The sequence below is a fragment of the Pseudomonas vanderleydeniana genome, from assembly GCF_014268755.2.
Classification (GTDB): Bacteria; Pseudomonadota; Gammaproteobacteria; order Pseudomonadales; family Pseudomonadaceae; genus Aquipseudomonas; species Aquipseudomonas vanderleydeniana.
The window spans coordinates 6,668,530-6,893,832 of sequence record NZ_CP077093.1 but is presented as its reverse complement, the minus strand read 5'-3'; the positions used below and the strand labels follow the sequence as shown (position 1 = coordinate 6,893,832).

The window sequence follows — 225,303 nt, the reverse complement described above, 5'->3', positions numbered from 1 at the left end:
TTGAAACGAATGACGCCGTCGTCTTCAGGGTTTTCTTGCATGATCAGCCGCTACCTTCCTTGGTGAGTCAGCGGCTTATCGGCGCTTTCTCATGGGCTTTGAGTGGGATTGCAGATTAAATTTGCTGGATGGCCTTTTGCCTCTAGTGACTGGTCCACAAAAGCAAAATTTTCTACAGGAACATTAGACGTTTCAGACAAAAAGTCGGTATGTTCCGCTGCAAATTTTCCGGGGGCCATTCGGCGCCCGCGTCTTGAGCTTAAAGGGAGTTGAGTATGCATTTGCTTCGCATGGCCTCGGTGTTTTCGTTGTGTGCCGCGGCCTGGTCGGTTCAGGCCGAGTCTCTGCCGGTCGAAGTGCTGAGCGCCGTGGTCAAGGACCAGAAGATCGCCGATGCCGACGTACTGCTGCAGCGCAACGGTGAGCAGAACGTGGTCGGCAAGACCAACGCCCAGGGCCAGGTCACCCTTCAGAGCAGTTTTCCCGACGATGCCGGCAGCCTGCTGATCATCAAGAAGAGTGGCTACTCCAATCTGGTGGTGAAATGCCCGTGCAAGGACATGACCTACGCCATCAGCCCGGTGATGCAGAACCTCGACGGCCTGCGCGTGGTACTGACCTGGGGCAAGACTCCGGCGGACCTCGACTCGCACATGATCTTCCCGGGCAACAACATCTACTTCGAACAGAAGCAGGGCGCCGACGCCAACCTGGACGTGGATGATGTCGATGGCTATGGCCCGGAAACCATCACCCTGCAGAAGAAGCACTACGGCGAGAGCTATGTCTATGCCGTGCACGACTTCACCAACAGCGAAAACCCGGGCTCGCGCCAGTTGTCCAACAGCCAGGCCAAGGTGTTCGTCTACATGGGCCAGTCGCTGGTGCGTACCTACTACGTGCCGACCAACCGCAGCGGCAACCTGTGGACCGTGTTCCGCATGACCGGCAACGGCGACTTCCAGGACATCAACACCTTCAGCGGTGTGAACGTGCACCCGGCGAACGTGCTGAACGAAGTCTCGCCGCTGCTCGACGACAAGGTGGCGATCGCCGAAGTGGCCGTCAGCTCTACTGCGCAGGCCGATGCGCGCGCGCTGAACGTCAAGGGTGAGGCGGCCTACAAGGCTGGCGATCTGGAGCAGTCGATCGCCCTGTTCCGTCAGGCCATCGACCTGAACAACAGCTTCGGCCAGGCCTACAGCAACCTCGGCCTGGCGTATCAGAAGGCCGGCAACACCGCCGAGGCCATCTGGGCCAACCGCAAGGCCGTCGCCCTGGCGTCCGGCAACTCGGCCAATACCGTGCGGGCCAGCTCCTACTACAACATTGCCCGGATCTATGAGAATGCGGGGCAGTTCTCCGACGCCCTGCGCCATTACGAGTTGGCGAAGGAGCAGAAGGCCAACCCGGTGTACGACACGGCGATCGAGCGGGTGAAAAATCGCTGAGTCATCAGCCGATCCAGCCTCTGCAACGCGCCCCCTGTGGCGCGTTGTTCGTTTCTCGCTGCTGAATGCGGCTGGTAGGCGTCGAATGTGTCTCACGCGGGTGTCGCGAAGTATCAATGTGCGGTGTCACTGAGTACCGCATACTCCTCACCCTCCAGCGTGAAGCTGGCGACTTCGTGCATGCCCAGGCGTGCATGGGCGCGCAGGGAGGCTGTGTTGTCCCGGCGAATGAAGAGAATCGCCTCGCGGCCTTGCTGGTAACGCTGAAGTTGCGTGTAGAGCTGCGCCAGCAGGCCCTGGCCTCGTTCCGTGGCGGCAACACAGGCCGGACCGTAGACGTAGGCATCGGGGCTGCCGGGCCAGGCTGCCAGCATGGCCTTGATCGAGGGTGGCGCCGGTTGAGCGTCTTTCGCTGCGCTGAACAGCACGCCAACGACCGTGTCGTCGCGCAAGGCAATCACTACCGGGGAGCTGCCGAGGGCCATCTGCCGGACTTTTTCGAGCGGAAACTCTCCGGTCAATGAGCCGCCCCGTGACGGCGCGTTGGCCTGGAGCAGTTGGGCGATGCCTTCGATATCGGCGGCGGTGGCGAGGTTGATGCTGTACATGAGTAGTCTCCTGGAGAAAGGCGAACCTACTGCATGGATGGCGCCAGGGCTTGCATGTTACGCCTGGTGGTCAATTTTCGTACAGGACACCAGGGCAATGCAGCCCGTTACTTTCAGTTCCCGGGTTGTGCCGGCGCCAGGTTCTGCCCGACCGCGAGACTGGCGCGAATCGCCGACAGGGCCGCCTGGTAGTAGGTCCGGCCTTCGGGGGATTCGGCAAAGTTCGAGAACTCTTCCAGCTCCGGGTCGGACAGGTCGCGATAGACGTAGAGCAGGGTGTTCTCCAGGTCGTTGCCGATCTGCTGCATCAGCCGTTCGCGCTGCCCATTGAGCAGACCTTGGGCGGTACCGGCGCCGAGCAGACCGGGGATCATCGAGCTGAGGCTGTCGGCGGCGACGCCGGCGATCGCCAGGCTGACTTCGGCACCGGCTTCGCGGGCCGGCAGGGCGTTGGCCAGGTGGTTGATCAGCAGGCGGCGGGTTGCACTGGCCTCGATGTGCGGCAGGCCCTGGGCATTCTTGGCCAATTGGTCGCGGCGGGTGGCGAGCAGTTCGGCGGCGACGATCTTGCGGCCCAGTGGCGACTGGAAGAATTTCAGTGCCGGGGTCGGGTTGGCCAGGTTCTGGCGCAGTTGGGCCTCGGCCCGCTGGTCCATGGCCTGGGGCGCAAAGCGCTGGTTGCTGTTGTTGACCAGGGCCTGGTAGACCGCCGGTGGCAGGCTGTTGCGGTATTTCTGCTGGGCGGCGACCAGGGCATCGCTGAAATGCGCGCGCTGTTCTGGCCAACCGGCGACCTTGTACAACTGGTCGTGGCTGTCTGCCCAGGCGGGCAAGGTGCAGAACATCAATAGCGAAAAAAGCAAACGGCGCATTAGGGACTCCTGTCTACAGCCGACTATTCTCCCGGCGAGCGCCGGACTTGTCGAGAATTCGTATCGTCATGTCGGGCGGCTCTGTCGGATTCCATGGCGGATGGATACTATGCGCGCCATGCAAATACCTTCTGATCATCCGTTGCTGTTATCCATCGTCGACGATCTGGCCGAGCGCGGCTGGTCGCAACAGGACCTTTTCCTGCCCGCTGCCCTGACCCGGGAGCTGGCGGCCGAATGTCGCAAGCGTGCGGCAGACGGCGAGCTGGCGCCCGCAGGCGTCGGGCGGGGCACGGCCCAGCAGGTACGCGAGGGTATCCGTGGCGACCACATCCAGTGGCTCGAGCCTGGCCAGGCCGAGCCGTGCGACCAGTACCTGGCGCTGATGGACAGCTTGCGCGAGGCGCTGAATCGCAGCCTGTACCTCGGGCTCGAGGATTTCGAGTGCCATTTCGCGCTGTACCCGGCTGGGGCCTTCTACCGCAAGCACCTGGATCGTTTCCGTGACGATGACCGGCGCTCGGTCTCGGCAGTGCTCTATCTCAACGACGAGTGGCAGCCGCAAGAGGGGGGCCAGTTGCGCATGTACCTGGCCGATGAGGTGGAGCGTGACGTGCTGCCGACCGGCGGTTGCCTGGTCGTGTTCCTCTCCGGCGATGTGCCGCACGAAGTCCTGCCGGCGACCCGCGAGCGCCTGTCGCTGACGGGCTGGTTCCGCCGGCGTGGCGACGAGCCGTTCTGATGGCACACAAGATCCTGGTCAGCCGATGCCTGCTGGGGCATCGGGTGCGTTACGACGGTGGTGCCAGCGGCCCCCATGGTCAGCTGGCGGCCTGGCAGGACGAAGGCCGGGTGGTGGCGTTGTGTCCGGAAGTCGCCGGTGGCCTGCCGACTCCGCGGGCTGCGGCGGAGATTCCCGGTGGCCAGGGTGGGCAGGTGCTGGAGGGGATTGTCCGGGTCATGACCCACGACGGTGAGGATGTCAGCCAGGCGTTCATCGATGGCGCCCGGCAGGCACTCGAACTGGTGCGGCGCCATGCCATACGGGTCGCCGTGCTCAAGGCCAACAGCCCGTCGTGCGGCAACCTGCAGACCTACGATGGCACTTTCACTGGCGTGAAGGTCTCCGGCGAGGGCGTGACCACGGCCTTGCTCAGGCAGGCCGGCGTCCAGGTCTTCAGCGAGCTGGAACTGCCCGAAGCCGCCGCCGCCCTGGCGCGGCTGGACGCTTCCTGAGTCTCGCCGCTCACGGCTTGGGCGGCTCGCTCGCATCCAGGCCGAACCACTTTTCCGACAACGCCATCAGTCGCCCATCGGCCTTGATCCGCTGCAGGGCCATGTTCAGGCTCGCCTGGAACGCCGGGTTGCCCTTCTGGAACGGGATGGCCAGGGTCACGGTCGGCCCCACGGGCGCGCCTTCCTTGACCGGCAGGTGGCTGTCGCGGATGGCGAAGGGAATCAGCAGTCGATCGCTGATGGCCGCGTCGATCTGCTTGTCGGCCACGTCCTTGAGTGGCTGCTGGGCATTCGGATAACTGCGCAGGTCGACGCCCTCGACGGTGCGGGCCTGGTCGACGAACTGGCTGCCTTGAGCTACACCCAAAGCTCCGCCCCGGAGCGCTTCCAGCGTGCCGAGCGGTCGTTGCTCTTCCTTGCGCACGATCAGTTGGGCGCTGGTGTAGCTGTAAGGTTCGCTGAAGTCGAAACGTTCCTTGAGTTCCGGGGTCAGTGCTATGTGGTTGATGGCGATGTCGTACTTGCCGCTTTCCACGCCCTGCAGGAGATCGCCGGAATCGGTGGTGATGAAGGATGGATTCACCTCGAGTTCCCGGGCCAGCAGCTCGCCCAGTTCGACTTCGAAGCCGGTCAGGTGTTCGCCGTCCTTGAAGCCGAAGGGGCGCATGTCCCCCTCCAGGGCGATGCGCAGTTCGCCCCGGTCATTGACGTCGTCGATCAGTTCGGCCTGCGCGAAGGGGCTTGCAAGGGGCAGTAACAGCAACAGGCCAGGCAGGAAACGCATGGTCACTCCTAAGATGAAATCTGGCGGGTGATGCGCAATCGCCACCCGCTTTGCTTTATGTTTGTGGGCCAGTTTGGACAACGATTTGTCGTGAAGTTGTCATCAACCGCCAAATTTTGTGGAAAAACGGAGAAGTTAATGAAAACCTTAGTGTCTCGTGTAGCTTTAGCCACCGCCTTGCTGGGTTCCAGCTTCCTTGCCGTCGCGGCGGATGGCATTCCGCGCACGCCAGCGCCCAAGGGCGCCGAGGTCGAGATCGTTTCGCCGAAGGATGGTGCCACGGTAGACAAGACGTTCACCGTCAAGTTTGGCATGAAGGGCATGGAGCTCAAGCCGGCTGGTGATGCCACCCCGAACTCCGGCCACCATCACCTGCTGGTCGACCAGAAGGCGCTGCCTGACCAGAGCCTGCCGATTCCGGCGACCGAACAGGTCATCCACTACGGCAAGGCCCAGACCGAAACCCAGCTGACCCTGGCGCCGGGCAAGCACACCCTGCAACTGGTAGCCGGCGACAAGATCCACATGCAGTTCGAGCCGACGGTGGCCTCGAAGGTCATCACCGTCAACGTGAAGTAAGCGGTTGCGCAAATGAAAAAGGGAGGCCTGTGAGGGCCTCCCTTTTTGTTCAGCGACGGGCGCTTAGAACAGTACGCGGGAACGGATGGTGCCGTTGACGTGCTGCAGCTTCTCTTGCGCCAGGTCCGAGTACTCGGCGTCGACGTCGATCACCACGTAGCCGACCTTCTCGTTGGTCTGCAGGAACTGGCCGGAGATGTTGATGCCGTTTTCGGCGAAGACCTTGTTGATCTCGCTCATCACGCCCGGGATGTTCTCGTGGATGTGCAGCAGGCGGTGCTTGCCCGGGTGAGCCGGCAGGGCCACTTCCGGGAAGTTGACCGACGATACCGAAGTACCGTTGTCGCTGTACTTGACCAGCTTCTCCGCGACTTCCAGGCCGATGTTGGCCTGGGCTTCGGCAGTGGAGCCACCGATGTGCGGGGTCAGGATCACGTTGTCCAGGCCACGCAGCGGGCTTTCGAAGATGTCGTCGTTGGAGCGTGGCTCCACCGGGAACACGTCGATGGCGGCGCCGATCAGGTGCTGGTCCTTGATCGCGTCCGCCAGGGCGTCCAGTTCGACCACGGTGCCGCGGGCGGCGTTGATCAGGATGCCGCCTTTTTTGATGGCGCGGATTTCCTTCTCGCCGATCATCCACTGGGTTTCGGCGGTTTCCGGGACGTGCAGGGTGACGATGTCGGACATGCCCAGCAGTTCATGCAGGCTGGCGACCTGGGTCGCGTTGCCCAGTGGCAGCTTGGTCAGGGTGTCGTAGAAGAACACCTGCATGCCCAGGCCTTCGGCCAGGACCGACAGCTGGGTGCCGATCGAGCCGTAGCCGATGATCCCCAGTTTCTTGCCGCGGATCTCAAAGGAGTTGGCCGCGCTCTTGATCCAGCCACCGCGGTGGCAGGAAGCGTTCTTCTCGGGAATGCCGCGCAGCAGCAGGATCGCTTCGGCCAGCACCAGCTCGGCAACGGAGCGGGTGTTGGAGTACGGCGCGTTGAACACGGCGATACCGCGCTCGCGAGCCGCGTCGAGGTCGACCTGGTTGGTGCCGATGCAGAAGCAGCCCACGGCGACGAGTTTCTTCGCGTGATCGAAGATTTCCTCGGTCAGTTGGGTGCGGGAGCGGATGCCGATGAAGTGGGCATCAGCGATCTTTTCCTTCAGCTCGGCGTCCGGCAGGGATTTGGTGTGGTACTCGATGTTGACGTACCCGGCGGCCTTGAGGACGTCGACTGCGGATTGGTGGACGCCTTCGAGAAGAAGGAACTTGATCTTGCTCTTATCGAGAGAAGTCTTGCTCATCTGCGTAAACCTGTGTCCCGGAGAAAAATGGCAGAAAATGGGCAGCTTGAGCTGGCCTCACGGCGTGATCGCCGGTCCCGCAGGTCGGCCTCGTAGCACGCTTCTGCGGGGGGCGTATGCTAGCATATGCGACACGCAAACACTCATTTTGCGACGTGAGTCGTTCTCAGGGTGACCATGAATTGTTCGAGAGTTCTGTCGATGACCAATGCTGTTTTGATTGATGAACTGAAGACCCTGGTTGAACCTGGCAAGGTACTGACCGACGCCGACTCCCTGAATGCCTACGGCAAGGACTGGACCAAGCATTTCACCCCCGCGCCCGCGGCTGTCGTGTTTCCCAAGACCATCGAGCAGGTCCAGGCCATCGTGCGCTGGGCCAACCGCCACCGTGTCGCCCTGGTGCCGTCAGGGGGACGTACCGGCCTGTCCGCCGCGGCCGTGGCGGCCAACGGCGAGGTCGTGGTGTCGTTCGACTACATGAACCGGATTCTCGACATCAACCTGACCGACCGCACCGCCGTGTGCCAGCCGGGGGTGGTCACCGAGCAGTTGCAGAATCACGCCGAGGAACATGGCCTGTACTACCCGGTGGACTTCGCGTCGGCAGGTTCGAGCCAGATCGGCGGCAATATCGGCACCAATGCCGGCGGGATCAAGGTGATTCGCTACGGCATGACCCGCAACTGGGTCGCGGGCCTGAAGGTGGTCACCGGCAAGGGCGACGTGCTGGAACTGAACAAGGACCTGATCAAGAACGCCACCGGCTACGACCTGCGCCAACTGTTCATCGGCGCCGAGGGCACCCTGGGCTTCGTGGTCGAGGCCACCATGCGCCTGGACCGGGCGCCGAAGAACCTGACCTGCATGGTGCTCGGCACTCCGGACTTCGACTCGATCATGCCGGTGTTGCACGCGTTCCAGGGCAAGCTGGACCTGACCGCGTTCGAGTTCTTCTCCGACAAGGCGCTGGCCAAGATCCTCGGGCGTGGCGACGTGCCAGCGCCGTTCGAAACCGAGTGTCCGTTCTACGCGTTGCTGGAGTTCGAGGCGACCACCGAAGAGGTGGCCAGCCAGGCCATGGCGACCTTCGAGCATTGCGTCGAGCAGGGCTGGGTGCTCGATGGGGTGATGAGCCAGAGCCAAGCCCAGTTGCAGAACCTCTGGAAGCTGCGCGAGTACATCTCCGAAACCATCTCCCACTGGACGCCGTACAAGAACGACATCTCGGTCACCGTGTCGAAGGTCCCGGCCTTTCTCCAGGAAATCGATACGATCGTCCGCGAATACTATCCGGACTTCGAAGTCGTCTGGTACGGCCATATCGGTGACGGCAACCTGCACCTGAACATCCTCAAGCCGGACAACCTGAGCAAGGACGAGTTCTTCGCCAAGTGCGCCACGGTCAACAAGTGGGTATTCGAGATCGTCGAGAAGTACAACGGCTCGATTTCCGCCGAGCACGGGGTGGGCATGACCAAGCGGGACTACCTGGGCTACAGTCGCTCCGCGGCCGAAATCGAATACATGAAGGCGATCAAGGCGGTGTTCGACCCGAACGGGATCATGAATCCGGGTAAGATCTTCGCGGTTTGAACCCCGCGTCACGATAACGAGACCGATCAGGAGTCGCTCAATGAGCTATCAACACCAGTATGTCGACGGCACCCCCATCCACTTCCCGCTGGGCAAGGTGGTCTGCATCGGCCGCAACTACGCCGAACATGCCAAGGAGCTGGACAACCCGGTACCTACCGAGCCACTGCTGTTCATCAAGCCGGGCAGTTGCGTGGTGCCGATCAAGGGCGGTTTCAAGATTCCGGTCGACCGGGGCTCGGTGCATTACGAGGCGGAAATCGCCGTGCTGATCGGCAAGCCACTGTCGACCAACCCAAGCCGGGAAGAGGTGCTCGACGCCATTTCCGGTTTCGCCCCGGCATTGGACCTGACCCTGCGCGACAAGCAGGCTGAGCTCAAGGCCAAGGGCCTGCCCTGGGAAATCGCCAAGTCGTTCGATGGCGCGGCGGTGATCGCCCCGTTCGTGGTCGGCAGCACCTTCCCTGACCTGACCGCCATCGGCATCCGCCTGACCATCAACGGCCAGGTCCGCCAGGACGGGATCAGCAGCGACATGCTCAACCCCATCGTGCCGATGATCCAGCACATGGCCGCGTGCTTCTCGCTGCAGGCCGGCGATGTGATCCTGACCGGTACGCCGGTTGGCGTCGGCCCGTTGAATGTCGGTGACGAACTGGTGCTCGAATTGCCGGGCGTCAGTCGTTTCGAGAGCAGCGTTCGCTGAGGTTCGACCCTCACCCTCTTCGCGCAGCCGCCGCGAGGAGGGCTCCCGTCTTTGCCTTTATCTGTGTGGCTTCCCGGCTTTTGCCGTTTTTTTCACATTCGGTCTGGATAATTTTTCGATTGGGCGCTGGGCCTTGCCTACAGTGTTCTATCCGAATGTCATAAAGATCAGGGAAGTGCCTCTGCATGAGCAGTCAAACCTTTTCCTCTCCGTCTCCCGCTGGTCGATCCCGTTTCGCCCGGCGCTGGTACTACTGGCTGCTGCTGGCCATCGTGGTGATCGGGGTCGGGCTGTCCATGGCGATGCACTGGGACGACCGTGGCCTGCTGTGGTTGAAGGAGCGTTTCGAAACCCCTGCCGAGCGCCAGCAGAGCATCTGGCTACCGGGTTATCGAGCGGTGATCGATGCCAAGCCGCTGGTGGGGATGGAGAAGGACGAGGCCTCCGACGTCAGCTACAACCCGCGGACCCGAACCCTGTTCTCGGTGATGGGCAAGAACCCGTTCCTGTCCGAGCTGACCCTGCAGGGTGATGTGCTGCGCAAGATTCCCCTGGTCGGCTGGAACAACCCCGAGGCCGTGACGGTGCTGGAAGGCGACAAGCTAGCTATCGTCGATGAGCGCATGCACATCCTGTCCATCGTCACGGTGGATGCGAGTACCCGGGAGCTGAATATCAAGGACTTCCCGCAATACGACCTCGGGCCTTCGAAAGACCAGAACAAGGCCTTCGAGGCGGTCGTCTGGGATGCGCGCAATCAACGGATCCTGCTGGGTGAGGAGCGCCCGCCGGCGTTGTTCAGCCTGAAAAGTGATGGCACCCGTTTCATGGGCGAGAAGCAGAAGCTGGCAAGCGACCAGCTGGATGTGCGCAATCTTTCTGCGCTGGCGATCGATCCGCGGACCCAGCATCTGCTGGTGCTGTCGGCGGAGTCGCATCTGTTGCTGGAGCTGGATGAGAAGGGCAATCAGGTCAGCTTCATGACCCTGCTGGGTGGCTTCAATGGCTTGAAACACACCATTCCGCGCGCCGAAGGCGTGACCATGGACGAGGAGGGGACTGTGTACGTGGTCAGCGAGCCGAATCTGTTCTACGTCTTCAAGCGCACCGAGCAATGACAGTCGCGCGCGGCCCCGGGCCGCGCGCCAGTCGCACACTCAGACCTTGAGGGTCTTCACGCCTTCGCTGGTGCCGAGCAGCAGCAGGTCTGCCGGACGCGCCGCGAACAGGCCGTTGGTGACCACGCCGACGATCGCATTGATCCGGGTTTCCAGCTCCACCGGGTTGGTGATCTGCAGGTTGTGCACATCGAGGATGATGTTGCCGTTATCGGTCACCACGCCTTCGCGGTACACCGGGTCGCCGCCGAGCTTCACCAGTTGGCGAGCCACGTGGCTGCGGGCCATCGGGATCACTTCCACTGGCAGCGGGAATGCGCCGAGTACCGGTACCAGCTTGCTGCCGTCGGCGATGCAGATGAAGGTCTTGGCCACGGCCGCGACGATCTTCTCGCGGGTCAGGGCTGCGCCACCGCCCTTGATCAGGTTCAGGTGGGCGTCGCTTTCGTCGGCGCCATCGATGTAGAACTCCAGCTCGCTGACGGTATTGAGTTCGTAGACGGGGATGCCGTGGCCCTTGAGCCGCGCGGCGGTGGCTTCGGAGCTGGCGACCGCGCCGTCGAAGGCGCCCTTGTGCTTGGCCAGGGCGTCGATGAAGCAGTTGGCGGTGGAGCCGGTGCCCACGCCGACGATGCTCTTGTCATCGAGCTTGGGAAGGATGAAGTCGACAGCGGCCTGGGCCACCGCCTGTTTGAGTTGATCCTGGGTCATGCGGGCTCCGGAAGCGGGCAAGGAGTGAGCGAAAGGCCGGCATTATAAGCGTCGGACCGGCAAAAGGGGCGATCAAAACCTCAGTATCCCTGTGGTCGTTGCCGCAAGCGCTGGGTTAGACTCCTCGGTCCCTGCCCAACCCGCCAGTGATGCTTTCCGATGCTCGAACAGTACGTCAAGAAGATCCTCACCTCGCGCGTTTACGACGTTGCCGTGGAAACCCCGTTGCAGAGCGCCCGCCAGCTTTCCGAGCGGCTGGGCAACCAGGTCCTGCTCAAGCGCGAGGACCTGCAGCCGGTGTTTTCCTTCAAGATTCGCGGCGCCTACAACAAGCTGACCCAGCTCAGCGACGCCGAGCGCGCCCGTGGCGTGGTCACCGCCTCGGCGGGCAACCATGCCCAGGGCCTGGCCCTGGCGGCCAAGGTGCTGGGGGTCAAGGCGACGATCGTGATGCCCAAGACCACCCCGGAAATCAAGGTCGAGGGCGTGCGCTCCCGTGGCGGCAAGGTGGTGCTGCATGGAGATACCTTCCCGGAAGCGCTGGCCTATTCGCTGAAGCTGGTCGAGGAAAAGGGCTACGTTTACATTCACCCCTATGACGATCCGCACACCATTGCCGGGCAGGGCACCGTGGCGATGGAGATCCTGCGCCAGCATCCGGCGCCACTGGACGCGATTTTCGTACCGGTCGGCGGCGGCGGGCTGATCGCCGGGATCGCGGCCTATGTGAAGTACCTGCGTCCCGAGATCAAGGTGATCGGCGTCGAGCCGGACGACTCCAACTGCCTGCAGCAGGCCATGGCCGCCGGTGAGCGGGTGGTGCTGCCGTCGGTGGGCATCTTCGCCGACGGCGTCGCGGTGGCCCAGATCGGCCAGCACACCTTCGATATCTGCAAGGACCATGTCGACGAGGTGATCACCGTCAGCACCGACGAGATCTGTGCGGCGATCAAGGACATCTACGACGATACCCGCTCGATCACCGAGCCGGCCGGGGCGCTGGGCGCCGCCGGGATCAAGAAGTACGTCGAGCAGCGCAAGATCAGTGGGCAGACCCTGGTGGCCATCGACTCCGGTGCCAACGTCAACTTCGATCGCCTGCGCCATGTCGCCGAGCGTGCCGAGCTGGGCGAAGGCCGCGAGGCGATCATCGCCGTGACCATTCCCGAGCAGCCGGGCAGCTTCAAGGCGTTCTGCGAGGCGATCGGCAAGCGCCAGATCACCGAGTTCAACTATCGCTACCACACCGGCAGCGAAGCGCACATTTTCGTTGGCGTGCAGACCCATCCCGACAACGATCCGCGCAGCGTGCTGATCGAGAGCCTGACCAGCCAGGGTTTCCCGGTGCTGGACATGACCGACAACGAGCTGGCCAAGCTGCACCTGCGCCATATGGTCGGGGGCCATGCGGCCCGGGTCAGCGACGAAATGGTGTTGCGCTTCGAGTTCCCGGAACGTCCGGGGGCACTGTTCAACTTCCTCAACAAGCTCGGTGGGCGCTGGAACATCTCGATGTTCCACTACCGCAACCACGGTGCGGCCGACGGACGCGTGGTCGCCGGCCTGCAGGTGCCGAGCGAGGAGCGCCACCTGGTTCCCGCAGCTCTTGCGGAAATCGGCTATCCCTACTGGGATGAAAGCGACAACCCGGCCTATCGCCTGTTCCTGGGCTGAAACGACACGGATGACTGCTACGCTGATGGGCAACGACTAAGGAAAAAACGGCCAGATGGAAACCTTCACTGCCCTGAAAGTGCTTCACAGTACGGTTACGGTGCTGCTCCTGGGCAGCATCCTGGCTGTCGCCATCGCATTCTGGCGTGGGCGCCGGGCCGGTGACCTGGCGATCCCCGGGCGGATCCTGAAGATGCCCTGGGTGCTGGCCTGGTGGCTGATGGCCCTGTGTCTGCTGGTCCAGCCGGTCAGTGGCTGGTGGCTGGTGCACCTGGGTGGATTCCCGCTGGGCCAGACCTGGCTGCTCGGTTCCAGCGTGCTCTACACTTTCGGTTGCCTGGCCTGGGCCTGGCTCGTGGTGCGGCTCAATCGCCTGCGCCGGGGCGAGGCGGGCGGCAGTTGGAAATTCACGCTGACGTTGGCGATCTTCAGTACGCTGTGTTTCGTCGGGATTGCTGCCCTGATGGGCGCCAAACCGGTTTAGTCCGCCAAGGATCGTCATGAAAGTTCTCCTGGTGGGGGCCACGGGCTTCGTCGGCCGCCACTTGCTTGCCGCATTGGTCGCCAATGGCCATGAGGTGATCGCCACCAGCCGGCGTCATCATTCCCGCGAACTGTCCGAAGTCGAATGGCAGGTGCTCGACCTCGATCGGCTGGCCGACGATCCCAAGCATTTCGTCATACCCCAGGGTATCGATCTGCTGATCAATGCCGCCGGCCTGCTGAGCGTCGACCGCCAGGCGCTGCAGCGCACCCAGGATCGTGGCACGCGGGCGCTGTTCGACCTGGCGGCGGAACGGGGGTTGCGGGTCCTGCATATCTCCGCGCTGGGGGCTGGCGAGCAGCCGGACGTACCGTTCCTCGCCAGCAAGGCGGCGGCCGATGCCTACCTGATGGAGCTGGGTGTGTCGGCGGTGGTGTTGCGCCCTTCGCTGTTGGTGGGGGCGGGCGGGACCAGCAGTGGCTGGTTGACGCGCCTGTCGCCCTGGCCGCTGATTCCCCTGCTCGATCTCGACGCGCGCCTGCAACCTCTGCATGTCGACGACCTGTCCGGGGCGGTGCTGGCGTTGCTGCGGCATTGGCCGATGGGGTCGCGGGTGGTGCCGTTGGTCGGGCCGCAGGCGCTGACCCTGGCCCAGTTGCTCGACCATCTGCGTGCCGCCCAGGGCTGGGCGCCGGCGCGATACCTGAAGACTCCGCAATGGCTCGCGGCAGCGGGGGCCTGGTGCGGCGAGCGCCTGGGCTGGCAGGGCCTGAACCGCCAGTGCCTGAGCATGGCGCGACGCGACAATGTTGCCGACCCGGAACTGTTGGCGATGCTCTGTGGCTATCGGGCAGCGCCGCTGGCAACTCACCTGGTTGACTGGCCGAACGCCGCGCAAAGCGTCCAGGCGGCCCTGCGGCCGCTGATGCTGGCGGTCATGCTGCTGATCTGGTTCGGCACGGCGGCCGTCTGCCTGGGGCCGGGGTATGACTGGGGGCTGCGGATCATGGCCGATGCCGGTGTGACGGGCGAGGCCGCCCGTTTCGCCGTGGTGCTCGGTTCGCTGTGCGATGCCCTGCTCGGGCTGGGCATGCTGCTACGGCGCTGGCGCCGCCGCGCGTTCCAGGCCCAGTTGCTGCTGATGGCCAGCTACACGCTAATCATTACCCTGGTGCTGCCGCACTACTGGTTTGACCCCTACGCCGCTGTCGCCAAAAACCTGGTGCTGATGGTGGCGACTCTCTGGCTTCTATGGACTGAACCGCGTCGATGAGCGCTTACCTGATACTCAAGACTCTGCATATCCTGTCTTCCACCATTCTCTTCGGCCTGGGGGCCGGCTCCGCCTATTACGCGCTGCGCGCCTGGCGCACCGGCAAGGTCGAGGTGATCGCGGTGACGTTCCGCCACCTGGTTTTCGCCGACTGGGCCTTCACCACGACCACGGCGGTGTTCCAGCCGCTGAGCGGGCTCGGGCTGGTGCACCTGGCGGGTTGGCCGCTGACTCAGGGTTGGCTGCTGTGGAGCATGGGCCTGTTCGTGCTGGCGGGTATCTGCTGGCTGCCGGTGGTCTGGCTGCAGATCCGCGTGCACCGGATGGCGGACCAGGCGCTGCGCGAGGGAACGCCGATGCCGATCAGGGCGCAGACGTACATGCGCTGGTGGTTTGCGCTGGGGTGGCCGGCCTTCCTGGCGTTCATGGCGATCTTCTACCTGATGGTCGCCAAGCCCGCTTGATTGCCTTGTGGTGATCTTGCGGGCCCATTCGCGGATGAATCCGGCTCCCACAAAAGTGGTGTCGGACGCACCTGTCGCGTCCACCGCACTACTTGTGGGAGCCGGATTGATCCGCGAAGAGGCCCGCAAGTCTAGCCTGAGGGCCTCAGCCGCGCAGGCTGATCACCGGCCAGCCGCGGCGCTCGGCCTCGGCCTGCAGGTTCGGGTCCGGGTCCACCGCCACCGGGTTGCTCACCTGCTCCAGCAGCGGCAGGTCGTTCATCGAGTCGCTGTAGAAGTAGCTGTCATGCAGGCCGTGTCCGGTTTCTTCCAGCCAGCGGTTCAGGCGCGTCACCTTGCCTTCGCGGAAGCACGGCACGTCGGTGCTGCGCCCGGTGTAGCGGCCGTCGACCATTTCACACTCGGTGGCGATCAGGGTCTCGACGCCCAGGCGTGCGGCAATCGGCCCGGTCACGAAACGGTTGGTTGCGGTGATGATGACCAGCTTGTCGCCGGCGTCGCGGTGCCGGGCCAGCAGTTCCAGGGCCTTGGGCAGGACGATCGGCTCGATGCAGTCGCGCATGTAGTCGCGGTGCCACTCGTCCAGCTGGGCCATCTCGGTACGGCCGAGGATCTCCAGGCAGAAATTCAGGTATTGGGCATTGTCCAGCTTGCCGGCCAGGTAGTCCTGGTAGAACTCGTCGTTGCGGGTTTTATAGGCCACCGGGTCGAGAATGCCCCGCTCGCACAGGTAATCGCCCCAGGCGTGGTCGCTGTCGCCGCCCAAAAGTGTGTTGTCCAAGTCGAATAAAGCCAGACGCATTGCAGTTACTCGCTGAAAAGCCTGTAGAAAGGCGATCAGAATACGGTCTTTTCACAAGAGTGCACATAAGGTAGGGCGGTGCGTTGCTGCTTTCACAACCTTTGTGGAACAATGCGATGACATGCGTTTACGAGGTGGTTGCCGTGATCGACCCCGATGGTTTCCGTCCTAATGTCGGGATAATTCTGACGAATGATGCTGGTCAGGTCTTATGGGCCCGACGCATCAATCAAGATGCATGGCAGTTTCCGCAAGGTGGGATCAATCCTGACGAGACGCCTGAAGACGCCTTGTACCGCGAATTGAACGAAGAAGTCGGCCTGGAACGAGAAGATGTGCAAATTCTGGCCTGTACCCGGGGCTGGTTGCGCTATCGTTTGCCGCAACGCCTGGTGCGTACGCACAGCCAACCGCTGTGCATCGGCCAGAAACAGAAATGGTTTCTCCTGCGCCTGCTGTCCAACGAACAGCGGGTGCGGATGGATTTGACCGGTAAACCGGAGTTCGATGGCTGGCGCTGGGTCAGCTATTGGTACCCGTTGGGCCAGGTGGTGACATTCAAGCGCGAGGTTTATCGTCGCGCGCTCAAAGAGCTTGCCCCGCGCCTTTTAGCGCGCGACTGACACGGAGTTCGACCCCGAGCCATGCTCAATACGCTGCGCAAGATCGTCCAGGAAGTTAACTCCGCCAAGGATCTCAAGACGGCGTTGGGGATTATTGTCTTGCGCGTCAAAGAGGCCATGGGCAGCCAGGTCTGCTCGGTCTACTTGCTCGACCCCGAGACCAATCGCTTCGTGCTGATGGCGACCGAGGGCCTGAACAAGCGCTCGATCGGCAAGGTCAGCATGGCGCCGAACGAGGGCCTGGTCGGCCTGGTCGGCACGCGCGAGGAGCCGCTGAACCTCGAAAACGCCGCCGACCACCCGCGCTACCGCTACTTCGCCGAAACGGGCGAGGAGCGTTATGCCTCCTTCCTCGGTGCGCCGATCATTCACCACCGCCGCGTCGTCGGCGTACTGGTCATCCAGCAGAAGGAGCGTCGCCAGTTCGACGAGGGCGAGGAAGCCTTCCTGGTGACCATGAGCGCACAGCTCGCCGGGGTTATCGCCCATGCCGAGGCCACCGGCTCCATCCGGGGCCTGGGTCGTGAAGGCAAGGGTATCCAGGAAACCAAGTTCGTCGGTGTGCCGGGCTCGCCGGGAGCGGCGGTCGGTACCGCGGTGGTCATGCTGCCGCCAGCGGACCTGGACGTGGTGCCGGACAAGGCCATCACCGATATCGACGCCGAACTGGCGCTGTTCAAGACCGCCATCGAAGGCGTGCGCAACGACATGCGTACCCTGTCGGCGAAGCTGGCGACCCAGTTGCGCCCGGAAGAGCGGGCATTGTTCGACGTCTACCTGATGATGCTCGACGATGCCTCCCTGGGCAGCGAGGTCAACAACGTCATCAAGACCGGCCAATGGGCCCAGGGCGCCCTGCGCCAGGTGGTCGGCGACCACGTCAACCGCTTCGAACTGATGGATGACGACTACCTGCGCGAGCGCGCCTCGGATGTCAGGGACCTGGGCCGGCGCCTGCTGGCCTACCTGCAGTCCGAACGCCAGCAGAACATGGTCTATCCGAAGAACACCATCCTGGTCAGCGAGGAACTGACCGCGACCATGCTGGGCGAGGTGCCGGAAGGCAACCTGGTCGGCCTGGTCTCGGTACTCGGTTCGGGCAACTCCCACGTCGCGATCCTGGCCCGGGCCATGGGTATCCCGACGGTCATGGGCCTGGTCGACCTGCCGTACTCCAAGGTCGACGGCATCGAGATGATCGTCGACGGCGCCCGTGGCGAGGTTTTCACCAACCCTGGCGAGCTGCTGCGCAAGCAGTACGTCAGCGTGGTCGAGGAGGAGCGCCAGCTGTCCCAGGGCCTCGACGCCCTGCGCGAGCTGCCGTGCGTGACCACCGATGGCCACCGCATGCCGCTGTGGGTCAACACCGGCCTGCTCGCCGACGTCGCCCGTGCGCAGCAGCGTGGCGCGGAAGGCGTGGGCCTGTACCGCACCGAAGTGCCGTTCATGATCAACCAGCGCTTCCCGAGCGAGAAGGAACAGCTGGCGATCTATCGCGAGCAGCTCTCGGCATTCCATCCGCAGCCGGTGACCATGCGTAGCCTGGACGTCGGTGGTGACAAGTCGCTGTCGTACTTCCCGATCGTCGAGGACAACCCGTTCCTCGGCTGGCGCGGTATCCGCGTGACCCTCGACCATCCGGAAATCTTCCTGGTGCAGACCCGGGCCATGCTCAAGGCCAGCGAGGGCCTGAACAACCTGCGCATCCTGTTGCCGATGATCTCCGGGACCCATGAAGTGGAAGAGGCGCTGCATCTTATCCACAGGGCCTGGGGCGAAGTCCGCGACGAGGGCACCGACGTGCCGATGCCGCCGGTGGGCGTGATGGTCGAGATTCCGGCCGCGGTCTACCAGACCCGTGAGCTGGCTCGCCAGGTGGACTTCCTTTCGGTCGGTTCCAACGACCTGACCCAGTACCTGCTGGCCGTCGACCGCAACAACCCGCGGGTTGCCGACCTGTATGACTACCTGCACCCGGCGGTGCTGCAGGCTTTGCAGAACGTGGTGCGCGATGCCCATGCCGAAGGCAAGCCGGTGAGCATCTGTGGGGAGATGGCCGGTGATCCGGCGGCGGCGGTGCTGTTGATGGCGATGGGCTTCGACAGTCTGTCGATGAACGCCACCAACTTGCCGAAAGTGAAGTGGATGCTGCGTCAGATCAGCCTGAGCAAGTCGCAGGAGTTGCTCGCCCAGGTGATGACCATCGACAACCCGCAAGTTATCCACAGTACCCTGCAATTGGCGCTTAAGAACCTGGGATTGGGCCGGATGGCCAATCCGGTGGTCAAGCACTGATCAGTGGCGGGTGTGACACTCACCGGCGGCATTCCCACGCATAGCGTCACTCGTGTCCGGTAAACACCAAAAGGGGCGCACCGCAGCCTTTGTGGCGAGCGGGCTTGCCCGCGCTCGGCTGCACAGCAGCCGTAAAACTGCGCACGAAGTATCGCGGTAACCGGTTTCAGGAGCGCTCCGCGCTCCAGCGCGGGCAAGCCCGCTCGCCACAAGTACCGATCGTTCCCACGCTCTGCGTGGGAATGCATCCCTGGACGCTCCGCGTCACACTCAGAGCGTCAACTCCACTTCGCCCAGGTGCCCGCCATGGGGGCCGAAGCTGCGCTCGACCAGTCGCCGCGTACCGTCGGCATTGACGATCAGCGCCGTGCTCGCCCGTGTCCCGTAGCTGGGGCTGGCGATGAAGATGCTGGACAGCAGGCTCTCGGTCGCCAGCCCCACGCCCGTGTCCGGCAGCTCTGCAAATGGCGCGGTGCTCGGGTCGCCCAGCAGGGCCAGCAGGTTCTCCGGTGCAGGTCGGTCCAGGGTCTGTGCCAATGCCGCCCTGGCCTTGAGCAGCTTCGGCCAGGGGGTGTCGAGCCCGGCATTGGACAGCCCGTAGACGCCCTCCGGCAGTCGGCGCGGCTGGCCCTCATGAGAGTTGAAGTGCCACAGCTCTTCGCCATCACCGAGCAGCAGGTTGAATCCGGCGTACTCCGGTGATCGTGCGACGATGTCCTGGAGATAGTCGGCGATAGTGTTGTGACCGCCCAGAAAGCGCGCGACCAACTCGCCCCTCGACCGGCGTGCCGGCGGCTGGTGCGGGTTGCGGATGTTGGTCAGGGCGGCAAAGCGCCGCTGGGCGCCAACGCCCAGCCAGGTGCCACCGGCTTCCAGGTCACGCCCGGCGTAGACGTGCGGGTTTTCCGGCCATTGCCCCAGCGGCAGGCTCGGGCGGGCGTAGAACTCGTCACGGTTGGCCGCGACGATCAGCGGCTGGGCATGGCCCGGGCGCCAGGCGAAGACAATCAGGCACATCAGGTGGTCCCTCTGTGTTTTCGCTCACTTTACGCAGGGTGCCCGTCGTCATCCAGTAGAGACGAGCGGCATGCATCCGTTACCATGCCGGTCTTGTTTCGGGGGATGCATGGAATTTCTGATCTATCTGCTGCTGGGCGCCTGTGCTGGCGTGCTGGCCGGGCTGTTCGGCGTCGGTGGCGGGATCATCATCGTCCCGGTGCTGGTGTTCAGCTTCACCCTGCAGGGTTTCGACAGCTCGATCCTGACGCACCTGGCGGTCGGTACTTCCCTGGCGACGATCATTTTCACCTCGATCAACACCATTCGCGGCCATCATCGCCGGGGCGCGGTGCGCTGGCCGATCTTCGCCTGGATGGCCGTGGGCATCCTGCTCGGCTCCGGCCTCGGTGCGCTGACGGCCAAGGCGATTGCCGGGCCGAACCTGCAGAAAATCATTGGTGTGTTCGCGGTGATCGTCTCCGTGCAGATGGCGCTGGACCTCAAGCCCAAAGGTCGTCGGGAAATTCCCGGCAGGCTCGGCTTGGGCCTGGCCGGTGGAGTGATCGGCTGGGCCTCGGCGATCTTCGGCATCGGTGGCGGTTCGCTGACCGTGCCGTTCCTGACCTGGCGCAGCCTGCCGATGCAGCAGGCGGTGGCGACCTCGTCCGCTTGTGGCCTGCCGATCGCCGTCGCCAGCACCCTCAGTTTCATCCTGCTGGGTTGGCATGATCCGTTGCTGCCCGAGCACAGCCTGGGCTTCATCTACCTGCCGGCCTTGCTCGGCATCGCCTTGACCAGTATGTTTTTCGCCCGTTTCGGTGTGCAACTGGCGCACAAGCTGTCGCCGTTGCTGCTCAAGCGGCTGTTTGCCGCGCTATTGTTCTGTGTCGGGATGAAGTTCCTGATCTGAACCTGGGCTCTGTCTGAGAAATCTTGATACTCGGTGATGCTGCGTTGAAAACCGCCGGACCTTCGTCTCAAGACTTTTCAGACAAAGCCTAAGGCCTGGTTCAGCGAACCGGGCGCAATATTGACTTAATCGCAGGTCTTCATCATGACCCGCTGGCCCGCTTGCCGCCTGGGTGAACGGGCCCCGAATTTTCTACTCTACCAAGGAGTCGCAATGCTGCCTTACCCGCAGATCGACCCGGTGGCCGTCGCCATCGGCCCGCTGAAAATCCACTGGTACGGCCTGATGTACCTGGTCGGCATTGGTGGTGCGTGGCTGCTGGCCTCCCGGCGCCTGAACCGTTTCGACCCGACCTGGACCAAGGAGAAACTCTCCGACATGGTGTTCTGGTTGGCCATGGGGGTGATCGTCGGTGGGCGCCTGGGTTATGTGTTGTTCTACGATTTGCCAGCGTATGTCGCCAATCCGACGCTGATCTTCGAGGTCTGGAAGGGTGGCATGGCCTTCCATGGCGGCTTCATCGGGGTGATGCTGGCGGCCTGGTGGTTCGGCCGGCGTAACGGCAAGTCGTTCTTCGAACTGATGGACTTCGTGGCACCCATGGTCCCGATTGGCCTGGGTGCCGGGCGGATCGGCAACTTCATCAACGCCGAGTTGTGGGGCAAGCCGAGCGACGTGCCGTGGGCGATGGTCTTCCCGCCGTTCAGCGACCCGGCGCAATTGCCGCGCCACCCGTCGCAGCTTTACCAGTTCGCGCTGGAGGGCGTGGCGCTGTTCGTCATCCTCTGGCTGTTCTCGCGCAAGCCGCGGCCGACCATGGCGGTGTCCGGCATGTTCGCGTTGTTCTACGGGATCTTCCGTTTTATCGTCGAGTTCGTCCGGGTGCCGGATGCGCAACTTGGCTACCTGGCGTTCGGCTGGGTGACCATGGGGCAGATTCTCAGCCTGCCGATGATCATCGCCGGCCTGGCATTGCTGTGGTTCGCCTATCACCGCAACCCGACCACTCCGGCAACGAAAGACGCCGCGCTTTAAATTCGAATCGGGGCCTGCGGGCCCCGTATTCAAGGATGCAGGTAACTCATGAAGCAATATCTCGATCTGGTCGCCCATGTCATCAAGAACGGCACCAAGCAAGCCAACCGCACCGGTGTGAACACCATCAGCTTTCCCGGCGCGATGCTGCGTTATGACCTCAAGGAAGGTTTCCCGGCGATCACCACCCGCAAGCTGGCCTTCAAGTCCGCCATCGGCGAGATGTGCGGTTTTCTCCGTGGGGTGAACAACGCCGCCGAGTTCCGCGCGCTGGGTTGCAAGGTCTGGGACCAGAACGCCAACGAGAACGCCCAGTGGCTGGCCAACCCGTTCCGCCAGGGCGATGACGACCTCGGTGAAATCTACGGCGTGCAGTGGCGCAAGTGGCCGGCCTACAAGCAGATCCCGGCGAGCAATGCGGCGGCGATCGAGCAGACCCTGGCCCAGGGCTACCGGCAGATCGCCCAGGGCGAGGAAGACGGCCAGGCCTACGTGGTGCTGTACAAGGCGATCGACCAGGTTCGCCAGTGCGTCGACACCATCATCAAGGACCCGGGCAGCCGGCGCATCCTGTTCCACGGCTGGAACTGCGCGCAGCTGGACGAAATGGCCCTGCCACCTTGCCACCTGCTGTACCAGTTCCACCCGAATGTCGAGACGAAGGAAATCTCCCTGACCCTCTACATCCGCTCGAATGACCTGGGCCTCGGGACGCCGTTCAACCTGACCGAAGGCGCGGCGCTGCTGAGCCTGATCGGGCGCCTGACCGGCTACACGCCGCGCTGGTTCACCTACTTCATCGGCGATGCCCATGTGTATGAAAATCACCTGGACATGCTCAACGAGCAGCTCGCCCGCGAGCCGTACCCGATGCCGAAACTGGTGATTTCCGAGCGCGTGCCTGAGTTTGCCAAGACGGGCGTGTACCAGCCGGAGTGGCTGGAGCGGTTGGAGCCGGGCGACTTCTCGCTGGAAGGCTACCAGCACCATGCGCCGCTGACGGCGCCGATGGCGGTCTGAGTCGTCAGGTGAAGAGGCATCGTGGCGAGCGGGCTTGCCCGCGCTGGGGCGCGAAGCGGCCCTAAAACCGGCGACCACGTCCTGCCTGATACCCTGATGTTGCTGATTTCAGGGGTGCTGCGCACCCCAGCGCGGCGGTGCGGTGTCCCGACAAGCCCGCTCGCCACAGGGGGACTCAATGCCCATGACTTCTCGCGACATGTGAATGCTCTTCAACCGGCAGCACGCTGCCACTGACCTCCAGCCGCTGCAGGATCGCACAGTGATCCGCATCGGGCCCGCCGCCACAGCGCTGGCGCAGGTCCAGCAACTGTTCCTGCAACGCCATGAGCCCATCGATCCGTGCCTTGACGTGGTGGATGTGCTCGTCGATCAGCGCGTTCACGCTTTCGCACTGGTCCTGCGGGCTGTCGCGCAGGTCCAGCAGGCTGCGGATCTCCTCCAGGGTCATGTCCAGGCTGCGGCAGTTGCGGATGAAGGTCAGGCGCTCCACATGGGCCTGGGTGTACAGGCGGTAGTTGCCCTCGCTGCGTGCCGGTTCCGGCAGCAGGTTTTCCTTCTCGTAATAACGGATGGTTTCCACCTGGCAGTCGGTGAGTTTTGCCAGTTCGCCAATCTTCATCGCCCGATCTCCCGAAATGGGTGCTTGACCCTATAGTGGCTACAGGGTGTTCACTTGGCAACAGGCACTTTTCAGGGACCTCTCCCATGAGCGACTCCATTCACACTCCACGCAAGTCCGATAGCGGCCATTCGCACGCCGAGCACAAGCATGAGCACGGCGCTGGCTGCTGCTCGGGCCCCGTTGAGCCGGCATCCCACGCCAACCACCAGCATGCTGATCACGATCACGATCACGATCACGATCACGATCACGATCACGATCACGATCACGATCACGGCCATGCCGGCAAGTCGGGCCATGGTTGCTGCGAGCCTGCGCAGCCGGTGGCTAGCGCCCCTGCCGGCCATTCGCACGGCAGCTGCTGCTCCGGCGTAGAGGCTCCGGCGCTGGTCAAGCTGGGCAATGCTTCCAGCGCCGATGGTCGCTTGAGCCGCTTCCGTATCGAAGCCATGGATTGTCCCACCGAACAGACGCTGATCCAGAACAAACTGGGCAAGCTGGCGGGCATCCAGCAATTGGAATTCAACCTGATCAACCGGATCCTCGGGGTGACCCACGACCTGCCGTCGAACGCGCCGATCATCGAGGCGATCAAGTCGCTGGGCATGCAGGCCGAGCCGCTGGAAGACGGTGCGGATGAGCAGGCCGCCAGCCAACCGCCGGCGAAGAAGACCTGGTGGCCTTTGGTGGTTTCCGGGTTGGGTGCCCTGGCTGCCGAGGTCATTCACTTCACCGATGCCGCACCGACCTGGGTGGTAGCCATCGTCGCGCTGGTCTCGATCCTCAGCGGCGGCCTGGGCACGTACAAGAAGGGCTGGATCGCGCTGAAGAACCGCAACCTGAACATCAACGCGCTGATGAGCATTGCCGTGACCGGTGCCGTGCTGATCGGCCAGTGGCCGGAAGCGGCGATGGTGATGTTCCTCTTTACCGTCGCCGAACTGATCGAGGCGCGCTCGCTGGATCGCGCGCGCAATGCGATCGGCGGCCTGATGCAGATGGCCCCGGAGACGGCCACGGTACAGCAGGAGGATGGCAGTTGGGTCGAGAACGAGGTCAAGCGCGTCGAGCTCGGAACCCTGGTACGGGTCCGGCCCGGCGAGCGCATTGGCCTGGACGGCGAGGTGGTCTACGGTAGTTCCAGCGTCGATCAGGCACCGATCACCGGCGAAAGCCTGCCAGTCGAGAAGGTACCCGGCGACAAGGTATTCGCTGGCACCATCAACCAGGCCGGCTCGCTGGATTACCGGGTGACTGCGGTGGCGGGCAACTCGACCCTGGCGCGGATCATTCACGCGGTGGAGCAGGCCCAGGGTGCACGGGCGCCGACCCAGCGTTTCGTCGACAGTTTCTCGAAGGTCTACACCCCGGCGGTATTCGCCCTGGCGCTGGCCGTGGCGGTGATTCCACCGCTGTTCATGGGCGGGGCGTGGTTCGACTGGATCTACCGGGCACTGGTCCTGCTGGTGGTCGCCTGCCCCTGTGCGCTGGTGATTTCCACCCCGGTGAGTATCGTCAGCGGCCTGGCTGCAGCGGCGCGCAAGGGCATCCTGGTCAAGGGCGGGGTCTATCTGGAGAGTGGTCACCAGCTCGACTACCTGGCCCTGGACAAGACCGGCACCCTCACCCACGGCAAGCCGGTGCTGACCGACTTCCTGCCACTCGACGCACTGCACCGCGAGACGGCACCGGCGATCGCTGCCAGCCTGGCGGCACGTTCCGATCACCCGGTGTCCCTGGCGATTGCCCGTGATGCACGGGACAAGCAGGTCGAACTGCGTGAGGTCGAAGCCTTCGAAGCCCTGGCCGGGCGCGGCGTGCGTGGCGACATCGGCGGCCAGCGCTATCACTTGGGCAATCACCGGCTGGTAGAGGAGCTGGGCCTGTGTTCGCCGGCGTTGGAAGAGAAACTCTTCGCCCTGGAAGAGCAGGGCAAGACGGTCGTGCTGCTGCTCGACAGCTCCGGCCCGCTGGCGCTGTTCGCCGTCGCCGATACGGTCAAGGACAGCAGTCGCGAAGCTATCCGCCAGTTGCACGAGCTGGGCATCAAGACCCTGATGCTCACCGGTGACAACCCGCACACCGCCAAGGCGATCGCCGCCCAGGTGGGGATCGACGAGGCCCGTGGCGACCTGCTGCCGACCGACAAGCTGCAGGCCGTCGAGGCGCTCTACGCCAAGGGACATCGGGTCGGCATGGTGGGCGACGGCATCAACGATGCACCGGCCCTGGCCCGTGCCGAGATCGGCTTCGCCATGGCGGCAGCCGGTACCGACACAGCCATCGAAACCGCCGATGTCGCCCTGATGGACGATGATCTGCGCAAGATCCCGGCGTTCATTCGCCTGTCGCGCGAAACGGCGAGTATCCTCAAGCAGAACATCGCCCTGGCCCTGGTCATCAAGGCGATCTTTCTTGCGGTAACCTTCTTCGGGATGGCGACCATGTGGATGGCGGTGTTCGCCGACATGGGCGTCAGCCTGCTGGTGGTGTTCAATGGCTTGCGCCTGTTGCGCAAATAGACGATGAGAGGGCGGTGTGCCGAGTGCCGAATTGAAGAGTGCCGAGCTGAAGGCGTTTTACATGGTCGCCCGCCTGGGGAGCATCACCGAGGCGGCGAAGAAGCTTGGCCTCAGCCAGCCCACGGTCACCACCCAGATCCGTCACCTGGAAAGCCAGTATTCGGTCGAGCTGTTCTATCGCGGTGGCCGCCGGCTGAGCGTCAGCGAGGAGGGCGCGCGGCTGCTGCCGATGGTCAAGGCGCTGCTGCAGCAGGAGGCCGATATCGAGTTCTTCCTGCGTAACAGCGGCCAGGTGCAGGGCGCCTTGCGCATCGCAGCGACCGCGCCGTACTACATCCTCGACCTGGTGAAGGCGTTTCGCGAGCGTTTGCCCCAGGTCGAGGTGTCGGTGGAGATCGGCAACTCGCAGCAGGTGCTGGAGGCCCTGGAGGACTACCGGGTCGATGTCGCCGCTTCGTCGCAGTTGCTCGACGACCCGCGGCTGATCCGCCGGGTGCTGGGCAGTGATCCGCTGGTGCTGGCGGTGCATCGCAATCACCCCCTGGCGATTCATGACCATGTGCCGCTGAGCGCGCTGGCCGGGCACTGCCTGCTGATGCGCGAGGCGGGCTCGACCACCCGGCAACTGACCGAGGAGCTGTTGCGCGACGCGCGCGTCAGCCATGGACCGCTGTTGGAAATCGGTAGCCGCGAGTCGATCCGCGAGGCGGTGTTGCGCAACATCGGCATCAGCATCATCGCTCGCCAGGAAGTGCCGCATGATCCGCAGTTGCGGGTGCTGAGCATCGAGAATGCGCCGCAGATCCCGGAGTACCTGTATTGCCTCAAGGAGCGCAAGTCGGCGCGCCTGCCGGCGGCGTTCTTGGGGTTGGCGCAGGAGATGGCGCCGGTCTGATGTAATGGCTTCTCCAGTCTTGGGCGCGCGGTGCGCGCCAGTGCGGGCAAGTCCGCTCGCCACATAAACAGAAACCGATCGTTCCCACGGCCCCCGTGGGAATGCCTCTGAGGACGCTCGGCGTCCGCTCTTGTGACGCGGAGCATCACGGGCTGCATTCCCTCGCGGAGCGTGGGAACGATCAATCAATGTAGGGAATTTCCTACCCAAATCCACCAATACCACTATCGGCAGCTTTTGCCTTATTGCCACATGGCGTACGCATTGCCTCCCTAGCATGACCCTCATTCGCTTGATGAGGTCTGCCCATGAACAACCCGATCACCCACACCCTGGCCAACCCTGGCGCCGCACTCAAGGTCCGTGGCGTGCAGAAGCGTTTCGGCGCCTTCACCGCGCTGGAGAACGTCTCCCTCGACGTCGCTGCCGGCGAGCTGGTGTGCCTGCTGGGGCCGTCGGGGTGCGGCAAGACCACCCTGCTGCGTTGCATCGCCGGTCTCGAACGCCAGGATGATGGCGAACTGTTCCTCGGTGAGCGCAATGTGTCCGTACTGTCGCCGCAGGCTCGCGACTACGGCATCCTGTTCCAGTCCTATGCGCTGTTCCCCAACCTGACGGTGGAGGCCAACATCGCCTATGGCCTGAACGGCAGCGGCCGTGACGAAGTGCGCAGGCGTGTCGTGCAGATGCTCGAACTGGTCGGCCTGGCCGGCAGCGAGAAGAAGTATCCCGGCCAGCTTTCCGGCGGCCAGCAGCAGCGCGTGGCCCTGGCCCGTGCCCTGGCGCCGGCGCCGTCGCTGTTGTTGCTCGACGAGCCGATGTCGGCCCTCGATGCGCGGGTCCGCGAGCATCTGTGCAGCGAATTGCGCCAACTGCAACGCAGCCTCGGCGTGACCACGCTGATGGTCACCCACAACCAGGACGAGGCCATGCTGATGGCCGACCGCATCGCCGTGATGAACAACGGCAAGGTCGAGCAGTACGCCACGCCCCAGGACATCTACGACAAGCCGGCCACGCCCTTCGTCGCCGAGTTCGTCGGCCAGGGCAACTGGCTGCCGTTCCAGCAGCGCAGTGCCCAACATGCCCAGGTCGGCAACGTGCAACTGCGCCTGGCTGACAGCGCTCCGCGTACCGGTCCCGGTCGCCTGTTCTGCCGGCCCGAGTCGATCAGCGTCAACCCGCCGGTGCATGAGGAAAACCTGTTTGCCGCACGGGTGCGGGAAATCACCTTTCTCGGCAATCGCTGCCGCATGAGCTTCGAACTCAACGAACTGCCGGGCCATCCTCTGCTGGCTGAAGTCGGCCCGCAGGACCTGTCGCGCCTGGGCTCCCCGGATATCTGGGTGGCGCTGCCGCCGAGCAGCCTGCAGGTGTTTGCCTGAGATGGCCGCGCAAATCAGCCTGGCGCTGCCGCGCAAATCGACCTCGGCAGCCCTGCGTGGGGACCTGGGGGACCGGGTGTTCGTGGTCGGCGGCAAACTGCTCTGGCTCGGTCTGCTGGGTGTCGCGGTACTGCTGCCACTACTGGCGATCTTCTGGCGCGGTTTCAGCAGCGAAGCCGGGCAGGGCGGTGGCTGGCTCGCCGCACGGGAATTGTTGGGCAGTGACAACTTCCACTGGTTGCTGGGCAATAGTCTCAAGGTTTCCTTCAGCGTCGCGGCGATTGTCGTACCGCTGGCCTATCTCTTCGCCTACGCCCTGCAACGTACGCTGATTCCCGGCAAGATGTTCTGGCGTGGCCTGTCGCTGCTGCCGCTGATGGCGCCCTCGATGTTGCCGGGGATTGCGCTGGTCTACCTCTTCGGCAACCAGGGCCTGCTACGCGGCCTGCTGGCGGACAACATCTATGGTTTCTGGGGCATCGTCCTCGGTGAGGTCATCTACACCTTCCCGCATGCGCTGATGATCTTGCTGTCGGCCCTGTCCCTGGCCGATGCGCGACTGTTCGATGCCGCCTCGAGCATGGGCGCGAGCCCGTGGAGGGCCTACCGCAGCATTACCTGGCCGGCGACCCGGCAGGCGGTGTTCGCCGCGCTGTGCCTGGTGTTCACCCTGACCATCACCGACTTCGGCGTGCCGGTGGTGGTGGGCGGCGACTACCAGGTGCTGGCGCTGGAAGCCTACAAGGCGGTGGTCGGCCAGCAGCAGTTCGGCCGTGGTGCCCTGATCGGCATGATCCTGCTGCTGCCGGCGCTGCTGAGCTTTGCTGTCGATGCCTGGCTGCGTCGGCGCCAGGGCGATTCGATGAGCGGCCGGGCCCAGGTGTTCCAGCCGGCGCGCTGCCCGACGCGTGATGCCTGCTACCTGGCGATCGTGCTGCTGATCTGCGCCGCATTGCTGCTGGTGTTCGGCATGGCCGTGTATTCCTCGCTGGTGAAGTTCTGGCCGTACAACCTGTCGTTGTCCCTGAGCCACTACCGCTTCGACGAGACCGCAGGTGGCGGCTGGCTGGCCTACCGCAACAGCCTGACCATGGCCCTGTGCACTGCCCTGATCGGCAGCGCGCTGATCTTCACCGGCGCCTACCTGATGGAAAAGACCCGTGGCCAGCGTGGCCTGAACCTGGCCCTGCGCCTGCTCAGCTTCGTGCCGATGGCGGTGCCGGGCCTGGTCCTGGGGTTGGGCTACGTGTTCTTCTTCAACCTTGTCGGCAACCCGCTGCATGTGTTCTACGGGACCATGACCCTGCTGGTGGTGTGCACCATCGCCCACTACCTGACCACCGCGCAGATGACCGCGACCACCGCCCTGCGCCAGCTCGACGGCGAGTTCGAGGCCGCCGCGCTGTCGCTCAAGACCCCGCTGTACCGGCACTACCTGCGGGTCACGGTGCCGATCTGCCTGCCGGCGCTGCTCGACATCATCCGCTACCTGTTCGTCTCGGCGATGACCACGGTCTCGGCGGCGATCTTCCTCTACAGCCCCGACACCATCCTCGCGGCGGTGGCGGTGCTGAACATGGACGACGCCGGCAACGTCGGCGGTGCCGCGGCCATGTCGACCCTGATCCTGTTCACCTCGGCGGGCGTGTCCCTGCTGCTGGCCTGGGCCTCGCGCGGCTTGCTGCGCCGCACCCAGGCCTGGCGGCGGAGCGTGCCCGGCCATTGATTCGCCCACCAGAACTGCCACCCACCCAATGCCACACCACCCAAGGAACTGCATCATGTTCAAGCCGTTGACTCTTGCCGCTGCCGTCCTCTCGCTGTTCAGCCTGAACGCCTTCGCGGCGAAGACCGAACTGACCGTCTACACCGCGCTCGAAGCCGAGCAGCTCAAGAGCTACAAGGACGCGTTCGAGAAAGCCAACCCGGACATCGGCATCAAGTGGGTTCGCGACTCCACCGGCATCATCACCGCCAAGCTGCTGGCCGAGAAAGCCCGGCCACAGGCCGATGCGGTATGGGGCCTGGCCGCTTCGAGCCTGGCGATCCTCGACCAGCAGGGCATGCTGCAGAACTACGCACCGAAGGATCTGGGCAAGATCGGCGGCAACTATCGCGATCCGGCCAACCCGCCCGCCTGGGTCGGCATGGATGTCTGGGCCGCGACCATCTGCTTCAACACCGTCGAGGCCGAGAAGCACCACCTGAGCAAGCCGGTGAGCTGGCAGGACCTGACCAAGCCCGAGTACAAGGGCAAGATCGTCATGCCCAACCCGGCTTCGTCCGGCACCGGTTTCCTCGATGTCAGCGCCTGGTTGCAGACCTTTGGCGAGAAGCAGGGCTGGCAGTACATGGATGATCTGCACCAGAACATCGGCCAGTACGTCCACTCCGGTTCCAAGCCGTGCAAGCTGGCGGCGGCCGGCGAATTCCCGATCGGTATCTCCTTCGAGTATCCGGCCGTGCAGCTCAAGCGCCAGGGCGCGCCGCTGGACATCGTGCTGCCGAAGGAAGGTCTGGGCTGGGAGATCGAGGCGACTGCGGTGATCAAGGGGACCCCGCATGAAGAAGCCGCGAAGAAGCTGGCCGACTTTTCCGCCAGCCCGGCGGCAATGGAGCTGTACAAGGAAAACTTCGCCGTGCTGGCCCAGCCGGGGATCGCCAAGCCGCAGACCGAACTGCCGGCCGACTACGAACAGCGCCTGATCAGGAACGACTTCGCCTGGGCCTCGAAGAACCGCGACGAGATCCTGGCCGAATGGCGCAAGCGCTATGACGGCAAGTCGGAGAAGGTTGCCCAGTAATTCCCTGGCCGAGCCCGAACCTTCGATCGTTTCGGTCGTTCCCACGCTCTGCGTGGGAATGCCTCTCTGGACGCTCGGCGTCCGCTCTTGTGACGTACAGCGTCACGGGCTGCATTCCCACGCGGAGCGTGGGAACGATCAACCTGGCCATTCCTTCAGGACCCTTCATGACTCATCACAGTGACATCCTCATCGTCGGCGCCGGCATTCTCGGCCTGTCCCACGCCTACGCCGCCGCCCGCCGGGGCCTCAAGGTCCGGGTCTTCGAGCGCAGCGCCACGCCCCTGGGCGCCTCGATCCGCAACTTCGGCCAGGCCCTGGTCACCGGCCAGCCGCCGGGCGTCATGCTCGACCTGGCGCGCGCCAGCCGGGAAATCTGGGGCCACTGGTCGCAGCAGGCCGGTTTCGAACTCAAGCGCAACGGCAGCTACCTGTTCGCTCGCAGCGAAGCCGAGGAACACCTGCTGGAAACCTTCTGCGCCGGCCGGGCCCGCGAGCACGGCTACCGGGTGAGACTGTTGCAGGGCCGAGCCCTGGCCGACCTGCACGGCGGCCAGTTCAGCCATCATCGCGCCGCCCTGCATGGGCTGGATGACCAGCAGTTGTATTCCCGCGAGGCGATCCCGACGCTGATCGACTACCTGCGTCGCGAACTGGGCGTCGAATTCCACTTCTCGACTCTGGTCCATGAGGTCGAGCCCGGCCAGTTGCGCAGCACGGCCGGAACCTTCCGGGGCGAACGGATCGTGGTCTGTTCAGGCCATGACTACCAGACCTTGCTGGCCGAATCGCTGGCGACCCTGCAGCCGAGCATCTGCCGTCTGCAGATGCTTCGTGCCCGTCCGCTATTGTCCGGGCTGGACCTGCAGCACGCCGTACTGACCGGTCTCAGTTGCGTGCACTACGGTGCCTTCGCCGACCTGCCGGAAGCGGCGGCGATCCGGACGCAGATCGAACGTGAAAGCCCGTACCTGCAGGAACATGGCATCCACCTGCTGATCAGCCCGACGCCGCATGGCGAGCTGATCATCGGTGATTCCCATCATTACGGCAGCGATCCTTCGCCATTCAACGCCGAACAGGTGGACAACTGGATGCTGGAACTGGCCGAGCACACCCTCGGTTGCAAGGTCCAGGTGCTCGAACGTTGGCAAGGCGTCTACGGCGCCCGCGGGCCGGGGCCGTTCTCATTCCTGCAGGCCGCACCGGGCGTGCATGCCGCGCTGATGCACACCGGGGTTGGCATGAGCGTCGGCCCGGCCATGGCCGAGGCCAACATCGCCACCTTGCTGGGGGAAAGCCGGTGAGCCGGGTCGAACAGGTGCTGGACGAAGTCTTCGGTCTCTACCAGCAGTTCGGCGATGCCGACTACATCGGCGAGCCGGTGTCGCAGCTGGAGCACATGTCCCAGGCCGCGCAACTGGCGATGGCCGAGGGGTGCGACGACGAGGTGGTGCTGGCGGCGTTCTTCCACGACATCGGGCATATCTGCCCAGGGCCGGCGCAGGCGCAGCAGAGCATGGGGGGCTATGGCCTCGTCAGCCACGAACGGCTGGGTGCCGACTATCTACGCCGCGCCGGGTTCAGCGAGCGGCTGGCACGGCTGGTGGAATATCACGTGCAGGCCAAGCGTTACCTGACACGAGTCGAGCCGGGGTACTACGAGCGCCTGAGCGAAGCGAGCCGGCGGACGCTGGAGTACCAGGGCGGGGTGATGACGGCCAGGGAGGCGGCGGACTTCGCTCGAGACCCGCTGTGCGAGCTGAGCCTGCGCTTGCGTCGTTGGGATGAGCAGGCAAAGGAGAGCGATGTGCCAGTGCTTGCCTTGCAGACCCTGCGGGACAAGGCGTATCGGCTGTTGCGGGGCTGACGCCGACGGTCAGAGTGTTTCGAGCTTCTCCAGCAGCTTTTCCAGCTGTTCCTGGCGTTCGGCCTGGTTCAGCTTCGGTTGCGGGTTCAACGATGACCATTGCGGGTGGGCCCGAGCCTTGCCCAGTGCTTCCGGCAACTTGCCTTCGCGCCACGACTTGTCCGCGGGAGTATCGATCCTGATGCTGTTCATCGCCGCATGCCCACGGGCTTCCAGTGCCAGCAACAGCTGGCGCTGGCGCAGCGCGAGCAGGCGCAGCACGCTGTCATCGAGCGTCAGCTCGCGTTTGCCCTTGAGCTTGCCCAGCAGACGGCTGCCGTAGCCGCGGGCGGTCTGCAAGGCACCGCCGGCGATGGCGCCGGCCAGGGCGGCGGCACCGAGTGTCAGGCCGCCGACCAGCAGGTCGACCCCGGCCCCCGCGGCAGCCCCGGCGGCAATCCCTCCGCCGACCTTCACGCCCAACTGCCTGAGGGTTTCCGGGTTGAACAGGTCATCGCCCCAGCGCCCGTCGAGCAACGGCAGGTCGCTGGCGGCGGCATCGTCACGACGAAACGCATGGAGCTTGAGCAGGGCCTCGACGCAGCGTTGCTCGCGTTGGCGCACAGCCTGGCGCAATTCGGCGATGGCCTCGCTTTCGGCCGTGGCGTCGCCGGCCACCTGGCGTCGGCAGGCGGCGCAGTCGATCAGCAGCTCGGCGATCAGTCGTTGGGCACTCTGCCGCCGTGCCTGGCGCTGTGCTTGCAGGTCGCGTACAAGGCGCTCCAGTTGTGCCCGGGAGCCTTCCAGCAACAGCGCCAGGCTTTCATAAAGACGACGCTCACCGTCTTCCGGCGGCGCAACACTGTCGAAGCGCACCAGCGCGTGCAGCCCCAGGCGGGCCAGGGCCTGGCGCCAGTCGTCCTCGCGCTGGGCGGCGCTGCTGACGAAGTTGAGTACCGGCAGCAGCGGCTTGCCGCAACTGGCCAGCACCGACAGCTCGTCGCGATACTTGGCCAGCACCGGCTCGCGGGCGTCGATCACATACAGACCGGCGTCCGAGGCCAGCAACTGGCGCAGCACCTTGGCTTCCTGTTCGAAACGCTGGCGCGCTTCGCTGCCGTCGAGAAAGCGCTGCACGCGGGCCGGGCCATCGAGGCGTTCGCCGGGGCGGTCGAGGCGTTCGAGGTAGTCGAGCAGGGCGATGGCATCTTCCAGGCCCGGGGTGTCGTACAGCTCCAGCAGCGGTTGGCCCTCCACCGACAGCCTTGCGCCTTCGACATGGCGAGTGGTGCTGGGGCGGTGGGAGACTTCGCCGAAACCGACGTCCCGGGTCAGGGTCCGCAGCAACGAGGTCTTGCCGACATTGGTGTGGCCGACCACGGCCAGCGTCAACGGCTTAGTCATGGCCGCTCTCCAGCCAGGTGAACGGAGCGCTGTCGGCGAACGGCAGCTTGAGTTGTTGCAGGGCGTGGTGCCAGTCGCCAAGGCGGTCGGCGTCGAGGGCCTGGCCGGGCGGCGCCTGCAGCAGCCAGATGCGGGTGGCGGCGGCGCTGCGGGCCAGTTCGGCGATCAGCGCAAGGCTGCCGCGATCCGGCGAGCGCCGTGGGTCGCAGGCGATCGCCAGGCGCGCCGGCGGGAAGCGGGTCAGTTGTTCCAGCAGTTTCTGCCGCGACTCGCGACTGTCGAGCACTCCCGCATCCCGCACGCCCTTGGGCAAGGCGGGCGGCCAGGGGCGCTGGTCGTCCAGCTCGATGGCGACCAGCAACGCGCCGTCGCTGTCCTGGCCAGTCACCCCGGCTTCGGCATTGTGCAACTGCGCAGGGGCGGCGTCGCTGATGCCCAGGCGTTCGCTGCTGGGCATCAGGCGTTCGCGCAGGTGAGCGTAGCCAGGCAGGTTCAGGTCCAGCGCCAGGGTACGAACGCCGTTCTTCCAGCGCCACAGGCACAGCAGCGCCAGCAGCAGGCGCGGTAGCAGGCCGTAGACCAGCAGCACCCCGACCAGCCAGCCGGCCCAGGCCTGGCGGGCATTCTCCAGGTTGACGGCGGCGTTGCCGCTGGCGCGGATCATGCTCTCGTCGGGCACGCTGAAGCCCAGCAGTGCGGGTAGGGCGCCGAGTCCCTGGGTCAGGCCGACGAAGGTGTCACCACCGAGAATGGTGGTTTCCCAGACGAAGCCGTAGCGCCGGGTGGCGAGCAGTGCCAGCAGCACCACCAGCGCACAGCCCAGTGCCAGCAGCCACAGGCCGTGGACGACGACGCCGATGGCCCAGCGGTTCAGGCGCTGGCGTTGCAGCAGGAGCACCAGCGCCGGCACCAGTTGCACGGCCTGGGCATCACGGGCGAACTTTTCACTGAGCCACAGCCAGAGCCGGCCCAGACTGGCGCCGTGACCACCGGCGAAGAACAGGCCCAGGGCCCAGCTCGCCAACAGCAGCAGGTTGAGCCCGAGCAGGCTGCCCAGGGCCCAGAAGACATTGACCGGTAGTTGGCCGTTGCCCAGGGCGGCAAGGGCCAGTCCGGCGCCGCTGAGGATGACCAGCACGGCAAGCAGCAACAGGGCCAGGCGTGCCCCTTGCAGCCAGTGCTGCAGGGCGGCGAGTTGGCCGTCGCGCTCGGCCAGCCAGAGCGCGCGGTGCTGGATGCGGCTCGCCAGGTCGCCGCCGGCCGCACGGGCGCGGCGGTTGGCTTCGAGGTCTTCCAGGGGGCCGGCCTGCTCTTCGCGCAGGCGCACGGTCTCGGTCAGCCAGAGGCGTTGCAGGGGAGTCGGTTCAGTCACGCGCCATCCTGTTGGAGGGAAGTGCCAGAAGCATAACCGCTGCGGCTAGTGCCTGCACCCGCCTGTCGGGTATGCTCGCCGGCATGACAACCAAACTCCCCCTCAGCCTGATCGCGGCCCTCGCGGAAAACCGCGTGATCGGCGTAGACAACAGCATGCCCTGGCATTTGCCGGCGGATTTCAAGTACTTCAAGGCCACCACGCTGGGCAAGCCGATCATCATGGGGCGCAAGACCTGGGATTCTCTTGGTCGGCCATTGCCGGGGCGGCTGAACCTGGTGGTGAGCCGCCAGGCCGGGCTGCAACTGGAAGGTGCCGAGGTGTTCCCGTCGCTGGAGGCCGCGCTGGTGCGGGCCGAGGCCTGGGCGCTGGAGCAGGGCGTCAGTGAGCTGATGCTGATCGGCGGGGCGCAGCTGTATGCCCAGGGGCTGGCGCAGGCCGATCGCCTGTACCTGACCCGGGTCGGCCTGAGTCCGCAGGGTGATGCCTGGTTCCCCGAGTTCGACCTGAACCTGTGGCAGCGCGTTTCCGACGAGCCGCACCCGGCAGAGGGCGACAAGCCGGCGTTCAGCTTCGAGGTGTGGGAGCGGGTCTGAGGTATTGTGCCGGGTGGTGACGCCGAGCGTCACCGGCGGCGTTCCCACGCGGAGCGTGGGAACGATCATTCGGTTGCCGAAAGGCTCAGGCCTGCGCCAGTTCCGTCTGCTCATCCGCATCCAGCAGGCGCTTGTCGGTCTGCTTCATCAGCTGGCTGGTGAGGGTCCCGGCGGTCATCGAACCGCTTACATTCAGCGCGGTCCGGCCCATGTCGATCAGCGGTTCCACCGAAATCAGCAGCGCCACCAGTGACACCGGCAGGTCCATCGCCGGCAGCACGATCAGCGCGGCGAAGGTCGCGCCGCCACCGACCCCGGCCACACCGGCCGAACTCAGGGTGACGATGGCCAGCAAGGTCGCGATCCACAGCGGGTCCAGCGGGTTGATGCCAACGGTCGGCGCCACCATCACCGCCAGCATCGCCGGGTACAGGCCGGCACAGCCGTTCTGGCCGATCGTCGCGCCGAACGAGGCGGCGAAGCTGGCGATCGATTGTGGAATCCCCAGGCGACGGGTCTGCGCCTCGATGCTCAGCGGGATGCTCGCGGCACTGGAGCGGCTGGTGAAGGCAAAGGTCAGCACTGGCCAGACCTTGCGGAAGAAGCGCAGTGGGTTGACCCCGGCCAGCGACAGCAGCAGGCCGTGGACCACGAACATCAGCCCCAGGCCGATGTAGGACACCACCACGAAACTGCCGAGCTTGATGATGTCCTGCAGGTTGGAACCGGCCACCACCTTGGTCATCAGCGCCAGCACGCCATAGGGGGTGAGTTTCATCACCACGCGCACCAGGCGCATCACCCAGGCCTGCAGGGTATCGATGGCGTTGATCACCTTCTGGCCTTTTTCCGCATCATCCTTGAGCAGTTGCAGGGCGGCCACGCCGAGGAAGGCGGCGAAGATCACCACGCTGATGATCGAGGTCGGCTTGGCCCGGGCCAGATCGGCAAAGGGGTTCTGCGGAATGAACGACAGCAGCAGTTGCGGCACGTTGAGGTCGGCGACCTTGCCGGCGTAGTCGTTCTGGATCGTCTGCAGGCGGGCCATTTCCTGGGTGCCGGCGACCAGGCCTTCGGCGGTCAGGCCGAACAGGTTGGTCAGGCCGATGCCGATCAGCGCGGCGATGGCCGTGGTGAACAGCAGCGTGCCGATGGTCAGGAAACTGATCCTGCCCAGGGACGAGGCATTGTGCAGACGCGCCACGGCGCTGAGGATCGAGGCGAACACCAGCGGGATCACGATCATCTGCAGCAGCTGCACATAGCCGTTGCCCACCAGGTCGAACCAGGCGATGGAGGCCTTGAGCACCGGGTTGCCGTCACCGTAGACGGTATGCAGGCCGATGCCGAACACCACGCCCAGCGCCAGGGCGAACAACACCTTCCTGGCCAGGCTCCAGGTGGTATGGCGGGTTTGCGCCAGGCCCAGCAACAGGGCGAGGAACACCAGCAGATTGAGAATCAGCGGCAGGTTCATGAAAACTCCGGAAAACGATGGGTGCCAATCACTCTCGTCGGTGATTGTGAACCGTTCAGCCTAACAGCTTGATATATATAGATTTAATATCTAAATGGAATGGTGACTGTCGTTTTTGGAATAAGCTGGTGGCGCTGGGGCGTATGCCGGTGACGGGATCAGGATGCAGGCGGTCGTCCTCGGGTGAGAACTGTCACATGGATTTGTTAGCGTCGATGCCTTTCAGCCAGGAAGATATCGCCCATGAAATTCGTCCCGAAACTCCTCGCCGCCGCACTCTGCCTGGGCCTTGCCGGCCAGGCCTTCGCCACCGAGCTCAAGCACTGGCCAGAGGCCCAGGCCAAGCAACTGGAGGCGATGATCGCCGCCAACGCCAACAAGGGTAACTTCGCGGTGTTCGACATGGACAACACCAGTTACCGCTATGACCTGGAGGAGTCGTTGCTGCCGTACCTGGAGAACAAGGGGCTGATCACCCGCGATACCCTGGACCCGTCGCTGAAGCTGATCCCGTTCAAGGACACCGCCGACCACAAGGAAAGCCTGTTCAGCTACTACTACCGCCTCTGCGAAGTCGACGACATGGTCTGCTACCCCTGGGTGGCCCAGGTGTTTTCCGGCTTTACCCTCAAGGAGCTCAAGGGCTACGTCGACGAGATGATGGCGTCCGGCAAGCCGGTGCCGAGCACCTACTACGATGGCGACGTGGTGAAGAACATCGAAGTGCAGCCGCCGAAGGTCTTCGCCGGCCAGGTCGAGCTGTACAACAAGCTGATGGAGAACGGCATCGAGGTCTATGTGATGACCGCCGCTTCCGAAGAGCTGGTGCGCATGGTCGCGGCCGATCCCAAGTATGGCTACAACGTCAAGCCACAGAACGTGATCGGCGTGACGACCCTGCTCAAGGACCGCAAGACCGGCGAGCTGACCACCGCACGCAAGCAGATCAGCGCCGGCAAGTATGACGAGAAGGCCAACCTCGGCCTGGAGCTGACCCCGTACCTGTGGACCCCGGCGACCTGGATGGCCGGCAAGCAGGCGGCCATCCTCACCTACATCGACCAGTGGAAAAAACCGGTCCTGGTTGGTGGCGACACGCCTTCGAGCGATGGCTACATGCTGTTCCACAGCGTCGACGTGGCCAAGGGTGGTGTCCACCTGTGGGTCAACCGCAAGGACAAGTACATGACCCAGCTCAATGGCATGATCAAGAGCAACGCCGAGGCCCAGGCCAAGGAAGGTCTGACGGTGACCGCGGACAAGAACTGGGTGATCGTCAAGCCGGAAGAGATCCAGTAGGCCCCGGCTGTTACTTCTGATCTGATCGCTTCCACGCTGGAGCGTGGCAGCGATCAGCCAGAGGTTGAGCGTTGGTACTTACGGCCCACCAGCTTCTGATCGTTCCCACGCTCCGCGTGGGAACGCAGCTTGTGTCGCTCTGCGGCACAAGAGCGGACGCGGAGCGCTCAGTCAGAGGTAGGGCGTTGGCGCTTACGGCACCAGCTTGTCCAGCAACGCCTTGTCACGCACCGCACCCTTGTCGGCACTGGTGGCGAGCAGGGCGTAGGCTTTCAGTGCACTGGTGACCTTGCGTGGACGCTGCTCGGCCGGTTTCCAGCCTTTCTTGTCCTGCTCGGCACGGCGGGCCGCCAATTCCTCGTCGCTGACCAACAGGTTGATCGAGCGGTTCGGGATGTCGATCAGTACCTTGTCGCCGTCCTGTACCAGGCCGATCGCACCACCGGCAGCGGCTTCCGGAGAAGCGTGACCGATGGACAGCCCCGAAGTCCCGCCGGAGAAGCGACCGTCGGTCAGCAGGGCACAGGCCTTGCCCAGGCCCTTGGACTTCAGGTAGGAGGTCGGGTAGAGCATTTCCTGCATGCCCGGGCCGCCTTTCGGGCCTTCGTAGCGGATGATCACGATGTCGCCGGCCTTCACTTCGTCGGCGAGGATGCCGCGTACCGCGCTGTCCTGGCTTTCGAAGATCTTCGCGTTGCCTTCGAACACCAGGATCGACTCGTCGACACCCGCGGTCTTCACCACGCAGCCGTCCAGCGCGATATTGCCGTACAGCACGGCCAGGCCGCCCTCTTGCGAGTAGGCGTGCTCGACGCTGCGGATGCAGCCGTTCTCGCGGTCGTCATCCAGGGTTTCCCAACGGGTCGACTGGCTGAATGCGGTCTGGGTCGGGATGCCGGCCGGACCGGCCTTGAAGAAGGTGTGCACCGCTTCATCGTCGGTCTGGGTGATGTCCCAGTGGGCGATGGCTTCGGCCAGGCTCTTGCTGTGCACGGTCGGCAGGTCGGTGTGCAGCAGGCCGCCACGGGCCAGTTCGCCGAGGATGCTGATGATCCCGCCGGCGCGGTGCACGTCTTCCATGTGGTACTTCTGGATGTTCGGCGCGACCTTGCACAGTTGCGGAACCTTGCGCGACAGGCGGTCGATGTCGCGCAGATCGAAGGCGACTTCGGCTTCCTGGGCGGCGGCCAGCAGGTGCAGGATGGTGTTGGTGGAACCGCCCATGGCGATGTCCAGGGTCATGGCGTTCTCGAACGCCTTGAAGTTGGCGATGCTGCGCGGCAGTACCGAGTCGTCGTTTTCGCCGTAGTAGCGCTGGCACAGCGCGACGATGTCGCGACCGGCGCGCAGGAACAGTTGCTCGCGGTCGGCGTGGGTCGCCAGGGTCGAACCGTTGCCCGGCAGGGCCAGGCCCAGGGCTTCGGTCAGGCAGTTCATCGAGTTGGCGGTGAACATGCCGGAGCACGAACCGCAGGTCGGGCAGGCGCTGCGCTCGTACTCGGCAACCTTCTCGTCAGAAGCGTTGGAGTCGGCGGCGATGACCATCGCGTCCACCAGGTCCAGGCCATGGGAGGCCAGTTTGGTCTTGCCGGCTTCCATCGGGCCGCCGGACACGAAGATCACCGGGATATTCAGGCGCAGGGCGGCCATCAGCATGCCGGGGGTGATCTTGTCGCAGTTGGAGATGCAGACGATGGCGTCGGCGCAGTGGGCGTTGACCATGTACTCGACGGAGTCGGCGATGATCTCGCGGCTCGGCAGCGAGTAGAGCATGCCGTCGTGGCCCATGGCGATGCCGTCATCCACGGCGATGGTGTTGAATTCCTTGGCCACGCCACCGGCGCGTTCGATTTCGCGAGCGACCAGCTGGCCCATGTCCTTGAGGTGGACGTGGCCGGGTACGAACTGGGTGAAGGAGTTGGCGACGGCGATGATCGGTTTCTTGAAGTCGGCGTCTTTCATCCCCGTGGCGCGCCAAAGGGCGCGAGCACCGGCCATGTTGCGGCCGTGGGTGGATGTTTTCGAGCGGTAATCAGGCATGGAGCACTCCGGGCGGCTAATCAGGTAACAAGTGGGGAGTGAGCTTCTATTGACCCTCGGGAACACCTGGAAAATGGCCGTGTGTCCGAAAGCTGCCGATAACGACACGGGATCGCCGTGCGTTTCAGCCTGAGCTCATAAACCCGCCGGGGGATGACTGGCGATGAATAGAGCGATTCTACACCGCTGGCGCCGGGAAGGAATGGGGGCGCACGCGACGTCCGCGCTCAACGCCCGAGCCTGGCGCTGTTCAGCAAGCCAAGCAGACTGCAGAGTACGAAGGCCAGGCCGACGGCCGGTATTAGCAGGGCCCCACTTTTGGCCAGCAGCGCGCTGCTGCTGGCCGCCGCGAGGAACATGATGGTGTTGCCCGCCGACGCTGCGGTGCCGGCGTTCGCCGGGAACAGCAGCATCGCTGCGGAGATGGCGGCAGGGCGGGTAATACTGACCGCAGCGGCACTCAGGCACATCGGCAGCAGCAGGCTGGCGGTGGAGACTTGCTTCAGTTGCAGGGTCAACAGCAGTGCCAGGCCGGCAGTGCCCAGCAGGAGCAGGCCGATGTCGATCTGCGCGCGGACTGTCAGGCGTTTCTGCAGCCAGGCGGCCAGTACGCCACCGAGCAGATAGGCCATGCCATAGATCAACAGGACGATGGCGTATTGGTATTCAGAGAGCCGCAGGCCGTCCATGAAGATCAACGGGGAAACGCTGGTCAGGGCGAAGTAGGTACAGAACACCAGGGCTGCGATCTGCCAGTAACGGCGGAAGTCACGATGGCCGAGAATCTGCAGCAGCGATTGGCCCGCCGCCTGACTCTGCGAGGCCTCTGTCCCTGGAGATGAGGCCAGTATCCATCGTGCCAGCAGTGCGATGCCCATGGCGACCAGGGCAAAGGCGAGGAAGCTGCTCTTCCAGCCAAAACTGTCCAGCAGCCAGGAGCCCAGCAGGGGCGACAGGGCGACGAACAGGCCGCTGAAACTCATGTAGAAGATGCGCACGGGGGCGCGCTCCTGAGGTTCGAACAGGTCTTCGACCAGGGCCAGGCCGAGGACGAAGAAACCACAACCCAGCGCCTGGACGCCGCGAAAGAACAGAAACACGGTGAAGTCTGTCGACAGGGTGCAGCCGATGGCGCCGATACTGGAGAGGGCAAGGCAGGCCAGCAGCACTTTCTTGCGCCCGAAGCGGTCGGAGAGCGGGCCGGTCACCAGTTGCGAAAACGCGAAGACCAAGGTGAACAGGCTGACAGTCAAGGCGATATCGGCGGTCGATGTTGCGAACTGCTCTGCCAGGGTGGGAAACGCCGGCAACAGGACATTGAGCGGAAAGAAGCTGATCAGCGAGATGCCGGTCACCAGCAGCAGTCGCGAGCGGCCCGATTGTCGGGTGGTCTCGTGCGAGGGCATCAATGGTTTTCCGAGGGCGTCTTGAGCAGTTCCCGAAGTTCGTCGCAGATCGTCTCGCCATGGCTGTAACCGGCACCGACGAACAACAGTGGCTGTTCGCTCAGGCCCTCCAGGTGCAGCGCCTGTTCGATCTTCTGCTCGGTCAAGGCTGCGGTCACCCAGGTGCCCAGGCCCAGGGCGGTGGCGGCGAGCTGAAAGGTCTGTGAAACATGCCCGGCTTCCAGCAAGGCGACGCGATAGCCCTGGGAGTGTGGATACTTCCACCACATCTTGTCGAAGCGGCAAGTAATGAAGACACCGAACGGCAAGTTTTCGATGAAGTGCTGGCCTTGGACCAGCGTCGCCAGCGATATGCCGGGGCCTCTTGTCAGTGTCAGTGCATGTTTGTCCGGGTGATAATAGTAGAAGCCCGGTCCGATACCGTCGACGTTGCGAATATAGACATAACCTTCGCTGCAGTTCAGGCCACCACCTGATGGACTACTGCGACGGCTGCGAAATGCTTGTGGTATGCACGGATCAATATCCAGTTCGCGCTCTCTCAGGTAACCCAGGGAAAGATAGAGAATAGTACTGAGTTGTTCCAGGGAGACATGCCAGTTCAGGAACTTTCGGCACGTCTTGCGGTGCAGAAGTACAGTGGTGAACTCGTTGTTATTGGCTTCGCAATGTTCCGGCAAGGGCGTCGGCAGCTGGATCAGGTCCTGGTGCAGGGCGGTGGCATGGCGGTGGGGCGGCGGTTGCGGGTGGCGCATGACTTCCCGGCAGTGGGCGAGGTAGTTTCGTGCCCACTCCGTGCAACTGGCCGGGCTGTTTGCCATCGGCAGGTCGCGGGTACCCATGTGGAAAATTCTCGACAGGTCGTCCCAGCCCCAGTGGTCGCGGGTGAAGGGATTTTCACTGAGGATTCCGGTGGTCACGAAGGTCGAGTCGACAGGGTGAGTCGGGTCGAAACGGGAGGGTTTTTCGACCAGCTCAATTAGCCGATCAGCATGATATCTATCCACCGAATACTGTTCATGGGACTTGTAATTCCAGATGACAAGTGCCGGTGGCTTTATCAGGATGAACAGATCGGGATTTATATGCATGAGCCTTTTCCCGTTGTTGGTTTTTCAGGCTGGATCGATGATGGGGAGAATCGATCCAGCCTGTCTCGGGTTTATTTCGAAGTTCCGAGTAACGCGTGATGGCCAGCGGATACTGCCTGCTCAAGTTTTATCTTTTCCATTTCTCTGTCTCCTTTTTGTTTATGTCGCCTCAATAGTGTGGCGATATTTCAGATAATAGGCTTGTGCGAGAAGTTGGCAATAAGAAGCTATGTAGGTTATGTCCGAGTTATATGTCGGTCATATCCAGTTATTGGTCTCGAACGAGTATCGGTAGCGCTATGGGGCAAGCGCCGGGGGGAGTTGGATCCTGGGGGGCGCCACCCGCCTCGGGAACGGGGCGGGTGGCCGGTCACTCAGCTGTTGGGCAGCAGGCGGCAGGTGATGCTCTTGATGTAGCGGGTTTCCGGGATCGCCGGGTGTACCGGGTGATCCGGGCCCTGGCCGCCGCGCTCGAGCAGCTGGATGTTGCGGTCCAGGTGGCGGGCGCTGGTCAGCAGGATGTTCTGCAGGTCGTCTTCCGGCAGGTGCATCGAGCAGGAGGCGCTGACCAGGATGCCGTCCTTGCTCAGCAGGCGCATGGCCTGTTCGTTCAGGCGGCGGTAGGCGCCTTCGCCGTTCTTCAGGTCCTTCTTGCGCTTGATGAACGCCGGCGGGTCGGCGACGATCACGTCGAAGCGCTCCTCGGCGGATTTCAGTTCCTTCAGGGCTTCGAACACGTCGCCTTCGACGCAGGTCAGTTTCTCGGGGAAACCGTTCAGCGCAGCGTTGCGCTCGACGCCGTCGAGGGCGAAGCCCGAGGCGTCGACACAGAACACTTCGCTGGCGCCGAAGGCCGCTGCCTGCACGCCCCAGCCGCCGATGTAGCTGAACAGGTCGAGTACCCGCTTGCCCTTGACGTACGGCGCCAGGCGCGCACGGTTCATGCGGTGATCGTAGAACCAGCCGGTCTTCTGGCCTTCCATCACCGGCGCCTCGAACTTCACGCCGTTCTCTTCCAGTGCGACCCACTCCGGTACCAGGCCGAACACGGTCTCGACATACCGCTCAAGGCCTTCGGCATCGCGCGCCGCCGAGTCGTTCTTGAACAGGATGCCGGTGGGCTTGAGCACCTGGACCAGTGCCGCAATCACGTCGGCCTTGTGCTGTTCCATGGTCGCCGAGGCGAGCTGGACCACCAGGATGTCGCCGAAGCGGTCGACCACCAGGCCTGGCAGCAGGTCGGAATCGCCGTACACCAGGCGATAGAAAGGCTTGTCGAACAGCCGCTCACGCAGCGACAGGGCGACGTTGAGGCGGTGCACCAGCAGCGACTTGTCCAGCGGCAGGCGGGCGTCGCGCGACAGCAGGCGGGCGCAGATCAGGTTGTTCGGGCTCATGGCGACAATGCCCAGGGCCTTGCCGCCAGCGGCTTCGAGGATGGCCTGGTCACCGGCCTTGAAGCCGTGCAGTGGGGTTGCGGCCACGTCGATTTCGTTGCTGTAGACCCACAGGTGGCCGGCGCGCAGGCGGCGGTCGGCATTGGCTTTGAGGCGCAGGCTGGGCAGGGACATGACGTCGCTCCGGGAAAAAAGAGCGGAATTATAGCGGGAGTCGTCGCCTGGCGTGTCGTCAGTTTTCATGTGATTGAGTTCACAGATTGCCCATTCGGATCCACTTTTCCGCTAGAATCGACGACTCGCCCGGAGTGTGTACTAATGTCCCAAGAACTTTCATCCGAACAGATCCAGCAGGCCTTGCAGGGTATCAGTGTTCCGCCTCAGCCGCAGATCATGGTGGATCTGCAGATGGAGCAGTACATGCCCGATCCGGACCTGGATGTGATCGCCCGGCTGATCAGTCAGGACCCAGGGCTCTCCGGCGCACTGCTCAAGATCGTCAACTCGCCCTACTACGGCCTGACCAACAAGATCGCCTCGATCCAGCGGGCAGTGACCCTGCTGGGCAGCCGTTCGATCATCAACCTGATCAACGCGCAATCGATCAAGGGCGAGATGGCCGATGAAACCATCGTGACCCTCAACCGTTTCTGGGATACCGCCCAGGACGTGGCGATGACCAGCCTGACACTGGCCAAGCGTACCGGCTCCCAGGCCATCGACGAGGCCTATGCCCTGGGGCTGTTCCACGATTGCGGGATCCCGCTGATGCTCAAGCGTTTCCCCGACTACATGACGGTGCTGGAGCAGGCCTACGCCAATGCCGGTCCCGACAAGCGGGTGGTGGATACCGAGAACGATGCGTTCAATACCAACCACGCGGTGGTCGGCTACTACACGGCCAAGTCCTGGCGCCTGCCGGAGCATGTGACCAACGCGATCGCCAACCACCACAACGCGTTGGCGATCTTCAGCGATGAGTCGACCCGCAACAGCCAGTTGAAGAACCTGCTGGCGATCCTGAAAATGGCCGAGCACATCTGCGAGTCCCACCGGGTCCTGGGCAACCAGACCGAGGACCGCGAGTGGAATGCCATTGGCCACCTGGTGCTCGACTATGTCGGTCTGTCCGACTACGACTTCGAGACACTCAGGGAAAACATCCGCGAGCTGGGCGCGAACTGATCGGGCGCCGGCCACTGCCTGAGCTGGAATCCCCATGCCTGAACTACCCGAAGTCGAAACCACCCGGCGCGGCATCGCGCCTCACCTGGAAGGGCAGCGGGTCAGTCGCGTGATCGTCCGCGACCGGCGCCTGCGCTGGCCGATTCCGGAGGATCTCGATGTGCGCCTGTCCGGGCAGCGAATCGTCCAGGTCGACCGGCGGGCCAAGTACCTGTTGATCAATGCCGAGGTCGGGACGCTGATCAGCCACCTCGGCATGTCAGGCAATCTGCGCTTGGTCGAAGTCGGTATGCCGGCAGCCCGGCATGAACATGTGGATATCGAGCTGGAGTCGGGCCTGGCCTTGCGCTATACCGACCCGCGTCGTTTCGGGGCGATGCTCTGGAGCCTCGACCCGCTCCAGCACGAATTGTTGGCGCGACTGGGACCGGAGCCGCTGACCGACCTGTTCGACGGCGAGCGCCTGTTCCAGCTGTCCCGTGGGCGTTCGATGGCGGTCAAGCCGTTCATCATGGACAACGCGGTGGTGGTCGGCGTGGGCAATATCTACGCGACCGAGGCGCTGTTCGCCGCCGGGATCGACCCGCGGCGCGAGGCGGGCGGGATTTCCCGGGCGCGCTACCTGAAGCTGGCGATCGAGATCAAGCGGGTCCTGGCCCACGCCATCGAGCGTGGCGGCACCACCTTGCGCGATTTCATCGGCGGTGACGGCCAGCCTGGCTACTTCCAGCAGGAGCTGTTCGTCTATGGTCGTGGTGGCGAGCACTGCAAGGTCTGCGGCAGCATCCTGCGCGAGATTCGCCTGGGACAGCGCGCCAGCGTGTATTGCCCGCGTTGTCAGAGCTGACCTGAGTGGTCGGCAGGCGCTATAGTGAGTTTTTGCCCCTGTTGCCTAGTCGAAGGATGGTGCCATGAACCCGTTTCGTACCCTGGCCTTGTTGCTGGCCCTGACCTTTGGCCTGCAGGCACTGCCGGCCCTGGCCGATGACGGGACCAGTGGCGACCCGACCTACCAGATCCAGAACCCGCCGGCCTACGCGATGATCGGCGACCTGTTGGTCGCGCGACCATTGCTGGTGGGGGCGACTCTGGTTGGCACGGCGGCTTTCGTGGTGTCGCTGCCGTTCACCGTGTTCGGTGGTGTCAAGGGCGTGGGCAAGGCCGGCAAGGCGCTGGTGATCGACCCCGGCAAGGCGGCGTTCGCCCGGTGCCTGGGCTGTACGGCGGAAGGGTTCGACGGCGATCAGTGATCTGCCGGTGGGCTTTCGCGGCGACCTGTTCGCGGATAAACCGGTCCGGCGTCCCGGTTTATCCGCGAAGGGGCCGGCAAGCCTTGCTCATGACCACCGGGGTTCCCATGACAGCAGCGTTACGGGGATATCAGGCCTTGCCGGTAATCTTGCGATACTTGGCCATCAACTCTTCCTCGGTTTCCGGATGAGCTTCGTCCAGCGGGATGCAGTCCACCGGGCAGACCTGTTGGCACTGGGGTTCGTCGTAGTGGCCGACGCACTGGGTGCACAGGTTCGGGTCGATCACATAGATCTCTTCGCCCTGGGAAATGGCGGCGTTCGGGCACTCGGGTTCGCAGACGTCGCAGTTGATGCAATCGTCGGTAATGATCAGGGACATGGGTACTCCGGCCAGGGCAGCAGGCCCGGGCAACGTGAAAACTTGATGTGCCAATTGTGCCGCATTGACGCGCGTAGTGCACGCGGGTGCGACGATGCAGGCTTCAGGTCAGCCGTGAGTGGCAGCTCCTGGAGGCTGCCACCCCGGGTTACTTCTTGAAGCGCTGGGTCAGGGCGTCGGCCACCGCCGGGTGGACGAACTTGCTGATATCTCCGCCCAATGCGGCAATTTCACGAACCAATGTCGAGGAAATGAACGAATAGCGTTCCGACGGGGTGAGAAACAGGCTCTCCACTTCCGGCGCCAGCTGGCGGTTCATGTTCGCCAGCTGGAATTCATACTCGAAATCCGACACGGCACGCAGCCCGCGCAGGAACACATTGGCGTTCTGCTCCTTGGCGAACTGCGCCAGCAGGGTCGAAAAGCCCACCACTTCGACGTTGGGCAGATGTTTTGTGACCTCGCGGGCCAGCTCCACACGCTGTTCCAGCGGGAAAAGCGGGTTTTTCTTCGGGCTGGCGGCCACGGCAATGATCACGTGGTCGAACAGGCGCGCGGCGCGTTCGACCAGATCGCCATGGCCCTTGGTAATCGGGTCGAAGGTACCTGGGTACAACACTCGGTTCATCGCGTCGTCCTGGCGGGAGTCCGTTGGGGAATCGGATGGTATCGCAGCCTTTCCTGTCGGCCAAGTCAGGACGTACGGAAGAAAGCCCTATAGACGTCGTGAATACTCCACTTCTAGGCGCTTTTCAGGCGTTCGGCCAAGGCCGTCGCCAACTGGGCGGTGAGCCCGTAGACCGACAGCTGCGGGTTGGCACCGATGCTGGTGGGGAACAGCGAGCCGTCGTGGATCGACAGGTTGCGCAGCTGGTGATGGCGGCCGAGGCTGTCGGCGACGGCGGTTTTCGGGTCTTCGCCCATGGCGCAACCGCCCATCACGTGGGCGCTGCCCAGGCGGGTACGGTAGGTTTCCAGGCGCAGGTCGTCGATCAGCGTCTTGGCCTGGGCCAGCGAGTTCACATAGTCGGCATCGGCATGCAGCGGCAGCACCGACTTGGCACCCGCGGCGAACTGGATCTCGGCCATGCTGTGGAACGCCCGGCGCAGACCGTCCCAGGCGTAGGCCGATACCTGGTAGTCGAGCACCGGCGTACCGTCGCCGCGCAGTTCCACCTCGCCGCCCGGGCTGTCCGGGTGGAAGCCGTCGCGCATCAGGGCCAGCATCACGTGGGTGTGCGGCAGCTGTTCCATGCGCAGGGCGCTCTGCGGGCCGAAGCCGCCGAGCAGGGTGCTGGCGAGTGCCGGTTGCAGCGGTGGCACTTCCAGTTTGTAGGACATGTGCCCGGTGGTGCCGTCCAGCCACTGGAAATGGTCGGAGTAGATCGACTGTGGGGCGCCGTAGTAGGGGTTGATCACCTCGGAAAACTGTCCGGCGGAGAAATTCACCAGGTGCAGGAAGGTGCGTTTGCCCACTCGGTCATTCGGGTCCGGTGCCTTGGAGCGCAGTAAAAGCCCCGGGCTGTTGATGCCGCCACCGGCCAGCACGTAGTGGCGGGCCTTGACGGTGATCTGGCGACCGGTCGGCGCCACGCAGCGGGCATCCATGCCCAGGCACAGCAGGCCGCTGACCTTGTCGCCGTCGATCAGCAGCCGTTCGGCGCGTGCCAGGTAGAGCAGTTCGCCGCCTTTGTCCAGGGTGGCGGGGATGGTGGTGACCATCATCGATTGCTTGGCGTTGGTCGGGCAACCCATGCCGCAGTAGCCGAGGTTCCAGCAGCCGCGCACGTTGCGCGGGATGACTTTCCAGCTGTAGTTGAGTTTTTCGCAGCCGCTGCGCAGCACGTCGTTGTTGGCGTTGGGCGGCATCACCCAGGGCGCGACGCCGAGGCGCTGCTCCATTTTCTCGAACCACGGCGCCATCTCGGCGGCGCTGTGGCCCTTGACGTTGTGCTCTTTCGCCCAGTGCTCGAGGGTCGGTTCGGGTGTGCGGAAGCTTGAGGTCCAGTTGATCAGCGTGGTGCCGCCGACGGCCCGGCCCTGGAGAATGGTGATGGCGCCATCCTTGCTCATGCGACCGATACCTTCCTGATAGAGGCTGGTGTAGGCCTCATCCTCGAGCATCTTGAAGTCGTCACTGGTCTTCAGCGGCCCTTCCTCGATCAGCAGGACCTTGTAGCCGGCGGCACTGAGGATTTCGGCGGTGGTTCCGCCGCCGGCGCCACTGCCGATGATCGCGACATCGGCCTCCAGGGTCAGGTCCTGCTGGAGTTGCGAGCCGTTGTGGGTTTTCCAGCCGCGGGCCAGGCCTTCTCGGAACAGATCGGGTACGGGCATGTGACGCCTCTTTTATTGTTGTTTTGACAGGTGTGCCGGATCGGGCGGGGCGGGCCTAGACCTTGGGCGGCCCCGGGTAGCCACAATGGGCCCAGGCCTCGGCGCGGTTGTACCAGGCCATCATCACCAGTTGCAGCAGCGAGGCGTGGCCCATGCGCAGCAGGCTCAGCAGGCTGTTTTCCCAGCGTTTGAGAAAGGCCTGGATCTGCTCGGTACTGGCATTTTCCCAGCTGCCCCAGATGCCCGTCAGGGGGCCGCGGGTAATGCCCATGCCGAGTACGTCGAACAGCTGGCGGGTCAACTTGAGCATTTCCGGCGAGAGGTGGGCCAGGCTCTTGTCGAGACTGGCCAGGGTCTGGTCGACGGCGGCGGGCATCTTCTCGGGGCTGACGGCGCCCTGGAGCATCACCGGAATCAGCGCCCGCAGGAACGGCAGGTCAGCCGTCTGCAGCACCACGAAGCCGTTGGCTGGTCCGGCGGCCGAGCAGCCGGTCAGGCTGGCGGCCAGTCCGGCGGTGGTGAGAAAAGCGCTGGCGCACAGACCGATTTTCAGCAGGCCGCGCCGGGACAGCGCAGGGGATTCGGACAGGCTTGAAGTCATTATTGTTATTCACCTGGGCAAGGATGGAGGTCAGCGAACGAACAGCTTCTGGATCAGCTTCTGGATCGATTTTCCGTAGGGTGGGTAGATCAGCCGGGCGGCGTTGAAGCGCTGCTTGGTCAGTACGCCCTTGGCCTTGCTGAAGGTCAGGAAGCCTTCATGGCCGTGGTAGTGGCCCATGCCCGAAGGGCCGATGCCGCCGAACGGCAGGTCTTCCTGGGGGACGTGCAGCAGCGTGTCGTTGAGGCAGACGCCGCCGGAATGGGTTTCGTGGAGGACTCGCTGCTGTTCGCGCTTGTTGTAGCCGAAGTAATAGAGCGCGAGAGGGCGAGGTCGCTGATTGATGTAGGTGAAAGCTTCATCGAGGCTCTTGTACGGAACGATCGGCAACAGCGGGCCGAAGATCTCGTCCTGCATCAGGGTCATGTCGTCGCTGACGTTCAGCAACAGGCTGTGGCTCATGCGACGCTGCTGGCCCTGGTCGAACAGCGGGATCAGCAATGCCCCCTTGCTGGTGGCATCACTGATGTAGCCGTTGAGTCGGTTCAACTGACGCTCGTTGATGATGCTGGTGTAGTCCGGGTTGTCCGCCAGGGTCGGATAAAAGCCGCGGACCGCCTGGCGATAGGCCTCGACGAAGGCGCCGACGCGTTCTTCCGGCACCAGCACGTAGTCCGGGGCCACGCAGGTCTGGCCGGCGTTGAGGGTCTTACCGAAGGCGATGCGTTCGGCGGCGTCCTTGAGCGGTACGTCGCTGGAGACGATCGCCGGAGACTTGCCGCCCAACTCCAGGGTCACCGGTGTCAGGTGTTCGGCGGCGGCGCGCATCACGTGCTTGCCGATGCTGGTGGCGCCGGTGAACAGCAGGTGGTCGAACGGCAGTTTGGAGAAGGCCATGCCGATGTCCACGTCTCCGAGCACCACGCACACCAAGTCTTCCGGGAATACCCGGCCGAGCAGTTCCTTGAGCAGCAGTCCGGTGGCCGGGGTCGATTCGCTGAGCTTGAGCATCACCCGGTTACCCGCCGCCAGGGCGCCGACCAGCGGGCCGATGGCGAGAAACAGCGGGTAGTTCCACGGCACGATCACACCCACCACGCCCAGCGGCTGGTAGACCACCTTGGCCGAGGCCGGCTGGAAGGCCAGGCCGACCTTGCGCCGTGCCGGTTTCATCCAGCCCTTGAGGTGCTTGCGGGCGTAGTGGATGCCGTGGAGGCTGGGCATCAGCTCGCCGAGCAGGGTCTCGTCGGCGCTGCGGTTGCCGAAATCGGCGCTGATGGCTTCGATGATTGCCTGCCGTTCGTCGCTGAGCAGCTGGCGCAAGCTTTCCAGCCACTGTCGGCGTTGCTCGGCCGGTGGCATCGGATGCGCGGCGTAGGCCTGGCGCTGGGCCTGGAACAGATGCTGGAGCTGGCTCTGTTGCTGCTGTGATTCCTGCAGGTAGGCGATTTCGGCAGACATGGCGCACTCCAGAAAGTGTGTTTTTATTTTTAAACAAATGTTTAGAGCTAAAGCTCAAAAATGTCAACAGTCGCGTGCGCCACGGATCGTTTATCCGTCGCGTGATAGGCCGTAAGATGCCGGGTAACGCACTCTTGAAGTAAAGCTGAGTCATGGCCCCACGAATAAAAACCAGCGAGCGGATCGTCCAGAACAGTCTCGACCTGTTCAACCAGCAGGGTGAGCGCAGCGTCAGCACCAACCATATCGCGGCGCACATGGAGATTTCGCCGGGCAACCTCTACTACCACTTCCCCAACAAGCAGGCGATCATCGCCGTGCTGTTCGCCGAGTACGAGGCGCTGGTGGACAGTTTCCTGCGCCCGCCGCAGGGCCGTGCCGCGACCATCGAGGACAAGCGCTTCTACCTGAAGGCGTTGCTGGCGGCGATGTGGCGCTATCGTTTCCTGCACCGGGACCTCGAACACCTGCTGGAAAGCGATGCCGAACTGGCCGGGCGTTATCGGCGCTTTTCCCAGCGTTGCCTGATCCAGGGGCAGTCGATCTACAAGGGCTTCGTCGATGCCGGGATCCTGGCGATGGACGCGGTGCAGATCGAATCGCTGACCCTCAATGCCTGGATCGTCCTGACCTCCTGGGTGCGCTTTCTCAGCACGACCCGGGAAAGCGCCAATCATTTGAGCGAAGAATCGATCAAGCGCGGGGTCTACCAGGTACTGGTACTTGAGTCGGGCTTCGTCACGCCTGAGGCTCGCGAGGCGGTCGACAGGCTGCTGAATGAATTCTACGTTCCCCTGGCCAAGGCGCTTGAGGAGGTCTAGGGGGCGACCGGTTGTTGTTCATCCATCTACGAGGAATGAGTCATGCCGCTTGCGCAACTGATCAGCCCGCAGCAACTGGCCGAGCGCCAGGTCCGGCCCGGGCTGGTAATCCTGGATTGCCGCTTTGCCCTGGAGGATCCCGACTACGGCCAGCGCAGCTATGCCGAAGGGCATATCGAGGGCGCGCACTTCGCCGATCTGGAGCGTGATCTCAGTGGCCCGGTGACCAGGGGTGTGACCGGTCGTCACCCGTTGCCCGCGCCGACGGCGCTGGTGGAGCGCCTGCAGGCCTGGGGCATCAGCGCCGACAGCGAGATCGTGCTGTATGACGATGGCCCCGGCATGTACGCGGCCCGGGCCTGGTGGCTGCTGGCGTGGCTGGGCAAGCGCGACGGCGTGTTCCTGCTCGATGGCGGGCTCAAGGCCTGGCATGCGGCGGGGCTGCCATTGAGCCTGAATCCGCCGCCGAGCGTCCGTGGCAACTTCAGCGGCAGTGCCGACCCGTCGTTGCTGATCAGTGCCGAACAGTTGCAGCAGCGCCTTGGTCAACCATCCATGACCTTGCTCGATGCCCGCGCGTTGCCGCGTTTTCGCGGCGAGGTCGAACCGATCGATCCGGTTGCCGGGCACATCCCGGGCGCACAATGTGCGGCTTTCAACGAAAACCTCGGTGCCGACGGACGGTTCCTGCCGGCCGATCAGCTCAAGCAGCGCTTTGCCACGCAGTTGGGCGAGCGTCCCGTGCAGGAACTGGTGGCCTATTGCGGTTCCGGGGTGACGGCGTGCCACAACCTGTTTGCACTGAGCCTGGCCGGTTATCCGCTGGCGACCTTGTATCCGGGCTCGTGGAGTGAATGGATCACCGACCCGCAGCGGGCGATCGCTACCGGCGACTGACCGTCAGCGGCCGGCCAGCCACTGCGGGATCCGTCGCTCCAGGTAGTAGCCTGGCTTGCCCAGGCTGCCGTCGACGAAGCCGACGTGGCCGCCCTTGTCCTGCAGTTCGAACTCGGTATCCGTCGCCAGCTCGGCGGGTTCCGGCAGGCTGTGGCGGAACACGAAGGGATCGTCAGCCGCCTGGATGATCAGCGTCGGCGTGCGGATCGCCCCGAGAAAGTAGCGGCTCGAAGCCCGGCGGTAATAGTCCTCGGCGTCCTGGTAGCCATGCAGCGGTGCGGTCACCCGACCGTCGAAATCCCAGAAGGTACGCATGCCCGTCAACGGGCCGAGACGGCTGAGAGTCGCCAGCCCGTCGGTCCGGCCGTCATGCTGGAACTGGCGCTGCTTGTCCTTGAGGTAGGCGAGCATCTCGCGCATGAAATGCGCCTGGTAGACCCTGGAAAAACCCTGGCCGATGCGGTCTGCGCATTGATCCAGGCGAAAGGGGACCGAGACCGCTACGCCGGCCTGCAAGCCGCTGTCGCCGGCACTTTCGCCCAGGTGCTTGAGCAGCACGTTGCCACCCAGCGAATAGCCCACGGCGTGGAGCGCTGCCAGGGGGCGTTTGCGCCTGAGGTGGGCGATGGCGGCGGCCAGGTCTTCGCTGGCGCCGGAGTGATAGCTGCGGGGCAACAGGTTCGGCTCGCCGGAGCAGCCGCGCCAGTTCAGTGCGACGCTGGCCCAGCCGCGTTCGGCCAGGGCCTGCTGCATGCCGATGATGTAGGGGGAGTTCGAGGAACCGGTCAGCCCGTGCAGGAGCAGCACCAGCGGTGTCGCGGCTTCGTGCGGCCCGAACCAGTCGAGGTCGAGGAAGTCGCCGTCATCCAGCCAGAGCCGCTCGCGTTGGCGCTCGAGTACGGTCTTCCTGCGCCAGAGCGGGCCCCAGAGCGTTTGCAGGTGAGGGTTGCCCAGGCCGGGGGCCGGGCGGAAGCGGTTGGACATGGGCGTTCGGTCTGCCTCGGTCGTGGGTGCGCCAGGCGGCGCACCCGGTCGATCGATCAGCCGGCGGCCGGTGCGCTGCGTTGCCATAGCGCATAGTACACCTGACCGGACTTCTGCTCGCGGTGCAGGCGCCAGTTGCCTGGCAGGCCGAGGGTCGAGGGTGCGGTTTCGCTTTCGGTGTAGACCCAGGCGTCGTCGGCCAGCCACTGGCGTTCTTCCAGCAGGACGCAGACGCCCGGCAGCAGGTTCTGGTTGAACGGCGGGTCGAGGAACACCAGGTCGAACGCGCTGGCCGGCTGGGTTTCCAGGTAGCGCAGGGCGTCGGCGGTCTGCACCTGGCCGACGGTGCAGCGCAGGGTGCCCAGGTGCTCGCGCAGGCTGGACACGGCGACATGGCTGGCGTCCAGCGCCTGGCCCATGGCGGCGCCACGGGACAGCGCCTCGAGGAACAGCGCGCCGCTGCCGGCGAACGGGTCGAGCACCTTCGCTCCGGCGACGTAGGGCGCCAACCAGTTGAACAGGGTTTCACGCACGCGATCGGGTGTCGGGCGCAGCCCCTGGACATCCGGGAAGCTCAGGCGGCGGCTGCGCCATTCGCCGCCGATGATGCGCAGTTTGTTCACGCCGTTGTGCGACGGTGCGGGTTTCTTGCTGTGACGCGATGGGCTGGCCATTAATGCTCCGGAACCCCGAGCGGCTGCTCGGCGGGTTTGTCTGTCGGCGGCGGCAACGGCTTTTGCGGGACCGTCGGGCCGGCGGTGACGACGATCATCTTGTCGACACTCAGGTGTTTGTCCATGGCGGCCTTGACCTGTTCGACGGTCAGCGCCTGGGTCTGCTGCATGAAATCCTCCAGGTAGTTCAGCGGCAGGTTGTAGAAACCCATGGCGCCCAGCTGGCCGACGATATCGCTGTTGCTGGCGGTGGACAGCGGGAAGCTGCCGGCCATCTCGCGCTTGGCGTCGTCGAGCTCCTTCTGGGTCGGGCCGGACTTGAGGTACTCGGCCAGCACGTCCTCGACCAGCTTCTGCGTGCCTTCGCTCATTTCGGCGCGGGTCTGCAGGTTGATCATGAACGGGCCACGGGCCTGCATCGGGCTGAAGCCGGAGTAGATGCCATAGGTCAGGCCGCGTTTTTCCCGCACCTCGCTCATCAGCCGGGTGCCGAAGCCACCACCGCCGAGGATCTGGTTGCCCAGGGAGAGTGCGGCATAGTCGGGATCGGCGCGGTCGATGCCCATCTGCGCCAGCAGGATGGTGGTCTGCTTGGATGGGAACTCGATGTGCCCGCTGCTCGGCTGCGGGTCCTTGGCCAGGGCGATCTTCGGCAGCGCCGGGCCTTTCGGCAGGGACGCCGAGACCTGTGCGGTCAGGGCTTCGGCCTCGCTGCGCGAGAGGTCGCCGACCAGTGTGATCACCACGTTGCCGGCGGCGTAGGCCTTGGCGTGGAACGCACGCAACTGGGCGACGGTGATCGGCGGGATGCTCTTGGCGGTGCCTTCGCTCGGGTGGCCATACGGATGGTCGCCGTAAAGGCGCTGGGACAGGTCCAGGCTCGCCAGCTTGCCGGGGTTCTGTTTCTGGAACTCGAAACCGGCCAGCAGCTGGTTCTTGATCCGCGCCAGGGAGTCGCTCGGGAAGGTCGGCTTGCCGACCACCTGGGCAAACAGTTTCAACGCCGGTTCGCGTTTGTCGGTAGCGCTGAGGCTGCGCAGCGAGGCGATCGCCATGTCCTTGTAGGAACCGTTGCCGAAGTCCGCGCCAAGGCCTTCGAAGCCGCGGGCGATGGCGCCGACATCCTTGCCGGCCACGCCCTCGTTGAGCATGGCGTTGGTCAGCGTGGCCAGGCCCGGGGTGTTGCCGTCCTGGCTGCTGCCGGCGGCGAAGGTCAGGCGCAGGTCGAACATCGGCAGCTCATGGGCTTCGACGAACAGCACCCGGGCGCCTTCGGCGGTGTTCCAGGTCTGCACGTCGAGGCTGCGCCGGGCCGGTGCCTTGTCGTTCAGTTCGGCCAGCGATTGCAGCTTGTGGCTCGACTTGGCCTCTTCCAGGGCCTGGCCGGCCTGGGCATTGGACAGGCCCAGCAGGGGCAGGCCGAAGCTGCCGACAGCGACGACCAGGGCCAGGCCGGGCAGGGTGAAGCGCGAACCCTTGCTCATGGGCGGGTCTCCTCGGGCAGTACGTGGGCGACGCTGAGACGTTCGCGGGTGAAGTAGGTGCGGGCGGCCTTCTGGATGTCTTCCGGCGTCACGCTCTGCAGGTCGGCCAGTTCACTGTCCATCAGCTTCCAGGACAGGCCGACGGTTTCCAGCTGGCCGATGGCGGTGGCTTGGCTGGTGATCGAGTCACGCTCGTAGACCAGCCCGGCGATGACCTGCGCGCGCACGCGCTCGAGCTCCTCGGCGGTCGGCGGCTTGCTCTTGAGCTGGTCCAGCAGGCGCCAGAGACCGGCCTCGGCGTTGGCCAGGGTCTTTTTCTTCTGCACGTTCGGCATCGCCGACAGGGTGAACAGGCTGTCGCCGCGGGTGTAGGCGTTGTAGCTGGCCGAGCCGCCGGAAATCAGCTCCTCGCCACGTTCCAGCTGGGTGGCGAGGCGGGCGCTGTAGCCGCCGTCGAGCAGCGCGGCGATCAGGCGCAGGGCGTTGACCGAGCGCGGGTCCTGGGCGGTAGCGATGCTCGGCACGTTGAACCCCAGCATCAGGCTCGGCAGTTGGGTCTTCACGTGCAGGGTGATCAGCCGCTCGCCGGGCTCGTCCAGCTCGCGCGGGATCTTCGCCGGTGGCGTGTCGCGCCGTGCGATCGAACCGAAGTAGCGCTGGGCGAGGTTTTTCACCTCGTCCGGGGTGACATCACCGACCACCACCAGGGTCGCGTTGTTCGGTACGTACCAGGACTGGTACCAGTGGCGCAGCTCCTCGACCTTCATGCGGTCCAGGTCGGCCATCCAGCCGATGGTCGGCGTGTGGTAGCCGCTGGCCGGGTAGGCCATCGCCTTGAAACGCTCGAAGGCCTTGCCCATCGGCTTGTCGTCGGTGCGCAGGCGACGTTCTTCCTTGATCACCTCGATCTCGCGGCTGAACTCGTCGGCCGGCAGGCGCAGGCTGGCCATGCGATCGGCTTCCAGTTCGAAGGCCACGCCCAGGCGGTCGCGAGCCAGGACCTGGTAGTAGGCGGTGTAGTCGTCGCTGGTGAAGGCGTTTTCCTCGGCGCCCAGGTCGCGCAGGATCAGCGAGGCCTCGCCGGGGCCGACCTTTTCGCTGCCCTTGAACATCATGTGCTCCAGGGCATGGGAAAGGCCGGTCTGGCCCGGGGTCTCATAGCTCGAACCGACCTTGTACCAGACCTGCGACACCACCACGGGGGCGCGATGGTCTTCACGGACCACGACCTTCAGGCCGTTGTCGAGGGTGAATTCGTGGGTCGGTTGCGGATCGGCGGCGAGGACCGCGAGTGGCAGACAAAGCGTGCCGAGCAGCAGGCCGGCGGTGCGGCGGGCTAGAGCATTCATTCGTTCTTTAACCTGTAGGACTGCCCGCTTGGTTTAGCGTCGGCGGGCGAGGAGGTGCTAGGATACTGATCCGTTTTACTGGCGGCCACGTCTATCCGGTTCCTGTGCTGCGTGCCTGGTCCGGAAAGGCTGTATGGGTCAACGGTCGAAAGCTGCGCTCTGCCAATGCAGATCGAGGTGTTTTCGCCGATTTTGCCGTTCCAGATCTTCGTTTGGCGTCTGACTTCAGAGAAGTTTGATCTTCTCGACAAAATGTTGCGCGTGAACAAGCGGGTTAAATCGCAGTCTGTTCTGCATGAATATTATTTGCCGGCGTGCCCATGGCGCGTCGCTACCTTGAGATAGCCGTCCTCCATGTTTGGTTCCAACGACGACAAGAAGACTCCAGCTGCGGCTGGCGAGAAAAAAGGCCTGTTCGGATGGCTGCGCAAAAAGTCGCAGGAAACCGTCGTCGAACAGCCACCCGTTCAGCCTGAAGCGGCACCGGCTCCGGTAGTCGAGACTGCCCCTGTTGCTGTCGAGCCGCCAGCGGTGGTCGAGCCTGCGCGTGAACCCCAGCCTGCCGCGGCTGCCGTGGCGCCTGCACCATGGCCGGAACTGCCGGTGGCTGAAGAGCCGGTTGCGCTGGTCGAGGATGTTCAGGCCGAGCATGTCGTTCCGCCGATTCCTCCAGCGCCTGTCGTCGAGCCTGTCGCGCCGGCGCCGCAGTTCGTCGAGCCTGCACCTGCACCTGCACCTGCACCGGTCGTGGTCGAGGCACCTGCGCCGGTTGCGCCAGCCGTGCCCGAGCCCGTTCCGGCAGTGGCTGTCGAGCCCGTAGTGGCCGAGCCGGTTGTCGCCGAGCCTGCCAAAGCCGCTGCTCCAGAGGCCAAGACCGGCTTCTTCGCCCGTCTCAAGCAGGGTTTGTCCAAGACCAGCGCGAGCATCGGCGAGGGCATGGCCAGCCTGTTTCTCGGCAAGAAGGCGATCGATGACGACCTGCTTGAAGAGCTGGAAACCCGCCTGCTGACCGCCGACGTCGGCGTCGAGGCCACCGGCGTGATCATCCGCAGCCTGACCCAGAAGGTCGCGCGCAAGCAGTTGACCGACAGTGACGCACTGTACAAGTCCCTGCAGGAAGAGCTGGCGGCGATGCTCAAGCCGGTCGAGCAGCCACTGCAGATCGACTCGCAGCACAAGCCTTACGTCATCCTCGTGGTCGGCGTGAACGGTGCCGGCAAAACCACCACCATCGGCAAACTGGCCAAGAAGCTGCAGCTCGAAGGCAAGAAGGTCATGCTGGCCGCCGGCGACACCTTCCGTGCGGCGGCGGTGGAGCAATTGCAGGTCTGGGGCGAGCGCAACCAGATTCCGGTGATCGCCCAGCACACCGGCGCCGACTCCGCCTCGGTGATCTTCGATGCGGTACAGGCGGCCAAGGCCCGCGGCATCGACGTGCTGATCGCCGATACCGCCGGTCGCCTGCACACCAAGGACAACCTGATGGAAGAGCTGAAGAAGGTCCGTCGGGTGATCGGCAAGCTCGATGAGCAGGCGCCGCACGAGGTGTTGCTGGTGCTCGACGCCGGTACCGGACAGAACGCGATCAACCAGGCCAAGCAGTTCAACCAGACGGTCCAGCTGACCGGCCTGGCCCTGACCAAGCTCGATGGTACCGCCAAGGGCGGGGTGATCTTCGCCCTGGCCAAGCAGTTCGGCGTGCCGATCCGCTACATCGGGGTCGGCGAAGGCATCGACGACCTGCGGACCTTCGAGGCCGAACCCTTTGTCCAGGCACTTTTCGCCGAGCGGGAGCGTTCATGATTCGTTTCGAACAGGTCGGTAAGCGCTATCCGAACGGTCATGTCGGCTTGCATGAGCTGAGCTTTCGGGTCCGCCGCGGCGAATTCCTGTTTGTCACCGGCCACTCCGGTGCCGGCAAGAGCACCCTGTTGCGCCTGCTGTTGGCGATGGAGCGGCCGACTTCCGGCAAGCTGCTGCTGGCCGGCCAGGACCTGGGCCAGATCAGCAACGCGCAGATTCCGTTCCTGCGCCGGCAGATCGGCGTAGTGTTCCAGAACCACCAGTTGCTGTTCGATCGCACGGTGTTCAACAACGTGGCGCTGCCCCTGCAGATTCTCGGCCTGTCCAAGGCCGAAGTCGCCAAGCGGGTCGACTCCGCGCTGGAGCGCGTGGCCCTGTCGGACAAGGCCGAGCTCTATCCTGGCGACCTGTCCACCGGCCAGCAACAGCGCGTCGGTATCGCCCGGGCGATCGTCCACCGTCCGGCACTGCTGCTGGCGGACGAGCCGACCGGTAACCTCGACCCGCGCCTGGCGGCGGAGATCATGGGCGTGTTCGAGGACATCAACCGTCTGGGCACCAGCGTACTGATCGCCAGTCACGACCTGGCCCTGATCGCTCGCATGCGCCATCGCATGCTGACCTTGCAACGCGGCCGATTGATCGGCGATGGGGAGGCTGGCGTATGAGTGCGACCCGTAGCCCGAAAGTGGCCGAGCGCGTGGCGCCGAAAGCCTCCGACGCGCCACCACCGAAGAAGAAACGCGACGACGACGACGGTCCCGACTTCGGCACCCTGCTGCGCGCCTGGATCGAAAGCCACCGCGCCAGCCTGGCGGACAGCCTGCGCCGGCTGGGCAAGCACCCGATCGGCAGCTTCTTCACCTGCATGGTGATGGCTGTCGCGTTGAGCCTGCCGATGGGCCTGTCGCTGCTGCTGAACAACATCGAGCGCCTGGGCGGCTCCTGGCAGCGGGCGGCGCAGATTTCGCTGTACCTGCAGCTGGACGCCAGTCCGAGCGAGGGTGAGAGCCTGAGCGCGCAGGTCAAGGCCATGCCGGGCGTGGCCGATGCCGAATTCATCAGCAAGGAAAAGGCCCTGGACGAGTTCCAGCAGCAGTCCGGGCTGGGCGAGGCGCTCAAGGAGCTGCCGCAGAACCCGTTGCCGGGCGTGGTGCTGGTGACGCCGGAGGAAGTCGACAAGCCAACCCTGGAGGCCTTGCGTCAGCGCCTGGCCGAGTTGCCCAAGGTGCAGCAGGCGCAACTGGACCTGGTCTGGGTCGAGCGCCTGGCGGCGATTCTCAAGCTGGGCGACAAGTTTGTCTTCGGCCTGACGGTGCTGCTGGTTTCCGCATTACTTTTGGTGATAGGCAATACCATTCGTCTTCATATTGAAAACCGCCGCACCGAGATAGAAGTGATTAAACTGGTGGGCGGCACCGATAGCTACGTGCGTAGGCCGTTTCTGTACATGGGCGCGCTTTATGGCTTTGGCGCCGGGATTCTGTCCTGGGGCGTCCTGGCTTTCGGCCTGAACTGGCTGAACGAGGCGGTGGTCGGGCTCGCGGGGCTCTACGGCAGTGATTTCTCCCTGGCGGGCGTGCCGGCTGCCGATGGTCTGTCGCTCTTGCTTGGCGCCGTGCTGTTGGGGTATATCGGTGCGTGGATTGCGGTCGCGCGGCACCTGCGGGAGCTGGCACCGAAGTAATTAATGTCAAATTAATGTGTTTTTGTTGGTATTGACCGTAGTGGCTGTAAAAGGAACTTGTTCAGGGGTTCCCGGTCAATGTTCGCAGTGCTTCACTGCACGAGTCTGTGAGTCGGAGGTTTTTTCGTATGACCACTTCTTTGCAACCTGCCTATGCGCTGGTCCCGGGTGCGAACCTGGAGGCCTACGTCAACACGGTGAACAGCATTCCGCTGTTGTCGCCGGAGCAGGAGCGTGAACTGGCCGAGAGTCTCTACTATCAGCAGGATCTTGAGGCCGCTCGGCAAATGGTGCTGGCCCACCTGCGTTTTGTCGTCCATATCGCCCGTAGCTATTCCGGCTATGGCCTGGCCCAGGCTGACCTGATCCAGGAAGGCAACGTCGGCCTGATGAAGGCCGTGAAGCGCTTCAACCCGGAAATGGGTGTGCGCCTGGTGTCGTTCGCCGTGCACTGGATCAAGGCGGAAATCCACGAGTTCATCCTGCGTAACTGGCGGATCGTCAAGGTGGCGACCACCAAGGCCCAGCGCAAGCTGTTCTTCAACCTGCGCAGCCAGAAGAAGCGCCTGGCGTGGCTGAACAACGAGGAAGTCCACCGTGTGGCGGAAAGCCTCGGCGTGGAGCCGCGTGAAGTGCGCGAGATGGAAAGCCGGCTGACCGGCCAGGACATGGCGTTCGATCCGGCGGCGGAAGCCGACGACGACAGCGCGTTCCAGTCACCGGCCAACTACCTGGAAGACCATCGCTACGACCCGGCGCGCCAGCTGGAGGATGCCGACTGGAGCGAAAACTCCAACAGCAACCTGCACGAGGCCCTGGAGGTCCTGGACGAGCGCAGCCGTGACATCCTCTACCAGCGCTGGCTGGCGGAAGAGAAGGCCACGCTGCACGACCTGGCGCAGAAGTACAACGTTTCGGCCGAGCGTATTCGCCAGCTGGAAAAGAGTGCGATGAACAAACTGAAACTGTCGATTGCGGCCTAGGCCTTCACGGCAATGAAAAACGCCCCGACTGGTTCGGGGCGTTTTCGTTTTTTGGGGGCTGGTTGTTCAGGGTGTAGCCGGTTGTTCAGGGGCTAATTGGCTGTCCGGGGCTATCTGATTGCTCAGTCAGGGCCCAGCTGGTTGCTCGGGGCCTATCTGGTTGTTCAGGGGTTAACTGGTTGCTCAGGCCTATCTGGTTGTTCAGGGGTTAAATGGTTGTTCAAGCCCCAACTGGTTGTTCAGGATCCACATGTGGCGAGCGGGCTTGCCCGCGCTCGGCTGCAAGGCAGCCGCAAAACCAGGCTACTCGATTTATCTGATGCACCGAGTAGCCTGATTTCAGGGCCGCTCCGCGCCCCAGCGCGGGCAAGCCCGCTCGCCACACAGTGTGCACTCCCCCCAGTGGGGACATTCGCGGACATGCTCCATAACAGCCAACTGCCACATTCTGGTTGTTTCAGAGCGCCAGGGTACCCGGCGTTCACCGGTTAACCGGTTGTTCAGGCCTATCTGGTTGTTCAGGGGCTAATGGTTGTGCAGGCCCCAACTGGTTGTTCAGGATCCACATGTGGCGAGCGGGCTTGCCCGCGCTCGGCTGCAAGGCAGCCGCAAAACCAGGCTACCCGATTTATCTGATACACCGAGTAGCCTGATTTCAGGGCCGCTCCGCGCCCCAGCGCGGGCAAGCCCGCTCGCCACACAGTGTGCACTCCCCCCCCCCCCAGTGGGGACATTCGCGGACATGCTCCATAACAGCCAACTGCCACATTCTGGTTGTTTCAGAGCGCCCAGGGTACCCGGCGCGAATCATTCAATCCCGCCAGGTACCCGGTACCGCCCAACTGGCTCATCTGTTGGCGAATCCATCCTGCCCGCCGTGCCACATAGGTGCTCGGGTGGCTGGCGCTCCACTCCCGCGGGTTGGGCAGTACCGCGGCCAGCAGGCTGGCCTGCTGGCGCGACAGGGCGGCCGCGCTCACCCCGAAGTGATGCCGCGCTGCCGCCTCCGCGCCGAACACCCCGTCGTCCCACTCGACGCTGTTGAGGTACACCTCGAGAATCCGCTGCTTGGGCCACAGCGTCTCGATCAGCACGGTGAACCAGGCCTCCAGGCCCTTGCGCAGGTAGCTGCGGCCGGACCAGAGGAACAGGTTCTTCGACACCTGCTGGCTGAGGGTGCTGGCGCCACGGATCGAGCCGCCGCGCTCGTTGTGCAGGAACGCCGCCTGGATCGCATCGAAGTCGAATCCCCAGTGTTCGGGAAACTTCTGGTCCTCGCCGGCCATGACCGCGACCTTGAGTTCGTCGCTGATCTGGTCCCACGGCTTCCAGGTCCGTTGCAGGTCGATCGGCTCGCCCTCGGTCCACGACTCGATCTTGCGCTCGACCATCAGCGCGGTGCCCGGCGGCGGCACCCAGCGAAACAGCAGCACCAGCAGCACGCTGGCGATGGCGAACCATTTCAGGGCGACGAGCAGGCGGCGGAAAAGGAATTGCAGCATAGAGATGGCTTGGCCGGGGCGTAGGAGCGGGCCATTATACAGACCCTGTGTCCCCTGAATGGAGTTCGTCATGCTGCGTGTTTTCCTGCTGCTCGCCGCGATTTTCGGTTTCACCGGTGTCGGCCTGGGCGCCTTCGCCGCCCATGGCCTGAAAAACCGCCTGAGCGCCGACTACCTGGCGATCTTCCATACCGGTGTCACCTACCAGCTGGTGCATGCCCTGGCCCTGTTCGGTGTGGCGTTGCTGGCCGCCCATGTCCCCGGGCGCCTGGTGACCTGGGCCGGTTCGGCGTTCACCATCGGTATCCTGCTGTTCTCCGGCAGCCTGTACCTGCTGACCCTCAGCGGTGTGAGCAAGCTGGGCATCATCACCCCGTTCGGCGGCCTGGCCTTTCTTGTCGGCTGGTTCTGCCTGGGCCTTGCCGCCTGGCGCCTGAGCTGACCGCATGGTCCGCTTCAAGACGAATGGCTTGGGTCGCCCGGACTGATCGGGCTAGAATATTGGCCCCTAAAAAATGATGGCAGCCCGGCGCATGCGCATTCAATTGAACGGCGAATCCTATGAACTGCCCGACGGCGAAACCGTCGCGGCGTTGCTGGCCCGGCTCGACATGGTCGGGCGGCGGGTGGCGGTTGAACTGAACCTGGATATCGTCCCGCGCAGTCAGCACGCCGAAACCGCCCTGCGTGAAGGTGATCAGGTCGAAGTGGTACACGCCATCGGCGGTGGCTAGTCCCGCCAGCGGTCCCGCGCCCTGATCCACCCCTGCAAGCCCTGAACCTTTCAAGAGGATGTGTGCATGAGCACTGTTCGCAGCGACAAGCCTTTCGTGCTGGCCGGCCGTACCTACCAATCCCGCCTGCTGGTCGGTACCGGCAAGTACCGTGACATGGAAGAAACCCGCCTGGCCATCGAGGCCTCGGGTGCCGAGATCGTCACCGTCGCGGTGCGCCGCACCAACCTGGGCCAGAACCCGGGCGAGCCGAACCTGCTGGACGTGCTGCCGCCGGATCGCTACACCATCCTGCCGAACACCGCCGGTTGCTACGACGCGATCGAGGCCGTGCGCACCTGCCGCCTGGCCCGTGAGCTGCTGGACGGACACAACCTGGTGAAGCTGGAAGTGCTGGCCGACCAGAAGACCCTGTTCCCCAACGTGATCGAGACCCTCAAGGCCGCCGAAGTGCTGGTCAAGGAAGGTTTCGACGTGATGGTCTACACCAGTGATGATCCGATCATCGCCCGCCAGTTGGCGGAAATCGGCTGTATCGCGGTGATGCCGCTGGCCGGCCTGATCGGTACCGGTCTCGGCATCTGCAACCCATACAACCTGCAGATCATCCTTGAGGAAGCGAAGATCCCGGTGCTGGTCGATGCCGGCGTGGGCACCGCTTCCGACGCCACCATCGCCATGGAACTGGGCTGCGAGGCCGTGCTGATGAACTCGGCCATTGCCCATGCCCAGCAGCCGATCCTGATGGCCGAGGCGATGAAGCACGCCATCGTCGCCGGGCGCCTGGCCTATCTCGCCGGGCGCATGCCGAAAAAACTCTATGCCAGCGCATCCTCGCCGCTGGATGGTCTGATCAAGTAAGAGCCTTTGATGACTGAATCGAACGAAACGCCTCTCCACACGGAAGAAGGCGAAGAGCGCCAACACCGCCGCATCAAGAGTTTCGTGATGCGCGCCGGGCGCATGACCGAAGGCCAGCAGAAAGGCCTGGAGCAGGGTGGGCCGCTGTTCATCCTGCCTTTGGCTGATGCACCCGTGGATTACGACCAGGTGTTCGGTCGTTCCGCGCCGCGTTCGCTGGAAATCGGTTTCGGCATGGGCCACTCCCTGCTGGAAATGGCTGCTGCGGCACCGGAGCAGGACTTCATCGGTGTCGAAGTGCACCGTCCGGGTGTCGGTGCGCTGCTCAATGGCGTGCTGACCCAGGGCCTGAAGAACCTCCGCGTCTATGACTGCGATGCGATCGAAGTGCTGAACCGCTGCGTGGCGGACAACAGCCTGGACCGGCTGATGCTGTTCTTCCCCGATCCGTGGCACAAGAGCCGGCATCACAAGCGCCGTATCGTCCAGGCGTCCTTCGCCGAGCTGGTGCGCAGCAAGCTGAAGGTCGGCGGCGTCCTGCACATGGCTACCGACTGGGAACCGTATGCCGAGTACATGCTGGAAGTGATGAATGTCGCGCCGGGTTATCGCAACCTGGCTGAAGACGGCAAATGCGTGCCACGCCCGGCCGAGCGGCCGATCACCAAGTTCGAGCGCCGTGGTGAACGCCTTGGGCATGGCGTGTGGGACCTGAAGTTCGAGAAGCTGGCGTAACGCAACGCCTACAGAGACTGATCGTTCCTACGCTCCGCGTGGGAACGCCTCTCTGGACGCTCGGCGTCCGTTCTTGTGACGCGCAGCGTCACGGGTTGCATTCCCACGCGGAGCGTGGGAACGATCAAGTCGTACTTGGTCAGCGCCGATCCGCTACCACCCCGATCAGGATCAACACCACCAGCAGCACGGGCGCCAGGCTGTAGTTGTTGAACTGGCTCAACCCCCGCACCACCCAGGGCGTGGCGTAGATCAATGCCAGGCCGCTGCCGATCATGCACAGCAGAGCCATCAGCGGCACGCGCAGGGCGCCGGCGATGCTGCCCAGGCGCTGGTCGACCCAGGCCTTGAGATCCGCACCGAACAACACCAGCAGGCATCCCACCAGCGCCAGGGAAATTTCCGAGAGGTTGCTGCGACTCCAGCGCGATACCGTGGCAAGCAGGCCGAGTATCAGGTCCATGGGGGTTCCTTAGGTCAAAAAGTGTTGCAGCAGGTCATTGAGAAACAGCTGTCCGCGCGCGGTCGCCACCAGGCGTGTCGGTTCGACCTGCAACAGGCCACTTTGTTCTGCGGCGGCCCGTCCTTCGTTCAAACTGTCGAGACCCAGCCCGGTGCGTTGCGCGAACAAGACCGCGTCGACGCCCTCGGTCAGTCGCAGGGCGTTCATCAGGAACTCGAATGGCAGTTCGTCGTTTTCCAGTGCCTTTTCCCCGGCCTGGAACTGCTTGGCCGGGTTCAGGTAGTCCTTGGGCAGGCGGGTTTTCCAGGTGCGCACGATGCGCCCGTCCGGGTGGCTGAGCTTGCCGTGGGCACCGGCACCGATACCGATGAAATCGCCGAAGCTCCAGTAGTTCAGGTTGTGCCGCGCCGTCCGCCCGGGTTGGGCATAGGCCGATACTTCGTATTGGGCGTAGCCGTGCTCGGCCAGCAGCGCCTGGCCGGCCTCCTGGATGTCCCACAGGGTGTCGTCTTCCGGCAGCGTCGGTGGCTGGTTCCAGAACACCGTGTTCGGTTCCAGGGTCAGCTGATACCAGGACAGGTGCGTCGGTTTCAACGCGATGGCCTGGCGCAGGTCGTCGAGGGCGTCCTCCAGGGACTGGTCGGGCAGGCCGTGCATCAGGTCCAGGTTGAAGTTGTCGAAGCCGGCCTGGCGCGCCATGTCTGCCGCCCGCACGGCTTCACCGCCGGTGTGGATGCGACCGAGGGCCTTGAGCTTGTCTTCCTGGAAGCTCTGGATACCGATCGACAGGCGATTGATGCCCAACTGCCGGTAGGCGGTGAACTTCTCCTGTTCGAAGGTCCCGGGGTTGGCCTCCAGGGTGATCTCGATGTCGTCGGCGAACGGAATGCGTGCCTCGACGCCCTTGAGCAGTCGCCCCAGTGCCTGGGGGCTGAACAGGCTGGGCGTGCCACCACCGAAGAAAATCGAGCTCAGTTGGCGGCCGTAGGCGGCCGGCAGGTCCTGCTCGAGGTCGGCCAGCAACGCGTCGACATACTCTTCCTCCGGCAGCACGGGGCTGGCGGCATGGGAGTTGAAGTCGCAATAAGGGCACTTGCGCACGCACCAGGGGATATGGATGTACAGCGCCAGGGGCGGCAACTGCGGCAGGGCCGCCCGAGGAGGTTGCGCGCCACCGTGGATCAGCGGCAGCGCAGGGGAGGTCCGGGTCATTTCAGGCCCAGGCGTTGTCGCAGCAGGACCATGGCGCGGGCGCGATGGCTGAGCTGGTTCTTTTCCACGGGGCTCAGTTCGGCACTGGAACAGTCGCGCTCCGGTACCCAGAACAGCGGGTCGTAGCCGAAGCCGTGCTCGCCGCTGGCAGCGGTGAGGATACGGCCATGCCAGAGGCCTTCGCAGAGGATCGGCAGCGGGTCGTCGGCGTGGCGGACCAGGGCCAGCACGCAGACGAACTGCGCGCCGCGCTCGGCCTCGGGCACGTCCCTGAGGGCTTCGAGCAGCTTGGCGTTGTTCGCCGCGTCGCCCTTGCCGTCGGCGTAGCGGGCCGAGTAGATACCCGGTGCGCCGCCGAGGAAGTCCACCGCCAGGCCAGAGTCGTCGGCCAGCGCCGGCAGGCCGGAGAGGCGGGCGGCGTTGCGGGCCTTGAGGATGGCGTTCTCGACGAACGACAGGCCGGTTTCCTCCGGCTCGACGCTGCTGAATTCGCCGATCGAGCGCAATTGCACCGACTCGCCGAGCATCGCCTGCAGTTCCTTGAGTTTGCCAGCGTTATGGCTGGCCAGTACCAACTGGGTGAAATTCATCATTCGCCTGGAAAAAGCTCTTGGTTGAAGCTGAAGGTATTGGTTTGCCCGCCGCTGGTGACCGCGATCTCGAAGGTCCGGTTCTCCTGCTGGGGCACCGGGAACTGGGCGATGTAGTACACCGCGCCCTGCTCGGTGATCTGTTTGAAGGCCAGTGGCAGGCTCTTGTTGGTCAGGTCCTTGACGGCGCCGCTGACCTGGGCCACCACCGGTTTGCCGGCCTTGAGCACCGCGACGTTGATCACGCCCTGGTTCTTGCTGCGCACCAGCTCGTTCGCCTTGGCGATGTCCGGTTGCAGGTAGGTGGAATTGAACGTGTTGTAGTGCACGGTGATATCACCGAACACTTCCTGGCGCTCGCCCTTGATGGCGTCGGCGGCCATCGCCGACATTCCCAGGCAGGCACTCAACAGGAAAACCGCCAGACGTCCCATGATCATCCTCCTTTAGCTCAGGTGATTCATACCGCGATCTTGTGATCCTGCAGGCCGGGGCTGCTGACGCGGTAGATGCCGATCTCTCCCAACAGATTAGGCCATAGCTTACTGGCCCACCCGTGGCGGTGCTGTTGATCCACGGCAAGCCGATCGATGACCTTGGCCTGGCGTTCGCGGCACAGTTCCTCGAAGTCCTCGAAGGTGCAGAAGTGGATGTTCGGCGTGTTGTACCAGGTGTACGGCAGGAACTCCGAGACCGGCATGCGACCCTTGCTCGCCAGGTACCAGCGGCAGCGCCAGTGACCGAAGTTGGGGAAGGTGATGATGCACTGGCGGCCGACCCGGAGCATTTCGTCGAGGATCTTGTCCGGGTAGTGCACGGCCTGCAGGGCCTGGGTCATGACCACGATATCGAAGCTGTTGCTGGCGAAGTTGCCCAGGCCCTTGTCCAGGTCCTGCTCGATGACGTTGATGCCCTTGGCCACGCAGGCGGCGATGTTGTCGGCGTCGTTTTCCAGGCCGTAGCCGGTGACCTGCTTGTTGTCGCGCAGCCAGCTCAGCAGTTCGCCATCACCGCAGCCGAGGTCGAGCACGCGGCTGCCGGCGGGGATCCAGTCTTGGATGATTTCCAGGTCGGCTCTCATGGCGTCCTCACAGGGTAATCCGGTTCATGTAGTTGCCGAACGCCTGCAGGTAACGCGGGATCGGGATCAGGAAGGCATCGTGGCCCTGTGGTGCGTCGATTTCCAGGTAGCAGACGTCCTTGCGCGCAGCCATCAGCGCATCGACCACTTCCCGCGAGCGGGCTGGCGAGAAGCGCCAGTCGGTGGTGAAGGACATCACGCAGAAACTGGCCTTGGCGCCGGCGAAGGTCTTGGCCAGGTCGTTGTCGTAGTGCGCCGCCGGGTCGAAGTAGTCCAGCGCCTTGGTCATCACCAGGTAGGTGTTGGCATCGAAGCGCCCGGAGAACTCCTCGCCCTGGTAGCGCAGGTAGCTTTCGACCTGGAACTCGACGCTGTGGAAGTCGTAGTTGAGCTTGTCGCTCTTGAGCCCGCGGCCGAATTTCTCACCCATCGAGTCATCGGACAGGTAGGTGATGTGCCCGACCATCCGTGCCAGCATCAGCCCGCGCTTGGGGATCACGCCGTGTTCCTGGAACGAGCCGCCATGGAATTCGGGGTCGGTGAGGATCGCCTGGCGCGCCACTTCGTTGAAGGCGATGTTCTGCGCCGACAGCTTGGGTGCCGAGGCGATCGCCACGCAATGGCGCACGCGGTCCGGGTAGGTGATGGTCCACTGCATGGCCTGCATGCCGCCGAGGCTGCCGCCGACCACCGCCGCCCACTGGCTGATGCCCATGCGATCGGCGAGGCGGGCCTGGCTGTGTACCCAATCCTCGACGGTCAGCACCGGGAAGTCGGCGCCGAAGGGCTTGCCGGTCTCCGGGTTGATGCTGCTCGGGCCGGTGGAGCCGTTGCAGCCGCCGAGGTTGTTCAGGCTGACCACGAAGAACTTGTTGGTGTCGATCGGCTTGCCGGGGCCTATGCAGCTGTCCCACCAGCCGGGCTTGCGGTCGTCGGGGCTGTGGTAGCCCGCCGCGTGGTGGTGGCCGGACAGGGCATGGCAGATCAGCACCGCGTTGCTCGCGGTGGCGTTGAGGCTGCCGTAGGTTTCGTAGATCAGGTCGTAGGCTGGCAGGGAACGACCACAGGCCAAGGCCAGGGGCTCGCTGAAGTGTGCCGTTTGCGGCACGACCAGCCCGACGGAATCGTGGGGAAAGACAGTGGACATCGACCCTGCTCACGCTTGAATGAGGCGTAAGTCTAATGAGCGGGGGGATCAGCGGCAAGCAAAGGCCTGCGTGGCGAGCCCATTTGGGGGGAGCGGTCCTGTGGCGAGCGGGCTTGTCGGGGCGCCGCACCGCCGCGTTCGGCTGCGAAGCAGTCGTAAACCAGTCGTCTCGGTCTGCCTGGTAGAATGAGTTCGCTGATTTTAGGATCGCTTCGCGACCCAGCGCGGCGATGCGGCGCCCCGACAAGCCCGCTCGCCACAATTACCTCATCAGATCAGGCGGAACAGCACTTCAGGCATGCCGCTCATCACCGCCAGCGGCGGGATCACGTAGCTTTGCAGCAGCTGGATCACCAGGAACGCCAGGATTGGCGAGATATCCAGGCCGCCCAGGTTCGGCACGATCTTGCGGAATGGCGCCAGCACCGGCTCGCTGATCTGGTATACCAGCTCGGCCGCCGGGCTGTGGCTACCCGGGGCGACCCAGGAGAGGATCACGCTGATGATCATGGCGAAGAAGAACACCTTGAGGAACAGCGAGGTGACGCCGATGATCGACCAGATCAGCAGGTAGGCGATGTTGCCGGTCACGCCGTAGCTGAGCAGCAGGATCACCGCCATCAACAGCATCTGCACGATGATCGCCAGCACCAGCGAGGACATGTCCAGGCCGAACAGGCTGGGGATCACCCGGCGCATCGGCTTGAGCAGCGGCTGGGTGGCCTTGACGGTGAACTGGCAGAGCGGGTTGTAGAAGTTGGCCCGCACCAGTTGCAGGATGAAGCGCAACAGAACCACCAGCAGATACAGGCTGCCCAGGGTCTGGATGACGAAGATGGCAGCGCTATTGAGTGCAAACATCAAGTATTCCCTCGCGAGTTACTGACCGAGTTGTTCGGCCATTTCGGCCGAACGCTGGGCGGCGGCGCCGAGCGCCTTTTCTACCAGGGCTTCGAAACCACCGGCCTGGAACGTCTTGATTGCCGCTTCCGTGGTGCCGGCCGGGGAGGTGACCCGACGGCGCAGTTCGGCGGCGTCCACGTCGCTGGCGACCGCCATGTGGGCGGCGCCGAGGGCGGTCTGCTGGCTCAGTTGGATGGCGACGTCGCGAGGCAGGCCGAGTTTCTCACCGGCGGCGGTCATCGCTTCGATCAGCAGGAAGAAGTACGCCGGGCCACTGCCGGAAACCGCGGTGACCGCGTCCAGTTGCTGTTCCTCATCCAGCCACAGGGCCGAGCCGACGGCCGACAGCAGGGTCTGGGCCTGCTGGCGCTGTTCGGCGGAGACCTGGCTGGTGGCGTACAGGCCGCTGACGCCCTTGCGCAGCAGCGACGGGGTGTTGGGCATGCAGCGCACCACCGGCTGCTCGCCGAGCCAGTTGTTCAGGCTGGCACAGGTGATGCCGGCGGCGATCGATACCACCAGCTGGTTGGGCTTGAGGCTGGGGCGCAGGGCTTCGCACACGGCCTTCATGGCCTGTGGCTTGACTGCCAGCACCACCACGTCCGCGCCCTGGACGGCCTCGGCGTTATCGGCGAACACTTCGATAGCGTGTTCGGCCGCCACCCGCGCACGGGTCTCGGCGCCCGGGTCGCTGGCGCGAATCAGGGCGGCATCCAGGCCCTCGGCGCGCAGGCCGCCGATCAGGCTGGCGGCCATGTTGCCGGCGCCGATGAAGGTGATTCGGTTCTTGCTCATGACGGGTCCTTAGAATGAGAGTGTGGGGCCCTTTCAGGCCTGGCCGTAGTCGCGGGCGCCAAACAGGGCGGTACCGATCCGCACCCAGGTGGCGCCTTGGGCAATGGCTGACTCGAGGTCGTGGCTCATGCCCATGGAAAGTGTGTCGAGCGGCAGGTCGAGGCTGTCTTGCAGGGTTCGCACGCTGGCGAACGCGGCGTCTTGTGCGGCACGCTCTTCGGTGGGTTCGGGGATTGCCATCAGGCCGCGCAGCACCAGATTCGGCAGCGCGCCGATGGCGGTGGCCAGGGCCGGCAGGTCGGCCGGGGTACAGCCGGACTTGCTGGCCTCGCCGCTGACGTTGACCTGGATGCAGATGTTCAGCGGCGGCAGGCCGGCTGGGCGTTGTTCGGATAGGCGTTGTGCGATTTTCAGGCGATCCACGGAATGCACCCAGTCGAAATGCTCGGCGATGGCTCGAGTCTTGTTCGACTGAATGGGGCCGATGAAGTGCCAACACAAGGGCAGGTCGGTCAATTCGACCTGCTTGCCGAGGGCTTCCTGCAGGTAGTTTTCGCCGAAATCCCTGATGCCGGCGGCATGCGCCTCGCGAATAGCCTCGGCGGGCTTGGTCTTGCTCACGGCGAGCAGGTGGACACTGGCGGCATCGCGGCCAGCGGCCTGGGCGGCGGCGTGGATCCGGGCTGCAACGGAGGCAATGTTGTCTGCTATCGTGGTCATTCAATCTCGCCCGCAGTTCAAAGGTCTGCGGCATTCTACCTGTATTGGGGAGCCTCATGGATATCACCGAGCTGTTGGCCTTCAGCGCCAAGCAGGGCGCTTCGGACTTGCACCTCTCGGCCGGATTGCCGCCGATGATCCGGGTCGATGGCGATGTGCGCCGGATCAACCTGCCGGCGCTGGACCACAAGCAGGTCCATGACCTGATCTACGACATCATGAATGACCGCCAGCGCAAGGATTACGAGGAGTTCCTGGAAACCGACTTCTCCTTCGAGGTGCCGGGAGTGGCGCGCTTCCGGGTCAACGCGTTCAACCAGAATCGCGGTGCGGGCGCGGTGTTCCGGACCATTCCGTCGAAGGTCCTGACCATGGACGAGCTGGGCATGGGCGAGGTGTTCCGCAAGATCACCGAGGTACCCCGTGGCCTGGTGCTGGTGACCGGGCCGACCGGCTCGGGCAAGTCGACCACCCTGGCGGCGATGATCGACCACCTGAACAACAACAAGCACCATCACATCCTCACCATCGAGGACCCGATCGAGTTCGTTCACGAGTCGAAGAAGTGCCTGGTCAACCAGCGCGAGGTGCACCGCGACACCCAGAGCTTCTCCGCCGCCCTGCGTTCGGCCCTGCGCGAGGACCCGGACGTGATCCTGGTGGGCGAGATGCGCGACCTGGAAACCATTCGCCTGGCGTTGACCGCTGCCGAGACCGGGCACCTGGTGTTCGGCACCCTGCACACCACCTCGGCGGCGAAGACCATCGACCGGGTGGTCGACGTGTTCCCGGCGGAAGAAAAATCCATGGTCCGCTCGATGCTCTCCGAGTCGCTGCAGGCGGTGATTTCCCAGAGCCTGCTGAAGAAGGTCGGCGGCGGGCGGGTAGCGGCCCACGAAATCATGCTGGGCACCCCGGCGATCCGCAACCTGATCCGCGAGGACAAGGTCGCGCAGATGTACTCGTCGATCCAGACCGGCGGCTCGCTGGGCATGCAGACGCTGGACATGTGCCTCAAGGACCTGCTGGCCAAGGGACTGATCGCCCGCGACAGCGCCCGTGAGAAGGCGAAGATTCCTGACAACTTCTAGATGACCTACGCTGTCACACAGGTTATGCCTGAGCTGAAGCGGAGAGACTCATGGAGTTCGAGAAGCTGCTGCGCCTGATGGTGGAAAAGGGCGGCTCCGATTTGTTCATCACCCCTGGCCTGCCGCCTTCGTTGAAGGTCAATGGCCAGATCCTGCCGGTGACCCACAATGCGCTGACCCTGGAACAGACCCGGGATGCGGTCTACAGCCTGATGAACGAGCGCCAGCGGCTGGACTTCGGCCATCTGCACGAATGCAACTTCGCCATCCAGCCCAGGGACATCGGCCGCTTCCGGGTCAGTGCCTTCTACCAACGCAACCAGCCGGGCATGGTGCTGCGGCGCATCGAGACGCGCATCCCGCAGTTGGCCGACCTGAAGCTGCCACCGATCATCGAGCAACTGGCGCTGCTCAAGCGTGGGCTGGTGATGTTCGTCGGTGCCACCGGGGCCGGCAAGTCGACCTCCCTGGCGGCGATGATCGGCCATCGCAACCAGCACGGCAGCGGGCACATCGTCACGATCGAGGACCCGATCGAATTCATCCACGAACACCAGGGCTGCATCATCACCCAGCGGGAAGTGGGGATCGACACCGACTCCTATGAAGTGGCGCTGAAAAACACCCTGCGCCAAGCCCCGGACCTGATCGTGATCGGCGAGGTGCGCAGCCGCGAAACCATGGATCATGCCCTGGCTTTCGCCGAAACCGGCCACCTGTGCCTGGCCACCCTGCACGCACCGAATGCCGACCAGGCGTTGGAGCGGATCATCAATTTCTTCCCGGTGGACCGTCATCCGCAGGCCTGGATGGAACTCTCGCTCAACCTGCGCGCGGTGGTCGCCCAGCAACTCATCCCGCTGCAGGACGGCACGGGGCGTCGGCCGGTGGTGGAGGTGTTGCTGAACACGCCACTGATGGCCGATCTGATTCGCAAGGGTGACATCAAGGGGCTCAAGCCGCTGATGAAGCGTTCGACCGAGCAGGGCATGCAGACCCTCGACCAGGGTTTGTATGCGTTGTATAGGGAGGGTGTGATCAGCTATCGCGATGCGCTGGCGCACGCGGATTCGGCCAATGACCTGCGGCTGATGATCAAGCTGGACAAGGGGGCTGGGGGCGAAGCGGCGGACCTGAGCCTGAATCCGCGGTGAGTCGGCAGCGGGCGAAATACCTGTGGCGAGCTGGCTTGTCGGAACGCCGCACCGCCGCGCTGGGGTGCAAGGCACCCCCAAAGCCAGGCAACCCTGATTTGCCAGGTAGGCCGGATCAGCCGGCTTTGCGGCTGCCTTGCTGCCGAGCGCGGGCTAGCCCGCTCGGCACAGCAGGCCGTGCAAGGCGTGTTAGCGCTGGACGACGCGCAGGTGGCCGGTCTGTTCCTTGGCGATCACCCGCTTGGCGACGGCGTAGTGGCTGGCCCAGTAGGGTTTCTTCAGCGTGTCGATGGTCACGGACTTGCCGCGACGTGGCGCATGGATGAAGCGGTCGTTGCCCAGGTAGATGGCGACGTGGTTGACCTTGCGGCTCTTGATGTTGAAGAACAGCAGGTCTCCCGGCTTCAGGTCCTTGCGATCGACCTTCTGGCCGTGGCCGGAAGCCATGGCGTTGGAGGTACGTGGCAGGTCGCTGGCAGCGACACCGCTATAGGCGTACTTGACCAGGCCGCTGCAGTCGAAGCCCTTGCTCGGGCTGCTCCCACCCCAGCGATAGGGCGTCCCCAGCACATTCACCGCACGGCTCAGGGCCGCGCTGCTCTGCTTGCTGTTCGGCGCACCGGCGACGGTGGCAGTGAGTTCAGCGTGTTTCACTTTACCCGGGCTGGTGTGCTTGCCAGGATGTTTGCTGCCTGGAACGCTGATCTCGGAAAGTTTGGCGACGGCTGCAGGTGACTTTGCAGTGTGACCGTCGATGTTGGGAAGACGTTGCTCACGATTGGTGGCGTGGGCGGCCAATGGCATCAAAAGGCAAAGAGTCAGCCATGTCTTGAAAAATGGTCGCATTAGGCAAGGCTCAGGTTGGTTAGCGCGCAACTTTATAACAGCTTTCGGGTCTTTCCGAGTCCGTTTGTCGACTCTATACAGGGGGTAAAAGCGCTCTGGGACGGCGAAAAACGACCCATGGGTCACGCGCAGCTCAGGTACCACAAGGCTTCCAGCGATTTCTGGCAAGACTCTGTTACATGTTTTGAGACAGTAAAAAAGTCACAAAAAATGATGAAAAATTTATCTATCGAGCTCGGAGAGGGCATTCATGAACAGCTATCGGCATGATGGCAGTCCTGCCAATACCCATAACGTCGTCATCGGCTACTTGTTGTGGATTTTCGGTTTCACCGGTTCCCACCGCTTCTATTACGGCAAGCCGGTGACCGGGACGATCTGGTTCTGCACGTTCGGATTGCTGGGTATCGGTTGGCTGATCGACCTGTTCCTGATTCCGGGAATGGATCGCGAAGCCGACCTGCGTTTTACCTACGGGCCACTGGACTACACCTCCGCGTGGCTGCTGCTGACCTTCCTTGGATTCTTCGGCGTGCACCGCATGTACCAGGGCAAGTGGATCACCGGCGTGCTGTATTTGGTGAGCGGCGGGCTGCTGGGGCTGGGGGTGTTGTATGACTTCTGGACGCTGAATGACCAGATTTCGCTGAGGAACAGCGGGCGGGGTTGATGCCGGGCATGGTATCGATTGTGCTGAGTCGGCCCGGTTTGTCGGGCCGGGGCCTGACTGGGTGAGCGGATTGCCGGGTGGTGAGCGGGCTTGTCCGCGCGGGGCTGCATGGCAGCCCCAAAACCCGTCACTGCATTAGATCAGCTACCACGCGGTGCCAGGTTTCGGGGGCGCTGCGCTCCCCAGCGCGGGCAAGCCCGCTCGCCACAGGTTTACGCCTGGTGGGTGATCCGCCCATCCATCAGCGTGTAGCGCACCGTACCCGGCAGCGCATGGCCGATGAACGGACAGTTCTCGCCACGCGACAACCACTGTTCACCGGCCACGGTGGAGGTGCCCGGATCGAACAGCACCAGGTCCGCCGCGCCCCCTACCGCCAGCTTGCCAGCCGGCAGCCGCAGGGCATCGGCGGGGCCAGCGCCCAGGCGAGCGAGCAGGGTCGGCAGGTCGAGCAGACCATCTTCCACCAGGGTCAGCGCCAGGGGCAGCAGCAGCTCGACGCTGCTGATGCCGGGTTCGGTCGCACCGAACGGGGCCAGCTTGGCATCACGCTCGTGTGGTTGGTGGTGGCTGGAGATGGCACTGATCACTCCGGACTTCACCGCTTCGCGCAGGCCATCGCGGTCGGCGCGGGTACGCAGCGGCGGTTGCACGTGGTACAGGCTGGAGAAGTCGATCAGCGCCTCGTCGGTCAGGATCAGCTGGTACAGCGCGACATCGGCGGTAACCCGCAGGCCCTTGGCCTGGGCCTGGGCGATCAGGGCGGCGCCGCGGGCGCTGGTCAGCTGGCTGAAGTGCGCACGTACGCCGGTCTGCTCGACCAGCAGCAGGTCACGGGCCAGGGCCACGGTCTCGGCGGTTTCCGGAATCCCCGGCAAGCCGAGGAAGCTCGCGGTTGCCCCTTCGTGGGCCAGGCCACCTTCGGCCAGGTCGTGGTCCTGGGAGTGGAACACCACCGTCAGGTCGAACGTGGCCGCGTACTCCAGCGCCCGGCACAGGGTGCGGCTGTTGCGGAAGCTGTCCAGGCCGTTGCCGAACGCCACGCAGCCGGCATCGCGCAGGGCCACCAGTTCCGCCAGTTGTTCGCCTTCCAGACCCTTGCTCAGGGCGCCGATCGGGAACACCTTGGTATTGCCGGCCTCACGGGCGCGGTCGAGGATCAGCTCGGCGACTGCCGAGGTATCCAGTACCGGCTTGGTCCGGGGTGGGCAGCACAGGCTGGTGACACCGCCGGCGGCGGCGGCACGGGTTTCGCTGGCGATGCTGCCCTTGCGGCTGTAGCCCGGCTCGCGCAGGGCGACGTTCAGGTCGACCAGCCCTGGGGCGGCGACCAGACCCTTGGCATCGAGGGTTTCGCTCGGCTCGAAACCGGCCGGGGCGGCACCGATGGCGACGATCCGGCCGGCCTCCAGGTGCAGGTCGCTGACCTGGTCCAGGCCGCTGCTCGGGTCGATGACGCGGGCGCCAATAATGCTGAGCTTCACTGGGCGTTCTCCTGCTCGAATTGACGCTGGGCTGTCTGCCCGCTCATGGCCATGGACAATACGGCCATGCGTACGGCAATGCCGTAGGTAACCTGGTTGAGGATGACCGAGCGCGGACCGTCGGCCACCGCCGATTCGATTTCCACGCCGCGGTTGATCGGGCCCGGGTGCATGACGATGGCATCCGGCTTGGCACCGGCCAGGCGTGCGGTAGTCAGGCCGAACAGGCGGTAGAACTCGCCCTCGCTGGGCAGCAGGCCGCCAGTCATGCGTTCACGTTGCAGGCGCAGCATGATCACCACGTCGACATCCTTCAGGCCTTCGGCCATGTCGGTGTAGACCTTCACGCCGTACTGCTCGATACCGATCGGCAGCAGGGTCTTCGGCGCGATCACGCGGATATCCGGGCAGCCCAGGGTCTTGAGCGCCAGCATGTTCGAGCGGGCGACGCGCGAGTGCAGGATGTCGCCGACGATCGCCACCGAGAGGTTTTCGAAACCGCCCTTGTGTCGGCGGATGGTCAGCATGTCGAGCATGCCCTGGGTCGGGTGGGCGTGGCGGCCGTCACCGCCGTTGATGATCGCCACCTGCGGGCAGACGTGTTCGGCGATGAAGTGTGCGGCACCGGAGTCGGAGTGGCGCACCACGAACATGTCGGCGGCCATGGCTTCCAGGTTGCGCAGGGTGTCGAGCAGGGTTTCGCCCTTGCTCGCGGACGAGGTCGACACGTTCAGCGTGATCACGTCGGCCGACAGCCGCTGGGCCGCCAGTTCGAAGGTGGTGCGGGTGCGGGTGGAGTTCTCGAAGAACACGTTGCACACGGTCTTGCCGCGCAGCAACGGGACTTTCTTCACTGCCCGGGCGCCGACTTCGAGGAATGAGTCGGCGGTATCGAGGATTTCCGTCAGCAGCTCGCGGGGCAGACCGTCGAGCGACAGGAAGTGGCGCAGCTGGCCCTGATCATTGAGCTGCAGGGGGCGCTTGGCGTCTGAAGGCGTCATCGCAGAGGACTCTTTTTAAGGTGCTTGAAGGGCCAGATCTTGAAGTTCAAGCTGGAGCGGCGCGGGGCCGGACAATTTTACCCGTTCCGTGGGGGCCAGGGACAGGGTTGCGCCCACCACATTCGGCCGGATCGGCAGCTCGGCGGCCTCCAGGTCCAGCAGGCAGACCAGGGTCACGCTGGCCGGGCGGCCATAGTCGAACAGCTCATTGAGGGCGGCGCGGATGGTCCGGCCGCTCATCAGTACGTCGTCGATCAGTACCAGGTGCTGGCCTTCGATCTCGAAAGGCAGCTCCGAAGGACGCACCTGCGGGTGCAAGCCGTTCTGGCTGAAGTCGTCGCGATAGAAGGACACGTCCAGCGTGCCCAGTGGCGAATCGCTGCCCAGGGCCTTGAGCAGTGCCTGCGCAACCCACACGCCACCGGTGCGGATACCGATGTAGCGCGGGGTGTCGATGGCTCGCTGCTGCAGATGGGCCTTGAGGCGGGCGGCCATCTGGTCGATCAGTTCGGCGGGATTGGGCAGGCTCATGATTGCTCCTTCAAGGGCCCCGCCCGGCAAGCGTGGCGAGGACTGAGACGGTACGACGCGCGGCGCCGTCAGGATTCGGGGGATACGGGGTTTTCTTCGATCCAGCTTTGCAGCAGCAGCTTGGCGGCGATGGCGTCCACCGGATTGTCGCGGTAGCTGCCTTTCTGCCCGCCCTTGGCCATGCGCTCGCCCTTGGCCTCGAAGGTGGTCAGGCGCTCGTCCTGGGTAAAGAACGGCACGTTGTAGCGGCCATTGAGTCGGCGGGCGAACTTCTCCGCGCGGGCGCACATCTCGCTGGGCGTGCCATCCATGTTCAGGGGCAGGCCGACCACCACCGCGTCGGGTTTCCACTCCTTGATCAGCGCTTCGACCTGGTTCCAGTCGGGCACGCCATTCTGTGCCTTGAGGGTGCACAGCTCGCGGGCCTGGCCGGTGACCATCTGGCCGACGGCAACGCCGATCTGCCGGGTGCCGTAGTCGAAACCCAGCAGCAGACGGATGTTGGCCATCAGGCGTGGCCCGCCTGGCTGGTCAGCAGGCTGAGGTTGATGCCCAGGTGCGCGGCGGCGGCGGCCAGGCGGTCGTCGCTGTCGGTGTTGAAGAGGATTTCCGGGGAGAACGGGCAGGTCAGCCAGGCATTGTCGGCCAGCTCGGCCTCCAGTTGCCCGGCTTCCCAGCCCGCGTAGCCGAGGGCAATCAGGCTGCGTTCCGGGCCGACGCCATCGGCGATGGCGAACAGCACGTCCTGGGAGGTCGACAGCGCCAGGCCCTCGAGCTCGACAGTGGCCTGGTAGGTCTTGCCGATCGGGTGCAGGACGAAGCCGCGATCGGTCTGGACCGGGCCTCCCGAGTAGATCGGCACATGCTGGCACAACCCTGGCGGGTCGATATCAGGGCGCAGTTGCTCGAGGATATCGGCCAGGTTCAGCGATTGCGGGCGGTTGATGACCAGTCCCATGGCACCGTTTGCGCTGTGCTCGACGATGTAGGTCACCGTTTGCGCAAAGTTCGGGTCGGCCATATGCGGCATGGCGATCAGGAAGTGATGCTTGAGGTACGTCGGGCTGAGGTTTTTCATGAACCTAGTGTGGCGTTGGGCGGGCGAACTGACAAGCCGGATGGCGCTCAATTACTGGACAGGCGGTCCCCCCGGGCGAAACGCCAGGTGCGGATGATTTCCAGTCGGTCGATGTCCGACAGGTCGCCGGTAAACGGTGCGAACGGCGCCGCCAGCCGGACGATGCGCTGCGCGGCCTGGTCCAGCAGTGGCTGGCCGGACGATTCGAGCACCAGCACCTCGTACAGCGAGCCGTCGCGGTTGATCGACACCATCAGTCGCAGGCTGCCGTAGATCTGCTGGCGACGGGCTTCCTCGGGGTAGTTGAGGTTGCCGATCCGCTCGACCTTCTTGCGCCATTCGTCCTTGTACCAGGCGCCCTTGTCGCGCATGGTCGAGGCCGCGCTCAGGCGGTGGATACGTGGCCTCTTGGCGTACAGCTGGCGTTCCTTGGCCAGTTCCGCTTCCAGGCTGGCGATGTCGCTGGACAACTGTTCGCTGTCGAAACTCGGTGCCTCGGTTGGCGGCGGGGCTTCGGGCTTGGGCTCTTCGTGGCGGGTGACGGTCTTCTTCGGTTTCGGCGCGACGGTGGCGACCGCAGCCTTGGGCGTCGCTTCGGTGACCTGCGGCTTGGCCGGCGGTGGCGTGGCGACCTTGTTCACGGTGTTGTCCTGGAACGGCGCGACTTCGGTGGTGGTCGGGATCGCCTTTTTATCCTGGGTGCCGCTGCCCTGCTGGTTTTCCTGGGCGAGGAAGTCGGCCTTGGCCGGCTTGGTCTCGCTCTTGAAGGTGGCCAGGGTGATTTCCAGGGTTCTGCTGACCTGCTTGGGCTCGACGAAGCTGAACCCGACGCCGAGCAGCAGGGCCAGGTGGATCAGCGCGGCGAGAAACAGGGTAAAGCCGAGCCTGTCGGCCGGGCGCACGCCGGTGCGGTAGAGTTCGGGAGGCAGATCGGCGGGGAGAGTCATGACCAGAAAACCAACATCACGCGTTTCGGAGGCGGTGCATCATAGCGCAATGTTGGTTCCATCTCGGCTGTTCTACATCAACGGCTCTTGAGCTTCTGCTCAATGGCATCCATCAGCAGGCCGCCGATGTGGGTGCCGAAGGCGTTGTCGATCTCGCGGATGCAGGTCGGGCTGGTGACGTTGATTTCCGTCAGGTGCTCGCCGATGACATCCAGACCTACGAACAGCAGGCCCTTTTCACGCAAGGTCGGTCCGACCTGGGCGGCGATCCAGCGGTCGCGCTCGGTCAGTGGTCGGGCTTCGCCGCGCCCGCCGGCGGCCAGGTTGCCGCGGGTTTCGCCGCTGGCCGGAATCCGCGCCAGGCAGTAGGGGACCGGTTCGCCATCGACCATCAGGATGCGCTTGTCGCCGTCCTTGATCGCCGGCAGGTAGGCCTGGGCCATGATCTGCTGGCTGCCCAGGGCGGTCAGGGTCTCGAGGATCACCGACAGGTTCGGGTCGCCGACCCGGTGCCGGAAGATCGAGGTGCCGCCCATGCCGTCCAGCGGCTTGAGGATCACATCGCCGTGCTTGGCGGCGAATTCACGCAGCACGTCGGCGCGGCGGCTGACCACGGTCGGTGGCGTGCACTGCGGGAACTGCGTGGCGAACAGCTTCTCGTTGCAGTCGCGCAGGCTCTGCGGCTTGTTCACCACCAGCACGCCGGCCCGTTCGGCCTGCTCCAACAGGTAGGTGGAGTAGACGAACTCCATGTCGAACGGCGGGTCCTTGCGCATCAGGATCACGTCCAGGTCGCTCAGGGCCGCATCGGTCTCCGCTTCCAGCTCGAACCAGTGCTCGGGGTTGGCGAACACCTTCAGCGGTTTCATCCGCGCCCGGGCCACGCCGGCATCCTGGTAAAGATCCTGCTGCTCCATGTAGAACAGCGTCCAGCCGCGTTCCTGGGCGGCCAGCAGCATGGCCAGCGAGCTGTCCTTCTTGTAGGAAATGCTCGCGATAGGGTCCATGACAATGCCGAGACGAACGCTCATGGGCTATATCCTCTGTAGGCCGTGATGGCCGTAATGACTTGGAAAGTGGCGTCAGAGTGGCGCTGCGGATGTTTGCGGTCAAGGAAAAGGTGGGGTAGGGGCCGTGCATGGATTGCGTGGGGAGACTGTGCTAAAAAGGTTCGCATCCTGTACGAAATCCTTCCACATCAAGGGTTTCGCGCCCGGAAACCGGGCATCCCTGGAAAACGCGTCGCTGTGGCGATGGTAGAGCAGATATGGAACAGCATTCCACAGCCTTGAAAGTCATGGTCATCGATGACTCCAAGACGATTCGTCGTACCGCCGAGACGCTGCTCAAGCATGTCGGCTGCGAGGTCATTACCGCTGTCGACGGCTTCGAAGCCCTGGCCAAGATCGCCGATCATCATCCGGGCATCATCTTCGTCGACATCATGATGCCGCGCCTGGACGGCTACCAGACCTGCGCGCTGATCAAGAACAACAGCGCGTTCAAGTCGACGCCGGTGATCATGCTGTCCTCCAAGGACAGCCTGTTCGACAAGGCCAAGGGGCGCATCGTCGGTTCTGATCAATTCTTGACCAAGCCGTTCAGCCGCGACGAGTTGCTGGACGCGATCAAGGCGCATGTCCCGGGGTTCACGGCAGTAGAACAAGCACTTTGACGGGGGGCCGCCGGGCCGCCTGCTTTATAAGAAATGGGGAGCACCATGGCACGCATCCTGATCGTCGATGATTCGCCGACTGAAATGTACAAACTGACCGGCATGCTGGAAAAGCACGGTCATGAAGTCCTCAAGGCCGAGAACGGCGCCGACGGCGTGGCCCTGGCCCGCCAGGAAAAGCCCGATGCGGTGCTGATGGACATCGTCATGCCCGGCCTCAACGGTTTCCAGGCGACCCGGCAACTGACCAAGGACCCGGAGACCGCGGCGATCCCGGTGATCATCATCACCACCAAGGACCAGGAAACCGACAAGGTCTGGGGCACGCGCCAGGGCGCCCGGGACTACCTGACCAAGCCGGTCGAAGAGGAAACCCTGCTCAAGACCCTGAACAACGTCCTGGCCGGTTGACGACAGGCGCCCATGGCCGAATCGCAGACTGCCTTTGCCCTCCTGCTGGAGATCGACCAGCGCTGTCGGGCGCTGGCGGCGGACCTGCCGTCCCAGGAAACCCGCCAGGACACCTGGAGCGGCATCGGTTTCCGCTTGGGCGAGCAGTGGTACGTGGCGCCCATGGGCGAAGTCGCCGAAGTGCTGCATGAGCCACGCTACACCCTGTTGCCGGGGGTGAAGCCCTGGGTCAAGGGCGTGGCCAACCTGCGTGGCCGGCTGCTGCCGCTCATGGACCTGTGCGGGTTCTTCGGTCATGAGCTGTCGGTCGTGCGCAAGCAGCGCCGGGTGCTGGTGCTGGAATACAAGGACGTGTTCGCCGGCCTGCTGGTGGATGAGGTGGCGGGCATGCAGCACTTTCCCCAGGGCAGCCGGCAGATGCATTCGGTCGAGCGCCCGGAGTTGGTGGTCGCGCCCTTCGTGCAGGGCTGTTTCGAACGTGAGCGCAACTGGTGGGTGTTCAGCCCGTTCAGCCTGGCGCAGGCACCGGGGTTCCTCGATGTTGCAGTCTAATCATGTGTCCGGCTTGCGCGGGGCCCGCTTCCACGGCAGTACAGGCAGGGGCCTGAGATGATCAAAGGCAAGACCGGCAACCCCGAACAGGCTTCGCGCAGTCGTTCGCAGATCATCGTGCTGTTCATCGCGCTGATCGTGTTCATCATGCTGTTGTTCGCCAACTTCGCCTACCTGAACACCCAGGCCACCTACGACAAGCAGTACATCAGCCACGCTGGCGAACTGCGCGTGTTGTCCCAGCGTATCGCCAAGAACGCCACCGAGGCGGCCTCGGGCAAGGCTGCGGCGTTCAAGCTGCTCAGCGATGCACGCAACGATTTCGCCCAGCGCTGGGGCTACCTGAAGAAGGGCGACCCGGCCACCGGCCTGCCCGCCGCGCCGCCGACCGTGCGCACGGAAATGCATGCGGTGCAGCAGGACTGGGAAAGCCTGCTGAAAAACACCGACACGATTCTCGCCAGCGAACAGACGGTACTGTCCCTGCACCAGGTGGCGGCGACCCTGGCCGAAACCGTGCCGCAACTTCAGGTCGAATACGAGAAGGTCGTGGAGATCCTGCTGCAGCGCGGTGCGCCGGCAGCCCAGGTGGTCATGGCCCAGCGCCAGTCGCTGCTCGCCGAACGAATTCTCGGTGCGGTGAATACCGTGCTGGCCGGCGATGAAACCTCGTCCCAGGCTGCCGACGCCTTCGGCCGCGATGCGGCGCGCTTCGGCCAGGTCCTCAACGGCATGCTGCAGGGCAATGCGGCGCTGAAAATCTCCCAGGTCGAGGACAAGGATGCCCGGGCCCGTCTCGGGGAGATCGCCGAACTCTTCGAATTCGTTTCCGGCTCCGTCGATGAAATCCTCGAGACCTCGCCGGAGCTGTTCCAGGTCCGTGAGTCCGCCAGCAGCATCTTCAGCCTGTCGCAAACCCTGCTGGACGAAGCCTCGCACCTGGCCAACGGTTTCGAAAACCTGGCGGGCGGACGCTCCCTGGACACCATCGGCGGTTATGTCCTGGGCTTGCTGGCGCTGGCCTCGATCATCCTGATCGGCCTGGTGATGGTCCGCGAGACCAATCGCCAGCTGCATGAAACCGCGGAAAAGAACGAGCGCAACCAGCACGCGATCATGCGCCTGCTCGATGAGATCGAGGACCTGGCCGACGGTGACCTGACCGTGACCGCCTCGGTGACCGAGGACTTCACCGGGACCATTGCCGACTCGATCAACTATTCGGTAGACCAGTTGCGCGACCTGGTCGCCACCATCAATCTCACGGCCGGCAAGGTTGCCGCTGCCGTACAGGAAACCCAGGCCACCGCGATGCAGTTGGCCGAAGCCTCGGAGCATCAGGCCCAGCAGATCAGCGAGGCCTCCGCGGCGATCAGCGACATGGCGCAGTCCATCGACCAGGTGTCGGCCAACGCCGCCGAGTCCTCGGCGGTGGCGGAGCGTTCGGTGGAAATCGCCAACAAGGGCAACGAGGTGGTGCACAACACCATCCACGGCATGGACAACATTCGCGAGCAGATCCAGGACACCGCCAAGCGGATCAAGCGCCTGGGCGAATCTTCCCAGGAGATCGGCGATATCGTCAGCCTGATCGACGACATTGCCGAGCAGACCAACATCCTGGCACTCAACGCGGCGATCCAGGCCTCCATGGCCGGTGATGCCGGCCGCGGTTTTGCCGTGGTCGCCGACGAGGTCCAGCGCCTGGCGGAGCGTTCGTCCGCCGCAACCCGGCAGATCGAGACCCTGGTGCGGGCGATCCAGACCGACACCAACGAAGCCGTGATTTCCATGGAGCAGACCACCACCGAGGTGGTGCGCGGCGCACGCCTGGCGCAGGATGCCGGGGTGGCGCTGGAAGAGATCGAAGGCGTATCGAAGACCCTCGCCGCGCTGATCCAGAGCATCTTCAACGCGGCCCAGCAGCAGACTTCGTCGGCGGGCCAGATTTCGCTGACCATGAACGTGATCCAGCAGATCACCACCCAGACATCCTCCGGTTCGACCGCGACCGCCGAGAGCATTGGCAACCTGGCGAAGATGGCCAGCCAACTGCGGCGCTCGGTCTCCGGCTTTACCTTGCCCCAGGCGCAAGATGCGCGTGAAACCCGGTAGTGAAGCATGAGCGACCAGCAGCATGACTACGTAGCCCTGGAGTGGGTCAAGGGCGAGATTACCGACACCCTCAGGCAGGCCCGGCAGGCACTGGACGGTTTCGAGGTGCCGGAGCATGCCGAACAGGACATCGCCGAGTGCCTGGCCTGCATCCACCAGGTGCACGGCAGCCTGCAGATGGTCGAATTCTACGGTGCGGCGTTGCTGGCCGAGGAAATGGAACAACTGGTGCTGGCCCTCCAGCAGGGCCGGGTCGGCGCGCCGGGCGAGGCTGTCAGCCTGTTGCACCAGGCGTTCGCCCAATTGCCGTTGTACCTGGACCGGGTGCATGACGCCCGGCGCGACCTGCCGCTGTTGGTGCTGCCGTTGCTCAACGACCTGCGCAGTGCTCGCGGTGAAAGCCTGCTTTCGGAGACCAGCCTGTTCAGTCCGGTGCTGCTGGCGTTGCCAGCACTCGAGGCCGGGGTTCTGGCCCAGCGGGCCCCGTCGGACCTGCCGGGGCTGCTGCGCAAGTGGCGGCAGATGTTGCAGACCGCCCTGGTGGGGTTGCTGCGCGAACAGGACGACGCGACGAACCTGGGCTACATGGCCAAGGTCTTCAACCGCCTGGAAAGCCTGTGCCTGGACGCGCCACTGGCGCCGCTGTGGCAGGTCGGTTCGGCGCTGGTCGAAGGCATGCTCGACGGGGCGATCAGCAACAGCCCGGCGTTGCGCAGCCTGCTCAAGGATGCCGACAGGGAACTCAAGCGCCTGCTGGAGCAGGGGATCGAGGGCATCAACCAGCCGGCACCGGACGAATTGCTCAAGAGCCTGCTGTTCTACATCGCCAAGGCCGAACGCCCCACCCCGCAGATGCGTGTGCTCAAGGAGCGCTATGGCCTGGACGAGGCGTTGCCGAGCAGCAGCGTGGTCGACGAGGAGCGTGCGCGCCTGGCCGGTCCGGACCGTGATGCCATGCGTTCGGTGGTCTCGGCGCTCTGCGAGGAACTGGTGCGGGTCAAGGAGCGGCTGGACCTGTTCGTGCGCAGCGACCGCCAGCACGCCGACGACCTGGGCAGCCTGCTGGCGCCATTGCGGCAGATCGCCGACACCCTGGCGGTGCTCGGCTTCGGCCAGCCGCGCAAGGTGATCATCGATCAGTTGGCGGTGGTCCAGGGCCTGGCCCAGGGTCAGCGCGAGCCCAACGACCCGGTGCTGATGGATGTGGCCGGGGCCTTGCTCTATGTCGAGTCGACGCTGGCCGGGATGATCGGGACGGTCGAACCGCAGGGTCGCGAGGAAAGCCGCCTGCCGACCACCGACCTGACCCTGATCCACCAGATCGTGATCCGCGAGGCCCTGCTCTGCCTGCAGCAGGCCAAGGACCTGATCGTCGACTACATCGATGCCGACTGGGACCGTGAGCGCCTGGCGCCGTTGCCCGAGCTGCTGACCCAGGTACGCGGTGCGCTGTCGATGATTCCGCTGGGCCGGGCGGCGAGCCTGCTGGAAACCTGCAACCGCTACATTCGCGAGCACCTGATCGACGAGCCGAGCCCGCCGTCCTGGCAGCAGCTCGATCGCCTCGCCGATGCCCTGAGCGGCATCGAGTACTACCTTGAGCGCCTGGCCGAAGATCACGAGGCGGCTGGCGAGACGGTGCTCGACAAGGTCGAGCAGAGCCTGGATGCGCTGGGCTGTACGCCGGTGGAACTGGAGGTGCCGGTGCTCGACGAGGTGCTGAGCCCCACCGAGGCGCTGGTGATGCGCGACCTGCAGGAGCTGGATGACCCGCATGTGGTGAAGTCCCTGGCCGATGTACTGGCCCACCCGGTATCGGAACTCAATCCGCCGGCCCGGCAGGTGCCGCACAGCCTGTTGCCGCCGCCGCCGGACGAGGCGCCGGTCGATGACGAGTTGCGCGAAGTCTTCCTCGAGGAAGCCGCGGAAGTCCTCGATGCCCTGCGCGACTACCTGCCGCGCTGGCTTGCCGATCTTGAGAGCAAGTCGGCGCTGGGTGAACTGCGCCGGGCTTTCCATACCCTCAAGGGCAGCGGCCGGATGGTTCGCGCGCTGGTGCTGGCCGAATTGGCCTGGGCCATGGAGAACCTGCTCAATCGGGTGCTCGAACGCAGCCTGGAGCCAGGCCCCGAGGTACCACGGCTGATCGACGAGGTGTTGCAGCTGTTGCCGGGGCTGGTCGACGAGTTCGCCGCCGATGCCCAGCGCCAGCGTGACGATGTCGACCAGTTGGCGGCCCGTGCCCATGCCCTGGCGAGTGCCGGTGGCGCAGGGGATGCCGAGGGCGAGGCCGGCACGGAAGGCCTGGACCGGCAGTTGCTGGAGATTTTCCGCGCGGAAGCCGAGACACACCTCGACAGCCTCAACCATTTTCTCGAACAGGCCGCCGAGCACCTGCCATTGCAGGTCAGCGACGAGTTGCAGCGGGCACTGCACACCCTCAAGGGCAGCGCCTACATGGCCGGGGTCCTGCCGATGGCCGAACTGGCCGCGCCGCTCTACTACCTGGTCCGCGAGTTCAAGGCCCACCTGCTGGCGCTGGACCTGGACGAGGTGGAGCTGCTGTTCGAGGCCGAAGGCCTGTTCCGCCAGGGCCTGCAAAAGCTGAAGGACGATCCGCTGGCCGCCATCGACGGCGCGCCGCAACTGATCCGCCGCGCCGAGGACTTGCTGGCGCAGCGGCTCGAAGCCCTGCTGAGCGTACCCGTCAGCGCCCAGCGCACGCGGCGCGACCCGCAACTGATCAGCAGCTTCCTGGCCCAGGGCATGGACATCCTGCTGGACGCCGAGAGCCTGCTGCAGCGCTGGCAGCAGCACCCTGGTGAACGCCAGGAACTCAACGACCTGCTCGACGAACTGACCACCCTCGGCCAGGGTGCGCACCTCGCCGACCTGGAGCCGGTGGACGAACTGTGCGAAGCACTGCTGGATATCTACGGGGCGGTCGAGGAAAGCAGCCTGGCGGTCAGCGAACGTTTCTTCCACGAGGCGCAGCTGGCCCATGAGGCGCTGATCAACATGCTCGACGAACTGGCCGCCGGCCAGGCGATCAACCCGCAGCCGGCACGCATCCGTGCCTTGCGCGAGCTGCTCGACGAAGCGCTCGATCCCGCAGCTACCGGGCTGATCAGGACCGACGGCGGGCATGCCCTGAGCATCAGCGAACTGGGCGCGGCCACCGCCGAGGCTGCGCAGGTCGAAGCGGGCGTGGACCTGGACGACGAGATCGTGACGATCTTCCTCGAAGAGGCGGCGGACATCCTCGACAGTGCCGGGCAGGCCCTGCAGCGCTGGCTCGACGAGCCTGACAGCGCCGCGTCGCTGCTGTCCCTGCAGCGTGACCTGCATACCCTCAAGGGCGGGGCACGGATGGCCGAGGTCGGCCCGATCGGCGACCTGGCCCACGAGCTGGAGAACCTTTACGAAGGCCTGCTGGATCGGCGTTTCAGCCATTCACCCTCCCTGGCATCGCTGCTGCAGAAGAGCCATGACCAGTTGGCCGTCATGCTGGAGCAACTGCAGGAACAGCAGCCGCTGAGCGATCCGACACCGTTGATCGACAGTCTCCGGGCCTTCCGCCAGCAGGGGGTGGAAGCTGAAGCGCCCGAACCGACCGAGCCGGCGGCTGGCAGCGATCCGGAGTTGCTTGAGGTCTTTCTCGAGGAGGGCTTCGATATCATCGAAAGCTCCGGCGCGGCGTTGCAGCGCTGGCGCGCCGAGCCGTCGAGCCGTCAGGAGGTGGAGAACCTGCTGCGCGACCTGCACACCCTCAAGGGGGGGGCTCGGATGGTCGAGATCGCGCCGATCGGCGACCTGGCCCATGAGCTGGAATTCCTCTACGAAGGCGTCTCGACCATGCTGCTGCAGCCGGGCGAGGCGCTATTCGACCTGTTGCAGAGTGGTCACGACCGCCTGGCGCAGATGCTCGATGCGGTTCGGGCCGAGCAGCCGGTGCCGCCGGCCGACGCGCTGATCGCCGAGATCCAGGCGTTTGGCCGGCAGCCGCCGGTCGAGCCGCCGGTGGTCGCGGAGTTGACGGCGCCACTGATCGCCAAGAGTGAGCCCGAGGCCGAGCGGCCGCCCCAGGACATGGTCAAGGTTTCCGCCGATGTGCTGGAGGACCTGGTGAACCTGGCGGGCGAGACGTCGATCTTCCGCGGGCGCATCGAACAACAGGTGAATGACGCCAAGGTCGCGCTCAACGAGATGGAGACCACCATCGAGCGGATGCGCGACCAGTTGCGTCGGCTCGATACCGAAACCCAGGGGCGGATTCTCAGCCGCCAGCAGGTGGAGGCCGAGCGCCTTGGCTACGAGGAATTCGACCCGCTGGAGATGGATCGTCACTCGCAACTGCAGCAACTGTCCCGGGCCCTGTTCGAGTCGGCATCCGACCTGCTGGATCTCAAGGAGACCCTGGCCGGGCGCAACCAGGACGCTGAGAACCTGCTGTTGCAGCAGGCACGGGTCAACACCGAATTGCAGGAAGGCCTGATGCGCACGCGCATGGTGCCGTTCGAACGCATGGTGCCGCGCCTGAAACGCGTGGTACGGCAGGTGGCGGCGGAGCTGGGCAAGGATGTCGACTTCATCGTCGGCAACGCCGAGGCCGAGGTCGACCGCAATGTTCTCGAGCGCATGGTCGCGCCGCTGGAGCACATGCTGCGCAACGCCGTCGACCATGGCCTGGAAAGCACCGAGGTGCGGCGTGCCGCCGGCAAGCCGGAGCAGGGCCGGATCACCCTCGACCTGTCCCACGAAGGTGGTGACATCGTTTTCGACATCCATGACGACGGCGCCGGGGTCCCGCTCGATGCGGTGCGGCGCAAGGCGATCAAGCGCGGGATGATCGAGGAGGACACGCCGATCAGCGATCGCGAGGTGTTGCAGTTCATCCTCCAGCCGGGCTTCTCCACGGCCGAGCGCATTACCCAGATTTCCGGGCGTGGCGTCGGCATGGACGTGGTCCACGAGGAAGTGCGGCAACTGGGCGGGACCATGACCATCGACTCGATCAAGGGCCAGGGCGTGCACTTCCAGATCCGCCTGCCGTTCAGCGTTTCGGTGAACCGCGCGCTGATGGTGCAGTGCGGCGACGAGCAGTATGCGGTGCCGCTGAACACCGTCGAGGGCCTGGTGCGGGTGCTGCCCAACGAGCTGGAAGGCTATTACCAGTTCAATCCGCCGCGCTACGAGTATGCCGGGCAGACCTATGAGCTGCGTTACCTGGGCGAGCTGCTGAAAACCGTCAACAAGCCCAAGCTGCTCGGCCTGAGCCAGCCGCTGCCGGTGCTGCTGGTGCATTGCAACGAGCAGCGGGTGGCGCTGCAGGTCGACAGCCTGGTCGGTACCCGCGAGATCGTGGTGAAAAGCCTGGGCCCGCAGTTCGCCGCGGTGTCGGGCCTGTCGGGGGCGACGATTCTCGGTGATGGTCGGGTAGTGCTGATTCTCGACCTGCTGGCCCATGTCCGTACGTCCCAGGCCTGGGTACCGGTGCCACGGGCCTTGAGCGACCTGGCGGCGGACTTCACACCCTTGCGACCGCGGCTGGTGATGGTGGTGGACGACTCGGTGACCGTGCGCAAGGTCACCAGCCGTTTGCTGGAGCGCAATGGCATGAACGTGATTACTGCGAAGGATGGCGTCGACGCGATGAGCCTGCTGCAGGAGCACACGCCGGACCTGATGCTGCTCGACATCGAAATGCCGCGCATGGATGGCTTCGAAGTCGCGACCCGGGTGCGCAACGACCCACGCCTGAAGGACCTGCCGATCATCATGATCACCTCCCGTACTGGCCAGAAGCACCGGGACCGGGCCATGGCCATCGGCGTCAACGACTACCTGGGCAAGCCGTACCAGGAGTCGGTGCTGCTGGAGAGCATCGCCCAGTGGAGTCATGCCCATGCATGAGAACCGTGCCAACAGCCTGACCGGCTTGATGCTGCCCCTGGCCGACCGCTACCTGCTGCTGCCGAACGTGGCGGTGGCCGAGCTGATCGACTTCCAGCGCGGCGAGCCGGCCAGCGATGCGCCGCCGTGGTACTTGCGCCAGGTGACCTGGCGCGACCGCCAACTGCCGCTGATCAGCTTCGAAGCCGCCTGTGGTGGTGCGATCAGCGTGGGCGAGAGGGCGCGGATCGTCGTCCTCAACACCCTGGGTGGGCGGCCGGAGCTGCGCTTCATTGCCCTGGTGATCCAGGGGATCCCGCGTTCGTACAAGCTCGACAGCCAGTTGAGCTTCGTCGACGTGCCGCTGTGCGGCCTGGAAAAGGCCGCGGTCCAGGTCGGCGACCTGGTGGCGAAGATCCCGGACCTGCCGGGGCTGGAACGCCTGGTGCTGGCGTCGGGGCTGGCCTGAGTGTTCATCTGGAGCGGTGCTTGCCCAACCGGCTGTTCAACACCAGCCCCGCAGTGCTGAAGCCGATGAAGCTCAATGCCAGTGTCCACTCCAGCTGCCGGGTGAACAGGCTGACCAGCGCACTGATCAACGCTGCCGCGACGAATATCAGGGTGCTGCCCGCCGAGGCGGCGACACCGGCATTGTCCGGGAAGATCTCCATCGCCCGGGTGCTGACTGTGGGGCGGACCAGCGTCGTGCCGGCCGTGCACAGCAGCATCGGCAACAGGATGGTCAGTGCCGAGCGCTCGTATTGATGGGACAGGAGCAGCATCACCGGCGCCGACAGCAGGATCAGCCCCAGGCCGGCGACCACCTGGGTATCGGGGGCGATCCGGCGATTCAGCCAGCCGGCACCGAAACCGCCAGCTATGTAGGCGGCACCATATCCCAGCAGCATCAGCCCATACTGGAACTGCGACAGGCCGAGCTGTTCCATGAACAGGATTGGCGAGACCACGATGAAAGCGAAGTGGCAGGAGAAGGCCAGGGCCGAGAGCAGGTAGTTGCCGACGAAGGCAAAGTTGCCCAGCACCAGGCGGTAGCCTTGCAGCAGGTTCTTGCGTGGGGGCGTGGCGACAGGGCTGCGGTTGTCCAGATTGCGCCAGGCCAGCAGCCATATCAGTAGCGCGAGGGCGCAGTAGACATAGAAGCCACCGCGCCAGCCCCACAACCATTGCAGAAAAGTCCCGGCCAGGGGCGAGAGCGAGATGAGCACGCCGGTAGCCGTGACCTGCAGGATGCGCACCCGGGTGCGTTCCTGTCCCTCGAACAGGTCCTGGATCAGCGCCTGGCACAGTACGAAGCAGCCACAGCCGAGGGCCTGGAGCATGCGGAAGAACATGAAGGGCAGGAAGTCGACGGACACCGCGCAGCCCAGCCCGCCGACCAGCGTGACCGCGATCCCGCCGAGTAGCAGGTACTTGCGGCCGAACACATCCGACAGCGGCCCGATGAACAGTTGCGACAGGGCTATGCCGAGCACGAACAGGCTGACGGACAGGGCGATATCCGTGGACGGGCGCTGGAAATGCTCCGAGAGGGCTGGAAACGAGGGCAGCAGCACGTCGATGGGAAATACGCTGAGCAGGACAATCAGCATGATCAGGGCGATAGCAGTGACTTGCTGCTTTTTTTCCGGCATTTGCTGCATCCGTTGCATGGCGTGAGCGCTGAAGGATTCCAGCTATGGGGCGCTGAAAACAAGCCCTGGCATGTAGGTCATGGACGATATTGATGCAGGCCTTGTCCAGACTGATCATTAACCTGAGCGTAACGATCAGTCGCCGGGCTTGATTGATGCCCTGTCCGATCACTCCTACTGTCTAGCCACGACAGCGAACCCGTGGAGTGAGCATGACAACCCCCAATTCCCCCGACTCGCGCTGGACGCGGCGCCGTGCCGAGAAGCAGCGCCGCCTCGACCAGGTGCGAGCCCTCGCCGATGGCGTGGTGTTGCCGACCGACAGGATCGTCGCCGCCCTGGAAGCCCTGATCATGCCGGGCGACCGGGTGGTGCTGGAGGGCAACAACCAGAAGCAGGCGGATTTCCTCTCGCGCTCCCTGGCCCAGGTCGACCCGAGCCGGCTCCACGATTTGCACATGATCATGCCCAGCGTTGGCCGGGCCGAGCACCTGGACCTGTTCGAGCGCGGCATCGCCCGCAAGCTGGACTTTTCCTTTGCCGGCACCCAGAGCCTGCGCATCAGTCAGTTGCTGGAAGATGGCCTGCTGGAAATCGGCGCGATCCACACCTACATCGAACTCTATGCGCGACTGGTGGTGGACCTGGTGCCCAACGTGGTGCTCAGCGCCGGGTTCATGGCCGACCGTGCCGGCAACATCTACACCGGCGCCAGCACCGAGGACACCCCGGCGCTGATCGAGCCGGCGGCCTTCAGCGACGGCATCGTGATCGTCCAGGTCAACCAGTTGGTCGACGATGTCAGTGACCTGCCGCGGGTGGACATTCCCGCGTCCTGGGTCGATTTCGTGGTGGTGGCCGACCGGCCGTTCTACATCGAACCGCTGTTCACCCGCGATCCTCGGCACATCAAGCCGGTGCACGTGCTGATGGCGATGATGGCGATTCGTGGGATCTACGAGAAACACAACGTGCAGTCGCTCAACCACGGGATCGGCTTCAACACCGCCGCCATCGAGCTGATCCTGCCGACCTACGGCGAGTCGCTGGGCCTGAAGGGCAAGATCTGCCGCAACTGGACGCTCAACCCGCACCCGACGCTGATTCCCGCCATCGAAAGCGGCTGGGTCGAAAGCGTGCACTGCTTCGGTACCGAGCTGGGCATGGAGAACTACATTGCCGCCCGGCCGGATGTGTTCTTCACCGGGCGCGACGGTTCGCTGCGCTCGAACCGGATGGTCTGCCAGCTGGCCGGGCAGTACGCGGTGGACCTGTTCATCGGCGCGACCCTGCAGGTCGACGGCGATGGCCATTCTTCCACGGTGACCCGGGGCCGCCTGGCCGGTTTCGGCGGCGCGCCGAACATGGGCCATGATCCCCGTGGCCGCCGGCATGGCACGCCGGCCTGGCTCGATATGCGCCTGGGCAGCGGCGACGCGCCCGAAGCCTTGCTCGAACGTGGCAAGAAGCTCGTGGTGCAGATGGTCGAGACCTTCCAGGAGGGGGGCAAACCGACCTTCGTCGAAACCCTCGATGCCGTCGAGGTGGCGAGGAAAAGCGGCATGCCACTGGCGCCGATCATGATCTACGGCGATGACGTCACCCACCTGCTGACCGAAGAGGGCATCGCCTACCTGTACAAGGCCCGCTCCCTGGAGGAGCGCCAGGCGATGATCGCCGCGGTGGCCGGCGTCACGGTCATCGGCCTGCGGCACAAGCCGGAGGACACGGCGCGGCTGCGGCGCGAAGGGCTGATCGCCTTGCCCGAGGACCTAGGTATCCGTCGCACCGATGCCAGCCGTGAGCTGCTCGCAGCCAAGAGCGTGGCCGACCTGGTGCAATGGTCGGGCGGCCTCTACAACCCGCCCGCACGCTTCAGGAGCTGGTAAATGCACGCCTTCAATCTGCAGCCGCAACCCCTTTCATTGTCCGAGCGCCTGGCGGACTTCGCGGTGGAAGCACTGATCGACGAGGCCGACCTGTCGCCCAAGCCGGCCCTGGTGGACCGGCGCGGCAGCGGTGCGCACAGCGACCTGCACCTGGGCCTGATGCACGCCTCGGCCCTGTCGCTTTGGCCGATGTTCAAGGAGATGGCCGATGCGGCGATATCCAGCCGAGAGCAAACCTTGTGGCGAGCGGGCTTGCCCGCGTCGGGTTGCGAAGCGACCCTGAAACCTCTGATCACGGAGCGTCAGGTTGATCTGGACGCCAGGGTTTACGACGGCTGCGCCGCCGAACGCGGGCAAGCCCGCTCGCCACATTCAGTTACCGCAATCGACTTGCCGTTGCGCGAAGCCCTTGGTCGTATCGGCCGCGAAGGCGAGCAGGCAATGCTCAAGACCACTGGCGGGGTCAATACCCATCGTGGGGCGATCTGGGCCTTGGGCCTGCTGGTGGCTGCCGCGGCTCTGGAGCCTGCCGCCCATTGCGCCGAGAGCCTGGCACTGCGGGCCGCGCGCCTGGCCTTGCTGGAAGATCGGCATGCGCCGCAGGGAAACAGCCACGGACAACAAGTGGCCCGGCGTTATGGGGCCCGAGGCGCGCGGGAAGAGGCGCAGCTCGGCTTCCCGTCGGTAACCCGGCTCGGCTTGCCCCAACTGCGTCGCAGCCGTCTGGCCGGTCACGGCGAACAAAACGCCCGGTTGGATGCGTTGCTGGCGATCATGACCCAACTGGCTGACACCTGTGTGCTCTATCGCGCCGGCCTGCCGGGCCTGCAGGCAATGCAGCAGGGCGCCCGCGCGGTGCTGGAGGCCGGCGGCAGCGCCAGCCTGGCCGGTCGGCGCTGCCTGCATGAATTGGATCAACAGCTTTTGGCGATGAATGCATCACCAGGTGGCGCGGCGGATCTGCTTGCCGCCTGCCTGCTGATCGATCGTCTCGAACAGGAAGCCTTGTGATGGAAAAACTGTCCTTCGAATTCCCCGCCGGGCAGCCGCCCCGGGGCCGAGCCCTGGTGGGCTGCGTCGGTTCCGGCGACCTGGAAGTGCTGCTCGAGCCCGGTCGTCCCGGTACCCTGTCGATCCAGGTGACGACCTCGGTCAATGGCAGCGCCGCCCGCTGGCAGCACCTGTTCGATCGTCTGTTCGACGGCCAACTGCCGCCGGCGCTGGCCATCGATATCCACGATTTCGGCGCCACGCCCGGCGTGGTCCGCCTGCGCCTGGAACAAGGCTTCGAGGAGATCGGCCATGACTGACAGCGCAGCTCTGTTGAACAAGCACAGTTTCGTCGAACTCGCTGCCCGGCAGCGGGCGAGGGCGTTGCTCGACCGGGGCAGCTTCCGCGAACTGCTCGATCCCTTCGCCCGGGTCATGTCGCCCTGGCTCGAACGCCAGGGCGTGGTGCCCCAGGCCGATGACGGCGTGGTGATCGCCAAGGGCAGTGTCGACGGCCTGCCGGTGGTGGTCGCCGCCATCGAGGGGGCCTTCCAGGGCGGGAGCCTGGGCGAAGTAGGCGGGGCGAAGATCGCCGGTGCGCTGGAACTGGCCGCCGAGGATAACCGCCAGGGTATTCCCACCCGTGCCGTACTGCTGCTGGAGACCGGCGGCGTGCGCCTGCAGGAGGCCAACCTGGGGTTGGCGGCGATCGCCGACATCCATGCGGCCATCGTCGATCTGCGGCGCTATCAGCCGGTGATCGGCGTGGTGGCCGGCAGTGTCGGTTGCTTTGGTGGCATGTCGATTGCGGCGGCGCTGTGCAGTTACCTGGTGGTGACCCAGGAGGCCCGCCTGGGCCTCAACGGACCGCAGGTGATCGAACAGGAGGCGGGGCTCGAGGAATACGACTCCCGCGACCGGCCTTTCATCTGGAGCCTGACCGGTGGCGAGCAGCGCTTCGCCAGTGGCCTGGTGGATCGTTATGTAAGTGATGACGTGGCCTCGATCCGGCAACAGGTGGCTGCCCTGCTGGCGGCCGGCCTGCCCGAGGCCCAGCGCAGCCGGCAGGCGGACTGGTACCTGCAACGGCTGGCCGAGCTGGATGCCGCGCCGCAGATCGACCCCGCCACCGTTCGCCGTCTTTTCCAAGGAGATCGCCCATGAGCGCCCCGTCCCTGCGCGGTTTGCACTGGTTCCAGGCCCTGGCTGGCGACGCCGCCGAGATCGCCGGCCTGCCGGCTTCGCTGAAGGCCGCCGATATCCGCCTGGGTGACCAGCAGGCCCGGCTGCTGGCGGTGGTACCGGATGCGGCCAATCGTTTTGCCCGTGCCCGCAGCGGCGAAGTCGGCCTGCTGGAAGGCTGGAACCTGGCCAAGGCGGTGGATCAGGTGATCGAAGCCGATGCTGCCAACGCACGCAAGCGCGCACTGATCGCCATCGTCGACGTGCCGAGCCAGGCCTATGGGCGCCGCGAGGAAGCCCTGGGTATTCACCTGGCCCTGGCCGCCGCCGCCGACAGCTATGCCCGCGCCCGGCTGGCGGGGCACGCGGTGATCGCGCTGCTGGTGGGCAAGGCGATGTCGGGGGCGTTCCTCGCCCACGGCTACCAGGCCAACCGGCTGATCGCCCTGCGCGACCCCGGCGTGATGGTGCATGCCATGGGCAAGGCCTCGGCGGCGCGGGTCACCCTGCGCAGTGTCGAGGAGCTGGAAAGCCTGGCTGCCAGCGTGCCACCGATGGCCTATGACATCGATAGCTATGCCAGCCTGGGGCTGCTGTGGAAGGTCCTCGATGTGCAGCGGATCGAGCAGCCTACAGCGGAGGATCTGGCGAGCGTGCAGGACTGCCTGGCCGCCGCCATCGGCGACGCGACGCAGCGCGGCACGGACCTGGGCGGACGGCTGGGGGCGCAAAACCGCGCTGCGTCCAGCCGGGTCCGGCAACTGCTGCGCGAGCAGTGGTGAGTGACGATGCGTAGTGATACCTATCTTCCCCACGACCTGCTCTGGGGGCTGAACCCGGAGCAACTGCCGGCGCAGGCGCCGGCCTGGGTGGCCGAGGCCCTGGACCAGGGGCAGCCGGTGGTGCTGCGGCGGGCGCCGGCGAGCGCGGAGCAACTGCCGGTGGGCGTGCGCGGGGCGTTGCGCGAGCAGCGTTTTGCCACGTTGATGCTGCGGGCGCGGGTCGAGCGCCGGGTCTGTCCGGAGGCGCTGGTCGACAGTCCGCTGGCGGTGCGGGACTGGCCGGCCTTGCGCGCGCTGCGCCAGGTGCGGCCGCTGCTCGATGCCTCGGGATTGGCTTGGGGCGTTAGCGGCAGTGCCGGTTTCGAACTGGCGACCGGCCTGCCGACCCTGCATGCGCAGAGCGACCTGGACCTGATCCTGCGCACGCCCCACGTGCTGTCGCGGCACGAGGCCGCTGCTTTGCTGCAGCAGCTCGACAACCCGTTCTGCCGCGTCGACCTGCAATTGCAGACTCCGCTGGGTGCGGTGGCGCTGGCGGAATGGGCTGGCCAGGCGCAGCGGGTGCTGCTCAAGGCGGACTCGGGCGCACGGTTGGTGGCCGATCCCTGGAGTCTTCAGGAGCAAGCAGCGTGAGCAGCCTGCTGGCGTTTCCCGGCCAGGGCGCGCAGCAGCCCGGTATGCTGCGGCGCTTGCCCGATGCGACGGTGGTTCGCCAATGCCTGGTCGAAGCCGGCGAGGTGCTGGGAGAGGACCTGGCGCTGCTGGACACGGAGCAGGCGCTGGCCTCGACCCGCGCGGTGCAGCTCTGCCTGCTGGTCGCCGGGGTGGCCGCAGCCCGGCTGCTGCTGGAGGATGGCCCGGCGCCGGCTTATGTCGCTGGCCTGTCGATCGGGGCCTACCCGGCGGCGGTACTGGCCGGGGTACTGGAGTTCAGCGATGCGCTGCGCCTGGTCAGCCTGCGCGGCAGGCTGATGCAGCAGGCTTATCCACAGGGCTATGGCATGACCGCGTTGATCGGCCTGGAGCTGGCGGCTGTGGATAACTTGCTGGCCCAGGTGCATGGCCCGCAGACACCGGTCTACCTGGCCAACATCAATGCCGACAACCAATGCGTGATCGCCGGCAGCGATGCGGCAATGGCGGCGGTTGGCGCGGCGATGAAGCAGGGCGGTGTCGCTCGCCGCCTGGCCGTCAGCGTGCCGTCGCACTGTCCATTGCTGGACGAGCCGGCGCAGCAGTTGGCGGCGGCATTCGCCGATGTGCCGATGCGGGCGCCACGCCTGGGGTACTTGAGCGGCAGCAGCGCCCGGTTGCTGCGCAGCGCTGAACAGATTCGCGATGACCTGGCCTTCAACATGTGCCGGCTCGTCGACTGGCGTGGCACCGTACAGAGCGCCTACGAGCGCGGTGTACGGCTGCAGATCGAACTGCCACCGGGTACGGTGTTGACCGGCCTGGCGCGTCGGGTATTCGAACAGGGCAGCGTGATCGCCTTCGACGCTGCCCGACTGGACAGCCTCAAGGCACTGCTGGATGAGGAGGGACGCCGCCACCGATAGAGACCGGCTGCTGCTTCGAAGGACAAAAACAACAACTTCGACAATGCGATGCGAGGATAACAACAATGATTATTTACGGTGTGGCACTGCTGGCGGCCTGTACGTTGGCCGGTGTGGTTCTGGGCGACCTGCTGGGTGTACTGCTGGGGGTCAAGTCGAATGTCGGCGGGGTCGGGATCGCCATGATCCTGTTGATCTGCGCGCGCCTGTGGATGCACAAGCGCACAGGCATGAGCAAGGATTGCGAACTGGGCGTCGGCTTCTGGGGCGCCATGTACATTCCGGTGGTGGTCGCCATGGCGGCCAACCAGAATGTGGTCACCGCGCTGCACGGTGGCCCGGTGGCGGTATTGGCGGCCATCGGCTCGGTGGTGCTGTGTGGTTGCACCATTGCCCTGATCAGCCGCACCAACCGTGGCGAGCCGTTGCCGGCCGAACCGTCGGCCCCGGTGCCGGATGCCCATGCCGTGGGAGGTCGCTGACATGTGGGGTCTCATCGAGAAAGCACTGGAACACAACGGTTTGATCACCGCCTTCGCCTTGGTCGGTGTGGTGATGTGGCTGTCGGCGGTGCTGTCCAAGCGCCTGACCTTCGGCCGGATTCACGGTTCGGCGATCGCCATCGTGATCGGGTTGGTCCTGGCCTGGGTGGGCGGCACGCTGACCGGCGGGCAGAAGGGCCTGGCGGACATGGCGCTGTTCTCCGGGATCGGCCTGATGGGCGGCGCCATGCTGCGTGACTTCGCAATTGTCGCCACGGCCTTCGAGGTACAGGCCACCGAGGCCAGGAAGGCCGGGCTGATCGGGGCTGTGTCGTTGCTGCTGGGGACCGTGCTGCCGTTCATCGTCGGTGCGAGCATGGCCTGGACCTTCGGTTATCGCGACGCGGTCAGCATGACCACCATCGGTGCCGGGGCGGTGACCTACATCGTCGGGCCGGTGACGGGCGCGGCGATTGGTGCCAGTTCCGATGTGATCGCCCTGTCGATTGCCACGGGATTGATCAAGGCGATCATCGTGATGGTCGGCACGCCGGTGGCGGCGCGCTGGATGGGCCTGGACAACCCGCGTTCGGCGATGGTGTTCGGCGGCCTGGCCGGCACCGTCAGTGGTGTCACGGCTGGCCTGGCGGCAACGGATCGGCGCCTGGTGCCCTACGGTGCGCTGACGGCGACCTTCCACACCGGACTGGGCTGCCTGCTCGGGCCATCGGTGCTGTTCTTCATCGTGCGTGGCCTGGTGGGTTGAACGCAGGGGGCCGGCAGCTCAGCCACGATGGTTGGCATACATCCGGCACTCGGCCAGGAGCGCCAGCAGGTTGGGGTCGCGCTCCTTGGCCTTGAGGAACACCACGCCGATATGCTGCTGCAGGTGGTAGCGCGCCTGCAGCGGGATCAGTTTCACCCGGTTCTCGTACACCGCGGCGATCCGTCCGGGCAGCAGGGCGTAGCCGACACCGGAGCTGACCATGCTCAGCAGGGTGAAGATGTCGTTGACCTGCATCGCCACCTTGGGTTCGAAGCCCGCCTGCTCGAACACCCGGTTGCCGTCGCGGTGGGTGGCGAAGCCCTGGGTCAGGGTGATGAAGGTCATGTCGCGCAGGTCCGCCAGGTCCACCTGGGCCTGGTGGGCGAACGGCGAGTCGGCCGGTGTGGCGAGAAAGATATCGTCGGAAAACAGCGGCAGGTGCTCGCAGTCCGGGTCGTTGGTGGTTTCGTCCAGCGACACCAGGATCGCATCCACTTCCATGTTCCTGAGCTTGTACAGCAGATCGATGTTCGAGCCGAGGATCAGGTCGATGTTCAATTCGCTACGGCGGATCTTCAGGCCCATGATCAACTGCGGCACGGTTTTCACCGTCAGCGAATAGAGCGAGCCGAGCTTGAAGCGTTCGGCGGAGAAGCCGGCGGCTTCGCGGGTCACGCGGATGCTTTCGACCACGTCCTGGATCAGTTTCTGCGCCCGCTCCTCCAGTACATAGGCACTTTCCAGCGGAGTCAGGTTACGCCCCTCGTGCTTGAACAGCGGGCAGCGCAGGGCACTTTCCAGGGAGTGGATGGCCCGGTGCACGCTGACGTTGCTGGTCTGCAGTTCGGCCGCCGCCCGGGCCAGATTGCCGGTGCGCATGAAGGCCAGGAACACTTCCAGCTTTTTCAGGGTCAGTTCTTCATCGATCAACATGGGACGGACTCTTTTTCGAATGTTCCGATTGTGCCCAAGTCCCGGGAAATTGGCTGGCGCTTTTTGCCACGACCGACGTTCAGTCGAGCAGGCCGTTGAGCATCGCGAGGCGTCGTTGAAAGGCCAGCAGCGCTTCATCGCACGGCCAACCCTGGTAGCCGCCGCGCAGCGTGCGGGCCCTGACATCACCGTAGGCCGGCAGGAAGCTGTCGGGCAGCGGACGGCTGCAGGCCGTCGCGTGCCATTGGCGCAGCAGGTGGCGCTGGTGTCCCGGCTGCGTGCTGTCGGTGAAGCGGGTACGGGCGTGGCAGACCAGGTGGTTGTTGAGAAACTGCAGGTCGCCGGGCAACAGCTCCAGTTCCAGGCACATGTCTGGCAGGCAGGCGGTGCTGTGTACCGCGTTCAGCGCGGCGCGGGCGATGTTGCTCAGGCGCGGGGCCCCGGGCAGGCGCTCGCAGTCCAGGTTGCGCTGGCGATAGAAACGGCTGGCGAAGGTATCCCGCTCCAGGGCGAAGACCGGGCAAAGGAAAAAGCGCCGGGTGCCGGCCACGTCGTGTGTCGGGTCATGGAACGCCAGTGGCTGGTAGAGCGCCTGGCACAGCCGTGGGTTCTCGCGCATCAGGCGATCATGCACGGCACGCAGGCTGGCCAGCCGGAACAGTCCGCCGCGGGCGGCCTGGCGCAGGCAGAGCAGGGTGGTCAGGTCGCAGGCGTCGGTATGGAACTCCATGGAACGGCTGGTGACATGGCTGCGGTGGGGCGAGGGCTGCGGTTGCTGCTGGTCGCGGACATCAACCAGTAACTCGCCTGCATGATTCTGTACCAACGGGACACCCAGGTGCAGGCCGATGCCCCAGGCCAGCAGGCGGGCCTGTTCGGGCGTCTTGTCGAGCACGGGAAAACCGGTGATCAGGTATACCCCGAGTCCCTGCTCGGACTCGAGGACAGCCCGTTGCAGCAGGGGCTGGACCGTGGGCAGGGGGAAGTCCCGCGGCGTCATTTCCAGTGGCGGCAGGCCCCGGCGCTGCGCATGCTTGAGGGCGCAGTCGATCTCGATGACCTGGGCGCGGTCGAGCCGGTGGATCCAGGAAAGCGAACGCTCTATGAGCTTGTCGCGGTTCCAGGCCTGGGCGATGCGGGTCATGGCGGGCTCCCGTGGAATGAAGTATCGGGACTGCCATTTTCTGTATCGTGGGGTGGTTTTTTTTTAATCTATGGAGCGAAATCCGGAAGCCTGTTTCTTATTCGAAGGTAGGAAGCGACTGTATGGGACATCGGGTGGGCGCGCTGGGCATTGCGTTGCAGGTTGCCACGACCGAACCTGATGAAGTGTCCTGGAGAAGGGAGGTGGGCAGTACATGTATCACGGGGAACGACTCAACGCCTGGACCCATCTGGTCGGTGCGGTACTGGCGAGCATCGGCGCGATCTGGCTGTTGGTGATGGCGAGCCTGGATGGCAGCCCGTGGAAGATTGTCAGCGTGGCGATCTACGGGGTCACGCTGATGACCCTCTACAGTGTCTCGACCGTGTACCACAGCGTGCGCGGGCGGGCGAAGGTGATCATGCAGAAGGTCGATCACCTGTCGATCTACCTGCTGATCGCCGGCAGCTACACGCCGTTCTGCCTGGTCACCCTGCGCGGGCCGTGGGGCTGGACCCTGTTCGGTATCGTCTGGGGGCTGGCGGTGATCGGCATGCTGCAGGAGATCAAGCCGCGCTCGGAGGCGCGGATCCTGTCGATCGTGATCTACGCGGTGATGGGCTGGATCGTGCTGGTGGCGATCAAGCCGTTGCTGGCGGCACTGGGCATGGCCGGTTTCATCTGGCTGGCCACGGGTGGCGCGTTGTACACCCTGGGCATCATCTTCTTTGCCCTGGACCACCGCCTGCGGCACTCCCACGGGATCTGGCACCTGTTCGTGATCGCCGGCAGCGCGCTGCACTTCGTGGCGATCTTCTGGTACGTGATCTGAGACCCCGGCAAAGGATCAGAAGTCGCCCCACAGCTGTTGGGCCACCGCCAGGGCCACGACCGGCGCGGTCTCGGTGCGCAGCACGCGCGGACCGAGGCGGGCTGGCAGGTAGCCGGCCTTGGCCGCCTGTTCGACTTCGGCGTCGGACAGGCCGCCCTCCGGACCGATCAGGAACGCCAGGCTGGCCGGTTTCGGGTGGCTGGTCAGGGGTTCGGCCACCGGGTGCAGCACCAGCTTCAACTCGGCGTCGGCCTGCTTGAGCCACTCGCCCAGCGACAACGGCGGATGGATCACCGGCAGGGTCGAGCGGCCACACTGCTCGCAGGCACTGATCGCGATCTGCCGCCAGTGGGCCAGGCGCTTGTCGGCCCGCTCGTCCTTGAGCCGGACTTCGCAGCGTTCGCTGACGATCGGGGTGATTTCGCTCACGCCCAGCTCGGTGGCTTTCTGGATCGCCCAGTCCATCCGTTCGCCACGGGACAGTCCCTGGCCGAGGTGGATGTGCAGCGGCGAGTCCGGCTGGCCGGCGAAGCTTTCGGTCAGTTGCACGCGTACGTGCTTCTTGCCGACTTCCAGCAGGGTGCCGAGGAATTCGTTGCCCGAGCCGTCGAACACCTGCAGCGCGTCGCCCTCGGCCATGCGCAGCACGCGGCCGATGTAGTGGGCCTGGGCTTCCGGCAGTGCGTGTTCGCCGAGGCTCAGCGGGGCGTCGATGAAGAAGCGGGACAGTCTCATGGTGGATCTCTGAATATCGGAATGATGTGTAGCCTGGGCCGGCCCATTTGCGGGCAAGCCACGCTCCTGCAGATTAGCGTCGTATACCAAAGCCGTTTACGACACCGCATAGTAGGAGCGTGGCTTGTCGGGACGCCGCACCGCCGCGAAAGGGGTCGCCCTGGAGCCGCCTGCCTGGGGCTGGCATCCTAGCCCGGATCGCGGAAATCCGGGTGGAAATTCTCCGGCACCGCCACGCTGATCGTGCTGCGGGTAGCGATATCGATCCCCTCGCTGGCCACTTCGGCGAGGAAGTCGATCTGCTCCGGGGTGATCACGTAGGGCGGCAGGAAGTACACCACGTTGCCCAGCGGGCGGAGCAGGGCGCCGCGCTCCAGGGCGTGCTGGAACACCTTGAGGCCACGGCGCTCCTGCCAGGGGTAGGCGGTCTTGCTCGCCTTGTCCTGGACCATCTCGATCGCCAGGGCCATGCCGGTCTGGCGGACTTCGGCGACGTTCGGGTGATCGACCAGGTGGGCGGTGGAACTGGCCATGCGCTGGGCCAGGGCCTGGTTGTTTTCGATGACGTTGTCCTGCTCGAAGATATCCAGGGTTGCCAGCGCCGCGGCGCAGGCCAGCGGGTTGCCGGTGTAGCTGTGCGAGTGCAGGAAGGCACGCAGGGTCGGATAGTCGTCGTAGAACGCGTCGTACACCTCGTCGGTGGTCAGGCACGCCGCCAGGGGCAGGTAGCCGCCGGTGAGGGCCTTGGACAGGCAGAGGAAGTCCGGACGGATACCGGCCTGCTCGCAGGCGAACATCGTTCCGGTGCGGCCGAAGCCCACGGCGATTTCATCGTGGATCAGGTGCACGCCGTAGCGGTCGCAGGCCTCGCGCAGCAGCTTGAGGTAGACCGGATGGTACATGCGCATGCCGCCAGCACCCTGGATCAGCGGTTCGACGATCACCGCGGCGACGCTCTGGTGGTTGTCCGCCAGGGTCTGTTCCATGACCTGGAACATGTTGCGCGAATGCTCTTCCCAGCTCATGCCCTGCGGACGCAGGTAGCAGTCCGGGCTCGGCACCTTGATGGTGTCCAGCAACAGCGCCTTGTAGGTCTCGGTGAACAGCGGCACGTCGCCGACCGACATCGCCGCCACGGTTTCGCCGTGGTAGCTGTTGGTCAGGGTGATGTAGCGTTTCTTCTGCGGCTGGCCCCGGTTGAGCCAGTAGTGGAAGCTCATCTTCAGTGCGACTTCGATGCAGGACGAGCCGTTGTCGGCGTAGAAGCACCGGGTCAGGCCCTCGGGCGTCAGCTTCACCAGACGCTCGGACAGCTCGATCACCGGCTGGTGGCTGAAACCGGCGAGGATCACGTGCTCCAGCTGGTCGACCTGGTCCTTGATGCGCTGGCTGATGCGCGGGTTGCAGTGGCCGAACACGTTGACCCACCAGGAACTGACGGCATCGAGATAGCGCCTGCCGTCGAAATCCTCCAGCCACACGCCTTCGCCGCGCTTGATGGGGATCATCGGCAGTTGCTCGTGATCTTTCATCTGGGTGCAGGGATGCCACAGCACCGCGAGGTCGCGTTGCATCCACTGGTTGTTCAGGCTCATTTCCAATCTCCCACGGGCGCCTCGCGACAGGCGCGGGCCAACAATCGCGCAAGCCTATGCAATGCGGGGCGGCGGGACAACCCGCAGAGGGCATCCCGGGACTCCTTAACGGCTGAAACGCCCGGGCGACATGGCTTGCAGCATGGGTGGCGATTATCTCCCGGCGCGCCGAATAAAGTCGCGTGCCGGCGTGTTCTGTATAGGCGGCGACCTTAATATTTTCTTAACCCGCTCGTTCCAGACTTATGATCGTATTTCTCGATATTTCAAAGCGAAATTTTTCGCTTTAATTCGATAGGTAAATCATTAGTCTTGGGCGCAGTACTTACAGGATCTCTTCGGCCATGCAGCTACGTAACTCTCCCTCGCGCTACGGCGCAGTCAGCATGTTCCTGCATTGGGGCGTGGCTTTGGTGGTCTTCGGTCTTTTCGCGCTGGGCTTGTGGATGGTCGGTCTCGACTACTACAGCGAGTACCGCAAGGCCGCTCCGGACCTGCATAAAAGTATCGGCTTGACCCTGTTCGCGGTGATGGTCGTACGGTTGGTCTGGCGTTTCATCAGCCCGCCGCCGCCCGCACCGTCCAATCATGGCCGCCTGACCCGCCTGGGCGCGAAGTTCGGCCATGCGTTCCTCTATCTGGGCCTTTTCGCCCTGATGTTCTCCGGGTACCTGATTTCCACCGCAGAAGGTGTCGGGATTCCGGTGTTCAATCTGTTCGACGTGCCCGCCTGGATTTCCAGCATCCCCGACCAGGCGGATGTGGCGGGTACGGTGCACCTGTACCTGGCCTGGACCGTGGTGATCTTTGCGGTACTCCACGGCCTGGCTGCGCTGAAACACCACTTCATCGATCGTGATGCGACGCTGACCCGCATGCTGGGTCGCAAAGCCTGATGTTCAACCTCGACTCAAAAGGAATAGAAGCATGTTGAAAAAGACTCTCGCCGCCCTGGCAATCGGTACCGCACTGTTCACTGCCGGTCAGGCGATGGCCGCTGACTACGTGATCGACAAGGAAGGCCAGCACGCCTTCGTCGACTGGAAAGTCAGCCACCTGGGCTACAGCTTCATCCACGGTACCTTCAAGGACTGGAGCGGCAAGTTCAGCTTCGACGCCAAGGCGCCTGAAGCGAGCAAGATCGAAGTCGACCTGAAAACCGCCAGCGTGTTCTCCAACCACGCCGAGCGTGACAAGCACATCTCCAGCAAGGACTTCCTGGACGTTGCCAAGTACCCGGAAGCCAAGTTCGTCTCCACCAGCGTCAAGTCCACTGGCGAGAAAACGGCTGACGTGACCGGTGACCTGACCCTGCACGGCGTGACCAAGCCGGTCACCTTCAAGGCGACCTTCAACGGTGAGGGCAAGGACCCGTGGGGCGGCGAGCGTGCCGGCTTCAACGGTACCACCACCCTGAACCTGAACGACTTCGGCATCAAGGGCCCAGGTCCGTCCTCCCAGACCCTGGACCTGGACGTTTCGTTCGAAGGCGTGAAAGCCAAGTAACTGAAGGAAGCGGTTGGCTGGTGCCCCGTCACCCGCAAGCCAGGCTCCATGAAAAACGCCCCCGGCTCTCGCGAGTCGGGGGCGTTTTTCATGGCCGGGGGAAACTCAGCGGTTGCGGGTCAGCAACGCCGGTTTCTCGCCGCGTGGGCGGTTCGGCAACTGGTCCAACTGCTCAGGCGTCAGGGAGCGATCGATCTTCGACTCCTTGTGCATGATCTTCGGCTGGTTTTCCCGCGGGCTCTTCACGGCCGGCTCCTGGCGGAACGACTGGTCGTCCCGGGCCGGGCGACGGCTGCGCGAGTCATCACGACGCGGCTGGCCATCACGCGCTGCGCCGTTGCGACCATTGCGTTTCGGCGCGCCAGAGCCAGCGCTGGCGCCTGCACCATTGCTGCCACGCTGACCACCCTGCCGGCCCTGGCCCTGGGTGGCACCGCCACGGGCTGCGCCTTGTCCGCCACCGCCAGGACGACGCCCACGGCCCTGTGGCTTGGCGGCCTGGGGTACGTAGTCGACACGGTTACCGAAGTTGTCCACGTCATCATCGAGGAACTCTTCCGGGTCACGATCCGGCGCCGGGCGCGGGATCTGGCGCTGCTGGGGCTGCTGCTCGCGAGGTTTCTGCTCGCGGGCCGGACGCTCGCCGCGACCACTGTTCGCCGACTTTTCCTTGCCGCCCTTGTCCTTGCCCTTGTCCTTGCGGCCGCTGCCACCACCGCCGCCGTTGGCGTTCTCGCCACGAGGGGCGCGGGCGTTGCGCGGGTTGCGGCCTTCCGGACGCTCGCGCACTTCCGGTTTTTCCGCTTCCACGGCGCTGGCATCGAAGCCCATCAGGTCGCCGTCGGCGATCTTCTGCCTGGTCATGCGCTCGATGCTTTTCAGCAGCTTCTCTTCGTCCGGGGCAACCAGGGAGATCGCCTCGCCCGAACGACCGGCACGGCCGGTACGGCCGATACGGTGCACGTAGTCTTCATCGACGTTCGGCAGTTCGAAGTTGACCACGTGCGGCAGTTGGTCGATGTCCAGGCCGCGGGCCGCGATATCGGTGGCGACCAGGATACGGATTTCGCCGGCCTTGAAGTCGGCCAGGGCCTTGGTGCGGGCGTTCTGGCTCTTGTTGCCGTGGATCGCCGCAGCGCTCAGGCCGTGCTTGTCCAGGTACTCGGCCAGGCGGTTGGCGCCGTGCTTGGTGCGGGTGAACACCAGCACCTGTTCCCAGGCGCCAGTGGTGATCAGGTGGGCCAGCAGGGCACGCTTGTGGCTGGCCGCCAGGCGGAACACACGCTGCTCGATACGCTCGACCGTGGTGTTCGGCGGCGTGACCTCGATGCGCTCCGGGTTGTGCAGCAGCTTGCTGGCCAGGTCCGTGATGTCCTTGGAGAAGGTCGCCGAGAACAGCAGGTTCTGCCGCTTGGCCGGCAGCCGTGCGAGGACTTTCTTCACATCATGGACGAAGCCCATGTCGAGCATGCGGTCGGCTTCGTCCAGCACGAGGATTTCCACGTGGGAGAGGTCGACGCTGCCTTGTCCGGCCAGGTCCAGCAGGCGTCCCGGGCAAGCGACGAGCACGTCGACGCCACGGGCCATGGCCTGGATCTGCGGGTTCATGCCGACACCGCCGAAGATGCAGGCGCTGACGAACTTCAGGTCGCGGGCATAGAGCTTGAAGCTGTCGTGCACCTGGGCGGCCAGTTCGCGGGTCGGGGTCAGGACCAGAACGCGTGGTTGGCGCGGGCCGTGACGCTGGGATTTGTCCGGGTGACCGTTGGGGAACAACCGCTCCAGAATCGGGAGGGCGAAACCGCCGGTTTTACCAGTACCTGTCTGTGCCGCAACCATCAGGTCGCGACCTTGCAACACGGCGGGAATGGCCCGCTGTTGCACCGGAGTAGGCTCGGTATAGCCGGCAGCCTCGATGGCGCCGACCAAAGCCTCGGAGAGACCGAGGGAAGCAAAGGACATGAGTAATCCTGTTCAGTTAGGGCAAAGCCCGATGGGAATCTTGCCTGGCGTGAATGGCGTCTGGGGGCTGAACGAAGACGGCCGGCAGCGTGTGCGGCGGTTTTTCATTCGCTCCTGAAGGACGCAATCCCGTCCGGTAATGCTGGATCTTGAGGCTCTACGCACGGCGCGCGCTGGCTCTTGGGCGGCGCAGGTCACTGTGTCGGAATACCTGATGCAAGGTCGAGCGTCCGGGCGTAAGCCTGGCGGGAACGCCGGAGTATAACAGAGCAATCGGCCTGTGCTGCTTTCCTGCTGCTCAACGGTTCACTGCTTTTTTCGGGACACGGCGACGCCGGTGTAGCGGGCGTTGAGCTCGGCATAGGCCGGTTCGCGCTTGAAACGCTTGAGTTCGGCATTGAAGCGTTGCATCAGCAGGTCCATGCCGGCGTTGCGGCGCAGGGCCAGGTATTGCTGGTTGCGGCTGATCACGGTCGGGGCCTGTACGATCTGATCCTGCAGGTTCAACGCCTGGAGCACATGCTGGCCGACGCGGCGGTCGGTGATCACCAGGTCGACGCGGCCCAGCGCCAGCTTGCCGAAGTTGGACTCGTGGCTGGGCGCCGGTTCGCGCTTGAACAGGCGTGACTCGTTGAACTCCGGGCTGTACAGGTAGCCGGGAGAGACGCCGATGGTCAGTCCCCTGAGGTCATCCAGGCTGTTGAACGGGTGCGGATGCGCCTTGGCATAGAAGAGCACGAACTCCACTTCGGACAGGGGTTCGCCGGGGTACAGCAGGTTGTCGTCGCGCTTGCTGCTGTGAAAGATGTCCAGGGCCCCGTCGGCCTGGCCCTGTTCCAGCATCGCCAGGCAGCGTTTCCAGGGCAGGAACTGCCATTCCACCTCGATGCCCAGGCGCTGGAAGACGATCGCCGTGGTCTCGTAGTCCAGTCCCTTGGCCTGCCCGTTTTCCTCATAGACATAGGGTGCCCAGGGCTCGGTGACGATGCGTAGTCGCTCGCCCCGGGCCGTCAGGCTCAGGCAGGCGAGGAGAATAGCGGTCAGAAGCTGGGCAATGACGGGCATTGCCAGAGAGTACGATGGGGACGCGGGAAATAGCCAGAGCCTTGTGAGCGCTCTGGCCCGGGAAAATACTCAGGTTTTCCGGATCAGGTGCTGGTAGATGGCGTCACGTCGCGTTCCCAATACCAGGCGGATTATCGGATGGTTGAACCAGTGTTCCAACTGGTGAGCATCGAGGTGTTCCTTTTGGCGACTCTGGGCGTTTTCACGGGCCTTGTCCCACCAGACCGGCGAGCAGGCCTGGTCGAATTCGTTGGTGTGCCGGTAGCAACCGTACAGGATCTCACGCATGAACTGACGTTGATTTCTTGGCAGCGCCAGCGTTACCAGCTTGTAGGCCATGCGTTGCAGGGCGGGGGGGCGAGGCAGGGTTGCCGTCACCAGGGCCGTATCGTCCAGTGCTGCCTGACTGGTAGGAGCGTCCCCATGTTTTTTCAGCCAGGCCTGGATTTTCGCCCGGAACAGCTGCTTGCGGCTCCAGTAATGGTGAATCAGGTCGGGACACTCGCGTACTTCACGGTTGCGGTAGGCCGCCACCGACAAGCAGAACTCCTCAAGGGTATAGGCGCCATTGGCCTGTGGGAACAGTTCATCCATCAGCTGGATCGACTGGTCGAGCACTTCAGCGTCGCTGCGCATCAGGCCAATCACACCGGAGTTGAGCAGGGGCATCTGGTCGTCGGCGAGGCTTCTTTCCAGTAACAGCGGTGCCAGTGCCTGGTACAGGCCTGATTCCCTGTTGGCGCCATAGTGCAGACCGAATGCGTTGCACAGCAATACACCGGGCTGGACCCGGCGAAACAGTTCCAGCGGTGAGACATGAAAGAAGGTATCGGTGTCGATCAGCAGAGCCTGTTCATGCTGCTCCAGCACCTTGCGTAGCAGGACGTGCTTGGTGCGGAAGTGGTAGCCGTGGGGGGCGCTCCACTGCGCGCGAGTGGCGGCATCCAGAAGATGGACATGTATCGGCAACTGCCGATAAGGTTGTGGATCGTCGGTGAACACCTGGATGTCGAGCGCCTCGCCGGGTGTCTCCCTGAGGCCTGCCAGCGCGCTGCAGATACTGAAGATCGCCTCCTGGTGATAGGTGTGGGCCCCGAACACCAGGTAGACCAGTTGTGGAGTATTAGTTGAGGGAGCGCTGGACATCGGGCTTGGGTCTTCCATGAAGTATTTGGGACAGTAAAAAGGCCTTGGGGTCTCCAAGGCCTTTTCTGAATCGTGATCGGATCAACGTGGCAGCTTGAGGTTGTTCCACACCGCCAGGCTTGGTTCGGCCAGGTTCAGAGTATAGAAATGCAGCCCCGGGGCGCCACCTTGCAGCAGGCGTTCGCACATCTCGGTGACCACCTGCTCGCCAAATGCCTGAATGCTCTGGCTGTCATCGCCATAGGCTTCCAGCTGCTTGCGGATCCAGCGTGGGATCTCTGCGCCGCAAGCGTCGGAAAAACGCGCCAGCTTGCTGTAGTTGGTGATCGGCATGATGCCCGGCACGATCGGGATGTTCACGCCCATCGCTCGAACGCGGTCGACGAAATAGAAGTAGCTGTCGGCGTTGAAGAAGTACTGGGTGATCGCGCTGTCGGCACCGGCGTTGGCCTTGCGCACGAAGTGCTGGATGTCGTCTTCGAAATTGCGCGCCTGTGGGTGCATTTCCGGGTAGGCGGCGACTTCGATGTGGAAGTGGCTGCCGGTCTCTTCGCGGATGAAGCTGACCAGGTCATTGGCGTGGCGTAGTTCGCCACTGGCCATGCCCATGCCGGATGGCAGGTCGCCGCGCAGGGCGACGATACGCTTGATGCCGGCGTCCTTGTACTGATTCAGCAGGCCGCGCAGGTCGTCCTTGCTGTCGCCCACGCAGGACAGGTGCGGGGCGGAAGGAATCTTCACTTCGCTCTCGAGCTGCAGCACGGTGTTGAGCGTGCGGTCGCGGGTCGAGCCACCCGCACCGTAGGTGCAGGAGAAGAAGTCGGGATTATGGCTGGCCAACTGACGGGCAGTGGCCAGCAGCTTTTCATGCCCAGCATCGGTCTTGGTCGGGAAGAACTCGAAGCTGTAGCGACGATCTTGAGACATGGTCGGATCCTTGGAAACTCGAAAACCGAAAGCCGGCCCTCGGGGGCCGGCCGGGCGGCGATCCGCTTGATGGCGATCCAGGCGGCAGATCCGCTCCCGGGGGAGCGGCTGCCGGATCGATCAGTAGCGGTAGGCGTGCGGCTTGAACGGGCCTTCGACGCTCACGCCGATGTAGTCGGCCTGGGTCTTGGTCAGTTGGGTCACTACGCCGCCGAAGCCGCGGACCATTTCCAGGGCCACTTCTTCGTCGAGTTTCTTCGGCAGTACTTCAACGGTCAGGCGCTCGGCTTTCTGGGCTGGCGACAGGTCGGCGTACTTCTGGCCGAACAGGAAGATCTGTGCCAGTACCTGGTTGGCGAACGAGCCGTCCATGATGCGGCTTGGGTGACCGGTGGCGTTGCCCAGGTTCACCAGGCGGCCTTCGGCCAGCAGGATCAGGTAGTCGTCGTTCTGTGGATCGAAATCGCCGTGGCCGGTACGGTGGATCTTGTGCACCTGTGGCTTGACCTCTTCCCATGCCCAGTTCTTGCGCATGAAGGCGGTGTCGATCTCGTTGTCGAAGTGGCCGATGTTGCAGACTACGGCGCGCTTCTTCAGGGCCTTGAGCATGTTCGCATCGCAGACGTTGACGTTACCGGTGGTGGTGACGATCAGGTCGATCTTGCCCAGCAGGGCCTTGTCGATGCTGGCTTCGGTGCCGTTGTTGATACCGCCGATGAACGGCGAGACCACTTCGAAACCGTCCATGCAGGCCTGCATGGCGCAGATCGGGTCGACTTCGGTGACCTTGACGATCATGCCTTCCTGACGCAGGGACTGGGCCGAACCCTTGCCCACGTCACCGTAGCCGATCACCAGGGCCTGCTTGCCGGACAGCAGGTGGTCGGTACCACGCTTGATCGCGTCGTTCAGGCTGTGACGGCAGCCGTACTTGTTGTCGTTCTTGCTCTTGGTGACCGAGTCGTTGACGTTGATGGCCGGGATCTTCAGCTCGCCCTTGGCCAGCATGTCCAGCAGGCGGTGTACGCCGGTGGTGGTTTCTTCGGTGACGCCGTGGACTTTTTCCAGCACGGCTGCATATTTCTTGTGCAGCAGCTCGGTCAGGTCGCCACCGTCGTCCAGGATCATGTTGGTATCCCATGGCGCGCCATCCTTGAGGATGGTCTGCTCCAGGCACCACTCGTATTCCTGCTCGGTTTCACCTTTCCAGGCGAAGACCGGGATGCCGGCAGCGGCGATGGCGGCAGCGGCCTGGTCCTGGGTGGAGAAAATGTTGCAGGACGACCAGCGGACTTCGGCACCCAGGGCAACCAGGGTTTCGATCAGCACGGCGGTCTGGATGGTCATGTGGATGCAGCCCAGGATCTTGGCGCCCTTGAGCGGTTGCTCGGCCAGGTACTTGCGGCGCAGACCCATCAGGGCGGGCATTTCCGATTCGGCGATGATGATTTCGCGACGGCCCCAGGCAGCCAGGGACATGTCGGCGACTTTGTAATCGGTGAAATCGGCAGGCGTGTTGACAGCGCTCATGAAGAGCCTCCATTCGTAGTGTGCGAATGGGCGCCGTTGTGCGTTTAGTATCCGGGCGCATCATCACGACCGGAGAACGCCCCATCCGAGCCTGACAGGTCGAACCTGCTGCAGCGCCCCTCGGACAGGTGGCGGGAAAACGGTATCAAGGGAAGATGACCGTTTTGAACGGGGCTGAGTATAGCGGCCTGTCGTGGACTTCCCAAGGGTTTCTGTCGGTTCGATGAAGAATGCTCATGACGACCATAGTCGAGTGCTCATGGAGCTTGACCGTACGGTCTGCCATCATGCTGGGCATCAATGGCAAGACGGTCAGGAGCGAGCATGAATTTCCACACCCGCAAATGGGTAAAACCCGAGGACCTCAACCCCAACGGCACCCTGTTCGGCGGCAGCCTGCTGCGCTGGATCGACGAGGAAGCGGCTATCTACGCCATCGTCCAGTTGGGCAACCAGCGGGTGGTGACCAAGTACATTTCCGAGATCAACTTCGTCAGCGCCTCGCGCCAGGGCGACATCATCGAGCTGGGTATCACCGCCACCGAGTTCGGTCGTACCTCGATCACCCTGACCTGCGAAGTGCGCAACAAGATCACCCGCAAGAGCATCCTCACGGTGGAGAAGATGGTCTTCGTCAACCTGGGCGAGGACGGCCTGCCAGCGCCCCACGGGCGGACCGAGATCAAGTACGTGAAGGACCAGTTCAAGGAAGACGGGATCAGCCCGATCTGACCCGCGACGATACGGAACAGCTGTGAACCCGTGGTGTCCCACTTTTCAGGCACACCCAGGGTTCAGGCGCTCGATGGATACGCAAAAACACGGCAAGACCCCCGACCTGTCGCCGGAAGAGCGCCAGGACGTCACGCGCAACCAGCCGCCACGGGCGGCGGTACTGCACGAAATCATCCGCCTGCAGGGCGACCAGGAGCTTGAGCGCAGCGTTGCCGCGCTGGGCTGGTCGGCACTGGCGGCCGGCCTGACCATGGGCCTGTCGCTGATGGCGATGGGGCTGCTCAACTCCCGGCTGCCGGACGGCGAGGGGTTCAAGGTGATCGCCAGTTTTGGTTACTGCGCGGGTTTCCTCGCCGTGATACTCGCGCGCCAGCAACTGTTCACCGAAAACACCCTGACAGCCGTGTTGCCGCTCATGAGCCACCCGACCCTGGGCAATCTCGGGCGCCTGCTGCGATTGTGGGGTGTGGTACTGGCGGGCAATCTCTGCGGCACGTTGCTGGTGGCCTATGTGATGCTGCACCTGCCGATTTTCGACAGCAGGACCGACCTGGCCTTTCTGGAGATCGGCCGCAAGGTCATGGAGCACGAGCCCTCGCAGATGTTCGCCAAGGGCATCGTGTCCGGCTGGATGATCGCCACCATGGTCTGGATGATCCCGTCCATGGAAAGCGCGAAAATGTGGATCATCATCCTGATCACCTACCTCATGGCGCTGGGGGATTTCACCCATATCGTGGCCGGATCGGCCGAGGTCTCGTACCTGGTATTCGCCGGGGAACTGTCATGGCGTGAGTTCTGGGTGCATTTCGCCGGGCCGACGCTGGCTGGCAACATCATGGGTGGCAGCTTCATCTTTGCCCTGATCAGTCATGCGCAGATCCGCAGTGAAAGTGGGGCGCCAAAGGATCAGGAGTCGCCCGGAAAATGACTGGTTGGTCTTCCTGGGTGTCCAGTTGGTGCGTGGTCCGGATTCGCTTGTCAGAATATGAACGTTTTTGTCTCATTGCGCACTGGATGCGCTAGTGTTGTGGGCGTCGTGACCGGTTCGACCGGTCGGCATGTTCATAAAACTCCAAGAACAAGGACCTTGTCATGACTCCAGCACTCTGGTGTGTATTGATCGCGATCTTCCTGCCGTACCTGTGCACCGGTATTGCCAAGTTCAGTGGCGGCAAGTTCGGGCCCCGGCAGAACCATGACCCACGGGCTTTCCTGGAAACCCTCGATGGGTTCGCCAAGCGGGCGCATTCGGCGCAACTGAACAGTTTCGAGGTGACTCCGGCCTTTGCCGCGGCGGTGATCATCGCGCACCTGGTGGGGCATGCCTCGCTGGTGACGATCAACGTACTGGCGGTGCTCTTCATCACCAGCCGCCTGCTGTACATCATCTGCTACCTGGCCGACTGGGCGATGCTGCGTTCGCTGGTGTGGGCGGTGGGGATGGCGTTGATCGCGAGTTTCTTCTTCGTATCGATCTGAGGTTTTGCGCAGGTAGCGGGGCGTGTTGTCGGCGCGGGCCTTTTCGCGGGCAAGCCCTGTTCCTGCCAGGCAGTGCCTTGCCTATCACTGCAGGAGCAGGGGCTGCCCGCGAATACGCCCTCAAACCTTGCGAAACTATCAGCTACCGGTCTGCGGTACCTGCGGCAACGCCATGCCCTTGGGCCACAGCATCCAGATATTGCCCTTCTGCTTCATATCGCCTGCCAATTGCCCGGCGGCATCGCCGGTACCCCAGAACAGGTCCGCCCGGACCTCACCGGCAATCGCTCCGCCGGTGTCCTGCGCCGCCACCGGCCGCACCAGCGGCGTGCCATCCGGGCGGGTCGTCGACAGCCACAGCAGGCTGCCCAGCGGAATCACCTTGCGGTCCACCGCCACGCTGTAGCCGGCGGTCAGCGGCACGTTCAGCGAGCCGCGCGGCCCTTCGTTGCTGTCGGGGTTGCGGGCGAAGAACACGTAGCTCGGATTGCTGCCCAGCAATTCCGGGATGCGCGTCGGATGCGCCTTGGCCCAGGCACCGATGGTGCCCATGGTCACGTCCTCCTTCTTCAACTCGCCCTGATCCACCAGCCAGCGGCCAATGGCGCGATAGGGATGGCCGTTCTGGTCGGCATAGCCGATCCGTACCTGCCGACCGTCGTCCAGGCGAATTCGGCCCGAGCCCTGGATCTGCAGGAACTGCAGGTCCATCGGGTCGGTCAGCCAGGCCAGCACCGGCGCCTTGACGCCCTGGGTGGCGATCAGCGCGGCGTCGTCATAGGGTTTGACGACCCGGCCCTCCAGGCGCCCACGCAGGCGCTTGCCCTTGAGTTCCGGGTACAGGCTGTCCAGTTGGACGATGATCAGGTCGTCCGGTACGCCGTAGACCGGCACCGTGGCCTTGTCCGTACGGGCCAGGCTGCCGGGGTAGACCGGTTCGTAGTAGCCGGTGATCAAGCCATCGGCGCTGTTCTGGGCCGAGCGCAGCCCATAGACCTCAAGATTCTGCTGGAGGAAGGCACGAATGGCCGTGGGCGTGGCGGGCACGTTGCTCGCAGCGGAGCAGGTGGTCGCCCAGATGGCATCGTTCTTCAAGCGGGCGCAGGCGCTGCGCCACGAGGCGAAGCCGGCCTGCAGGTCGGTGTCGGAAACGTTCGGCAAGGCTTGCCAGTCGGCCTTGACGTAGGTGGTCACCGGCACGTGCGGCTGGTTGTCCTTGCCATTGCAGCCTGCGAGCAGGGCCAGGGCGAGCAGGCTCCAGCCCAGGCGTTTATAGGTGGTGTTCATGAACCGGCATATTCCTTGGATGACTACCTGTTCAGTCATTGTTCAGGTAATCCATTCATTTAGTGAGGGTATTGGCGGCCTGGCCTATTGGTCTTTGATCTTCAGGCGAGGATACTGGCCGCCGTCTCCCGTGACCTGATGCCATCATGACTATCAAGAAAATTTTCGTTGTATTGCTGGCCGGCCTGAGCCTCGCCGCCTGTGGCGGTATCGATCCGAACTCGCCACTGGGCCAGCGCAAGGCCATTTTCAAGCAGATGCTCAAGACCAGCGAGGATCTGGGTGGCATGCTGCGTGGCCGGATCCCGTTCGACGGTCCGCGTTTTGCCGAGGGGACCATCAAGCTCGATACCTTGTCCCATGAGCCGTGGAAACACTTCCCGCAAGTCAAGGAAACGGAGCATACCAGCGCCAAGGCCGATGTCTGGCAAAAGCAGGCGCGTTTCCAGGAACTGGCGCGTTCGCTGGAGAGCGCCACTGGCGAACTGCTGGTGGCCAGCAAGGTCCAGCCCTACCAGGCCAGCCTGCTCAGGCCGGCGGTGGAGCGGGTCGAGGACGCCTGTGATGCCTGCCATAAGGAGTTTCGCGATCACTGAGTAGGCTACAGGGGGCGGGCTGCGCTACTTGTCCAGCTCGTCCAGGGCCTCCTGCAGCGCCTTGCGGGACTCGGCCAGCTTGTCCTTGCGCTTGTTGATCTTCTCCGCGTCGCCCTTCTTCATCGCCTTGTCGAGATCGGCCTGGCGCCGGCTGACTTCGTGTCTGGCGTCGAGCACCTTGTTCTCTCGCTCTTTCTTCAGCGAGGCGTCGGTACAGTGGGTGGTGACTTCGTCCAGGGCCTTCTCCAGGCCGGCCTGCTGTTCGCTGTTGCCCTGGCTCCTGGCAACGTCGAGCTGGGTGCTGATGGCCTGGCGCTTGGCGGCGCAGCCGGTCAGTTCGGGTTGTTCCTCGGCGGCCAGGAGCGGGGCGGCCATGACGGTGCACAGGGTGATAAGCACCAGTGAAGAGGGAAATTTCATGAAAGGCTCCGTGCTGAAAAGACTGAAAAGTGACAATGAACAAATAAAAGCCGGTCCGGTTGTATGAATATTCCGGTTCGGTTTGGTGCTTTTTCCTCAGAACCCATCGACCCCGGCGACACGTAATGATTCCGCCAGGGCCTTTACCTGAGGGGCCTGGAAGAAGGCGCTCAACTGCGCGGCCCGCTCGGGGCCGATCCCGGGTTCGGCTTGCCAGTCCCCGACGCTTCGATTGGCCAGTGATTGCCAGGGGGGCTCCAGCCTGAGGCCGGTGATTGCCGGCGCTCCCAGTGCCTTCAGCCAATGCCCGAAGGGGCGCTGCCGGGCCAGTTGCGCGTTATCCAGCAACTGCCGGATACCGTGCGGTCCCAGGCCGGCAATGGTAGCAAGCTCGCGGGCATCGAGGGTCAGCCAATCGAGTAATTGCTCCAGATGCCCTGCGCGGACCAGCTTTTCCCAGGTGCCACGCCCCAATCCCGGCAACGCCAGCCCCTGCCTGCCGCTCAGCCAGGTCAGCCGGGCGAGAAACTGGCTCTCGCAATCGGGGCTGTAGCGCCAGCAGCTCAATGCATGAAAGTTCTCCGGGGTGGGGATGTCGAGCGGTTCGCGTTCGATGCTGCGCCAGACCACTTCGTCCAGTCGTGGGATGGTCAGGCCGGCCAGACTGATGGCCACCTGGTCGCCGGGCCGGATGTCGAGTTCGCGCCAACGTTGGAGCGAGCCTGCGCTGACTCGCCTGACCTGTCGATCATCGAGGCGCACCGGGAGCAAGTCGAGCATGGGCGTGATCCGCCCAGTACGACCGATCTTGAAACTGACCTTGCGTACGTGGGCCAGGGCCTGGCTGTACGGGTATTTCCAGGCTACGCCCCAATGCGGTGGCCTGGCCTGCCAGCGCGAGGCGAGGGGGCGACGACCCTGGCGCAGGACAACACCATCGCTGGCGAAAGGCAAGGGGCCGCGGAACCAGTGCTCGCGCCACTGTCGGGCCTCGGCAAAACCGTTGATCGGCTGGCTGTAGGTCGCACTGTCGGGGAAGCCCAAATCACTCAGCGCCTGCAGGCGTTCAAGCGGGGTCGCCGGGCCCTCGGGCCAGTCCCAGACGAACAGGCCGATGCCGTTGGCCTCATCGGCTGGCAAGTGGTGCCGGGCCATCAGGCCGGCAATCCTGCCGCGCGCGTTCAGGCCGCCATGCTCGGCCTGTACGTGGTTGGCCAGGCGCCAGTACAACTCGCCTTGCAGCACCAGGTCGAGCGGTTGCGGCAGTTGGGCGGGAATGGCCGCGATCCTGTGGGCCCGGTCCGTCCAGTCCTGGCCCCTGAGACCATCACCGCGGCTGATGGCTTGTTGCAATTGCCCTTTTCGGTAGACAAGCGTGACGGCCACGCCATCGACCTTGGGTTGGACCCACAAGTCCCGGCGTGTGCTGATCCAGTCCCGTACCGCCTGTTCGTCCGGCAGCTTGTCCAGCCCGGTGTGGGCAACCGGATGGGGCACCGACCCGCGGGCTTTGCGCAATGGGTTGTCCTGATGCTCGACGCCGGGAGTAAAACAGCTGCGCCAGTGTTGCAGGGTCTGGCGGGATTGGTCGTAGAGTTCGTCGGCAACCGAAGAGATTCCCTGCTGGTGATAGCGCTCATCCCACCGGGCAATCTGTTGCCGCAGGGCCTCGACCTCGCGCAGGGCGCGCGTTGTCGACCAATCCGGGCACGGGGCGGCCTGGGCGGTGCAGCACCCGATGAAAAAGACGAAAGCATGGAAGAGACGCATGCCGGAGCATCCTTGCTCGACTGAAAAGCCAAGCCTAGATCAGTCCCGGCATTGAAAAGCCCCGCCGGCGCGGGGCTTTCTTACCGCATGTGTCGGCCTACTTGAAGAGACCGCCCAACGCCTTGACGCCGGCTTCGATAGCCTGGGCTTTCGGGTCCTGGGGCGCCGCACTGTTGGTGATGGGCTGCTGGGTACTGGCCACGCCGTTGCAACTGGCGTTGATATGATCCACGGCCATTTGCAGGCCGTTGGCCTTGACGGTGTCGCCCTTGATCTTGGCGGCATAGATCTGTTTCTGCAGGTCCTGCACCTGCTTGGGATTGCAACTGCCGGCGTCGGCCGTCGTACCGGTGGCTTGTGTCGTGGAGCCGCCACCGAGCTGTGTCGCCAGGTTGGTGAGCGCGCTCAGGTCGGCGGCTTGTGCGGGAAGGGTGAACAGGCCGAGCAGGATCGCGGTGGGCGCGAAAGCGGAAATACGCATGGCAAACCTCAATGTTCGATTGCCGACGCATCAGGAAGGTTCTCGAACAGGCGCCGTGCAATATCCAGGGGAGAAACAGGTTCGAGTTCGCGAAATATAGGGAAACAGGTTTGTACAGGGAATGACCGGTGGTCATGAAAAAGCCCTTCAGGGCGAACCATGAAGGGCTTTTGTGACACAACCGACAAATTACAGGCCGGCAGCGGCTCGCAGGGCGTCGATGCGGTCGGTTTTTTCCCAGGTGAAGGTGGTGAAGGTGTCGTCACCGACGGTCTTCTGCTCCGGGGTACGACCGAAGTGACCATAGGCAGCGGTGTCCTGGTACATCGGGTGCAGCAGGTCGAGCATGGTGGTGATGGCGTATGGACGCAGGTCGAAGATCTCGCGGACCAGCTTGATGATCTTCTCGTCGCTGATCTTGCCGGTACCGAAGGTGTTCAGCGAAATCGAGGTGGGCTGGGCCACGCCGATGGCGTAGGACACCTGGATTTCGCAACGATCGGCCAGGCCGGCGGCGACGATGTTCTTGGCCACGTAGCGACCGGCGTAGGCAGCCGAACGGTCAACCTTGGACGGGTCCTTGCCGGAGAAGGCGCCACCGCCGTGACGGGCCATGCCGCCGTAGCTGTCGACGATGATCTTGCGGCCGGTCAGGCCGCAGTCGCCCACCGGGCCACCGATGATGAAGTTGCCGGTCGGGTTGATGTGGAACTGGGTGTCCTTGGTCAGCAGGTTGGCCGGGATCACGTGCTTGACGATCAGCTCCATCACGCCTTCGCGCAGGTCCTTGTAGGACACGTCAGGGTTGTGCTGGGTCGACAGGACGATGGCGTCCACGCCGACCACCTTGCCGCCTTCGTAGCGGCAGGTCACCTGCGACTTGGCATCCGGGCGCAGCCATGGCAGCAGGCCGGACTTGCGGGCTTCGGCCTGGCGCTGGACCAGTTGGTGCGAGTAGGCGATCGGGGCTGGCATCAGCTCCGGGGTTTCGTTGCTGGCGTAGCCGAACATCAGGCCCTGGTCGCCAGCGCCCTGGTCTTCCGGCCTGCTGCGGTCAACGCCCTGGGCGATGTCCACCGACTGCTTGCCGATGATGTTCATCACGCCGCAGGTGGCGCCGTCGAAGCCGACGTCGGAGCTGTTGTAGCCGATGTCGAGGATCACGTTACGGACGATGTCTTCCAGGTCGACCCAGGCCGAAGTGGTGACTTCGCCAGCGATGATCGCCACACCGGTCTTCACCAGGGTTTCGCAGGCGACGCGGGCGAACTTGTCCTGGGCGATGATGGCGTCCAGTACGGCATCGGAGATCTGGTCGGCGATTTTGTCCGGGTGCCCTTCAGACACGGACTCGGAGGTGAAAACGGAATATTCGCTCATGTCGATGGTTTTCCTGAGTTTACCGATGTTGAGTGGCACCAGCCGGTCGCTGAAAGTGGCGAACCTGGATCTGGAAACCATTACGTAGGCCTACATAGAGGCTGTCCCCGGGGACGAGCCCCGCAGCGGTGGCCCAACGGGCCAGGTCTTCCTGTTCGAACCCCAGCCAGAGATCACCGCAGGCCTCCCTGGCCCAGCTCTGGTTGTGGCTGCATAACTCTGTGACCAGCAGGCTGCCGCCGGGCCGCAGCAGCCCGGTCATCTGCTTCAGGGCTTCGGCTGGCGCGGCGAAATGGTGCAGGACCATGTTCAGGACCACGCAGTCGGCCTGGATAGTGTTGTTCTGCAATGCATCGGCCAGTTGCAGGCTGACATTAGTCAGTGCCTCGCGCTCGCACAGCTGGCGTGCCAGTTCGAGCATCGCCGGGCTGTTGTCCAGCGCCGTGACCTGCTCGAAGCGGCGCGCCAGTTCGGGCAGGAAGCCGCCGTCGCCGGGGCCGATTTCCAGGGCCGTGGCGTCGGCTGCGAAGTTGAGCTTGTCGAGCAGCGCCAGGACGCTGTCACGGTACTGTGGCAGGCCGGCGATCAGGTCCTGCTGGGCACGGAATTTTTCCGCGACCTTGGCGAAGAAATCCTGGCTGGCAGCCGCTCGTTGCCCATGGACCTGGGTGATGCGTGCCTGCACGTCGACCGGCAACCGCAGAGCGTCGACCTCATCGAGCAGCGCGGCGTGCAGCCTGCCACCCGGCAATTCGGTGTGGGGCAGGGCCCGGCGGTAGAAGATCGCGTTGCCTTCCCGGCGGGTCGCCACCAGGCCGGCCTGGGCCAGCACCTTGAGGTGGTGGCTCATGCCGGATTGGCCGATGGCGAAAATCTGCGCCAGTTCCAGTACGCCGAACGAGTCGTTGGCCAGTGCCCGCAATACGTTGAGCCGCAACGGATCACCGCCGGCCTTGCACAGGGCGGACAGCTCGTCGCAGCGATCGTGAAGCAGGGCGGGCGCAGGTAGGTTCATAAGGCCAGCAGTCTAGTCAGCGTTTCAGGGACTCGCAAGGGCAATATCAAAAACTTTTGATATTGCATCATAAATGGCACTTTCGCGTTTTTCCGTTGCTCTACAGGCGATGCGCGGAAAGGATTCATCAGCACGATGCGCAACTATCGGTGGGAAAAACGCGGTCGAACGACTATCTGTCATTGCCCCGAAGGCTCTCCCTGAGGGAAAATACACGCCTTTTTTCCGTTTCGTTTCAATATCAAATCCCAGGAGATCAGCGATGCCCAGCCGTCGTGAGCGTGCCAACGCCATTCGTGCCCTCAGCATGGATGCCGTGCAAAAAGCCAACAGCGGCCATCCCGGTGCCCCCATGGGTATGGCGGATATTGCCGAAGTACTGTGGCGTGACTACCTGAAGCACAACCCGAGCAACCCGTCCTTCGCCGACCGCGACCGGTTCGTCCTGTCCAACGGCCACGGCTCGATGCTGATCTACTCGCTGCTGCACCTGACCGGCTACGACCTGTCGATCGACGACCTGAAGAACTTCCGCCAGCTGCACAGCCGTACCCCGGGCCACCCGGAGTTCGGCTACACCCCAGGCGTGGAAACCACCACCGGCCCACTCGGCCAGGGTCTGGCCAACGCCGTCGGCTTCGCGCTGGCCGAGAAGGTCCTGGGTGCGCAGTTCAACCGTCCTGGCCACAACATCGTCGACCACCACACCTATGTGTTCCTGGGTGACGGCTGCATGATGGAAGGCATTTCCCATGAAGTCGCGTCCCTGGCCGGTACCCTGGGCCTGGGCAAGCTGATTGCCTTCTACGACGACAATGGCATCTCCATCGACGGTGAAGTCGAGGGCTGGTTCACCGACGACACGCCGAAGCGTTTCGAGTCCTACAACTGGCAGGTGATCCGCAACGTCGACGGCCACGATCCGGAAGAGATCAAGACTGCCATCGAGACCGCGCGCAAGAGCGAGCAGCCAACCCTGATCTGCTGCAAGACCACCATCGGCTTCGGTTCGCCGAACAAGCAGGGCAAGGAAGATTGCCACGGCGCTCCGCTGGGTGACGCGGAAATCGCCCTGACCCGTGCCGCGCTGAAGTGGAACCACGGCCCCTTCGAAATCCCGGCCGACATCTACGCCGAGTGGGACGCCAAGGAAGCCGGTCGTGCCGTCGAGGCCGAGTGGGACCAGCGTTTCGCCGCCTACTCCGCTGCCTTCCCGACCGAAGCCAACGAACTGGTGCGTCGCCTGAGCGGCGAGCTGCCAGCCGACTTCTCGGAAAAGGCCTCGGCCTACATCGCCGAAGTCGCGGCCAAGGGCGAAACCATCGCCAGCCGCAAGGCCAGCCAGAACGCGCTGAACGCCTTCGGCCCGCTGCTGCCCGAGTTCCTCGGTGGTTCGGCCGACCTCGCCGGTTCCAACCTGACCCTGTGGAAAGGTTGCAAGGGCGTCAGCGCTGAAGACGCCAGCGGCAACTACATGTACTACGGCGTGCGCGAGTTCGGCATGACCGCGATCATGAACGGTGTCGCCCTGCACGGCGGCCTGGTGCCTTACGGCGCGACCTTCCTGATGTTCATGGAATATGCCCGCAACGCGGTGCGCATGTCGGCACTGATGAAGCAGCGCGTGATCCATGTCTACACCCACGACTCCATTGGTCTGGGCGAAGACGGTCCGACCCACCAGCCGATCGAGCAACTGGCGAGCCTGCGTACCACGCCGAACCTCGACACCTGGCGTCCAGCCGACGCGGTCGAATCCGCCGTGGCCTGGAAGCACGCAATCGAGCGCAAGGCCGGTCCTTCGGCGCTGATCTTCTCGCGTCAGAACCTGCAGCATCAGGTCCGTGATGCCGCGCAGATCGACAACATCAGCCGTGGTGGCTATGTCCTCAAGGACTGCTCGGGCGAGCCTGAGCTGATCCTGATCGCCACCGGTTCGGAAGTCGGCCTGGCCGTTCAGGCCTTCGACAAGCTGACCGAGCAGGGCCGCAAGGTCCGCGTCGTCTCGATGCCTTGCACCAGCCTGTTCGATGCCCAGGACGCCAGCTACAAGCAGGCCGTCCTGCCGCTGGAAGTCAGCGCGCGTATTGCCATCGAGGCCGCTCACGCCGACTACTGGTACAAGTACGTGGGCCTGGAAGGCCGTGTCATCGGCATGACCACCTATGGTGAGTCGGCACCGGCGGCAGCCCTGTTCGAAGAGTTCGGCTTCACCCTGGAGAATATCCTGGGCCAGGCTGAAGAGCTGCTGGAAGACTGACAGCGGCGGTGGGTGGGTTGTCCGGGTGGGCCTCTTCGCGGGCAAGCCCTGCTCCTACAGGATGTGTGTCGTACGCAGGCTTCATGCGTGACACCCTACTGTAGGAGCAGGGCTTGCCCGCGAAGACGGCACACTCGGCCCCGCCCATCTCCCAGTCTCACAGACAGGCCCGTTTTCAGAGAACCCATGCCCCGGCATGGGTTCTTGATGTTCAAGCTTCGGCGAGATCCCCATGCCCCAACCGCGTCCCTACAGAGTTGCCCTCAACGGCTATGGCCGTATCGGTCGTTGTGTCCTGCGTGCGCTGTTCGAGCGAGGGGATCGGGCCGGGCTGGAAATCGTCGCCCTCAACGACCTGGCCGACATGGCCAGTCTTGAATACCTGACACGCTTCGACTCCACCCATGGCCGCTTCCCTGGCGAAGTGCGGGTCGAGGACGATTGCCTGCATATCAATGGCCGCTGCGTGAAGGTCCTGCGCAGCGCCAACCCGGAAGACATCGACTGGGCCGGCCTGGACATCGACCTGGTGCTCGAATGTTCCGGCGCCTACCACACCCGCGAAGACGGTCAGCGTTTCCTCGCGGCCGGGGCGCCGCGGGTATTGTTCTCCCAGCCGATGGCCAGCGAGGCGGCGGTCGACGCCACCATCGTCTACGGCGTCAACCAGGACTGCCTGACCGGCGACGAACTGCTGGTGTCCAACGCCTCCTGCACCACCAACTGCAGCGTACCGTTGCTGCGCCTGCTGGACCAGGCGGTCGGCCTGGAACACGTGTCGATCACCACCATCCACTCGGCGATGAACGACCAGCCGGTGATCGACGCGTACCACGCCGAGGATCTGCGTCGTACGCGCTCGGCCTTCCAGTCGATCATCCCGGTGTCCACCGGCCTGGCCCGCGGTATCGAACGACTGCTGCCGGAACTTGCCGGCCGAATCCAGGCCAAAGCGGTACGGGTGCCGACCGTGAACGTGTCCTGTCTCGACATCACGATGCAGACCGTCAGCGACACCGATGCCGTGGAGGTCAACCGGATCCTGCGCGAAGCCGCCACCTGTGGCCCGCTCAAGGGGCTGCTCGCGTACACCGAGCTGCCCCACGCCAGTTGTGACTTCAACCATGACCCCCATTCGGCGATTGTCGATGCGAGTCAGACCCGCGTGTCCGGCCCCAGGCTGGTCAACGTGCTGGCCTGGTTCGACAACGAATGGGGTTTTGCCAACCGTATGATCGACGTTGCAGGGCATTACCTGAACGTTGTCCACCAAAAACCGTAAACCAGAGATTGCGACCCATGACCGTGTTGAAGATGACCGACCTCGATCTGCAAGGTAAGCGCGTACTGATCCGCGAAGACCTCAACGTCCCCGTCAAGGACGGTGTTGTCACCAGCGATGCGCGTATCCTGGCTTCGCTGCCGACCATCAAGCTGGCCCTGGAAAAAGGCGCTGCAGTCATGATCTGCTCGCACCTGGGCCGTCCGACCGAGGGCGAGTTCTCGGCCGAGAACAGCCTGAAGCCGGTGGCTGACTACCTGGGCAAGGCCCTGGGTCGTGAAGTGCCGCTGGTGGCCAACTACCTGGACGGCGTCGACGTCAAGGCCGGCGACATCGTGCTGTTCGAGAACGTGCGCTTCAACAAGGGCGAGAAAAAGAACGCCGACGAACTGGCCCAGAAGTACGCCGCCCTGTGCGACGTGTTCGTGATGGACGCCTTCGGTACCGCGCACCGTGCCGAGGGTTCGACCCATGGCGTGGCCAAGTTCGCCAAGGTCGCCGCTGCTGGCCCGCTGCTGGCTGCCGAACTGGACGCACTGGGCAAGGCCCTGGGCGCTCCGGCCAAGCCAATGGCGGCGATCGTCGCCGGCTCCAAGGTGTCGACCAAGCTCGACGTGCTCAACAGCCTGAGCCAGATCTGCGACCAGCTGATCGTCGGCGGTGGCATCGCCAACACCTTCCTGGCCGCTGCTGGCCACCCGGTCGGCAAGTCGCTGTACGAGCCTGACCTGCTGGACACCGCCCGTGCCATCGCCGCCAAGGTCAGTGTCCCGCTGCCAGTGGACGTGGTGGTTGCCAAGGAGTTCGCCGAGAGCGCCGCGGCTACCGTCAAGCTGATCGCCGACGTGGCTGCCGACGACATGATCCTCGACATCGGCCCGCAGACCGCCGCGCAATTCGCCGAGCTGCTGAAGTCGTCGCAGACCATCCTGTGGAACGGCCCGGTCGGTGTGTTCGAATTCGACCAGTTCGGCAATGGCACCAAGGTCCTGGCCCAGGCCATCGCCGAAAGCGCCGCGTTCTCCATCGCCGGTGGCGGTGACACCCTGGCGGCGATCGACAAGTACGGCGTTGCCGCGGATATCTCCTACATTTCTACCGGTGGTGGTGCTTTCCTCGAGTTCGTCGAAGGCAAGGTGCTGCCGGCCGTGGAAGTGCTGGAAAGCCGCGCCAAGGCCTGAGCCGGCGCTCATCATTGAAAGGGAGCATTCCCGGGAACAGGGTTGTCCCTGGCGGGTCTGATTCATTACATGCAGTACTGGCGGCCTGGGTCGCCAGTCGAGGAACCGGCATGAAAGGCTTTATCGCCCTCGCTTCACTGGCACTGCTCGGCGGCTGCGCCGCCTTCAACCTGCCGTCGTCGAAACCTTCGGCGGACAATTGGACCCGCTGGGTCTGCGACAGCCAGACCGAAGTGCTCTGGCGTTATGCCGACAGCAGTCAGCAGGCGGTGGACGTGCGCCTCGGCGGCGGCGACCAGGTGTATCGCCTCAAGCCGGAAGTCGGTGCCGTCGACAGCGGCGTGCTGTATAGCGACAACATGTTGGCGTTTCACAAAAAAGGTGAGGAAGGCCTGGTCTACTGGGTCGCCACCAACGATTTGATCGGTCGGGCCTGCAAGGCGCCCTGATCGGCAATAACTTGAATAGCGGCCGCCGCTACGGCAGGCTTGCACGATTAACGACCCTCGTCCGGGAGAGAGATACACAATGGCACTTATCAGCATGCGCCAGATGCTGGACCACGCAGCCGAATACGGCTACGGCGTTCCAGCTTTCAACGTCAACAACCTTGAGCAGATGCGCGCCATCATGGAAGCCGCTGACAAGACTGACTCCCCGGTGATCGTCCAGGCTTCGGCCGGTGCCCGCAAATACGCTGGTGCACCGTTCCTGCGCCACCTGATCCTGGCGGCCATCGAGGAGTTCCCGCATATCCCGGTGTGCATGCACCAGGACCACGGTACCAGCCCTGACGTCTGCCAGCGCTCGATCCAGCTGGGCTTCAGCTCGGTGATGATGGATGGCTCCCTCGGCGAAGACGGCAAGACGCCGACCGACTACGAGTACAACGTCCGCGTGACCCAGCAGACCGTGGCGATGGCCCACGCCTGTGGCGTTTCCGTGGAAGGCGAGTTGGGCTGCCTGGGTTCGCTGGAAACCGGCATGGCCGGTGAAGAAGACGGTATTGGCGCCGAAGGCGTGCTGGACCACAGCCAGATGCTGACCGATCCGGAAGAAGCAGCCGACTTCGTCAAGAAGACCCAGGTCGATGCCCTGGCCATCGCCATCGGTACCAGCCACGGTGCCTACAAGTTCACCAAGCCGCCTACCGGTGACGTACTGGCGATCGACCGCATCAAGGAAATCCACAAGCGCATCCCCAATACCCACCTGGTGATGCACGGCTCTTCCTCGGTACCGCAGGAGTGGCTGGCGATCATCAACCAGTACGGTGGCGACATCAAGGAAACCTACGGCGTACCGGTCGAGGAAATCGTCGAGGGTATCAAGCACGGCGTGCGCAAGGTCAACATCGACACCGACCTGCGCCTGGCCTCCACCGGTGCGATGCGTCGCCTGATGGCTACCAACCCGAGCGAGTTCGACCCACGCAAGTTCCTCGGTGCCACCGTGGTTGCCATGCGTGACGTGTGCATCGCCCGCTACGAAGCCTTCGGCACCGCCGGCAACGCCTCGAAGATCAAGCCGATCTCCCTGGAAGGCATGTTCCAGCGCTACCTGAAAGGCGAGCTGAACGCCAAGGTCAACTAAGACCGATCGTTCTGAAGGAACCCGTCGCAAGACGGGTTTTTTCATGGGCGCCATTCAGCTTTCGCTAGACGGGAACGCGCTTGGCGCTATGAGGAATCGATCTAGCGGACTGTCAATTATGACAGTGGTGTGCCAAGGCGCCGATGCGCCACGCTGGCGGTTCATCCAGCCAGTGAGGCCCATATCCATGAATGAAGAGGAAGAAAGCGATCCAAACCGTCTGAAGTATTTCAAGACCCGCCAGAAGATCAACGTGACCCGACGCGCCCCGGGCGTGCCGTTGGCCAGTGAGCGTGGCGAGCTGTGCAGTATCGACTGGAGTGCGCGGTTGCTGATCTACTGCGCGGAAAACGGCTTGTACCACACCGTGAAGTTCGATGAGATCGAGCAGATCGATCCCATCGCCAGCTATCGCAAGTCATCCCTGTTCCACCCCTGATCGACCGGCCATGCTCTCCAGCCCCGCCCTGCATTCGGGGCCGTCAACCTTTCTCGTGGTCGATGTCGAGCTTGTAGAAGGTCACCATCCCACCTTCGCTGGTATAGCCGGTGTTGTCCTGCACATAGACCCCCGCCTTGAAGTACAGCGGCTTGTCATGCCAGCTGGTGCTGACCTGGGTGTTCCACGCCGCGTCGGCGGCACGCACGCTGAGGTAGCCGCCACGGCTGAGATGGATCACGTAGGTGAAGCTCTTGTCCAGCGGCACATCGTCGGCGACCTGGATCACGCGGCTTTCCTTGTCGTCCGGGTGGTTGCGGATTTTCACCACGATGATGCCGGTCTTGCGGCTGTCCTTGTACTGGTACTCGACCTTGAGCATCGGCTGGGTACTGTTGTAGGCGTGGATCTGGCCGATGACGATCTTGCCCGAGGACGGCACCTGGTTCACCGCCAGGGTCGCGCGCAGGTAGTTGTTGGCCTCGCCATACAGCCAGTTGCGCAGGCGGCCGTCGGGGTAGGTCTCGCGCAGTTCGCTGCGTGGGTAGATGGCGTTCTCGGTCTTGGAGCCGGTCACCGGCGACCAGAAGAACAGGGTGCCGGTGTCCGAATGGAAATATTGGTCCTTGAAGCCTTGTACCAGCTTGGGGGTGTCGATGGTCGCCGGCGGGGTGCCGACGGGGACGCTGAGGTTCCAGGTCGTCAGGTCGATCATGATCATCTGTTCCGTGAAAAGCAGGAGACTCGCGCAGGCGCAAGCCTGCCCGGAAATCCTGGGCAAACCGCTTTGGCCCGCGCTTTTGCGCGCCCTTTATAAAGGTTGGAAGATAGTTTGTTAACGCTTTTGCGGCGAACGGTTGACGTCAAATCGCCGACGAAATGCGTGATGCCCGACTGGCGGTGGTTTGCCCGAATGACCGCTAGTCGGATAGGCAAGGTGCCATTAGAAAAGCTGGCCTATTGCTTCTATTAACCGTTAGTCGGGAGAGGCGGGCCCGGGTTAAATGATGGCGTAATGCTTACTACGCTTTGCACAAACTCAGGCTAGAGTTGTTTTTGTAATTACGTCCGGTTCCGTCTGACATGGGTGGAGTCCCCTGAACCTATAGAGATGCAGCATGGATTGCGCTCAACTCAAGGCTGGTGATAGCAGTTCTGTCCTTTTGGTGGTCGACGACTATCCTGAAAACCTGATCAGCATGCGAGCCCTGCTGGAACGGCAGGACTGGCAGGTGGTGACGGCGGCGTCCGGTATCGAGGCACTGACATTACTGCTCGAACATGAAATCGACCTGGTGCTGCTCGATGTGCAGATGCCGGGCATGGACGGCTTCGAAGTCGCCCGACTGATGCGTGGCAGCCAGCGGACCCGGCTGACCCCGATCATTTTCCTCACGGCGAACGAGCAGTCCCAGGACGCCGTGATCAAGGGCTATGCCAGCGGTGCGGTGGACTATCTGTTCAAGCCGTTCAACCCGGACATCCTCAAACCCAAGATCCAGGCGCTGCTCGAGCAGCAGCGCAACCGGCGTACGTTGCAGCGCCTGACGCGCGACCTGGAGGCGGCCCGGGCCTTCAATGCCTCGGTGCTGGACAACGCCGCCGAAGGCATCCTGGTGCTCAACGACGACGGCAGCATCCGCTTCGCCAACCCGGCGATCTCGCGCCTGCTCGCGGCACCGCTGGAGATGCTGATCGGCATGCCGTTCCTGCATTTCATGCAGACACCGAATTTTACCGAGTGGCGGGCCTCGCCGTTCTACGAGGGCTACTGCAAGGGCGAGATCTACCGGCTGCATGACGCACAGTTACGCACCAGCGCCGGCGAGCCGCTGCCGGTGGCGATGTCCTTCGCGCCACTGCCCAGCGACCAGAAGGCCATGGTGGTGACCGTGCTCGACATGTCGGTAGTGCGCCACCTGCACCAGCAACTGGAGTTCCAGGCGGTGACCGACCCGCTGACCGGCCTGCTCAACCGCCGGGGTTTCTACCAGACGGCGGAAAACACCCTGCTGCGCAGCGACCATACCCACAAGTCGATGGTACTGATGTACCTGGACCTCGACGGCTTCAAGCGGGTCAACGACTCCCTCGGGCACGATGCCGGCGACCGGGTATTGCGCTGGGTCTCCGAGCAATTGAAGGCCTGTCTCAAACCCTTCGATATCCTCGCGCGCATGGGCGGCGACGAGTTCACCACGCTGCTGGAGCTGGAGCGCCCCGAGCAGGCGGCGAAGGTCGCGGAAAAACTGATCGAGCGTGTCTCGATCCGCCAGCAGATCGATGGCATGGACATGACCCTGGGCGTCAGCATCGGCATCGCCATCTACCCCGATTGCGGTGCCGACCTGGAAGGCCTGCTGCGGGCGGCGGACATTGCCATGTACGAGGCCAAGCGCGCCGGTCGCCAGCAGTATCGCTACTACGACCATGAGATGAACGGTCGTGCGCGGTCCCGGCTGATGCTCGAGGAAAGCGTGCGCTCGGCCATCGAGAGCCGGGAATTCAAGATGGTCTACCAGCCCCAGGTGTCCCTGCAGGATGGTCAGTTGCGCGGCTTCGAGGCGCTGCTGCGCTGGCACCACCCCAGCGTCGGCGATGTGCCGCCGGGGCTGTTCCTGCCGTTGCTGGAGGAGGTGCGGCTGATCAGTCGCCTGGGCAGCTGGATCTATCGCCAGGCGGCGAGCCAGCGGCATGAGTGGAACGGCGTATTCGCTGACGAACTGGTGTTGAGCGTGAGCCTGAGTGCCACGCAGTTCTGCATGCCGAACCTGGTCGACGAGTTGCAGGAAGTCATCGAGCGGTATGACCTGCGACCCAGCCAGTTGGAGGTGGAAGTCACCGAGGCGGCGCTGATGCAGGACTTCGAGGCCTCGCGCAAGCAACTGCGGCGGATTCGCGCGCAGGGGGTGCGGGTGGCCCTGGATGACTTCGGCTCCGGCCATTGTTCGCTGAATCATCTGCGCGATCTTGAGCTGGACACCCTCAAGCTCGACCGTCACCTGATCGCACGGCTGCTCGATTCGCCCCGGGACGCCGCGCTGGCGCGCAGCGTGATCGAGTTGTGCCAGCAATTCGGCCTGCTGGTGATTGCCGAGGGCGTCGAAACCCTGGAGCAGGCGCAGTGGCTGCGGGCCGCCGGCTGTCCGCTGGTACAGGGCTTCCTGGTGGCTCGCCCGCTGATTGCCAGGGATGCCACCGGGTTCGACAAGACCTTCGACTGGAGCGCACTGTCGGGCTGATTTCGCTAAACTGGCGGTCCTCCCCGTGACCTGTAACGAACCGCCATGACCGTGCTGAAATACCTCCAGGCCTACCCCGCGTCCCTGCAGGAGCAGGTGCGCCAGATGATCGCCCAGGACCGGCTGGGCGACTACCTGGCCCAGCGTTACCCCGGCCGGCATGCGGTGCAGAGCGACAAGGCGCTGTACGGCTACGTGCTGGACCTGAAGCAGGAACACTTGCGCAATGCGCCGGCCATCGACAAGGTGTTGTTCGATAATCGCCTGGACCTGACCCACCGTGCCCTCGGCCTGCACACCGCGATCTCGCGCGTGCAGGGCGGCAAGCTCAAGGCCAAGAAGGAAATCCGCATCGCCTCGCTGTTCCGGGAGGCGGCGCCGGAGTTTCTGCGCATGATCGTGGTGCACGAACTGGCGCATCTCAAGGAAAGCGAGCACAACAAGGCGTTCTACCAGTTGTGCGAGTATATGCAGCCTGGGTACCACCAGCTGGAATTCGACCTGCGGGTCTACCTGACCTGGCGGGACCTGCAAGGCAAGGCCGCCGTGGCCGACTGATCGATCGACAAGGATTTTCCGATGGATGTCAGCAAGACCAAGAGCAGTTTCTATCGTCGCCTGTATGTGGCCTGGCTGATCGACAGCGGCGCGGCCAGCAACGTCCCGGCGCTGACCGAGGTGACCGGCATGCCGCGGCGTACGGCGCAGGACACCATCGTGGCACTGGCCGACCTGGACATCCTCTGTGAGTTCGAACAGCAGGAAGGTGCCCGCAATCATGCCGGCAACTACCGGATCCACGACTGGGGCGCGATCGACAAGCGCTGGATCGAGGGCAACCTGGCGTCGATCAGGCAGGTGCTGGGCTACCCCTGAGGCGCTTCAGCCCCTGCGCATGCCGATGTGCGGGATGTTGTCTTCCAGGTACCCCTCGCCCATGGCGACGAAGCCATAGCGGCCGTAGTAGCCCTGCAGGTGCGCCTGGGCGGACAGATAGATCGGCACCCCGGGCCAGTGTTTTTCCGCCTGTTCGAGGGCTTGGCCCATCAATTCGTGCCCCAGGCCGAGCCCGCGGGCCTGGGGGGCGATGACTACCCGGCCGATCACCACGTCGCCACCCTGCGATACCGGGTCGAGCAGGCGCAGATAGGCCGCCAGCTGGTCGTCGCGCCAGCCCATCAGGTGGCAGGTGTCACCTTCGAGGTCGCGGCCGTCGACTTCCTGGTAGGGGCAGTTCTGCTCGACCACGAAGACTTCGGTACGCAACTTCAGGATGGCGTACAACTGTTCCTTGCCCAGGACGCCCTTCTAAGTGTCAAGTGGATACTGCGCTTTGGTTGATGATGCTATTTCGCCTCTGGATAATGCTGTAGACCTCCCGTGCGATGTAGCGCTTTAGGCAGCGGATAGCTTCCAGCTTCGAATGTCCCTCTGCGAGACGTCGACTGACATAAGCCTGCGTTCGGGCGTCTGTCCGAAGCCGTCCGATAGCGATGATATGCAGCGCACTGTTCGCGGCACGATCACCACCTCGATTCAGGCGATGCCGGGTGACCTTCCCTGAAGAGGCCTGGACTGGGCTAACCCCACATAAGGCCGCGAAGCTGGACTCTGAGCGGAAACGATCGCTGTTGTCGCCTGCCGTCAGTAGCAACTGGGCAGCGGACTCGTAACCAATGGCATTTCGGGAAACCAACTCTGGTGCAAGATCGTCAACCAAGGCTGCAATCATCACATCCAAGTCCGCTATTTCGTCATGCAGCTCGAGATAACGCCGCCCCAGCGACTTCAGGGCAATCCGGTAGGCGGACGCGACTTGACGATAGCTTGATAGATCTGGACGCCATGCTGCCAGCGTTCTAATCAGTTGCATGCGGGTCAACGTGCGTAATGATTCACGTAGCTCATCAGGCGCACTAACGATAGTGTTCTGGATCAGTTGCAAGGTAATGCGCCTGGCCTGTATGGCCGTCTTCCGACACACCTTGAGCACGCGTAACGATTCGACCATACCGTCTCGTTTTTTTGGGGTAACGGTACGAATACCAGCGAAGGCCGCATGTGCGGCATTTCCAGCATCAAGGGTGTCATCTTTGCCCCGCTTGCGCCTGTCACTTTTATCAGGTGCAGTAACTTCAAGGACGGCGATTCCAGCTTGTTCCAAGTAACGTAATAGGCCTGCGCCGTACGTGCCGGTGCACTCGATGCCCACTCGCACCACCTCACCAAACGAGCACATCCACGTCAGCATTTGTTTGTAGCCCTGACGAGTAGTCGCAAAGCTCTCGCTGGCCAGGATACGATCCTGTTCATCTACGACTGCAGCGACGTGCAGATCTTTATGGGTATCTACACCGCCTACGACCTGTCTCGAAACACTGCTGACTTTAACGTTGCGCATGGCTGGTTGCTCCGATTCGCCGAGCACGAACTGAACCGCTCCAACCGGACACCTGGACAAGACAGTAAAGTGACGTGGCGTCAGGCCCTTCTTGGGTCACATGTATCGGCAAGGCGGTCACCTTGACGTGCAGTGTTCCCGGATGGTCGACAGGTCCAGGGAAAGACACAAGGGTCGATCGGAGTGTGGGTCAGGCCACGCGGGACACTTCACGACCAGATCATCCATCATCGGTCTATCGCTGTGTGAGTCAGACCATACGAGAACACTGGCCAGTACATTCTTACTGTCGCTGTGGTGCTTGCAGATCCAGTCGATGCTCATTTCACTCACTCTTGTTCGAATATCCGTTATCGATACTAAGCGGCTTGTACCAGGCCGCCAACCGGGTGAACACTGTTGCCGCCCGTGGCGCGTTGCCCGGCTTCGTCATGTTTGTGTAATCTGCCCGACAGGGCGTTTGCCTGGATGCGAATGAGCTACTGTTAGGAACAGGGAGATGGCCAGTTGCTTTCTTCCAGCCTCTCTGCTTCGCTTCAATTCTGCAGGGCAGCCCCGCCCGCTAAGGATCTTTGGCATGTCGCGACTGCATCGAGCTTTTGCCTTGCTTGGATTGTTGTTGCTCGCACAGGGCGTGGCCGCGGAAAAACTCCGGCTGGTGGCCGATACCTGGCCACCGTTCACCGATGCGGGCCTGGTCAATGGCGGCCTGGCGACCGACATCGTCAGCACGGCCCTGGCTCGTGCCGGCTATGCCAGCGAGTTCGAACAGGTGCCCTGGGCGCGGGCACTCAAGGGCGTGGGTGAGGGGCGCTACGATGTCCTGGTCAATGCCTGGTACAGCAAGGACAGGACCCTGCTGGGGCAGTTTTCCAGCGAATACCTGATGAACCGGGTGATGTTCCTCCGGCACAAGGGTTCGCCGATCACCTACGACAACCTGCAGCAACTGCACGACTACCCGATTGCGGTGGTGCGCGACTATGCCTATTCCAGCGAGTTCGAGTCGGACCCGCGCCTGCAGAAGGTGCCGGTGCACAACTTTGCCCTGGCCGTGCGCATGCTGGCGGCGGAGCGGGTGAAGCTGACGCTGGAGGATGAATTCGTGGCGCGCTACTACCTCAGCCGGGAGCCGCCTGAAGTGCGCGATGCGGTGGAGTTCCTGCCCAAGCCGCTATCCGAGAATGGGCTGCATATCCTGGTCAGTCTGCAGAATCCGCAACATGCGCAGATCGTGGCGGGGTTCGATCGGGAGATTGCGGCGATGAAGGCGGATGGGAGTTATCAGCGGTTGCTCAAGTTGCATGGAATGTGATTTCTGGGCGGTGTGTATATCCGTTTGCGCGTTTAGCTGATGTCTCTGTTTCGCCCTTTACGGGCGAGTTCCTTTTGGCAAACGCCCCAAAAGGAACCAAAAGGTCTAGCCCCTCCATTGGCCCCTCGCTGCGCGAGGGGTTCCTTCGCTCCGGTTCTGTTTCGAGAGCACGCCGTGACGGGCCATCCACGGCTCGCCCGGCATCCCTGCCGGGCGACTCTCGAAACAGAACCTCCACTCAGCCTGCTGGGAACGGGGCTGGCAGATCAAAAGCCAAAGCTCGCGGTGCCGTTATACCGTGGGCTGTTCTTCCGGGCCCTTGATCAGGTGCGCGGCCAGTGTGCGCAGTGGCCCCAGTTGACGGCAGATCAGCGCCAGCTGGGTCTGTACCAGGCGCTGGATCTCATCGATTTCCTCCGGCATCTGCTCCAGCTCGTTGGCCAAGGCTTCTTCGGCGTCGCTCTGGACCTCGATGGCGGTCTTGTTCGCCAGCCCCGTGGCGATCTGGTCGATGCTGGCGGCCAGCGTCGCGCCGACGCCATTGATCAGGTGATCGCGGACTTCCGCCGGCAACTGGTTCTCGCGATGCGCACCGAGCCCGGAGAGGTAGCTGAGCAGGGTGTGCGACAGCACCAGGAAGCGGAAGCCGACGTCGGCTTCCTTACGGAAATGCCCCGGCTCCATCAGCATGTTCGCCAACGTGGTCGACAGCGCCGCATCGGCGTTGTGGGCGTTGCGGCGGGCCAGGCGGTAGGCCAGGTCGTCGCTCTTGCCCTGGCCGTACTGCTGCATCACCTGGCGCAGGTACAGGCTGTTGCAGCTCAAGGTATTGGCCAGCACCTTGTTCAGGCGCCGCCCCTGCCAGTCCGGCAGGAACAGGAATACCGCCAGGCCGGCGATCAGGCTGCCCAGCAGGGTATCGAGCAGGCGCGGCAGGAACAGCCCGTAGCCGTCGCCCACCTGGTTGAAGCAGAACAGCACCATCAGGGTCATGGCCGCCGTTGCCAGGGTGTAGCGGGTGGTGCGGTTGATGAAGAACACCAGGCCGGCGGCGATGGTGAAGAACGCCTGGATCAGCGGGCTGGGGAACAGGTCGAACAACGCCCAGGCGGCGGTCAGGCCGAAGGCGGTGCCGATGATCCGCTGGCCGAGCTTGCGTCGCGTGGCGCCGTAGTTCGGCTGGCAGACGAACAGGGTGGTGAGGATGATCCAATAGCCCTGGGACGGGTGCACCAGGTGCACCATGCCGTAGCCGACGCTCAACGCCAGCGGCAGGCGCAGGGCATGGCGGAACAGCAGCGAGGTCGGCGTCAGCTGGGTGCGCAGGCGCGTCAGCACGTCCTTGAAATTGCGTGGCGACCGATCCAGCAGGCTGCTGTCGGTAGCGTCGGCCAGACTGTCGGGGTTGCTCGCGGCGCTGAGCAGGCGGTCCAGGGTGCTGAGGTTCGCCGCCAGGGCCCGCAACGAGCGCAGCAGGCCACGCCAGGCCGGGTTGCTCTGGATGCGCAGGTGCTCCATCGAGGCGTGCAGGTCGCCCAGGGCTTCGGCGAAGCTGGCGTCGTAGACGAACGGCTGACGCAACTGGATCGAGGCCGCCAGCTCCCGGCAGGCCTTGCCTTGCTGGCGCAGCAGGCGCTGGCAACGGAACAGCACGTCGCTGTGGAAGAAGGCTTCGGCCAGGGCGTTGTATGGGTAGTGCGAGGAGCTGGCGCGTTCGTGGATGTCCTGGGCCAGGAAATACAGCTTCAGGTAGCGGCTGACCTTCGAGCCCGGTCGGCCGTTGCCGACCCGGTGCAGGATGATTTCCTTGGCGGTGTTCAGCGCCGCGACCACCCGGCCGTTCTGCCGGGCCAGCTCCAGGCGCCGGGCTTCCACGTCCATCTGGCGGATCGGTTCGAACAGCGACGACTTGAGCTTGAGGTAGTAGCCCAGCTCGCGAAACAGCTTGGCCAGGCTTTGTTGCACCGGCTGGTTGGAGAACATCGCCTGCCACAGGACCGAGAGCACGCCGTACCAGGCGGCGCCGGCGACCAGCAGCAGGGGCTCGTGCCAGAGGTTGGTGACCTCGCCACCGCGCTGGTCCACGCCGATCATGGTGTAGACCGAGAGGATCAGGGTCGCCGAGGCGATCGCGCCGTAGCGCTCGCCCAATGCGCCGAGCATGGTCAGGCCGAAGGCGGCCAGGGCCATGGCTATCACGAATATCCAGGGATAGGGGAACAGCAGCTCGACCGAAAAGGCGGCGACGCTGAAACACACCAGGGTCACGGCCAGCGCGTTGAGACGGCCCTGCCAGCTGTCGTCGGTTTCGGCCAGGGCGCAGGCGATGACCCCGAGGAACAACGGGATCAGCAACTTCATTTCGTTCTGTGCCCAGCACAGGGTCATGATGCCGGTCAGGGCGATGAACACCCGGACGCTATAGCTGAATTTGTCCAGGGCCCAGAGGCGGCGCAGGGACTGGTTGAACGAGGTCGATGCCATGAAGGTGTGAGAGCCTGCCAAGCGGTTGATCTGTAGTTGGGTATAGACGGGTGGCGATACAATGGCGCCACATGGAAGCAAAGCAAAATTTGTTCCGGGCGTGTCTATTGAACGCTTGGCAGTCGTACGGTTCCCGGGTAGCCCGCGCTAACCCGGCGCTTGCGCAAAGGCTTCAGGCAAACTGTGCCGCTGCGTAGCCCGAAGCCCAGGCCCACTGGAAGTTGAATCCGCCCAGATGGCCGCTGACATCCAGCACTTCACCGACGAAGTACAGCCCCGGGCTCTTCAGCGATTCCATGGTCTTGGACGACACCTCGCGGGTATCGACCCCACCCAGCGTGACCTCGGCGGTGCGATAACCCTCGGTTCCGGCCGGAATCACCTGCCAGTCGCCAAGCTTGCCCGCGACCTCGGCCAGTTCCGCCGGGGTGTACTGCTTCATCGGCTTGGACACGAACCAGTGTTCGGCCAGCAGATTGGCCATCTTCTTGGTGAAGATTTCGCCCAGCAGGGTTTTCAGCTCGCTGTTGGGCCGTTCGGCCTGCTGCTGTTGCAGCCACTGCAGCGCATCGTGGTCCGGCAGCAGGTTGATGTGCACCGTGTCCCCGGGTTGCCAGAACGAGGACACCTGCAGGATCGCCGGGCCGCTGAGGCCGCGGTGGGTGAACAGGATGTTCTCCCGGAAGCCCTGGTCGTTGCAGCTCACCAGGCAGTCGACCGAAGTCCCCGACAGTTCCGTGCACAGCGCCTTGAGTTGATCGGTAATGGTAAAGGGCACCAGCCCTGCACGGGTCGGTAACACCTGGTGGCCGAATTGCCTGGCGACCTGGTAGCCGAAGCCGGTGGCGCCGAGGGTCGGAATCGACAACCCGCCGGTGGCGATCACCAGCGACTGGCAGGTGATCTGGTCGAGGCTGGTCTGCAGCAGGTAGCCGTTTTCCAGTTTCTCGATCTGCTGGATCGAGGTGTCCAGGTGCAGGTTGACGCCAGCCTGCTCGCATTCGTCCAGGAGCATGCCGAGGATGTCGCTGGACTTGTTGTCGCAGAACAGCTGGCCGAGCTTCTTCTCGTGATAGGGCACGCCATGCTTGGCCACCATCGCGATGAAATCCCACTGGGTGTAGCGGGCCAGCGCCGACTTGCAGAAATGCGGGTTCTGCGAGAGGAAGTTGCCCGGCTCGGTGTACAGGTTGGTGAAGTTGCAGCGTCCGCCGCCGGACATCAGGATCTTCTTGCCGGCCTTGTTGGCGTGGTCGAGCAGCAGCACCTGGCGGCCACGGGCGGCGGCGGTAAAGGCACACATCAGGCCGGCGGCACCGGCGCCGATGATCACAACTTCAGTAGAGCGCAAAACGCTGTCCTCACTCGATTTCTGGCTGGTGGGGGATTGGGTGGGACGCGGATCAGAGAATCCGCACGCGCAGCGAACGGCCCTTGATCTTGCCGCTGTTCAGGCGTTGCAGGGCCTGCTTGGCGATACCGCGCTCCACCGCCACGTAGGCCTGGAAATCGAAGATGGCGATCTTGCCGACCTGGGCGCCGGGAATACCGGCATCGCCGGTCAGGGCGCCGAGGATGTCGCCCGGACGCACCTTGTCCTTGCGCCCGGCGGCGATGCACAGGGTGCTCATGGTCGGCAGCAACGGGCCGCCGCCCTTGGACTTGAGGTTGTCGAGTTGCTCCCACAGCAGCGGCGATTTCTGCAGCTCCTCGATCGCCCGCGCCCGATGCGCTTCGGACGGTGACACCAGGCTGACCGCGATCCCTTTCTCGCCGGCCCGGCCGGTGCGGCCGACGCGGTGGATGTGAATCTCCGCGTCACGGGCCAGTTCGACGTTGATCACCATGTCCAGGGCATCGATATCCAGGCCGCGTGCGGCCACGTCGGTGGCGACCAGCACCGAGGTACTGCGGTTGGCGAACATCGCCAGGACCTGGTCACGGTCGCGCTGCTCCAGGTCGCCGTGCAGGCCGACCGCGCAGATGCCCTTGGCGCTCAGCAGGTCGACGGTTTCCTGCACCTGCTGCTTGGTGAAGCAGAAGGCCACGCACGACTGCGGGCGATAGTGGTTGAGCACCTTCACCACGGCATCCAGGCGTTGCTGCGGATCGACTTCGAAGAAGCGTTGTTCGATCTGGTTGTCGGTGTGGAGCGTCTCCACCTTGACCTGCTGCGGATCGCGCATGAACTTGGCCGCCAGCTGCTTGATCCCGGCCGGGTAGGTGGCGGAGAACAGCAGGGTCTGCCGGCGCTCCGGGGTCTGGGCGATGATCGCTTCGATGGCGTCGTAAAAGCCCATGTCGAGCATGCGGTCGGCTTCGTCGAGCACCAGGGTGTTGAGGCCGCGCAGGACCAGGGTGCCCTTGTCCAGATGCTGCTGGATACGCCCCGGCGTGCCGACGATGATGTGCGCGCCGTGTTCCAGCGAGGCGATCTGCGGGCCGAAGGGCACGCCGCCGCACAGAGTCAGCACCTTGATGTTGTCTTCGGCGCGGGCCAGGCGGCGGATTTCCTTGGCGACCTGGTCGGCCAGCTCGCGGGTCGGGCAGATCACCAGTGCCTGGCAACCGAAGAAGCGCGGGTTAATCGGGTTCAACAGGCCGATGCCGAAGGCGGCGGTCTTGCCGCTGCCGGTCTTGGCCTGGGCGATCAGGTCCATGCCCTTGAGCATCACCGGCAGGCTCTGCGCCTGGATCGGCGTCATCTGCGCATAACCGAGGGACTCCAGGTTAGCCAGCATGGCGGCGGACAGGGGCAACGAGTTGAAAGCGGTGGCAATGGTGGTCACGGGACAGGCCTGCAAAACAAAATGTGGCGCAGTGTATCAGTCCCGCCCCGTCAATCCGTAATTTCTGGACGAAAAGTAGCCAAATATCCTCATCCATATCAGAGGATTCCCGCGATATCTGCGGGATTCACTGATACCGATCGTTCCCACGCTCGGCGTGGGAATGTCTCTCTGGACGCTCAGCGTCCGCACTTGTGACGCCGAGCGTCACGGGCTGCGCTCCCACGCGGAGCGTGGGAACGATCATCATGGATCAGTGCTCGATGTGCTGCTCCTGCACCGCCCGCGCCCGGCGCCCGTCCTGCGGTGACAGTTGCAGGAAGATCGCCGCAGCGAGCATCGCCATGATACCCACCGTGAGGAAGGTCAGTTGGAACGCCCCCAGCACCGTTTCCACCCCATCGTTGCCGATCGCCGCCGTGAAGCCGCCGAGCAGTGCCCCGGCACAGGCCACGCCAAGGCTCAGCGACAGTTGTGCCACTACCGACAGCAGGCTGTTGCCGCTGCTGGCCGCCTTGTCGTCGAGATCGATCAGGGTCACGGTGTTCATCGCGGTGAACTGCAGCGAGTTGATCGCCCCGGCGATCGCCAGCATCACCAGCAGCAACGGGTAGGGCGTGTGCTCGGTGACCAGGCCCAGGGCCGCGAGCATCACGCCCAGCGCCAGGGTGTTGCCGGTGAGCACGATGCGGTAGCCCAGGCGTTCGATCAGCGGCCGGGCGATCGACTTGGCGAACATCGCCGCGCCCGCCAGCGGCAACATGCTCATGCCGGCCTCGGACGGCGAATAGCCCAGCGCCACCTGCAGCAGCAACGGCACCAGGAACGGCAGGGCGCCGCTGCCCAGGCGGGCGAACAGGTTGCCGAGGATGCCCACGGCGAAGGTCCGGGTCTTGAACAGCGAGGGGGAGAACAGCGGGTTGTCGATGTGCCCGGCGCGCAGCCAGTAGGCCGCCAGGCAGGCCAGGCCGGCGAACAGCAGCAACATCACCCGCAGGTGCGGCAGTTGCAACTCGCCCAGGCCCTCCATGGCGATGGTGATCAGCAGCATCGCCGCACCGAACAGCACGAAGCCCAGGCTGTCGAAACGGGTGCGTTCGCTGCCGCGCAGGTCGGGGATGAACTTCCACACCGCATAGCAGCCGACCAGCCCCACCGGCAGGTTGATCAGGAAGATCCAGTGCCAGGTCAGGAACTGCACCATCCAGCCGCCCATGGTCGGCCCGATCAGCGGGCCCAGCAGGCCGGGGATGGTGATGAAACCCATGATCCGTACCAGCTCCGAGCGCGGGTAGGCGCGCAGCACCACCAGTCGCCCGACCGGCAGCATCAGCGAGCCGCCCAGGCCCTGGATCACCCGGGCACCGACCAGCATGTTCAGCGAGCTCGACAGGGCACACAGCAGTGAGCCGATGCTGAACAGCAGGATGGCGCTGAAGAACACCCGCCGGGTACCGAAGCGGTCGGCAATCCAGCCCGAGGCCGGGATCAGCAGGGCCACGGTGAGCATGTAGGCGATCACCACGCCCTGCATGCGCAGGGGGTTTTCCGCCAGGTCGCGGGCCATGGCCGGCAGGGCGGTGTTGAGGATCGTTCCGTCGAGCGATTGCATGAAGAAGGCAATGGCTACCACCCAGGGTAGCCAGCGAGCGGTCGTTGCATCCAGCGGGGCACGGTCGGGCATGGAACGGCTCTTCGTTAGCAGGCTATGGACCTGATTATGCCTGATCGGTTTGTACTTGAGCGTTGTGTCGGTGTGCTGTTTGCTCCTTCTTCAACAGGAAGCCGAGCAGGGCCCTGTGTACGTTGTCGGCCGCCACCCGCGACTCCAGGTCGAGCAGGTGACCGGTGTCTTCGGCCACCGAAAAGCTGCAATGGGGAATGTGTCGCTGGAACTGCCGGGCGCCTTCGGCGGGGGTGTAGATGTCCTTGGCGCCGTTGATGAAGTGCACCGGGGTGCGGATGTTGGAGAGTGACTTCAGGTAGTTGCCATCACCGAGTTGCAGGACCTGGTCGATATGGAAGCGTGCCTGGCGATACTCGGTGCTGGCCATGTTGGCGAGGTGATGGTGGTTGGTGGTCTTGAGGCGGGGAGGGAGGAAGTGGCCGACGGTGTCGTTGAGGAGGTGGCCGATGGCGGATTTGTCGTCGACCTGGATCAGTTCGTGTACCCGCCGCACGTAGGCCAGCATCGGTGGGTTGAGGTCGGGCGCTAGCGCCATGATCACCGAACTCTCGATGGGGGGCGGGTTCCTGGCCAGGGCCAGCAGGCTGGAGATCCCACCCCAGGAGGCTGACACCAGATGGTTGACCTCGAAGCGCTCGATCAGCGCCAGGAGTATCTGCACCTCGTCGTCCTTGGTCACCAGGCCGGGGTCCGGGTTGTGGGCCTGTGAGCGGCCAGCGAAGGGCAGGTCGAACAGCAGTACGTTGAAGTGTTCGGCCAGGCACTTGCTGGTGCGGGTGAACGAAGAGGTGGTGGACAGGGCGCCGTTGACCATCAGGACGGTGTTGCGCCGGGGATCGTCGCCGAGACGCTCGACGTGGATATTGAAATGCCTGAACAGGTTGTTGATGACGAAGCTTCCATGATTCATATCAAACTCCAGCAAAACACTTTCGGGGGATGAAAGAGACGCGGCATTGAGTAACGAAATCGCGGGTGAAGCCTGATGGATCTATGATCGGGGGACGAACGAGGGTGGTGGCTTTTTAATGCCGTGTCGGCTGAAGGGATATGTATAGCGCGCCTGTGCGGGCGGGACAACAGTCTGAATGGATAGGTGTGCGGGTGTTTCCGCCAGGGCGGCGGGAGATGGTTTTGCTGCTTGCGGGAGATTGTTCCTGCAGGGGGCGAGCCACCCTGCAGGTGCCGCTTCAGAGCGTGAGGGTCAGTTTGCCGATCAGGGCGCCGGGCAGCAGGTTGGAGGCGGTCTGTCGCTGGTCATAGGTGCTGGCCGAGAGCAGCAGCTCACGCTCGGCGGTCAGTGCCAGCAGCTCGCTGCCCAGCAGGCTGTAGACGCTGTCATCGAAGCGCATGGTGCTGACCGGAGCCTGGATCTCGCCGTTTTCCACCCAGAAGGTGGCGAAGCGGGTCATGCCGGTCATGCGGGCCGCCGACTGGTCCGAGTAGTTCAGGTACCACAGGTTGCTGATGTACAGGCCGGTGCCCAGTTCCTTGAGGATATCGGCCTGCGCGAGTTGACCGGCGTGCATCTGCAGGGCGCTGGGGTATTCGCCACCGTCCGCACCGTTGGCGCTCAGGCCATATTCGACGGCGCTGCGCGAGCTGACCATGCGCGCGCTGGCCGAGCCCTTGGCCACCAGCGACAGGTCGCTGCGCGGGTAGCCTTCGCTGGAGAACGCCGGGCTCAGCGAGCCACTGACCTGCTCATCCAGCCAAACCAGTGGATGGAACGACGCCTCGCCGGCATACAGCTTCTGCAGTGGGCTGTACTTGCTGGCGATGGCCTGGGCCGAGAAACCGCCCCAGCAGAGCATGCCCATGATTTCCTCGAGCGCTGCCGGTGCGAGGTAGGCCCGGTATTGCCCGGGCGCCAGGGTGCGCAGCGGTCGGCTGAGGAAGGCCAACTGCTCGCGAGCCTGCTGGAAGCGTCGGGCGAAGCTGTCGCTGTCCCAGTGGTCACCGGCATAGCTGGCCTTCACCGCCTGGCCGTTTTCGTGGAACAGGCTCCAGTCGAAGTTGAAACTGTTGGCCTGGTGCCAGCCGAAGGCGCCGTCCGAACTGGCGAAGCCGCGGCTGATCGGGCCGGCGGCGTAGAAGCCGACCAGGTCCAGACCGGTGGCGGCGTGGCTGATCTCCTCCAGTATCCGGGCGCTGTCGGGCAATGGCTGCTCCTGCACGCTACGGCTTTGCCAGGCGGTGTGATTGAGCAACAGGTAGGGATCGGCGGGCAGCAGCGGCAGGGTGTCGCGCAATTGCTGCAGGCCGTCGGCGAGGCGTTGGCGGTCCTGCTGGGGCTCGCCGCAGAGGGTGATCTGCAGGTCCGCATGGCGCCCGGCATCGATCAGCTTGAGGCTCAGGCTGGCCTGCTGTACCTGCCCGGCCTGGCGCACACGGCCATGGTTGAAGCGGATGAACTCGGACGATTCGGCGGCGTAGCCCAGGGTGAAGCGTTCGGTGGCCTGCAGGTTCGCCTGCAGCCAGTCCACCAGGGCCTGGAAATGAGTGTGGTCCATCAGGCATCTCCTCCGAAGACATCGACTTGGCTGAACACGCAGGCCGGCGAGGCGTGGCCGACACGGATCACCTGGTTGGGTTCGCCCTTGCCGCAGTTCGGCGTACCGAGGACCTTGAAGGTGCCGGCGTCGCCGACTGCGCTGAGGTTGCGCCAGAACTGCGCGGAAATACCCCGGTAATTGGGGTTCTTGACCACCCCCTTGAGTTCGCCGTTCTCGATCAGCTGACCCCATTCACAGCCGAACTGGAACTTGTTGCGCGCGTCGTCGATGGACCACGAGCGGTTGGTCGACATCAGGATGCCGTTTTCGATACCGCCGACCAGTTGCTCGAACGATTGGTCACCCGGTTCGATGTTGAGGTTCGCCATGCGGTCGATCGGTGGCCGATTCCAACTGCAGGCCCGGCTGTTGGCGACTCCGTCGAGGCTGGCTCGGAACTGCGACAGTGCACCGCCCAGCGGGCGCAGCAGCAGACCCTCGCGGATCAGGAACTGCTTGTGGGCGGCACTGCCGTCATCGTCATGGGCGTAACTGGCCAGTTGCTCGGGTATCTCCGGGTCGAAGGTCACGTTGAGCAGGCTGGAACCGTACTGCAGGTGGCCGAAGTCGCTGGCCTGGACGAAGCTGGTGCCGGCGTAGTTGCGCTCGTCGCCGAGAATCCGGTCCAGCTCCAGCGGGTGGCCGATGGATTCGTGGATCTGCAGGATCATCTGGTCCGGCATCAGCAGCAGGTCGCGTGGCCCGGACGGCGTGTTGGGCGCCAGCAGCAGTTGCAGGGCCTGGTCGGCGACCCGTGCCCCGGCGCCGATCAGCCCCGAGCGGCCGAGCACCTCGGCGCTGCCCTGCTGGCCGAAGTTCTCGCGGCCGAGGGTGCGGGTCTGGCTGTCCATGCCGTCGAAGGCGGTGACGCTCAGGCCGGGGAAGACGAAACGCTGGGCCTGGCGCAGCTCGGCGCCAGCGCTGTTGAGGTAGATCTGCTCGACGTGACTCACGCCGAGGCTGACCTCCCAGTTCACCAGGCGTTCGTCCCTGGGGACGGCAGAGGACTCGGCCGCGAGCAGGTCATAGCAATCGCTCAGTGATGGAAACGGCTGTTCAAGCCGTGGGGAGCAGTAATCGCCCCGTTCGCTGGACACGCCTTGCCGGCGCAGGTCGAGCAGGGCGTGGGGCGCGATCAGCCGGGCCTGTTCCTCGGCCCGTTGCAGTGCGGCCTGCAGGCCCTGGCGGGAGAGGTCGTTGGTGGCGGCATAGGCTTCGACACCGTTGACCCGGACGGTCAGCATCGCACCTTCGTCGCGGCTCAGGCTGGGGGGCTCCGGGACATTCTTGCGCACCGACAGGTATTGGCCGGTCTGGCGGACGTAGCGTAGCGAAAAGAATTCGGCACCCGTGCGCAAGGCAGCGAAGTGCTGCTTGAGCTGGGGATGGAAGTCGAACATGAGGAAACCTCCCTGGACATGTCGGTCAGGGGCGCATTGCGCCAAGACCGTCATAGTGCGGCGTCAGGCGCGCGCAATCCAGTCGGTGAAACAAAATGCCGGGGGATGTCTGATGACAGAGGGCATGATCGTTCCCACGCTCTGCGTGGGAACCCAGCCCGTGACGCTCTGCGTCACAAGAGCGGACGCGGGGCGTCCAGGGAGGCATTCCCACGCTGTGGGAGCCGGATTCATCCGCGAAGCTTTTGGCGATGTCGAGATCGCTTCGCGGATAAATCCTGCTCCCACAAGTGAGAGCGCAGTATGGCTGATTACGCGGGGTGGCTCACTTCACGCAACGGCTTGCCCCGCACCGGGGCGTCGCCCGCCACGTGGTAAGGCGCGGTGCTGCGTGGCAGCGGCTGGCGGCCACGGATCTTGTCGGCGATCTTCTCGGCGATCATGATCGTCGGCGCGTTCAGGTTGCCGGTGGTGATGATCGGCATGATCGACGCATCGACCACGCGCAGGCCCTGCATGCCATGCACGCGCCCTTGGCCGTCGACCACTGCCATCTCGTCGGTGCCCATCTTGCACGAGCAGGACGGGTGGAACGCGGTCTCGGCGTGTTCACGGATGAACTTGTCGAGTTCCTCGTCGGTCTGCACCTCGATCCCCGGGCTGATCTCACGACCCCGGTAGGCGTCCAGCGCCGGCTGGGCCATGATTTCGCGGGTCAGGCGGATGCCGTCGCGGAATTCCTGCCAGTCCTGCTCGGTAGCCATGTAGTTGAACAGGATGCTCGGATGCTGGCGTGGGTCCTTGGACTTGAGCTGCACGCGGCCACGACTTGGCGAGCGCATCGAGCCCATGTGCGCCTGGAAACCGTGTTCCTTCACGCCGTTGCTGCCGTTGTAATTGATGGCGACCGGCAGGAAGTGATACTGGATGTTCGGCCATTCGAACTCTTCGCGGGTACGGATGAAACCGCCGGCCTCGAACTGGTTGCTGGCGCCGATACCGGTACCGTTGAACAGCCATTCGGCACCGATCGCCGGCTGGTTCCACCACAGCAGCGATGGGTACAGCGACACCGGCTGGGTGCAGGCGTACTGCAGGTACAGCTCGAGGTGATCCTGCAGGTTCTCGCCGACGCCCGGCAGGTCATGCACCACCGGGATATCCAGGCTTTCCAGCAGCTTGCGCGGGCCGACGCCGGAACGTTGCAGCAGTTGCGGCGAAGCGATCGCGCCACTGCAGACGATGACTTCCTTGCGGGCACGGGCTTCGACGCGCTCTTCGGCCGAACCCACCAGGTAACGCACGCCGACGGCACGCTTGCCTTCGAACAGGACCTTGTCGGTCAGGGCGTGGGTGACGATGGTCAGGGTCGAGCGCTTCTTGGCGATATCCAGGTAACCGCGGGCGGTGCTGGAGCGACGGCCGTTCGGCGTGACGGTACGGTCCATCGGACCGAAGCCTTCCTGCTGGTAGCCGTTGAGGTCCTCGGTGCGCGGGTAGCCGGCCTGCACACCGGCCTCGACCATGGCGTGGAACAGCGGGTTGTTGCCGGCCTTGGGCGTGGTCACGCGGACCGGGCCTTCGCCACCGTGGTAGTCGTTGGGGCCGATGTCACGGGTTTCCGCCTTGCGGAAATACGGCAGGCAGTCCAGGTAGCTCCAGTCTTCCAGGCCGGGCAGCTTGGCCCAGCCGTCATAGTCCATGGCGTTGCCGCGGATGTAGCACATGCCGTTGATCAGCGAGGAGCCGCCCAGGCCCTTGCCGCGGCCACATTCCATGCGGCGGCCGTCCATGTGCGGCTCCGGATCGGTCTCGTAGGCCCAGTTGTAGCGCCGGCCCTGCAGTGGGAAGGCCAGGGCGGCGGGCATCTGGGTGCGGAAGTCGAAGCGGTAGTCGGGGCCACCGGCCTCGAGCAGCAGGACGGTGACGCCGGCGTCTTCGGTCAGGCGGGTGGCGATGGTGTTACCGGCCGAACCGGCACCAACGATGATGTAGTCGTATTCTTGGGACATGAAATGCACTCCCTCTCTTTGAAGTGGGTCAGGTCGCGTCAGCCGGGCTGCCACTCGATTGTGGCGAGGGAGCTTGCTCCCGCTCGGCTGCGCAGCAGCCGCAAGGTCTGCGACCGGGGTTTGTCTGGATGGACGCGGTGCCTGGAGTTGGGGCTGCCTGGCAGCCCAGCGGGGGCAAGCCCCCTCGCCACGAGGGCCAACTCAGGGGGCGCGGCGTTTTAGAACACCGAGGCGTAGTCGCCCAGCTCGACCTGAACCGATTTGATGCGAGTGAAGTTGTTCAGCGAACTGATGCCGTTCTCACGGCCAACGCCCGACTGCTTGTAGCCACCGACCGGCATCTTCGCGTCGGATTCGCCCCAGGCGTTGATCCAGCAGATACCGGCTTCGAGCTGGTGAATCACGCGGTGGGCGCGGTTCAGGTCCTTGGTCACCAGGCCGGCGGCCAGGCCGAAGTCGGTGTCGTTGGCACGACGGATCACTTCTTCCTCGGTCTCGTAGGTGAGGATGCTCATCACCGGGCCGAAGATTTCCTCGCGGACGATGGTCATGTCGTCGGTGCAGTCGGTGAACACGGTGGGCGCGACATAGGCACCGTTGGCGAACTCGCCACCCAGGCGCTCGCCGCCGCACAGCAGGCGGGCACCTTCTTCCTTGCCCTTGGCGATGTAGCCCAGCACGCTTTCCATGTGGGCGAAGCTGACCAGCGGACCGAAGTTGGTGTTCTCGTCTTCCGGGTTGCCGACGCGGATGCGGGCGACGCGCTCGACGATCTTGGCTTCGAAGGCGGCTTTCAGGTGGCTCGGTACGAACACGCGGGTACCGTTGGTGCAGACCTGGCCGGAGCTGTAGAAGTTGGCCATCATCGCGGTATCGGCGGCGCGATCCAGGTCGGCGTCGTCGAAGATGATCAGTGGCGACTTGCCGCCCAGTTCCATGGTCACGTCCTTGAGCGACGAGCTGGAGGCGCTGGCCATGACCTTCTTGCCGGTGTCGGTGCCGCCGGTGAAGGAGACTTTCTCGATGCGCGGGTGCTCGGTCAGCCAGGTGCCGACTTCGCGGCCACTGCCGGTCAGGACGTTGAACACGCCGGCAGGCAGGCCGGCTTCGGTGTAGATCTCGGCCAGCTTCAGGGTGGTCAGCGAGGTGACTTCGCTCGGCTTGAAGATCATCGCGTTACCGGCGGCCAGGGCCGGGGCGGATTTCCACAGGGCGATCTGGATCGGGTAGTTCCAGGCGCCGATACCGGCGACCACGCCCAGTGGTTCGCGGCGGGTGTAGACGAACGACGTGGTGCGCAGCGGAATCTGCTCGCCTTCGATCGCCGGAACCAGGCCCGCGTAGTATTCCAGTACGTCGGCACCGGTGACGATGTCGACATAACGGGTTTCGGAGTAGGCCTTGCCGGTGTCCAGGGTTTCCAGCACGGCCAGTTCGTCGTTGCGCTCACGCAGGATCTCCACGGCGCGACGCAGGATGCGCGAACGCTCCATGGCGGTCATGGCGGCCCAGATCTTCTGGCCTTTCTCGGCACTGACCACGGCGCGCTCGACGTCTTCCTTCGTCGCACGCTGCACTTTGGCGAGAACTTCACCGTTAGCCGGGTTGATGGCATCGAACGTGGCATCGCTGCCCGCGTCGGTGTAGCCGCCGTCAATGTAGAGTTTTTGCAGTTCGAAACGGGCCATAGTGTCCTCGCAAGTGCATGAGTGATTGACGTGACCGCCGGGCGCGCCATGAATCTATGGCAACGCCGGTCGACAGTCGTTCAGGGGCCGAGCGGTTCTCTGTGCTCTAGCGCTCCTGTTTCGCCAGTTGCAAATCCATGTATTCGTAAGCAATCCGTTGCGCCTGCGCGGTGTCGAAAGCGTCTCCCGACAGCGCGCCGCGCAACCACAAACCGTCGATCAACGCTGCCAGTCCCCTTGCCGCGCTACGTGCCGTGGAAACCGGCAGGACGCGACGGAACTGGTAGCACAGGTTGGAATACAGGCGGTGATCGTTGATCCGCTGCAACCTGTGCAAAGACGGGTGGTGCATGCTGGCGGCCCAGAAGGCCAGCCAGGTTTTCATTGCAGGGCCATTGACCTGGCTGGCGTCGAAGTTGCCTTCGATGATCACCTGCAGATGCGCCCGTGGGCTGCCATCTGCCAACGCCTGGCGGCGCGTGGCGACGTTCTCGCTGAGGGCATTCATCAGGTACTGCATCGTGGCAGCGATCAGGCCGTTCTTGTCCTGAAAGTAGTGACTGATGATGCCATTCGAGACACCGGCCAGACGGGCAATCAGCGCAATGCTGGCGTCCCCCATTCCGACCTGATCGACGGCCTGCAGGGTGGCTTCGATCAATTGCTGGCGGCGTATGGGTTGCATACCGACCTTGGGCATCGTGCAGCTCTCCTTAGGCCCTCCGGCAGACGTGTCACGGCTACCGGCATGGGGCCAGTCTATTTTGTTTTGATTGAACGTTCAATCAACAAAGAATAAGATCTGCGACAAATCGTCGCTGCCAAAAGGGTTTTTCCCACATGTAGCTGACGGAAAAACGACCTCCGAAAAAACACCGAACCTGCGGGGTAGACACTCTGCGCAGGCCAGGACGGACATTGCGAACAGGCACGAAAGGCACCCGGCAGCACGGCAACGTCTTGCACAAGGTCCTGCGCACCGGTTCAGGCGCAATCCACGCAAGTTCGATTTTTTCGGGGTGTCTTTATATCACCCGTCGGTCGGCTGCCACCAAACCGATTGGCCGGGTTCCGTGTTGCCTTGTGTCTTTCTCTCGCACTGCCTGGAGCATCTGTGCAATGAGTTCTGCCTCTCTTATAAAGACCCCCGCCGAAAAGGTGCGGGTCAACGGTTGGGTGTTCTACACCTCGACCGCACTGATACTGCTGCTGACCGCCATCCTGATCATCGCCCCGCAAGAGGCCGGCAAAATGCTCGGCGTGGCGCAGGCCTGGCTGTCGCGCAGCTTCGGCTGGTACTACATGCTGGTGATCGCCGCCTACCTGGTGTTCGTCATCGGCCTGGCGTTCTCCTCCTATGGCAAGTTGAAACTGGGCTCCAAGCAGGACACCCCGGACTTCAGCTACGGCGCCTGGGCGGGCATGCTGTTCTCCTCGGGGATCGGGATCTCGCTGCTGTACTTCGGTGCTTCCGAGCCGCTGGACCATTTCTTCAACCCGCCGCAGGGCACGCCCGGCAGCAACGAGGCCGCGCGCCAGGCGCTGCAACTGACGTTCCTGCACTGGGGCCTGCATGGCTGGGCGATCTACGCCCTGGTCGGCCTGGCGGTGGCGTACTTCGCCTACCGGCATAACCAGCCGCTGGCGCTGCGCTCGGCGTTGTACCCGCTGGCGGGTGAACGCTGGGTCAAGGGTGCGGCGGGGCATGCGGTGGACGGCTTCGGCATGTTCGTCACCCTGCTGGGCCTGGTGACCAACCTGGGCATCGGCTCGATGCAGGTGTCTTCCGGCCTGGAAAACCTGTTCGGCATGCAGCACAGCAACACCAACCTGCTGATCGTGATCATCGTCATGAGCACCGTGGCGACCATCGCCGCGGTGTCGGGTGTGGAGAACGGCATTCGCCGCCTGTCCAACCTGAACATCGTGCTGTTCAGCGGCCTGCTGATCTTCGTGCTGCTGTTCGGCCCGACCCTGCACCTGCTCAACGGCTTCGTGCAGAACATCGGTGACTACCTCAACGGCGTGGTGCTCAAGACCTTCGACCTCTACGTCTACGAAAACAACGCCGAGAAATCCGACCGCTGGCTGGGCCTGTGGACCCTGTTCTACTGGGCGTGGTGGATCTCCTGGGCGCCATTCGTGGGCATGTTCATCGCGCGTATTTCCCGTGGTCGTACCGTGCGTGAACTGGTCGCCGGCGTGTTGCTGATCCCGTTGGGCTTCACCCTGGCCTGGCTGTCGATCTTCGGCAACTCGGCGCTGGACCTGGTGATGAACCACGGTGCCGCGGAGCTGGGCAAGACCGCCCTGGAACAGCCTTCGATGGCGATCTACCAGTTGCTGGACTTCTACCCGGCGGCCAAGGTGGTGATCGGTGTGTCGATCTTCGTGGGGTTCGTACTGTTCCTGACCCCGGCCGACTCCGGCGCGGTGATGATGGCCAACCTTTCGTGCAAGGGCGGCCAGGTCGACGAGGACGCCCCGCACTGGCTGCGGATCTTCTGGTCGGTGGTGATCACCCTGGTGACCATCGGTCTGTTGTTCGCCGGTAACTTCGAAGCCATGCAGACCATGGTGGTACTGGCGGGCCTGCCGTTCTCGGTGGTGCTGGTGTTCTTCATGTTCGGCCTGCACAAGGCGATGCGCCAGGACGTGCAGATCGAGGATGAACAGGCCGAACTGGCGGCCCGCGGTCGTCGCGGTTTCAGCGAGCGCCTGAGCCAGCTGGACCTGCAGCCGACCCAGGCGATCGTGCAGCGCTACATGGACAAGCAGGTTACCCCGGCGCTGGAAGAGGCCGCGGCGCAATTGCGCAACCTGGGCCTGTCGGTACAGACGCAACTGGGCAAGTCCAAGAGCCTGATCGGCCTGCGGGTGGAAATGGAGGAGGGCAATCCCTTCGTCTATGAAGTGAGCCTGGACGGCTACCTGGCGGCGCCCAGCGAATCGGCGCAGGTCGAGGGTGGCGAGAGCGAAGTGCGGACCCGCTACTACCGCGCCGAGGTCTACCTGCACAACGGCAGCCAGGAATACGACCTGATGGGCTTCACCCGGGAACAGATCACCCGTGACGTGCTCGATCAGTTCGAAAGCCATCGGCAGCTCCTGGGCCGGGTCTACAGCTGAGGTTTGGGCGGTGTACGCGTTGCACCGCCCTCGCCCTCCTCAAGGACTGAAAGGTTCCATGTGGCGAGGGGGCTTGCCCCCGTTCGGCTGCGAAGCAGTCGCAAAATCGGTTGCCGCGTTCTGACATGTGGCGAGGGGGCTTGCCCCCGTTCGGGTGCTAAGCAGCCGTAAAATCGGTTGCCGCGTTCTGACTGATATAGCGCGATTACCGGTTTTGGGGCCGCTCTGCGGCCCAGCGGGGGCAAGCCCCCTCGCCACCGGGTGGATGGACACCTCGCCACTGGATGGACCCCTCGCCACAAACGAACGCCAGAAACAGGAACGCCGCGAGAGTCTCGCGGCGTTCCTGTTTCTGGCTTAGCCCAGGTTCTTGCCGAGCAACGCGTGATACAGCTCGCTGTCGCCGAGAATCCCCACCACCCGGTTGTTGTCGTGCAGCACCAGCTTGTTGCCGGTCTGGTAGCGGATCTGCAGGGCGTCGCGCATGCCGATGTTCGAGTCCACCAGGGTCGGCGTACGCCCCAGGGTTTCCACCGCCTGGCCCTGGACCCAGCTCTGCAGGTTCAGGCTGGAGCCGTTCTGGCGGGCGCCCTTGATCGTGTTGCCTTCTGCCAGGTCGATCCACGAGTCGACGCCCGGATCGATGCACACCGAACCGTTGACGCGCTTGCAGTTGTCCAGGCTGCGCATCAGGCTGCGGCCGCACAGGACGTTGAGCGGATTGGTATGGGCGACGAAGGTCCGCACATAGTCATCCGCCGGGTTGAGCACGATGTCCTCGGGCTTGCTGTACTGGATGATCCGGCCGTCCTTCATGATCGCGATGCGGCTGCCGAGCTTCAGGGCCTCGTCGAGGTCGTGGCTGACGAACACGATGGTTTTCGCCAGCTTGTTCTGCAGGGTCAGCAGCTCGTCCTGCAGGCCCTGGCGGATCAGCGGGTCGAGTGCCGAGAACGGTTCGTCCATCAGCAGGATGTCGGCGTCCATCGCCAGCGCGCGGGCCAGGCCGACGCGCTGCTGCATGCCGCCGGAGAGTTCGTCGGGCTTCTTGTTGCGCCACTGCGCCAGGCCCACCAGTTCGAGCTTCTCGTCCACCAGCTTGCGTCGTTCCTTTTCCGGACGACCCTGCATCTCCAGGCCGAAGCTGATGTTTTCGCGCACCGTCAGCCAGGGCATCAGGGCGAATTTCTGGAACACCATGGCGATGCGCTTGGTGCGCATCATCTTCAGTTCGGCGGGCGTGCAGGAGGCGATATCGATCTGCCGGCCTTCATGCTCGACGAACAGCTGGCCGCGGCTGACGGTGTTCAGGCCGTTGATGCAGCGCAGCAGGCTGGACTTGCCGGAGCCGGAGAGCCCCATCAGCACGCAGATTTCGCCTTTCTCGATTTCCAGGCTGGCATTCTCGACGCCGACGATCTGGCCGGTCTTCTTCAGGATCTCTTCGCGCTTGAGGCCCTTGTCCAGCAAGGCCAGGGCTTCGCGCGGGTTCTTGGAGAAGATAACGTCTACCTTGTCGAAGCGAATGATGCTCATGCGTCCCCCTTGACCTGTGCGTCGGGTTGTTTGCAGATACGGTCGAGCATGATTGCCAGCAATACGATCGCCAGGCCGGCTTCGAAGCCCAGGGCGATATCAGCGGTGTTCAGTGCGTTGACCACGGGTTTGCCCAGGCCGTCAGCGCCCACGAGCGCGGCGATCACCACCATCGACAACGACAGCATGATGCACTGGGTGATGCCGGCGGCGATGCTCGGCATGGCATGGGGCAGTTCGATACGGGCGAGCAGTTGGCGGCGCGAGCAGCCGAAGGCCTTGCCGGCGTCCATCAGTTCCTGCGGTACGTCCTGGATGCCCAGGTAGGTGAGGCGGATCGGCGCGGCGATCGCGAACACCACGGTGGAAATCAGCCCGGGGACCACGCCCAGGCCGAACAGGGTCAGGGTGGGGATCAGGTACACGAAGGTCGGTACCGTCTGCATCAGGTCGAGCACCGGACGCATCAAAGTATAGAACATCGGTTTGTGTGCGGCGACGATGCCCAGCGGCACGCCGATAACCACGCAGACCAGGGTGGCGAACATCACCTGGGCGAGGGTTTCCATGGTTTCCTGCCAGTACCCCAGGTTGAGGATCAGCAGGAAGGACGCGACGACGAAGGCGGTCAGGCCCCATTTGCGCTGGATCAGGTGGGCGATCAGCGCGATCAGCGCGATCAGTGCCAGTGGATTGAACCAGGCCAGCGCGAACGTCACGCCGTGGATCATCGTTTCCAGTGTCGAAGCGATCGCATCGAAATAGTTGGCACCGTGTTTGGTCAACCATTCAACGAAGGCAGCGATGTACTGGCCCAGGGGAATTTTCTGTTCAGTCAGCATGGTATCGAACGTCCACATGCAGGGAAATAAATGCCGGTCCGGGCGGGCGGACCCGCCCGGAGGTGGCGGTTATTGCGCGAGCTTGGCTTTCACGGCTTCCAGGCCGGGTTTTCCGTCAATGGTGGTCACGCCAGCCAGCCAGGTATCGAGTACCTGTGGGTTCTTTTGCAGCCAGGCCTTGGCTGCGGCTTCAGGTTTCATCTTGTCGTCGAGGATGTTGCCCATCAGCGAGCTTTCCATGTCGACGGTGAATTCCAGGTTCTTCAGCAACTGGCCGACGTTGCTGCATTCCTGCACATAGCCCTTGCGGGTGTTGGTCAGCACGGTGGCAGCCCCGAAGTCCGGGCCGAAGAAGTCGTCGCCGCCGGTCAGGTACTGGATCTTGAAGCGCTTGTTCATCGGGTGCGGCGCCCAGCCGAGGAAGACCACGGCGGTGTCGCGTTTCTGTGCGCGATCGACCTGCGAGAGCATGCCGGCCTCGCTGGATTCGACGACCTTGAAGCCGGCGTCCTTCAGGCCGAAGGCGTTCTTGTCGATCATGCTCTGGATCAGGCGGTTGCCGTCGTTGCCCGGCTCGATGCCGTAGATCTTGCCGTCCAGCTCCTTCTTGAACTTGGCGATGTCGGCAAAGTCGTGCAGGCCCTTGTCATACAGCGCCTGGGGCACGGCCAGGGTGTACTTGGCGCCCTTGAGGTTGGTGCGCACGGTGTCCACGGTACCGGCGTCGCGGTAGGCCTTGATGTCGTTTTCCATGGTCGGCATCCAGTTGCCGAGGAACACGTCCATGTTCTTGCCGTCGGCCAGGGACTTGTAGGTCACCGGTACGGAGATCATCGTGGTCTTGGTCTTGTAGCCGAGGGCTTCGAGGACGACGCTGGTGGTGGCGGTGGTGGCGGTGATGTCGGTCCAGCCGACATCCGAGAAGTTCACGGTGCTGCATTGTGCCGGCTCTGCGGCCTGGGCCAGCAGGGGGAGACTCAGCATGGCGGCCAACAACAACGAGGGGGAACCTTTCATCGGGGTAGACTCCTATCAGTTTTTTTCTTGGCAGTGTCCAAAGGGACGATTGCGCTTAATTGTTCTGTTGCGGTTGGAGGCGTCGAGGACAGCTCTACCCCGGTGCCTTGCAATCGAGTCGGGATTGATCATGTACCAGCCTGAAAATGTCGCCTACGGGGTGCGTCGTATCCAGTACAGGGGGGGTCGCATCCAGTGTCGATGAGGTCGCTTACAGACTTTTCGTCCGTTTTTTCCGTCCCGTGAACGCAAAAAAACCGCGAAAAAAGCCTCCCGGCGGCGTCTGGCGTTGTTGGACAAGATTGCGTCGGTGCGAGACGTCGAAGGCGATTTCAAAAGGCTGATGATGTTTTCATCCCGGCGGATTGCGACTTCAGCGTAGCAGTCCCGCCACCGGGCGCCTGGCCGCCCGGATCCCGTATCCAGAGGACTTCGCAGTCATGGCAATCAGTGTGTTTGACCTGTTCAAGATCGGCATCGGCCCCTCCAGCTCGCACACCGTGGGGCCCATGCGGGCGGCGGCGCTCTTCGTGCAGGCGCTGCGCGAGCGCGGTCTGCTGGAACAGGTCCGGCGCGTCGAGGTGCAGTTGTATGGTTCGCTGTCGGCCACCGGTATCGGTCATGGCAGCGACACCGCGGTGATCATGGGGCTGATGGGCGAGTGGCCGGACGCGATCGATCCGTCGCAGATCGGCCTGCGCATCGCCACCTTGCGTGAAACCGACACCCTGCTGCTCGACAACCGCCTGCCGGTGCCTTTTGTCTGGTCGCGGGACATGCTGCTGCTCGACGAGAACCTGCCATTCCACCCCAACGCCATGACCCTGGTGGTGTTCGGCGATGACGGCGAGTTGCACCGTGACACCTATTATTCGGTCGGCGGCGGATTTGTCGTCGATGAGGCGCAGGCTTCCAGCGGCGTGGCGGACATGGACAGCACGGTGCTGCCTTATGAGTTCTCCAGCGCGGTCGAGCTGCTCGAGCTGTGCCGCAAGCACAACCTGCGCGTGGCTGAATTGATGATGGCCAACGAGCGGGTCTGGCGTTCGGAGGACGAGATCCGTGCCGGGCTGATGAAGCTCTGGCGGGCGATGCAGGATTGCGTGGAGCATGGCCTGCAGCATGAGGGCATCCTGCCAGGCGGGCTGAACGTACGCCGTCGCGCGGCGAAGTTGCACCGCAGCCTGCAGGAACTGAACAAGCCGAACGTGATCGGCTCGACCCTGAGCGCGATGGAGTGGGTCAACCTGTTCGCCCTGGCCGTCAACGAAGAGAACGCCGCCGGCGGGCGCATGGTAACGGCACCGACCAATGGCGCGGCGGGGATTATCCCGGCGGTGCTGCACTATTTCATGAAGTTCAGCGAGGCGGTGACCGACGCCAACGTCGTCGACTTCTTCCTGGGCGCGGCGTCGGTCGGCATCCTGTGCAAGAAGAATGCATCGATCTCCGGTGCCGAGGTCGGCTGCCAGGGTGAGGTCGGTTCGGCCTGTGCGATGGCGGCAGCCGGTCTGGCCGAGATTCTGGGGGCGACTCCGGAGCAGCTCTGCAACGCGGCGGAAATCGGCCTGGAGCACAACCTCGGACTGACCTGCGACCCGGTTGGCGGGCTCGTCCAGGTGCCATGCATCGAGCGCAACGCGATTGCCGCGGTGAAGGCGATCAACGCCGCGCAGATGGCCCTGCGCGGTGACGGCCAGCATTTCATTTCCCTCGACCGGGTGATTCGCACCATGCGTGATACCGGGGCCGACATGCATGACAAATATAAGGAGACTTCGCGGGGTGGGTTGGCGGTCAGCGCGGTGGAGTGCTGATCTTTTAGCGGTGCGCCGGTTCGCGGATGAATCCGGCTCCCACAAGGACCCGCTCGATATTCCGTGGCGGCGGGCTTGCTCGCGAATGCGAATAAGCCGGGGCGCCAGTCCGCGTGCTCCCACAGGTTTTTGGCGTCCACAATATTTATGCTCGCCGCACCCATTGTGGGAGCCAGCTGTCTTTGATCCATCGCTGACAAGTGGCAGAACAGGTTCTCAGAAAGTACGGCAGACACCGCAGAACCGTGGGAGCCGGATTTATCCGCGAATACGTCAGTCGCCTCCCCACAGACTGAAAACGGTGCACTAATCGCCCATCCACCCGCTCTCGCGCCACCTTTTGGCGCGTCGCAAACAGATAACTGGGCCGTTGCCGCCCGCCTTGTCGGCAACGTGTCCCTGGTGCCTTTTCGCGTGCCTGCGGTGACACTCGCATGCAGCGCTCCTCTCGCCCGAAACACAAGTGCTACCGATCTGCTCAACTCCCTTGGGCAGGCCGCCTGCGGCAGTTTCCACGGCCTAGAACCCATACTCCCGGCAAGGGCTATTCAGACAGGTCGCGATGTCGTTTTCAGGAGTTATTGAATACACATTCAAGTTTCGGCATGGCAATTGCTCTGTCATGACAAAGCGCCTTTTCCCACAGGGAACAAGAGCCATAAAACAAGAGCCTCCGCCTGAGGCCATAACCCGCTTTGTGTGAGGAGATATCGCGATGACGTCGTTCAACTCCGGGGCCCAGCCTCAGAACCGTGCGCCTCAGTCCATCGGCTTCCTGCTGCTGGACAATTTCACGCTCATTTCCCTGGCTTCCGCGGTCGAACCGCTGCGCATGGCCAACCAGTTGTCCGGTCGGGAGCTGTATCGCTGGACCACCCTGAGCGTCGACGGCGGGCAGGTCTGGGCCAGCGACGGTCTGCAGATCACGCCTGATGCGGCCATGCACAAAGCCCCGGCGATGGACACCGTGATCGTCTGCGGTGGCATCGGTATCCAGCGCACCGTCACTCGCGAACACGTCTCCTGGTTGCAGGGCCAGGCCCGCCAGTCCCGCCGCCTTGGCGCGGTGTGCACCGGCAGCTGGGCACTGGCCTGTGCCGGCCTGCTCGACGGCTTCGATTGCAGCGTGCACTGGGAATGCCTGGCGGCGATGCAGGAAGCCTTCCCCCGGGTGGCCATGAGCACCCGGTTGTTCACCCTCGACCGCAACCGCTTCACCAGCTCCGGCGGCACCGCACCGTTGGACATGATGCTGCACCTGATCAGTCGTGATCACGGTCGCGAGCTGTCGGCGGCGATCTCCGAGATGTTCGTCTACGAGCGCATCCGCAACGAACAGGACCACCAGCGTGTGCCGCTCAAGCACATGCTCGGCACCAACCAGCCGAAGCTGCAGGAAATCGTCGCGCTGATGGAGGCCAACCTGGAAGAGCCGATCGACCTCGACGAACTGGCGGTCTACGTCTCCGTATCGCGCCGGCAGCTGGAGCGGCTGTTCCAGAAATACCTGCACTGTTCGCCATCGCGCTACTACCTCAAGCTGCGCCTGATCCGTGCGCGGCAGTTGCTCAAGCAGACGCCGATGTCGATCATCGAGGTCGCCTCGGTCTGCGGCTTCGTTTCCACGCCGCACTTCTCCAAGTGCTACCGCGAGTACTTCGGCATTCCACCGCGCGACGAGCGCGTTGGCTCCAATACCGCCCAGCAGGTGGCAATGATGCCGATCCCGCAGGCCATGGTCCTGGCACCTTTGTCCGGACCGATGTCGGCCCTGAGCCAGGCGCGCAACGAGTCCACGTTCGCCAGCGTGCGCCTCTAGAGCCGCTTCCTGAAGTACACCACGCGCTCGGTTTCCTCGAAGCCGAGCGCGTGGTGCAGTGCCTGGCTGACCAGGTTGTCCAGGCTGGTGTCCGAGGCCAGCTCCAGGCAGTCGAGCGTTTTACCCCACTGGGCGACGTGTTCGATCAGTTGCTGGGCCACGCCCCGACGACGATGATCCGGGGCGACATAAATCCCTTCGAGAAATACCACGGGCGAGCTTTCGGTACCGTTGACGTAGTCGTGCCGCAATGAAGCCTCGGCCAGCCCGATGACGGCATCGTCGGCCGCCCGTGCCAGCCAGCAACCGTAACGCCGGGGTTCGGCGAGTATCTGCCGGATTTCGCCCTGGTGGTCGTCCGTGGCGCAATCGGGCCACAGCTGCTGGCGTAATCGCAGCCAGTCGGAGAGCCCGGCGAGTGAGCCGGGCATGATGCGGATCATGAGAACCTGCCTGTGCCAGTCAAGTGGAGACTGGCCATCATCGCAGGAACAGGATGGCTCAGGCGCGTTTTTGCTGTTGGTACTCGGCCAGCGCTGGCAGCAGTTGCTTGTCGATCGCCTGGCGGACGGCCGGCAGGATCGTTGCGCTGCTGGTGTACATTTCCTTGACCATCTTGCGCAGCGCGTAGGCACGGGCGTCATCCAGGCCGCGTACGGCATGCTCGCACGCCTGTTCGGCGGTGGCGCCGCTGGGCACCTGCAGGCCGAGGGACTTGAGTTGGCCCAACAGGTCTTCCTGGTCAATCAGATCTGCGTACATCATGGCGCTTTTCCTATTCAGGGCTGTTCGTGTCTCGATTCTGGTAGGCCGTGGGAGTGTCGGCAAGGACAGATTGTCGCGATGTCATAGATGCCTATGAACATGTCGTTTTCGGCAAAGTCGGGGCCTGGACGAATCGGCAAACTGGCTCCAGCTAGGCCAGTCGACGGTTTGGTCACCTTCTCGACGCCACTGCTGAAGACACTCTCTCACCTCGATCCTGTCACGGCTTGATCGGGGTTTTTTTTGCCTGTGTTTTGTCAGTGGGTACGCGTGTTCGCTGATCGCCAGCAAGCCGGCTCCCACAGGGGGGGATGGGGCTCCGGTTTCCCGGGGCAGTCCAGGGTTTACATTGCACATCTGCCATGCATGTTCCTGTGGGAGCCGATCGCCAGCAAGCCGGCTCCCACAGGGTTGGATGGGGCTCCGGTTTCCCGGGGCAGTCCAGGGTTTGCATTGCACATCTGTCATGCATGTTCCTGTGGGAGTCGGCTTGCTGGCGATGGCCGCACCGCCGATCTAACGCTGCAACACCAGGATTCGCGACAGCAATTCATCGCGATCGATGTAGCAACCCTGGAAATGTCGCGCTCCGCTGGCCGGGTCGAAGGCGTTGCGCGCGTGCAGCGTGCGACGGTTGTCGAAGCACCACAGCTGGCCCGGCTCGAGCCGCCGCACCAGGCGAAAACGCGCTTCGCGGGTCATGGCGATGAAGCGCCGGTAGGCGCCGTACAGCACCGGCATCTGCGCCACCGAGGCGTCGAACGGCCCGCGCAGGAAGTTCGCCATGCGCACTTCGCTGACCTGGCCGAGGCTGTCCAGGGCGATCACCGGAGCCAGACAGCGGTAGTCGCTGTGGCGGTCCTTGTTGCGAAACTCGACGGGGATCTCGCACAGCGCCCGGAACGCCGCCGGGTCTTCCTGGCGCAGGGCATCGGCAATGGCAAAACCGTCGACGAAGATGCTCTCGCCGCCTTCGGCATCATTGACCAGGCAGTGCAGGAACTGCAGCCCCGGTTGCAGCTCGCGGGTCGGCAGGTCGCTGTGCAGGGGCAGGTTGAAGGCGGTGTAGGCGTTGCTGTCGGCGTCGGCCTTGGACTGCACGTTGAACAGCACGCCGAAGTTGGTCTGGCGGATGAACGAGATCAGTTTCGCCACCTCCGCCAGCGTACCGGGCTCGGTGGGCACGCCACGGACCTGGGTCAGGCCGGTGTCGCGCAGGGCCAGCAACCATTGCAGCAGCACCTGCGGGTCGCTCTTGAGCTCGGCGTAGTCGAACACCGGCAGTTCCAGTCGATTGTCCCACAGCCGGCTTTTCGGCTTGCCGGCCTGGCGTTCGGCCCGCGAGGCGTCGTCATAGGCATGGGCACGCAGCCAGCCCGGGTCGAAGCGGCTGGCGTGGCCGTCCTGCCAGTCGATGCACAGGCAGCCGCTGGCGTCGATGTGCACCGCGGCCGGTACCAGATCCTCGGGCACATCGACGATCTCCAGTACCTGCTCGCGGGTCACCGTATAGACACACTGCGCGCACGGGCAGTTGTCGCGCAGCCAGGGGTGGTGGAAGGGGCTGACCCGGCCATCGGCCCAGCTCACCCGGACCTGGTCCGCCAGCGGTTGCACGGCGGTCAGGGCACTGATCAGTGGATAACTGCGGTAGTCGGCAAAAGCGGCGGCGGTGTTCACGGTGAGCTCCTTGTCGTTGTGGGGTTACTTCTTGCCTGGCAGCCCGATCACCCGGCCGATGTACTCGGGCAGCGGCAGCTCGGCCTGTTCCTCGAGCAGGGCCTGCAGGCGCTCCAGCACTGCGGTGCTGAACGGTGCCGAGCGCGGGCCGGCGAGGTCGACGTGGAGCAGCATCTGCTCGTTGCCGGCCAGTTCCTTGTCGCCGCCCACCAGGTGCAGGCTGTGGTAGAGGTGCAGGCGCTTGGCGTCATGGGCGAGGATTTGCGTGTGCACCTCGACCTGGGCGCCGAGCTTCACCTCGTGCAGGTAGTTCAGGTGCAGTTCCAGGGTGAACAGCGAACTGCCGGTGGCTTCGCGGTTGTCGCTGTCCAGGCCCAGGCGGTCCATCAGCGCATCGGTCGCGTAGCTGAAGATCAGCAGGTAGAAGGCATCGCGCAGGTGGCCGTTGTAGTCGACCCAGTCGGGGATGACGGTGGTGGTGTAGGTGGTGAGGTGGGGCATGTGCAGGCTCTACGAAGGCTTGGGGCTGATGAGACCTGTGGCGAGCGGGCTTGCCCGCGCTCGGCCGCACAGCGGCCGTGACCCGGGAAACACGTACCCCCTGAAAGGACGCATTCTCCGGTGTTGGGACTGCTGCGCAGTCCAGCGCGGGCAAGCCCGCTCGCCACAGGGTGGTGGGTTCATTGCTGACAGGGCAGTCGGTTCTCTACTCGCTGAAACTCATGCCGTGCTTGGCCTTGGTGTTCTTCACCGCCTCCAGCACCGCCAGCAGGCAGTCATCACGATAGCGCTCCAGCGCCGAAATGCTGTGCTTGCCCAGTTGTTCGCGGGTGCCCTCGACCACATCGTCGATCAGCTGGTCGGTCAGCTCCGGCGCCGGCAGGTAGGTCCATGGCAGTTGCAGCGCCGGGCCGAACTGGGCCATGAAGTGGCGCATGCCGGCATCGCCACCGGCCAGGGTGTAGGTCAGGAAGGTACCCATGAACGACCAGCGCAATCCGGCACCAAAGCGGATCGCATCGTCGATTTCGCCGGTGCTGGCGACGCCATCGTTGACCAGGTGCAGCGCCTCGCGCCACAGCGCTTCGAGCAGGCGGTCGGCGATGAAGCCGGGCACTTCCTTGCGCACGTGCAGTGGGCGCATGCCGAGCGATTCATAGACCCCGATCGCTGCCTGCACGGCCTCCGGGGCGGTCTGCTTGCCGCCGACCACTTCCACCAGCGGCAGCAGGTATACCGGGTTGAACGGGTGGCCGACCACGCAGCGCTCCGGGTGGGTGGCGCCTTCGTAGAACTCACTGGGCAGCAGGCCCGAGGTGCTGGAACCGATCAGGGCATTGGGCTTGGCGGCGGCGCTGATCCTGGCGTGCAGTTCCAGTTTCAGCTCCAGGCGCTCCGGGGCGCTTTCCTGGATGAAGTCGGCGTCTTTCACGCACTCCTCGATGGTCGCGACGAAGCGCAGCCGGTCCTGTGAAGCGCCGGGAGCCAGGCCCTGTTTCTCCAGGGCGCCCCAGGCGTTGGCGATGCGCTTGCGCAGGGCCGCCTCGGCACCGGGGGCCGGGTCCCAGGCGATCACGTCGAGGCCGTGGGCGAGGGCACGGGCGACCCAGCCGCTGCCGATGACACCGCTGCCGAGGGCAGCGAAGGTTTTGATTTCGGTGATAAAGCTCATGGCAATGTCCTGAGTATGTACGTGAACCTGTAGGAGCCGGCTTGCTGGTGATCCGCCGAAGGCGGCCATTCCCAGGCGTTTGCTGCGCCAGTGAAAGGGCTATCGCCAGCAAGCCGGCTCCCACAACTGCGGTTGAGGTTTCAAGTCCGGTGTATCAGCCGCGCCGGGTCAGGCCCATCTTCGCCCGGCCCTCGGCCGGGGTCAGGACGCGGGCGCCGAGGCGGCTGAGGATTTCCGTGGCGCGTTCGACCAACTGGCCGTTGGTCGCCAGTACGCCCTTGTCCAGCCACAGGTTGTCTTCCAGGCCGACCCGCACGTTGCCACCGAGCAGCACCGCTTGCGCCGCCATCGGCATCTGCATGCGGCCGATACCGAAGCCGGCCCAGACCACGTCCGGCGGCAGGTTGTCGACCATGGCCTTCATGGTCGTGGTGTCGGCCGGGGCGCCCCAGGGGATGCCCAGGCACAGCTGGAACAGCGGGTTGTCCAGCAGGCCTTCCTTCATCATCTGCTTGGCGAACCAGAGGTGGCCGGTGTCGAAAATCTCCAGCTCGGCCTTCACACCCAGTTCCTGGATGCGCTTGGCGCCAGCGCGCAGTTGCGCCGGGGTGGAGACGTAGATGGTGTCGCCGTCGCCGAAGTTGAGGGTGCCGCAGTCCAGGGTGCAGATTTCCGGCAACAGTGCCTCGACGTGCGCCAGGCGGGTCAGCGGGCCGACCAGGTCGGTGTTGGGGCCGAACTCCATGGGGTTCTCGCCGGCACCGATTTCCAGGTCGCCGCCCATGCCGGCGGTGAGGTTGACGATGATATCGACGTCCGCCTCGCGGATGCGCTCCATCACTTCGCGGTACAGCGCCACGTCGCGGCTGAACTTGCCGGTCTCGGGATTGCGCACGTGGCAGTGCACCACCGTGGCACCGGCCTTGGCCGCCTCGACGGCGGCAGCGGCGATCTGCTTGGGCGTGACCGGGACGTGCGGGCTCTTGGCGGTGGTGTCGCCAGCACCGGTGAGTGCGCAGGTGATGATGACGTCGTGGTTCATGGTGCGGGTTCCTTACAGGCGTGGTGGTTCACACCGCAGCCAGTGGGGCTGCGGTAGATAGGGGGCGTTGGGTTACTGGCTGGTCAGTTGCAGGTTCTCGGCGGCCGGACGGCCATCGAAAGTGGTCACCCCCTGCAGCCAGCGGGCCTTGTCCTGCGGGTGATCCTTGAGCCACTGGCGGGCCGATTCGAGGGCGTCCTTGTGGTCGAGCAGCGGCTGCATCATCCGGCTCTCGTCCGCGGCACTGAACGTCAGGTTGGTCAGCAGCCGGTTGATGTTCGGGCATTGCTCGGCATAGGTGGGCGAGGTCACGGTCCACACCGTCGCCATGCCTTCATTCGGGCCAAGGGCGTCCTCGCTGCCGGTGAGATAGGTCATCTGCACGTTGACGTTCATCGGGTGCGGTGCCCAGCCAAAGAACACCACCGCCTCCTTGCGGCGCACGGCGCGGTCGACGGCAGCGAGCATGCCGGCTTCGCTGGACTCCACCAGCTGGAACTTGCCAAGGCCGAACTGGTTCTTGGCGATCATCGCCTTGATCTGGGTATTGGCGCCCGAGCCGGGTTCGATGCCATAGATCTTGCCGCCCAACTCCTTCTCGAACCTGGCGATGTCGGCGAAGCTCTTCAGGCCCTTGTCGGCCAGGTAGGTGGGCACGGCCAGGGTCGCGCGGGCGTCCCTGAGGCTTGGCTCTGCCAGGACCTTGACTTGCCTGGCGTCGACGAACGGGGTGATGGTCTGGGTCATCAGCGGGTTCCAGTAGCCGAGGAACAGGTCCAGGCGCTGGTCGCGGATGCCGGCGAAGATGATCTGCTGGGAGGCGCTGGTCTGCTTGACCTGGTAGCCGAGGCCTTCGAGCAACACCTGGCTCATGGCGCTGGTGGCGATCACGTCGGTCCAGTTGACCACGCCGAGGCGGACGTTCTGACAGGAGGCCTGGTCGGCGGCCATCACGCTGGTGCTCAGGAACGCGGCGCCGGAGAGTGCGAGTGCACAGCGGCTGATCAGTCGTTTCATGCGGGTTTCCTCGGCAGGTCGTTATTGTCGGTTCCGGTGTCTGGTGCGCCGGTGATGCTCAAGTTACGCAGCCTGGCTTATCTGAAAACGCACTACGGCGACCGACTCTTGCACTGCGGCGACCCACCCCCTTGTAGCCAATCCCGAACTGGCGTATCACAGCGACAACGCTACCCGTCTTGCGAGTGCGCTCCATGTCCCAGGATCTCTACTTCTTGTTGATGCCGGGTTTCTCGGCGATGGGCTTCATCTCGGCGATCGAGCCGCTGCGGGTGGCCAATCGCTTCCGTGGCGAGCTGTATCGCTGGCATGTGCTGAGTGCCGATGGCGGGGCGGTGCTGGCGAGCAATGGCATGTCGGTCAACGCTGACGCGGCGCTGGAGCCCTTGAAGAAGGGCGCGACCTTGCTGGTGGTCGCCGGCTTCGAACCATTGAAATTCGTCACTCCGGCACTGGAGCACTGGTTGCGCCGCCTGGACGGCGAAGGCGTCACGCTTGGGGGGATCGACACCGGCAGCGTGGTGCTGGCCGAAGCTGGCCTGCTCGAAGGTCACCGGGTGACGTTGCACTGGGAGGCGCTGGAAGCGTTCAAGGAGTCCTATCCGCAGTTGGAAGTGACCCAGGAACTGTTCGAGATCGACCGTCGGCGCATCACCTGCGCCGGTGGCACGGCGTCGATCGACATGATGCTCGACCTGATCGGCCAGGCCCATGGTCCGGAGCTGGCGATCCAGGTATCGGAGCAGTTCGTGCTCGGGCGCATTCGCCCGCGCAAGGACCACCAGCGGATGCAGATCGCCACGCGCTACGGCATCAGCAACAAGAAGCTGGTGCAGGTGGTCGGGGAGATGGAGCAGCACATGGAGCCGCCGTTGAGCACGCTGGAGCTGGCGCAGTCGATCAAGGTCACCCGGCGCCAGCTGGAGCGGCTGTTCCGCCTCTACCTCAAGGACACGCCGAGCAATTTCTACCTGGGTCTGCGCCTGGAGAAGGCCCGGCAGTTGCTGCACCAGACCGACATGAGCGTGCTGGAGGTGAGCATCGCCAGCGGCTTCGAGTCGCCGTCGTACTTCACCCGCAGCTACCGGGCCCGGTTTGCCCGCTGTCCGCGCGAGGACCGGCGGGTGCTCAAGGCGTAGCGGTATCCTGTGGGAGTTCCAGGGGCTGTGCAGGGCTTAAGGCCCATTCGCGGATGAATCCGGCTCCCACAAGTGTTCGCACCGTGCATGAATCCTGCGAACGACGCCGGCACTGTGGGAGCCGGATTTATCCGCGAACGCGCCCTTGCTATCGCCAAAGGCTTCGCGGATGAATCCTGCTCCCACAAAACACCGCGGCGCAGGCGTTACTTCTTCAGCAGCGCCGCGCAGGCCGTCTTGTAGGCCTCGTGCTGATACTTGTTCAGCGTGTCCGGCAGCTCGAAACCGTGCTTCTTGTGCTGGGCGTTGAGGGTCTGCGGGGACAGCAGCGTCACTTCGCAGTTGTCGAGCAGTTGCACGATGCCCTCGATCTTGAAGGTGGTCGGCCCGCCGGCGAATTCGCCTTTCTTGCTGCGTTTCTTGATGGCGATGCGAGTGATGCCATTGGCCTCGACGAACGCTCGCAACTGGCTGGCGAAGGCCTTGACGTTGCCTGCTTCGTCATCATCGTCCAGGGCGATCTTCTTGATGGCGACAGCCAGGTGTGCCGGCGTTGCATCCCGCAGGGTGGCGAGGGCGAAGATGGCTTCGCTGCCCTTGATTTCGATACCGCAGATAGTCATGTGAGTCCTTTGGGGGATTTGGCCTGGCGGTGTTTACAGTTCCAACTGATCAGCCCTGATGCCAAATGCCACGGCAATCTTTTCACGGGTCGCCTTGCGCGGCTTGGCCACGGCTTCCTGCTGGGCATAAGCCGGTTGTGAGATACCCATGCGCCTGGCCACTTCATCCTGGGTCAGGTCCAGGTATTCGCGCCAGGCTCGAATCGGGGTGGCACCGTCGACGATACGACTGACCACTTCATGGGGAATCAGGTCCGGTTCGGCCTGCTGTGCGACGTAACTGGCATAGGGGATCACCACGAAGGCAGGTTGTCCGTTGGCGTCATTGATGATCTGGACGTCAGTAGGTACGTTCATCACGCTTTTTTACCTCTTGTACGCTGACGATTTTCAAGGTGCCTTCCCAGTCGAACAGAACCCGGTACTGGCCGACCCGCATTCGGTACCCATAGCCGTGATGAGTCAGTTTCTTCACGTCGCCCACGTCAGGCATGTTGCTGAGCATCGTCACCGCATCGCGAATGTGGATCTGATGCTGGATGTGGATTTTCAGCAGTTGCTTGACCGCCTTGCGTGTCCAGAAAATCGTGTTCATGGAGAAATATAAGTCTTTTTATAAGAAAAGCGAATATTTACTTATATTTTCTCCCGGCAATAACCCGATAAGCTTTTCCCGATGTTGCCTCCCGGGTGGGCCGGTCAATGCATGCTTTTACGCAAGTCCAGCATGATCTTGTCGAAATCGTCGACCCGGATGATACCCAATCGGGGGAACTCGAAGTCGAGAATCACGTAGAGCACGCAGACCATCACCAGCGCATAGCCGAAGATGTGCAGCCAACTGTGCCGGGCGGTACCGGCCATGCCGTAGCCGATGAACAGCGCGCTGACCTGGGTCAGGGCGATCAGCATCAGGTAGATGATCAGTGGCGGGTGGGTTTCCAGGGCCACGTTGCGGGTGGTGGTGATGTCGATCATCTCGTTCAGTGCCTGTAGCAGACTGACGCCCAGGGTGGGGGTCGGCATCTGCTGCAGGCCGGCGATCGCCTGTCTCCAGATATCCTGTTGCAGGGCATTGGCCCGGGCGCTTTCGCGGCTGGCCAGGTCGATGTCGGTCAGATCGCGGTAGTAGGCGATGCGCGCGTCCAGGTAGTCGCGAAAGGCCTGGCGCAACGCCGGTTGGCTGGCCGGCGGCAGCAGGTCCAGGCGTAGCCAGGCGGTGCCCATGGCGTTGGTTTCCTCGACGATCAGCGTACGCCGGGTGTCCATGCGCGTGGCTGCGCCGGAGAAGGTGAAGGCGATCAGCAGTGCCAGCAGGCCGAACACCGCGCCTTCGATGGCGCCGACACCGGTGCGTGCACCGTCCGGATCGGCGGCCAGATGACGGGCACCGACCCGCCGGCCGACTTCGATGAACAGCACGATGGCGATGAAAATGAGCAGGGCATACAGCGGAATGGCTGAGAGTGAGCGCATACGAAAATCCTCTGATTATCGTGGTCGACTCGCCTGTACAGCCGGTTCAGGGCGGGAGTGGTTGCCTATCAGTTAAGTTTCGTCGCGAGGCTTGTCAAGCCGCGGGCCGCAAACGGCCAGCCCGGGCCGGGCACCGACCTGTCGATGCCCGTGAGCGTCATTCCTGCAGCAGCGATTCGAGGAATTCCGACCGTTCGTCGCTCTTGCTCGCCAGGCAGTCGTTCAGGTCGATGTTGTATTGCTTGCTGCCGATCTTGGCCGGCAGCGGCGCGATGGCGCAGTCGGCGTCGCGCGACTGGGTCCAGAGCTGTTGTGCCTTTTGCAGACGGGCGGTGATGTCGGTCTGCTCGGCTTTCTTGCTCGCGTATTGCGACGTCACCCGGTCCAGCAGGGACTGGAAATTGTCCTTGAGCAGCTGATCGGCGGTGTTCTTGTTGTAGGTGGCGCATTCCAGGGTCTGCTGGTCGTCCGCAACGGCATCGCACGGCGAGTTGTCGGCGTCTTCCGCCGCATGCACACCCACGCTGACAAGGGCCAAGGCCAGGAAAATCGATTTCATCACGGCGTCCTGAAGCTGATAGGAAAACGGTAGGCGGCAATTCTGTCTCAAGCCGAATGCAAAGAATAGTCGTACAACGATAAGTGCTGGAGCCTACTGTCTTGCGCCCTTTGTCGCGGATTGACGCTTTCGGCAATTCCCCTGTCGTTTTTGCACCCGGCTCCGACCAGCCCTGGGCATATGCTGGGTCCAAAGCGCCGGCAGACGATTCGGCGCATGAATTGCCAATAAAGGGGACAGCCTGATGAGCCCAGCCGAATTGCACGCCGACAGCATCGTTATCGACGGGCTGATCATTGCCAAGTGGAACCGCGAACTGTTCGAGGACATGCGCAAGGGTGGCCTGACTGCCGCCAACTGCACCGTGTCGGTCTGGGAAGGTTTCCAGGCCACCGTCAACAGCATCGCCGCCAGCCAGAAACTGATTCGCGAGAACAGCGACCTGGTGATGCCGGTACGCACCACCGCCGACATCCGCAAGGCCAAGGAACTGGGCAAGACCGGCATCCTGTTCGGCTTCCAGAACGCCCATGCGTTCGAGGACCAGATCGGCTACGTGGAGATCTTCAAGCAGCTCGGCGTGGGCATCGTGCAGATGTGCTACAACACCCAGAACCTGGTCGGTACCGGCTGCTACGAGCGTGATGGCGGCCTGTCGGGCTTCGGTCGCGAGATCGTCGCCGAGATGAACCGCGTCGGCATCATGTGCGACCTGTCCCACGTCGGTTCCAAGACCAGCGAGGAAGTCATCCTCGAGTCGAAGAAGCCGGTGACCTACTCCCACTGCCTGCCTTCGGGCCTGAAAGAGCACCCACGCAACAAGTCCGACGAAGAACTGAAGTTCATCGCCGACCACGGCGGTTTCGTCGGCGTGACCATGTTCGCCCCCTTCCTGGCCAAGGGCATCGAGTCGACCATCGACGACTATGCCGAAGCCATCGAGTACGTGATGAACATCGTCGGTGAGGACGCCATCGGTATCGGTACCGACTTCACCCAGGGCCATGGCCAGGACTTCTTCGAGTACCTGACCCACGACAAGGGCTACGCCCGCCGCCTGACCAGCTTCGGCAAGATCATCAACCCGCTGGGCATCCGCACCGTGGGCGAGTTCCCCAACCTCACCGAGACCCTGCTCAAGCGCGGTCACAGCGAGCGCGTGGTGCGCAAGATCATGGGCGAGAACTGGGTCAACGTCCTCAAGGAGGTCTGGGGCGAGTAATCCCCCGACCGCATCCCATTTTGCTGATTTCCCCCTGCGCGCCGGTCGCGCAGGGCGTACGCGGCCAGCCGCAAACAATGAATTCTGGAGTGTTTCACATGGCTAAAATCGCCCCGCAACTGCCCATCGAAGTCGACAGCGAAACCGGTGTCTGGACCTCCGATGCATTGCCGATGCTCTACGTTCCACGCCATTTCTTCGTCAACAACCACATGGGCATCGAAGAAGTGCTGGGCGCCGAGGCCTATGCCGAAATTCTCTACAAGGCCGGCTACAAGTCCGCCTGGCACTGGTGCGAGAAAGAAGCCGAATGCCACGGCCTGGAAGGCGTCGCGGTGTTCGAGCACTACATGAAGCGCCTGTCGCAGCGCGGCTGGGGCCTGTTCAAGATCCAGGACATCGACCTCGACAAGGGCACCGCCAGCGTCAAGCTCGAGCACTCGGCGTTCGTCTACGTCTACGGCAAGGTCGGGCGCAAGGTCGACTACATGTTCACCGGCTGGTTCGCCGGTGCCATGGACCAGATCCTGGCCGCCCGTGGCAGCAAGATCCGCACCGTGGCCGAGCAGGTCTATGGCGGCTCCGAAGAAGGCCACGACGATGGCCTGTTCACCGTCAAGCCGCTGTAAGTCGAGGATCGCATCATGGCTTTCGAAGCAATGTTCCAGCCGATCCAGATCGGCAAGCTGACCATCCGCAACCGCGTGCTCAGCACCGCCCACGCCGAGGTGTACGCCACCGATGGCGGGATGACCACCGACCGTTACGTGAAGTACTACGAGGAAAAGGCCAAGGGCGGGATCGGCCTGGCGATCTGCGGTGGTTCGTCGGTGGTCGCCATCGACAGCCCGCAGCAGTGGTGGAGTTCGGTGAACCTGTCCACCGACCGTATCATTCCGCACTTCCAGAACCTGGCCGATGCCATGCACAAGCATGGCGCCAAGATCATGATCCAGATTACCCACATGGGCCGTCGCTCGCGTTGGGACGGCTACCACTGGCCGACCCTGATGTCGCCTTCGGGCGTGCGTGAACCCGTGCACCGCGCGACCTGCAAGACCATCGAGCCGGAAGAGATCTGGCGGGTGATCGGCAACTACGCGCAGGCGGCCCGCCGCGCGAAGGAAGGTGGCCTGGATGGTGTCGAACTGTCCGCCGTGCACCAGCACATGATCGACCAGTTCTGGAGCCCACGGGTCAACAAGCGTACCGACGAGTGGGGCGGCAGCTTCGAGGGCCGGATGAAGTTCGGCCTGGAAGTGCTCAAGGCCGTGCGCAAGGAAGTCGGCGACGACTTCTGCGTCGGCATGCGTATCTGCGGTGACGAGTTCCACCCGGACGGCCTGTCCCACGAGGACATGAAGCAGATCGCCAAGTACTACGACGACACCGGCATGCTCGACTTCATCGGCGTGGTCGGTTCGGGTTGCGACACCCACAACACCCTGGCCAACGTGATCCCGAACATGAGCTTCCCGCCGGAGCCGTTCCTGCACCTGGCCGCCGGCATCAAGGAAGTGGTCAAGGTTCCGGTGCTGCACGCGCAGAACATCAAGGACCCGAACCAGGCTACCCGTATCCTCGAAGGCGGCTACGTGGACATGGTCGGCATGACCCGGGCGCACATCGCCGACCCGCACCTGATCGCCAAGATCAAGATGGGCCAGGTCGACCAGATCAAGCAGTGCGTCGGTGCCAACTACTGCATCGACCGCCAGTACCAGGGCCTGGATGTGCTGTGCATCCAGAACGCCGCGACCTCCCGTGAATACATGGGCGTGCCGCACATCATCGAGAAGTCCACCGGGCCCAAGCGCAAGGTGGTGATCGTCGGTGCCGGCCCGGCCGGCATGGAAGCCGCCCGCGTGGCGGCCGAGCGTGGCCACGACGTGACCGTGTTCGAGAAGAAGGACAGCATCGGCGGGCAGATCACCACGGCAGCCAAGGCGCCGCAGCGTGACCAGATCGCCGGTATCACCCGCTGGTTCCAGCTGGAACTGGCCCGGCTGAAGGTCGACCTGCGCCTGGGCACCGCTGCCGATGCGGCGACCATTCTCGACCTGCGTCCGGACATCGTCGTGCTGGCCGTCGGCGGGCATCCGAACCTGGAGCAGAACGAACACTGGGGCGCCGCCGAAGGGCTGGTGGTCAGCAGCTGGGACGTGCTCGACGGCAAGGTCGCACCGGGCAAGAACGTGCTGGTCTACGACACCATCTGTGAATTCACCGGCATGTCGGTGGCCGACTTCCTCGCCGACAAGGGCAGCCAGGTCGAGATCGTCACCGACGACATCAAGCCGGGCGTGGCGATCGGCGGTACGTCGTTCCCGACCTACTACCGCAGCATGTACCCCAAGGAAGTGATCATGACCGGCGACATGATGCTGGAAAAGGTCTATCGCGAGGGCGACAAGCTGGTGGCCGTGCTGGAGAACGAATACACCGGCGCGAAAGAGGAGCGGGTGGTCGACCAGGTGGTGGTGGAGAACGGCGTACGGCCGGACGAAGCCCTCTACTACGGGCTCAAGGAAGGTTCGCGCAACAAGGGCCAGATCGATGTCGAGGCGCTGTTCGCGATCCAGCCGCAGCCTTGCCTGAGCCAGGCCGGCGATGGCTACCTGCTGTTCCGGATCGGCGACTGCGTGGCCCAGCGCAACACGCATGCAGCGATCTATGACGCCCTGCGCCTGTGCAAGGATTTCTGACGGTGCATCGCCGGTGGTGATGGGGCCTGTTGTGTGGTGAGAGATTGATCGTGTGGTGATGGGGCTGTTTGTGGCGAGGGGGCTTGCCCCCGCTGGGCTGCGAAGCGGCCCCGGATCAGCCGGCGCGTCTTGTCGGAAAATACGCGTTGGCCGGGTTACGACTGCTTCGCAGCCGAACGGGGGCAAGCCCCCTCGCCACAAGAGCACGCCCATCGCCTGCCAGCATCCTTGTCACAACCAGGTGCAGGGCTTTCACCAGCCTGTCTATGAACCCTTGCAAGACCAGAGGTCTTTGGGAGCTTCACCATGTTGAACACCCTTCTTCCCATCCTGCTGTTCGCCGCCCTGGGCCTCGCTGTCCTCGGCGCGTTGCGGCGGGTCGCCATGTGGCGCCGCGGTCGACCCGCAAAGGTCGACCTGATCGGTGGCCTGTTCGCCATGCCCAAGCGCTACATGGTCGATCTGCACCATGTGGTGGCGCGGGACAAATACATCGCCAACACCCACGTCGCCACGGCCGGTGGCGCGGTGGCGTCGATCATCCTCGCATTGCTGGTGCACGGTTTCGGCCTGCACAACCGCATTCTCGGCTATGCCCTGCTGCTGATGTCGGCGGTGATGTTCGTCGGCGCGATCTTCGTCTACCGGCGCCGGCGCAACCCGCCGTCGCGGCTGTCGAAAGGCCCGTGGATGCGCCTGCCGAAAAGCCTGCTGGCGTTCTCGGCGTCGTTCTTCCTGGTGACCCTGCCGGTGGCCGGCATCCTGCCGGAAGACTTCGGCGGCTGGGTGCTGGCGCTGATCCTCGGCCTCGGCGTGCTGTGGGGCGTGTCGGAGCTGTTCTTCGGCATGACCTGGGGCGGGCCGATGAAGCACGCCTTCGCCGGTGCCCTGCACCTGGCCTGGCACCGCCGCGCCGAGCGCTTCGGCGGCGGCCGCTCCACCGGCCTCAAGCCGCTGGACCTGAACGATCCGCAGGCGCCCCTGGGGGTGGAAAAACCCAAGGACTTCACCTGGAACCAGTTGCTGGGCTTCGACGCCTGCGTGCAGTGCGGTAAATGCGAGGCGGCCTGCCCGGCATTCGCCGCCGGCCAGCCGCTTAACCCGAAAAAACTGATCCAGGACATGGTGGTCGGCCTGGCCGGTGGCACCGATGCCCAGTTCGCCGGCAGCCCGTATCCGGGCAAGCCGATCGGCGAGCATGCGGGCAACCCGCACCAGCCGATCGTCAATGGCCTGGTCGACGCCGAAACCCTGTGGTCGTGCACCACTTGCCGTGCCTGCGTCGAGGAATGCCCGATGATGATCGAGCACGTCGATGCCATCGTCGACATGCGCCGGCACCTGACCCTGGAAAAGGGCGCGACGCCGAACAAGGGCGCCGAGGTCCTGGAAAACCTGATCGCCACCGACAACCCGGGCGGTTTCGCCCCCGGTGGCCGGTTGAACTGGGCGGCTGACCTGAACCTCGCCGTGCTCGCCGAGAAGAAGAGCACCGACGTGCTGTTCTGGGTCGGCGACGGCGCCTTCGACATGCGCAACCAGCGGACCCTGCGGGCCTTCGTCAAGGTGCTGAAGGCGGCTGGCGTCGACTTCGCCGTCCTGGGCCTGGAAGAGCGCGACAGCGGCGACGTGGCACGTCGCCTGGGCGACGAGGCGACCTTCCAGCTCCTGGCCAAGCGCAATATCCAGACCCTGGCCCAATACAGCTTCAAGCGCATCGTCACCTGCGACCCGCACAGCTTCCATGTGCTGAAAAACGAGTACGGCGCTTTTGGCGGCAACTACCGGGTGCAGCACCACAGCAGCTACATGGCTGAACTGATCGGTGCCGGTGCGCTGAACATCGGCCAGCACAAGGGCAACAGCGTGACGTATCACGATCCGTGCTACCTGGGTCGCTACAACGGCGAGTACGAGGCGCCGCGCGAGGTCCTGCGGGCCCTCGGGATCGAGGTCAAGGAAATGCAGCGTTCCGGCTTCCGTTCGCGTTGCTGCGGCGGCGGCGGCGGCGCGCCGATCACCGACATTCCCGGCAAGCAGCGGATCCCCGACATGCGCATGGAGGATATCCGCGAGACCGGCGCCGAGCTGGTGGCCGTGGGTTGCCCACAATGCACGGCGATGCTCGAGGGTGTGGTCGAGCCCCGGCCGATGATCAAGGACCTGGCCGAACTGGTCGCCGACGCGCTGCTCGAAGAGGCACAGCCGAGCAAGGCGGCGCCCAAGCGTGAACCCGCGGAGGTGCATTGATGAGCGATATTATCCGTCGCGACCCGCGTGCCGAGCGGATCGCCCGTAACCGCCTGCATCCGCTGCATGCGGCGATGCAGCCGGTACAACACAGCTGGATGGGGCCTAACGGGGTCATCCGCAAGAACCCCCATGGTGTCGGTTTCATCGGCCCCAACGGCATCAAGCGCATCGACCGCAGTGGCGCCCAGCAGGGCGGTACCACCAAGCGTTCGGCCAGCGTCGAAGTGCAACTGCCGCTGCACCAGGTCGCGCAGCCGGCCTTCCACATCTGCGTGGTGCCGGACATGGTCGGCGGCCGCCTGAGCAGTCACGACCGCGACCTGCTCGGCCTGGCCCACCAGTTGGCCGGCAAGGACGGCGCGGTGCTGGCTGTGGTCTTTGGCGAGCACAAGGAAAGCACGTTCGAGACCGCTGGCGTCGATCGCCTGCTGGTACTCGAGGGCGACGAGTTCAGTGGTTATTCACCGGAGCAACGGGTCCAGGGCCTGCGGGCTGTGGATAACCAGTTCGATCCACGTCACTGGCTGCTGCCGGACAGCCGCAGCGGCGGTGGCGAACTGGGCCGGCGTTTCGCCGCGAACCTGGGCGAGCGCCCGGCGACGCGGGTCTGGCAGGTCAAGGACGGCGAGTGCATCGGCCGTGCCGGTGCTGGCCTGCAGGACCTGGCACGGCCACTGGCGCGGGTGATCCTGGCCGCGGCCGAGTGTGCCGAACCGGTCAGCGAAACCCGTCACGAAGCCTTGCCCGTGGAGTTGTCCACAGGCATCGCCCGCAGCCTGCCGCGAATCGAGGACCTGGGCGCGGTGGCCGTCGACCCGGCGGCGATTCCGATGGCCGAGGCCGAGTTCATCTTCTCCGGGGGCAACGGCGTCCAGGACTGGCCACTGTTCCACGAAACGGCGGCCGCCCTGGGGGCGACCGAAGGCGCCTCGCGGGTGGCGGTGGACGATGGTTTCATGACCCGCGACCGGCAGGTCGGGGCCAGTGGTACCTGGGTCACGGCGCGGGTGTATGTCGCCGTCGGGATCTCCGGGGCGATCCAGCACCTGCAGGGTATCGGTGCCTGCGACAAGGTGGTGGCGATCAACCTCGATCCGGGCTGCGACATGATCAAGCGCGCCGACCTGTCGGTGATCGGCGACAGCAACGAGATCTGCCGCGCCCTGATCGCCGCGGTGACGGCATATCGCAACGGCGCCAAGCGTGATGCGGCCTAAGGTGGGGATGAACGGATGAACACGAATGTAATCAGCCTGGTCTCGATCGGTGCCCACCCGACGTCGGGCCGCGCCCGCCGCGCCGAGCAGGATGCCCGTGCGGTGGAGCTGGGCTTGCAACTGGCTGGGGATAACTTGCAGGTGGTGCATGCCGGCGATGTTGCCGAGCCTGCGCTGCGTGCCTACCTGGGCATGGGCCTGTCGGAGATGCGGGTGCTCGAGCAGCCGGCTGGCGCGGATGCCTTGCCGGTATTGACCGATTACCTGCGCGACGTCGGTGCCCAGGTGGTACTCACCGGCAGCCAGGCGGAAACCGGCGAGGGCTCGGGGATGTTGCCGTTCCTGCTGGCGGAGAACCTGGGTTGGCCGCTGGTGGTGGGGCTGGCCGAAGTCGAGTCGATGGGCGGTGGCGTCGCCCAGGTACTGCAGGCCTTGCCCCGTGGTCAGCGGCGGCGGTTGAAGGTGCGCCTGCCATTCCTGGCGACGGTGGATAACGCCGCGCCCAAGCCGCGCCAGAGTGCCTATGGCCCGGCGCAACGCGGGGTGTTGCAGGCCGAGGAAGTGGAGGTGCTGGAGGATGAGCTGTTCGCCAGCGCGCAACTGCAACCGGCCAAGCCACGGCCCAAGCGCCTCAAGGTGATCAAGGCCAAGAGCGGTGCCGACCGCATGAAGGCGGCCACGGCCAAGGCCAGTGGTGGTGGCGGGCAAGTGCTCAAGGGCGTCAGTGCCGAGGCGGGGGCCGAGGCGATCCTCAAGTTGCTGATCGAGGAAAGCGTGGTGCGCTAATGCCTCGTCTGCGGCATTCCTGAAACCGAGCGCGAACTCGTGGCGAGCGGGCTTGCCCGCGCTGGGGCGCGAAGCGGCCCTGGAGCGATTGCCCCCGTTCTATCGGATGTCCCGAGTGGGCCTCTTTTGCGACTGCTGCGCAGCCGAACGCGGGCAAGCCCGCTCACCACAGTACCCGCCACTGCCGGGCTAGGGTGTTGTTGGTGGTGCCGGCGCGGTTACGGCGGGCGGTTCTGCCGGCTTGGGCAGCGGCGATTCCATCACCGGCTGTTCCACCGGTGCCGGTAGCGGCTGCCAGTTCTCGTTCGCCCGTGGTACCGCCAGGGGCGGTGGCAGGCTGCTGGCGGCACTGCCGCTGGTTTTCATGTTCAGGTTCTGGCTGTTGCGCAGCACCATGCCCTCGGTCGAGCTCTGGGCCTCGGTACCGCTGTTGAAGGTGCTGACCTGGGACGCCGGCAGGTCGAGATTGCGCTCGATCCGCGGGGTGATCAGCAGGATGATCTCGCTCTTGCCCAGTTCCGTTCGGCGGCTGCCAAAGATCGCCTGCCCAAGTGCCGGCAGGCGGCTGAGGCCGGGCAGGCCCACGCCCTCCTCGATGTCGGCGGTGCGGATCAGCCCCGCGACCACCTGGGTCTCGTTGTTGCGTGCCGTCAGCGTGGTGCTGGTCGAGCGCGAGCCCAGCTCGAAGGTCGCCGGTACCTCGGCCGAGCCTTCGTTGCGCTTGGTGATATGGGTCATGTCGATCAGCATCTGCAGGTTGATTTCGTCATTCAGGCTGATATTCGGCTGCACCTGGATACTCAGCCCGACGTCCTGGTAGGACACCGATGACGTTGTCACCAGGTTGGCGGTGGTGGTGGTGATCACCGGAATCTTGTCGCCGATCTTGATCTCGGCCTTCTCGCGATTCTTCACCCGGATGCGCGGGTTGGCGAGCGTCACCGTATTGCCGCTGCGCTGCAGCAGGTTGAGCTTGGCCTCCAGGCTGCCGACGGTGAGCTGGCGGTTGGCGGCGTCACTGCCGGGCAGCGACACGCCGATCGACCCGGGGTAGTTGATCCCCAGGTTCTGCTCGTCCACCAAGCTGACCTCCATCACCTGGATATCGATGGTCACCTCCGAATCCGCCAGGTCGATGGCCTGCACCAGCCTCTCCACGGCGCTCAGCGCCTGCGGCGCATCACGCACTATCACCGCGCTGAGACGTTCGTCCACCAGCACTTCCCTGGGCTTGAGCAACTGTTTGATCTCGGCGGCCGCCAGCTTGGGATCGGCGTGGCTGAGGTAGAAGGTACGCACCGCCAGCTCGCGGTATTCACGCTCCTTGTCCGGCCGCGCCGGGTAGACCAGCACGGTGTCGGCGTTGAGCACCTTCATCTGCAACTGGTGGGTCGACAGCAACAGGTTCAGCGCATCCTCGGCGGTGGTACGCGAGGCCGAAATGCTGGCGGCGGCGTTCGGATTGACGTCCTTGTCGATGACGAAGTTGATCCCTGACAGCCGGGCGATGGTCTCGAAGATCGTGGTCAGGCTCTGTGAGCTGAAGTGCAGACTGACCGGTTTCTTCATCGCCGCGCTCAGTTGTGGCTTGAGCGTATCGACGCTGACCAGGCTGCGCGTGAGGCTGTCGCGCAGGTCCAGGGCTTCGCGGTAGTTGGGCTGCTGGACGATGATCTGGCGGACGATCGCCAGCGCTTCCTTCGGATTGCTCTCGCGCAGGGCCGTGGCCCGGGCCAGTTGCGGGCGCAGCCGCGACAGGTTCTGGATGTTGCGGATCTCCTGGCTGGCGCCGAGGTTGCCGGGATCGTAGCGCAGGATCTGGCGCATGGCCTCGATGGCGCCAGCATCGTCGTTGCGCGCCAGGGCGTCGGCGGACTGCCGGCTGTAGTGGTCGACCAGTTGCTCGGTGCGCATGAACAGGGCGGTGCGCAGTTGCACGTCGTCCGGGTGCTCCTTCACCGCGCTGCGCAACACGTCCACTGCACGGGGGAGGTCGCCGTCCTGGCGCAACAGTTCGCTGTCGTGGAGCGGCCCACGGGACTGGCAGGCGCCCAGGCCAACCAGCAGCAGGGCCAGCCAGGCCCGGATAGGTATCGACATGATCGTTCTCCTGGCGGCGTCCATGCTCAGGGGGTATCCAGGCGCAGGGTGGTGACCTGGCGCAGTGGCAGGTAGGTCAGTACCACCTGGGTATCGGTCAGCCGGTCCAGGCGATAGTCCTTGTCGAACGTCGCGCCGGGGCGGATATGCCCGGCCACTGAACAGCTCTGGCAGAGGGTGTAGCGCACGCCGTCCGGGCGTTGCAGCACAACGATTTTCGACTGCCCCAGGTAGCGCCATTGGGCACTGACGCTGAACGGTATCGGTGGGGCCTGCGGTGCGGCGGGCCGGGTCGGCTCGGATGGGGGGCGCGGCGGTAGCCAGCTCTGTGCTGGAAACAGGTCGACCACGGCGTCGCTGGCCAGCGCCGGTGCGTTGTCGGCGGCGGGTTGCGCGGTGGCGACGGCAGGGCGGGTTGGCGTGGCCGGCCTGGACATGATGGCGGGCGTGGCGGTCCGCAGATCCTGCCAGAACACCCAGGCGCAGCCGGCCAGTACCAATCCGAGCAGCACGCGCAGATACATCGGCAGCTTCACTTGAGCACCGCCAGCAGGCTGAGGCGCAGGCGAATCTCAAGCTGCGCGGTGTCGATGTCCTTGCGTTGCAGGCTCAGGCTGTCGATGCGCAGCGCCGGTTGCCGGACCAGTTCGTCGAGAGTCTTGCGCAATGCCGGGTAGCTGCCGGTCAGGGGGATGTCCAGGGCCAGGCGGCGGGTCTGCTCGTCGGTTTGGGAGGTGTATTGGAAGTCGGTCTGCAGCACGGCGAAGCCGTTGTGCTGGAGGGCCATGAGAACCGGTTCCAGGCGCGCCTCGAAACTGTCGCTGTCGGGCAGGCTGCGCACGGCCTGGGGCTCGTTGGCGTGCAGGTCCAGCGGCCGTTCGGCGATCCCGGCCTGGGCCTGGCTCAGACGCAGGGTGCTGTCGGCGAGTGCGGGAACGACCAGGCCCTGGCGGATCACCAGTGCCGCGATGATCAGCAACATGGCCAGGATGCCCCAGGTTCCGAGCAGACGCTGCCCCCGGGCCAGGTGCCAGCGCAGCAGGGCCTGGAGGTGTTCGGCTCTGGGCGATTGGCGGGATGTCGGCTGCATCGGTTGGGCTCCCTATTGCCTGGCGAGTTTGAACTTGACGCTCATCGGCAGCATCGGGTCGCGGGTATTGCGCGCGCTCTGTTGCAGGCTGACGTTGAGGCCGCTGTCGTTCTTGAGGCGTTCGATGAATTGCAGGCTGCCTTCCAGGCGCTGGCTTTCCAGGTCCAGGCTCAATTCCTGCGCGGCGGTGTCGACCTCCAGCCGCAGTAGCGCCACGTCTGGGGTCCAGGCGCGACCGAGAGCATCGAGCAGCTCGAATGGCGTGGCACGCTGGCGGGCGAAGGCGTCCAGTTGTTTCTGCTGCTGGGGCGAGGTGCGCAGGGCGGCCTGCATCTGCTTCTCCTGCTGGATCGCCAGGGCGTTGAACTGGCGTTCGACCCGATCCGCCTCGGCCTGGCGGGCCTGCAATGTCCGCCAATCCATCCACAGCAGCAGCCACAGGGCGATTGCCACGGCAGCCAGCAATGCCACCAGCCAGGTGCGGGGCCTGCTGCCGCGCAGGTCGATCGCCGGGGCCGAGGGTCGTTGCCCGCGTCGTCGCAGGTAAGTGAACCGGTTCATGGGGTCGGCTCCGCCAGCCATGGATGCAGGGAGCCAAGCCAGTGCGATGGCGAGTCCCGCTCCTGCCGGGGGGCGACGACCAGGGTCTGGCGTTCCGCGACATCGCAGAGTACCTCGACCATCAGCAGCGCCTCGGACAGGGCCGCGCGTGGTGCTACAGGCAACACGCAGACCTGCTCCAGCAGGCCCTGCTGGCCGAGCAGGCAACTGACGGCATCTGCTTCGCGGACGACGAAGCGATAGTCCGCTGGCAGTTGTCGCCAGTGACGGCGCAGGGCGTCGACCAGCAACGGCCTGCAACTTCCGATCGGCAGGCGCCGGGCACGCAGCAGTGCCTGGAGCGCCTCGAGCAGCTCCTTGCCGACCGCCGCCGCCAGCCGTGCCTGGCCGAACGGTGCCGGATCGACGGCGACCTGCCAGCGGGTCGGGTCAAGGTCATGGTGCTGGCCGAACAGCGCCATGGCGAACCCCTGCCAGTCGAGATCGCTGTACAGGCCTTCCTGCCAAGGCAGTAGCAGGTAATGTACATGGGGATAACCCAGCAACAGGTCGACCCGCTCCAGGTAACCCAGCCGGCTGCGCGGTGCGCGTTCCAACAGGGTGGCGATCGCTTCCAACGCCTCGCCACGTTCCCGACCCTGCCACAGCGGCCCGACTGGCCAGCGCGGGCGGGCGGCCCACTGCACTTCATCGTGGGCCAACAGCACCACATGCTCAATAAAGGGAGAGGACACGGTGGACCTCCTGCAGCGTGGTGTGCCCGGCGGCGGCACTCGCCAATGCGATATCGCGCATGAAGCGGTGTCCCGACTGCCCGGCCAGTTCGCGCAGGGCCGCGGCCGAGCGGCGTTGCAACAGGCCCTCCTTGAGCGCGTCGGTCAGGGTCAGTACTTCGGCCAGGGCCAGCCGGCCACGATAACCGGTCTGTCGGCAGGCCTCGCAGCCCTGGCCGACGCGGTACCGGGCGCCCGCCGCACCGGCGGCCACACCGGCCAGTTGCAGCCATTGCGGGTCTGGCGCGCAGGCCACCGCACATTCGCTGCAAACCCGTCGCAGCAGGCGTTGGGCGACCACGCCATTGAGCGCCTCGACGAAACTGGCGGGCTCCACGCCCAGGTAGTTGAAGCGCTCCAGTACGCTGAACGCACTGTTGGCGTGTACCGAGGACAACACCAGGTGGCCGGTCAGCGCCGCCTGCACAGCGATGCCGGCGGTCTCGCCGTCACGGATCTCGCCGACCAGGATGGTGTCCGGGTCGTGGCGCAGGATCGAGCGCAGGCCGCGGGCGAAGGTCAGGCCCTTGCGATCGTTCACCGGGATCTGCAGTACGCCGGGCAACTCGTACTCCACCGGGTCCTCGATGGTGATGATCTTCTTCTCGCCGGTATTGGTTTCCGAGAGCGCGGCATACAGCGTGGTGGACTTGCCGCTGCCGGTCGGCCCGGTGACCAGCAGCATGCCGTAGGGTTCGCTGGCCAGCTGGCGGATGCGGGCAATCGCGTCCTCGTCCAGGCCGAGGCCGACCAGGCTCAGGGACTCGCCGCGCTGGGATTTGTCGAGTACCCGCAGTACCGCGTCCTCGCCGTGGATGCTGGGCATGATCGACACCCGGAAGTCCACGTCACGCTGTTGGATACGCGCCTTGAAGCGGCCGTCCTGGGGAACCCGGCGCTCGCCGATATCCAGTCCGGACAGCACCTTGAGCCGCGACAGCGCCTGCTCGGCGTTGTCGAGCCCGGCGCTCTGGCCGATCTGTTGCAGGACACCGTCGATACGGTACTTGATCACCAGGCCTTCGGGGGTGCTTTCGACATGGATGTCACTGGCGCGGCTCTGCAAGGCGTCGAACAGCATCGAGTTGACCAGCCGCACCACCGGGTTCTCGTCACGCGCCAGGCTGCTCAGGGATATCTCCGGAACCGCCTCGGCGACCCGCGCCTGCTCGTCGTCGCCGGCGAACGGGTCCATCACCCGCTGGTTGGCCTCGGCCTTCTTCAACTGCGCCTCGACCACCCCGGGCAGGCTCATCGCCAGCGGCAGCGCCGCCAGTTCGGCGTGGGCCTGCAGCCACTGGCGCGAGTCCAGGGCAAACGGTGCGCCGAGTACCAGGCAGGGGTGGCCGTCGACCTCTACCGGCAGCACCTGGCGATTCAGCGCCTGGGGCAGGGCGAGCAGGTCGAAACGCTCGCCGGTATCGAGTTGCGCGGGCGTCAGCGGGCGAAGGCCGAGCAGACCGGCGACGTCCTCCAGATGCCCCGGTGTCCGTTCCAGCAACCGTTGCAGGTATTGCGACAGTGGCGTTCCCTCCTGTCGTGCCTGCTGCTGCCAGTGCTGCCAGAGTCTGTCCATCGTGCTAGCCCTGGATGGAACCGGCGAGTTCGAAGATCGGCATGTACAGCAGGAACACGATCAGCCCGATCAGGCCGCCGACCACCAGCATCAGCAACGGCTCGAAGACCTTGCTGAACAGCTCGATGGCACGTTCCAACGCCTCGTCGTGGAACTGCGCGATCCGCTCGCACATGGCCGCCAGCTCGCCGCTCTGCTCGCCGACCCGCAGCAGGCGTTCGGCCACCGGCGTGGTCAGTTGGTGCCGCGCGAGGGTGCTGGACAATGGCTGGCCGGCGCGAATATCGCCCAGGCTGCGCGCCAGGTCGCCCTGGCGTTCGGCCGGCAGCAGTGCACCGGCCATTTCCAGCGCGGACACCACCGGCATGCCGCCCATCAGCAGCATGCCGGTGGTACGGTAGAGGCGCGCGAGGATGAACAGGGTGCGCTGGGCACCAAGGCTGGGGATCTTCCAGAGCAGGGTCGCCAGCTTCTGCCTGAGCGTGGCGGTGCGCAGCAGCAGGACCAGGCCGGCAATCAGCACCAGCAGGCCGGCCAGCAGCAGGCCGCCTTGCTGGTCGACCCGTTCGCCCCACCAGACCATGAAGCGCGCGGTCGCTGGCAGATCGCTCATGGCGTCGAACACCGAGGCGAAACGCGGGATCACGAAGAACAGCAGGAACAGCAGGATCAGCGCGCCGACCCCGAGCACCACCAGTGGATACATCAGCGCGCTGCTGACGCGCTTCTTCACGGTCTCCAGGTGGGCCTCGAAGTGGTGGTAGCGGCGCAGGGCCACGGCCAGCTGCCCACTGTGCTCGGACGAGGCGGCGGTCGCCACCAGCAGTCGTGGAAAGATCGCCGGCCGCGCCTGCATCGCCCGGGAGAAACTGTGGCCCTGGTACATCGATTCCAGCAGCTCGCCCAGCACTTGTCGGTTGATCCCCGGCGATGCCTTGTCGCGCAGGGTTTCCACCGACTCCACCAGCACCAGTCCGGCGTCGAGCAGTACCACCAGCTCCTGGATGAACAGGTTCAGGGCAAAGCGTGCGCCGCGCCCGGGCCACTTGAACTCGCGCAGTGGGCGTAGCGACACCACCTGAGCGTCCTGCAACTGCCGACGGGCCTCGTCGAGGTCGCTGGCTTGCAGCCGCAGGCTGCGCAACTGGCCGTGGCTGATGATCCTCGCGTCGAACTGTTTCACGGCCGGGCCCCACTGCGCAGGGCGAGCGCCCGGCGCCGTTCCAGCAGACTCGCGTAGTACGCCCACACCTGCCGTGCATAGCGCTGGCGGTTGACGTCGCGCTCGTTGGCAGTACCGGCGTTGTAGGCACCCACGGCTTGCCAGCCATAGCCCAGGCGCTGGACGAAACGGGCGAGAATCCAGGCGCCAGCCATCACGCTGGTGCAGGGTTCTTCCTGCAGGTTGCGCTCGGCGATGCCGAAGGCCGCGAGGGCCGGCAGGTGCCGGCTGTTGATCTGCATCAGGCCGATATCCTGGCTGCCGTCGCTGTTGGCATGGCGGGCCCGGGGATCGAGCCCCGACTCGACCTGGGCGATGGCATAAAGCAGCAGCGGATCGATGCGGTAGCGTTCGCCGGCGTCCTGGAAACAGTTGGCCTGGCCTCTGGCGACGATGAACAGGGCTGCCAGGGCAAGCAGGGAGGCGAGTGGAGGGCGCATGACGGGCTCAGAAGCCATACACGATGTCGGCGGCGGTACCGTCGCCACCGGCCTTGCCATCGCGGCCCAGCGAGATGATCTCGACCTCATGGCCGGCTCCGGGGTTCTTGAACAGGTAGGGGTTGTTCCACGGGTCGGCCGGTACGCCCTTGGACAGGTACGGGCCATGCCAGCCGGGTTCGCCGGCCGGGCGCTCGACCAGCACGTCGAGGCCCTGGGCCTCACTGGGGTAGTGGCCGTTGTCCAGGCGGTACTGGTGCAGGGCATCGGCCAGCGATTTCATCTGGCCCTTGGCGGTCTGGACCTTCGCCAGCTCCAGGCGATCGAACATCTTCGGCCCGACGTAGCCGGCCAGCAGGGCGATGATCAGCAGGACCACCAACAGTTCGAGCAGGGTGAAGCCGCGTGGTGGCGGGACAAGGCGAATCGGTGCGAAACCGTTCATGGGGGGCCTCGGCTGATGCGGACAGGAACGCGGTTACGACTAACCTTTTTCCGGCCCTACAGCAGGTGGGCACCACCGGCAGGTACACGTTGAACATGTCGTTGGGTGAATGACTGTCTGTAACTCTAGTTCAAAGCCTCGGAATGCAAGGACAGGCCACTTATATCTCTTCACTATCAACGGCGTGGCGTAGCGCTTCGCCCGGAAATATGACGCCGCAGGGCGAGTGCGGCGCCATAGGCTTCGGGTCGGCCGGGTTCAGAGTTTGTCCCAGGCCTGATCCCAGTGGACACCCTTGCCGGGGGCGTAGGCCCAGGCCGCCCCCTTGCACCAGTCGGTGTAAGGCCAAGGCTTGCAGCGGTAGAGCCCACCGGCGTTACTGACGATATCGCCGGCCTTGTAGGGCGAGCCTTCCTTGTAGGCCGGGTAATCACCACCACCCGACTCGGGTTTCGCCGTCAGGTCCTGTTCGATTTCACCGCGCTTGCGATTGGCGTCGTCCAGTACCGTCAGGCGCAGCCGGGTGGTCGTGGGGGTGGTGGTAGCCGGCGCGGTGATGCTGAAGCTCTCCTGGATATTGCTGCCATAGCTCCAGCCCAGCGCCGGTGTCATCGACCAGGCATATCGCAATGGCGTGCCGTTGTAGGAGGTGGATCGCGTGCCACTCATGGTGAAGCTTTCACCGGCCTTGACCTCGGTTGGCCCATCGATCACCGCCACGGGTGGCCGCTCATCGATCGGCCCGGGTATCTCGCCACCACCACCGGTGTCGACGGACATCTGCGTGGAGTTGCGGGCATCGCTGAGGTAGTTGAAGTTCTTGTAGACATCGCTGCTGTCGAAGACGATGTCGCCGTTGTCGTTGCGGTTGACCCCGACCCGGACCACGTCGCGGTTGCCGGCCAGCTGTTGCGCCAACTGTTTGCCCCAGACCGCCGGTGCCTGGTTGCTGGCCGTGATCGGCAATTTCAGGTCGATCAGCTCGCTGACTTCGCGATCATGGCCGAAGACCCGATAGTGCACGGTGTCCCCGGGTTTCGGGTCGATCCCGTTACCGTCGATGAAGACCTTCTCCTTGAGCCAGGGCGATGGTTGCGGCATGCCGCCGAAGGTGATGTCGCTGCAGCCGTAGAAACCCTCTCCCTGCGGGTCGCGACGTTGCCACCAGGTGAAGAGCACGGCATTGCCGGTACGCCCGGGCGGTACCTCCACCTGGAACTGGAAGAAGCCGTTGGCGCTGCTGATCAGCGGCGGCTTGTCGCCCCAGTCCTTGCGGGCCTGGGTCAATTCCTCGGTGTGCACCAACTGCAGGTCGTCCCAGCGCAGGGGCCGGCTGGCGCTGTCATAGTCGGCCTTGCTCAGGTAGATCCTGACGAAGCTGGGCACATGGGCCGCAGTGGTGATCAGGCGCACGGCGATCTTGCCGCTGGCGTCGGGCTTGACTTCGGTCCGTGTCCACTCCGGCATCACCAGGTTCAGCACGTCCATCCCTGGACGATTCACCGAGCAGATCTTGCCGTCGGGCACCTGCGTCTTGAGGAACGCTTCGCCGCCGTCGGCGTCGTTGTAGCGGCCACCGATGTCGCGGTTGACTTCATTCCACTGGGTCGCGGCGTGGATCATCTGCCCGGCATGACCGGGGGCTGTCACCGCGCGGCGACAGCCCTCGTCCTTCATCTTGTCGGCGGAGCCCCAGTAGTCGGCGTAGCTGCGGCACAGCGTCTGCCGGGAAACCGGGCTGTCCACCGCGCCATGGGCCCAGCCCAGCGCGGGAACGGCCAGGAGTGCCGCCAGTGTCCCGCTGAGCAGTGGGTGTAGGGGGAAAGGTCGTCTGTTCATGGTTCAGTCTCTATTCGAATTGGAAAAACGCCCCGAACCGGTCGAGGCCTGGTTTTCACTCAACGACTGAATGGGTGACCTGGCATGTGCACCTCCCACGTAGGTTCTACGTTCCTTTTGGAGGGTTACTCTGTCCAGGCCGGTACAGAAACTGCCACCCCTGATAACTGCCTTGCCCGCTGAAACTTTCCTGGCCCTGGCGGAAATTGCCCTGCTTGAGCGGCTGCCCCGGCGCCTGGCTGTAGAGGCCCATGACGGTTTCGCCGGGGCCGGCGATGATGCCCCACTCGGCACCGACCTGAAGCGGGTCTTGGTAGGCCCGTCGCAGGTAGCGCCGGACCGTTGGCTGGCGCCGGTCCAGCAGCAGGTCGTCGAGGGACTTCGGGTACAAGCCGCCGGCTTCGTAGTAGCGGCCGATGGCCCGGCGGATCTCCTCGCCCTGGGCCAGCAACTGGGCCTCGCGCTCGCGACGCAACAGGGTCGACCAGAGCGTGCCGGTTTCCAGCATCAGCACGGCGATGACCGCCACCGCGACCAGCAGGCCCATGAACACGGCGCCATGCTGGCTGTGGGTCACTCCGCGGTCACCAGTTGCCATAGTCGGTTCCATCCACACCGCGTCCGGGCGCACCGCTGTGCACGTCACCGATGCCGCTGTCCTCGTCGTGCTGCAACTGCCAGGTATCGCTGCGTCCGGTCAGCGGGTCCCGTGGAACCTCGCGCAGGTAGCGGCCGCTGACCAGTTCGTCGAGAGCGTCCGGATACTTGCCCTTGTCCTCCCGGTAGTGGTCCAGTGCCTGGCGGATCGACACCAGGTTGTGGCGCAACACGGTTTCCTGGGCCTTGGTGTGCTGGCGAAAGTACTGCGGCATCACCAGGGTCATCAGCGTGGCGATGATCGCCATCACCACCAGCAGCTCGATCAGGGTGAAGCCGCGGCGTCTACCAGGCGCTGTAGGGAATGCCATTGAGGCCCTCCTTGGCGCTGCCCGATGAGACATCGAAGACGTCCTCGCCCTCGGCTGGAGCCTCGGCACTGCTGCGGTAGCTGCGCAGGCGCCAGGTTTTCTCCGGCGGCTGGTCCGGGCATTCGCAGAGCGGGTCGCGGGGGATGCGCCGCAGGAAATGGATTTTTCCACCGGTGGGATCGCGCTTGTCGACCACACCTTCAGCCAGCACCGCGAGGGTCGGTGGATAACCGCTGGCGACCAGGGCCTTGTCGACGCGGCCGTCCTCGGTCGCCTCCTTGTACGCGTCGATGGCGCGGCGGATTTCCCGCAGAGAGCGTTGCAACTCGAGTTCGCGCTCGCGCGTGCCGATCAGCGTGGTCAGCGGATAGGCCACCGTCGCCAGGGTCGCCAGCAGGGCCAGGGTGAGCAGCAGCTCGATCAGGGTGAAGCCGGCGCTGGGCAGGCGGCTGGTCGCTACGCGAGAGAGCGGAAGCGGCCACATGGGAATCGCACCATGCTGGATATCCTCGAGTAAATGCGTCAGGCCAAGACACCTTTACTGCAAGAACATGGCGCGCTGTGCCAAGGAGTGTAGCTGAAACTCCGGGCATGGCAGTCAGCCCGTCGATTGATGCAAGTGTCCACAGAGACTGTTGGCCGATCTGTGGATAACGTGTTCGCGCATCGCTACAGCCCGCGCAGATAAACGCCTGTAGACCACCGTACGAAAAATGATCAGCGTAAGCGGCGGTTTTTATTGGCTTTTTTGTGTGGATAAAGCGCGTGGGGAGGTGGGCTCGGCCGTTGGGTTTTCAACAAAGTCTGTTGGCGCTTTTGTGGATAAGTTGTTCGCTATCGGGTGCAGGCCTTGTTTCACAAGGCTTTCAGAGTGTTGATCAAAAAATGATCGAAAGTGGCTTTTTCTCCAGCTGAAGCAGCTGAGTACGTGGTTCTTCACGGTTTCCAGCGGTTTTCCACAGTCGCACGGCAATGTTTGCCACTTGCGCACAAAGTCTGTTGGCCTTTCTGTGGATAAGATGTTTGCCATCCTCTACAGGCCCATGAATACATGGCTTGCAGAGTTTTGGTCAAAAAACGATCAATGGCTGGCGAAACCGGTCCTTTTGGATAAGTCACGGATTTTATTCAGATTCACCCGGTAAAAGGGGGGGTAAAACCGGCACTTTCCCACATTTACTGTGGGTCGCTTTGTGGATAAGTTGTTCGCCAAGCGTTGCAGGCCCCGGTTTACATAGCATTCAGCGCTATAGATCAAATTTCATACAGTTCTAAGGCTGTTCATTGACACCCCTCTGGCCAAAGTCTTCACTCATGGCACAAGGACACAACCTTATCCGTATCCATACCAGGTTCAGGGAGAACGCTTGATGGGTCGCCGATTCGCCTATTGTCCGCCGCCGCGCTCCTCCCGGAGTGTCGAAGCTTGCGCCCTGATTCCCCGACGTATTCATCGCCACGCGGTCAACCAGCGCGCGCGGCTATAGCGCCTGTTCCGGCGGCCCATCCAGTCCATCGTTGCCCGCACGCCGAGTCTGCGTGCGCGTTCGCCCGCTGCATCACCGTTTGTCCCGGTTGCGACCACCGCAGAGCGGTCTGGCCTGGACCCTGAGAGGAAATGACCATGACCCGGATTTCCACGCCCATCAGTGGCATCAAGGAGCACTACGACGTCATCGTGATCGGTTCCGGCTATGGCGGCGGCATTGCCGCCTCGCGCCTGGCTCGCGCCGGCAGGAGCGTCTGCCTGCTCGAACGCGGGCGGGAGATCCGTCCGGGCGAGTACCCCAACACCATGATCGCGGCGACGGAGGAGTTGCAGGTGCATGACCCGGACGGCCATATCGGTTCGCGTACCGGGCTGTACGACCTGCACGTCAATGCCCAGCAGAACGTGGTGGTGGGGTGCGGGCTGGGTGGCACCTCACTGATCAACGCCAACGTGTCCCTGGAACCGACACCGGGGGTTTTCGATGACCCGCGCTGGCCCCGGGCGGTGCGCGAGCACCGTGACACGCTGCTGGCCGATGGTTATGCACGGGCCCGCGAGATGCTCAAGCCCAACCCGTATCCGGCTTCGGCACCGGCGTTGGCCAAGCTGGATGCCAACCGCAAGTCGGCGGACTTTCTCGAGGAGCAGGCGCATTTCTATACCCCGCCGATCAACGTGACCTTTGACCCGCTGCCCGGCAACCTCAATCACGTCGGGGTCGAGCAACTGCCGTGCAACCACTGTGGCGATTGCGTCTCGGGGTGCAACAACAAGGCCAAGAACACCACCCTGATGAACTACCTGCCGGACGCCTGGAATCATGGCGCCGAGATCTTCTGCCAGGCCGAGGTGCGTTACCTGGAGCGTGACGGCGAGGGTTGGATCGTGCACTTCCAGTTCCTGGACAGCGGCCGGGAGAAATTTTCCGCGCCGACCCTGTTCGTCAAGGCCGGCATCGTCGTGGTGTCTGCCGGAACCCTGGGTTCCACGGAGATCCTGCTGCGTTCGCGCAACAAGGGCCTGCAACTCTCCGACCAGCTCGGCGAGCACATGAGCGGCAACGGCGACATCCTCGGTTTCGGTCACAATTGCGGGCAGGTCATCAACGGTATCGGCTTCGGCGCCCATTCGGCCAAGGACCTGCAGCCGGTCGGACCCTGCATCACCTCGATCATCGATCTGCGTGGCGACGGTGACTGGCGCAGCCGCATGGTCATCGAGGAGGGCTCGATCCCGGGTGCGCTGGGACGGCCCATGGTGCCGGCGATGGCCGGCTTCGCCGAACTGGTCGGCGAGCCGACCGAGAAGGGCGTCAGCGCCGAGTTGCACTACAAGGCCCGCGAAGCCGAGAGCTTCGTGCGCGGGCCCTATCATGGCGCGCTGCACAACATGCAGACCTACCTGATCATGAGCCATGACGACGGCAAGGGGCGCATGGTGCTCGATGACAAGGACCAGTTGCGCATCGACTGGCCGGGCGTCGGCGAACAGGAGAACTTCAAGCTGGGCAACGAGCGCCTGCACCAGTCGACCCGGGCCCTGGGCGGGGTCTGGGTACCGAACCCGATCTGGACCCCACTGTTGCGCCACAGCATCGTCTCGGTGCACCCCCTGGGCGGTTGCGTGATGGGCGAGGATGCCGGGCAGGGCGTGGTCAACCACAAGGGCCAGGTGTTCAGCGCGGCCACCGGCAGCGAGGTGTACCCGGGGCTGTACGTGGCCGACGGCGCGGTGATTCCGACGTCCCTGGCGGTCAATCCGCTGTTGACCATTTCGGCGGTCAGCGAGCGCAACATGAACCTGCTGGCCGCCGATCGCGGCTGGACCATCGACTACAGCCTGCCCTCGGCACCGCGGCAGCCGGTCGTTGCGCCAACCCTCGGCGTGCAGTTCACCGAGACCATGAAAGGCTATTTCTCCCGGGACTTCACCCAGCCCCAGGGGACCGACCTGGGGGTGTACCAGGCCGCGGCGAAAAGCGGCGAGGCGCAGAATTCGCCCATCGAGTTCACCCTGACCATCACTGCGAACGATCTCGACCGGCTGATCAAGGAGCCCGGGCATGCCGCGACCCTGGTCGGCACCCTCGATGCTCCCGCGCTGTCGCCGTCTCCGCTGACCGCCAGCAACGGCGTGTTCAACCTGTTCGAGCAGTATGAGCCGCAGGTCGGCGTACGGCACATGAACTACGACATGAAACTGACCGCCGAGGACGGTCGCGACTATTACTTCAGCGCCTTCAAGAGCGTCCCCGAGGACCACGGCCTGCTCAATATCTGGCCCGATACCAGCACCCTCTACGTCACGCTCTACCAGGGCCCGGACAAGACCGGTGCAGTGATCGGCTCCGGGGTCATGCACATCGAGCCGGCCGATTTCGCCAAGCAGATGACCACCATGAAGGTGCTCAACGCACGTAACGAGGGCGAGCGGATCGACGCCCTGGCGCGCTTCGGCAAGTTCTTCGCCGGGATTCTCTGGGAAAGCTATGGCGGGGTGTTCGCGGGCGATATCTATTTCAACCCGGATGCGCCACCACGGCACAAGCGGCCGCTGGATGCGCCGGTGCCCACCGTGCATTTCTTCGAGACCGAGGACCAGGTGCAACTGCGCCTGACCCGCTACCAGGCCGGCAGCAAGGGCCCGGTCATGCTGGTGCACGGGCTGGGCGTGGGCTCGAATATCTTTTCCACCGACACCATCCAGACCAACCTGCTGGAGTACCTGTGCAAGCACGACTACGACGTCTGGCTGCTGGATTTGCGCGTCAGCATCCTGCTGCCGGCGAGCAAGCTGGAGTGCAACGGCGACCAGATCGCCCAGTACGACTTCAAGGCGGCCATCGCACAGATCCGTGAGGCCACCGCTGCCGCGGACGTGCAGTGCGTGGTCCATTGCTACGGCGCCACGACCTTCTTCATGGCACTGCTGGCGGGGCTTGAGGGCGTACGCTCGGTGGTCTGCTCGCAGATCGCCGCCGACACGGTGGTGGCCACGGCAACCGGGATCAAGGCCGGCCTGCACCTGCCGGGCGTGCTGGACGCGGTGGGGATCAAGTCGCTGACCGCCTATGCCGACAGCAAGGAAAGCTGGTTCAACAAACTCTACGACAAGGCCCTGGACGCCTATGCGCGGATCGAGGCCCAGGGCTACTGCACCAACCCGGTCTGCCACCGGATCACCTTCATGTATGCCTCGCTGTACCGGCACGACACCCTCAACGAGAACCTGCACGACAACCTGCACGAGCTGTTCGGCGAGTCGAACATACAGACCTTCGAGCACCTGGCATTGATCTGCCGCAAGGGCCACCTGGTGGACTTCAAGGGCCACGATGTCTACATGCCGCATTTCGACCGCCTGGATCTGCCGATCTGCTTCATCAGCGGTGCCGACAACCAGTGCTACCTGCCGCAAAGCACCGAGAAGACCTACGAGCGGCTGGTGCAGATGCACGGCCCCGAGCTGTACAGCCGCCATGTGGTGCCCGGCTACGGCCATATCGACTGCATGTTCGGCAAGGACGCGGTGGTCGATGTGTATCCGCTGATCCTGGCGCATCTGGAGAAGACCGCGCTGGGCTGATGAGTCTGGCGAGCTGTTTACTCGTGGCGAGCAGGCTTGCCTGCGCTCGGCTGCGCAGCAGCCGCAAATTCGCTGGGCGCGTTTTTCCTGGCGCTTCGCGTCAGCCGATTTCAGGGCCGCTGCGCGCCCCAACGCAGGCAAGCCTGCTCGCCACAGCCACAGCCACAGCCACAGACAGTGATCCGGTGATTGGAAATGGATTTGCAGGTAGAGGGTGACATGGACAATTACATCCGCTGGTACCAACGCATCATCTGGCTCGGCATCCTGATGAACATGCTGTTTGCCCTGCCGGCGCTGTTCGCCCCGGCACTGCTGACCTCGGTGGTCGGCCTGCCGCCGGTGCTGTCGGATCCCTGGCTGGAAAACGCCGGCATGCTGCTGGTGGGCATCAGCCTGTTCTACATGCCGTCGGGTTTCGATGCCCGGCGGTTCCCGATCCATTCCTGGCTCTGCGTGTTGAGCCGGCTGGTCGCCGTGGTTTTCTGGATCTACCTGATCCAGACCAGCACCACGCCTTCGGTGTTCGTACCGATGCTCTACGGTGACCTGGGCATGTTCCTGTTGCTGGGCATCACGCTCTACCTGGGCTGCCCACCCGCCACCCGACCCTGGGCCCTGCTGGTCGATGGCTGGCACGCCTGGTGCCATGGCTGGGAGGTCCGCTGGCAACGCCACGGCTTTCGGGTTGGGCTGCTGATCACCCTGTTGGTGCTGGGCTTCATCGGCTACCAGAGCTGGTACAACATGCTGCGGGTGGTGCCCGAGGAGAAATTCGCCGCCGACGAGGATCATTTCAAGTATGCCGCCATCGGCCTGGGCATCGAGGCACGGATTCCCTACTACCTGTTTTCCGTGCTGCCGCAGATGTGCCCGGAGAAGATGCCCAGGCCGGGGGCGGGCTGGGAGGCCTTCGGTTTTCTCTACGAGGACGGTCGCGACCTGCCGATCGGCATGGCCAAGCGGCAGATCGGCTACCCGACCGTCGAGCCCAACTGCGCCCTGTGCCACACCGGCTCCTATCGCGCCTCGGCCAGCGACGTTGCCCGGCCATTGCCCACGGCACCGGCCAATACCCTGCAGCTACAGGCCTTCCAGTGGTTCGCCTACGACTGTGCCAGTGATCCGAAATTCACCGCCGAGGCAGTGATGGCGGCGATCGAGGCCAGGTTCCAGCTGGGGTTCTTCGAGAAACTGTACAACCGCTACCTGATCATTCCGATGGCCAGGAGTGCGCTGCTCAAGCAGAAGCAGGCCTATGCCTGGCAGAAGCTGCGGCCGGCCCAAGGGCCGGGGCGCACCGATACCTTCAACCCGACCAAGATGGTGGTGTTCGGCTTCCCGGATGACTCGACCATCGGCACCGTCGACCTGCCGCAGATCTGGAACCAGAAGCCGCGCGAGTCGCTGTATCTGCACTGGGACGGCAATAACAACAATATCCACGAGCGTAACTACGCGGCGGCCATGGCCGTGGGGGCGACGCCGGAATCGGTGCTGCCGGAGAGTTTCAACCGGGTGACCAACTGGTTGCTCGGCACCAGGCCACCGGTCTGGCCATTCGCCCTGGACCAGGCGCGGGTGGCCCAGGGCAAGCCGATCTGGGACAACCACTGTGCCGGCTGCCATGCATTCGGCAAGGCCGACACCGGCCAGGTCACGGTGCCGATCGATACCCTGGGCACCGACCCGCATCGGTTGGACTCGTTCACTACCGGCCTGGTCCAGGCGTTCCACGGCTTCAAGAAACCCCCGTTCGATTTCGGCGCCTATCGCAAGACCCAGAGCTACAGCAACACACCCACCGATGGCATCTGGATGCGCGCGCCGTACCTGCACAACGGCTCGGTGCCGAGCCTGTGGGACCTGTTGCAGGCCCCGGACAAGCGCCCGCTGACGTTCAGTACCGGTTCGGATGTGTACGACCCGGTCAAGGTCGGCTTCGTCACCAGCGGGCCGCAGGTCCTGGGCCCGAACTACTTCAAGTACGACACCCGTCTGGAGGGCAACCATAACAGTGGCCACCTGTACGGAACCCAACTGACCGACGCCGAGAAGTGGGCGTTGATCGAATTCATGAAGACGTTGTAGGGAGCCTGTGATGAAGCTGCAGCATCTGGAGCATGAACTGGCGAAAATCCAAGTCCGGCTCAGCGGGTTGAAGGCCCGGCTGGAGTTGTCCTGGAAGAAACTGATCAACGATATCGAGCCGGAGGAATTCCAGGCGATCCAGCAGCTGTTGCAACGTGGGCATGACCAGGCCCGGTACGTGCTGGCGCATGGCGAGCTGCCGGGCGACGAGCCGGCGGTTCCGTGGGAGCTGGCCCATGGCCTGTCGATCCTGCACCTGGGCAAGGCCGAGGCGCTGCCGACCTCGGAGGCGGAGTTGCCGACCCGGGTACTCAAGGACGGTACGTTGCTGGGGTGCCGCAAGTGGGAGCTGCTGGACCTGCTGTGGAGCGAAGCCCTGATCAAGTGGATCGAGAACCTGCGCCATCATGCGGTGTTCATGACCACGCCGACGGTGATGATGATCGACAACGAGGTGAGCCTGGCGATTGCCGGGGACTGGGGGACCGGGCCGTTCGACAGCCATGCACCGGCGGTCAGCGTGGCCGGCCAGATGAGTCGGCTCCAGGCCGATTTCACCATTCACCTGGGCGACGTCTACTACGCGGGCACCGGGTCCGAGGAGGACGTCGACATGGCTGGCTGGCCAATGGGCAAGCATGGCGCCTTCACGCTCAATTCCAACCACGAGATGTACAGCGGCGCGCACGGTTATTTCGCCGAGCTCAATGCGCGCTTCCCCGTGCAGCAGGGCACCAGCTACTTCGCCCTGTACAACGACGATTGGCTGATCGTCGGCCTGGACTCGGCCTATGCGTCCAAGCCCCTGAACCTGTACATGGACGGCACGCTCAACCAGCAGCAGATCGACTGGCTGAAGAGCCTGCCCAAACGCGGCAAGCTGCTGGTGCTCAGCCATCACCAGGGCTTCGATATCACCGGGCACAACCCGAACGGCCTGTACCAGCAGGTCTGCGATGCGCTGGGGCGGGTGCCGGACTACTGGTATTGGGGGCATCTGCACAATGGCATCGTCTATGCCGAGCTGAACGGGCTGAAGGCGCGCTGCGCCGGGCACGGAGCGATTCCCTATGGCGTGACCAGCGAACTGGACGGCAACAAGCGGGTGCTGTTTTCCGAGACGAAGAATGCCGGTGACCCGGAGTATCCGGAGCGGGTGCTCAATGGCTTTGCGCGGGTGCGGCTGAGCGGCGCGAACATCATCGAGGAGTTCATCGGCGAGGATGGTTCGTTGCGCTGGAGTTCACAGGGATAAGGCCTGGTGCGGCCTTGTGGGAGCCGGCTTATTGATCGTTCCCACGCTCTGCGTGGGAGCGCCGCCCGTGACGCTCTGCGTCACAAGAGCGGACGCCGAGCGTCCAGAGAGGCATTCCCACGCAGAGCGTGGGAACGATCATCACGGGGTACTGTAGGAGCAGGGCTTGTCGGGGCGCCGAACCGTCGCGAAGCTTTTTGCTTTTAACCGTGCACCGGCACGCCTTTGAGGTACGGCGCAGGCTCTGCCCCGAGGTTGCTCAGCATGCGCTCGCTGTACCAGTCGATGAAGTTGACCACGCCGAACTCGTAGGTCTTCGAGTACGGGCCGGGCTGGTAGGCCACGGAGTTGATGCCGCGCTGGTTTTCCTCGGCCAGGCGACGGTCCTGGTCGTTGGTCGCATCCCAGACCTGGCGCATGCGCGCCACGTCATAGTCGACGCCTTCGACCGCGTCCTTGTGCACCAGCCACTTGGTGGTGACCATGGTTTCCTGGGCGCTGATCGGCCATACGGTGAAGACGATGATGTGGTCGCCCATGCAGTGGTTCCACGAGTGTGGCAGGTGCAGGATACGCATCGAGCCCAGGTCCGGGTTCTTGATCCGGCCCATCAGTTTCTTGCAGCCCTGCTGGCCGTCCATGGTCATCGACACGGTGCCCTTGAGCAGCGGCATGCGCACGATACGGTTGCGCAGGCCGAAGCTGGCGTGGGCATACGGAATCTTCTCGGCTTCCCAGGCGGCGGCGGAGGCGGCCACGTGGTCCTTGAACGCCTGGTCGGCGCGCGGGTCGGTGACGTCGTCCCACTCCAGCAGGGTTTTCAGCAGCTCCGGGTGGGAGCCGTTGCAGTGGTAGCACTCACGGTTGTTCTCGATGACCAGCTTCCAGTTGGCCTTTTCCATCAAGGTGGTCTGCACCGCCACCTTGGTGTTCTCCATGTCGTAGGGTTCCATGTAGTGGTTCAGGGTGCTGAGGAACTCGTCGATCGCCGGCGGGTTCTCCGCCAGGCTGATGAAGATGTAGCCACCGGCGGTCTTCACGTTGATCGGCTTGAGACCGTACTGCTTCATGTCGAAGTCGGCGCCCATCTCGGTGCCGGCGAACAGCAGGCGGCCGTCGAGCTCGTAGGTCCACTGGTGGTAGGGGCAGACCAGCTTGGCGACCTTGCCCTTTTCGCCGGTGCACAGGCGCGAGCCACGGTGGCGGCAGACGTTGTGGAACGCATGGACCACGCCGTCGGCGCCGCGGATGACGATGATCGGGTTCTTGCCGATCTGCAGCGTCAGGTAGTTGCCCTTGGTCGGGATCTCGCTGGTCATGCCGGCGATCAGCCATTCCTTGTGGAAGATCTCCTGCATGTCGATGTCGAACAGACGCTCGTCCGAATAGAACGGCTGCGGCAGGGAGAAGGTGCGCTCGCGCTCCTGCAGCATCTGTGCGGTGGCCTTGCGTGCGGGCTCCAGTGGGTCGCCCAGGCTCAGGGTGGTGGTGTTGTCCATCGTTCAGGTCCTCATGGCCATGCGGTGTGGCCGACGAATATTGGCTAAGTGGTCGATGCAGCGGGTTCGGACCACACGGTTGCGACGCAAGACAGAAATACAGCCAGTCATTTGCGACGGAGTGTGGGGCTGGCAGCGACCAGGACCTTATCCATGGGCGACACGGCCGAATCCGTTCCCGACGCGCAAGCACCCGCCGTTGGGGGCTGGTCGCGATAAGCATGCCAATGTCGCGGATAGGTAAACGGGGCGTTTTGGCCTTGCGCAGAATCGCCACCATAAGAGCTGACAGTCAGCGGTGGAGAACAACATGTCGAACAACTTCCTGAATCCGGTAACGACCCAGACCTGGGCCAATGGTCGGCATATCGTGCGCTGTGTGAAGGTCATCCAGGAAACCTGGGATGTGCGCACCTTCTGCTTCATGGCCGACCAGCCCATCATGTTCTTCTTCAAGCCGGGGCAGTTCGTCACCCTGGAGCTGGAAATCGAAGGGCAGCAGATCATGCGCTCCTACACCATTTCCAGCTCGCCTTCGGTGCCCTACAGCTTCTCGGTGACCATCAAGCGCGTGCCGGGCGGCAAGGTTTCCAACTGGCTGCACGACAACCTGCACGAAGGCCAGGAGCTGGCGGTGCACGGTCCGGTGGGCCTGTTCAACGCCATCGACTTCCCCAGCCCCAAGGTGCTGTACCTGAGCGGCGGCGTCGGTATCACCCCGGTGATGTCCATGGCCCGCTGGTTCTACGACACCAACGGCAACGTCGACATGGTGTTCATCCACAGTGCCCGCTCGCCCAAGGACATCATCTATCACCGCGAGCTGGAACACATGGCGTCGCGGATCGACAACTTCAGCCTGCACCTGATCTGCGAGAAGCATGGCCTGGGCGAGCCATGGGCTGGCTATCGCGGTTACCTGAACCACAAGATGCTGGAGCTGATGGCGCCGGACTTCCTTGAGCGCGAAGTGTTCTGCTGCGGCCCGACGCCGTACATGAATGCGGTGAAGCGCCTGTTGGAAGCAGCCGGTTTCGACATGAGCCGCTACCACGAGGAGTCCTTCGGTGCGACGCCGCCGGAAGCCCGTGCCGATGCGGTGGAACAAGCCGAACAGGCGGCCGATGCACCGCCAGTGGACGCAGCCGACCTGCACCAGGTGGAGTTCACCGAAACCGGCAAGAGCATTCGCGTGGCACCGGGCGAGACCGTGCACGCGGCGGCGGCCAAGCTTGGCCTGATGATTCCCAAGGCCTGTGGCATGGGTATCTGCGGGACCTGCAAGGTGCTCAAGCTGAACGGGGAAGTGGAGATGGAGCACAACGGCGGGATTACCGACGAAGACGTGGCCGAGGGCTACATCCTGTCGTGCTGCAGCGTGCCGAAGGGTGATGTGCGGATCGAGTATTGATCCTGGTTGCCAGGGGCAGGGGGCTTGCCTGTGGCGAGGGGGCTTGCCCCCGCTGGGCTGCACAGCAGCCCTGAAGCCAGCAACCGCGGACCTTCAGATAAACCGCAAGGTCCGGGTTTGGGGCTGCTTCGCATCCCAGCGGGGGCAAGCCCCCTCGCCACAAGGTTGAGCCGGAAGGCTTGGAGCACGCCCCTTACAGGCTGAACCGCGCCACCAACCCGTTGAGGTCCACCGCCAGGCGGGCCAGCTCGTTGCTGGCCGCGCTGGTCTGGTCGGCACCCGTGGCCGACTGCACCGACAGGTCGCGGATGTTCACCAGGTTGTGATCCACCTCGCGGGCCACCTGGGCCTGCTCTTCGGCGGCGCTGGCGATCACCAGGTTGCGTTCGTTGATCTCGATGATCGCGCTGTTGATGGTGTCCAGCGCCAGGCCCGCGCCCTTGGCGATGTTCAGGGTCGACTCGGCACGCTCGGTGCTGTTGCGCATCGAGTCCACGGCCTGCTCGGTGCCGCCCTGGATGCTGCCGATCATCCGTTCGATTTCGCTGGTCGACTGCTGGGTGCGGTGGGCCAGTGCACGCACTTCGTCGGCTACCACGGCAAACCCGCGACCGGCTTCACCGGCCCGTGCCGCCTCAATCGCCGCGTTCAGCGCGAGCAGGTTGGTCTGGTCGGCCAGGCCGCGGATCACGTCCAGCACCTTGCCGATATCCCGCGACTCTTCGGCGAGGTTGCCGATCAGCGTGGCGGTGCCCTGCACGTCGCTGCTCATGCGCTCGATGGCACTGACGGTTTCCTGCACCAGGTCGCGGCCGTCGCCGGCCGAGGCGGTGGCGTTTTTCGAGGCTTCGGAGGTGCTCACGGCATTGCGCGCGACTTCTTCCACCGCGCTGGTCATCTCATTGACCGCGGTGGCCGCCTGCTCGATCTCGTTGTTCTGCTGCTGCAGTCCGCGCGCACTTTCCTCGGTGACGCTGTTCAGTTCTTCGGCGGCGGAGGCCAGCTGGGTTGCCGAGCCGGAGATACGCTGAAGGGTATCGCGCAGTTTCTGCTGCATCTTCAGCATGGCTTGCAGCAGGCGGGCGGCCTCGTCGGTACCGTCGACCTTGATCGCATGGGTCAGGTCGCCCTCGGCGATATGCTCGGCGGCGCCCAGGGCCTGGGCGATCGGCTGGGTGATGCTGCGGGTCAGCAGCCAGGCGAACAGGAAGGTCAGGGCGGTGGCGATCACCAGCAGGGTCACGACCAGACCGAAGGCCGCACTGTATTGGTCGCTGGCCTGCTGGTTGGTGTCGTTGGTCTGCTGCGTATTGATCTGCAGCAGGCGGTCCAGGGCACTGTTGACCTGCTCGGAGTTGGTCAGCAGCTCGTTGTTGATCAGGCTGGTCAGTTCGGCGACCTGATTGTTGCGCGAGAGGGTCTTCATGCGCTCTTCGATCTGCCGGTATTGCCCCAGCAGTTGCACATACTGTTCGTACGCCGAGCGCTCCTCGGCGCTGGCGATCAGCTTTTCATAGGCCACCCGGGCCTTGTCGATCTGCTGGTTGCGCTGGGCGAACAGATCCAGGGTCTTGGCCTGGGTATCGGCTTCGCGGTTGGTCAGCAGGCGGTAGGAGAGCACGCGCAGGCGCAGGGTCAGCTGGGTGAAGTCATCCAGGGCCTTGATGCTCGGAACGTTGTTGACCGTGATCTGCTCGCCGGCTGCACGGATCTTGCTCATCTGGTTCAGCGAGAAGACGCCCAGGATCAGCATCAGGGCGCCGATCAGGGAAAAGCCGAGGAACGCTCTCGGAGCGATATTCATTGTGCGTAGGGACATGATGATTCCTGGTAAAAGCGCGTTCCGTGCGGCCTTTGGGGTGAAGGTCTACACGCGTTATCGGTCGTACGACTAAAGTCTAGAGGGGGCGCGCGGATTTGTCGCAGACGGGGCTTTGCGACAGAAGGTTTGGAACATGTTTCGCCAATTGCAGTCCCTAAGGGGTGAAGAAAAGTCCCATGCCAGTAAAATCAAGGCTTTGCGAGCGTTTTTCCCTGGCAAACCGGGGGGCTTTTCTTTATCGTACGCGCCCTTTGAAACTGCCCGAGAGATCAAGATAATGCTGGAGACTTCCCTCAACCAACTGGAACAACTGGTCAGCGAACTGGTACAGCAGAAGCAGGAGCTGTTGGCCGCCAATGCTCAACTCAATACCGAACTGGCCCGGGCCAAGGATGAAAACGAAAGCCTGCAGTTGAACCTGATGGAGCAGGAAGAGAAGCACGGTGCCACCGCCGCCCGTATCCAGGCGCTGGTCGAGCGCGTCAGCGCAGGTCCCGTGAGCGCATGAGAACCAGCAGCGACGGCGTGACCGTCATTTCGATCCTTGGCGAGGACTACTCGATCAAGGCCCCAGCGGGGCATGAGCAGACGCTGCTGGAAGCGACCCAGATGCTCAAGACCGCCCTGGTCGATACCAAGAAGAAGTTTCCCACGCTGATCGGCGAGCAGTTGCTGGTGCTGACCGCGCTGAACCTCTGCTCCCAGCGAATCGAAGAGCAGCATCAGCACCGTGAGGTGCTCGACCGCTGCCAGGAGCAGGTCAGTGCCACGGTCGACGTGATTTCGAAGACCATCGGGCAGAATTGAACCACGATGTGATCGTGTCGAGGCAAGCGGTTCCATTCTGATTGCGAGTCGGAGATGGAACCCTTGCTTCATCATGTTACTCGGCCAGGAGCCGTATCTCGTAGAGACCGACGTCGACTTCCCGGTACGTCTTTCTGGTAATGGTGATGGTCTGGCCAGTACGGCTATGGATATGGTCGCCGGTATTGATCAGCTTCGACATCTCGTCGAAATCCACTATGGGATAATCACTGGCCTTGCCATCGCGTTTGACGGTCAGTTCGGTTGTCTTGTTCATGTCTTTCTCCTTGGCGTGTATGGCTGCCACCCTTCGGGTAGCAGGCCTGGGCTCTGAAAGACTGCAGATATTCTTTTTCAGGACGCCCCATCCTCCTATGGCTGGGGAGAGAGCGATACTGTCAGAAATGACAGTGTCGACCGGCGGTAGTCGCCCGCGAGCCCATCCGCGGGGCGTTAAAGACAGTCGCCTGCCACTAGGTACGCGCCTGGCGCTGCCACTGAGGGAGCGCTTGCCCGCGAAGGTCGATGACGCGCAGCCGGCGCCCCGTTCGCAGGCAAGGCCGGTTTACAGGGAAGCGGACATGACCTCGCGGATGTCCGCCGCCAGTTCCCGTACCCGCGCTTCCTCGGTATCCCACGAACACATGAAGCGTGCCCCACCCTTGCCGATGAAGGTGTAGAAGCGCCAGCCGCGGGCCGTCAGCGCGGCGATCGCCGGCTCCGACAGTTGCAGGAACACGCCGTTGGCTTCGACCGGGAACATCAGTTCCACGCCGGGAATGTCCTTGACCAGGCTGCTCAGCAATTGCGCGCAGTGGTTGGCGTGGCGCGCATGCTTGAGCCAGGCGTCGTTTTCCAGCAGGCCGACCCAGGGGGCCGAGAGGAAACGCATCTTCGAGGCCAGTTGCCCGGCCTGCTTGCAGCGATAGTCGAAGTCTTCCGCCAGGTCGTGGTTGAAGAACAGGATCGCCTCACCCACGGCCATGCCGTTTTTTGTCCCGCCGAAGCACAGCACGTCGACTCCGGCCTTCCAGGTCAGGTCGGCTGGCGAGCAGCCAAGGAACGCGCAGGCGTTGGAGAAGCGCGCGCCGTCCATGTGCAGGTGCAGGCCCAGTTCCTTGCAGGTGGCGCTGATGGCGCGGACTTCGTCCGGGGTGTAGACGCTGCCGACCTCGGTGGCCTGGGTCAGGGTCACCACCCGCGGCTTGGGGTAGTGGATGTCCTGGCGCTTGAGGGCGATTTCGCGGATTGACTCAGGGGTCAGCTTGCCGCTTTCGGTACGGGCGATGAGCAGCTTGGAGCCGTTGGAGAAGAACTCCGGTGCGCCGCATTCGTCGGTCTCGACGTGGGCGGTCTCCGAGCAGATCACGCTGTGGTAGCTCTGGCACAGCGACGACAGGGCGAGGGAGTTGGCGGCGGTGCCGTTGAAGGCGAAGAACACCTCGCAGTCGGTTTCGAACAGTTTGCGAAAGCCATCGGCCGCGCGCTGGGTCCACTCGTCGTCGCCGTAGGCGCGCTGGTGGCCGTGGTTGGCCTGTTCCATGGCGGTCCAGGCTTCAGGGCAGATACCGGAATAGTTGTCGCTGGCGAATTGTTGGCTCTTATCGGTCATGGCCCGGTCCTTGTGATCGTTTACGACGTGCACTGTAACCAGAATCGACGTCAGCGCACAGGCACAGTTTCTGTAGGAAAACCCTCTGCTTGACGGTTAAAGAATCCCCTGTGGCGAGCGGGCTTGCCCACGCTCGGCTGCAAAGCAGCCGTAAAGCAGGCTACCCCGGTTTATCTGATCTACCGAATTTCCAGGTTTTAGGGCCGCTTCGCGCCCCAGCGCGGGCAAGCCCGCTCGCCACAGGCCTGTGCTTGTCTATTCCTGCACGTCATCGCATGTCGTAAACGCACCCTTGCAAGGCGTGCGTAGGCATTTGACGCGTCTGCGCCGGTCATACCATCGCTATCAAAGGACACCGCCGAACGGCTGTGCCCCACCAAAAAGAAATGGCGCACTGCCGCTGGGAGAGACGCGATGTTCAGCAAGCAAGACCAGATCCAGGGTTACGATGATGCACTGTTGGCAGCCATGAATGCCGAAGAGCAGCGCCAGGAAGATCACATCGAACTGATCGCGTCGGAAAACTACACCAGCAAGCGTGTCATGCAGGCCCAGGGCAGTGGCCTGACCAACAAGTACGCCGAAGGCTACCCGGGCAAGCGCTACTACGGTGGCTGCGAGCACGTGGACAAGGTCGAGGCCCTGGCCATCGAGCGCGCCAAGCAGCTGTTCGGTGCCGACTACGCCAACGTCCAGCCCCACTCCGGTTCCTCGGCCAACGGCGCCGTGTACCTGGCCCTGCTGCAGGCCGGCGACACCATCCTGGGCATGAGCCTGGCCCACGGCGGTCACCTGACCCACGGTGCCAAGGTGTCGTCCTCGGGCAAGCTGTACAACGCCGTTCAGTACGGGATCGACACCAATACCGGCCTGATCGATTACGATGAGGTCGAGCGCCTGGCCGTTGAGCACAAGCCGAAAATGATCGTGGCCGGTTTCTCCGCCTACTCGAAAACCCTCGACTTCCCACGTTTCCGTCAGATCGCCGACAAGGTCGGTGCGCTGCTGTTCGTCGACATGGCCCACGTTGCCGGTCTGGTTGCCGCTGGCCTGTACCCGAACCCGATCCCGTTCGCCGACGTGGTCACCACCACGACCCACAAGACCCTGCGCGGTCCTCGTGGCGGTCTGATCCTGGCCAAGGCCAACGAGGAAATCGAGAAGAAGCTCAATGCCGCAGTGTTCCCCGGCGCCCAGGGCGGCCCGCTGATGCACGTGATCGCCGCCAAGGCCGTGTGCTTCAAGGAGGCGCTGGAGCCGAGCTTCAAGGCCTACCAGCAACAAGTGATCGATAATGCCCAGGCCATGGCCGGCGTGTTCGTAAAACGCGGCTACGATGTAGTGTCCGGCGGCACCGATAACCACCTGTTCCTGGTCAGCCTGATTCGCCAGGGCCTGACCGGCAAGGACGCTGATGCCGCCCTGGGCCGCGCCCATATCACCGTGAACAAGAACGCCGTGCCGAACGACCCGCAATCGCCGTTCGTCACCTCTGGCCTGCGTATCGGTACCCCGGCGGTCACCACTCGCGGCTTCAAGGTGGCCCAGTGCACCGAGCTGGCTGGCTGGATCTGCGACATTCTCGACAACCTCGGCGATGCCGATGTCGAGGCGAATGTCGCCAAGCACGTGGCGGCCCTGTGCGCGGACTTCCCGGTTTATCGCTGAGAGCGTTTTGGAGTAAATGACTATGCAACGCTATTCGGGCTTCGGCCTCTTCAAGCATTCTCTCAGCCATCATGAGAATTGGCAGCGCATGTGGCGCACGCCAACTCCGAAGAAGGTCTATGACGTGGTCATCGTCGGCGGTGGCGGCCACGGCCTGGCCACGGCCTACTACCTGGCCAAGGAACACGGCATCACCAACGTCGCGGTGATCGAGAAGGGCTGGCTGGGCGGCGGCAACACCGCCCGTAACACCACCATCGTGCGTTCCAACTACCTGTGGGACGAGTCGGCGCACCTGTACGAACACGCGATGAAACTCTGGGAAGGCCTGTCCCAGGACCTGAACTACAACGTGATGTTCTCCCAGCGTGGCGTCTACAACCTCTGCCACACCCTGCAGGACATCCGTGATTCGGAGCGTCGGGTCAGCGCCAACCGCCTCAACGGCGTCGACGGCGAGCTGCTCAACGCCCAGCAGGTGGCGGACGAAATTCCGTACCTGGACTGCTCGAAGAACACCCGTTATCCAATCATGGGCGCCACCGTCCAGCGTCGCGGCGGCGTGGCTCGTCACGATGCCGTGGCCTGGGGCTTCGCCCGTGGTGCCGACGCCCTGGGCGTCGACCTGATCCAGCAGACCGAAGTGATCGGCTTCCGCAAGGAAAACGGCGTGTGCATCGGCGTGGAAACCAACAAGGGCTTCATCGGCGCCAAGCGCGTCGGCGTGGTCACCGCCGGTAACTCCGGGCACATGGCGAAACTGGCCGGCTTCCGCCTGCCGCTCGAGTCCCACCCGCTGCAGGCGCTGGTGTCCGAGCCGATCAAGCCGATCATCGACAGCGTGATCATGTCCAACGCCGTCCACGGCTACATCAGCCAGTCCGACAAGGGCGACCTGGTGATCGGTGCCGGTATCGACGGCTACAACGGCTATGGCCAGCGCGGTTCGTACCCGGTGATCGAGCACACCATCCAGGCCATCGTCGAGATGTTCCCGGTGCTGTCGCGCGTACGCATGAACCGCCAGTGGGGCGGCATCGTCGACACCACCCCGGACGCCTGCCCGATCATTTCCAAGACGCCAGTACCGAACATGTTCTTCAACTGCGGTTGGGGCACCGGCGGCTTCAAGGCCACCCCGGGCTCGGGCAACGTTTTCGCCGCGAGCCTGGCCAAGGGTGAAATGCACCCACTGGCCGCACCTTTCTCCATCGACCGTTTCCACAACGGTGCGTTGATCGACGAACACGGCGCTGCAGCGGTCGCCCACTAACAGGAGAAATTCCCATGTTGCACATCTTCTGTCCTCATTGCGGCGAACTGCGCTCCGAAGAGGAATTCCACGCTTCCGGCCAGGCGCACATCCCGCGTCCGCTGGACCCCAACACCTGCACCGACGAGCAGTGGGGTGACTACATGTTCTTCCGCGACAACCCGCGCGGCCTGCACCACGAACTCTGGGACCACGTCGCCGGTTGCCGCCAGTATTTCAACGTGACCCGTGACACGGTGACCTACGAAATCCTGGAAACCTACAAGATCGGCGAGAAGCCTCAATTCACCGCTGCCAAGCAGGCGGAAAGTTCGAAAGCGCCCCAGGCGGCTGTGGGAGAAAAGGTATGAGCCAGGTCAATCGCCTGTCCAACGGTGGTCGTATCGACCGCAACAAAGTCTTGAGCTTCACCTTCAACGGTGAGAGCTACAAGGGCTACGAAGGTGACACCCTGGCCGCCGCGCTGCTGGCCAACGGCGTCGACATCGTCGGCCGCAGCTTCAAGTACTCCCGCCCACGCGGCATTTTCGCCGCCGGGGCCGAAGAGCCGAACGCGGTGCTGCAGATCGGTGCTACCGAAGCCACCCAGATCCCCAACGTGCGGGCTACCCAGCAGGCGCTGTATCAGGGCCTGGTCGCGACCAGCACCAACGGCTGGCCGAGCGTCAACAACGACGTGATGGGTATCCTCGGCAAGGTCGGTGGCAAGCTGATGCCTCCTGGCTTCTACTACAAGACCTTCATGTATCCGCAGTCGTTCTGGATGACTTACGAGAAGTACATCCGCAAGGCGGCTGGCCTGGGCCGTTCGCCGACCGAGAACGACCCTGATACCTACGACAACATGAACCAGCACTGCGACGTGCTGATCGTCGGTGCCGGCCCGGCGGGCCTGGCCGCCGCACTGGCGGCTGCCCGCAGCGGTGCCCGGGTAATCCTGGCCGACGAGCAGGAAGAGTTCGGCGGCAGCCTGCTCGACTCCCGCGAAAGCCTCGACGGCAAGCCGGCGGCCGAGTGGGTGGCCACGGTCATCGCCGAGCTGAAGTCCCTGCCGGACGTGCTGCTGCTGCCACGGGCCACCGTCAACGGCTACCACGACCACAACTTCCTGACCATTCACGAGCGCCTGACCGACCACCTCGGTGACCGTGCCCCGATCGGCCAGGTTCGCCAGCGTATCCACCGGGTTCGCGCCAAGCGCGTGGTCCTGGCGACCGGTGCCCACGAACGTCCGCTGGTCTACGGCAACAACGACGTGCCGGGCAACATGCTGGCCGGCGCTGTCTCGGTGTATGTCCGCCGCTACGGCGTGGCACCGGGCAAGAAGCTGGTACTGACCACCAACAACGACCACGCCTACCGCGTTGCCCTGGACTGGCTCGACGCCAGCCTGCAGGTGGTGGCGATCGCCGATGCCCGCAGCAACCCACGCGGTGCGCTGGTGGAAGAAGCGCGCGCCAAGGGTATCCGTATCCTGACCGGCAGTGCCGTGATCGAGGCCCGTGGCAGCAAGCGCGTGACTGCGGCCCGCGTCGCCGCGATCGACGTGCGTGCCAACAAGGTGACCAGCCCGGGTGAGTGGCTCGAATGCGACCTGATCGCCAGCTCCGGCGGCTACAGCCCGGTGGTTCACCTGGCTTCGCACCTGGGCGGCAAGCCGGTCTGGCGTGAAGACATCCTCGGTTTCGTCGCCGGTGAAGCACCGCAGAAACGCGTGTGCGTCGGTGGCCTGAACGGCGTCTACAGCCTGGCCGATACCCTGGCCGATGGTTTCGAGGGCGGCGCGCGTGCAGCCAGCGAAGCCGGCTTCAAGGCCGTCGAAGGTGCACTGCCCAAGGCCCTTTCCCGTCAGGAAGAGCCAACCCTGGCGCTGTTCCAGGTCCCTCATGAAAAAGGCACCTCGCGTGCACCGAAGCAGTTCGTCGACCTGCAGAACGACGTGACCGCCGCCGCCATCGAACTGGCGACCCGCGAGGGCTTCGAGTCGGTCGAGCACGTCAAGCGCTACACCGCGCTGGGCTTCGGTACCGACCAGGGCAAGCTGGGTAACGTGAACGGCCTGGCGATTGCCGCCCGTTCGCTGAACGTGACCATCCCGCAGATGGGCACCACCATGTTCCGTCCGAACTACACGCCGATCACCTTCGGTGCGGTGGCCGGCCGTCACTGCGGGCACATCTTCGAGCCGGTGCGCTACACCGCCTTGCAGGCCTGGCATGTGAAGCAGGGCGCCAAATTCGAAGACGTCGGCCAGTGGAAACGCCCATGGTACTTCCCGCGTGCCGGCGAAGACATGCACGCCGCCATCAAGCGCGAGTGCAAGGCCGTGCGTGACAGCGTCGGCCTGCTCGACGCCTCGACCCTGGGCAAGATCGACATCCAGGGCCCGGACGCCCGCGAGTTCCTCAACCGCGTGTACACCAACGCCTGGACCAAGCTCGATGTGGGCAAGGCCCGTTATGGCCTGATGTGCAAGGAAGACGGCATGGTCTTCGACGACGGCGTGACCGCCTGTCTGGCCGACAACCACTTCCTGATGACCACCACCACCGGCGGCGCGGCTCGCGTCCTGCAGTGGCTGGAGCTGTACCACCAGACCGAATGGCCGGAAATGAAGGTGTACTTCACCTCCGTGACCGACCACTGGGCGACCCTGACCCTGTCCGGCCCCAACAGCCGCAAGCTGCTCAGCGAAGTCACCGACATCGACCTGGACAAGGACGCGTTCCCGTTCATGACCTGGAAGGAAGGCCTGGTGGGCGGCGTGCCGGCACGGGTGTTCCGGATTTCCTTCACCGGCGAGCTGTCCTACGAGGTCAACATCCAGGCCGACTACGCCATGGGTGTCCTCGAGCAGATCGCCGAGGCGGGCAAGAAGTACAACCTGACCCCGTACGGCACCGAGACCATGCACGTGCTGCGCGCCGAGAAGGGCTTCATCATCGTCGGCCAGGACACCGACGCCTCGATGACCCCGGACGATCTGAACATGGGCTGGTGCGTCGGCCGTACCAAGCCGTTCTCCTGGATCGGCTGGCGCGGGATGAACCGCGAGGACTGCGTGCGCGAAGACCGCAAGCAACTGGTTGGCCTCAAGCCGATCGACCCGAACAAGTGGCTGCCGGAAGGTGCGCAACTGGTGTTCGATCCGAAGCAGTCGATCCCGATGAAGATGGTCGGTCACGTGACCTCCAGCTATGCGCACAACTCCCTTGGCTACTCGTTCGCCATGGCGGTGGTGAAGGGCGGTCTCAAGCGTATGGGTGAGCGTGTGTTCGCACCGCTGGCCGATGGCAGCGTGATCGAGGCGGAGATCGTGTCCTCGGTGTTCTTCGATCCGAAAGGCGATCGCCAGAACATCTAAGTCGATCGTTCCCACGCTCCGCGTGGGAATGCATCCCGGGGCGCTCCGCACCCCAAGAGCGGACGCGGAGCGTCCATGGCGGCATTCCCACGCAGAGCGTGGGAACGATCAGAGACAGAATTCAATACAGGTGTTTCACATGAGCACAGCCAACGTTTACCAGCAACGCCCGACTTCCGGGGCCAAGGCCGAGTCGTCGTTGCACCATGCCGATCTGGCCAGCCTGGTGGGCAAGGGCCGCAAGAACGCCGGCGTGACCGTGCGGGAAAAGAAACTGCTCGGCCACCTGACCATCCGTGGCGACGGCCATGACCCGGCGTTCGCCGCCGGCGTGAAGAAGGCCCTGGGCCTGGAACTGCCCGTGGCCCTGACCGTCGTTGCCAAGGGCGAGACCAGCCTGCAATGGCTCGGCCCGGACGAGTGGCTGCTGGTCGTTCCGACCGGTGAGGAATACGCCGCCGAAAAGGCCCTGCGCGAAGCGCTGGGCGACCTGCACATCGCGATCGTCAACGTCAGCGGTGGCCAGCAACTGCTGGAGCTGAGCGGCCCGAACGTGCGCCAGGTGCTGATGAAGTCGACCAGCTATGACGTGCACCCGAACAACTTCCCGGTCGGCAAGGCCGTCGGCACGGTGTTCGCCAAGTCGCAGCTGATCATCCGTCACACTGCCGAAGACACCTGGGAACTGGTGATCCGCCGCAGCTTCTCGGACTACTGGTGGTTGTGGCTGCAGGATGCGGCAGCGGAGTACGGCCTGAACGTTCAGGCTTGAGGCTGAAATGTGCCGAGGGCCTGTATCAGGAGGCACATTTGGGCGAAAAGTATAGCTGTGGCGAGGGGGCTTGCCCCCGCTGGGCTGCAAGGCAGCCCCAAACCCTGAGCACGCGGTGTGTCTGACACACCGAGTTTGCCGGTTTTACGGCTGCTCTGCAGCCGAGCGGGGGCAAGTCCCCTCGCCACGGGTAGACCGGCAAGCCCCTTGCAGAAGCGATCTCCTTTCTTCGGGGATCAGTGCCAGACCCACCCAGGTTTTTGCAGCATTCAAGAACAGGAGTCACCCGATGAGCCGCGCCCCCGATACATGGATCTTGACCGCCGACTGCCCCAGCGTGCTCGGCACGGTGGATGCGGTGACCCGCTTCCTGTTCGAGCAGGGCTGCTACGTCACTGAACACCATTCGTTCGATGACCGCCTCTCGGGCCGGTTCTTCATTCGTGTGGAGTTCCGCCAGTCCGAAGGCTTCGACGAACAGGCGTTCCGCGCAGGCCTGGCCGAGCGTGGCAAGGCGTTCGGCATGACCTTCGAGCTGACCGCGCCGAACTACCGGCCGAAAGTGGTGATCATGGTCTCCAAGGCCGATCACTGCCTCAACGACCTGCTCTATCGCCAGCGAATCGGCCAACTGTCCATGGACGTGGTCGCGGTGGTGTCCAACCATCCCGATCTCAAGCCCCTGGCCGACTGGCACCAGATTCCCTACTACCATTTCCCCCTCGATCCCAATGACAAACCGGCCCAGGAGCGGCAGGTCTGGCAGGTGATCGAGGAGTCCGGCGCCGAACTGGTGATCCTTGCCCGCTACATGCAAGTGCTGTCGCCGGAGCTGTGCCGCAAGCTCGATGGTCGCGCCATCAACATCCACCACTCGCTGCTGCCGGGCTTCAAGGGCGCCAAGCCCTACCACCAGGCCTACAACAAGGGAGTGAAGCTGGTGGGGGCGACCGCGCATTACATCAACAACGACCTGGACGAAGGGCCGATCATCGCCCAGGGCGTGGAGGTGGTGGATCACAGCCACTACCCCGAGGACCTGATCGCCAAGGGCCGGGATATCGAGGGACTGACCCTGGCACGGGCGGTGGGCTACCACATCGAGCGGCGGGTGTTCCTCAACGCCAACCGGACGGTCGTCCTTTGAGTTTCATGCTGTCCATCCTGGCCTCATCGCCAGCAAGCCGGCTCCCACGGTGGGCGGGTGGTGTTCGCGGAATCCTGGCGTACACCGCCCCTTGTGGGGGCCGGCTTGCTGGCGATAGGGCCCTGAAAAACAACGTGCCCCATTCGCGGATGAATCCGGCGTCCACAAGGTGGAGTGTCGAACACAAGACTGGTGTGCGCCACAACACTGTGGGAGCCGGATTCATCCGCGAAAAATCCAAAGAATAACGCAGTAAAAAAAGACACAAGCACAACCCCGAGCAATCAACGCGTTGCTTCGTGGCAACGCGTCGCTACATAAAAACAACAGCGAGGTGAAAGCATGTCTGGCAATCGTGGAGTGGTATACCTTGGCGCTGGCAAGGTAGAAGTACAGAAGATCGACTATCCGAAAATGCAGGACCCGCGTGGCAAGAAGATCGAGCACGGCGTGATCCTGCGGGTGGTTTCCACCAACATCTGCGGCTCCGACCAGCACATGGTGCGCGGTCGTACCACCGCCCAGGTCGGCCTGGTTCTGGGCCACGAGATCACCGGCGAGGTGGTCGAGAAGGGCAGTGACGTCGAAAACCTGAAGATCGGCGACCTGGTCTCGGTGCCGTTCAACGTCGCTTGCGGGCGCTGCCGTTCCTGCAAGGAAATGCACACCGGCGTCTGCCTGACCGTCAACCCGGCGCGTGCCGGCGGTGCCTACGGCTACGTCGACATGGGTGACTGGACTGGCGGCCAGGCCGAATACGTGCTGGTGCCCTACGCCGATTTCAACCTGTTGAAACTGCCGGACCGCGACAAGGCCATGGAGAAGATCCGTGACCTGACCTGCCTGTCCGACATCCTGCCAACCGGCTACCACGGCGCCGTCACCGCGGGCGTTGGCCCGGGCAGCACCGTGTATGTCGCGGGTGCCGGTCCGGTCGGCCTGGCCGCTGCCGCCTCGGCCCGCCTGCTGGGCGCGGCGGTGGTCATCGTCGGTGACCTGAACCCGGCCCGCCTGGCGCATGCCAAGGCGCAAGGTTTCGAGATCGCCGACCTGTCCCTGGACACGCCGCTGCACGAACAGATCGCCGCGCTGCTGGGCGAGCCGGAAGTGGACTGCGCCGTCGACGCCGTGGGCTTCGAGGCCCGGGGCCATGGCCATGAGGGTGCCAAGCACGAGGCCCCGGCCACCGTGCTCAACTCGCTGATGCAGGTCACCCGCGTGGCCGGCAAGATCGGTATCCCGGGCCTGTACGTGACCGAAGACCCGGGTGCGGTGGATGCCGCCGCCAAGATCGGTGCACTGAGCATCCGCTTTGGCCTGGGCTGGGCCAAGTCCCACAGCTTCCACACCGGCCAGACCCCGGTGATGAAGTACAACCGCGCGCTGATGCAGGCGATCATGTGGGATCGCATCAACATCGCCGAAGTGGTGGGCGTGCAGGTGATCAGCCTGGACGAGGCGCCGAAGGGCTACGGCGAGTTCGATGCCGGCGTGCCGAAGAAATTCGTGATCGACCCGCACAAGATGTTCAGCGCGGCGTAAGCGAAAGGCAAGAAAAGGGCGACTTCGGTCGCCCTTTTTGCTTGATGACGACGGGTTATGGTGTCGTCCCGTTCGCGGACAAGCCGTGCGTCTACAGGGAGGCGTTCGCCGATACCGGACACCCCAATGAACCGTAGAAGCGTGGCTTGCCCGCGAAAGGGCCCATGGCCTCAACGGATAGTCTTCAGAAACGCCGCCGGCCGCCACCACTGCGGCATCTCAGCAAAGCTGCCTGCCGAGGCAAGCGCAGGCTTGAGTCTTCAGCGCTGAGCCGCCTTGGCCGCGCCTACCCGCTGGCAGAACTCCGGGTAGAAACCCCAGCCGCTCGGATCGCGGCAGTATTCGCGGGCTTGTGCCAGTGTCTCGCGGCTGAACTTCAGCTCGCGAGGCATGCTGGCGAAATTGATGTAGCCACCCTGTTGGGTCTTGATCGCGTCGAAGCTGTCCATCCCGTAAACCAGCTCGACGTCATCGGCAGCCACGATGTGGGCCTTGATCGTCACCTGTGCGTATTGCTTGCCGCCGGGTGCATTGTTCACCGCCGCCAGGCCCTGGCCGACCGTGCGCAGCATTCGTGGAACCCAGGCTTCTTCGTTATCGGCAACCTTCCCGGGCCGGTAGAGGATGGTCAGTGCCTGCTGGTCGCGGCTGACCTCGGCCAGCGCGGGATCGGCGCGCTTGATGCGGTGTTCGAGCGTCAGCCAGGCGGTCTGCTCGTCGCTGAGGTTGTCGGGCAGCTCGGGGTTCAGCGGGCCACGCTGGCATTCGTTCAGGCCGAAGGTGATGGCCAGGCCAGCCAGGATGATTGCCAGTGCGGTTCCGCCGATTTTCACGTCCATGTGCGTGCTCTCTCCCAGGGGCTCCCACTTTACGGCAAATGCCCGGCCAGCCCTAGCGGGGCGGACATCGCTCATGGATTCCAGGGCCCAGGCAGAGGCTTTCCGCCGGGACGGGGCGTCTTTTCCGCAGCGGCCTGTCGCCGTCGGGCAATGGTCGCCAGGCCGCCGGCCTCTCAACATGAGCGCTCCATCAATCTCTCGATAAAGAGGTGCCTTCATGGCCAAAAAGGAAATCCGACTCTCCCTGGAAGACATCGACAGCAATGGCACTCCGGAGGTGCTGGTAGAATTCTATGAAGGCGACGAGCTCATCTTCGCTTCCGCCGTGTCCTCGTCTGGCGAGGACAAGACCTACGACACCGTCAATGTTCGCGTGGACATGGATGAAGATGGCGACATGGATGCAGACGACGAACGTCACCTGCTCACCCTGTGCCAGGCCTTCGCCGGGTTCGCCCGCTAACCCCCTGGCAGCGAGGGTCAGGCGCGCTTTCGGGCCAATATGGCAAAAATAGCCAAAATGGCTGGTGATTGTTATAGTGGATTGGCCTTCCCAATCTGTGAGCACGCGCCATGATTGCCCTGCCTGACCTCCTCGATCTGCCGCGCCAGAACGCTTCCCAGGTGAAGAACAAGTGGGCCGACGTGGTCCGCCTGGTTCATCAGTCCGGCAGCGTCGCGGTGACCAACCACTCCACCGTGGAGATGGTCCTGCTGGATGCCGAGACCTACCAGCAACTGACTGCCCAGGTGCAGGCCTACAAGGATCGTGAGCAGTCGGCCCTGGAAGAACTGACCCAGCGTTTTGACGCGCGCCTGCAAAGCCTGCAACAACCCCAGGCGGCCCAGGGGGTGCGTTCGCTGCTGGCGGCCAAGGGCAAGCTGGGCAAGCGGCCTGAAGCCGGTTCCACGTTCTGATGAGTGAAACGCCGGCCGGCGAACGCCCGTTCATTTTTGTCCTGGCCGGGGTCAACGGTGCCGGCAAGAGTTCGGTGGGCGGGGCGTTGCTCGCCGAGCATGGCCTGGACTGGTTCAACCCCGACAGCTTTGCCCGCGAACTGGCGAGCAGCCTGGGCATCGACCCGCAGCGCGCCAATGGCCTGGCCTGGGAACATGGCCGCAAACAACTGGAAGACGCCCTGCGCGAGCGGCGCAACCATGCCTTCGAAACCACCCTGGGTGGCAACACCATCGCCTTGATGCTCGCCCAGGCGGCGCAGACCCATGATGTGATCATGCTGTTCTGTGGCCTGTCCTCGCCGGAGCAGCATCTGCGGCGGGTGCGTCTTCGGGTTGCCCGGGGTGGCCATGACATTCCGGAGCCGAAGATCCGTGAGCGTTGGGTCAACTCGCGGGTCAACCTGATCAGCCTGATGCCGTACCTGACGCATCTGCAGGTGTTTGACAACAGCACCGACGTCGCGCCGGGCGAGGCCATTCCCGATCCGTTGCTGGTCCTGGAAATGGCCGGCGGCCAACTGCTCAGCCCCGACCCGAAGGACGCCCAGGCCCTGCAAGCCATTCCCGTATGGGCGAGACCGCTGGTTCAGGCCGCCATCGAGCGGCTTTCCGGCTGACGGCAAGGCCGCACGGCCAATCCCCGCCATACTTGATGGCAGGGTGGAACAAGCCCGGCTTTTCCCACTCCAATGGCCAGTGCCGACCGCTTGCCAGCGGCGGCCTTCGATGACTTGTGAGGTGGCTGCAATGAAAATTCCACGCGGTGTCGTACTGGCTTCGCTCCTGACCTTCGCCGCTACGCCGGTGTTCGCGGCGTTCAGCCTGAATGACGCGGCCAACGCGCTGTCGGCCATGCAGGGTGGTCAGAACGATCATGCCACGGCACCGGAAGGCGGTCTGCTCAGCGCCCTGGGTTCGCAACTCAACGTCACTCCGGAACAGGCCATCGGCGGTACCGGGGCGATGCTCGGCCTGGCGAAGAACAGGCTCAGCGGCAACGACTATTCGCAGTTGAGCCAGAGCATACCGGGCCTCGACCAGCTGTCGGGCGGCGCTGCCCTGGCCGGTCTTGGCGGCCTGCTCGGCCAGTCGGGCGACTCATCGGCGGTGGGCAATGCCCTGGGTAACGTGAAGAACACCAACGACCTGAACAACGCCTTCGGCGCCTTGGGCATGGATAGCGGCATGGTCGGCCAGTTCGCACCGATCCTTCTCAAGTACCTGGGCGACCAGGGTGTCGGCGGTCCGCTGTTGCAGAGCCTCAGCGGCATCTGGGGCGCAGGCGGCTAGACCGTCGCCAGGGCTGGCCGACGCACCGAGCTCCGCGAGGACCCGGTGCGTTTTTGTTCGTGTCGGGCCGAGCCGGGTTCTGTTCCGGCGCGCAGTGTGCTATTTGTCGCCGCCTGTTCATGGAGAGAGTGGCACAAGCATGTTGGTCGATGCGGTGAGGATGTCGTTGCACCTGGATGCGGTCATGGGATTCGTCCTGTACCTGCTGGTGGCACTGCTGGTTTTCGGGCTGTATGCCTGCCTCTATACCTGGATGACGCCGCACAAGGAGTGGACGCTGATCCGTGCCGGCAACGTTGCCGCCGCGACCGCCCTGGGTGGCGCGTTGATCGGCTTCGCGATCCCGGCGGCCAGTGCCATTGCCCATTCGGTGTCGCTGGTGGATTTCCTGGTCTGGGCGCTGATCGCGCTGGTCGCCCAACTGCTGGCATTCGGCCTGGTCAGCCTGCTGATTCGCGGCCTGTCGGCCCGGATCGCCAAGGGTGAATTGGCGGCGGCGATCCTTTCGGCGGCGATCTCCATCAGTGTCGGCCTGCTCAATGCGGCCTGCATGACCCCACCGGTCTGAGGGCGCTGGCGATGAAACGTAGCCAACGTGTTGGCCTGGTGTTGCTGGGCAGCGTGCCCTTCGTGCTGGTGGCCTGTGATGGCGAGCAGGTGCGGACGCGCGATGTCGCCAAGACCACGCAGTATGCCAGCGAGCCGGCCTGTGTCGCGGCCGGCGTGGCAGCCGATGTCTGTGCCGATGCGGCGGCGGAGGCTCGCGACCAGCATCTGGAAATCGTGCCGGAGTACCCCAGCCAGGACGCCTGTGCCAGTGATTTCACCCGCGGCGACTGCGTGGCCGATCTGGGCAATACCCGCTTCCACCCGCTGATGGCCGGCTTCAACCTGACCACCGTGCAGGCGGTGCCGGCGCCTCTTGAAGAGGAAAAGCGACTGGATGACCAGACCGTGATCGAGAGCGGCCCGCCTGTCGTCTCGTCGAACGGTGGCGGCTACGGCAGTTCTTTCGGCGGCTCCGGTTATTCCAGCTACTCCAACGACTGGGGCAGCCGCTTCTGGCGCTGGATCGGTCTGGGTACCGACCCCTACGCACCGCGCTACTTCAGCGAGCCGTTGTACAACGAGCGCGATGGCCGTGGCGGCTACCAGGCCAGCAGCCTCGATCAGCAGGCCCGAGCCGGCAAGACCTTCGCCCAGTCGAGCAACGCGCGTTTTCGCCTGAACAGCCCGGGGCGTTTCACCCCGGCGTCGTACAGTGGTTCGGCACCACGGGTGGTTAGCCGCGGCGGTTTCGGTTCATCCCACGGCAGCAGCAGGGGTGGCTGATGAAACGCGTCTCCAGCTTGCCCCGTCCGGATTGGCGGGCCACCGCCGAACGGCTGGGCTTTCATTTCCACACGTTCGATGGCGAGCCCTACTGGGATGAGTCGGCCTACTACCAGTTCAGCCTGCGCCAGATCGAGGACGACCTCGAAGAGCCGACCCGCCAGTTGCATGAGCTGTGCATGGACCTGGTCGCGCGGGTGGTCGACAGCGAGCAACTGCTCGATCGCCTGGCGATCCCCGAGGGCTATCGCGACCTGATCCGCCACTCCTGGCGCCAGGGCCACCCGCACCTCTATGGGCGGATGGACCTGTGCTATGACGGCCACGGTCCGGCCAAGCTGCTGGAGACCAACTACGACACGCCGACGTCGCTGTACGAGGCGAGTTTCTTCCAGTATGTCTGGCTCGAGGAGCAGATGCGCCGTGGGCAACTGCCGGTCCGGGCCGACCAGTTCAACAGCATTGAGGACAAGCTGCTGCAGGCCTTCGTCGAACTCGGGTTCCAGTCGCCGTTCCACTTCGCCTCGGTCCGTGACTCGCTGGAAGACCGTGGCACGGTCGAGTATCTGAGTGACATCGCCCGCCAGGCCGGGCTGGCGACGCAACTGATCGACATCGAGGCGATCGGCCTGGACCGGGCCGGGCGTTTCGTCGACGAGCAGGACCAGCCGATCAGCACCCTGTTCAAGCTCTACCCTTGGGAAAACCTGTTCAGCGAAGCTTTCGGCCCGGCCATCGCGCACAGCCGAACGCTATTCGTCGAGCCACCGTGGAAGGCGATCCTGTCGAACAAGGGGGCATTGGCGCTGCTCTGGGAACTGCATGAGGGCCACCCGAACCTGCTGCCGGCCTTCATCGACCCGGACCCGCAGGGGCGTCCGGGCCGGGGCTGGGTGCGCAAGCCGTTCTTTTCGCGGGAGGGGGCCAATGTGGAAATTCACACGCCGACCGGCGAACGGATCAGCGAGCAGGGCCCCTATGACCAGGGGCCGTTCGTGCTGCAGCAGTTCCAGCCGTTGCCTTCGTTTGCCGGCAGCCATACGGTGCTCGGCAGCTGGATGATCGGCGATCAGCCGGCCGGCATCGGTATTCGCGAGGACAACTCGCTGATCACCAAGGACACCAGCCGTTTCCTGCCACACATCATCCTCGACTGAGATTCAGCCGCGCTCGCTGCGTAGCGCGGCAATGCGCTCGTCCTTCTCGCTCCAGAGCTGGTTGACCCAGTCCTGGACCCGCTTGCGCAGCACCGGGTCGTTCTCGTAGTCGCCCTGCCACAGGCTCGGGTCCATGGCGCGGGTGTGGAAGTCGATGATCACCTTGGGCACGTTGCCGCTGATCAGGTCCCAGAATCCCGGGATCTTCTCCTGTGGATAAACCACCGTGACATCCAGCACCGCATCGAGCTGTTCACCCATTGCCGCGAGGACGAAGGCCACGCCACCGGCCTTGGGCTTGAGCAGGTGCCTGAACGGCGACGCCTGTTGCTGGCGCTTGGCCTCACTGAAGCGGGTGCCTTCGAGGTAGTTGACCACGGTCACCGGCTGGCGCTTGAACAGTTCGCAGGCGGCCTTGGTGATTTCCAGGTCCTGGCCCTTGAGTTCCGGGTGCTTGTCGAGGAAGGCCTTGGAGTAGCGTTTCATGAACGGGTAGTCCAGCGCCCACCAGGCCAGGCCCAGGAACGGTACCCAGATCAGTTCCTTCTTGAGGAAGAACTTGAAGAACGGCGTGCGCCGGTTGAGCGACTGGATCAGCGCCGGGATGTCGACCCATGACTGGTGGTTGCACACCACCAGGTACGAGGTATCGCTGCGCAGGCCTTCGGCGCCGCGAATGTCCCAGCGGGTGGGGATGCACAGCGAGAAAATCAGCTTGTCGATCTCGGCCCAGGTCTCGGCGATCCACATCACTGCCCAACTGGCGTAGTCACGGAAACGGCCGGGCAGCACCAGCTTGAGCAGGGCGAACACCATCAGTGGGCCGAACAGCACCAGGGTGTTGAGCAATAACAGCAGCGTAACGAGGCTGCCGGTGAACAGGCGGCGCATAAAGGGACTCTTCCAGGGCGAGAGGGCGGGCCATGATAAAGGTGCGGCGGGCGGACGCCAAATCGGCCGTTCGACGAATGTTTCACGCACGATGTGACAGGATGGCGGTCATTTAGCCGATTGTTCATGAACCAATGACGACGGCACGGTCTAAAATGCACCTCTCCTGCGCGTCCACTCAAAGGTACAGCCCAAGTGAAATCCGTTCTTGCCCTGTTGTCCCTCCTGGTTCTTCCGGTCATGGCCGCCGAGCCGACCCTTTACGGGCGCTACGAGTACATTCGTCTGCCGGAGATCGGCCAGACCTTCAAGGCCAAGATGGACACCGGCGCGCTGACCGCGTCGCTGTCGGCCAAGGACATTGAGCTGTTCAAGCGCGACGGCGAGGATTGGGTGCGCTTCCGCCTCGGTACCGCCGACGCCGACAACAAGGTCTACGAGCACAAGGTTTCGCGCATCAGCAAGATCAAGACCCGTGCCGAGGAAGACGAGGACGGCGAAGTCGCCGACCCGAGCAAGCGCCCGGTGGTCGACCTGGAAATGTGCCTGGGCAACGTCAAGCGCACGGTGGAGGTCAACCTGACCAACCGCAGCAGCTTCAACTACCCGCTGCTGATCGGCGCCAAGGCCCTGCGCGAATTCGGCGCGGCGGTGAACCCGGCACGGCGCTATACCGCCGACAAGCCCGACTGCTGATTGACGGGGCGGCACGCGTCCGGCACCGTTGCGCCATTGCCCACAGTGCTCGGACGCCATGCCCCATATCCTGATAGTCGACGACGAAGCGGCGATTGCCGATACCCTGGTCTATGCCCTGCAGGGCGAGGGGTTCACCACCACCTGGCTGAACCTCGGCGGCGCGGCGGTCGAGTACCAGCGCACCACGCCGGCCGATCTGCTGATCCTCGATATCGGCCTGCCGGACATCAGCGGCTTCGAGGTCTGCAAGCAACTGCGGCGCTTTACCGAGGTGCCGGTGATCTTCCTCAGCGCCCGTGACGGCGAGATCGATCGGGTGGTGGGCCTGGAGATCGGTGCCGACGACTACGTGGTCAAACCCTTCAGCCCACGCGAAGTGGCGGCGCGGGTCCGGGCGATTCTCAAACGCGTGGTGCCCCAGGTGCCGGCGGTGTCGGGCAACGAACGTTTCCTGGTCGATCATGAACGGGTGCAGATCAGCTATCGCGGACAGGTCCTGAGCCTGACCCGC

At 64.1% G+C, this 225,303-nt stretch carries 211 protein-coding genes, 2 pseudogenes and 1 riboswitch (2 of these 214 cut by a window edge); of the genes and pseudogenes, 105 read left to right on the top strand and 108 right to left on the bottom strand.

Features of this window, described 5'->3' with window-relative positions; all coding sequences use genetic code 11:
* Window positions 1–41: the 5' end (the start) of a hypothetical protein gene (locus HU752_RS31075; protein WP_186683603.1), read on the bottom strand. It extends 274 nt beyond the left edge of the window; the window shows 41 of its 315 coding nt (coding positions 1–41); its start codon is at window positions 39–41; its stop codon lies off the left edge, out of view.
* A gap of 234 nt (window positions 42–275) precedes the next feature.
* On the opposite strand from HU752_RS31075, the gene HU752_RS31070 reads away from it, so the two are divergent.
* On the top strand, window positions 276–1,451 hold the full coding sequence (locus HU752_RS31070) for a tetratricopeptide repeat protein (RefSeq protein WP_186683604.1): 1,176 nt from the start codon (window positions 276–278) through the stop codon (window positions 1,449–1,451).
* Window positions 1,452–1,564: 113 nt separating this feature from the next.
* Here the strand turns inward: HU752_RS31070 and HU752_RS31065 are convergent, their stop codons facing one another.
* Both HU752_RS31065 and HU752_RS31060 read right to left on the bottom strand, forming a co-directional pair.
* Window positions 1,565–2,059, bottom strand: coding sequence for a GNAT family N-acetyltransferase (locus HU752_RS31065; RefSeq protein ID WP_186683605.1), 495 nt, complete (start codon window positions 2,057–2,059; stop codon window positions 1,565–1,567).
* A 113-nt stretch (window positions 2,060–2,172) separates the two neighbouring features.
* A complete protein-coding gene (locus HU752_RS31060) occupies window positions 2,173–2,931 on the bottom strand; it encodes a DUF2059 domain-containing protein (RefSeq protein ID WP_186683606.1) in 759 nt (252 codons plus the stop codon).
* A 109-nt stretch (window positions 2,932–3,040) separates the two neighbouring features.
* On the opposite strand from HU752_RS31060, the gene HU752_RS31055 reads away from it, so the two are divergent.
* A complete protein-coding gene (locus HU752_RS31055) occupies window positions 3,041–3,673 on the top strand; it encodes a 2OG-Fe(II) oxygenase (protein ID WP_186683607.1) in 633 nt (210 codons plus the stop codon).
* The gene (locus HU752_RS31050) at window positions 3,673–4,167 is read left to right on the top strand and encodes a 2-thiouracil desulfurase family protein (RefSeq protein ID WP_186683608.1); all 495 of its coding nucleotides are present in this window, start codon (window positions 3,673–3,675) and stop codon (window positions 4,165–4,167) included. The genes HU752_RS31055 and HU752_RS31050 overlap by 1 nt, the downstream gene beginning before the upstream one ends.
* A 10-nt stretch (window positions 4,168–4,177) precedes the next feature.
* Here the strand turns inward: HU752_RS31050 and HU752_RS31045 are convergent, their stop codons facing one another.
* Window positions 4,178–4,951 carry a transporter substrate-binding domain-containing protein gene (locus HU752_RS31045; protein ID WP_186683609.1) on the bottom strand — a complete coding sequence of 258 codons (774 nt, stop codon included), beginning with the start codon at window positions 4,949–4,951 and terminating at the stop codon, window positions 4,178–4,180.
* 138 nt (window positions 4,952–5,089) lie between these two features.
* Here HU752_RS31045 and HU752_RS31040 point away from each other — a divergent pair, with 138 nt between their 5' ends.
* The gene (locus HU752_RS31040) at window positions 5,090–5,530 is read left to right on the top strand and encodes a DUF4399 domain-containing protein (protein WP_186683610.1); all 441 of its coding nucleotides are present in this window, start codon (window positions 5,090–5,092) and stop codon (window positions 5,528–5,530) included.
* 63 nt (window positions 5,531–5,593) lie between these two features.
* Here the strand turns inward: HU752_RS31040 and serA are convergent, their stop codons facing one another.
* A complete protein-coding gene (serA, locus tag HU752_RS31035; protein WP_186683611.1) occupies window positions 5,594–6,823 on the bottom strand; it encodes a phosphoglycerate dehydrogenase in 1,230 nt (409 codons plus the stop codon).
* A gap of 201 nt (window positions 6,824–7,024) precedes the next feature.
* Here serA and HU752_RS31030 point away from each other — a divergent pair, with 201 nt between their 5' ends.
* From HU752_RS31030 to HU752_RS31020, 3 genes are all read left to right on the top strand, one after another.
* On the top strand, window positions 7,025–8,419 hold the full coding sequence (locus tag HU752_RS31030; RefSeq protein WP_186683612.1) for a D-2-hydroxyglutarate dehydrogenase: 1,395 nt from the start codon (window positions 7,025–7,027) through the stop codon (window positions 8,417–8,419).
* A 40-nt stretch (window positions 8,420–8,459) separates the two neighbouring features.
* Window positions 8,460–9,125: a fumarylacetoacetate hydrolase family protein gene (locus HU752_RS31025; RefSeq protein WP_186683613.1), complete on the top strand. Its 666-nt coding sequence runs from the start codon at window positions 8,460–8,462 to the stop codon at window positions 9,123–9,125.
* A gap of 185 nt (window positions 9,126–9,310) precedes the next feature.
* On the top strand, window positions 9,311–10,243 hold the full coding sequence (locus tag HU752_RS31020; protein ID WP_186683614.1) for an SdiA-regulated domain-containing protein: 933 nt from the start codon (window positions 9,311–9,313) through the stop codon (window positions 10,241–10,243).
* 39 nt (window positions 10,244–10,282) lie between these two features.
* Here HU752_RS31020 and rpiA read toward each other — a convergent pair whose 3' ends face one another.
* A complete protein-coding gene (gene rpiA, locus HU752_RS31015; protein ID WP_186683615.1) occupies window positions 10,283–10,954 on the bottom strand; it encodes a ribose-5-phosphate isomerase RpiA in 672 nt (223 codons plus the stop codon).
* 159 nt (window positions 10,955–11,113) lie between these two features.
* On the opposite strand from rpiA, the gene ilvA reads away from it, so the two are divergent.
* Genes ilvA through HU752_RS30995 form a run of 4 tightly spaced genes read left to right on the top strand, consistent with a single transcriptional unit; the run spans window position 11,114 to window position 14,849 of the window.
* Window positions 11,114–12,628, top strand: a complete 1,515-nt coding sequence (gene ilvA / locus HU752_RS31010; RefSeq protein ID WP_186683616.1) for a threonine ammonia-lyase, biosynthetic — start codon at window positions 11,114–11,116, stop codon at window positions 12,626–12,628.
* 55 nt (window positions 12,629–12,683) lie between these two features.
* Window positions 12,684–13,112: a DUF2269 family protein gene (locus HU752_RS31005; RefSeq protein WP_186683617.1), complete on the top strand. Its 429-nt coding sequence runs from the start codon at window positions 12,684–12,686 to the stop codon at window positions 13,110–13,112.
* A 16-nt stretch (window positions 13,113–13,128) separates the two neighbouring features.
* Complete coding sequence (locus HU752_RS31000) at window positions 13,129–14,385, top strand: SDR family oxidoreductase (RefSeq protein ID WP_186683618.1); 1,257 nt, start codon at window positions 13,129–13,131, stop codon at window positions 14,383–14,385.
* Window positions 14,382–14,849 carry a DUF2269 family protein gene (locus HU752_RS30995; protein WP_186683619.1) on the top strand — a complete coding sequence of 156 codons (468 nt, stop codon included), beginning with the start codon at window positions 14,382–14,384 and terminating at the stop codon, window positions 14,847–14,849. The genes HU752_RS31000 and HU752_RS30995 overlap by 4 nt, the downstream gene beginning before the upstream one ends.
* A 145-nt stretch (window positions 14,850–14,994) precedes the next feature.
* Here the strand turns inward: HU752_RS30995 and HU752_RS30990 are convergent, their stop codons facing one another.
* Window positions 14,995–15,651: a histidinol-phosphatase gene (locus tag HU752_RS30990; RefSeq protein ID WP_186683620.1), complete on the bottom strand. Its 657-nt coding sequence runs from the start codon at window positions 15,649–15,651 to the stop codon at window positions 14,995–14,997.
* 143 nt (window positions 15,652–15,794) lie between these two features.
* On the opposite strand from HU752_RS30990, the gene HU752_RS30985 reads away from it, so the two are divergent.
* Entirely contained in the window at window positions 15,795–16,274 is a 480-nt protein-coding gene (locus HU752_RS30985; RefSeq protein WP_040071746.1) for an RNA pyrophosphohydrolase, read from the top strand.
* Window positions 16,275–16,295: 21 nt separating this feature from the next.
* A complete protein-coding gene (gene ptsP / locus HU752_RS30980; RefSeq protein WP_186683621.1) occupies window positions 16,296–18,569 on the top strand; it encodes a phosphoenolpyruvate--protein phosphotransferase in 2,274 nt (757 codons plus the stop codon).
* A 270-nt stretch (window positions 18,570–18,839) separates the two neighbouring features.
* On the opposite strand, the gene HU752_RS30975 is transcribed toward ptsP, so the two are convergent.
* Entirely contained in the window at window positions 18,840–19,586 is a 747-nt protein-coding gene (locus HU752_RS30975) for an NRDE family protein (protein WP_186683622.1), read from the bottom strand.
* 109 nt (window positions 19,587–19,695) lie between these two features.
* Here HU752_RS30975 and HU752_RS30970 point away from each other — a divergent pair, with 109 nt between their 5' ends.
* The 3 genes from HU752_RS30970 to HU752_RS30960 all read left to right on the top strand — a co-directional run bounded on the left by HU752_RS30970 (window position 19,696) and on the right by HU752_RS30960 (window position 22,533).
* On the top strand, window positions 19,696–20,478 hold the full coding sequence (locus HU752_RS30970; protein ID WP_186683623.1) for a sulfite exporter TauE/SafE family protein: 783 nt from the start codon (window positions 19,696–19,698) through the stop codon (window positions 20,476–20,478).
* 213 nt (window positions 20,479–20,691) lie between these two features.
* On the top strand, window positions 20,692–21,513 hold the full coding sequence (lgt, locus tag HU752_RS30965; RefSeq protein WP_017903253.1) for a prolipoprotein diacylglyceryl transferase: 822 nt from the start codon (window positions 20,692–20,694) through the stop codon (window positions 21,511–21,513).
* Window positions 21,514–21,561: 48 nt separating this feature from the next.
* Window positions 21,562–22,533: a thymidylate synthase gene (locus HU752_RS30960; protein WP_186683624.1), complete on the top strand. Its 972-nt coding sequence runs from the start codon at window positions 21,562–21,564 to the stop codon at window positions 22,531–22,533.
* A 175-nt stretch (window positions 22,534–22,708) separates the two neighbouring features.
* On the opposite strand, the gene cadR is transcribed toward HU752_RS30960, so the two are convergent.
* Window positions 22,709–23,155: a Cd(II)/Pb(II)-responsive transcriptional regulator gene (gene cadR, locus HU752_RS30955; RefSeq protein ID WP_186683625.1), complete on the bottom strand. Its 447-nt coding sequence runs from the start codon at window positions 23,153–23,155 to the stop codon at window positions 22,709–22,711.
* 86 nt (window positions 23,156–23,241) lie between these two features.
* Between cadR and HU752_RS30950 the strand changes: the two genes are divergently transcribed.
* From HU752_RS30950 to HU752_RS30920, 7 genes are all read left to right on the top strand, one after another.
* On the top strand, window positions 23,242–25,680 hold the full coding sequence (locus tag HU752_RS30950) for a heavy metal translocating P-type ATPase (RefSeq protein ID WP_437182313.1): 2,439 nt from the start codon (window positions 23,242–23,244) through the stop codon (window positions 25,678–25,680).
* Between the two features lie 31 nt (window positions 25,681–25,711).
* The gene (locus HU752_RS30945) at window positions 25,712–26,575 is read left to right on the top strand and encodes a LysR family transcriptional regulator (RefSeq protein ID WP_186683660.1); all 864 of its coding nucleotides are present in this window, start codon (window positions 25,712–25,714) and stop codon (window positions 26,573–26,575) included.
* Window positions 26,576–26,883: 308 nt separating this feature from the next.
* Window positions 26,884–27,960 (top strand): putative 2-aminoethylphosphonate ABC transporter ATP-binding protein, encoded by a 1,077-nt coding sequence (locus tag HU752_RS30940; protein ID WP_186683626.1) that lies wholly within the window; start codon window positions 26,884–26,886, stop codon window positions 27,958–27,960.
* Window position 27,961: 1 nt separating this feature from the next.
* A complete protein-coding gene (locus tag HU752_RS30935; RefSeq protein ID WP_186683627.1) occupies window positions 27,962–29,686 on the top strand; it encodes a putative 2-aminoethylphosphonate ABC transporter permease subunit in 1,725 nt (574 codons plus the stop codon).
* Window positions 29,687–29,741: 55 nt separating this feature from the next.
* On the top strand, window positions 29,742–30,764 hold the full coding sequence (locus tag HU752_RS30930; protein WP_186683628.1) for a putative 2-aminoethylphosphonate ABC transporter substrate-binding protein: 1,023 nt from the start codon (window positions 29,742–29,744) through the stop codon (window positions 30,762–30,764).
* A 167-nt stretch (window positions 30,765–30,931) separates the two neighbouring features.
* Window positions 30,932–32,071 carry a TIGR03364 family FAD-dependent oxidoreductase gene (locus tag HU752_RS30925; protein WP_186683629.1) on the top strand — a complete coding sequence of 380 codons (1,140 nt, stop codon included), beginning with the start codon at window positions 30,932–30,934 and terminating at the stop codon, window positions 32,069–32,071.
* Window positions 32,068–32,634, top strand: a complete 567-nt coding sequence (locus tag HU752_RS30920; protein ID WP_186683630.1) for a phosphonate degradation HD-domain oxygenase — start codon at window positions 32,068–32,070, stop codon at window positions 32,632–32,634. The genes HU752_RS30925 and HU752_RS30920 overlap by 4 nt, the downstream gene beginning before the upstream one ends.
* Before the next feature lie 9 nt (window positions 32,635–32,643).
* Here HU752_RS30920 and HU752_RS30915 read toward each other — a convergent pair whose 3' ends face one another.
* Together HU752_RS30915 and HU752_RS30910 are read right to left on the bottom strand one after the other, a co-directional pair.
* Window positions 32,644–34,017 carry a GTPase/DUF3482 domain-containing protein gene (locus HU752_RS30915; RefSeq protein ID WP_186683631.1) on the bottom strand — a complete coding sequence of 458 codons (1,374 nt, stop codon included), beginning with the start codon at window positions 34,015–34,017 and terminating at the stop codon, window positions 32,644–32,646.
* The gene (locus HU752_RS30910; RefSeq protein ID WP_186683632.1) at window positions 34,010–35,389 is read right to left on the bottom strand and encodes a DUF2868 domain-containing protein; all 1,380 of its coding nucleotides are present in this window, start codon (window positions 35,387–35,389) and stop codon (window positions 34,010–34,012) included. Before HU752_RS30910 ends, HU752_RS30915 begins: the two co-directional genes overlap by 8 nt.
* An 83-nt stretch (window positions 35,390–35,472) precedes the next feature.
* Between HU752_RS30910 and HU752_RS30905 the strand changes: the two genes are divergently transcribed.
* On the top strand, window positions 35,473–35,985 hold the full coding sequence (locus HU752_RS30905; RefSeq protein WP_186683633.1) for a dihydrofolate reductase: 513 nt from the start codon (window positions 35,473–35,475) through the stop codon (window positions 35,983–35,985).
* A gap of 85 nt (window positions 35,986–36,070) precedes the next feature.
* Here HU752_RS30905 and HU752_RS30900 read toward each other — a convergent pair whose 3' ends face one another.
* Window positions 36,071–37,462 carry an L-cystine transporter gene (locus tag HU752_RS30900; RefSeq protein WP_186683634.1) on the bottom strand — a complete coding sequence of 464 codons (1,392 nt, stop codon included), beginning with the start codon at window positions 37,460–37,462 and terminating at the stop codon, window positions 36,071–36,073.
* A 243-nt stretch (window positions 37,463–37,705) separates the two neighbouring features.
* Between HU752_RS30900 and HU752_RS30895 the strand changes: the two genes are divergently transcribed.
* A complete protein-coding gene (locus HU752_RS30895; protein ID WP_186683635.1) occupies window positions 37,706–38,761 on the top strand; it encodes an HAD family hydrolase in 1,056 nt (351 codons plus the stop codon).
* A gap of 192 nt (window positions 38,762–38,953) precedes the next feature.
* On the opposite strand, the gene ilvD is transcribed toward HU752_RS30895, so the two are convergent.
* The 4 genes from ilvD to HU752_RS30875 form a co-directional block, all read right to left on the bottom strand.
* Window positions 38,954–40,801 carry a dihydroxy-acid dehydratase gene (gene ilvD / locus HU752_RS30890; protein ID WP_186683636.1) on the bottom strand — a complete coding sequence of 616 codons (1,848 nt, stop codon included), beginning with the start codon at window positions 40,799–40,801 and terminating at the stop codon, window positions 38,954–38,956.
* A 227-nt stretch (window positions 40,802–41,028) separates the two neighbouring features.
* A complete protein-coding gene (locus HU752_RS30885; RefSeq protein ID WP_186683637.1) occupies window positions 41,029–42,207 on the bottom strand; it encodes an MFS transporter in 1,179 nt (392 codons plus the stop codon).
* Window positions 42,207–43,298 carry a SagB family peptide dehydrogenase gene (locus HU752_RS30880; protein ID WP_186683638.1) on the bottom strand — a complete coding sequence of 364 codons (1,092 nt, stop codon included), beginning with the start codon at window positions 43,296–43,298 and terminating at the stop codon, window positions 42,207–42,209. Before HU752_RS30880 ends, HU752_RS30885 begins: the two co-directional genes overlap by 1 nt.
* A gap of 374 nt (window positions 43,299–43,672) precedes the next feature.
* Window positions 43,673–44,869 carry a class I SAM-dependent rRNA methyltransferase gene (locus HU752_RS30875; RefSeq protein ID WP_186683639.1) on the bottom strand — a complete coding sequence of 399 codons (1,197 nt, stop codon included), beginning with the start codon at window positions 44,867–44,869 and terminating at the stop codon, window positions 43,673–43,675.
* Between the two features lie 144 nt (window positions 44,870–45,013).
* On the opposite strand from HU752_RS30875, the gene HU752_RS30870 reads away from it, so the two are divergent.
* From HU752_RS30870 to HU752_RS30860, 3 genes are all read left to right on the top strand, one after another.
* Window positions 45,014–45,880, top strand: coding sequence for an HDOD domain-containing protein (locus tag HU752_RS30870; protein WP_186683640.1), 867 nt, complete (start codon window positions 45,014–45,016; stop codon window positions 45,878–45,880).
* 34 nt (window positions 45,881–45,914) lie between these two features.
* Window positions 45,915–46,727, top strand: a complete 813-nt coding sequence (gene mutM, locus HU752_RS30865; RefSeq protein ID WP_186683641.1) for a bifunctional DNA-formamidopyrimidine glycosylase/DNA-(apurinic or apyrimidinic site) lyase — start codon at window positions 45,915–45,917, stop codon at window positions 46,725–46,727.
* Window positions 46,728–46,791: 64 nt separating this feature from the next.
* On the top strand, window positions 46,792–47,130 hold the full coding sequence (locus HU752_RS30860; RefSeq protein ID WP_186683642.1) for a multidrug transporter: 339 nt from the start codon (window positions 46,792–46,794) through the stop codon (window positions 47,128–47,130).
* A 130-nt stretch (window positions 47,131–47,260) separates the two neighbouring features.
* Here the strand turns inward: HU752_RS30860 and HU752_RS30855 are convergent, their stop codons facing one another.
* The 5 genes from HU752_RS30855 to HU752_RS30835 all read right to left on the bottom strand — a co-directional run bounded on the left by HU752_RS30855 (window position 47,261) and on the right by HU752_RS30835 (window position 51,911).
* Window positions 47,261–47,512, bottom strand: coding sequence for a YfhL family 4Fe-4S dicluster ferredoxin (locus HU752_RS30855; RefSeq protein WP_007921257.1), 252 nt, complete (start codon window positions 47,510–47,512; stop codon window positions 47,261–47,263).
* A gap of 148 nt (window positions 47,513–47,660) precedes the next feature.
* Window positions 47,661–48,140 (bottom strand): pantetheine-phosphate adenylyltransferase, encoded by a 480-nt coding sequence (gene coaD, locus HU752_RS30850; protein ID WP_186683643.1) that lies wholly within the window; start codon window positions 48,138–48,140, stop codon window positions 47,661–47,663.
* 113 nt (window positions 48,141–48,253) lie between these two features.
* A complete protein-coding gene (locus HU752_RS30845; RefSeq protein WP_186683644.1) occupies window positions 48,254–49,849 on the bottom strand; it encodes a GMC family oxidoreductase in 1,596 nt (531 codons plus the stop codon).
* Window positions 49,850–49,904: 55 nt separating this feature from the next.
* Window positions 49,905–50,450 (bottom strand): eukaryotic translation initiation factor 6, encoded by a 546-nt coding sequence (locus HU752_RS30840; protein ID WP_186683645.1) that lies wholly within the window; start codon window positions 50,448–50,450, stop codon window positions 49,905–49,907.
* A 30-nt stretch (window positions 50,451–50,480) separates the two neighbouring features.
* The gene (locus HU752_RS30835; protein ID WP_186683646.1) at window positions 50,481–51,911 is read right to left on the bottom strand and encodes a coniferyl aldehyde dehydrogenase; all 1,431 of its coding nucleotides are present in this window, start codon (window positions 51,909–51,911) and stop codon (window positions 50,481–50,483) included.
* Window positions 51,912–52,063: 152 nt separating this feature from the next.
* Between HU752_RS30835 and HU752_RS30830 the strand changes: the two genes are divergently transcribed.
* Both HU752_RS30830 and HU752_RS30825 read left to right on the top strand, forming a co-directional pair.
* The gene (locus HU752_RS30830) at window positions 52,064–52,732 is read left to right on the top strand and encodes a TetR/AcrR family transcriptional regulator (protein WP_186683647.1); all 669 of its coding nucleotides are present in this window, start codon (window positions 52,064–52,066) and stop codon (window positions 52,730–52,732) included.
* Between the two features lie 42 nt (window positions 52,733–52,774).
* Window positions 52,775–53,629 carry a sulfurtransferase gene (locus HU752_RS30825; protein ID WP_186683648.1) on the top strand — a complete coding sequence of 285 codons (855 nt, stop codon included), beginning with the start codon at window positions 52,775–52,777 and terminating at the stop codon, window positions 53,627–53,629.
* A 3-nt stretch (window positions 53,630–53,632) separates the two neighbouring features.
* Here HU752_RS30825 and HU752_RS30820 read toward each other — a convergent pair whose 3' ends face one another.
* From HU752_RS30820 to HU752_RS30805, 4 genes are read right to left on the bottom strand one after another with little or no spacing between them, the layout of a single operon-like run.
* Window positions 53,633–54,613, bottom strand: a complete 981-nt coding sequence (locus tag HU752_RS30820) for a hydrolase (RefSeq protein WP_186683649.1) — start codon at window positions 54,611–54,613, stop codon at window positions 53,633–53,635.
* Between the two features lie 56 nt (window positions 54,614–54,669).
* Complete coding sequence (gene rsmD / locus HU752_RS30815; RefSeq protein WP_186683650.1) at window positions 54,670–55,287, bottom strand: 16S rRNA (guanine(966)-N(2))-methyltransferase RsmD; 618 nt, start codon at window positions 55,285–55,287, stop codon at window positions 54,670–54,672.
* Window positions 55,287–56,771 (bottom strand): M16 family metallopeptidase, encoded by a 1,485-nt coding sequence (locus tag HU752_RS30810; protein WP_186683651.1) that lies wholly within the window; start codon window positions 56,769–56,771, stop codon window positions 55,287–55,289. The genes rsmD and HU752_RS30810 overlap by 1 nt, the downstream gene beginning before the upstream one ends.
* The gene (locus HU752_RS30805) at window positions 56,768–58,120 is read right to left on the bottom strand and encodes a M16 family metallopeptidase (RefSeq protein WP_186683652.1); all 1,353 of its coding nucleotides are present in this window, start codon (window positions 58,118–58,120) and stop codon (window positions 56,768–56,770) included. The genes HU752_RS30810 and HU752_RS30805 overlap by 4 nt, the downstream gene beginning before the upstream one ends.
* Before the next feature lie 354 nt (window positions 58,121–58,474).
* On the opposite strand from HU752_RS30805, the gene ftsY reads away from it, so the two are divergent.
* From ftsY to rpoH, 4 genes are all read left to right on the top strand, one after another.
* Window positions 58,475–59,923, top strand: a complete 1,449-nt coding sequence (ftsY, locus tag HU752_RS30800; protein ID WP_186683653.1) for a signal recognition particle-docking protein FtsY — start codon at window positions 58,475–58,477, stop codon at window positions 59,921–59,923.
* Window positions 59,920–60,591 carry a cell division ATP-binding protein FtsE gene (gene ftsE, locus HU752_RS30795; RefSeq protein ID WP_186683654.1) on the top strand — a complete coding sequence of 224 codons (672 nt, stop codon included), beginning with the start codon at window positions 59,920–59,922 and terminating at the stop codon, window positions 60,589–60,591. The genes ftsY and ftsE overlap by 4 nt, the downstream gene beginning before the upstream one ends.
* The gene (gene ftsX, locus HU752_RS30790; RefSeq protein ID WP_186683655.1) at window positions 60,588–61,610 is read left to right on the top strand and encodes a permease-like cell division protein FtsX; all 1,023 of its coding nucleotides are present in this window, start codon (window positions 60,588–60,590) and stop codon (window positions 61,608–61,610) included. The genes ftsE and ftsX overlap by 4 nt, the downstream gene beginning before the upstream one ends.
* Window positions 61,611–61,738: 128 nt before the next feature.
* The gene (gene rpoH / locus HU752_RS30785) at window positions 61,739–62,593 is read left to right on the top strand and encodes an RNA polymerase sigma factor RpoH (protein WP_010444950.1); all 855 of its coding nucleotides are present in this window, start codon (window positions 61,739–61,741) and stop codon (window positions 62,591–62,593) included.
* Window positions 62,594–63,372: 779 nt separating this feature from the next.
* Here rpoH and mtgA read toward each other — a convergent pair.
* Window positions 63,373–64,095 (bottom strand): monofunctional biosynthetic peptidoglycan transglycosylase, encoded by a 723-nt coding sequence (mtgA, locus tag HU752_RS30780; protein ID WP_186686601.1) that lies wholly within the window; start codon window positions 64,093–64,095, stop codon window positions 63,373–63,375.
* 70 nt (window positions 64,096–64,165) lie between these two features.
* On the opposite strand from mtgA, the gene HU752_RS30775 reads away from it, so the two are divergent.
* The 4 genes from HU752_RS30775 to trmB all read left to right on the top strand — a co-directional run bounded on the left by HU752_RS30775 (window position 64,166) and on the right by trmB (window position 66,425).
* Window positions 64,166–64,537, top strand: coding sequence for a DUF423 domain-containing protein (locus HU752_RS30775; protein WP_186686604.1), 372 nt, complete (start codon window positions 64,166–64,168; stop codon window positions 64,535–64,537).
* A 91-nt stretch (window positions 64,538–64,628) separates the two neighbouring features.
* Window positions 64,629–64,829, top strand: coding sequence for a sulfur carrier protein ThiS (gene thiS, locus HU752_RS30770; protein ID WP_186686607.1), 201 nt, complete (start codon window positions 64,629–64,631; stop codon window positions 64,827–64,829).
* 66 nt (window positions 64,830–64,895) lie between these two features.
* Window positions 64,896–65,690, top strand: a complete 795-nt coding sequence (locus HU752_RS30765; RefSeq protein ID WP_017903470.1) for a thiazole synthase — start codon at window positions 64,896–64,898, stop codon at window positions 65,688–65,690.
* Between the two features lie 9 nt (window positions 65,691–65,699).
* Window positions 65,700–66,425 carry a tRNA (guanosine(46)-N7)-methyltransferase TrmB gene (gene trmB, locus HU752_RS30760; protein WP_186686610.1) on the top strand — a complete coding sequence of 242 codons (726 nt, stop codon included), beginning with the start codon at window positions 65,700–65,702 and terminating at the stop codon, window positions 66,423–66,425.
* Between the two features lie 139 nt (window positions 66,426–66,564).
* On the opposite strand, the gene HU752_RS30755 is transcribed toward trmB, so the two are convergent.
* From HU752_RS30755 to HU752_RS30715, 9 genes are all read right to left on the bottom strand, one after another.
* Window positions 66,565–66,888 (bottom strand): DUF3392 domain-containing protein, encoded by a 324-nt coding sequence (locus HU752_RS30755; protein WP_010444939.1) that lies wholly within the window; start codon window positions 66,886–66,888, stop codon window positions 66,565–66,567.
* Window positions 66,889–66,897: 9 nt separating this feature from the next.
* Window positions 66,898–68,100 carry a radical SAM family heme chaperone HemW gene (hemW, locus tag HU752_RS30750; RefSeq protein ID WP_225920084.1) on the bottom strand — a complete coding sequence of 401 codons (1,203 nt, stop codon included), beginning with the start codon at window positions 68,098–68,100 and terminating at the stop codon, window positions 66,898–66,900.
* Window positions 68,097–68,693, bottom strand: a complete 597-nt coding sequence (gene rdgB / locus HU752_RS30745) for an RdgB/HAM1 family non-canonical purine NTP pyrophosphatase (protein WP_186686625.1) — start codon at window positions 68,691–68,693, stop codon at window positions 68,097–68,099. The genes hemW and rdgB overlap by 4 nt, the downstream gene beginning before the upstream one ends.
* Entirely contained in the window at window positions 68,690–69,124 is a 435-nt protein-coding gene (locus HU752_RS30740) for a DUF4426 domain-containing protein (protein WP_186686628.1), read from the bottom strand. Before HU752_RS30740 ends, rdgB begins: the two co-directional genes overlap by 4 nt.
* Before the next feature lie 26 nt (window positions 69,125–69,150).
* Window positions 69,151–69,771, bottom strand: coding sequence for a methionine biosynthesis protein MetW (gene metW, locus HU752_RS30735; protein WP_186686631.1), 621 nt, complete (start codon window positions 69,769–69,771; stop codon window positions 69,151–69,153).
* Between the two features lie 7 nt (window positions 69,772–69,778).
* Window positions 69,779–70,918, bottom strand: a complete 1,140-nt coding sequence (metX, locus tag HU752_RS30730; RefSeq protein ID WP_186686634.1) for a homoserine O-succinyltransferase MetX — start codon at window positions 70,916–70,918, stop codon at window positions 69,779–69,781.
* A gap of 270 nt (window positions 70,919–71,188) precedes the next feature.
* On the bottom strand, window positions 71,189–71,779 hold the full coding sequence (locus tag HU752_RS30725; protein WP_186686636.1) for a YggT family protein: 591 nt from the start codon (window positions 71,777–71,779) through the stop codon (window positions 71,189–71,191).
* 18 nt (window positions 71,780–71,797) lie between these two features.
* Window positions 71,798–72,616 (bottom strand): pyrroline-5-carboxylate reductase, encoded by an 819-nt coding sequence (proC, locus tag HU752_RS30720; RefSeq protein ID WP_186686638.1) that lies wholly within the window; start codon window positions 72,614–72,616, stop codon window positions 71,798–71,800.
* Window positions 72,617–72,649: 33 nt separating this feature from the next.
* Window positions 72,650–73,336 carry a YggS family pyridoxal phosphate-dependent enzyme gene (locus HU752_RS30715; protein ID WP_186686640.1) on the bottom strand — a complete coding sequence of 229 codons (687 nt, stop codon included), beginning with the start codon at window positions 73,334–73,336 and terminating at the stop codon, window positions 72,650–72,652.
* A gap of 56 nt (window positions 73,337–73,392) precedes the next feature.
* Here HU752_RS30715 and HU752_RS30710 point away from each other — a divergent pair, with 56 nt between their 5' ends.
* Both HU752_RS30710 and HU752_RS30705 read left to right on the top strand, forming a co-directional pair.
* Entirely contained in the window at window positions 73,393–74,427 is a 1,035-nt protein-coding gene (locus tag HU752_RS30710) for a type IV pilus twitching motility protein PilT (protein WP_186686642.1), read from the top strand.
* A 50-nt stretch (window positions 74,428–74,477) separates the two neighbouring features.
* On the top strand, window positions 74,478–75,581 hold the full coding sequence (locus HU752_RS30705; RefSeq protein ID WP_186686644.1) for a PilT/PilU family type 4a pilus ATPase: 1,104 nt from the start codon (window positions 74,478–74,480) through the stop codon (window positions 75,579–75,581).
* 189 nt (window positions 75,582–75,770) lie between these two features.
* Here HU752_RS30705 and HU752_RS30700 read toward each other — a convergent pair whose 3' ends face one another.
* The gene (locus HU752_RS30700; protein WP_186686646.1) at window positions 75,771–76,427 is read right to left on the bottom strand and encodes a C40 family peptidase; all 657 of its coding nucleotides are present in this window, start codon (window positions 76,425–76,427) and stop codon (window positions 75,771–75,773) included.
* 250 nt (window positions 76,428–76,677) lie between these two features.
* Here HU752_RS30700 and HU752_RS30695 point away from each other — a divergent pair, with 250 nt between their 5' ends.
* Window positions 76,678–77,097 carry a TM2 domain-containing protein gene (locus tag HU752_RS30695; RefSeq protein ID WP_186686649.1) on the top strand — a complete coding sequence of 140 codons (420 nt, stop codon included), beginning with the start codon at window positions 76,678–76,680 and terminating at the stop codon, window positions 77,095–77,097.
* 212 nt (window positions 77,098–77,309) lie between these two features.
* On the opposite strand, the gene HU752_RS30690 is transcribed toward HU752_RS30695, so the two are convergent.
* The 7 genes from HU752_RS30690 to gshB form a co-directional block, all read right to left on the bottom strand.
* A complete protein-coding gene (locus tag HU752_RS30690) occupies window positions 77,310–78,581 on the bottom strand; it encodes a dihydroorotase (protein WP_186686652.1) in 1,272 nt (423 codons plus the stop codon).
* The gene (locus HU752_RS30685) at window positions 78,578–79,582 is read right to left on the bottom strand and encodes an aspartate carbamoyltransferase catalytic subunit (protein WP_186686655.1); all 1,005 of its coding nucleotides are present in this window, start codon (window positions 79,580–79,582) and stop codon (window positions 78,578–78,580) included. The genes HU752_RS30690 and HU752_RS30685 overlap by 4 nt, the downstream gene beginning before the upstream one ends.
* 15 nt (window positions 79,583–79,597) lie before the next feature.
* Window positions 79,598–80,113 (bottom strand): bifunctional pyr operon transcriptional regulator/uracil phosphoribosyltransferase PyrR, encoded by a 516-nt coding sequence (pyrR, locus tag HU752_RS30680; RefSeq protein WP_186686658.1) that lies wholly within the window; start codon window positions 80,111–80,113, stop codon window positions 79,598–79,600.
* Window positions 80,114–80,181: 68 nt separating this feature from the next.
* Complete coding sequence (gene ruvX, locus HU752_RS30675) at window positions 80,182–80,622, bottom strand: Holliday junction resolvase RuvX (protein ID WP_186686661.1); 441 nt, start codon at window positions 80,620–80,622, stop codon at window positions 80,182–80,184.
* On the bottom strand, window positions 80,622–81,191 hold the full coding sequence (locus HU752_RS30670; RefSeq protein ID WP_186686663.1) for a YqgE/AlgH family protein: 570 nt from the start codon (window positions 81,189–81,191) through the stop codon (window positions 80,622–80,624). Before HU752_RS30670 ends, ruvX begins: the two co-directional genes overlap by 1 nt.
* A gap of 47 nt (window positions 81,192–81,238) precedes the next feature.
* Window positions 81,239–82,138 carry an energy transducer TonB gene (locus tag HU752_RS30665; protein WP_186686665.1) on the bottom strand — a complete coding sequence of 300 codons (900 nt, stop codon included), beginning with the start codon at window positions 82,136–82,138 and terminating at the stop codon, window positions 81,239–81,241.
* 77 nt (window positions 82,139–82,215) lie between these two features.
* Window positions 82,216–83,169, bottom strand: coding sequence for a glutathione synthase (gene gshB / locus HU752_RS30660; protein ID WP_186686667.1), 954 nt, complete (start codon window positions 83,167–83,169; stop codon window positions 82,216–82,218).
* Between the two features lie 236 nt (window positions 83,170–83,405).
* Between gshB and pilG the strand changes: the two genes are divergently transcribed.
* Genes pilG through HU752_RS30630 form a run of 6 tightly spaced genes read left to right on the top strand, consistent with a single transcriptional unit; the run spans window position 83,406 to window position 93,252 of the window.
* The gene (gene pilG, locus HU752_RS30655; RefSeq protein ID WP_186686672.1) at window positions 83,406–83,813 is read left to right on the top strand and encodes a twitching motility response regulator PilG; all 408 of its coding nucleotides are present in this window, start codon (window positions 83,406–83,408) and stop codon (window positions 83,811–83,813) included.
* A gap of 45 nt (window positions 83,814–83,858) precedes the next feature.
* Window positions 83,859–84,224 (top strand): twitching motility response regulator PilH, encoded by a 366-nt coding sequence (pilH, locus tag HU752_RS30650; protein WP_186686675.1) that lies wholly within the window; start codon window positions 83,859–83,861, stop codon window positions 84,222–84,224.
* 12 nt (window positions 84,225–84,236) lie between these two features.
* A complete protein-coding gene (locus tag HU752_RS30645) occupies window positions 84,237–84,776 on the top strand; it encodes a chemotaxis protein CheW (RefSeq protein ID WP_186686676.1) in 540 nt (179 codons plus the stop codon).
* Between the two features lie 57 nt (window positions 84,777–84,833).
* The gene (locus HU752_RS30640) at window positions 84,834–86,891 is read left to right on the top strand and encodes a methyl-accepting chemotaxis protein (protein WP_186686678.1); all 2,058 of its coding nucleotides are present in this window, start codon (window positions 84,834–84,836) and stop codon (window positions 86,889–86,891) included.
* A 6-nt stretch (window positions 86,892–86,897) separates the two neighbouring features.
* Window positions 86,898–92,804 (top strand): Hpt domain-containing protein, encoded by a 5,907-nt coding sequence (locus HU752_RS30635; RefSeq protein WP_186686687.1) that lies wholly within the window; start codon window positions 86,898–86,900, stop codon window positions 92,802–92,804.
* Complete coding sequence (locus tag HU752_RS30630) at window positions 92,797–93,252, top strand: chemotaxis protein CheW (protein WP_186686690.1); 456 nt, start codon at window positions 92,797–92,799, stop codon at window positions 93,250–93,252. Before HU752_RS30635 ends, HU752_RS30630 begins: the two co-directional genes overlap by 8 nt.
* A 4-nt stretch (window positions 93,253–93,256) precedes the next feature.
* Here the strand turns inward: HU752_RS30630 and HU752_RS30625 are convergent, their stop codons facing one another.
* On the bottom strand, window positions 93,257–94,453 hold the full coding sequence (locus HU752_RS30625; RefSeq protein ID WP_186686693.1) for an MFS transporter: 1,197 nt from the start codon (window positions 94,451–94,453) through the stop codon (window positions 93,257–93,259).
* A 194-nt stretch (window positions 94,454–94,647) separates the two neighbouring features.
* Here HU752_RS30625 and mdcA point away from each other — a divergent pair, with 194 nt between their 5' ends.
* The 9 genes from mdcA to madM all read left to right on the top strand — a co-directional run bounded on the left by mdcA (window position 94,648) and on the right by madM (window position 102,085).
* Complete coding sequence (gene mdcA, locus HU752_RS30620) at window positions 94,648–96,324, top strand: malonate decarboxylase subunit alpha (protein WP_186686696.1); 1,677 nt, start codon at window positions 94,648–94,650, stop codon at window positions 96,322–96,324.
* Window positions 96,325–97,335, top strand: coding sequence for a triphosphoribosyl-dephospho-CoA synthase (locus tag HU752_RS30615; RefSeq protein ID WP_186686697.1), 1,011 nt, complete (start codon window positions 96,325–96,327; stop codon window positions 97,333–97,335). It begins immediately after the preceding gene.
* On the top strand, window positions 97,335–97,634 hold the full coding sequence (locus HU752_RS30610; protein ID WP_186686699.1) for a malonate decarboxylase subunit delta: 300 nt from the start codon (window positions 97,335–97,337) through the stop codon (window positions 97,632–97,634). The genes HU752_RS30615 and HU752_RS30610 overlap by 1 nt, the downstream gene beginning before the upstream one ends.
* A complete protein-coding gene (locus tag HU752_RS30605; protein ID WP_186686701.1) occupies window positions 97,627–98,478 on the top strand; it encodes a biotin-independent malonate decarboxylase subunit beta in 852 nt (283 codons plus the stop codon). The genes HU752_RS30610 and HU752_RS30605 overlap by 8 nt, the downstream gene beginning before the upstream one ends.
* A complete protein-coding gene (mdcE, locus tag HU752_RS30600) occupies window positions 98,475–99,278 on the top strand; it encodes a biotin-independent malonate decarboxylase subunit gamma (protein WP_186686703.1) in 804 nt (267 codons plus the stop codon). Before HU752_RS30605 ends, mdcE begins: the two co-directional genes overlap by 4 nt.
* A 6-nt stretch (window positions 99,279–99,284) precedes the next feature.
* Window positions 99,285–99,911, top strand: a complete 627-nt coding sequence (locus HU752_RS30595; protein WP_186686705.1) for a malonate decarboxylase holo-ACP synthase — start codon at window positions 99,285–99,287, stop codon at window positions 99,909–99,911.
* A complete protein-coding gene (mdcH, locus tag HU752_RS30590; protein WP_186686707.1) occupies window positions 99,908–100,837 on the top strand; it encodes a malonate decarboxylase subunit epsilon in 930 nt (309 codons plus the stop codon). Before HU752_RS30595 ends, mdcH begins: the two co-directional genes overlap by 4 nt.
* A 65-nt stretch (window positions 100,838–100,902) precedes the next feature.
* Window positions 100,903–101,319 (top strand): malonate transporter subunit MadL, encoded by a 417-nt coding sequence (gene madL / locus HU752_RS30585; RefSeq protein ID WP_186686709.1) that lies wholly within the window; start codon window positions 100,903–100,905, stop codon window positions 101,317–101,319.
* Window position 101,320: 1 nt separating this feature from the next.
* A complete protein-coding gene (madM, locus tag HU752_RS30580) occupies window positions 101,321–102,085 on the top strand; it encodes a malonate transporter subunit MadM (protein ID WP_186686712.1) in 765 nt (254 codons plus the stop codon).
* An 18-nt stretch (window positions 102,086–102,103) separates the two neighbouring features.
* On the opposite strand, the gene HU752_RS30575 is transcribed toward madM, so the two are convergent.
* Both HU752_RS30575 and HU752_RS30570 read right to left on the bottom strand, forming a co-directional pair.
* Window positions 102,104–103,018, bottom strand: a complete 915-nt coding sequence (locus HU752_RS30575) for a LysR family transcriptional regulator (protein ID WP_186686715.1) — start codon at window positions 103,016–103,018, stop codon at window positions 102,104–102,106.
* 79 nt (window positions 103,019–103,097) lie between these two features.
* The gene (locus HU752_RS30570; protein ID WP_186686718.1) at window positions 103,098–104,162 is read right to left on the bottom strand and encodes a TauD/TfdA family dioxygenase; all 1,065 of its coding nucleotides are present in this window, start codon (window positions 104,160–104,162) and stop codon (window positions 103,098–103,100) included.
* 214 nt (window positions 104,163–104,376) lie between these two features.
* Here HU752_RS30570 and trhA point away from each other — a divergent pair, with 214 nt between their 5' ends.
* On the top strand, window positions 104,377–104,994 hold the full coding sequence (gene trhA / locus HU752_RS30565; protein ID WP_017902945.1) for a PAQR family membrane homeostasis protein TrhA: 618 nt from the start codon (window positions 104,377–104,379) through the stop codon (window positions 104,992–104,994).
* A gap of 15 nt (window positions 104,995–105,009) precedes the next feature.
* On the opposite strand, the gene HU752_RS30560 is transcribed toward trhA, so the two are convergent.
* Window positions 105,010–105,729, bottom strand: a complete 720-nt coding sequence (locus HU752_RS30560) for a 16S rRNA (uracil(1498)-N(3))-methyltransferase (protein ID WP_186686721.1) — start codon at window positions 105,727–105,729, stop codon at window positions 105,010–105,012.
* Between the two features lie 188 nt (window positions 105,730–105,917).
* On the bottom strand, window positions 105,918–107,324 hold the full coding sequence (locus HU752_RS30555; protein WP_186686724.1) for an adenosylmethionine--8-amino-7-oxononanoate transaminase: 1,407 nt from the start codon (window positions 107,322–107,324) through the stop codon (window positions 105,918–105,920).
* 344 nt (window positions 107,325–107,668) lie between these two features.
* Between HU752_RS30555 and HU752_RS30550 the strand changes: the two genes are divergently transcribed.
* Entirely contained in the window at window positions 107,669–108,220 is a 552-nt protein-coding gene (locus HU752_RS30550) for a cytochrome b (protein WP_186686726.1), read from the top strand.
* Window positions 108,221–108,251: 31 nt separating this feature from the next.
* Window positions 108,252–108,830, top strand: a complete 579-nt coding sequence (locus tag HU752_RS30545; RefSeq protein ID WP_186686728.1) for a YceI family protein — start codon at window positions 108,252–108,254, stop codon at window positions 108,828–108,830.
* A 105-nt stretch (window positions 108,831–108,935) separates the two neighbouring features.
* On the opposite strand, the gene rhlE2 is transcribed toward HU752_RS30545, so the two are convergent.
* The 5 genes from rhlE2 to ahcY form a co-directional block, all read right to left on the bottom strand.
* Complete coding sequence (gene rhlE2, locus HU752_RS30540; RefSeq protein ID WP_186686730.1) at window positions 108,936–110,792, bottom strand: RNA helicase RhlE2; 1,857 nt, start codon at window positions 110,790–110,792, stop codon at window positions 108,936–108,938.
* Window positions 110,793–111,098: 306 nt separating this feature from the next.
* Window positions 111,099–111,857 (bottom strand): substrate-binding periplasmic protein, encoded by a 759-nt coding sequence (locus tag HU752_RS30535; protein ID WP_186686732.1) that lies wholly within the window; start codon window positions 111,855–111,857, stop codon window positions 111,099–111,101.
* A gap of 69 nt (window positions 111,858–111,926) precedes the next feature.
* Window positions 111,927–113,003 carry a hypothetical protein gene (locus tag HU752_RS30530; RefSeq protein ID WP_186686734.1) on the bottom strand — a complete coding sequence of 359 codons (1,077 nt, stop codon included), beginning with the start codon at window positions 113,001–113,003 and terminating at the stop codon, window positions 111,927–111,929.
* 81 nt (window positions 113,004–113,084) lie between these two features.
* Complete coding sequence (gene metF, locus HU752_RS30525; protein WP_186686737.1) at window positions 113,085–113,930, bottom strand: methylenetetrahydrofolate reductase [NAD(P)H]; 846 nt, start codon at window positions 113,928–113,930, stop codon at window positions 113,085–113,087.
* Between the two features lie 120 nt (window positions 113,931–114,050).
* Window positions 114,051–115,460, bottom strand: a complete 1,410-nt coding sequence (gene ahcY, locus HU752_RS30520; protein ID WP_186686739.1) for an adenosylhomocysteinase — start codon at window positions 115,458–115,460, stop codon at window positions 114,051–114,053.
* 21 nt (window positions 115,461–115,481) lie between these two features.
* Window positions 115,482–115,588: riboswitch (S-adenosyl-L-homocysteine riboswitch) on the bottom strand.
* 196 nt (window positions 115,589–115,784) lie between these two features.
* On the opposite strand from ahcY, the gene HU752_RS30515 reads away from it, so the two are divergent.
* From HU752_RS30515 to HU752_RS30505, 3 genes are all read left to right on the top strand, one after another.
* Window positions 115,785–116,192, top strand: coding sequence for an acyl-CoA thioesterase (locus HU752_RS30515; RefSeq protein ID WP_054059721.1), 408 nt, complete (start codon window positions 115,785–115,787; stop codon window positions 116,190–116,192).
* A 73-nt stretch (window positions 116,193–116,265) separates the two neighbouring features.
* Complete coding sequence (locus HU752_RS30510; protein ID WP_186686740.1) at window positions 116,266–117,126, top strand: formate/nitrite transporter family protein; 861 nt, start codon at window positions 116,266–116,268, stop codon at window positions 117,124–117,126.
* 164 nt (window positions 117,127–117,290) lie between these two features.
* Window positions 117,291–117,677 (top strand): MAPEG family protein, encoded by a 387-nt coding sequence (locus HU752_RS30505; RefSeq protein ID WP_186686741.1) that lies wholly within the window; start codon window positions 117,291–117,293, stop codon window positions 117,675–117,677.
* 138 nt (window positions 117,678–117,815) lie between these two features.
* Here the strand turns inward: HU752_RS30505 and mltA are convergent, their stop codons facing one another.
* Window positions 117,816–118,964, bottom strand: a complete 1,149-nt coding sequence (mltA, locus tag HU752_RS30500) for a murein transglycosylase A (RefSeq protein ID WP_186686748.1) — start codon at window positions 118,962–118,964, stop codon at window positions 117,816–117,818.
* Between the two features lie 146 nt (window positions 118,965–119,110).
* Here mltA and HU752_RS30495 point away from each other — a divergent pair, with 146 nt between their 5' ends.
* Window positions 119,111–119,560: a c-type cytochrome gene (locus HU752_RS30495; RefSeq protein ID WP_186686751.1), complete on the top strand. Its 450-nt coding sequence runs from the start codon at window positions 119,111–119,113 to the stop codon at window positions 119,558–119,560.
* Window positions 119,561–119,584: 24 nt separating this feature from the next.
* On the opposite strand, the gene HU752_RS30490 is transcribed toward HU752_RS30495, so the two are convergent.
* From HU752_RS30490 to HU752_RS30465, 6 genes are all read right to left on the bottom strand, one after another.
* Window positions 119,585–119,980, bottom strand: coding sequence for a DUF1090 domain-containing protein (locus tag HU752_RS30490; protein ID WP_186686753.1), 396 nt, complete (start codon window positions 119,978–119,980; stop codon window positions 119,585–119,587).
* Window positions 119,981–120,076: 96 nt separating this feature from the next.
* A complete protein-coding gene (gene ligB, locus HU752_RS30485) occupies window positions 120,077–121,750 on the bottom strand; it encodes an NAD-dependent DNA ligase LigB (protein WP_186686755.1) in 1,674 nt (557 codons plus the stop codon).
* Window positions 121,751–121,847: 97 nt separating this feature from the next.
* Entirely contained in the window at window positions 121,848–122,231 is a 384-nt protein-coding gene (locus HU752_RS30480) for a DUF1090 family protein (protein ID WP_186686757.1), read from the bottom strand.
* A gap of 189 nt (window positions 122,232–122,420) precedes the next feature.
* Complete coding sequence (gene metK, locus HU752_RS30475) at window positions 122,421–123,611, bottom strand: methionine adenosyltransferase (RefSeq protein ID WP_186686759.1); 1,191 nt, start codon at window positions 123,609–123,611, stop codon at window positions 122,421–122,423.
* 19 nt (window positions 123,612–123,630) lie between these two features.
* On the bottom strand, window positions 123,631–124,626 hold the full coding sequence (locus tag HU752_RS30470) for an ArsR/SmtB family transcription factor (RefSeq protein WP_186686763.1): 996 nt from the start codon (window positions 124,624–124,626) through the stop codon (window positions 123,631–123,633).
* 24 nt (window positions 124,627–124,650) lie between these two features.
* Window positions 124,651–124,920, bottom strand: a complete 270-nt coding sequence (locus HU752_RS30465; protein WP_186686764.1) for a hypothetical protein — start codon at window positions 124,918–124,920, stop codon at window positions 124,651–124,653.
* Between HU752_RS30465 and tkt the strand changes: the two genes are divergently transcribed.
* From tkt to HU752_RS30435, 6 genes are all read left to right on the top strand, one after another.
* Window positions 124,889–126,886, top strand: a complete 1,998-nt coding sequence (tkt, locus tag HU752_RS30460) for a transketolase (protein ID WP_186686765.1) — start codon at window positions 124,889–124,891, stop codon at window positions 126,884–126,886. The two genes, HU752_RS30465 and tkt, sit on opposite strands and share 32 nt — an antisense overlap.
* 232 nt (window positions 126,887–127,118) lie before the next feature.
* Window positions 127,119–128,168 (top strand): erythrose-4-phosphate dehydrogenase, encoded by a 1,050-nt coding sequence (epd, locus tag HU752_RS30455; RefSeq protein WP_186686767.1) that lies wholly within the window; start codon window positions 127,119–127,121, stop codon window positions 128,166–128,168.
* 17 nt (window positions 128,169–128,185) lie between these two features.
* Entirely contained in the window at window positions 128,186–129,349 is a 1,164-nt protein-coding gene (locus HU752_RS30450; protein WP_186686770.1) for a phosphoglycerate kinase, read from the top strand.
* A 110-nt stretch (window positions 129,350–129,459) separates the two neighbouring features.
* Complete coding sequence (locus HU752_RS30445; RefSeq protein WP_186686771.1) at window positions 129,460–129,798, top strand: MliC family protein; 339 nt, start codon at window positions 129,460–129,462, stop codon at window positions 129,796–129,798.
* 79 nt (window positions 129,799–129,877) lie between these two features.
* The gene (gene fba / locus HU752_RS30440) at window positions 129,878–130,942 is read left to right on the top strand and encodes a class II fructose-bisphosphate aldolase (RefSeq protein ID WP_017902971.1); all 1,065 of its coding nucleotides are present in this window, start codon (window positions 129,878–129,880) and stop codon (window positions 130,940–130,942) included.
* Between the two features lie 187 nt (window positions 130,943–131,129).
* Complete coding sequence (locus tag HU752_RS30435; protein ID WP_186686773.1) at window positions 131,130–131,381, top strand: hypothetical protein; 252 nt, start codon at window positions 131,130–131,132, stop codon at window positions 131,379–131,381.
* A 43-nt stretch (window positions 131,382–131,424) separates the two neighbouring features.
* Here the strand turns inward: HU752_RS30435 and HU752_RS30430 are convergent, their stop codons facing one another.
* Window positions 131,425–132,096: a polysaccharide lyase family 7 protein gene (locus tag HU752_RS30430; protein ID WP_186686775.1), complete on the bottom strand. Its 672-nt coding sequence runs from the start codon at window positions 132,094–132,096 to the stop codon at window positions 131,425–131,427.
* A 403-nt stretch (window positions 132,097–132,499) separates the two neighbouring features.
* Here HU752_RS30430 and HU752_RS30425 point away from each other — a divergent pair, with 403 nt between their 5' ends.
* Genes HU752_RS30425 through HU752_RS30415 form a run of 3 tightly spaced genes read left to right on the top strand, consistent with a single transcriptional unit; the run spans window position 132,500 to window position 135,499 of the window.
* Window positions 132,500–134,623 carry a putative bifunctional diguanylate cyclase/phosphodiesterase gene (locus tag HU752_RS30425; RefSeq protein ID WP_186686777.1) on the top strand — a complete coding sequence of 708 codons (2,124 nt, stop codon included), beginning with the start codon at window positions 132,500–132,502 and terminating at the stop codon, window positions 134,621–134,623.
* Between the two features lie 45 nt (window positions 134,624–134,668).
* Window positions 134,669–135,181 carry a M48 metallopeptidase family protein gene (locus tag HU752_RS30420; RefSeq protein ID WP_186686779.1) on the top strand — a complete coding sequence of 171 codons (513 nt, stop codon included), beginning with the start codon at window positions 134,669–134,671 and terminating at the stop codon, window positions 135,179–135,181.
* 21 nt (window positions 135,182–135,202) lie between these two features.
* Complete coding sequence (locus HU752_RS30415; RefSeq protein ID WP_186686781.1) at window positions 135,203–135,499, top strand: winged helix-turn-helix domain-containing protein; 297 nt, start codon at window positions 135,203–135,205, stop codon at window positions 135,497–135,499.
* 6 nt (window positions 135,500–135,505) lie between these two features.
* Here the strand turns inward: HU752_RS30415 and HU752_RS30410 are convergent, their stop codons facing one another.
* Together HU752_RS30410 and HU752_RS30405 are read right to left on the bottom strand one after the other, a co-directional pair.
* Window positions 135,506–135,922 (bottom strand): GNAT family N-acetyltransferase, encoded by a 417-nt coding sequence (locus HU752_RS30410; protein WP_186686791.1) that lies wholly within the window; start codon window positions 135,920–135,922, stop codon window positions 135,506–135,508.
* A 16-nt stretch (window positions 135,923–135,938) separates the two neighbouring features.
* Window positions 135,939–137,024, bottom strand: coding sequence for an IS110 family RNA-guided transposase (locus HU752_RS30405; protein ID WP_217838494.1), 1,086 nt, complete (start codon window positions 137,022–137,024; stop codon window positions 135,939–135,941).
* Window positions 137,025–137,601: 577 nt separating this feature from the next.
* Between HU752_RS30405 and HU752_RS30400 the strand changes: the two genes are divergently transcribed.
* On the top strand, window positions 137,602–138,339 hold the full coding sequence (locus tag HU752_RS30400) for a substrate-binding periplasmic protein (RefSeq protein WP_186684537.1): 738 nt from the start codon (window positions 137,602–137,604) through the stop codon (window positions 138,337–138,339).
* Window positions 138,340–138,630: 291 nt separating this feature from the next.
* Here the strand turns inward: HU752_RS30400 and yccS are convergent, their stop codons facing one another.
* The 10 genes from yccS to betI form a co-directional block, all read right to left on the bottom strand.
* Window positions 138,631–140,823: a YccS family putative transporter gene (yccS, locus tag HU752_RS30395; RefSeq protein WP_186684535.1), complete on the bottom strand. Its 2,193-nt coding sequence runs from the start codon at window positions 140,821–140,823 to the stop codon at window positions 138,631–138,633.
* Window positions 140,824–140,995: 172 nt separating this feature from the next.
* Window positions 140,996–142,174, bottom strand: coding sequence for a BaiN/RdsA family NAD(P)/FAD-dependent oxidoreductase (locus tag HU752_RS30390; RefSeq protein ID WP_186684533.1), 1,179 nt, complete (start codon window positions 142,172–142,174; stop codon window positions 140,996–140,998).
* A 52-nt stretch (window positions 142,175–142,226) separates the two neighbouring features.
* Window positions 142,227–143,612, bottom strand: coding sequence for an ATP-dependent RNA helicase DbpA (dbpA, locus tag HU752_RS30385; protein ID WP_186684531.1), 1,386 nt, complete (start codon window positions 143,610–143,612; stop codon window positions 142,227–142,229).
* Between the two features lie 253 nt (window positions 143,613–143,865).
* Window positions 143,866–145,296 (bottom strand): multidrug transporter subunit MdtD, encoded by a 1,431-nt coding sequence (mdtD, locus tag HU752_RS30380; protein ID WP_186684529.1) that lies wholly within the window; start codon window positions 145,294–145,296, stop codon window positions 143,866–143,868.
* A 34-nt stretch (window positions 145,297–145,330) separates the two neighbouring features.
* A complete protein-coding gene (locus tag HU752_RS30375; RefSeq protein ID WP_186684527.1) occupies window positions 145,331–146,209 on the bottom strand; it encodes an alpha/beta fold hydrolase in 879 nt (292 codons plus the stop codon).
* A gap of 280 nt (window positions 146,210–146,489) precedes the next feature.
* On the bottom strand, window positions 146,490–147,812 hold the full coding sequence (locus tag HU752_RS30370; protein WP_186684525.1) for a TldD/PmbA family protein: 1,323 nt from the start codon (window positions 147,810–147,812) through the stop codon (window positions 146,490–146,492).
* Window positions 147,812–149,254, bottom strand: a complete 1,443-nt coding sequence (locus HU752_RS30365) for a TldD/PmbA family protein (RefSeq protein ID WP_186684523.1) — start codon at window positions 149,252–149,254, stop codon at window positions 147,812–147,814. The genes HU752_RS30370 and HU752_RS30365 overlap by 1 nt, the downstream gene beginning before the upstream one ends.
* 311 nt (window positions 149,255–149,565) lie before the next feature.
* A complete protein-coding gene (gene betA / locus HU752_RS30360) occupies window positions 149,566–151,266 on the bottom strand; it encodes a choline dehydrogenase (protein ID WP_186684521.1) in 1,701 nt (566 codons plus the stop codon).
* 218 nt (window positions 151,267–151,484) lie between these two features.
* Window positions 151,485–152,954, bottom strand: coding sequence for a betaine-aldehyde dehydrogenase (betB, locus tag HU752_RS30355; RefSeq protein ID WP_186684514.1), 1,470 nt, complete (start codon window positions 152,952–152,954; stop codon window positions 151,485–151,487).
* A gap of 106 nt (window positions 152,955–153,060) precedes the next feature.
* Window positions 153,061–153,654 carry a transcriptional regulator BetI gene (gene betI / locus HU752_RS30350; protein WP_186684512.1) on the bottom strand — a complete coding sequence of 198 codons (594 nt, stop codon included), beginning with the start codon at window positions 153,652–153,654 and terminating at the stop codon, window positions 153,061–153,063.
* Window positions 153,655–154,130: 476 nt separating this feature from the next.
* Here betI and HU752_RS30345 point away from each other — a divergent pair, with 476 nt between their 5' ends.
* The gene (locus HU752_RS30345) at window positions 154,131–156,083 is read left to right on the top strand and encodes a BCCT family transporter (protein ID WP_225920199.1); all 1,953 of its coding nucleotides are present in this window, start codon (window positions 154,131–154,133) and stop codon (window positions 156,081–156,083) included.
* 357 nt (window positions 156,084–156,440) lie between these two features.
* Here HU752_RS30345 and choV read toward each other — a convergent pair whose 3' ends face one another.
* The 3 genes from choV to HU752_RS30330 all read right to left on the bottom strand — a co-directional run bounded on the left by choV (window position 156,441) and on the right by HU752_RS30330 (window position 159,478).
* The gene (choV, locus tag HU752_RS30340) at window positions 156,441–157,619 is read right to left on the bottom strand and encodes a choline ABC transporter ATP-binding protein (protein ID WP_186684508.1); all 1,179 of its coding nucleotides are present in this window, start codon (window positions 157,617–157,619) and stop codon (window positions 156,441–156,443) included.
* The gene (gene choW, locus HU752_RS30335) at window positions 157,616–158,461 is read right to left on the bottom strand and encodes a choline ABC transporter permease subunit (protein WP_186684506.1); all 846 of its coding nucleotides are present in this window, start codon (window positions 158,459–158,461) and stop codon (window positions 157,616–157,618) included. Before choW ends, choV begins: the two co-directional genes overlap by 4 nt.
* Window positions 158,462–158,530: 69 nt before the next feature.
* Window positions 158,531–159,478 carry a choline ABC transporter substrate-binding protein gene (locus HU752_RS30330; RefSeq protein ID WP_186684504.1) on the bottom strand — a complete coding sequence of 316 codons (948 nt, stop codon included), beginning with the start codon at window positions 159,476–159,478 and terminating at the stop codon, window positions 158,531–158,533.
* 440 nt (window positions 159,479–159,918) lie between these two features.
* Here HU752_RS30330 and HU752_RS30325 point away from each other — a divergent pair, with 440 nt between their 5' ends.
* Complete coding sequence (locus tag HU752_RS30325; RefSeq protein ID WP_186684502.1) at window positions 159,919–161,295, top strand: L-serine ammonia-lyase; 1,377 nt, start codon at window positions 159,919–159,921, stop codon at window positions 161,293–161,295.
* Between the two features lie 715 nt (window positions 161,296–162,010).
* Window positions 162,011–163,114, top strand: a complete 1,104-nt coding sequence (gene gbdR / locus HU752_RS30320) for a choline metabolism transcriptional regulator GbdR (RefSeq protein WP_017902435.1) — start codon at window positions 162,011–162,013, stop codon at window positions 163,112–163,114.
* Here gbdR and aac(6') read toward each other — a convergent pair.
* The 7 genes from aac(6') to choX form a co-directional block, all read right to left on the bottom strand.
* Window positions 163,111–163,554 (bottom strand): aminoglycoside 6'-N-acetyltransferase, encoded by a 444-nt coding sequence (aac(6'), locus tag HU752_RS30315; RefSeq protein ID WP_367616545.1) that lies wholly within the window; start codon window positions 163,552–163,554, stop codon window positions 163,111–163,113. The two genes, gbdR and aac(6'), sit on opposite strands and share 4 nt — an antisense overlap.
* Window positions 163,555–163,615: 61 nt before the next feature.
* Entirely contained in the window at window positions 163,616–163,879 is a 264-nt protein-coding gene (locus HU752_RS30310) for a hypothetical protein (RefSeq protein ID WP_186684491.1), read from the bottom strand.
* A 516-nt stretch (window positions 163,880–164,395) separates the two neighbouring features.
* Window positions 164,396–165,559 carry a gamma-butyrobetaine dioxygenase gene (locus tag HU752_RS30305; protein WP_186684489.1) on the bottom strand — a complete coding sequence of 388 codons (1,164 nt, stop codon included), beginning with the start codon at window positions 165,557–165,559 and terminating at the stop codon, window positions 164,396–164,398.
* 24 nt (window positions 165,560–165,583) lie between these two features.
* The gene (locus HU752_RS30300; RefSeq protein WP_186684487.1) at window positions 165,584–166,060 is read right to left on the bottom strand and encodes a thioesterase family protein; all 477 of its coding nucleotides are present in this window, start codon (window positions 166,058–166,060) and stop codon (window positions 165,584–165,586) included.
* A gap of 205 nt (window positions 166,061–166,265) precedes the next feature.
* Window positions 166,266–167,231 (bottom strand): L-carnitine dehydrogenase, encoded by a 966-nt coding sequence (locus HU752_RS30295; RefSeq protein WP_186684485.1) that lies wholly within the window; start codon window positions 167,229–167,231, stop codon window positions 166,266–166,268.
* A gap of 154 nt (window positions 167,232–167,385) precedes the next feature.
* Complete coding sequence (gene cdhC / locus HU752_RS30290) at window positions 167,386–168,273, bottom strand: 3-dehydrocarnitine:acetyl-CoA trimethylamine transferase CdhC (RefSeq protein WP_186684483.1); 888 nt, start codon at window positions 168,271–168,273, stop codon at window positions 167,386–167,388.
* A 72-nt stretch (window positions 168,274–168,345) separates the two neighbouring features.
* Window positions 168,346–169,290: a choline ABC transporter substrate-binding protein gene (gene choX / locus HU752_RS30285; protein WP_186684481.1), complete on the bottom strand. Its 945-nt coding sequence runs from the start codon at window positions 169,288–169,290 to the stop codon at window positions 168,346–168,348.
* A gap of 194 nt (window positions 169,291–169,484) precedes the next feature.
* Between choX and HU752_RS30280 the strand changes: the two genes are divergently transcribed.
* Entirely contained in the window at window positions 169,485–170,429 is a 945-nt protein-coding gene (locus tag HU752_RS30280; protein ID WP_186684474.1) for a GlxA family transcriptional regulator, read from the top strand.
* 206 nt (window positions 170,430–170,635) lie between these two features.
* Here HU752_RS30280 and HU752_RS30275 read toward each other — a convergent pair whose 3' ends face one another.
* The 5 genes from HU752_RS30275 to HU752_RS30255 all read right to left on the bottom strand — a co-directional run bounded on the left by HU752_RS30275 (window position 170,636) and on the right by HU752_RS30255 (window position 173,087).
* Window positions 170,636–171,052 carry a DUF3010 family protein gene (locus HU752_RS30275; RefSeq protein WP_186684472.1) on the bottom strand — a complete coding sequence of 139 codons (417 nt, stop codon included), beginning with the start codon at window positions 171,050–171,052 and terminating at the stop codon, window positions 170,636–170,638.
* Between the two features lie 33 nt (window positions 171,053–171,085).
* The gene (locus tag HU752_RS30270; RefSeq protein ID WP_186684470.1) at window positions 171,086–171,409 is read right to left on the bottom strand and encodes a helix-turn-helix domain-containing protein; all 324 of its coding nucleotides are present in this window, start codon (window positions 171,407–171,409) and stop codon (window positions 171,086–171,088) included.
* Entirely contained in the window at window positions 171,393–171,647 is a 255-nt protein-coding gene (locus HU752_RS30265; protein WP_186684468.1) for a type II toxin-antitoxin system RelE family toxin, read from the bottom strand. The genes HU752_RS30270 and HU752_RS30265 overlap by 17 nt, the downstream gene beginning before the upstream one ends.
* A gap of 104 nt (window positions 171,648–171,751) precedes the next feature.
* Window positions 171,752–172,528, bottom strand: a complete 777-nt coding sequence (locus HU752_RS30260; RefSeq protein WP_186684466.1) for a bestrophin-like domain — start codon at window positions 172,526–172,528, stop codon at window positions 171,752–171,754.
* A 157-nt stretch (window positions 172,529–172,685) separates the two neighbouring features.
* A complete protein-coding gene (locus HU752_RS30255; RefSeq protein ID WP_186684464.1) occupies window positions 172,686–173,087 on the bottom strand; it encodes a lysozyme inhibitor LprI family protein in 402 nt (133 codons plus the stop codon).
* Between the two features lie 244 nt (window positions 173,088–173,331).
* On the opposite strand from HU752_RS30255, the gene HU752_RS30250 reads away from it, so the two are divergent.
* From HU752_RS30250 to etfB, 6 genes are all read left to right on the top strand, one after another.
* The gene (locus HU752_RS30250) at window positions 173,332–174,309 is read left to right on the top strand and encodes a dipeptidase (protein WP_186684462.1); all 978 of its coding nucleotides are present in this window, start codon (window positions 173,332–173,334) and stop codon (window positions 174,307–174,309) included.
* Between the two features lie 98 nt (window positions 174,310–174,407).
* Complete coding sequence (locus tag HU752_RS30245) at window positions 174,408–174,938, top strand: DUF5943 domain-containing protein (RefSeq protein WP_003228980.1); 531 nt, start codon at window positions 174,408–174,410, stop codon at window positions 174,936–174,938.
* A gap of 15 nt (window positions 174,939–174,953) precedes the next feature.
* On the top strand, window positions 174,954–177,014 hold the full coding sequence (dgcA, locus tag HU752_RS30240; RefSeq protein ID WP_186684460.1) for a dimethylglycine demethylation protein DgcA: 2,061 nt from the start codon (window positions 174,954–174,956) through the stop codon (window positions 177,012–177,014).
* A gap of 306 nt (window positions 177,015–177,320) precedes the next feature.
* Entirely contained in the window at window positions 177,321–179,264 is a 1,944-nt protein-coding gene (gene dgcB, locus HU752_RS30235; protein ID WP_186684459.1) for a dimethylglycine demethylation protein DgcB, read from the top strand.
* Entirely contained in the window at window positions 179,264–180,484 is a 1,221-nt protein-coding gene (etfA, locus tag HU752_RS30230) for an electron transfer flavoprotein subunit alpha (RefSeq protein WP_186684458.1), read from the top strand. The genes dgcB and etfA overlap by 1 nt, the downstream gene beginning before the upstream one ends.
* 15 nt (window positions 180,485–180,499) lie before the next feature.
* Entirely contained in the window at window positions 180,500–181,270 is a 771-nt protein-coding gene (gene etfB, locus HU752_RS30225; protein WP_186684456.1) for an electron transfer flavoprotein subunit beta, read from the top strand.
* A 189-nt stretch (window positions 181,271–181,459) separates the two neighbouring features.
* On the opposite strand, the gene HU752_RS30220 is transcribed toward etfB, so the two are convergent.
* The 13 genes from HU752_RS30220 to HU752_RS30160 all read right to left on the bottom strand — a co-directional run bounded on the left by HU752_RS30220 (window position 181,460) and on the right by HU752_RS30160 (window position 192,768).
* Window positions 181,460–183,370 (bottom strand): secretin GspD/PilQ domain-containing protein, encoded by a 1,911-nt coding sequence (locus tag HU752_RS30220; protein WP_186684454.1) that lies wholly within the window; start codon window positions 183,368–183,370, stop codon window positions 181,460–181,462.
* 26 nt (window positions 183,371–183,396) lie between these two features.
* A complete protein-coding gene (locus tag HU752_RS30215; RefSeq protein ID WP_186684452.1) occupies window positions 183,397–183,906 on the bottom strand; it encodes a hypothetical protein in 510 nt (169 codons plus the stop codon).
* Entirely contained in the window at window positions 183,903–184,460 is a 558-nt protein-coding gene (locus tag HU752_RS30210) for a GspMb/PilO family protein (RefSeq protein WP_186684450.1), read from the bottom strand. The genes HU752_RS30215 and HU752_RS30210 overlap by 4 nt, the downstream gene beginning before the upstream one ends.
* 12 nt (window positions 184,461–184,472) lie before the next feature.
* Window positions 184,473–185,021 carry a hypothetical protein gene (locus tag HU752_RS30205; RefSeq protein ID WP_186684448.1) on the bottom strand — a complete coding sequence of 183 codons (549 nt, stop codon included), beginning with the start codon at window positions 185,019–185,021 and terminating at the stop codon, window positions 184,473–184,475.
* Complete coding sequence (locus HU752_RS30200) at window positions 185,018–185,755, bottom strand: hypothetical protein (RefSeq protein WP_225920082.1); 738 nt, start codon at window positions 185,753–185,755, stop codon at window positions 185,018–185,020. Before HU752_RS30200 ends, HU752_RS30205 begins: the two co-directional genes overlap by 4 nt.
* A complete protein-coding gene (locus tag HU752_RS30195) occupies window positions 185,736–187,370 on the bottom strand; it encodes a GspE/PulE family protein (protein WP_186684446.1) in 1,635 nt (544 codons plus the stop codon). The genes HU752_RS30200 and HU752_RS30195 overlap by 20 nt, the downstream gene beginning before the upstream one ends.
* Before the next feature lie 4 nt (window positions 187,371–187,374).
* Complete coding sequence (locus HU752_RS30190) at window positions 187,375–188,553, bottom strand: type II secretion system F family protein (protein ID WP_186684444.1); 1,179 nt, start codon at window positions 188,551–188,553, stop codon at window positions 187,375–187,377.
* Complete coding sequence (locus HU752_RS30185) at window positions 188,550–189,032, bottom strand: lytic transglycosylase domain-containing protein (protein ID WP_186684442.1); 483 nt, start codon at window positions 189,030–189,032, stop codon at window positions 188,550–188,552. Before HU752_RS30185 ends, HU752_RS30190 begins: the two co-directional genes overlap by 4 nt.
* Before the next feature lie 7 nt (window positions 189,033–189,039).
* Window positions 189,040–189,477: a type II secretion system major pseudopilin GspG gene (gspG, locus tag HU752_RS30180; protein WP_186684441.1), complete on the bottom strand. Its 438-nt coding sequence runs from the start codon at window positions 189,475–189,477 to the stop codon at window positions 189,040–189,042.
* Between the two features lie 258 nt (window positions 189,478–189,735).
* Window positions 189,736–191,316, bottom strand: a complete 1,581-nt coding sequence (locus HU752_RS30175) for a lytic polysaccharide monooxygenase (RefSeq protein ID WP_186684440.1) — start codon at window positions 191,314–191,316, stop codon at window positions 189,736–189,738.
* A gap of 106 nt (window positions 191,317–191,422) precedes the next feature.
* The gene (locus HU752_RS30170) at window positions 191,423–191,914 is read right to left on the bottom strand and encodes a type II secretion system protein (RefSeq protein ID WP_437182310.1); all 492 of its coding nucleotides are present in this window, start codon (window positions 191,912–191,914) and stop codon (window positions 191,423–191,425) included.
* Window positions 191,901–192,284 carry a type II secretion system protein gene (locus HU752_RS30165; protein WP_186684439.1) on the bottom strand — a complete coding sequence of 128 codons (384 nt, stop codon included), beginning with the start codon at window positions 192,282–192,284 and terminating at the stop codon, window positions 191,901–191,903. Before HU752_RS30165 ends, HU752_RS30170 begins: the two co-directional genes overlap by 14 nt.
* Complete coding sequence (locus HU752_RS30160) at window positions 192,259–192,768, bottom strand: prepilin-type N-terminal cleavage/methylation domain-containing protein (RefSeq protein WP_186684438.1); 510 nt, start codon at window positions 192,766–192,768, stop codon at window positions 192,259–192,261. Before HU752_RS30160 ends, HU752_RS30165 begins: the two co-directional genes overlap by 26 nt.
* Before the next feature lie 1,140 nt (window positions 192,769–193,908).
* On the opposite strand from HU752_RS30160, the gene HU752_RS30155 reads away from it, so the two are divergent.
* The 3 genes from HU752_RS30155 to HU752_RS30145 all read left to right on the top strand — a co-directional run bounded on the left by HU752_RS30155 (window position 193,909) and on the right by HU752_RS30145 (window position 200,707).
* Window positions 193,909–197,361 (top strand): alpha/beta fold hydrolase, encoded by a 3,453-nt coding sequence (locus HU752_RS30155; protein WP_186684437.1) that lies wholly within the window; start codon window positions 193,909–193,911, stop codon window positions 197,359–197,361.
* Between the two features lie 219 nt (window positions 197,362–197,580).
* A complete protein-coding gene (locus tag HU752_RS30150; protein ID WP_186684436.1) occupies window positions 197,581–199,452 on the top strand; it encodes a c-type cytochrome in 1,872 nt (623 codons plus the stop codon).
* A gap of 10 nt (window positions 199,453–199,462) precedes the next feature.
* Complete coding sequence (locus HU752_RS30145; protein WP_189656694.1) at window positions 199,463–200,707, top strand: metallophosphoesterase family protein; 1,245 nt, start codon at window positions 199,463–199,465, stop codon at window positions 200,705–200,707.
* Window positions 200,708–200,910: 203 nt separating this feature from the next.
* Here the strand turns inward: HU752_RS30145 and gbca are convergent, their stop codons facing one another.
* Window positions 200,911–202,206, bottom strand: a complete 1,296-nt coding sequence (gbca, locus tag HU752_RS30140; RefSeq protein ID WP_186684434.1) for a glycine betaine monooxygenase oxygenase subunit — start codon at window positions 202,204–202,206, stop codon at window positions 200,911–200,913.
* A 310-nt stretch (window positions 202,207–202,516) separates the two neighbouring features.
* On the opposite strand from gbca, the gene gbcB reads away from it, so the two are divergent.
* The gene (gene gbcB / locus HU752_RS30135; protein WP_186684427.1) at window positions 202,517–203,617 is read left to right on the top strand and encodes a glycine betaine monooxygenase reductase subunit; all 1,101 of its coding nucleotides are present in this window, start codon (window positions 202,517–202,519) and stop codon (window positions 203,615–203,617) included.
* 193 nt (window positions 203,618–203,810) lie between these two features.
* Here the strand turns inward: gbcB and HU752_RS32340 are convergent.
* A pseudogene (locus HU752_RS32340) lies at window positions 203,811–204,410 on the bottom strand (methyl-accepting chemotaxis protein); the annotation flags it as partial.
* Window positions 204,411–204,713: 303 nt separating this feature from the next.
* Window positions 204,714–205,370, bottom strand: a pseudogene (locus HU752_RS32335) (MCP four helix bundle domain-containing protein); the annotation flags it as partial.
* Between the two features lie 346 nt (window positions 205,371–205,716).
* On the opposite strand from HU752_RS32335, the gene HU752_RS30125 reads away from it, so the two are divergent.
* Together HU752_RS30125 and HU752_RS30120 are read left to right on the top strand one after the other, a co-directional pair.
* A complete protein-coding gene (locus tag HU752_RS30125; protein WP_186684416.1) occupies window positions 205,717–205,947 on the top strand; it encodes a hypothetical protein in 231 nt (76 codons plus the stop codon).
* Window positions 205,944–206,246 (top strand): cell division protein ZapA, encoded by a 303-nt coding sequence (locus HU752_RS30120; RefSeq protein ID WP_186684414.1) that lies wholly within the window; start codon window positions 205,944–205,946, stop codon window positions 206,244–206,246. The genes HU752_RS30125 and HU752_RS30120 overlap by 4 nt, the downstream gene beginning before the upstream one ends.
* 76 nt (window positions 206,247–206,322) lie before the next feature.
* Here the strand turns inward: HU752_RS30120 and HU752_RS30115 are convergent, their stop codons facing one another.
* Both HU752_RS30115 and HU752_RS30110 read right to left on the bottom strand, forming a co-directional pair.
* On the bottom strand, window positions 206,323–206,523 hold the full coding sequence (locus tag HU752_RS30115; protein WP_186684412.1) for a hypothetical protein: 201 nt from the start codon (window positions 206,521–206,523) through the stop codon (window positions 206,323–206,325).
* Between the two features lie 288 nt (window positions 206,524–206,811).
* Complete coding sequence (locus HU752_RS30110; RefSeq protein ID WP_186684410.1) at window positions 206,812–207,858, bottom strand: threonine aldolase family protein; 1,047 nt, start codon at window positions 207,856–207,858, stop codon at window positions 206,812–206,814.
* Between the two features lie 414 nt (window positions 207,859–208,272).
* On the opposite strand from HU752_RS30110, the gene HU752_RS30105 reads away from it, so the two are divergent.
* The 7 genes from HU752_RS30105 (at window position 208,273) to fdhA (ending at window position 217,624) form a co-directional block, all read left to right on the top strand.
* Window positions 208,273–209,526 carry a serine hydroxymethyltransferase gene (locus HU752_RS30105; protein WP_186684408.1) on the top strand — a complete coding sequence of 418 codons (1,254 nt, stop codon included), beginning with the start codon at window positions 208,273–208,275 and terminating at the stop codon, window positions 209,524–209,526.
* Between the two features lie 22 nt (window positions 209,527–209,548).
* Window positions 209,549–210,799: a sarcosine oxidase subunit beta gene (locus HU752_RS30100; RefSeq protein WP_186684406.1), complete on the top strand. Its 1,251-nt coding sequence runs from the start codon at window positions 209,549–209,551 to the stop codon at window positions 210,797–210,799.
* A gap of 14 nt (window positions 210,800–210,813) precedes the next feature.
* Window positions 210,814–211,149 carry a sarcosine oxidase subunit delta gene (locus HU752_RS30095; RefSeq protein ID WP_017903835.1) on the top strand — a complete coding sequence of 112 codons (336 nt, stop codon included), beginning with the start codon at window positions 210,814–210,816 and terminating at the stop codon, window positions 211,147–211,149.
* A complete protein-coding gene (locus HU752_RS30090) occupies window positions 211,146–214,163 on the top strand; it encodes a sarcosine oxidase subunit alpha (RefSeq protein ID WP_186684404.1) in 3,018 nt (1,005 codons plus the stop codon). Before HU752_RS30095 ends, HU752_RS30090 begins: the two co-directional genes overlap by 4 nt.
* 139 nt (window positions 214,164–214,302) lie before the next feature.
* A complete protein-coding gene (locus HU752_RS30085) occupies window positions 214,303–214,935 on the top strand; it encodes a sarcosine oxidase subunit gamma (RefSeq protein ID WP_186684402.1) in 633 nt (210 codons plus the stop codon).
* A 289-nt stretch (window positions 214,936–215,224) separates the two neighbouring features.
* Window positions 215,225–216,082 (top strand): formyltetrahydrofolate deformylase, encoded by an 858-nt coding sequence (gene purU / locus HU752_RS30080; RefSeq protein ID WP_017903087.1) that lies wholly within the window; start codon window positions 215,225–215,227, stop codon window positions 216,080–216,082.
* A gap of 342 nt (window positions 216,083–216,424) precedes the next feature.
* Window positions 216,425–217,624, top strand: coding sequence for a formaldehyde dehydrogenase, glutathione-independent (fdhA, locus tag HU752_RS30075; RefSeq protein ID WP_186684400.1), 1,200 nt, complete (start codon window positions 216,425–216,427; stop codon window positions 217,622–217,624).
* 260 nt (window positions 217,625–217,884) lie between these two features.
* On the opposite strand, the gene HU752_RS30070 is transcribed toward fdhA, so the two are convergent.
* Window positions 217,885–218,463, bottom strand: a complete 579-nt coding sequence (locus tag HU752_RS30070) for a hypothetical protein (protein ID WP_186684398.1) — start codon at window positions 218,461–218,463, stop codon at window positions 217,885–217,887.
* A gap of 217 nt (window positions 218,464–218,680) precedes the next feature.
* Between HU752_RS30070 and HU752_RS30065 the strand changes: the two genes are divergently transcribed.
* From HU752_RS30065 to HU752_RS30035, 7 genes are all read left to right on the top strand, one after another.
* Window positions 218,681–218,926, top strand: coding sequence for a hypothetical protein (locus HU752_RS30065; RefSeq protein WP_186684396.1), 246 nt, complete (start codon window positions 218,681–218,683; stop codon window positions 218,924–218,926).
* 110 nt (window positions 218,927–219,036) lie between these two features.
* Window positions 219,037–219,381, top strand: coding sequence for a type II toxin-antitoxin system Phd/YefM family antitoxin (locus tag HU752_RS30060; protein WP_017903082.1), 345 nt, complete (start codon window positions 219,037–219,039; stop codon window positions 219,379–219,381).
* Window positions 219,381–220,040: an ATPase gene (locus HU752_RS30055; protein ID WP_186684394.1), complete on the top strand. Its 660-nt coding sequence runs from the start codon at window positions 219,381–219,383 to the stop codon at window positions 220,038–220,040. Before HU752_RS30060 ends, HU752_RS30055 begins: the two co-directional genes overlap by 1 nt.
* Window positions 220,041–220,170: 130 nt before the next feature.
* Window positions 220,171–220,713 carry a DUF2780 domain-containing protein gene (locus tag HU752_RS30050; protein WP_186684392.1) on the top strand — a complete coding sequence of 181 codons (543 nt, stop codon included), beginning with the start codon at window positions 220,171–220,173 and terminating at the stop codon, window positions 220,711–220,713.
* A 142-nt stretch (window positions 220,714–220,855) separates the two neighbouring features.
* Complete coding sequence (locus tag HU752_RS30045) at window positions 220,856–221,281, top strand: DUF350 domain-containing protein (protein ID WP_026145035.1); 426 nt, start codon at window positions 220,856–220,858, stop codon at window positions 221,279–221,281.
* 11 nt (window positions 221,282–221,292) lie between these two features.
* Complete coding sequence (locus HU752_RS30040) at window positions 221,293–222,045, top strand: DUF1190 domain-containing protein (RefSeq protein WP_017903078.1); 753 nt, start codon at window positions 221,293–221,295, stop codon at window positions 222,043–222,045.
* On the top strand, window positions 222,045–223,202 hold the full coding sequence (locus HU752_RS30035; protein ID WP_186684390.1) for a glutathionylspermidine synthase family protein: 1,158 nt from the start codon (window positions 222,045–222,047) through the stop codon (window positions 223,200–223,202). The genes HU752_RS30040 and HU752_RS30035 overlap by 1 nt, the downstream gene beginning before the upstream one ends.
* Window positions 223,203–223,205: 3 nt before the next feature.
* On the opposite strand, the gene yihG is transcribed toward HU752_RS30035, so the two are convergent.
* Entirely contained in the window at window positions 223,206–224,093 is an 888-nt protein-coding gene (gene yihG / locus HU752_RS30030; protein WP_186684388.1) for a 1-acylglycerol-3-phosphate O-acyltransferase, YihG family, read from the bottom strand.
* Window positions 224,094–224,288: 195 nt separating this feature from the next.
* On the opposite strand from yihG, the gene rloA2 reads away from it, so the two are divergent.
* Both rloA2 and creB read left to right on the top strand, forming a co-directional pair.
* Window positions 224,289–224,789 (top strand): retropepsin-like aspartic peptidase RloA2, encoded by a 501-nt coding sequence (gene rloA2, locus HU752_RS30025; RefSeq protein WP_186684387.1) that lies wholly within the window; start codon window positions 224,289–224,291, stop codon window positions 224,787–224,789.
* Between the two features lie 58 nt (window positions 224,790–224,847).
* Window positions 224,848–225,303, top strand: the 5' portion of a protein-coding gene (creB, locus tag HU752_RS30020) for a two-component system response regulator CreB (RefSeq protein WP_186684385.1). Its footprint extends 225 nt past the window's final position; only the first 456 of its 681 coding nucleotides appear in the window; it begins with the start codon at window positions 224,848–224,850; its stop codon lies beyond the right edge, outside the window.

Coding starts and splice junctions, on each gene's coding strand:
- HU752_RS31070 (WP_186683604.1), top strand. CDS start 276: ATGCATTTGCTTCGCATGGCCTCGGTGTTTTCGTTGTGTGCCGCGGCC.
- HU752_RS31065 (WP_186683605.1), bottom strand. CDS start 2,059: ATGTACAGCATCAACCTCGCCACCGCCGCCGATATCGAAGGCATCGCC.
- HU752_RS31060 (WP_186683606.1), bottom strand. CDS start 2,931: ATGCGCCGTTTGCTTTTTTCGCTATTGATGTTCTGCACCTTGCCCGCC.
- HU752_RS31055 (WP_186683607.1), top strand. CDS start 3,041: ATGCGCGCCATGCAAATACCTTCTGATCATCCGTTGCTGTTATCCATC.
- HU752_RS31050 (WP_186683608.1), top strand. CDS start 3,673: ATGGCACACAAGATCCTGGTCAGCCGATGCCTGCTGGGGCATCGGGTG.
- HU752_RS31045 (WP_186683609.1), bottom strand. CDS start 4,951: ATGCGTTTCCTGCCTGGCCTGTTGCTGTTACTGCCCCTTGCAAGCCCC.
- HU752_RS31040 (WP_186683610.1), top strand. CDS start 5,090: ATGAAAACCTTAGTGTCTCGTGTAGCTTTAGCCACCGCCTTGCTGGGT.
- serA (WP_186683611.1), bottom strand. CDS start 6,823: ATGAGCAAGACTTCTCTCGATAAGAGCAAGATCAAGTTCCTTCTTCTC.
- HU752_RS31030 (WP_186683612.1), top strand. CDS start 7,025: ATGACCAATGCTGTTTTGATTGATGAACTGAAGACCCTGGTTGAACCT.
- HU752_RS31025 (WP_186683613.1), top strand. CDS start 8,460: ATGAGCTATCAACACCAGTATGTCGACGGCACCCCCATCCACTTCCCG.
- HU752_RS31020 (WP_186683614.1), top strand. CDS start 9,311: ATGAGCAGTCAAACCTTTTCCTCTCCGTCTCCCGCTGGTCGATCCCGT.
- rpiA (WP_186683615.1), bottom strand. CDS start 10,954: ATGACCCAGGATCAACTCAAACAGGCGGTGGCCCAGGCCGCTGTCGAC.
- ilvA (WP_186683616.1), top strand. CDS start 11,114: ATGCTCGAACAGTACGTCAAGAAGATCCTCACCTCGCGCGTTTACGAC.
- HU752_RS31005 (WP_186683617.1), top strand. CDS start 12,684: ATGGAAACCTTCACTGCCCTGAAAGTGCTTCACAGTACGGTTACGGTG.
- HU752_RS31000 (WP_186683618.1), top strand. CDS start 13,129: ATGAAAGTTCTCCTGGTGGGGGCCACGGGCTTCGTCGGCCGCCACTTG.
- HU752_RS30995 (WP_186683619.1), top strand. CDS start 14,382: ATGAGCGCTTACCTGATACTCAAGACTCTGCATATCCTGTCTTCCACC.
- HU752_RS30990 (WP_186683620.1), bottom strand. CDS start 15,651: ATGCGTCTGGCTTTATTCGACTTGGACAACACACTTTTGGGCGGCGAC.
- ptsP (WP_186683621.1), top strand. CDS start 16,296: ATGCTCAATACGCTGCGCAAGATCGTCCAGGAAGTTAACTCCGCCAAG.
- HU752_RS30975 (WP_186683622.1), bottom strand. CDS start 19,586: ATGTGCCTGATTGTCTTCGCCTGGCGCCCGGGCCATGCCCAGCCGCTG.
- HU752_RS30970 (WP_186683623.1), top strand. CDS start 19,696: ATGGAATTTCTGATCTATCTGCTGCTGGGCGCCTGTGCTGGCGTGCTG.
- lgt (WP_017903253.1), top strand. CDS start 20,692: ATGCTGCCTTACCCGCAGATCGACCCGGTGGCCGTCGCCATCGGCCCG.
- HU752_RS30960 (WP_186683624.1), top strand. CDS start 21,562: ATGAAGCAATATCTCGATCTGGTCGCCCATGTCATCAAGAACGGCACC.
- cadR (WP_186683625.1), bottom strand. CDS start 23,155: ATGAAGATTGGCGAACTGGCAAAACTCACCGACTGCCAGGTGGAAACC.
- HU752_RS30950 (WP_437182313.1), top strand. CDS start 23,242: ATGAGCGACTCCATTCACACTCCACGCAAGTCCGATAGCGGCCATTCG.
- HU752_RS30940 (WP_186683626.1), top strand. CDS start 26,884: ATGAACAACCCGATCACCCACACCCTGGCCAACCCTGGCGCCGCACTC.
- HU752_RS30935 (WP_186683627.1), top strand. CDS start 27,962: ATGGCCGCGCAAATCAGCCTGGCGCTGCCGCGCAAATCGACCTCGGCA.
- HU752_RS30930 (WP_186683628.1), top strand. CDS start 29,742: ATGTTCAAGCCGTTGACTCTTGCCGCTGCCGTCCTCTCGCTGTTCAGC.
- HU752_RS30925 (WP_186683629.1), top strand. CDS start 30,932: ATGACTCATCACAGTGACATCCTCATCGTCGGCGCCGGCATTCTCGGC.
- HU752_RS30915 (WP_186683631.1), bottom strand. CDS start 34,017: ATGACTAAGCCGTTGACGCTGGCCGTGGTCGGCCACACCAATGTCGGC.
- HU752_RS30905 (WP_186683633.1), top strand. CDS start 35,473: ATGACAACCAAACTCCCCCTCAGCCTGATCGCGGCCCTCGCGGAAAAC.
- HU752_RS30900 (WP_186683634.1), bottom strand. CDS start 37,462: ATGAACCTGCCGCTGATTCTCAATCTGCTGGTGTTCCTCGCCCTGTTG.
- HU752_RS30895 (WP_186683635.1), top strand. CDS start 37,706: ATGAAATTCGTCCCGAAACTCCTCGCCGCCGCACTCTGCCTGGGCCTT.
- ilvD (WP_186683636.1), bottom strand. CDS start 40,801: ATGCCTGATTACCGCTCGAAAACATCCACCCACGGCCGCAACATGGCC.
- HU752_RS30885 (WP_186683637.1), bottom strand. CDS start 42,207: ATGCCCTCGCACGAGACCACCCGACAATCGGGCCGCTCGCGACTGCTG.
- HU752_RS30880 (WP_186683638.1), bottom strand. CDS start 43,298: ATGCATATAAATCCCGATCTGTTCATCCTGATAAAGCCACCGGCACTT.
- HU752_RS30875 (WP_186683639.1), bottom strand. CDS start 44,869: ATGTCCCTGCCCAGCCTGCGCCTCAAAGCCAATGCCGACCGCCGCCTG.
- HU752_RS30870 (WP_186683640.1), top strand. CDS start 45,014: ATGTCCCAAGAACTTTCATCCGAACAGATCCAGCAGGCCTTGCAGGGT.
- mutM (WP_186683641.1), top strand. CDS start 45,915: ATGCCTGAACTACCCGAAGTCGAAACCACCCGGCGCGGCATCGCGCCT.
- HU752_RS30860 (WP_186683642.1), top strand. CDS start 46,792: ATGAACCCGTTTCGTACCCTGGCCTTGTTGCTGGCCCTGACCTTTGGC.
- HU752_RS30855 (WP_007921257.1), bottom strand. CDS start 47,512: ATGTCCCTGATCATTACCGACGATTGCATCAACTGCGACGTCTGCGAA.
- coaD (WP_186683643.1), bottom strand. CDS start 48,140: ATGAACCGAGTGTTGTACCCAGGTACCTTCGACCCGATTACCAAGGGC.
- HU752_RS30845 (WP_186683644.1), bottom strand. CDS start 49,849: ATGCCCGTACCCGATCTGTTCCGAGAAGGCCTGGCCCGCGGCTGGAAA.
- HU752_RS30840 (WP_186683645.1), bottom strand. CDS start 50,450: ATGACTTCAAGCCTGTCCGAATCCCCTGCGCTGTCCCGGCGCGGCCTG.
- HU752_RS30835 (WP_186683646.1), bottom strand. CDS start 51,911: ATGTCTGCCGAAATCGCCTACCTGCAGGAATCACAGCAGCAACAGAGC.
- HU752_RS30830 (WP_186683647.1), top strand. CDS start 52,064: ATGGCCCCACGAATAAAAACCAGCGAGCGGATCGTCCAGAACAGTCTC.
- HU752_RS30825 (WP_186683648.1), top strand. CDS start 52,775: ATGCCGCTTGCGCAACTGATCAGCCCGCAGCAACTGGCCGAGCGCCAG.
- HU752_RS30820 (WP_186683649.1), bottom strand. CDS start 54,613: ATGTCCAACCGCTTCCGCCCGGCCCCCGGCCTGGGCAACCCTCACCTG.
- rsmD (WP_186683650.1), bottom strand. CDS start 55,287: ATGGCCAGCCCATCGCGTCACAGCAAGAAACCCGCACCGTCGCACAAC.
- HU752_RS30810 (WP_186683651.1), bottom strand. CDS start 56,771: ATGAGCAAGGGTTCGCGCTTCACCCTGCCCGGCCTGGCCCTGGTCGTC.
- HU752_RS30805 (WP_186683652.1), bottom strand. CDS start 58,120: ATGAATGCTCTAGCCCGCCGCACCGCCGGCCTGCTGCTCGGCACGCTT.
- ftsY (WP_186683653.1), top strand. CDS start 58,475: ATGTTTGGTTCCAACGACGACAAGAAGACTCCAGCTGCGGCTGGCGAG.
- ftsE (WP_186683654.1), top strand. CDS start 59,920: ATGATTCGTTTCGAACAGGTCGGTAAGCGCTATCCGAACGGTCATGTC.
- ftsX (WP_186683655.1), top strand. CDS start 60,588: ATGAGTGCGACCCGTAGCCCGAAAGTGGCCGAGCGCGTGGCGCCGAAA.
- rpoH (WP_010444950.1), top strand. CDS start 61,739: ATGACCACTTCTTTGCAACCTGCCTATGCGCTGGTCCCGGGTGCGAAC.
- mtgA (WP_186686601.1), bottom strand. CDS start 64,095: ATGCTGCAATTCCTTTTCCGCCGCCTGCTCGTCGCCCTGAAATGGTTC.
- HU752_RS30775 (WP_186686604.1), top strand. CDS start 64,166: ATGCTGCGTGTTTTCCTGCTGCTCGCCGCGATTTTCGGTTTCACCGGT.
- thiS (WP_186686607.1), top strand. CDS start 64,629: ATGCGCATTCAATTGAACGGCGAATCCTATGAACTGCCCGACGGCGAA.
- HU752_RS30765 (WP_017903470.1), top strand. CDS start 64,896: ATGAGCACTGTTCGCAGCGACAAGCCTTTCGTGCTGGCCGGCCGTACC.
- trmB (WP_186686610.1), top strand. CDS start 65,700: ATGACTGAATCGAACGAAACGCCTCTCCACACGGAAGAAGGCGAAGAG.
- HU752_RS30755 (WP_010444939.1), bottom strand. CDS start 66,888: ATGGACCTGATACTCGGCCTGCTTGCCACGGTATCGCGCTGGAGTCGC.
- hemW (WP_225920084.1), bottom strand. CDS start 68,100: ATGACCCGGACCTCCCCTGCGCTGCCGCTGATCCACGGTGGCGCGCAA.
- rdgB (WP_186686625.1), bottom strand. CDS start 68,693: ATGATGAATTTCACCCAGTTGGTACTGGCCAGCCATAACGCTGGCAAA.
- HU752_RS30740 (WP_186686628.1), bottom strand. CDS start 69,124: ATGGGACGTCTGGCGGTTTTCCTGTTGAGTGCCTGCCTGGGAATGTCG.
- metW (WP_186686631.1), bottom strand. CDS start 69,771: ATGAGAGCCGACCTGGAAATCATCCAAGACTGGATCCCCGCCGGCAGC.
- metX (WP_186686634.1), bottom strand. CDS start 70,918: ATGTCCACTGTCTTTCCCCACGATTCCGTCGGGCTGGTCGTGCCGCAA.
- HU752_RS30725 (WP_186686636.1), bottom strand. CDS start 71,779: ATGTTTGCACTCAATAGCGCTGCCATCTTCGTCATCCAGACCCTGGGC.
- proC (WP_186686638.1), bottom strand. CDS start 72,616: ATGAGCAAGAACCGAATCACCTTCATCGGCGCCGGCAACATGGCCGCC.
- HU752_RS30715 (WP_186686640.1), bottom strand. CDS start 73,336: ATGACCACGATAGCAGACAACATTGCCTCCGTTGCAGCCCGGATCCAC.
- HU752_RS30710 (WP_186686642.1), top strand. CDS start 73,393: ATGGATATCACCGAGCTGTTGGCCTTCAGCGCCAAGCAGGGCGCTTCG.
- HU752_RS30705 (WP_186686644.1), top strand. CDS start 74,478: ATGGAGTTCGAGAAGCTGCTGCGCCTGATGGTGGAAAAGGGCGGCTCC.
- HU752_RS30700 (WP_186686646.1), bottom strand. CDS start 76,427: ATGCGACCATTTTTCAAGACATGGCTGACTCTTTGCCTTTTGATGCCA.
- HU752_RS30695 (WP_186686649.1), top strand. CDS start 76,678: ATGAACAGCTATCGGCATGATGGCAGTCCTGCCAATACCCATAACGTC.
- HU752_RS30685 (WP_186686655.1), bottom strand. CDS start 79,582: ATGACGCCTTCAGACGCCAAGCGCCCCCTGCAGCTCAATGATCAGGGC.
- pyrR (WP_186686658.1), bottom strand. CDS start 80,113: ATGAGCCTGCCCAATCCCGCCGAACTGATCGACCAGATGGCCGCCCGC.
- ruvX (WP_186686661.1), bottom strand. CDS start 80,622: ATGGCCAACATCCGTCTGCTGCTGGGTTTCGACTACGGCACCCGGCAG.
- HU752_RS30670 (WP_186686663.1), bottom strand. CDS start 81,191: ATGAAAAACCTCAGCCCGACGTACCTCAAGCATCACTTCCTGATCGCC.
- HU752_RS30665 (WP_186686665.1), bottom strand. CDS start 82,138: ATGACTCTCCCCGCCGATCTGCCTCCCGAACTCTACCGCACCGGCGTG.
- gshB (WP_186686667.1), bottom strand. CDS start 83,169: ATGAGCGTTCGTCTCGGCATTGTCATGGACCCTATCGCGAGCATTTCC.
- pilG (WP_186686672.1), top strand. CDS start 83,406: ATGGAACAGCATTCCACAGCCTTGAAAGTCATGGTCATCGATGACTCC.
- pilH (WP_186686675.1), top strand. CDS start 83,859: ATGGCACGCATCCTGATCGTCGATGATTCGCCGACTGAAATGTACAAA.
- HU752_RS30645 (WP_186686676.1), top strand. CDS start 84,237: ATGGCCGAATCGCAGACTGCCTTTGCCCTCCTGCTGGAGATCGACCAG.
- HU752_RS30640 (WP_186686678.1), top strand. CDS start 84,834: ATGATCAAAGGCAAGACCGGCAACCCCGAACAGGCTTCGCGCAGTCGT.
- HU752_RS30635 (WP_186686687.1), top strand. CDS start 86,898: ATGAGCGACCAGCAGCATGACTACGTAGCCCTGGAGTGGGTCAAGGGC.
- HU752_RS30630 (WP_186686690.1), top strand. CDS start 92,797: ATGCATGAGAACCGTGCCAACAGCCTGACCGGCTTGATGCTGCCCCTG.
- HU752_RS30625 (WP_186686693.1), bottom strand. CDS start 94,453: ATGCAACGGATGCAGCAAATGCCGGAAAAAAAGCAGCAAGTCACTGCT.
- mdcA (WP_186686696.1), top strand. CDS start 94,648: ATGACAACCCCCAATTCCCCCGACTCGCGCTGGACGCGGCGCCGTGCC.
- HU752_RS30615 (WP_186686697.1), top strand. CDS start 96,325: ATGCACGCCTTCAATCTGCAGCCGCAACCCCTTTCATTGTCCGAGCGC.
- HU752_RS30610 (WP_186686699.1), top strand. CDS start 97,335: ATGGAAAAACTGTCCTTCGAATTCCCCGCCGGGCAGCCGCCCCGGGGC.
- HU752_RS30605 (WP_186686701.1), top strand. CDS start 97,627: ATGACTGACAGCGCAGCTCTGTTGAACAAGCACAGTTTCGTCGAACTC.
- mdcE (WP_186686703.1), top strand. CDS start 98,475: ATGAGCGCCCCGTCCCTGCGCGGTTTGCACTGGTTCCAGGCCCTGGCT.
- HU752_RS30595 (WP_186686705.1), top strand. CDS start 99,285: ATGCGTAGTGATACCTATCTTCCCCACGACCTGCTCTGGGGGCTGAAC.
- madL (WP_186686709.1), top strand. CDS start 100,903: ATGATTATTTACGGTGTGGCACTGCTGGCGGCCTGTACGTTGGCCGGT.
- madM (WP_186686712.1), top strand. CDS start 101,321: ATGTGGGGTCTCATCGAGAAAGCACTGGAACACAACGGTTTGATCACC.
- HU752_RS30575 (WP_186686715.1), bottom strand. CDS start 103,018: ATGTTGATCGATGAAGAACTGACCCTGAAAAAGCTGGAAGTGTTCCTG.
- HU752_RS30570 (WP_186686718.1), bottom strand. CDS start 104,162: ATGACCCGCATCGCCCAGGCCTGGAACCGCGACAAGCTCATAGAGCGT.
- trhA (WP_017902945.1), top strand. CDS start 104,377: ATGTATCACGGGGAACGACTCAACGCCTGGACCCATCTGGTCGGTGCG.
- HU752_RS30560 (WP_186686721.1), bottom strand. CDS start 105,729: ATGAGACTGTCCCGCTTCTTCATCGACGCCCCGCTGAGCCTCGGCGAA.
- HU752_RS30555 (WP_186686724.1), bottom strand. CDS start 107,324: ATGAGCCTGAACAACCAGTGGATGCAACGCGACCTCGCGGTGCTGTGG.
- HU752_RS30550 (WP_186686726.1), top strand. CDS start 107,669: ATGCAGCTACGTAACTCTCCCTCGCGCTACGGCGCAGTCAGCATGTTC.
- HU752_RS30545 (WP_186686728.1), top strand. CDS start 108,252: ATGTTGAAAAAGACTCTCGCCGCCCTGGCAATCGGTACCGCACTGTTC.
- rhlE2 (WP_186686730.1), bottom strand. CDS start 110,792: ATGTCCTTTGCTTCCCTCGGTCTCTCCGAGGCTTTGGTCGGCGCCATC.
- HU752_RS30535 (WP_186686732.1), bottom strand. CDS start 111,857: ATGCCCGTCATTGCCCAGCTTCTGACCGCTATTCTCCTCGCCTGCCTG.
- HU752_RS30530 (WP_186686734.1), bottom strand. CDS start 113,003: ATGTCCAGCGCTCCCTCAACTAATACTCCACAACTGGTCTACCTGGTG.
- metF (WP_186686737.1), bottom strand. CDS start 113,930: ATGTCTCAAGATCGTCGCTACAGCTTCGAGTTCTTCCCGACCAAGACC.
- ahcY (WP_186686739.1), bottom strand. CDS start 115,460: ATGAGCGCTGTCAACACGCCTGCCGATTTCACCGATTACAAAGTCGCC.
- HU752_RS30515 (WP_054059721.1), top strand. CDS start 115,785: ATGAATTTCCACACCCGCAAATGGGTAAAACCCGAGGACCTCAACCCC.
- HU752_RS30510 (WP_186686740.1), top strand. CDS start 116,266: ATGGATACGCAAAAACACGGCAAGACCCCCGACCTGTCGCCGGAAGAG.
- HU752_RS30505 (WP_186686741.1), top strand. CDS start 117,291: ATGACTCCAGCACTCTGGTGTGTATTGATCGCGATCTTCCTGCCGTAC.
- mltA (WP_186686748.1), bottom strand. CDS start 118,964: ATGAACACCACCTATAAACGCCTGGGCTGGAGCCTGCTCGCCCTGGCC.
- HU752_RS30495 (WP_186686751.1), top strand. CDS start 119,111: ATGACTATCAAGAAAATTTTCGTTGTATTGCTGGCCGGCCTGAGCCTC.
- HU752_RS30490 (WP_186686753.1), bottom strand. CDS start 119,980: ATGAAATTTCCCTCTTCACTGGTGCTTATCACCCTGTGCACCGTCATG.
- ligB (WP_186686755.1), bottom strand. CDS start 121,750: ATGCGTCTCTTCCATGCTTTCGTCTTTTTCATCGGGTGCTGCACCGCC.
- HU752_RS30480 (WP_186686757.1), bottom strand. CDS start 122,231: ATGCGTATTTCCGCTTTCGCGCCCACCGCGATCCTGCTCGGCCTGTTC.
- metK (WP_186686759.1), bottom strand. CDS start 123,611: ATGAGCGAATATTCCGTTTTCACCTCCGAGTCCGTGTCTGAAGGGCAC.
- HU752_RS30470 (WP_186686763.1), bottom strand. CDS start 124,626: ATGAACCTACCTGCGCCCGCCCTGCTTCACGATCGCTGCGACGAGCTG.
- tkt (WP_186686765.1), top strand. CDS start 124,889: ATGCCCAGCCGTCGTGAGCGTGCCAACGCCATTCGTGCCCTCAGCATG.
- HU752_RS30465 (WP_186686764.1), bottom strand. CDS start 124,920: ATGGCGTTGGCACGCTCACGACGGCTGGGCATCGCTGATCTCCTGGGA.
- epd (WP_186686767.1), top strand. CDS start 127,119: ATGCCCCAACCGCGTCCCTACAGAGTTGCCCTCAACGGCTATGGCCGT.
- HU752_RS30450 (WP_186686770.1), top strand. CDS start 128,186: ATGACCGTGTTGAAGATGACCGACCTCGATCTGCAAGGTAAGCGCGTA.
- HU752_RS30445 (WP_186686771.1), top strand. CDS start 129,460: ATGAAAGGCTTTATCGCCCTCGCTTCACTGGCACTGCTCGGCGGCTGC.
- fba (WP_017902971.1), top strand. CDS start 129,878: ATGGCACTTATCAGCATGCGCCAGATGCTGGACCACGCAGCCGAATAC.
- HU752_RS30435 (WP_186686773.1), top strand. CDS start 131,130: ATGAATGAAGAGGAAGAAAGCGATCCAAACCGTCTGAAGTATTTCAAG.
- HU752_RS30430 (WP_186686775.1), bottom strand. CDS start 132,096: ATGATCGACCTGACGACCTGGAACCTCAGCGTCCCCGTCGGCACCCCG.
- HU752_RS30425 (WP_186686777.1), top strand. CDS start 132,500: ATGGATTGCGCTCAACTCAAGGCTGGTGATAGCAGTTCTGTCCTTTTG.
- HU752_RS30420 (WP_186686779.1), top strand. CDS start 134,669: ATGACCGTGCTGAAATACCTCCAGGCCTACCCCGCGTCCCTGCAGGAG.
- HU752_RS30415 (WP_186686781.1), top strand. CDS start 135,203: ATGGATGTCAGCAAGACCAAGAGCAGTTTCTATCGTCGCCTGTATGTG.
- HU752_RS30405 (WP_217838494.1), bottom strand. CDS start 137,024: ATGCGCAACGTTAAAGTCAGCAGTGTTTCGAGACAGGTCGTAGGCGGT.
- HU752_RS30400 (WP_186684537.1), top strand. CDS start 137,602: ATGTCGCGACTGCATCGAGCTTTTGCCTTGCTTGGATTGTTGTTGCTC.
- yccS (WP_186684535.1), bottom strand. CDS start 140,823: ATGGCATCGACCTCGTTCAACCAGTCCCTGCGCCGCCTCTGGGCCCTG.
- mdtD (WP_186684529.1), bottom strand. CDS start 145,296: ATGCCCGACCGTGCCCCGCTGGATGCAACGACCGCTCGCTGGCTACCC.
- HU752_RS30375 (WP_186684527.1), bottom strand. CDS start 146,209: ATGAATCATGGAAGCTTCGTCATCAACAACCTGTTCAGGCATTTCAAT.
- HU752_RS30370 (WP_186684525.1), bottom strand. CDS start 147,812: ATGGACCACACTCATTTCCAGGCCCTGGTGGACTGGCTGCAGGCGAAC.
- HU752_RS30365 (WP_186684523.1), bottom strand. CDS start 149,254: ATGTTCGACTTCCATCCCCAGCTCAAGCAGCACTTCGCTGCCTTGCGC.
- betA (WP_186684521.1), bottom strand. CDS start 151,266: ATGTCCCAAGAATACGACTACATCATCGTTGGTGCCGGTTCGGCCGGT.
- betB (WP_186684514.1), bottom strand. CDS start 152,954: ATGGCCCGTTTCGAACTGCAAAAACTCTACATTGACGGCGGCTACACC.
- betI (WP_186684512.1), bottom strand. CDS start 153,654: ATGCCCAAGGTCGGTATGCAACCCATACGCCGCCAGCAATTGATCGAA.
- choV (WP_186684508.1), bottom strand. CDS start 157,619: ATGAGCATCATTCGCTTCGACAAGGTAGACGTTATCTTCTCCAAGAAC.
- choW (WP_186684506.1), bottom strand. CDS start 158,461: ATGCTGACTGAACAGAAAATTCCCCTGGGCCAGTACATCGCTGCCTTC.
- HU752_RS30330 (WP_186684504.1), bottom strand. CDS start 159,478: ATGAAAGGTTCCCCCTCGTTGTTGTTGGCCGCCATGCTGAGTCTCCCC.
- HU752_RS30325 (WP_186684502.1), top strand. CDS start 159,919: ATGGCAATCAGTGTGTTTGACCTGTTCAAGATCGGCATCGGCCCCTCC.
- gbdR (WP_017902435.1), top strand. CDS start 162,011: ATGACGTCGTTCAACTCCGGGGCCCAGCCTCAGAACCGTGCGCCTCAG.
- HU752_RS30310 (WP_186684491.1), bottom strand. CDS start 163,879: ATGATGTACGCAGATCTGATTGACCAGGAAGACCTGTTGGGCCAACTC.
- HU752_RS30300 (WP_186684487.1), bottom strand. CDS start 166,060: ATGCCCCACCTCACCACCTACACCACCACCGTCATCCCCGACTGGGTC.
- HU752_RS30295 (WP_186684485.1), bottom strand. CDS start 167,231: ATGAGCTTTATCACCGAAATCAAAACCTTCGCTGCCCTCGGCAGCGGT.
- cdhC (WP_186684483.1), bottom strand. CDS start 168,273: ATGAACCACGACGTCATCATCACCTGCGCACTCACCGGTGCTGGCGAC.
- choX (WP_186684481.1), bottom strand. CDS start 169,290: ATGAAACGACTGATCAGCCGCTGTGCACTCGCACTCTCCGGCGCCGCG.
- HU752_RS30280 (WP_186684474.1), top strand. CDS start 169,485: ATGTCCCAGGATCTCTACTTCTTGTTGATGCCGGGTTTCTCGGCGATG.
- HU752_RS30275 (WP_186684472.1), bottom strand. CDS start 171,052: ATGACTATCTGCGGTATCGAAATCAAGGGCAGCGAAGCCATCTTCGCC.
- HU752_RS30270 (WP_186684470.1), bottom strand. CDS start 171,409: ATGAACGTACCTACTGACGTCCAGATCATCAATGACGCCAACGGACAA.
- HU752_RS30265 (WP_186684468.1), bottom strand. CDS start 171,647: ATGAACACGATTTTCTGGACACGCAAGGCGGTCAAGCAACTGCTGAAA.
- HU752_RS30260 (WP_186684466.1), bottom strand. CDS start 172,528: ATGCGCTCACTCTCAGCCATTCCGCTGTATGCCCTGCTCATTTTCATC.
- HU752_RS30255 (WP_186684464.1), bottom strand. CDS start 173,087: ATGAAATCGATTTTCCTGGCCTTGGCCCTTGTCAGCGTGGGTGTGCAT.
- HU752_RS30250 (WP_186684462.1), top strand. CDS start 173,332: ATGAGCCCAGCCGAATTGCACGCCGACAGCATCGTTATCGACGGGCTG.
- HU752_RS30245 (WP_003228980.1), top strand. CDS start 174,408: ATGGCTAAAATCGCCCCGCAACTGCCCATCGAAGTCGACAGCGAAACC.
- dgcA (WP_186684460.1), top strand. CDS start 174,954: ATGGCTTTCGAAGCAATGTTCCAGCCGATCCAGATCGGCAAGCTGACC.
- dgcB (WP_186684459.1), top strand. CDS start 177,321: ATGTTGAACACCCTTCTTCCCATCCTGCTGTTCGCCGCCCTGGGCCTC.
- etfA (WP_186684458.1), top strand. CDS start 179,264: ATGAGCGATATTATCCGTCGCGACCCGCGTGCCGAGCGGATCGCCCGT.
- etfB (WP_186684456.1), top strand. CDS start 180,500: ATGAACACGAATGTAATCAGCCTGGTCTCGATCGGTGCCCACCCGACG.
- HU752_RS30220 (WP_186684454.1), bottom strand. CDS start 183,370: ATGTCGATACCTATCCGGGCCTGGCTGGCCCTGCTGCTGGTTGGCCTG.
- HU752_RS30210 (WP_186684450.1), bottom strand. CDS start 184,460: ATGCAGCCGACATCCCGCCAATCGCCCAGAGCCGAACACCTCCAGGCC.
- HU752_RS30205 (WP_186684448.1), bottom strand. CDS start 185,021: ATGAACCGGTTCACTTACCTGCGACGACGCGGGCAACGACCCTCGGCC.
- HU752_RS30195 (WP_186684446.1), bottom strand. CDS start 187,370: ATGGACAGACTCTGGCAGCACTGGCAGCAGCAGGCACGACAGGAGGGA.
- HU752_RS30185 (WP_186684442.1), bottom strand. CDS start 189,032: ATGCGCCCTCCACTCGCCTCCCTGCTTGCCCTGGCAGCCCTGTTCATC.
- gspG (WP_186684441.1), bottom strand. CDS start 189,477: ATGAACGGTTTCGCACCGATTCGCCTTGTCCCGCCACCACGCGGCTTC.
- HU752_RS30175 (WP_186684440.1), bottom strand. CDS start 191,316: ATGAACAGACGACCTTTCCCCCTACACCCACTGCTCAGCGGGACACTG.
- HU752_RS30170 (WP_437182310.1), bottom strand. CDS start 191,914: ATGGCAACTGGTGACCGCGGAGTGACCCACAGCCAGCATGGCGCCGTG.
- HU752_RS30165 (WP_186684439.1), bottom strand. CDS start 192,284: ATGGCATTCCCTACAGCGCCTGGTAGACGCCGCGGCTTCACCCTGATC.
- HU752_RS30160 (WP_186684438.1), bottom strand. CDS start 192,768: ATGTGGCCGCTTCCGCTCTCTCGCGTAGCGACCAGCCGCCTGCCCAGC.
- HU752_RS30155 (WP_186684437.1), top strand. CDS start 193,909: ATGACCCGGATTTCCACGCCCATCAGTGGCATCAAGGAGCACTACGAC.
- HU752_RS30150 (WP_186684436.1), top strand. CDS start 197,581: ATGGACAATTACATCCGCTGGTACCAACGCATCATCTGGCTCGGCATC.
- HU752_RS30145 (WP_189656694.1), top strand. CDS start 199,463: ATGAAGCTGCAGCATCTGGAGCATGAACTGGCGAAAATCCAAGTCCGG.
- gbca (WP_186684434.1), bottom strand. CDS start 202,206: ATGGACAACACCACCACCCTGAGCCTGGGCGACCCACTGGAGCCCGCA.
- gbcB (WP_186684427.1), top strand. CDS start 202,517: ATGTCGAACAACTTCCTGAATCCGGTAACGACCCAGACCTGGGCCAAT.
- HU752_RS30125 (WP_186684416.1), top strand. CDS start 205,717: ATGCTGGAGACTTCCCTCAACCAACTGGAACAACTGGTCAGCGAACTG.
- HU752_RS30120 (WP_186684414.1), top strand. CDS start 205,944: ATGAGAACCAGCAGCGACGGCGTGACCGTCATTTCGATCCTTGGCGAG.
- HU752_RS30115 (WP_186684412.1), bottom strand. CDS start 206,523: ATGAACAAGACAACCGAACTGACCGTCAAACGCGATGGCAAGGCCAGT.
- HU752_RS30110 (WP_186684410.1), bottom strand. CDS start 207,858: ATGACCGATAAGAGCCAACAATTCGCCAGCGACAACTATTCCGGTATC.
- HU752_RS30105 (WP_186684408.1), top strand. CDS start 208,273: ATGTTCAGCAAGCAAGACCAGATCCAGGGTTACGATGATGCACTGTTG.
- HU752_RS30100 (WP_186684406.1), top strand. CDS start 209,549: ATGCAACGCTATTCGGGCTTCGGCCTCTTCAAGCATTCTCTCAGCCAT.
- HU752_RS30095 (WP_017903835.1), top strand. CDS start 210,814: ATGTTGCACATCTTCTGTCCTCATTGCGGCGAACTGCGCTCCGAAGAG.
- HU752_RS30090 (WP_186684404.1), top strand. CDS start 211,146: ATGAGCCAGGTCAATCGCCTGTCCAACGGTGGTCGTATCGACCGCAAC.
- HU752_RS30085 (WP_186684402.1), top strand. CDS start 214,303: ATGAGCACAGCCAACGTTTACCAGCAACGCCCGACTTCCGGGGCCAAG.
- purU (WP_017903087.1), top strand. CDS start 215,225: ATGAGCCGCGCCCCCGATACATGGATCTTGACCGCCGACTGCCCCAGC.
- fdhA (WP_186684400.1), top strand. CDS start 216,425: ATGTCTGGCAATCGTGGAGTGGTATACCTTGGCGCTGGCAAGGTAGAA.
- HU752_RS30070 (WP_186684398.1), bottom strand. CDS start 218,463: ATGGACGTGAAAATCGGCGGAACCGCACTGGCAATCATCCTGGCTGGC.
- HU752_RS30065 (WP_186684396.1), top strand. CDS start 218,681: ATGGCCAAAAAGGAAATCCGACTCTCCCTGGAAGACATCGACAGCAAT.
- HU752_RS30060 (WP_017903082.1), top strand. CDS start 219,037: ATGATTGCCCTGCCTGACCTCCTCGATCTGCCGCGCCAGAACGCTTCC.
- HU752_RS30055 (WP_186684394.1), top strand. CDS start 219,381: ATGAGTGAAACGCCGGCCGGCGAACGCCCGTTCATTTTTGTCCTGGCC.
- HU752_RS30050 (WP_186684392.1), top strand. CDS start 220,171: ATGAAAATTCCACGCGGTGTCGTACTGGCTTCGCTCCTGACCTTCGCC.
- HU752_RS30040 (WP_017903078.1), top strand. CDS start 221,293: ATGAAACGTAGCCAACGTGTTGGCCTGGTGTTGCTGGGCAGCGTGCCC.
- HU752_RS30035 (WP_186684390.1), top strand. CDS start 222,045: ATGAAACGCGTCTCCAGCTTGCCCCGTCCGGATTGGCGGGCCACCGCC.
- yihG (WP_186684388.1), bottom strand. CDS start 224,093: ATGCGCCGCCTGTTCACCGGCAGCCTCGTTACGCTGCTGTTATTGCTC.